The organism is Pseudoduganella sp. GW821-FHT12E03 (assembly GCF_058807115.1).
Genome location: NZ_JBXAQJ010000006.1, coordinates 56,204 through 283,501 on the forward strand (window position 1 = coordinate 56,204; position 227,298 = coordinate 283,501).

The following is a 227,298-nucleotide window of genomic DNA, read 5'->3' on the forward strand; positions in this document are numbered from 1 at the left end:
CAGTCGTGCTGCAGCAAGATCACGGGGTGGTCCGGACTGACGGCGCGCACGATGCGGTGGATCAGCGCCACGGTATCGACCAGCGACGTGGGGCGGCGCGGCTTGCCCGGCTCAAAACCCGGCAAGGTGAAACGCACGCAACGGTACGAACCGCCCAGCGCCGCCACTTGTGCATCCCACAAACGGTACGTATCGGGCCAGCCATGCAGCATGACGATGGTTTCCGTGCCCTCGCCTTCCACATGCACATTCACGCCGCCGACATCGATAACCTGGGCCATTCCGCCTCCCGATTGAATTATTGATAATTATCAAAAAGAACATAATACATGGGGTCGCCAGGATCGTCCATCTGCCACTTTTCCCGTTGTGCATTTCCCGGAAAGCCGCATGGCAAGAGGCCTTGCGTTATAGCCAATATTGCAGACCGGATGTATCATTGGGGATTGAATAACGTGTCAGGTCCATGTCCACCTCCACCGCAGCCCTCGAAGAACGCACCGGTGAAAGCTCGAACGAGATCGCCGGCCATATCGCGGAAGCCATCGCTGCGCGCAAACTGCCGCCGGGCACCAAGCTGCGCGAAGAAGCGCTGTCGCGCCTGTATAACGTCAGCCGCACCAAGATCCGCGCCGCGCTGCTGATCCTGTCCAAGGACAAGCTGATCCGCATCGTGCCGGACAAAGGCGCGTTCGTCAGCCAGCCCAGCGAAAAGGAATCGCGCGATATCTTTGCCGCCCGCCGCATCCTCGAGGCTGCCATGGCGCGCGAATTCACCGCCCACGCGCAACCGCATCACTACATCGCGCTGGAACAACACCTGAAACTGGAACGCCATTCACTGGAAGGCGACCACAAGGTGCGCTCCCAGTTGCTGGGGGACTTCCACGTGCTGCTGGCGGAAGTGGCGGGCAATGACGTGTTACTGGAAATGGTGCGGGAACTGGTGGCGCGCAGCACGCTGATCACGATGTTGTACCAGTCGGACCGCGACGCGGCCTGTTCATCGAATGAACATGAAGAGTTTTTGAACGCGGCCCGGTCGGGCGATGCGGACCTTGCCGCACAGGTGATGGTCGAACATTTGATGCACGTGGAAGCGGCGTTGCGCTTTGATATCGGCGGCGTGCACGAAAAAGACCTGGTGTCGGCGTTGTTGAAATAACGCCGCGTTGTGGCGGGCATGGCGGCTTTGCCTTCGGCAAAACCGCCCTACGCATTGCGCGCCACAGGTCCTGATCAAGCTGCCGGGCCGCCAAGCAGCCCACCGGCTTAAGCGACTTTCCGCGTCCCCGTCGCCAGCGCCAGGTCCGACGCCAGCTGGTTGTGCCGCTCGATCACCAGCGGCAAATCGATGGTCTGCAACAGGCCATCCTTGACCACCACCTTGCCGTTGATGATGCTGTAGTTGACGTTCGACGGCGTGCAGAACACCAGCGCCGCCACCGGGTCGTGCAGCGCGCCGGCAAAGGCGATCTGGTCCAGCTTGAACATGACGATGTCGGCCGACATGCCCGGCTTGATCGCGCCGATGTCATCCCGGTTCAATACTTTCGCGCCGCCCAGGGTGGCCAGTTCCAGCGCCTGGCGCGCCGTCATCGCGTCCGGACCAAAGCCGACACGCTGCAGCAGCATGGCCTGGCGCGCTTCGCCCAGCATGTGCGCGCCATCGTTCGAGGCGCAGCCATCGACACCGAGGCCGACCGGCACCCCGGCATCGACCATCTTACGGATCGGCGCAATACCGGACGCCAGGCGCATGTTCGAGCATGGGCAATGCGCCACGCCGGTGCCGGTTTTCGCAAACATGTAGATGCCGTCGTCATCGAGTTGCACGCAGTGCGCGTGCCACACATCGTGGCCGACCCAGCCGCAATCTTCCGCATATTCGGCCGGGGTCATGTTGAATTTCTCGCGGCTGTACGCGATATCGTTGGCGTTTTCCGCCAGGTGGGTGTGCATCGACACGCCATAGCTGCGCGCCAGCACCGCCGCTTCCTTCATTAAATCCTGCGACACGGAAAATGGCGAGCACGGCGCCACCACCACGCGCTGCATCGCATGGCGCGCGCTGTCGTGATAGGTCTCGATCAGGCGCTGGGTATCTTTCAGGATCGCTTTTTCATCTTCGACCACACGGTCCGGCGGCAAGCCGCCCTTCGACTGGCCCACGCTCATGGCGCCGCGCGCCGCGTGGAAACGCATGCCGATTTTACTGGCCGCTTCGATGCTGTCATCGAGCTTGCAATCGTTCGGGTAAATGTACAGGTGGTCGCTGCTGGTGGTGCAGCCGGACAGGATCAGTTCCGACATGGCCGTCAGGGTCGAGACGTGCACCATCTCACTGTTGAGGTTGGCCCAGATTGGATACAGGTTTTGCAGCCAGTTAAACAGTTCGCCATTTTGCGCGGCGGGGATCACACGCGTCAGGCTTTGATACATGTGGTGGTGGGTGTTGACCAGCCCTGGCGTCACCACGTGGCCGCTGGCGTCGATGACTTCATCGGCGCTTTGCGGCAGGTCGGCGCTCAAGCCAACCTGTTCAATCACGTTACCGCGCACGAAGATCGCGCCATCGCCGATTTCGCGGCGCTGGTCATCCATCGTCACCACGACGCGCGCATTCTTGATCAGGAGAGTTTTAGTCATTTTCAAAAGTACCTAAAGATGAGTGAAACACTGCGGAAACAATGCGCGGGCACTGCGGAAACAATGTCAAAAAACCGCGCCGGCGCTGCATCGTTGCGGATGCAGGCCGGCGCGGATACTACGGTTGGCGGCCTGACTTAGATTACGCCGCCTCCATGTTTTTTACCAGCATGGGCTGGGGGACGTCATCTTCCTCGTCGTCATGGGCTTCCACTGGACGGTCCGGCAGCACCAGGTTCAACACCACCGCCACGATCGCGGCGGTCGAAATGCCGGAACCGAAGATTTCATGCACGAACGCTGGCAGTTTCGACAGCAGTTCAGGACGCACCGACACCGCCAGGCCGCAACCGACCGACACCGCGATCAACAGGCCGGTGCGCTTGTCGTGTTCAACGTGCGACAGCATTTGCACGCCGGCAGCGATGATCATGGCAAACATCATCAGGCCGGCGCCGCCCAGCACAGGCTGAGGGATGGTCACGACGATCGCGCCCAGGATCGGGAACAGGCCGGCAGCGGCCAACAGTACGCCGGTCAGCGCCACCACGTGGCGGCTGGCCACGCCGGTCAGCGAAATCACGCCGACGTTTTGAGCGAAGGTCGACACCGGCGGTGCGCCCAGCACGGAGACGAAGGCGGAGCCGACGCCGTCGCACAGCACGCCGCGCTTGAGCAGCTTGCCCTTCATTTTGGTCTGGGTGGCGGAACCCAGCGCCATGAAGGTGCCGGTGGTTTCCACCATGGTGACCACGTACGCCACCGCCATCGCCAGGATGCCGCTGATCGGGAACGTCATGCCGAAATACAGTGGCTGGGGCAGCGCAAACACCGCTGCTTTATTCACGGTGGAGAAGTCCACCAGGCCCAGGCCCAGGCACACGGCGTAGCCGATGGCCATGCCGATCACGACAGCGGCTGCGGAAATAATGCCTTTGCCGAATTGCACCAGGCCGATCACGGTTGCCAGGACGAACAGGGCGATGCCCAGGTTGATCGGATCACCGTAGTGAGCGCCGGCGCCTTTGCCGCCGGCGGCCCAGTCCACCGCCACCGGTACCAGCGACAGGCCGATCATGGTCACGACCACGGCCGTCACCTGGTGCGGGAACAGTTTGCGGATTTGCGGCATGAAGAAGCTGCCGAGGATCATGACCACCGAACCGGCCAGCGAAGAGCCAAGGATGCCGGGGACCCCGTGTTCCAGGCCGATACTGATGGCCGCGCCAACGAAGGCGAAGCTGGTGCCCATCACGCAAGGCAGGCGGATGCCGACGGCGCCCACGCCCTTGCACTGAATAAAGGTAACGATGCCGGAACCCAGCAACGCGGCATTAACCAGTGCAACGATCTGGTCGGCAGGAAGTTTCAGGACTGCGCCGACCACCAGGGGCACGGCGATGATGCCGCCCAGGGCAGCCAGCATGTGCTGGGCGGCCAGCAAAACGGTCGTGACGAGAGGTGGACGGTCGTCCACTTTGTATAGCAGGTTGTTCATGGTGTCTCCATCTGAAGATTTTATGTCTTGAACTACTTTTTCCGGTGCTATCCGGCATGCCTCTACGGGTCGTCTGGTGGTGGCTAACGGGAAATGTCGAGGTCAAACAGGAGGGATGTGAAGACGTCAAACACAGCCTGGTAACCGGGGTACGGCACACCGGACTGTGAGGGCGCTGCAGGCACTGCGATGGCTGGCATGTTACGCATGATGTCTCCACTGATGGCTTCATTCGCGCTGCTCTATGGCGGCTTTCGTGAATTCATCATGCTCCCGCATAACTTTATTGTCAACGAATTTTGTATACAATCTATGCGTACGATGGATACTGAGTGATGTGATGCAACAAGGCGTGGCCGACACGCAACGATTGCATCATGATATGTATACAATCTGTTGTGGCAGACATGCGTTTTAGTCGCAAATGCCGTGGCGATGGATATAAAAAAAGCCACCCGAAGGTGGCTTGCTCATCATCGCAGCGGACGATTATTTGGCTTTGCCGCGGCGGCGGCGCAAGGCAGCTATCGACAACAGGCCGGCGCCGAACAGGGCCAGGACGCCGGGCTCAGGGACATTGGCCGAAGCACCGACCGGGTCGCGTGCCCACACGCCCAGGAACGACAACTGCTGGTCCCTGCCGTTCTTGTTCTGGAAATCATCGAGGTTCCACGTGCCAGCCAGCGAATACGGCTGGGTCAAGTCGAAACCGTTGAATTTCGTGAAATCGAAATCGTACACCGCCCAGCTGTTGCCAGCCTTGACCACGAATGCCAATTGGTCGAAATTGTTCCGCTGGAACAGGCCCGCCCTGTTCAACTTGCCGATGGTGTCTTGATCGAGGATCAGGGACCAGGTGCCGTAAATACTGGCGCTGTTCTCCAGGCTGGTCGTATCTTGCGTAAAGCTCAGGACGTTATTCAGGTTGAACGCATTGGCGCCCGTGCCGATGGTCGAGGTGCTCAGCGCACCTTCCGATGCGCTCATGGTCCCCAGTTGAATCCAGCCCGGGTCGACATTGCCGGTGCCTGGCGCCGGATTCAAGTCTTGCAACTGATCGCTGGTGATGAAGGTCGACCATGGCAGCACGCCACCTTCGCCATTCAACAGGCCATCATTGAGGTAACCAAAATTGCCGCCATCGGGTTGGATGGATGCTGGATTGCTGCCGCCAACCATTTCAACCGTGCCATAGCACTTGGTTGCGCTGATCGGTTGGGCGAGCGCCTGTGGCGTCTGCCCCGCCGGCGCGGCCTTGGTGATCGTGTAGCTGTCCCCGGAACATTTTGCCGGCGCCGGCGTCGTGGTCGTGGCAGGCGGCGTCGTTGGCGCCGGCGTATCCTTGTCCTTTGGCTTGGCCGAGGCGCCGGTTGCGATAAACGCAGCAACCAGCATGCCGATCAGCGTTGAGTGGTGTTTTTTTCATTTGGCTTCCTTGTTTTGCGGCAATGCATAATGCAACTTGGAACTCTAAAGTTCTATTAGGAAATAGAGCAAACACCATGCCAGTCATCAAATCGCGGATTACAAGACTGTAATCAAACTTGTCCAGAACAGAGCTGTAAAAAAACCCGACTACATACTCCCCTTACGCAATATTCATATCCACTGGGAAAGAAATTAAATTTCCGATAGAAGCCAACCCATATCTACATTTGGTCACCGATTGCACTGTAAAGTTTTTCGACACATTGCTTTCGCCCTCTGAAAAGAACAAAGCCACCCGCTGGGGTGGCTTTGCTTGTTACGCCCGGTGGCGTGATGGATCACTTGATCTGGCGGCGGCGCAGGCGGGCCATCGTCAGCAGGCCCAGGCCAAACAGCGCCAAACTGGCTGGCTCCGGAACCGTGGTGTCATTCGAGACCGGATCCCGGGCCCAGACGCCCAGGAACGACAACGCCTGGTCTTGTCCATTGCTATTTTTGAAATCGTTCAGGTTCCAGGTGCCCGACATCGAATATGGCTGCGTCAAGTCGAAGCCGCCGATGTTATTGAAGTTGAAGTCGTACACTGCCCATTCGTTGCTGGCCTTGACGACAAACGCCAGGTGGTCAAAGTTGTTACGCTGGAACAAGCCATTATCATGCAGGATGTCGATGATGTCGGCGTCGAGCGTCAGCGCCCAGGTCCCGGAAATACTGGTGCCGGTCGTCTGCACGTTTTGGGTAAAGGTCACGATCTGGTTCAGGTTGAAAGCGCCGATACTGGAGTAATTCATCGGCCCGCCTGATGCACTCATCGTGCCCAGCTGAATCCACCCCGGGTCGACATTACCCAAAGTCGCCGGGTTCAAGTCTTGCAGATCGCCGGTATTCAAGAACGTCGACCATGGCAGCACGCCATCCTCGCCATTCAGCAAGCCATCGTTCAGGTAGCCCAGGTTGGTAGTCGGCTGAATCGATGCCGGGTTATCGCCGGACTCCATCTTGACCACGCCATAGCAGGACGTGGAATTGATGGCGCCAGGCAGCGCTGTCGGTGTCGATCCGGCGGGCGCTGCGGCGGTAATCGCATAGCTGTCCAGCGTGCACACTGGTGGCGGAGGTGGTGGAGCCGGTTGATTCTGCGGTGGGGGCGGCGGCGGGTCTTCTTTTGGCTTCGCTACTGCGGAGGTGACGGTCGAGAGTGCCGCAACCACCAACGCACTGATGACCACTGAAATTTGCTTTTTCATTTCCGACTCCCTTTGGGTGGGTGACTCGTTCAATCCAAAACCATATTCCGCCCAAAAAGCAAAGCAAGTTGCAGACCAGAAGTTGCAAGCTTCTGATTTAAAAGGAATTCCAGTGCACAATATTTATGCACTGTAAAACTTTCCGACTAGCAGTTTCCCTTACACGTATGCAGAAAGATTTTCGGATTAGCAATAACCCCGCCGGCCGCCAGCAGGGGTCAGGCAGAAGGCGCCTGATTGAACGAAATCAGGCGGCGCAGCCACTTGTTTCCGGTAATAGCGTTCAGGGCACGATCTTGCTCCGACAGCTTTTTGCGGATGATCGCGTCGTTTTCCTCATAGCGCGCCACCATCAATTGCTGCACCTTGCTCTCCTCGGCCAATTGTTCAATCCGCTTCAATTGTTCCAGGCTCGCGCGTTCCAGTTGATCGATATGGTGGCGCTGATCGACCACCAGCTTGGAAAGCGCAACAATATGCTTTTGGTGCGACAGCGAGTCGCGCAGCAAGTCGTGCAGCGGATCGGTCTGCGGTGACAGGATCAGTTCCAGATGCCAGCCGCCCTGCACGCGCGCCAGGACGTCGGCGGGAATCGCCAGTTCGCAGCGCGGATCCAGTCCATGCGACGCCAGCAAGACCACCGGACCGTCGGACTCGCCGCTGGTGGCATTGGCTTCAAGTAGGTTGGCAAACAGGTCCGGACTGCCATCCCATTGCCACTGCACCGCCTGCTCCCCGTCGCGCAACGCCATGCTCAGCACGACCACCTTGGCCGGGCTGTCCGCGATATCCAGGCGCAGCCCGAGCAGCGGTTGGCCCAGGTCCGGGAACGGGAACTGCACACACTGCCGGGAATTATTCAGCTTTAGCGTGCACGTCATCGACTGGGCTTGCGGGAAGTCACCTTCCGCCAGCTTCCAGAACAACTGGCAGGTGGTAATCATTTCAGAAGCAAGGCTGGGAATGAGCATAGAAGCGCTAACGTAATTTGCAAAGATTTCAATGATGCCACATATCAACTGGGTTCGTAAGGCGGAGCACCCCAGCGGCTATTTGCGCGCGTCGTCGTCCAGCTTGCGCAGGAATGCCAGCTTGTCGGCAATCTTGATTTCCAGCCCGCGCGGCACCGGCCGGTACCAGCCCGGCTCCGGCATGCCATCCGGCAAGTATGTTTCCCCTGCCGCATACGCGTGGGGTTCGTCGTGCGCGTAGCGATAGGCGTGGCCGTAACCGAGTTCTTTCATCAATTTGGTCGGCGCATTGCGCAAGTGCACCGGCACTTCGCGTGATTTCTCGCGCTTCACATGCGCCATCGCTTCATTGAAAGCGTTGTAGCCGGCATTGCTCTTGGCCGCCACCGCCAGGTAAATCACCGCCTGGCCCAGCGCCAGCTCCCCTTCCGGCGAGCCCAGCCGTTCATAGGTTTCCGCCGCGTCGTTGACGATGGTCAGCGCGCGGGGATCGGCCAGGCCGATGTCTTCCCACGCCATGCGCACGATGCGGCGCGCCAGGTAGCGCGGGTCGGCGCCGCCGTCGATCATGCGGCAAAACCAGTACAAGGCGCCGTCCGGGTTCGACCCGCGCACGGATTTATGCAAGGCTGAAATCTGGTCGTAAAAATTGTCGCCGCCCTTGTCAAAGCGGCGCGCATTCAAGGTCATCGCGCTTTCCACGAAGGCGCTGTCGATTTTCTTGATGCCGGCCGACGACGACGCGTTATCGGCCTGCTCCAGCAAGTTCAAAAAGCGGCGCGCATCGCCATCCGCGTACCCCACCAGCGTGTCGGCGGCCGCGTCGTCGAATTGCAAATGCGGCAAGGCTTCCTGTTGCGCCTTGGCCAGCAATTGCCGCATTTCCGTATCATCGAGCGACTTCAGCACATAGACTTGCGCGCGCGACAGCAAAGCGGAATTGACTTCGAAACTGGGGTTTTCCGTGGTCGCGCCGATGAACGTGACCAGGCCCGATTCCACGAACGGCAGCAACGCATCTTGCTGCGACTTGTTGAAGCGGTGGATTTCATCGACAAACAGCAAGGTATGCTTGCCGAGACGGTCCAGGTTGTCCTGCGCCTGTTCCATCGCCGCACGGATATCCTTGACGCCGGCAAACACGGCGGACAAGGCAATGAATTCCGCGTCGAACGCATTCGCCGTCAGGCGCGCCAGAGTGGTCTTGCCGACACCGGGCGGGCCCCAGAAAATCATCGAGTGCGGTTTGCGGGCCTGGAACGCCAGGCGCAGCGGCTTGCCTTCACCCAATAAATGGGTCTGGCCGATCACTTCATCGAGCGACTTCGGCCGCAATGCCTCCGCCAGGGGCGGGCGCGGCTCGGTCTTGAACAAATCTTGCATCACTGCTGCGAAATTTCCACGCCTTTCGGCATCACAAACTTGAAGTGGCTGGCGCCGACGACCGGATTCTTTTCAAATTTACGGAACGTCAGCACCGACACGGAACCAAAGTTATCTTTTAATTCCATCGCTTGCGGCGTGCCATCGCGCAAGCCGATGGTGATTTGCTCGAAGGTCGTATCCTGGGTTTTCGGCACGGCTTTCAGCCATTCCATGCCGTCCTTGGCGCCCGCTTCGGACAGGGTGAAATTCTTTTCCAGGTCATTGCTGCCGAACAGGATCGCGGCTGGCGACGAACCCAGCGCATCACCGAGTTTTTTCACGGTGACCTGGTTCAAATCCTTGTCATAGATATACAGCTTGTCGCCATCGGCCTGCAGCAACTGGTCATACGGCTTCTGGTACAGCCAGATGAATTTGCCGGGGCGGGCAAATTCAAACGTGCCGGACGACGGCGCGGCAGCCTTGCCGCCGCCCGCCTTCATTTGCTGCTGCGAGAATTCCCCCTTGGCCGACTTGGTGCTGGCAACAAAGGTTTTAAACTGGTCCAGGGCCGCCGCGTCGGCTTCCATCACCATGGCGCTGGCGCCAATCAGGGCCGCCAGCAAGGCGGCAATTTTCATTCGTTTCATCTGCATTCCTTCGTTATTCTGCACTGGCGGCAGGGACCAGGATGTCGCGGTTGCCGTTCGACTGCATTGATGCCACCATTATCCGCTTATGCGCCATTACTCCGCACTGGCCGCCGGCACGAGAATATCCCGGTTGCCGTTCGACTGCATCGGTGACACGACACCGCTTTGTTCCATCTGTTCCAGCAGGCGCGCCGCACGGTTGTAACCAATGCGCAAATGGCGCTGTACCAGCGAAATCGATGCGCGGCGGTTTTTCAGCACGACTTGCACCGCCTGGTCATACATCGGATCGGCTTCACCGCCGCCCTCGCCCGCGGCAGCGCCGCCTTCCGCGCCGCCCTCGCTTTCCAGGGTGCCGCCTTCCAGGATGCCTTCAATGTAATTCGGCTCACCTTGCAATTTCAAATGGCCCACCACGCGGTGCACTTCCTCGTCGGAAACAAAGGCGCCGTGCACGCGGATCGGCAACCCGGTGCCAGGCGGCATGTATAGCATGTCACCCATGCCGAGCAGGGTTTCCGCCCCCATCTGGTCGAGAATCGTGCGCGAGTCGATCTTGGACGACACTTGGAATGCAATACGGGTAGGGATATTGGCTTTAATTAAGCCGGTAATCACATCCACAGATGGGCGCTGGGTCGCGAGAATCAAGTGCAAGCCCGCCGCGCGGGCTTTTTGTGCAATACGGGCAATCAACTCTTCGACTTTTTTACCGACCACCATCATCAGGTCGGCCAACTCGTCAATAATGATGACAATGGTGGGCAGTTTATCCAGCGGTTCCGGCGAATCCGGGGTAATACTGAACGGATTCGGAATATGCTCTTCGCGCTTGGCCGCTTCCAGGATCTTCGCGTTGTAACCGGCCAGGTTACGCACACCCAGCTTGGACATCAGTTTATAGCGCCGCTCCATTTCATTGACGGCCCAGTTCAGCGCATGGCCGGCCTGGCGCATGTCGGTCACCACCGGCGCCAGCAAGTGCGGAATGCCTTCATATACCGACATTTCCAGCATCTTCGGATCGATCAGGATCATGCGCACATCGGCCGGGTCGGCCTTGTACAGCAGCGACAGGATGGTGGCGTTAATCCCCACCGACTTGCCGGAACCGGTGGTGCCGGCCACCAGCAAGTGCGGCATCTTGGCCAGGTCGGCCACCACCGGCTTGCCGGCAATATCCTTGCCCAGCGCCACGGTCAGGGCGGACACATTATCGTGGTACACCTTGGAGCCGACGATTTCCGACAGGCGCACGATTTGCCGTTTCGGATTCGGCAATTCCAGCGCCATGTAATTCTTGCCCGGGATGGTTTCCACCACGCGGATCGACGTCAGCGACAGCGAACGGGCCAGGTCGCGCGCCAGGTTGACGATCTGGCTGCCTTTGACTCCGGTGGCCGGCTCGATCTCGTAACGCGTTACCACCGGACCCGGATAGGCCGCCACCACGCGCGCTTCCACGCCAAAGTCCGACAATTTCTTTTCAATCAGGCGGCTGGTGAATTCCAGTGTTTCTATCGCCACGGTTTCCTGCATCTGCGGCGGATCGTCGAGCAGCGCCAGCGGCGGCAAGTCGCCCGGACGGCTTTCGTGGAACAGCGTGCCCTGGCGCTCCTTGACGGCGCGCTCCGACATCGGCACCGAGGTCACGGGCGCTTCGATCTTCACCGGCGCCGGGGCGCCGGCAAATTTCTCGGCCGATGCGGCGGGCGACGCGCCCTGCCCCGCGCCCGGCACGGCGGCAAACGCCGCCACCGTGGCGGCCACGTCGTCCTTGTCGGACGGTTTGCCGCCCTTGGCCGGGGCGGCCGGCGTAAAGGGATTGTCGACCACTTGCGGTTCGATGCGCACCGGTTTTTCCGCGTGTTTTTCCACGTGCTTGGCGCGTTCATGCACCACCACTTCATCGCGCTTGACGGCCGCCATCGAGCCACGGCGACGGTCTTCATGGTCTTCGTAACGGTGCACCATCCACTCGTAGCACACTTCCAGCGCCGCGCCGATCCGCTCGGCCACGTTCAGCCACGAGATGTGGAAGAACAGGCTCAGGCCGACGCCGAACAACAGCAGCAACAGCAGGGTCGCGCCGGTAAAGCCCAGGCCCACGTGCGCCGCATGGCCGATCAACTGGCCCAGCACGCCGCCCGGCGCGCGCGGCAATTGCACCGGCAAGGTGTACATGCGCAGGAATTCCAGTCCCAGGCTGCCCACCAGCAGGAAGGCAAAGCCGACCAGGCGGATGACGGTTTCGTGCTGGTGTTCCGGCTCGTCGTCTTCGCCGGTGAGGAAACGGCGCGTCAGGCGCCGGTAGCCGCCCCACACGCTGCGCAGCAGCCAGACGATCCACCACCAGGCGGAAAAGCCGAAAATGAACAGCATCAGGTCGCTCAGGTAAGCGCCGGCCCGCCCGCCCAGGTTATAGACACGGGGCACCACGTTGGAATGCGACCAGCCCGGGTCCAGCTTGTTGTAGCTGGCCATGATCAGCACGATGTAGATGGTCAGCACGGCAATGGCCATCCAGCGCGCTTCCGACAACAGCCGCACCAGCCGATTGGGCAGCGGCTGGCGTTCTGAACTGTTGCGGGTATTCCGGTTGGAGGTCGCCGGGGAACTGTTTCTTGGCATTGTTACTTTAATAATAATTCTGAGGCTATTTTGCGGCGCTAAGCCTTAACCCCTTATTTTAAGCTATCTCTGTAGCAACTGCCCTCACGATTCATGCCAATTGCCCTCTTGGACTATAATCCGGGTTTGCGCGCGTCTCGAAATAGCACGAAACCGCCTTGCGTGTGCTGTCCGCGCCCCCATTTTGGGTTGATCCAAACTGAAAGAACCACTCATGACCACTACCAAACACGCCCGCGTTTTGATCTTAGGTTCCGGCCCGGCCGGCTACAGCGCCGCAATCTATGCCGCCCGCGCCAATCTGAACCCCATGCTGGTGACCGGCGTGGAACAAGGTGGCCAGCTGATGACCACCACTGACGTGGAAAACTGGCCGGCCGACCCGATGGGCGTGCAAGGTCCGGACTTGATGCAGCGCTTCCTGCAGCACGCCGAGCGCTTCAACACGGAAATCGTGTTTGACCATATCCACACCGCCAAACTGTCGGAAAAGCCAATCCGCCTGATCGGCGACAGCAGTGAATACACCTGCGACACCCTGATCATCGCGACCGGCGCCTCGGCACAGTACCTGGGCCTGCCGTCCGAGCAGGAATTCATGGGCCGCGGCGTGTCCGCCTGCGCCACCTGCGACGGCTTCTTCTACCGTGGCCAGGAAGTCGCCGTGATCGGCGGCGGCAACACCGCCGTGGAAGAAGCGCTGTACCTGTCGAACATCGCCACCAAGGTGACCCTGGTGCACCGCCGCGAGAAGTTCCGCGCCGAAGCGATCCTGATCGACCGCCTGATGGCCAAGGTCGCCGAAGGCAAGATCGAATTGAAACTGAACCACACGCTGCACGAAGTGACCGGTGACCAGGGCGGCGTGACCGGCCTGACCCTGGCCGCCACCGCCGACGGCGCCCTGAGCCAAATTAAAGTGCACGGCCTGTTCGTGGCGATCGGCCACAAGCCCAACACCGGCATTTTCGAAGGCCAGCTGGAAATGCACAACGGCTACATCAAGACCAAGACCGGCACCGAAGGCATGGCCACCGCCACCAGCGCGCCAGGCGTGTTTGCCGCCGGCGACGTGCAAGACCACGTGTACCGCCAGGCCATCACCAGCGCCGGCACGGGCTGCATGGCGGCGCTCGATGCCCAGCGCTACCTGGAATCGCAGGAGTAATCGGCAATGGCGGGTTTAAAGGACTTTGCGGACCTCAAATCCTTGAGCAAGCAGCTCAAGGAGCAAGGTGAAGCACGCGCCGCCGCTGAAGCGGAGCGTAAAAAGCAGGAAAAAGTGGTGGCACACGAAGCCAATATTTTCCGCAACAGCTTGTCCGGCGTGCAGAAAATGCAGCCGACGGACCGCTACGTCCACCAGGCCCGCCCTGCCATCTCCGCCGCCGCTGCCGCCGCAGCGGCCAAGAAACGCCCGTTGACAGCGGAAGAGCAACAGGCCGACGACGCGTCGGTCATGCGCGAATCGCTGTCGGACCTGTTCGGCGTGGAGCATTACCTGGAAGAAGATCCGGAATTGAATTACGTGGCGCCCGGCGTGGGGCCGGACGTCATGAAGAAAATGCGCAAGGGCCACTGGCCAACCCAGGATGAACTGGATTTACACGGCATGAACCGCGACCAGGCGCGCGATGCGCTGGGCGTGTTTTTGACCAAATCCATGCAGCGCAACCACCGCTGCGTGTGCGTGATCCACGGCCGTGGCTTCGGTTCGCGCGGGCAGGAACCGGTGCTGAAATCGATGGTGCACAGCTGGCTGGTGCAAAAAGGCGTGGTGGCGTTTTGCCAGGCGCGGTCGCATGATGGCGGCGAAGGGGCGCTGATTGTGCTGTTGCGTGCGGCACTGATGCCGGAGCGGCGCTGAAGTATAAGCAAGGCGACTTCGGCCAAGGCCGCAACCGCCCTACGGGGTGACATCGCGCCACGACCGGTCGGGCGGGTTTTACGGCGCGTCCAATCAAGGCAAGCCGCTCACACTCCCCTCCTTCGGATAGCGGATGGTGTAACGCACCTTGATCTTCATGGCCTCGCCCGGCGCCAGTGTCTTTTCCCACGCCGCCACACCCTGGCGGCGTTCCCAGTCCTTCACCACCGGTTGCGGCTCGAACACAGTGTCCACCTTGATTTCGTCGGACGTGCTGACCGGCGCCGGTTCCAGCACTTCCACCGCCACGGGAGCCTTGTGGCTGCTGGCGATGGTGTAGACATCGGCCACTTCGCGCTCGCCCTTTTGCGACAGGAAGCCGCTACTGCCGGTCTGCTGTCCCGCACGGTCGACGGTCACGCGCACCAGTTCATCGCGGCCAAACGACCATTGCAGCTTTTCCGCCGCCTGGCTGTTCCAGTGCGTATTACCGACATAAGCGCCGTCGCGGAACAGTTGCACGTCGCCGCCCAGCCACACACCGGACGGACGTTCCGCCTCCGCTATCAGGAAGCCCGCCTTGTTCATTTTCGGCACCACACGGACACGCTGCGCCACCGGCAGCGCCAGGCGTGACAGCGGCAACGCAATTTCACGGCCGTCGGAGACCAGGTTGGCCTTGCCTGGGACGTCGAATTCCGTATCGAAGTTACCCTGCGATTCCAGCACCGGCGGCAGGTAAGGCGCCTCCTCGGCCCGCATCGACGACCCGGTAACCATCACATGTTGTACCGGGGCCGGCGGCGCTGCCGGCGCCGGCGCGGCCAGCGGGGAACGGTAGTTCGCCGGCGGCGCGGGCGGCCGGTACACCAGCAACCGTGGCTGCGGGTCCGGCGCCTGCGGCGACAGGCGCGGCTGCCCGGTCGATAATTTCAAGGCCACGCCGGACCAGTCTTCCCCAGTTTTTTGCGACACCACCGCCATGCGCTCCAGGTCGATGCGCGACGTGGTCGTGTCCAGTGTGGCGCGGTAAGCCGGCTTCCAGCCCGCGCCGTTGACCTGGTACGACACCCGCAGCGTGCCGGGCTGGCGCACCGCCACCGTCACGGTCAGGCTGCGCTGGTCGCGCGCGCCGCTGCGTACGCGCTCGAGTTCCTTTTGCAGCACGGCGATCTTGCGCTCCATGTCGCGCACCTGCACTTGCGTACGCTGGAGTTGGCCGAACGTATCGCGCGCGCCATGGCGCACCGCGTCGATGGCCCCGGCAATGGCCTTGCCGTCCGTCGCCATGGTGCGCTCACCGGCGGCCGGCAATTTTTCCAGGTAGGCGCGCACCACATTGGCGGCCTGCACGTCGACCTCCAGCACATCGCGGCTGTCGCGCAGCGCCTGGATTTTCTGTTCCAGCTCCGCCTCGCGCGCGCCCGGCGCTTCGGTGGCGCTGGTGTCGCGCGTGACGATCTGGCCCAACTGGATACCGTTCGACGCCTGCACCCGCACGGTACGCGCATCGAAATTGGCAGGCAGTCCCCCGATTTCCACTTCCGTCATGCCGGCTTTGACTTGCACCACCCGCTCCACGGTGGCGCTGCCCGGATACACGGTGACGGCGGCAATCGGAGCGTCCGTGGCGGCGACCGCGGCAACGGCGGCCCCCTGGACAAACAGCAATGCAACAGCAGCGGCAATCGGTTTCATATTGATATCAGGAAATTATCAAAATCCCATGTTGCTGAACAATTCCGATATTGTCAAATGGTCCGGCACCCTACCGGACCGCGCCCGCGCATGTTAACCTGTCGGTCTATACAACCTTGCATACCGCCACCCACCCATGAAGATCGTCCCCGCCGTCCACCTGGTCACCATCATTGAAATCGGGGCGATACTGGTCGGGGCGTTTTCCGGATTCGTGGAAGCGCGCCGCAAGCGCATGGATATCGTCGGCGTCATCATCGTTGCGTTCATCACCGCCTTTGGCGGCGGCACCATGCGCGACATCCTGCTCGATAAACGTCCGCTGTTCTGGGTCCAGCATCAGGAATACACGATTTTGCTGTTCGTGGTGGCGCTGCTGGCGGCGCCGTTCTTCAAGCAAATCCGCCACATCGTGTCGGAACGGCTGATCGTCGTGGCCGACGCGGTGGGCCTCGGGCTGTTTGCCGTGGCCAGCGTGGCGCAGGCGCAGGCAGCGGGCATGCCGCTGTTCATCGCCGTCATGATGGGCGTCATCACCGGCATCTTTGGCGGCGTGCTGCGCGATATCGTGTGTAATGAAGTGCCGATGGTGTTCCGCGACGGCAAACCGTATGCGATTTGCGCGTTCTTCGGCTGCTGGGTGTATGTCGGCCTGCAGTATTGGGGGGCCTCGGATGATTTTTCGCTGTGGGTCAGCGCGGCGCTGATTACGCTGATGCGGCTGGTCAGCTGGAAATTCGAAATCAACTTGAAGGGACCGCGCTGAAGGGGTCCTCAATAGGCCGTGGCGCCGCCAAGTGGCGGCGCCCGGGGAATTACACCGCGTCCGGACCGGTCTCGCCAGTACGGATACGGATCACCTGCTCGACGTTTTGCACGAAGATCTTGCCATCGCCGATCTTGCCGGTGCGTGCCGCCTTGATGATGGCGTCCACCACGGTTTCCGCCACGCTGTCATCGACCACCACTTCCACCCGCACTTTCGGCAGGAAATCCACCACGTATTCGGCGCCACGGTACAGTTCCGTGTGGCCTTTCTGGCGGCCGAAGCCTTTGACTTCCGTCACGGTCAGGCCGGTGACGTTGACTTCGGCCAGCGCTTCGCGCACTTCGTCCAGCTTGAATGGTTTAATGACTGCGGTAATTTGTTTCATTGGTTTTCTCCTTAGCGTGAAGTACCTGACACCAAGGTATCAGGCACTTGAATTCATAAACTCACTCGACGTCCGGCACGTTCTTTAAATCGTTCATCCACACCACCGCTTCCGAATCACTCGGGGCCCGCCAGTCGCCGCGCGGCGACAGCGAACCGCCGGAACCCACCTTCGGCCCGTTCGGCACGCAGGTGCGCTTGAACTGGCTGGTCAGGAAGAAGCGGCGCAGGAAGATGGCGAGATTCGCCTTGATATCCTTCATTGCATACTGGTTGCGCACCACATGCGCTTCGTTCGGCCAGTGCCCGGCCGCGCGGTCGCTCCACGCGGCATGGGACAGGAACGCCACTTTTGATGGCGCGAAGCCGAAACGCAACGTGTAGTATAAGTTGAAGTCCTGTAATTCGTATGGGCCGATGACACTTTCCGTTATTTGCGCCGGGGCGCCATCGTCGGCCTTGCCCGGCACCAGTTCCGGACTGATTTCCGTATTCACCACCGCCAGCAGCACGGCCGAATCAACGTCGCCAAACTGGCGGCTTTCCGCCACCCAGCGCACCAGGTGCGAAATCAGGGTTTTCGGCACGCTGGCGTTGACGTTGTAATGCGACATATGGTCGCCCACGCCATAGGTGCACCAGCCCAGCGCCAGCTCGGACAAGTCGCCGGTGCCGATCACGATGCCGCCCACGTGGTTGGCAATGCGGAACAGGTGGTTGGTGCGCTCGCCGGCCTGCACGTTTTCAAACGTGATGTCGTACTGTTCGGTGCCCTCGGCATACGGGTGGCCGATATCTTTCATCATCTGGATGCAGCTTGGGCGGATATCGATTTCCGACGCGGTGCAGCCGACAAACGCCATCAGGGCGCGCGCCTGTTCCAGGGTGCGGCTGCTGGTGGCAAAGCCCGGCATGGTGATGGCGATGATGCTCGAACGCGGCAAGTTCAGGCGGTCCATGGCTTTCGCGCAGACCAGCAGCGCGTGCGTGGAATCAAGGCCGCCGGACACACCGATCACGACCTTCTTGATGCCGGACGACGACAAGCGCTGCACCAGCGCCTGCACTTGGATGTTATAGACCTCGTTGCAGCGCTTGTCGCGCAAGGCGGTATTCGATGGCACATACGGGAAGCGCGCCACGTTGCGCTTCAACGGCAACACCTGGTGGCGCGGCAGTTCCAGCGCAAAGCGCGCGGTGCGGAAAGCCGCCAGCTCCGCGCGATGGCGGCGCATCGACTGGCCAAACGTGGTCTGGCGCATGCGTTCGCGCGACAGGCGCTCGAGGTCGACGTCGCCGTAAATCACGTGCGACTCGTCCTGGAAACGCTCCGCCTCGCGCAGCAATTCCCCGTTTTCATAAATCAGCGCCTGGCCATCCCACGCCAGGTCGGTGGTGGATTCGCCCCGCCCCGCCGACGAATACAGGTAAGCGGCCAGGCAGCGCGCCGATTGCTGGCCCACCAGCTGGTGGCGGTAGTCGGCCTTGCCGATCACCACGTTCGAGGCCGACAAGTTCACCAATACCGTGGCGCCGGCCAGCGCGGCAAACGACGACGGCGGAATCGGCACCCACACGTCTTCGCAAATCTCGACGTGGAATTTCAGCAGCGGGAAGTTTTCCACCTCGAACAGCTGCGCCGCGCCGAACGGCGCCTGCTGGCCCAGCAAGGTGATTTCCTGCGACAGCGCCTCATCGGCGGCGGAGAACTGGCGCGCCTCGTAAAACTCGCCATAGTTCGGCAAATACGTCTTCGGCACCACGCCGTGGATGCGCCCGCCCGACAGCACCACCGCGCAATTGAACAATTGATGGTCCACCCGCAGCGGCGCGCCCACCACCAGCACGGACGCGATCGACTTCGACGCTTCCAGCACCTCTGCCAGCGCCGCCAGGCAACCGTCCAGCAAGGCGCGCTGATGGAACAAGTCGTCGCAGGTATAGGCCGACAAGCCCAGTTCCGTGAACGCGACCAGCGCGGCGCCCTGCCCGGCCGCTTCACGCGCCAGCTTGATGGTTTCCTGCGCGTTGTGGGCAGGATCGGCCACGCGGCAACGCGGCACGGCCACCGCGACGCGGGCAAAATCGTGGGAATACAGGTTGAAGAAAGAATGTGGCATGAAGAAACGCTCTGCGCATAGTGCAAATGGTGACGGCGATTTTAGCATTCAGCCTTAATTGCCGGGCAAAGTTGCTAGAATGGCCCGCATGACGACTTACCGCCCCGCCATCCTGTCCTCCCTCACTGAAGCCGGCGAATCGGCCTGGTCCGCGCTGCTGGCCGCCAACGGGGAAACCAATCCGTTCCTGTCGTATGCTTTCCTGCACGCGCTGCATGCCTCGGGCAGCGCCTGTCTTGAGACCGGCTGGCAGCCGCAATACCTGGCTTTATGGGAGGGCGAGGAGGATGGCGCGCTGGCCGCCGCCATGCCGCTGTATGTGAAATCGCACTCGTATGGCGAATACGTGTTTGACTGGGCCTGGGCGGAGGCTTACCACCGCAACGGCATCGAGTACTACCCGAAGCTGTTGTCGGCGATCCCGTTCACGCCGGTGACCGGCAGCCGCCTGCTGGCGCGCGATGACGAGGCGCGCGCCGCGCTGGTCGCCTTCCTGCAGGCGCAGCAGCAATCGTCTGGCCTGTCATCGACCCACGTCCTGTATCCGCCGCAGCAGCAGGCCTGGTTACTGAAGGACGCGGGCTTCATGCTGCGCAGCGGCGTGCAATTCCACTGGACGAACCAGGGTTACCGGCATTTCGACGATTTCCTCGCCACGCTTGAACACAAGAAGCGCAAGAATATCCGGGCCGAACGGCGCAAGGTGATTGATGCCGGCGTCACGTTGCGGCGCCTGCGCGGCTTCGAGGTCACGGACGCCGACTGGCGCTTCTTCCACCGCTGCTATGAAACCACGTATGCGGAACACCGCTCATCCCCGTACCTGAACCTGGCGTTTTTTCGCGATATCGGCGCGGCCATGCCGGGCAACCTGATGCTGACCATCGCCGAGCGCGACGGCCGCCCGATCGCATCCTCGCTGGTACTGCACACGCACGACACCCTGTATGGCCGCTACTGGGGCGCGATCGAACATGTGCCGTGCCTGCATTTCGAAGCCGCGTATTACCAGCCGCTGGAATTCTGCATCGAGCAAGGCATCCAGACGTTTGAAGGCGGCGCCCAGGGTGAACACAAGATGGCGCGTGGTTTCCTGCCGCAGCAAACCTGGTCGGCGCACTGGCTGGCGCATCCGTCGTTTGCCGATGCGGTGGAGCGGTTCCTGGAGCGCGAGCGGGGCGGCATCGACCATTACATTGACGAGCTCAACGAACGCAATCCGTTCAAGTGAGTGGACAATGAGTTCATTACCATTTCCGACCTGCTGAGCTACTTTCATTAATAATATTAAATAGACAACACCCCGGCGGCAGTGGAACCTTGCACAGGATCAACCACAAGGAGCCTGCTCATGCCCGCCACCACCGCCACACTCCAGGGCGGCAAGCTGATCGCCCTGGATGCCCGTCCCGACCGGATTGATTTGCGCGACCTGCCCTACCGGGCGCCCATGGGGAATTTGCCGCATCGCGTTCCCACCGACACCCAGCTGCACGACCACTTGCCCGACTATACGGAAGCCGGCCTGATCCTCGACCAGGGCCAGGAAGGCGCGTGCACGGGTTATGGATTGGCGGCGACGGTGAATTACCTGCTGTGGCGCCAGTCCGGCATGAAGATGAAAAAGAAGGACCGCGTCAGCCCGCGCATGCTGTACACCCTGGCGCGCTATTACGATGAATGGCCGGATGAAAATTACGAGGGATCGAGCTGCCGGGGTGCCTTGAAAGGCTGGCAAAAACATGGCGTCTGCGCGGAAACCCTGTGGCACGACAAGTCGCTGGGACCCGACAGCGAAGAGTGGGCGCACGATGCCGTCAAGCGGCCGCTGGGCGTGTACTACCGGATTGAAAAGCAATCGGTGGTGGATTTGCAGTCCGCCATTGTCCAGAGCGGCGCCATCTACGTATCGGCCAAGGTGCATGGCGGCTGGGCCGGCAAGAGCCTGAACCGCAATGGCATTCCGCTCGAGAGCCACGACCAGTTGCCGCGTATCGCGTATGACCCCGAACAGCCGGACATTATCGGCGGCCACGCTTTCGCGCTGGTCGGCTACAACGAACATGGCTTCATTGTGCAAAATTCGTGGGGCAAGAACTGGGGCGCGGGCGGCTTTGCCGTGCTGACGTACCAGGACTGGGTGGCCAACGGCAACGACGCCTGGGTGGTGGGACTGGGTGTGCCGCTGGCGCGCGGCAGCGCCTCCACCGTGCACGTGGGCGCGCAGGCCTGTCCGCCGAACCAGGCGCGCCCCATGGGGGTGGTGGCAAGCGCGTTGCAAAGTCCGCGCGCAAGCTTCACCAAGGAAGATGCCTACCTGCATACACTGGTCACCGGCAACAATGGCGTGCTGCTGAACCGCATGCCGCACTTGCCCAACGCGGACCGCAATGCCGATGTGGTGGTGGTGGACAAGCCGGCCGCGTGGCTGCTGCAAAAGCCCGCCCATGCACGCAGGGTGGCGCTGTATTTCCACGGTGGGCTGGGCAGCGAAGCCTCGTCCATATCCCGCATCCAGACCATGGCGCCGTGGTTCCTGGAGAATGGCGTGTATCCGATCTTCGTCACGTGGAAAAGCGGCTGGCTGGAAGTCATCAACGACATGCTGGCCGACAAAGCCCATGACCTGTTTGGCACGCAACCGGTGCGCGGCATCGGCGACTGGTTCGACGATGCGCGCGACAGGGGCATCGAAGTGCTGGCGCGCGAAGTCCTGGTGCGCAGCATGTGGAGCGAGATGAAGCAGAATGTGCAGGCCAGCGCGGATGGTCTGGGCACCGGCATCACGGTATTGGCCGAGAAGCTGGCGATGCTGCGTGCGCAGGTTGGCAGCGACTTGCCGATCCACCTGGTCGGCCATTCCGCCGGGTCGCTGATCGCGGGCCGCCTGCTGACGTCGTTCCGCACCGGCAAGCAAAAACTGTCGGCCGCCAGCTGCACCCTGTTCGCGCCCGCCTGCACGGTGGGCTTCGCGCTGGAACACTATGCGAAAGCCATCGATCACGGCGTGCTGCCACGTGCCGCGTTCGACATCCATACCCTGTCCGATCCGCTGGAACTCGATGACGCCGTGGGCCCGTACCGCAAATCGCTGCTGTACCTGGTCAGCCGCTCGCTGGAAGACTTGCACAAGACGCCGGTCCTGGGCCTGGCCAGCGTATATGACGGCAGCCGCGCCAACACGGAATTCTTCCACCAGCACACGGTCAAGGATGTGAAGGCCTGGCAGAAATTCTTCTGGCACGACACGCCATCGATCCCGCAAGCCATTACCGGCGGTGACGGCTTGCCTGCGGCCTCGCGCCTGCACATCCTGAAGGAACCGGACGTGCGCACCAGCAGCACGGCCGGCGGCAAGTCCGTGAAGTCGACGCATGGGGCGTTTGACAATTCCGCGGCGGTCGTCAGCGCGACCTTGCTGCGCATCCTCGGCGCGGACCGCTTGCCGCAGCCGGACATCGACCTGTCGTCGTTTTAATTCCGCCCGGGACCGTGCCCCCGTAGGGCGGTTTTCGCCGGAGGCGAAAGCCGCCATGCATGCAACCCGGCGCCGTATCATGCCGCGTTGAGACGCGCATGGCGGCTTTGCCTCCGGCAAAACCGCCCTACAATTCCTCCTTCACATGCGGAATCCCGCGCGCATCATAGACGTCATAAATCACCTTCAGCATGCTGCGCAATTCTTCCGAGCGGTCCATCAACCGGATGCTGAACAGGATCGGCGACACGGCATGCTGGTCGTTCAAGGTCCGGTATTGCACGTCCGAGCGTTTCATGCCCTGCAAGCTGTCCGGCACCACCGACACGCCCTGCCCCGCCGCCACCATACCGATGGCAATTTGCAGTTCGCGCACTTCCATGATCTTTTCCGGATGCAGTGCGCGGTCGCTGAACGCGGCCAGCACCTGGTCCGCAAAGCTGGGCCGCGGCGACTTGGGATAAACAATCAGCGTTTCCTCCACCAGTTCTTTCAATTTTAGCGGCCGCTCCAGCAGCGCCAGCGGATGACCGAAGGGCAGCGCCACGATCAGCCGCTCTTCCCGCAACAAGATGCGGCGGATCGATGGATCTTCAGCCTTCACGCGGCCAAAGCCGACATCGATGCTGCCCTCCTTGAGGGCGCGCATCTGCTCCATCGTGGTCATTTCGTGGAACGTGACTTCCACCTGCTGGTTTTCCGCGCGGTAGCGGCGCACGATTTCCGGCAACAGGCCATACAGGGTGGACGCGACGAAGCCGATCGACAGCTTGCGCTCGATCTTGCCCACGCGCTGGGTCATGGTTTTCAGGTCGCCTACCTTGTCCAGCAATACCTTGGCGTGCGCCTGGAAAAATTCGCCCGCCTCGGTCAGCCGCAGCGGCCGCGAACCTTTTTCGAACAGTTCGACGCCCAGTTCCTCTTCCAGTTGCTGGATCTGGCGGCTCAGCGGCGGCTGTGCAATGAACAGGCGCTGCGCGGCGCGGGTGAAGTTGCGCTCTTCAGCCACCGCGAGGAAATAACGCAAATGCCGGATTTCCAATGTCGCACCTCTATTGGTCAGGAGTGGGGAAGCCAGATCGCATGGTAAAGCTTTCCGACTTTTTAAAGCAATACCTTTTAGGTATGGAGTCGCTACCAAATCAGTCTTAGACGCAAGGAATCGCCAGGACTATTCTGCCTACATTCGATTGATTGATGCCGACCATACGGAAAAGATATGATCCACAGTATAGAAACATTCCTCGCGGATGTCCCGACCATCCGCCCCCACAAGCTCTCCGTGACCACCATGAGCACGCAGACCCTGGTGCTGGTCCGGGTGCGCTGCGGCGACGGCGTCGAAGGCTGGGGCGAAGCCACCACCATCGGTGGCCTCAATTACGGCGAAGAGAGCCCGGAGAGCATCAAGGCCAACATCGATGCCCACATTGCCCCGCTGCTGATCGGCCGCGACGCCACCCGCGTGGCCGCCGCCATGGCGCTGCTGCGCAAGGCGGTGCAAGGCAACCGCTTCGCCAAGTGCGCGATTGAAACCGCGCTGCTCGATGCGCAGGCGCGCCGCCTCGGCATTCCCCTCAGCGAATTGCTGGGCGGCCGGGTGCGCGATGCCTTGCCGGTGGCCTGGACCCTGGCCAGCGGCGACACGGCCAAGGACATCGCCGAAGCGCAGCACATGCTGGAACTGCGCCGCCACCGCATCTTCAAACTGAAAATCGGCGCCCGCGCCGTGCGGGACGACGTGGCCCACGTGCTGGCCATCAAAAAAGCACTGGGCGACAAGGCCAGTGTACGCGTCGATGTGAACCAGGCCTGGAGCGAACTGCAAGCGATGGAAGCGATTGCCGCGCTGCAGGATGGCGGCGTGGACTTGATCGAGCAACCGATCGCCGCCCACAACCAGGCCGGCATGGCGCGCCTGACCCGGCACTTTGCCGTGCCGCTGATGGCCGATGAAGCGCTGCAAGGCCCGCTCGACGCGTACAGCTACGCCACCGCCGGCGCCGCCGACGTGTTTGCCGTGAAGATCACGCAGTCCGCCGGCCTGACCCCGGCCGCGCAAGTGGCCACGGTGGCGCAATTGTCGGGGGTCGCCCTGTATGGCGGCACCATGCTCGAAGGCGGCATCGGCACCGCCGCGTCAAGCCACCTGTTCGCCACCTTCCCCGACCTGGCCTTTGGCACGGAATTGTTCGGCCCCCTGCTGCTGACCGAGGAAGTGTTGCAGGAACCCCTGGTCTACCGGGACTTCATGCTGCAAGTGCCGACCGGCCACGGCCTGGGCGTCACCGTCGATATGGAAAAACTCGGCCGCCTGCGCCGTCAATAACGCACAACAAGGAGAAAGCACCATGCTGTTCCAGGTTCGTATGGATGTAAACATCCCGTCCACCCTGCCCGCCGCCGAAGCGGACGCGGTGAAGGCCAAAGAAAAGGCGTATTCCCGGCAATTGCAAGACAGCGGCAAGTGGCGCCACATCTGGCGCATCGCCGGGCAGTACGCCAACGTCAGCGTGTTCGACGTCGACAGCGTGGAAGAACTGCACACCGTGCTGACCGGCCTGCCGCTGTTCCCGTATATGCAAATCCAGATCACCCCGCTGCTGCGCCATCCCTCGTCGATCCGCGACAACGATCAATAACCCACCCACAAACAAGGAGACTGACATGACACACAACGACATCGACCGCCTGGTGAAATCCTGGATCGTAGACAGCGCCACCCGTCCGGCGGACGCGCGCGTGCAGCAAGTGGTGCTGCGCCTGGTGGGCGACCTGTGCAAGGCGATCGAAGACCTCGATATCCAGCCGAGCGAATTCTGGAAGGGACTGGAATACCTGTCCGCCGCCGGCGCCGCCAATGAACTGGGCCTGCTGGCCCCGGGCCTGGGCCTGGAACGCTTCCTCGATATCCGCGCCGATGAAGCCGAAGCGAAGGCCGGCCTGTCCGGCGGCACTCCGCGCACCATCGAAGGCCCGCTGTATGTGGCCGGCGCGCCGGAAAGCCGGGGCTTTGCGCGCCTCGACGACGGCACGGAAAGCGCCGATGCCGACGTGCTGTTCATGCAAGGCACCGTGTACGACGAGCAGGGCAAGCCGCTGCCGAACACCAAGGTCGAAGTGTGGCATGCCAACCTGAATGGCAATTACTCGTTCTTCGACCAGACCCAGTCGCACTTCAACCTGCGCCGCAGCATCATCACGGACGAGCAAGGCCGCTACCAGTTCCAGACCATCGTGCCGAAAGGTTATGGCTGCCCGCCCGACGGCAGCACCCAGCGCCTGCTCGACAAGCTGGGCCGCCACGGCCAGCGCCCGGCCCACATCCACTTCTTCGTCAGCGCCGACGGCCAGCGCAAGCTGACCACGCAGATCAACATCGACGGCGATGAGTACCTGTGGGACGACTTCGCCTTCGCCAGCCGCGATGGCCTGGTGCCGGCCATCGCCAAGGTGACCGACACTGCCGCGATTGCCGCCAAGGGCTTGTCCGCGCCGTATTCCAGCATCGATTTCGACTTCCGCCTGTACAGCGAAACCCGGCGCGCACCGGCCGTCGAAGTGGACCGCATCCGCGCCGCCGCCTGAAGCCCAGACAAGGAGAACCACCGTGATCCCGATCATGCCCGTCAAGTCCGCCATGTCCACGCAAGCGGACGGCCCGAAGTCGCTCGATGCCTACCTCGTCGAAGACAAGGATAAGGGCGATTACCGCCTGCACCGCAGCGCCTTCACCGATGAAGCGCTGTTCGAACTCGAGATGAAACACATCTTTGAAGGCAACTGGATCTACCTGGCCCACGAAAGCCAGGTCCCGAACAACAACGATTACTACACGACGCACATCGGCCGCCAGCCGGTGTTCATCGCGCGCAACCGCAACGGCGAACTTAATGCCTTCATCAATGCCTGCAGCCACCGTGGCGCGCAGCTGTGCCGCCACAAGCGCGGCAACAAGGCGACCTATACCTGCCCGTTCCACGGCTGGACCTTCAACAACAACGGCAAGCTGTTGAAAGTCAAAGACCCGGAAGACGCCGGCTATCCGGATTGCTTCAACAAGGAAGGTTCGCATGACTTGAAGCGCGTGGCGCGCTTTGAGAATTACAAGGGTTTCCTGTTCGGCAGCCTGAATCCGGACGTGGCGCCGCTGGCGGAATTCCTGGGCGAAGCCGGCAAGATCATCGACATGATCGTCAACCAGTCGCCGGACGGCCTGGAAGTGCTGCGCGGTTCATCGACGTATACGTTCGAAGGCAACTGGAAGCTGCAGGCGGAAAATGGCGCGGACGGCTACCACGTGTCGGCCGTGCACTGGAACTACGCGGCCACCACCAACCGCCGCAAGGAACAGGAAGCCATGCGGGAGGATAAGATCCGCGCGATGGATGCCGGCAAATGGGGCAAACAGGGCGGCGGTTTTTACGCTTTCGAACAGGGCCATATCCTGCTGTGGACCAAGTGGGCCAATCCGGAAGACCGCCCCAATTTCCCGCGCCACGGCGACTATGCCGAGAAGTTCGGCAAGCCGGCGGCGGACTGGATGGTGGAGCGTTCGCGCAACCTGTGCCTGTATCCCAATGTGTACCTGATGGACCAGTTCGGGTCGCAGATCCGGCTGCTGCGCCCGATTGCCGTCAACAAGACCGAAGTCACGATCTACTGCATCGCGCCGAAGGGGGAGCCGGACGAGGCGCGCGCGCGCCGCATCCGCCAGTACGAAGACTTCTTCAACGTGTCCGGCATGGCCACGCCGGACGACCTGGAAGAATTCCGCGCCTGCCAGCAGGGTTATGCCGGCAGCGCCATGGAGTGGAACGACATGTGCCGTGGTTCGACGCACTGGATCGAGGGCGCCGACGAGGCGGCGAAGGAACTGGGCCTGAAGCCCGTCATGAGCGGCGTGCGCACCGAGGACGAAGGTTTATATACGGTGCAGCACCGCTACTGGCTCGACGTCATGAAAAAGGCGCTGACCGCCGAAGGGGAACAGGCATGAGCGCGGTTGATTTCAACACGATCACGGCCTTCCTGTACCGGGAAGCGCGCCTGCTCGATGACGAACAGTGGGACGACTGGCTGGCGTGCTACCACGACGACGCGCAATTCTGGATGCCGTCGTGGGATGACGACGACCAGCTGGTGACGGACCCGCAGCGTGAAATTTCGCTGATCTTCTATCCCACCCGCCAGGGTCTGGAAGACCGCGTGTTCCGCATCAAGACGGAACGATCCTCGGCCACCATGCCCGATACCCGCACCAGCCACAACATCGCCAATGTCGAAGTGGAACAGCGGGAAGGCAGTGTGTATACCGTGCGCTTCAACTGGCACACGCTGAGCCACCGCTACAAGCAGGACTACAGTTATTTCGGCATGTCGCGCTACATGATCGACTTTGCCGGCGACAGCCCGAAGATCCTGAACAAGTACGTCGTGCTGAAAAACGACTACATCAACCAGGTCATCGACGTGTACCACATTTGAGGCCGATCATGAGCCAGACACAGACACATTACAGCGTCGCCCTGCAGTTCGAAGACGGCGTCACCCGCTTCATTAACTGCAATCCCAATGAAAAGCTGTCCGACGCGGCTTACCGCCAAAAGGTCAACATCCCGCTCGATTGCCGCGACGGCGCGTGCGGCACTTGCCGTGGCCATTGCGAATCGGGCAGCTATGACATGCCGGCGTCGAGCTACATCGACGATGCGTTGACACCGGAGGAAGCGGCGCAGCGCAAGGTGCTGGCTTGCCAGATGCGTCCCACGTCCGATTGCGTGGTGAACATCCCTGCCACGTCCACCGCCTGCAAGACCGGCGCGTCCAGCCATGGCGGCGCCATCGCGGCGGTGAATAAAGTATCGGAATCGACGATCCGCTTTGCCATCGCGCTGGACAATCCGGCGGCGCTGGACTTCCTGCCGGGCCAATACGTCAACGTGCAAGTGCCTGGTTCGGCGCTGACGCGTTCCTATTCCTTCAGTTCCGCCCCGGGCGCGGCGCAGGCATCGTTCGTGGTGCGCAATGTGCCCGATGGCTTGATGAGCCGCTATCTGTCCGGTGACGCGCAGCCGGGACAGGCGATTTCATTTGCCGGACCATTCGGCAGTTTTTACCTGCGCCCGGTGCAGCGGCCGGTGTTGATGCTGGCCGGCGGCACGGGCATTGCGCCATTCCTGTCGATGCTGGACGTGCTGGCCGACCAAGCATTTACCCAGCCGGTCCGCCTGGTGTTCGCCGTCACCCGCGAATGCGACCTGGTGGCGCTGGACCAGCTGGAGCGCATCGCCGCCGCGCATCCGCGTTTTTCATATGTAACGTGCGTGGCCGATCCGGACAGCGCGCACCCGCGCAAGGGTTACGCCACCGCGCACGTGGAACCGGGCTGGCTGAACGGCGGTGACGCGGATGTGTATTTGTGCGGTCCGGTGCCGATGGTGGACGCGGTGCGCAACTGGTTTTCCAGCATCGGTGTCCAGCCGGCGAATTTTTATTACGAAAAATTCTCGGCCAGCAGCGCCACGGGGAGCCAGCCATGAACCGCGCTGTGCATCGTTTCCATGGGCAAGTCGTGGTGGTCACCGGCGCGGCCCAGGGCATAGGACGCGGCGTGGCGCTGGCGGCGGCCAGCGAAGGCGCGCAGCTGGTGCTGTGCGACCGCTCGCCCCTGGTGCATGAAGTGCTGGCCGAGGTGCAGCAACTGAAAGCGCTGGCCATTGCCGTGCAGGCCGACCTGGAAACGCACCAGGGTGCGGCGGACTTGATGGCGGCGGCGGTCGAAGCGTTTGGGCGCATCGATGTGCTGGTCAATAACGTGGGCGGCACGATCTGGGTGCAGCCGTACCAGGAATACGCGCCGGAGCAGGTCGAAGCGGAAATCCGCCGCTCGCTGTTCCCGACCTTGTGGTGCTGCCACGCGGCGCTGCCCTATATGCTGGCGCGGCGCAGCGGCGCCATCGTCAATATTTCCTCGATCGCCACGCGCGGCATTTACCGTATCCCGTATTCCGCGGCCAAGGGCGGCATCAATGCGCTGACAGCCAGCCTGGCGATGGAAACCGCGCAATCGGGCATCCGCATCAATGCGGTGGCGACCGGCGGCACGGAAGCGCCGCCGCGCAAGGTGCCGCGCAATCCCACGCCGCTGTCGGAACAGGAACAGCAGTGGTACCAGGCCATCATCGACCAGACCAAAGACAGTAGCCTGATGCACCGTTACGGCACCATCGATGAACAGGTGCGCGCGATCCTGTTCCTGGCGTCGCCGGAGGCGAGCTACATCACGGGCACGGTGCTGCCGGTCGGCGGCGGCGACCAGGGTTGATGCGATGGGGCGCCATGATGATGGAGTGACGGACAGCACGGTGCGGGAGGCAGCCAATGCCTCCGCGGCAAACAGCGCTGCCTTGCTGGCCGTACAGCGTGCCGGGGGCGCGGCGCATGCGCCGGACGGAGCATGGCAGAGTGTGACGGGACAAGGAACAGCGGCGCAGGGGTCCCCGGCAGCTGTTGCTGCGGCGCAGGCTACAACGATGCCGGGAGCAACTGCGCGCGGGGCATCCGGCAATGCGGCTGCCGGTGACGCCGTGCCATTCGGCGGGCCAGCCGCTCACGGGCTGCTGGCCACCCTGCGCCGCGACCTGTCCCTGCCTGCCATGCTGGCGGGCTTCCTGGCCGTGGTGATTTCGTATTCCGGGCCGCTGGTGATCTTCCTGCAGGCGGGCCATGCGGCCGGCGTGTCCGATGCCGTGATGTCATCGTGGATCTGGGCCATTTCGTGGGGTGCGGGCCTGTCCGGCATCTGGCTCAGCTGGCGCCTGAAAATGCCGGTCATCACCGCCTGGTCCGCGCCGGGCAGCGCGCTGTTGGTGACCTTATTTCCCGGCATGCCGGTGGCCGAAGCCATCGGCGCATACCTGCTGGCCGGCGCGGCCGTGATGCTGATCGGCTGGTCCGGTGCGTTCGACCGCCTGATGCGGCATATCCCGCCCGGCATCGCGGCGGGCATGATGGCGGGCATTTTGTTCCAGTTCGGCGCCGGCGCGTTCCGCGCCACGCAATCGCAGCCGGTACTGGCGCTGGCCATGCTGGCCGCTTACCTGCTGGGCAAGCGCTTTGCCCCGCGCCACGCGGTGCTGCTGGTATTGCTGGCCGGTGCGCTGGCCGCGCTGCTGTCCGGCCAGGCCGAAGTCGCCAATGTGCGCCTGGTGGCGGCCCAGCCCCAATGGCTGGCGCCCGAATGGAGCTGGCGCGCCGCCATCGGCTTTGCCTTGCCATTGCTGCTGGTCAGCCTGTCCGGCCAGTTCCTGCCGGGGCTGGCGATTTTAAAATTGTCGGGCTACCAACCGGGGGCGCGCGTCGTGATGGGTGCGACGGGGCTGGCGTCGCTGGTGGTGGCGTGCTTCGGCGGCATCACCATCGCCATCGCGTCAATTACGGCGGCGCTGTGTACCGGCAAGGATGCGCATGACGATCCCGCCAAGCGCTATGTGGCGGGACTGGCCAACGGTCTGTTTTATGTCATCGGCGGCATGCTGGCGGGGACCATCGTTGCCCTGTTTGCCGCGCTGCCGCGCGAACTGGTGGCGGTGCTGGCGGGCCTGGCACTCTTGGGCGCCATCGGCGCCAATTTGAGCGGCGCCGTGGCCGATGAAAAACACCGCGAAGCGTCCGTCATCACCTTTATCGCCACCGCGTCCGGCATGGGCTTCCTGGGCCTGGGTGCGGCGTTCTGGGGCATTGTGTTCGGCATGGGCGCCCACTGGGTCCTGACGTTTGCACGCAAGCCTGCTTAATCAAGGAGAAGTTATGCCCGTCGTACACCTGGATGGCGTGGCCATCTACTTTGAAACCCTGGGCGACCGCCGCAAGCCTTGCCTGCTGCTGTCGAATTCACTGGGGACGGATTTGTCGATGTGGGATGCGCAAGCCGCCGCGCTGGCGCCCGATTACTTTGTCGTGCGCTACGACACGCGCGGCCATGGCCGTTCATCGTCCCCGCCGGGGCCCTACACCGTGGCGCAACTAGGCGGCGACGTGGTGGCGCTGCTCGATCACCTGGACATCGAACGCGCCCATGTCTGCGGGCTGTCGATGGGGGGCGTGACGGCGCAATGGCTGGCGATTCATACGCCGCAGCGGGTGTTGAAACTGGTGCTGGCCAATACGGCCGCCAAGGTCGGCACGCGGGATGGGTGGATGGCGCGCGCGGCAGCGGTGCGCCGCCATGGCTTGGCAGATATCGCGGCGTCCTCCGCCACACGCTGGTTCACACCGGCATGGACCGCCGCGCATGCCGCAGAGGCGCAAACCATGGCCGGCACATTGGGGCGCCAGGACAGCGAAGGCTACGCGGCGTGCTGCGAAGCGCTGGCCATGGCCGACCTGCGCGCGGACATCACCGCCATTTCCTCTCCCACGCTGGTCATCGCAGGCCGCCACGATCCCGTCACCACCGTGGCCGATGGCGAAGCGCTGTGCGAAGCAATCGAGGGCGCGCAGCTGGCAATCCTGGAAGCATCGCACATCTCCAACATCGAAGCCCCCAGCTCCTTCACCGCCACCCTACGCAATTTCCTCCCCCTCGTGGGGTCAGGCGTGCATTCGTGCATTCCCCCCTTGGGGTCAGGCGTGCATTGATGCATATCTTTCGGCCGGCCGCGCCGCTATGACAGCATGCCAGCGGCCCTATGGCCATTTTCTGCGAGCAGACCTTGCCAAGGCTATGCCGCGCAAGCGCCACGTTTCCCTTGCTGGGACGGCAGTGGCGGGAAACTGAATGCACGATTGCACGCCTGACCCCACCGGTTTTGTGCACGAACGCACGCCTGACCCCACTGGGGGGGGTAAAAAAAACGCACCCAAAGGTGCGTTTTTGTGGGATACGGCAGCTATTACGCCTGCTCTTCCTTGTTGTAGTTGGCCACGCCATTCAGGATTTCCTGTTTGGCTTCTTCCGGACCGAACCAGCCCTGGACCTTGACCCACTTGCCTGGTTCCAGGTCTTTGTAGTGTTCGAAGAAGTGCTGGATTTGCTGCAGGCGCAGGTCTTGCAGGTCTTCCGGCTTTTGCCAGTGTTTGTAGATCGGCAGCACTTTGTCGACTGGCACGGCCAGCACTTTCGCGTCTTCGCCGGATTCGTCCGTCATTTTCAGTACGCCGATTGCGCGGCAACGCACCACCACGCCCGGGATCAGCGGGAATGGGGTGATGACCAGCACGTCAACCGGGTCGCCGTCGTCGGACAGCGTGTTTGGCACGTAGCCGTAGTTGCATGGGTAGTGCATCGCGGTGCCCATGAAACGGTCGACGAAGATCGCGCCGGATTCCTTGTCCACTTCGTACTTGATCGGATCGGCATTCATCGGGATTTCGATAATGACGTTGAAATCGTTCGGCACGTCTTTACCGGCCGGCACTTTATTCAGGCTCATGTTTTTCCTTGGTGGGATTGCGTATGAAAAGTCTAACCGCGACATTATAGCGAACTGCAAGAGGCCTGTCGCCGTCGCGCAGCCAGCCACAGCCTGTGCCGATGAGCAACACCGTCCCGCCAGCCTTCCGCAGCCGCGAAAAGCACATGCTAAGATGGCCACATTGCCGCCCTTGCATCGGGCGCCGGTCCGTAAGCCAGCTTGGGAAGCCTTTATGACCAGTGCAGCGCAGTCCGTTCCACACATTCGCGACGTAATCACATTATTTTTCGCGGCGGCGCTCTCCCCGGCCTGTGCACAAGACTTGCAAGACACCAGCCTCGCCGACTTGTCGCTGGAAGAGCTCAGTGCGGTGCGCATCACCTCGGCTTCGCGCAAGGAAGAACGGCTGGCCGACACCGCGGCGTCGGTCTATGTCATCAGCAACGATATGCTGCGCCGCGCCGGCGTGCGCACCTTGCCGGAAGCGCTGCGCCTGGCGCCCAACCTGCAAGTGGCGCAAACCACGTCGTTCCAGTATGCGATCACGGCGCGCGGCCACAATGACATCACCACCAACAAGCTGCTGGTGATGATCGATGGCCGCACGGTGTTCACGCCGCTGTATTCCGGCGTGTTCTGGGATGCGCAGGATGTGCTGCTGGCCGACGTCGACCGCATCGAAGTCATCAGCGGTCCGGCCGGCGTGGCCTGGGGCACCAATGCCGTCAACGGCGTCATCAATGTCATCATGAAGAAAGCCGATGCGCTGACCGGCGACCTGGCCCAACTGGGCGGCGGCCAGAGCGGCAACAGCGCCGCCTGGCGGCATGCGGGCCGCCTCGGCGCCGGCGGCGATATCGCTTACGCCGTGTACGGCAAAGCCGACAGCGGCAAACGCACGCGGCGCGCCAGCGGCGCCAGCAGCCCGGACGAATGGGGCCACGGCCAGGCCGGTTTCCGCGCCAACTGGCGCCAGGGTGACGACCGTTACACCGTGCAGGGCGACTATTACCGCAGTTCCGGCGAACAGCCGACGCCTGTGCGCGCACATTTATCCGGCGCCAACCTGATGGCGCACTGGGAGCACGGCATGGCCGATGGCGCCAGCCTGCGCGTGCAAGCCTATGCCGACCGCACCGAGCGTGACTTGCCCGGCGTCCTGGTCGAGCAATTAAATACTTACGACCTCGACGTGCAATACCATTTGCCGCGCCAGTCCGGCCATGAAACCATCGTTGGCGGCGGCTACCGCTACGCGGCGGACCGGGTGGGGTTGAACGGCATGCTGGCGTTCCTGCCCGCGCAACGCAAGCTGCGCTGGGGTAACCTGTTCGTCCAGCATGAATGGCGCTGGCAGGACGGCTGGCGCGTGATCGGCGGGGCACGGGTGGAATCGAACAGGTACACCGGCCTGGAATGGCTGCCCAGCATCAAGCTGGCCTGGTCTCCCCGCAGCGGTGCGTTGTGGTGGGCCACCCTGGCGCGCAACGTACGGGCGCCGTCACGCATCGATACGGAAGTGTATTTCCCCGCGCGCCCGCCCTACCAGTTGACGGGCGGCCCACAGTTCCGCGCTGAAATCGCCAACACGGTGGAAACCGGCTGGCGCATGCAGCACAGTCCCGCATGGTCATGGTCGCTGGTCGGTTTTCATACGCAATACCAGCGCTTGCGCAGCGTGGACCAGCAAGGCGCCACCCTGGTGATCGGCAACCAGGTGCATGGTTTTACCCAGGGGATCGAAGCGCAGGCGACATGGATGCCGTCGCGCGACTGGACCTTGGAAGCCGGCGCGCTGCTGCTGCACCAGGAGTTCAAGGGCAGCTTGCGGCGGCAACAGCGGCAAGGCAGGGATCCGGCACATCAGTTGCGGCTCAGCGCACGCTGGCACGCCCTGGAGCAGCATGACGTGCAACTGACCTTGCGTGAAGTCGGCCGCCTGCCGGCGACGGTGTCAAACAACCCGCTGACGGCAACACCGGTGCCATCCTATGCGGTGGCCGATGTACAGTGGAATTGGCGGCCGGCGCGCCAGGTGGAGGTGACGGTCGCCGCGCGCAACCTGTTTGACCGGCGGCACCGCGAGTTTGGCGGGCTGGCCTCGCCAAACCCGCAAGATACCGTGATGCTGGGGCGGGTGGTGGACGTATTACTCAGTGTGAAATTCTGAATTCGTGGGGCGCGCTGTTCACTTGCGTGCAGGCGCCGATGGACTGCACGCAATGGCGGCTTAGTAAAAGCCGCCCTACGCAGTGACGGCAACTTCCGGTTGACAGGCCTCTGGGCTGCCGAGGTTTACAGCACCGTCGCCAGCGCGCACTGGCGATAGTGATTGGCTGCTTCTTCCGGCTGCTGCAGCGCTTCATGCAGCTGCGCCAGCTTCAGGTGCGATTCGCGCACCATGCGCGGCTCAGAGGCGTCCGACAAAGCCTGTTCCAGGTAGCGCTGCGCCTTTCCCCACAATTTCTGTTTCAGGCACAGCGACCCCAGGGTCAGCGCCAGTTCCGCATCGGTCGGACGCTCCTGCACCCATTTTTCGCAATGCTCGATTTGCGTCAGCAAGGCTTGCGAACCGGCCGGTGCCGCCGCGTCACGGTAGGCGCGGATCACACGCTCGTCCCAGTTCGACGCCAGCGCTTCTTCCGCCACCACGCGCGCCTGGTCATGCAGGCCGCGCTCATTCATGGCGCTGGCCGCGCGGCAGGCAACGAAAGCCTTGGTGCGGTCGTTGGATGGAATGGTGGACCACACCCGCAAGATCGATTCCGCATCGTGCGAACCGTCCGACAGCAAATCCTGGTAAGCCAGTTCACGCAAGCGCGCCGACAATGCCGGGTGCAGCGCCTTGTGCTTGTCCAGCGATTTCACGAGGCGCAGCACTTCGGGCCAGTTCTTGGCTTGCTGCTGCGCTTTCAGCGACCATTGCAGCGCGTGGATGTGGCGGGTGCCGGACGCGTTCAATTCCCGCACGGCTTCCAGCGCCGCTTCCGGCTGATGGTCGTCGACCAGCAATTCCGTGATCGTCATCAGGCGCGCGGTCTTCATCGCGGAATCGGCGGAAATCGTCGCCAGCCAATTGTCGCGGCGCTGGTTCTGGCGCATGCGGTGCGCGGCGCGGGCGCCGATCAGCGCGGCCACACCAGCGTTTTCCGGTAATTCCGAGGCGCGCAGCGCGGCCTTTTCAGCATGGCCGAAACGGCCTTCGAACAGTGCTTTCAGCGCATCGCGCAAGCCCTTGTTGCCGTCGCGTTCACGCTTGCGCTGGCGGTAAGCGGCGACCCGTTCCGGCATTTGCATGGTGCTACGGAAAGCGCCAATGATCAGATACAGGAACCCGAACAGCGCCGCCAGCATCAGCAGGAACAGGTTCAGCGACAGGTCGATACGGTATGGCGGATAAAACAGCACCACATTGCCCGGATTGAAACGGGCTGTCACGGCGATGCCGATGGCCGCGGCCATCAGCGCGAGTAACCAGAGGAATAAGCGCATTTACGGTTTCGCCTTGTAATTGCGGACGGCATTCAGGCTGTCGGCCAATGTCGGCATTTCGATCGCCAGGTTGCTGTTTTGCACCTGGCGCAGCAGCGCCTGGACCGATTGCGTGGTCTTGGCGCGGGTATCGAAATAACGCGTCAGCGCGTCTTGCGCGGCAATCAAGTCGCTGCGGAACGCCGCCTCATTGCGCGACAACAGCGCCATGCGCGCATTGAGCAGGCGCAGTTTCAAGTTTTCGCGCAGGAAGTAGGCCTGGGTCGGCGACAGCATCAGCGCGTCCGGCGTTTCCACGCTGCGCACGCGGATCAGCTGGCGCACGTCGGTCCACATGTCGCTGCTCCACTCATCCCACACGTCGCGCGCCTGCGCCAGCCATGGCGAGCCTTCTTCGGCCGGCGGCGCATCCTTGCCGCCTTTTGCGCCTTTCACGGCCGGTTTGGCGGGCGCTTTGGCTTTCCGGTCCGGCTGTGCCGGCAGGGTCGGCTTTTCATCGGCCAGCATCGGCAGCGTGTCGACTTGCGCCATCACGTTATCGAGGCGCACGGCCAGGCCCACGGTATCGACGCTCGGCAGCGCCTTGAGTTTTTCCGTATCTTTCGCGATCGCGCGGCGGATCGTGATGAATTGCGGCTTGTCCGAGCGGGACAGGCTGCGGTCCGCGTTTTGCAGCGCGATCAGCGCGCCCGGCACGTTGCCGGCCAGTTGCAGCTGCTGGCTGGCGGTGGACAGCACTTGTTCGATTTCCGCCAGCGCCCATTCATCGCGGTTTTTCGATAAATCCTGGTACAGCTGTTCCAGCGCCAGTTGCTGGCTTTGCGCTTCGACCTGCTTGTTTTCCAGCATGCCGACCTTGATCTGCAATTCGCGGGTGCCATCCTGCACGCCGCGCACCACCTTGCCGGTTTCCGTATTGACGATGTCGCCCTGCTGCAAGCGGCGCGCCATTTCTTCGCGCAGCTTGCGCACCTGGTTGTGCGACGACCAGGTTTGCGCCGCCAGCAGCACGCCCAGCGCGACGACGGCAATCACCAGCGGGCGATGCATCTCGTTCTTCGCGGGCGAAGCCGGTGGTGCGGGTGGCGTGGAAGGCGGCGGCGTCACCGGCGCGGCAGCTTGCGGCGCGGAATTGTCCGGGGCCGGCTTGGCAGGTGCGGACTCCGCTGCGGAGTCTGGAATAGTAGGCAAATCGTTCATGGGCGTGATTGTAACGCGGCGAGCAGGCGTTCGTCGCCTGAAGCTGTTAGCGTTATAGAGTGAAATCCCAGCGAAGTTGCTGTTTCGGCAATCCTGGCATGGGGGACGATCAATTCTTGATGTTGCAATTTTGCAACGAGCGCATCGGCATCGGGCAATTGCCGCACCAGCGCCACCAGCCCGCGCAGCGCTTCCGAACTGGTGATCAGCCAGGTGGCGGGCCCCGCCAGCAAGGCTTGCAGGCGCCGCGCCAGCGCGGCGGTCAGCGGCGGCACACCGCGCCGGTAGGCTGCCACCACGGTGACATCGGCGCCGGCCGCGCGGAATGCGTCGCCCATCAGTTCGCGGCCGCTTTCGCCGCGCACGATCAAGACCTTGGCGCCACGCAGCGCCTGTAAATCCATCGCGGCCAATAAATGTTCGGTGTCGCTGTGGGCGCTGTCGGCGGGCATGTGGATGCGCGCGGTGGCGTCGGTGACGCCATGGGCGGCCAACGCCAGCTTGCTGCCCTCCCCGACCACGGCAACGGCCACGCCAGCTGGCCATGCGGGGAGAAAATGAAACGCCGCGTCGATCGCGTTGGGCGACACGAAGGCCACCAGGTCGAAGTCCGCCAGCCGCGCCAGCACGGCTTGCAGGGGCGCCGGGTCCGGCAAAGGGGCGATTTCCAGCAGCGGCAACACTTCCACCGGCAAGCCGAGCGCGCTCACGCGCTCAGCCAGCGGCTGCGCCTGCGCCAGGGGACGGGTGATGACGACGGGACCGGGCATCCGTGCTGCGGCGGGTCCGGGCTCAGGCGCCTGGAGCCTGGTTCGGCGAATTGTCCGCCGCGGCCGCTTCGGCCAGGCACACCGACAGGATATCGACCGCATCTTGCTGGCGCAGCAGTTCCGACACTTGCACGCCCAGGTCTTCCGCCGTGGCGGCCGGTCCGCGCACTTCCGCGCTGGCCTTGCGCTTGCCATCGGGCGTGGCCACCATCGCGCGCAAATGCATGTCGCCATCAACCACCGTGGCGAACGCCGCCAGCGGCACCTGGCAACTGCCGCCAAACACTTTCGACACCTTGCGTTCGGCCGTCACCGCTTGCGCGGTCGGCACGTGGTTCAGCGGCGCCAGGATGGCCATCAAGTCCAGGCCGTCATGACGCTGGGCGATTTCAATCGCCATCGCGCCCTGGCCGGCGGCCGGCAGGCTCGCTTCCGGGTCCAGCAAGGCGCGGATACGCTGCGGCAAGCCCAGGCGTTTCAGGCCCGCCGCCGCCAGGATGATGGCGGCGTAATCGCCTCGGTCCAGTTTGCCCAGGCGGGTATCGAGGTTGCCGCGCAGCGGTTTAATGATGAGGTGCGGATAGCGCGCCGCGATCAGCGACTGGCGGCGCAGGCTGCTGGTGCCGACCACGGCGCCGGCCGGCAAGTCATCCAGCGACGCGTAATCATTGGACACAAACGCATCGCGCGGGTCTTCACGCTCCAGTACCGCGGCCAGCGTAAAGCCTTCCGGCAATTCCATCGGCACATCTTTCAGCGAATGCACGGCCAGGTCGGCCCGCCCTTCGGCCATCGCCACTTCCAGTTCCTTGACAAACAGTCCCTTGCCGCCAACCTTGGACAAGGCGCGGTCCAAAATCTGGTCGCCCCGCGTAGTCATACCGAGGATTTGGATATCACACTGCGGATATAATTCAGATAAGCGAGCGCGCACATGCTCGGCCTGCCACATGGCAAGACGGCTTTCGCGCGAAGCGATGATGAGTTTGGATGGAACCTGTGGAGCCAATTCGGAAGTATTCAAAACCTGATCTTTCGCGATAGGGGTGTTATCACAATCTGCAGACATGCCTGAGACCACAAATTTTAGCATGCGCCATCCATAACAGACCCGGGGCTTATCCAGCTTCGCCCGTTATCCAACATACTTTGCGGCGTATATTATGGTCACACCAGAGAATGCATTGAACGTTTTGGGAAACAACGCGGCGGGCCAGGACAAGGACGCCCCGTTGAAAGAAGACATCCGCCTGCTGGGCCGCCTGCTGGGCGACGTGCTGCGCGAACAGGAAGGCGAGGAAGTATTCTCGGTGGTGGAAACCATCCGGCAAACCGCCGTGCGGTTCCGCCGCGAAGCCGATGCCGGCGCCGCCAAGGAACTGGACGGCATGCTGAAAATCCTCACGCGCGACCAGACGATTTCCGTGGTGCGCGCGTTTTCGTATTTTTCGCACCTGGCCAATATCGCGGAAGACCAGCACCATATCCGCCGCCGCCGCGCGCACTTGCTGGCCGGCTCGAGGCCGCAGCAGGGTTCCGTGTCGTTCGCGCTCGATAAACTGCACAAGGCCGGGGTCGACGAATCGGCCGTGGCGGGCTTCTTCCAGGATGCGCTGATTTCGCCCGTGCTGACAGCGCACCCGACCGAAGTCCAGCGCAAGTCCATCCTCGACGCGGAACATGAAATCGCCCGCCTGCTGGCCGAGCGCGACTTGCCGCTGACGCCGAAAGAGCGCGCCGCCAACATGCACCTGCTGCGCGCCAAGGTCTCGACCCTGTGGCAAACCCGTATGCTGCGCTACACCAAGCTGACGGTGGCCGATGAAATCGAAAACGCGCTGTCGTACTACCGCATCACGTTCCTGCGCGAATTGCCGGCCATGTACGACGATATCGAGACCGACATCGCGCTGCAATACGGCCACGAAGGCACCCCTGCCGCGATCGACGCGCCGTACATGCAGATGGGCAGCTGGATCGGCGGCGACCGCGACGGCAACCCGAACGTCAACGCCGCCACCATGCGCTTTGCACTGGAGCGCCAGGCGTCCACCATCGTCGATTTTTATCTCGATGAATGCCATACCCTGGGGGCGGAACTGTCGATTTCCACCTTGATGGTCCAGTGCACGCCGGCATTGCAGGCGCTGGCCGAGGCCTCGCCCGACCAGACCGACCACCGCGCCGACGAACCGTACCGCCGCGCGCTGATCGGCATTTATGCCCGCCTGGCCGGCACCGCGCGCGCCTTGGGGGCCACCAATATCCTGCGCAAGGAAGTCGGCCACGCGGAACCCTACGCCTGTCCGGCGGAATTCTCCGCCGACTTGCAGGTATTGATTGATTCGCTCAACGCCAACCATGCCGGCGTGATGACCCGGCCGCGCCTGACCACCTTGAAGCGGGCCGCCGATATCTTTGGCTTCCACTTGGCGTCGCTGGACATGCGCCAGTCGTCCGATGTCCACGAACGGGTGCTGGCCGAACTGTTTTCCCGCGCCGGCGTGGTGGCCGATTACGCGGCCATGGACGAAGACGACAAAGTCAAACTGCTGCTGGCGGAACTGGCGCAACCACGCCTGCTGTATTCACCGTACATCGATTATTCGGAACAGACGGTGTCGGAACTGGCGATCCTGTCCGCCGCGCGCGACATCCGCCAGCGCTATGGCGCGCGCGCCATCCGCAACTACATCATTTCGCACACGGAAACCGTGTCGGACTTGCTGGAAGTGCTGGTGCTGCAACAGGAAAGCGGCTTGCTGCGCCGGACCCGCGATGGCGCGGCGCACCTGGACCTGATGGTGATCCCGCTGTTTGAAACCATCCCCGACTTGCAGCGCGCGGCCGGCATCATGGAAAACCTGATGGCGATCCCGCTGGTGCGCCAGCTGATTGCACAGCAAGGCGAACAGCAGGAAGTCATGCTGGGCTATTCTGATTCCAACAAGGATGGCGGTTTCCTGACCTCGAACTGGGAACTGTACAAGGCCGAAGTGGGGCTGGTGGACGTGTTTGCCCAGGCCGGCGTCAAACTGCGGCTGTTCCATGGCCGTGGCGGCACGGTCGGCCGTGGCGGCGGCCCGTCGTATGAAGCGATCCTGGCGCAGCCGAAGGGTACTGTTAACGGCCAGATCCGCCTGACGGAACAGGGCGAAATCATCGCGTCGAAATTCTCCAATGCGGAAATCGGCCGGCGCAACCTGGAGTTGCTGGTGGCCGCCACCCTGGAAGCAAGCCTGCTGCCACCGCCGACCGATGCGGCGCAAACCACGCAGCTGGCGGGCTTCGAAGCCGTGATGGCGGACATTTCCGACCGCGCTTACCGCGCCTATCGCGACCTCGTGTACGAAACCCCGGGCTTCACGGATTACTTCTTTGCCGCCACGCCGATCGCGGAAATCGCGGAATTGAACCTCGGTTCGCGTCCCGCGTCGCGCAAGGCCACGCGCCGGATTGAGGATTTACGGGCGATTCCGTGGGGCTTTTCGTGGGGCCAGTGCCGTTTGCTGTTACCGGGCTGGTATGGCTTTGGCAGCGCGATCGGCGGCTGGGTGCGGGAGAGTGGCAATGAGGGCGACCGGGATGAGCGTTTGAATCAGTTGCGGGACATGTACCAGCACTGGCCATTCTTCGCCACCCTGCTGTCGAACATGGACATGGTGCTGGCCAAGACCGACCTCGCCATCGCTTCGCGCTATGCGCAGCTGGTGCAGGACGACGAACTGCGCACCCGCATCTTCAAGCGCATCACACAGGAACATGCGGACACCTTGGCGTGCCTGCAGGCGATCACCGGCAACACCGACCGCCTGGCCGGCAACCCGCTGCTGGCCCGCTCGATCCAGAACCGCTTCGCTTACCTCGATCCGCTCAACCACTTGCAGGTCGAGCTGATCAAGCGCCACCGTTCCGTGGCGCATGAACCGGGCAAGGTCGATGCGCGGGTGCACCGGGGCATCCATTTGTCGATCAACGGCGTGGCGGCCGGGTTGCGCAACACGGGGTAACCAGCCGCAGCGGTCTACCCCATGTACAAGCCGCCGTTGGCATCGATGGTGGCGCCGGTAATATAGGCGCTGCCATCGGCCACCAGGAAGGCCACCACCCGGGCAATGTCTTCCGGCGTGCCGAGCCGCCCGGCGGGAATGCCGGCGACGATGGTCTGCAGCACATCGGCCGGCACCGCCGCCACCATGGCGGTATCACAATAACCCGGGGCGACGGCGTTGACCGTGATGTTCTTGCGCGCGTTTTCCAGCGCCAGCGCGCGCGTAAAGCCCAGCACGCCCGCTTTCGCGGCAGCATAGTTGCACTGGCCGGCCTGGCCACGCTCGCCATTGACGGAACTGATGTTGACGATGCGGCCAAAGCCCCGTTCGCGCATGCCGTTGATGACCTGGCGCGACATGTTGAACAGGCTGCCCAGGTTGGTCAGCAATACCGTGTTCCATTGGTCAGGCGTCATCTTGTGCAACGCGGCGTCGCGGGTCACCCCGGCATTGTTCACCAGCACGTCCACTGGTCCCAGTTCTTTCTCCACCGCCGCCACACCTTCCACACAGGCTTGCCAGTCCGCCACGTCCCACTGAAACACGGCCACGCCATGTTCTGCCGCAAACGCTTGCGCCGCCTCCGCATCCTTGTGATACACCGCCGCCACGCGATACCCGGCATCGCGCAGGGCCAGGCTGATTGCCCCGCCCAGCCCCCGGGTTCCACCTGTGACCAAAGCTGTCCTTGCCATATGCCCTCCCTGGCGATTCCACCGCCGCAAGATTGTCATGACTACACGCCGTCCCAGCATGCACCCAAGCCCGGGACTGCGCAACGGCGGGTTATTTTGTTCGTTGCTTTCCTGACACAAGTTGTGCCTGGTATTCAACCGTTCCCAGCCGCCCTCCCCCACCCGGTCTGTCCCGCAATAAACGCCATGATCCGCTGGGAAGCGGCGGCAGCCTGCGGCAACAGCGGGATCGCCTGGAACACGTGCGGCATGTGTTCCCAGATTTCCAGCTGCACCGGCACACCGGCCGCATGGGCCCGCTCGGCCACCCGCACGCTGTCGTCGCGCAGCATTTCGATGCCGCCGGCCTGGATCAGCATCGGCGGCAAGCCCGCGAAGTCGGCGAACAGCGGCGACACCGAGGGGTCGAAATAACTTTCCGGCTGCACGTACAGGCTGCGGATCGTCATCATGCCTTCGATGGTAAACATCGGGTCGCAGTGCGCGTTGTAGCGCATGCTGGCGCCGCTCAGGGTCGCATCGACGAACGGCGACAGCAGCACGGCGCAACGCGGCATTGGCTCGCCTGCCGCCTTGATCCGGTGCAGGGTCGCCAGCGCCAGGTTGCCGCCCGCCGAGTCGCCTGCGATGACGATGTCGTCGGCGCGGTACCCCTGCGCCAGCAGCCAGCGGTACGCCGCGTGGCAATCGTCCGGGGCCGCCGGGAACGGGTGTTCCGGCGCCAGGCGGTATTGCACCATCAGCGCCCGCGCGCCCAGCTGGCGGCACCAGTTGCCCACCAGCGCGCCATGCGAATGGGGGAAGCGGAACATGAACGCGCCGCCGTGCAGGTACAGTAGCACGCGCCGCGGCTGGTTGCCGGGGCTTTCCAGCCATTCGGCCGGGACCCCGTTGCAATCGACGCGAGTGCGGTGCACCCCTTCCGGTAGGCGATTCACGCGCGCATCGATTTTCAGCTGGCGCGCACGCAAGAGCGGCACATCCGGGTCCAGTTTGATCATGTTCTTGCCGACCAGGCGCATGACCAGGTGCAGCCAGAAACGCCGCCAGCGCCCACCGTGGTGGGCAATGGCGCGCGTATAGGGCGTGACCGCTTGCAGTTCAGCAGCCGACCGCATCATGCCGCCTCGGTTGCTGGTTCAGCCACCTCGGCTTGCAACGGCGCTTCCGGCGCCTTGCTTGCCTTGGCAGCCTTCGGCCTGGCGCCAGTGGTAACGCCGCGCTTGCGCGGTGGCGCTTTCGCCTTGGCATCCGTAGCAGCCACAGCATCCTCCGCGCGCATGGCCTTGCCTGCGGATTTACGCACAGCCCCGCTGCGGGCTTGGGCGACCACCACTGCGGCGGCCTCGTCCGCCCGCACCGCACGCGGTTTGCGCAGCACCGCCGTTTTCTCCGCCACCGGCGCTGGCGCCGGTGCGGCGGCTGCCGCCTTCAATTCATCAAAGCTGGCGCGCAGGCAATCCGCATAGAATGCGGGATCCGGCATCATGTTGCGGCACGACACCGCGCACAGCCACATGTAACCGTTATAGCTGAAGCACGTATGGTTCAGCCCCACGCCATTGATCGCCACCGACACCGGATAGAAATGCACCAGTTGCGCACCCGAGATGTACCACGGACTATCGGGCCCCCGCACATTCGATACGGTGGTGTTAAATTGCGGCAGCACCGCGTGGCGCATGAAGATATCGGTGACGTAGTTCGGCAGCGACTCAAATACGTTTTGCAGGAAATCGCGGCCCAGCGTATCGAGGCCGTCCTGTACCTGGCGCACGCCGCCATACACGGCTTCCAGGCGCGCCAAGGGGGCGGCAATGTCCGAGCGCACCGGCACGCTGGCGCCGCCGACGTCGTTGCCGCCGGCCGCCTTGCGCCCTTCCGTACGCAGGCTGATCGGCATCAGCGCCTGCATGGTCTCTTCCGGCAATTCATTCTTGCTTTGCAGGTAGCGCCGCATCGCGCCACCGACGATGGTCAGGAAAATATCATTGATGGTGGAACCCGGCACGCGCGCGCGGATCGCCTTCATGTCTTCCAGGGGGAATTGCACCGCTTCCACCACGCGGTTGGCGGAAATCAGGCCATTGAAACGGGTGACCGGCGCCTTGATAAATTCCGGCATCGGCAACGGTTCGCGCAGGGCGCCCACGCGGCTCAGCGCAATGTCACTGACTTTACGGCCCAGGCCCAGGGTAAATTTCGCCAGCTTGGCGGCGCGCGACACCACATGGGGCACGGCGCGGCTGTACATTTCAATCGCATTCGGTTCACGGTCGCGCATGATGACGTTCGACACGTCGCGCGCTTCCTTCATCGGGCTGTTCGAATGCAGCGCACCGAGCACCTTGCCGGCGGTCTGGCCGTCCACGGACGCGTGGTGCAGCTTGATGAACAGCGCGAACGAACCCGGCGGCAATCCGGGGATATTATCCAGTCCTTCGATCACATAGGCTTCCCACAGCGGCCGCGAACGGTCCAGCGGGCGCGAATGCAGGCGCGCCACCTGGATCATCAGCTGGCGCCAGTCCCCCGGCTGCGGCAGCGCGATGTGACGCACGTGGTACTCGATATCGATGTCGCCATTCTCGATCCAGTACGGACGGTCGAGCGACAGCGGTACCGTCACCAGCGTGCGGCGGAACAGTTTATGGACATCCAGGCGGCTGCGGAAGTGCGCCAGGATATCCTTGAATCGGACCTTGCCGCCGGGTGCGGTCGATGGGTCGTAAATTCCCAGCGCGGCGACATGGTTATAGTTGTTTCCCTTCTCCTGGTATAAAAACAGGCTGTCGGTGCCGGACAGTTGTTCCATTTTTTGTTATTTCCTTCTTCGTCATGGTAGTAAAGGCACCCCAAAACGGCATCGTGCAGACGTAAAAAGGCCGCAGCTGTCCACGGCGCCCGATCAGGTGATCGATCAGGCGCCGATGTGGGCAGCCGCGGCCGGCTGTGGTGCTTACGTGTGTATGTCTACCGTCAGTGGTGCGCGCCACCCTCCTCGCGGATCGCCCTGACTTGCGCTTCGGTGACTTTGGCGGATTGACCGCCCCAGCCGCCGCGCAGGAAGTTGACGAGGTCCGTCACTTCCTTGTCACTGAGTTTGCCCGCGAAGCCGGGCATTTCCTGCATCGATTCCTGCTCACCGAAATGCTGGGCTTTGATGCCGTCCAGCGTTACAGCGATCAGGTTATGCGGGTCGGTATTGCGCACGGACGTGTTGCCCTTCATGGCAACCGCCACGTGCGGCTTGCCGCCGCCGTCCAGGCTGTGACAGCCTGCACAGACAGCGATATAAGTGCGCTTGCCGGCGTCGATGTCGGCCCCCGTCAGCGCCACCGGTTTCAGCGCTTGCGGCGGCAGCGGCTTGTCGCCGAACAGGTAGGTCGTCATCGCTTTCAAATCTTCCGGCTTCATGTGCTGGGTGCTCATGTGCACCACTTCGAACATTTCCCCGGTGGCGGAGCCTTGCGGCGCCACACCCGTCGCCAGGAAGGTTTGCATGTCTTGCGGCGCCCAGCCGGCGGCGGACAGGCCGGCCGGCGTGATGTCGGTGGCGCCAATGCGCGCCATGCGGTTGCCCGTCAAGGTGCGCGACAAATCCATCTGGCCCAGCGCGCCGCGCGGCGTATGGCATTCCGCGCAGTGGCCCAGCGTGTTGGTGAGATACTGGCCGCGCTTCCATTCGGCGGAAGAGCCGGTGGACGCGTCGCTCAATTTATCCTGCAAGAACATCATGTTCCAGATGCCCATGCCAAAGCGCATGTTGTACGGGAACTTCAAGTCCGGTTCCTTGTTCGCCACCGCCGCCGGCTTCAATTGCATGAAGTAGGCGTACAGCGCGTCGGAATCTTCACGGCTCAAGCCACGGTACGACGTGTACGGCATGGCCGGATACAGCGTCTTGCCGGGCGCCTTGCCGTCATGCAGGGCTTTATAGAAATCGTCACGGCTCCAGGTGCCGATGCCATGGTCCTTGTCCGGCGTGATATTGGTGCCGTAGAACTTGCCGTACGGGGACGACAGCTCGACGCCGCCCGCATAGGTCGAGCCCGATGGCGCCGTGTGGCACGCCGCGCAATCGCCAGCCTTGGCCAGGTAGCGGCCACGCTCGACCATTTCCTTGTTGTTGGCGGCGGGTGCCGAAGCCCCTTCGCCTTTGCCGCCGCAACCGGACAGCAACAGCATGGCGGCGCCGGCAACCGCGCTCAACGCGGTGGCCAGGTAAGAAGGCTTCATCATTTGGCCTCCTTGACCAGCCCCGGCGTCGACAGCACGACTTCCTTGACCGCTTCGTAATAGCGCACATAGCCGGTGCAGCGGCAGATGTGGTGGTTCAGCGCCTTGGTGATGGTGTCTTCGACCTGGTCTTTCGCGATCGGCGCTTTTTTCAAGCGTTCGATCAAGACCGTGGCCGCCGTCACGAAGCCCGGCGTGCAATAGCCGCACTGGAAGCTGAAATGCTCCATGAACTTTTGCTGGATGCTCGATACGCCGGTGACTTCGCCTTTTTCATTGCGCTGCGCATGGCCTTCGACCGTGCGGATTTTCTTGCCTTCGAAGTAGTGTGCGCCCGTGACGCAGGTGCGCACTTCTTCGCTGGTGCCATCCGGCTTGTCCAGGATGACGGTGCACGCATGGCAGACGCCCTGGCCGCAGCCCAGGCGCGAACCCGTCAAGTCGCAGTATTCGTGCAGGAAGTCCACCATCATCAGCCCTTCCGGGGCGGGGGTCGGGCCGACGGACTTGCCGTTGATATGTAAGGTAATGGGTTTGGTCACGATGCTCATGCCAGCACCTCCTGGATACGTTGCGGGGTAACAGGCAAATCGGTGAACCGATGGCCGATGGCGTGGGCGATGCCGTTGACGATGGCGCCAACGACAGGGATCATCACGACTTCAGCAATGCCCTTCGGGGGATCGGTGTCCGACAGCGCGGGCAGGATATCGGCGGTCTGCTTCCAGACCGCGACATCGGTTCCGCGCGGCAAGTGGTAACGGTTGAAGTTCCACGTGCCATTGCCGGGTCCGTCCTCGTACAACGGGAGGTATTCATGCAGGGCGTGGCCTATGCCCATCGCCAGGCCGCCCTGCAACTGGCTCGAGACCAGTTGTGGCGACAGCATGTTGCCGCACTCCATGATGGAGTGGTGGCTGAGCAGCTCGACCTTGCCGCTGCCTTCGCTGATTGCCAGCTCCACCAGGGTGCCGACAGCACTGTAATACGTGACCATCGCGCCGTTACGCTGCACCGGCGGGATGTAGACTTTCTTGCGGTTCAAGACGTGGTAGCCGCCCTTGGTGTTGGACTGCGCCTTTTTCGAGGCGGCAGCGCCATCACCATAGCGCACCGACAAGGCGTCGATCGGCAGGCGGGTGTTCGCGCCATTGATTTCCCAGTCCGCTTCGGTCCATGCCCAGCGGTTGAACGCGTGCACGGAAGCGCCGGTCACCAGGCCCAGTTCATGCGCCTTTTTCACCACGGTTTCATACGGCAGCGCTTCCAGGCCATTGGCCGTCAGCTTGCCATCGACCCAGCGCGCATCTTCCACGCGGATCGTGACCGACGCCGCCTGGCCGCCCATGTAGCCGGCGCTCCAGATCGCCATGGCCGCCGGCCACAGGCCGTGCATGAAGACCACGCGGGCCGCTTCGCGCGTGGTGTGGGTGTAATAGAAGGCCGAGTTGGTGGCCGACGCCGGCGAGCAATAGGCATTCGACCAGCGCGGATTCGCGCTGAGCTTGTCCTGCTCGGCCTGGCTCATGATGTACGGGTTGCCGCTGGTTTCCACCGGCAAATCAGTCCAGTCGGTGACCGCCGTGAGGATTTCACCGGCCGGATAATGCAGCCACTTGGCCACCGCCACCGCTTGCGAGGTGGACATGCCGGTGCCGATTTCCGTGCCGCTGTGCCACAGGCGGATCTTGCCCTCGGCATCGATCTCGACGCGGGCAAACGAGCTTTCCGCACCGGTGCCGAAGTCTTTCTGGCAGCAGGCAAAGCCGACGCCATAACGCTTGCCCGGGTTGGCCGCTTCAAACGCGGCCTTTTTCTTGGCGCGCTCCAGCCACAGCGGATGCGCCTTGGCCTTCGTTAAAACTTCATCGACCCGCACGGCGCCGGCAGGGATCGCGCCCTGGGTGTTTTTCATGCCGCTCTTCAGCGCATTTTTCAGCCGGAATTCGATCGGGTCCAACTTCAGCTGTTCGGCGAATTCGTCGACCATCATTTCCGTCGCCGCCATGGCCTGCAAGGTGCCATAACCACGAGCCGAGCCGGCATCGACCGCGCGCGACGCGATGGCCACGGCGGCGAAGTCATTCTTCGGCAGGTAGTAAATCGACTGGGCCGCCGTCGCCGCCACCATCGCCACCGATGGCGAGAAGTTGCAGCGGCCGCCGCCGTTCGCTTCCAGGTAACCGGCGAACGATTGCATCAAACCGGTCTTGCGGTCGACCGCGATGCGGTAATCCATCTTGAACGCGTGGCGTTTAATGGAGGTCTGGAATTGCTCGTAGCGGTCGTTCGCCAGGCGCACCGGCTTGCCGTTGCTGTACAGCGCCGTCACCAGGCCATAGAACGGGAAGTTGTAGTGGTCCTTGGAGCCATAGCCCACCGTGTAGCACGGGTGGACGAACAGCTGCTTGACCGGGAATTTGGTGGCCTTCTTGAACATTTCCAGCACGCCCTCGATGACTTCCTGCGGGCCCTGGGTCGCCACCACCATGTGCAGCGCCTGTTTGTCGGCGTCGTACCAGCAGTTGGCGTTGTCCGGCTCCAGCGCGGCGGTATCGACCGATTGCGTGTTGTAGGTGCGCTCCAGCACCAGCCAGTCGGCCGGCGGATTGTCCAGTTCGGACTTGATCTGGTTGGCGAAATACATGCCCTGCTCGCCCAGTTTGCCGTGCTCGATCCCGTCCGGCCAGACCGGCTGCTGCTTGCGCATCGCGCTCGGGAACACCGGCGCGTTCTTCAGGCTGGAGAACTTGTCGTCGTCATCGGAGGTGGCGCCGCCCACGCGCACGAAGCGGAACGTGCCCCACGGGTCACGCTCGAGCAGCGGCACGGCGTCGCCGTACTGGATGACGGATTCCTGGAATTGCAGCCTGTCTTTGGCAAAGCGGTAACGGGCGAAATCGTCGTAAATCAGGATCGCCACCGCGTGGCCCAGGTAATGCGCGCCTTTTCCTTCCGGCAGCAGCATGTCGGTGCCATAGAAGCCCGGGAATTCCACGCCGTCACGCGCCAGGTCGGCGGCTGTGACGAGACGGTCCGGTTTCAGGTCCTCGCCCAGCAGCGACAGGTCCAGCCCCGCATACGCGCGGTCCGTACGCGTGGTGCGCAGGATAAAGGCGTGCGACTGCTGTTGCGGCCAATGCGGCATGTCCTTGGCGCGGATGTCGCGCGCGAATACCTTCGCGCCCGTGACCTTGGCCAGGGCATCGATACGCACTTTCGCCGTGGCGCTCTTGGGATCCCAGGCGACCGGCGTCAGTATCTTTTCTTCAAACAGGGCGGCAAACGCCTTGCCCCCAAGCGGGGCGACGTAGACCGCCACACCCGCAACCATTCCCGCCTTCAGGAAATTGCGGCGTGAAAGTTCGACCTTCATTGTTAAATACTCCCATTTTCGAAAACGGACTCCCTGGTGGTACCGGATGCACGGGATGTACAAAGTGGGGCGATCAACTGGCGGGGCTCTAACCATCGTCCCCCCATCATTTACCGCTGTCAAGAAAGTCCGGGCGGCACTGTCTCATTGCCGCAGCGCTATGAACAGGACCCTCCATACGTGGTCACTACATATTTCTATATGTCACTTGTGGAACGATCTGTGCTATACATATGCATGCCAAAAGAATAAAAGTCCGGGTACAATCAACTCCCCATGACCAATGTCCCGACCCTCCTTTTCGTCACAGTTTGCGCGGCGCTCGCGATCCTGTGGCGCCGTGCCGCCCGAGCGGCATTTAACAATGCCCGTCAACTGGAACTAGCCCGCCGCGAAGCGGCGGTATTGCGCGGCGACCTGGACATATCCCGCGCCAAACTGGCCGACCTCACCCGCAGCGAAGACCACCTGCAACGCGTCGTCTCGCTGCTGCCGGTGGCGCTGTTCCAGAAAGACCCGGATTCGCGCATCATCATGATGAATGAAGCGTGCGAACACATCTTCGGCGTGGATTTCGCCAAACTGTCCGGCACCCGGGGCAGCGCGCATTACCCGGCCGACCAGATGGAAGGCTTTTTGGCGGCCGACCGCGCCGCGTTCGCGTCCGGCGAGCTGCGGGTGGAAGAAGAATGGGTGTGGCATGAGGGCAAGCAGGAAGACCGCCGGGTGCAAACCTACAAGCGTGCCGTCTACGACAGCGATGGCAAACCTGCGGTACTGATCGGCATGTGCATCGACGTCACGGAGCGCATGCGCGCCGACCTGGCGCTGCAGGATTCACTGCGGCAGTTGCGCCAGCTGTCCGATCACAAGGAAAACACGCGCGAAGAAGAACGCCGCCGCCTGGCCCGCTACGCGCACGATGCGCTGGGCCAGAACCTGATGGCGCTGAAACTGGACGCGGACATGCTGCACACGCGCACCGCGCACAACCACCCGCGCCTGCACAGCCAGGCCGGCAGCGCGCTGACCGCGCTGGACGAATCGATCCATGCCGTGCGCACGCTGATCAATGAACTGCATCCCAGCACGCTGGAACTGGGCTTGCCGGCCGCGGTGGACTGGCTGCTCAAGCAAATGGAGCGCCATGGCGCCGTCCACTGCCAGTTGCACCTGTTGCACGATGGCGGGCCGGACATCCTGCCGCCACGCGAGACCTGGGCCGTGTTCCGCATGATCCAGGTGGCGCTGGCCAATATCGACGCCAACGCCCATGCCACGCGGGTGGACGTGACCCTGGACCTGGGCCCCGATGCCGTGCTGGTGGTGGTCGGCGACAATGGCGTCGGCCTGACGCCCAACAGCGGCGAACCGTTCGGCATGCTGGCCTTGCGCGAGCGCGTCAGCGCGTTTGGCGGCGTGATCGTGGCCAGCAACATGCCGGGCAAAGGCACCACGCTGACGATCCGCCTGCCCGGCATGCAAAAACGGGAAGCCGCAGCTTCCCGTTTCAATGAATCCTGTGATGCCTGAACGCCCTCATGCGCCGCCTGGCGGCGCATGAGGGTCAGAACCGTTAGTTCTGCGTCAGGAACGTTTTCAGCTTGTCCGAACGCGATGGCTGGCGCAGTTTGCTCATGGCCTTCGCTTCGATCTGGCGGATCCGTTCGCGGGTCACGTCGAACTGCTTGCCCACTTCTTCCAGCGTGTGGTCGTTCGACATTTCCACGCCATAGCGCATGCGCAGCACCTTCGCTTCGCGCGGCGTCAGCGAATCCAGCACTTCCTTGATCACGTTGCGCATCGATGCGTGCATCGCGGCGTCCAGCGGGGCCAGGGTGGTGTTGTCTTCGATGAAGTCGCCCAACTGGGAATCGCCATCCTCGCCCATCGGCGTCTCCATGGAGATCGGCTCTTTGGCGATCTTCATGATTTCGCGGACTTTGTTTTCCGGCATTTCCATCTTGACGGCCAGGGTCGCCAGGTCCGGCTCGCTGCCGGTTTCCTGCATGATCTGGCGCGAGATGCGGTTCATCTTGTTGATGGTCTCGATCATGTGCACCGGCACGCGGATGGTGCGGGCCATGTCGGCGATGGAACGCGTAATCGCCTGGCGGATCCACCACGTCGCATAGGTCGAGAACTTGTAACCACGGCGGTATTCAAACTTGTCCACCGCCTTCAGCAGACCGATATTGCCTTCCTGGATCAGGTCCAGGAATTGCAGGCCACGGTTGATGTACTTCTTCGCGATGGAAATCACCAGGCGCAAGTTGGCCACGGTCATTTCACGCTTGGCGGTACGGGCGCGCTTTTCACCGGCGGCCATCTGCTTGTTAATCTTGCGCAAGTCGGCCAGCGGCAGCGCCACGCGCGCCTGCAGGTCGATCATCTTCGATTGCAGTTCCTTCACGGCCGGCACGTTACGGCCCAGCACCGCGCTGTACGGGTAACCAGCGTTGACTTCACCATCGACCCAGTCCAGGTCGCACTCGCTGCCCGGGAAGACCTTGATGAAGTGGGCGCGCGGCATGCCGCAACGGTTGACGCACAGTTCCAGCACGGCGCGCTCGATCGAACGCACTTGCTCCATCTGGCCACGCAAGGTGTCGCACAGCTTTTCCGTGACTTTGGCCGTGAAGCGGATGCCCAGCAATTCAGCGGAAATCGTTTCCTGCGCTTTCACATAGGCCGGCGAACCATAGCCGCCCGCCGCCTTGCGCATTTTTTCGAATTGCTGCTCGATCAGCTCAAACTTTTCCAGCGCACCTTTTTTCAGCTGCGCCAGTTGTTCGGCCGAATAACCGGCCGCGCCGCCGGCGGCGCCTTCGCCTTCTTCCTCTTCCTCGACTTCTTCTTCGTCGTCGTCATCGTCCGAGCTTGACGCCGCAGGGGCTGGAGTATTGCTCAACTCGTTCATATCGACGAAACCGTCCACCACGTCGTCGACTTTCATTTCATCGGATTCGATCTTCTTGGCCAGCGCGATGATTTCCGCGATGGTGGTCGGGCAGGCGGAGATCGCCTGGATCATGTCCTTCAGGCCTTCTTCGATGCGCTTGGCGATTTCAATTTCGCCTTCGCGCGTCAGCAGCGCCACGGCGCCCATTTCACGCATATACATGCGGACCGGGTCGGTGGTGCGGCCGAAGTCGGAATCCACGGTCGACAGCGCGGTGGCGGCGGCGGCCTCCACTTCATCGTCGGACGCCGCGGCGACCACGCCATCCGTCAGCAGCAGGCTTTCCTGGTCCGGCGCGCGCTCGTAGACCGCGATACCCATGTCGTTCAGGGTCGCGATGATGCCTTCGATGGCTTCCGGATCAATGATGTTTTCCGGCAGGTGGTCATTGATCTCGGCGTAAGTCAGGTAGCCGCGGTCCTTGCCCAGGTTGATCAGGTTCTTGAACTGCGTGCGGCGTTTTTCCAGTTCTTCCGCCGATGCGCCGGCCGAGCTCAGTGCGTCCAGGCCCTTGGCCTTGCGCTCGCGCGCCTTCGACGCGGCCTTCAGTTCGGCGCGTTCGACGGCGTTCAGCGCCGCCACTTCATCGTTTTCCGGCGTGAATTCGCTTGGCTTGCGGCCACGGCGGCCCGGCACTTTCACGCCCGGCAGCTGGTAGCCGGAAGTGTCGATCGAGGCCAGCACGGCGGCATCGGTGGTCTGGCTGACGGCCGGCGCGGCGCCGGCCGGGATGATGGTCACCGGGGCCGGTTCGGCCTTGGCACGGACTGCACGGGTTTTCGGCGCAGGCTTGACGGCATCGCCGCCCGGCGCAGCCAGCGACACGGCGGTCGCCGCGCCGGACTTGCGGGCCAGTTTCACAACAGGGACTTCGACAGACGTTTCCGCTACCGTCGCCACGCCTTCCGCCATGGCCGGCACCGCGTTCATGGCTTCCGGCGCAACACCCGCAGGCGCCGCGTCAGCAGCGGCCACAGCCGCCAGGCGCGAACGGGTTTTCTTTACGACGGTAACTTTGCCGGCAGCCTCTTGCGCATTGTCGATGACATAAGATAAAGTGGTCTTAGGTACAGCCAGTTGCACCGTCGTGGAACGTGGGGCTTTGGCAGACAACGTGAGGGTTTTCGGCGTTTTCGTCATTCAAATATCTCTCAATGCGAGATCATGCCGACCGGTCCGGTTCCAGACCGTCAGCACGCAACATCTCGTCGGAAATTGAAAAAAGCCCGTTGCATTCACTATGTACGGGCTTGCTTTATCTACTATGCAAGGCGGGAATGGCTTGCTAACTGCTGCAAGTCCTGCCACCGCAGCCAATTTTGTTTGGCAAGTCGATTATTATAACAGTGTTTTCCCGCCAGCGCACGCCGCCGCGAACAGTCATTCGCCTAAGCAAAACAACATGATGGCGGATTTTACAATGCATCGTTGCCGACAGCATGATATGCTGGCGGCCTCTTGCTTAACCTGTGAAGTCGATGAACACTAGCCTTACCCCGGAGCCGGCGGCCACTGAAGCAGCCAACCAACCGGCCGCCCCAGCGCAAACCGCCCGCGCATTGCTGAAGCAACTGCAGCAACAATTCCCACCATTCCGCGATTGCCTGCCGCTGTCGATTGGTATCGACAAGCAGATCCTGGCGCAACTGCCCGGTATCGAAAAAAAGTTGATGCGCGCGGCACTGGGCATCCACACTGGCTCGCAGCGCTACCTGCGCGTGATGGAAAAAGCCACGGTGCGTTATGACCTCGACGGCAAGGCCGGCGCCGAAGTCACGGACGAGCACCGCAAGCACGCCAAGGAAGTATTGAAAGAGCGCCTGAAGAAGGAAGCGGACCGCAAGAAAGCCGAGCGCGAAGCCGCGGCCGAAGCGGAAGCCGCCCAGCAGCGCCAGGAAAAACTGAACCTGCTGGCTGCCAAGTTCTCGAAAAAAGGCTGATGAACGACGCCGCCGACTTGCCGGCCGAATCCGGGACGGAGCTTGATGCTCCACCGGATTTACCGCCCTATATCGGCATTGCACTGGCCGACGTGCGGCTGGTGCGCGCAGCCGCCGAGCTGGAAGAAGCGCAGGCGGCATTGCTGGCGGCGGACGTGATCGGCTTCGACACCGAGTCCAAACCCACCTTCCTCAAAGGGCAAACGTCGGACGGGCCGCACCTGGTGCAGCTGTCGACGGATGCCGTCTGCTACCTGTTCCAGATCGGGATGCAACCCTTGCCGGCCCTGCCCTTGCTGAAGGAAGTGCTGGAGTCCGAGCGCATTTTGAAAGTCGGTTTCGGCCTGTCCGACGACGTGCGGCGGCTGCGCGCCAAGCTCGGCATCGAGCCGCAGCGGGTGGCCGACCTGTCGGTCGCCCTGCGGGGCGGGCAGCGCAATGACCTCGGCGCGAAGAGCGCCGTGGCGCGCTTCTTTGGCCAGAAACTGCAAAAATCCAAAAAGATTTCCACCACCAACTGGGCCGCGCCCCGGCTGTCGGAACGGCAGATCCTGTATGCGGCCGACGACGCGCAAGTCGCGCTGCGCATTTACCGCCACTGGATCGCGGCCGGCAACGCGCTGCCGCCACAGCGGCCGGCCAAACCGAAGCGCAAGCCACGCCCGGTCACCGCCTGACAGGCCACGCCGCCTTTTCAGTCACGTCATGCACTCCGTAGGGCGGTTTCCGCAACGCGGAAGCCGCCATGCCCGCGCCGCCGCCAGCGCCAGCGACAGCGGTCACGCACGCATGGCGGCTTGATGAATCCAAGCCGCCCTACGGATTTCGCGCCGCCAGCCTGCCCAGCACCGCCATCGCTTCTTCCTGCGCCGTATTCCACGGGTGCCCGTAATTCAACCGCAAACAGTTGCGGTACTCGCGCCGCGCGGAAAACATCGGTCCCGGCGCAATGCTGATGCCCTGCTCCAGCGCCGCGCGCTGCAGCGCCAGCGTATCGGCGCCGGCCGGCAACTCCACCCACAGGAAGTAGCCGCCCTCCGGCCGCGTGGCGCGCGTCCCGGCCGGAAAATGCCGCGCCACCGCCATCAGCATGGCGTCGCGCTGCGCCTCCAGCGCGACGCGCAATTGCCGCAGGTGGCGATCATAGCCCCCTTGCGCCAGGTAACCGGCCAGCGCCAGCTGGGACGGCATGGCGCAGGCCAGGCTGGTCGACAGTTTTAGCCGCTCCACCGCCCGCGCATGACGCCCCGGCGCCGCCCAGCCGATGCGGAAACCCGGCGCCAGGCACTTGGAAAACGAACCGCAATGCAGGACCAGCCCGTGTTCGTCATAGCGCTTGGCCAGCGCCGGACGGCGCGCGCCAAAATACAGTTCGCCATACACATCGTCTTCGATCAGCGGCACGGCGTGCCGCGCCAGCAACGCCACCAGTTCCTGCTTCTTTTCCGGCGACATCAGGCTGCCCAGCGGATTCTGGAAACTCGTCATCAGCCAGCACGCGGCGGGCCGATGCCGCTCCAGCGCCGCCGCCAGCGCGGCCAGGTCCATGCCGTCGCGCGGATCGGTCGCCACTTCCACCGCATGCAGACCCAACCGCTCGAGCGCCTGCAGCGCCGCATAAAAAGCCGGCGACTCCACCAGCACCGTGTCGCCGGGCCGCGTCACCGCCTGCAGGCACAGGTTCAGCGCTTCCATCGCGCCATTGGTGATGACGATCTCGTCCGGCGGCACCGGGGCGCCATCGAGCTGGTAGCGCAGCGCGATCTGGCGCCGCAATGCATCGTTGCCGGGCGCCAGGTCCGCCACCGTGCTCCACGGGTCGAGCCGGCGCATGGCGGACGCGGTTTCGCGCGCCAGCCGGCCCAACGGAAACAGCAGCGGACTGGGAAAGGCGGAGCCAAACGGCACGGCGGACCGGTTGCGCGCCGCTTCCAGCACGTCGAACACCAGCGCGCTGACATCGACCACCGCGGGCTCCACCGCCGGCCGGGACGCCTGCGGTTCGGGCGGCTCACCTTCCGGCAGGCGCAAACGCGTGACGTAATAGCCGGAACGGGGCCGGGATTCAATCACGCCGCGCGCTTCGAGCAGGTAATAGGCCTGGAACACGGTGGCGGGGCTGACGCCGCGGCGCGCCTGTTGCTGGCGTACCGACGGCAGGCGGTCGCCGGGACGCAAGGCCTGCTGTGCCACCAGGTCTTCGATTTCCTGCGCCAGCGCTTCGTAGAGCTTCAATCTGATCCCCTGTTTTGTTGCGTTTCTGCGCCTGTCCAAGCGTGCCGCACAGGCGTATTCTTGTCGATCAATAAAGCTATCATTTTAAAGAACAGGCCCCTTATGTGGAAACCGAGGAAACCGGTCCTGGCCGCGTGCCTGGCAGTTTGCACCCTCCTGCCGGCGCATGCCGCCCCCGCCAGACCAACGGCGCTCAAGGAACTCCCCGACAGCATGGCACAGCGCATGGCCGCGTGCACCGCCTGCCATACCGCCGGCGCCAACGTCAAAGCCGATGCCCGGGCGGCGGCGCGCGGCGATGTGTATTTCCCCCGCATTGCCGGCAAGCCGGCCGGCTACCTGTATAACCAGTTACGCAATTTCCGCGAAGGCCGCCGCCAGTACGCCATGATGACCTACATGACGGAACAGTTGTCCGATGCGTATTTAATGGAAATCGCGGAATACTTCGCGTCCCAGCATCCGCCCTACCCGCCGCCCGGCAAAACCAGCGCCAGCGGCGCCATGCTGGAACGGGGCCGCGTGCTGGCCCTGCAGGGCGACCCGCAAAAAAAAGTGCCGGCCTGCGTGGCCTGCCATGGCGACAACCTGGCCGGTGTGGCGCCGGCCATCCCGGGCCTGGTCGGCCTGCCGCGCGACTATATCAATGCGCAGTTCGGCGCATGGCGCGACAAGGGCCGCCGCGCCCACGCGCCCGATTGCATGGCCGATATCGCGGGCCGGCTGTCGATTGACGACATCGCCGCGGTGTCCGGCTGGCTGGCGCAACAGCCGGCCGATGCCTCCATCCTGCCCGCCGCGTCGATTGCGCGGCCACTGCCGATTGCCTGCGGCAGCGCGCCGGATAATCCGCCGCCCGGCCCGGCCGCCCTGCCCGGCGCTAATACCCCCGCCGCCGGCGCCAGCAACGCACCGACCCATGCCGCCAGTTCAGCACCCGCCGCGCAGCGGGCCGCCGCACCGCGCTCCGGAGGCCAGCCATGAAGCGCCGCCTCATCATCGCCCTCGCCGTCTGCGTCATGCTGCTGGCCGGCCTGTGGCTGGCGGCGCCCGGCGACGATCCGCTGCCGCCGCCCGGCAACGCCACCGCCGCGCTGACGCCGCAACAGCGGATTGACCGTGGCGCCTACCTGGCCCGGGCCGGCGATTGCCAGGCGTGCCACACCACGCGTGGCGGCCAACCCTATGCCGGAGGCCGGGCGTTGCCAACCCCGTTCGGCGACGTGGCCGCCCCGAACATCACGTCGGACAAGGAAACCGGCATCGGCGCCTGGACCGCCGATGAGTTCTGGCGCGCGCTGCACAACGGCAAATCGCGCGATGGCCGACTGCTGTACCCGGCCTTCCCGTACACGAACTACACCAATGTGTCGCGCGACGACGCCGATGCGCTGTATGCGTATTTCCAGACCGTGCCGGCCATCCGGCAAGCCAGCCCGCCGCACCAGGTGCGCTTCCCGTACAACCTGCAAGCGAGCCTGTGGGTGTGGCGTTCCCTCTACTTCCGGCCCGCCGCCTACCGCGAAGACACCGGCCAGACTGCGCAATGGAACCGTGGCGCTTACCTGGTGCAGGGACTGGGCCACTGCAATGCCTGCCACAGCACCCGCAACGCGCTGGGCGCGTCGAGCGACCGCATGTCCGGCGGCCTGATTTCCATGCTGGGCTGGTATGCGCCCTCGCTGACCTCCGATGGCGAAGCGGGACTGGGCGACTGGGATACGGGGCACCTGGCGCAATTGCTGAAAACCGGCGTGTCGCCGCGCGCCACGGTGTTCGGACCGATGGCTGAAGTGGTGCGTGAAAGTTTGCAGCATCTGTCGGACGACGATGTGCAGGCCATGGCGGTCTACCTGAAAACCCTGCCGCATACCGGCGGCAAGGCCGTGCCGTATGAGCGCTCAGCGTCGCAGGAGGCCCGGGCATTCCTGGCCCTGGGCGCGGACGTCTACGTCAAACATTGCGTGACATGCCACGGCTTTACCGGCAAGGGATTACCGCCCGCCTATCCGCCACTGAACGGCAACCGCGCCTTGCTGATGGATGAAGCGGCCAATCCGATCCGCCTTGTGCTCAATGGCGGCTTTGCCCCGGCCACGGCCGGCAATCCGCGCCCCTACGGCATGCCGCCGTTTGCCCATACGCTGTCCGATACCGAAGTGGCGGCCGTGGTGTCGTATATCCGCTCGGAATGGGGCAATAACGCGCCGCCGGTCAACGGCAGCGACGTCGACCGCTACCGCCGGGTACCGCTGGATTAGATGCGTCAGGTGCGCGCCGCCAGCCCCACCCGGTCGGTGGTGGCATGGCGCGCATCGTCGAGCGCGATCTTTTTCTCGGCCAGCAGCACTTTCAGCGCCGCGTTCATGGTGTGGCAACCCTCGCGCTGCTGCGCTTCCATCCATGGGCGGATGCCAGCGATATTGCCCGCTTCGACCATGTGCGCCACGTCCGGATGGACGGTCAGGCATTCCGTCGCCAGGTGGTAGCGGTCGCCATCGATGGATGGCAGCAGCGCCTGGCACAACATGCCCCGCAGCGCGTGCGCCAGCGCCTGCTGCTGCGGCTCGGAATTGCCGAGCAAACGTATCATTTTTTGCAAGCCCAGCTCGGTCGAGCGGGCGTGCAACGTCGCCAGCACCAGCGGACCGGATTCGGCCAGCGCCAGCGCTTCCTGCGCGGTTTGCGCATCACGGATTTCACCGATGACGATGACGTCGGGGCGTTCGCGCAGGGCGTCCAGCGCGCCCAGGTAAAAACTCTCGACGTCGCCATCAAAACCGACTTCCCGCTGCGTGATGACGCACATGCGCTGCGGGATCAGGGTTTCCACCGGGTCTTCAATGGTGATGATGTGGCCCGAGCGGTGTTTGTTGATTTCATCGAGCATCGAGGCAATCGTGGTGGACTTGCCCTGGCAGGTGTCGCCGATGATCAGCACCAGGCCGCTGGTGAGTTGCGCGAATTTCTGTTCATGGGGCCGCAAACCCAGGTTGGCCAGCGGCAGCGGTTCCTTCGGGAAGCGGCGGATCACGCAACCGAGCCGTTTTTTCCCCTGGAACGTGAAACAGTTGGCGCGGATGCGGGCCGTATGCAAATCGATCGAGCGGTCGAAGGCGCGGTCCTGGATGCGCTCCTGCCAGTTCGGCTCCACCACTTCAAAGAATTCTTCCAGTTCTTCGCGGGTAATGGGCGAATCCGTCACCGCCACCAGCCCTTTCGGCTGGCGCAGCAGCAAGGGGCTGTTCTGGTGGATCAGGATGTCGCTGAAGGTCAGGCGGGAATTGAGCAAGTGCAGGATTTGCTCGACCAGGGTGCCGAATACCGGGTGGTCTTCGTTTTCCTCATAGGTCAGCGTACGGATCTGCGACGACTGGTGGTATTCCATGACTCAATTTCCCCCGGTAAATTAATAGTTCCACAAGGATTATACGGGGGCCTTCGGGAACTCAAAACCGGTTTTCAAGTCCATGTAGACACGGACGCCACGCCTATTGACAATTGACTTCGGCGGTGGCGCAATCCCGGCCAGTTCCCGCGCAAACACCGGCAAGCCTTCGCCCTTGCGCAGCAATTCATCGGCGCGCTGGAACACATTCGGGCAACCGGTGCCAGCAATCAGCGCCTGGACGATGGGTACTTTCCATGCTTCGGCCGCGCCCGACTGGAATCCGCACAGCAGGTAGCCCTGCGGGCCGCCGTAATACTCGACAAACAGGCCGGGCAAGCCATCTTCTTCGCCGTTCACGAGCTGCATCAGCTGTTCAGGCCCCAGCGCCGCCATGACTTGCGCCCGCTTGGCGATCGCCGCCTGCACCCGGCGCTTGATCATTGCGTGGTCCACCGGCTCATCTTCGCGCAGGGTCCAGACCCGGGCGCAGATTTGCACCGCCTTGGCGTTATAGGCGGCGCGCGCCAGGAAACGGCGCGACGAGGTTTGCACGATGGCGGTCGCGCCTGGCTTGTTTTTTTCTTGTGGACGGCCATCGACACGCTCGACGGACGCGGGATAAATCCACGGATCGCCGGCCAAAATCGACTGTTCCTTGCCCTGCTTGATTGTTATTACCAACATATGACTTCCCTCAATACAATGCCGCATGATACCTCATGCTTCCATCGGCTCCGGATGCATTCTGTTCCGCCCACACCGCAGTCTGTCGCATGCCAGGTGCCTGCACAATGTTGCTGCCCTACCATGAGCCTCATCAAACAACATCAAGTCTTTCGAGGAGAATCAACATGGCAGCATTCAACCACATCGCCCGTACCGTCCTGCTGGCCGCCAGCGCCCTGGCCATCATCGTCCCCGCCACCAGCGTCGGCGCGGGTCCTTTGAGCTGGCTGCGCGGCGGCGAAACCGTACAAGGCAATGGCAAGATCGTCAAGCAAACGCGCGACACCGGCCACTTCACCGGCCTGGCGCTGTCCTTGCCGGGCGACGTGGAAGTCCGTACCGGGAATACCGAAAACATCACGATTGAAACCGATGAAAACGTGCAGGGCGCGATTGAAGCGGTGGTGGAACATGGCGTGCTGCACCTGCGCCCGGTCAAGCGCGATGTGCGGATCGATACGCGCAACCTGAAGGTGACCGTCAACGCGAAAATGCTGGAAAAAATCGCGGTCGGCGGTTCCGGCTCGATCGATGCGGATACCTTGAAAGCGCCGAAACTCACCTTTGACGTGGGCGGTTCCGGCTCCATCAATGTGCGCAACATGGAAAGCGATGCGGTGGCGGTGTCGCTGGGCGGTTCCGGCAGCCTGAAAGCCGCCGGCGCCACCGGGCGCCTGCAAGTATCGATCGGCGGTTCCGGCAAGGTCAACACCGACAAGCTGGCGGCGCGCGATGTCTCCGTCAGCATCGGCGGTTCCGGCCAGGCCACCGTCTGGGCCAAGCAGTCGCTGAACCTGTCGGTGGCCGGTTCCGGCGATATCGGCTACTACGGCGACCCGCAAGTGAGCAAGAGCATCATGGGGTCCGGTTCGGTCAAGCGCCTGGGCGGGTCGCCGAACTAAACCGGTGGCAGGCGCCGCCCTACAGGTCGAACTTCAGTTCGGCCACCACCGTGCGCTGGGTGTACGGATGAAACGCCCAGTACTTGCGGTTATTGAGGTTATCGATCCCCAATGATCCGCTCCACTGCCGGTTGAACCGGTAGCGCACCCGCGCATCGAGCACCAGGTAATCCGACACGCCCATGTAAGTCGCCCCGTTCGGATCATTGTTCAACAGCGATCCATACTGGCGGCCGCTATAGCGCAAGCCCAGGGTCGACGTCCAGTGTTCTCCCGTGTGATACGACGCCAGCAAGGTGGCGCGCCAGTCCGGTACGCGCGGCTGGCGTTTGCCGACGCTGGCCGGCAGCGCGGGGTTACGGGTGATGATGGAGTCGGCATAGGTTGCACTGCCCGTCAGCGACAAGCCGGGCAGCCACACGCCATCTTGCTGGTACGACAATTCCAGTCCGTTGGTGCGGATGCCTGCAATGTTTTGCACGGTATTGACCGTGGGCGCGGCCGGCAGCGGCTGCGAATACAACGCGTCGCGCGTGGTTTCGTGGAAAGCCGTCAGACGCAGGCTGCCCTGCTCCAGCTGGCGTTCCGCCGTCCATTCACTGGTCCATGACCGCTCGGCGCGCAAGGTGGGATCGGTATTGACGATCTCATTGTTGACGATGGAGCCCTGGAACAATTCCGCCGCGGTCGGGTTGCGCACGGCGCGCCCGACCGACGCTTTCAGCGACCACTCATCGCTGGCGCGGTACGACACGGCCAGCTTGGGCGACCAGGACGCTTCGTCGCGGTCCTGGAACCGCTTCAGCACATCCGCGCTGTTGGCGATGCCGCCGCCAAATGCCTGCCACTGTTCGCGGCGCAGGCCGAACGTGGCTTTTACCCTGTCGGAAACGCGCCACGTATCCTGTCCATACCAGCTGGTCAGCCGCGTATCGCCGACAAAGCGCGACACCGGGCTGCCGGCCGCGTCGCCATGGATCCAGTCCGCGCTGCTGGTGACCCGGGTGCGCAGGTACGCACTGTCGCGCTGCGCGCCGAATTCCACCGTGTGCGCCACGCCCTGCGGACGCCAGATGCCGCGCAACGCCAGCGTATGCCAGCCACTCCCCGCCATGTCGGTCAGGTTGCCCTGCCCGTTCGTGGCGGGATCGGGCACCGCCACGGTTGGCGTGCGCACCTGGTCGCGCGCATAGTCATAGCGGCTGGCCGCCACTTCCCAGTCGAACACGCCCTTGCTGTTTTGCTTGAGCGACAGGCCGTGCATCACGTGTTCCAGCGCGCCGCGCGACGGTGCGAAGTCGGAGGCCAGCAAACTGTAGCTGCGGCCATCGACATTGACCACGCCGCCAAACACCGGGTTGCCGGCGTTATTGCGCAGGTAAGAGGTGGACCTGCGTACCGCGTCATTGCGCCACCAGCCCAATGTATAGCTGGCGCGCAGCGCCGGGGCCAGGTCATACGCCAGCTTGACCTTGGCATGGTCTTGCACCGTATGCACCTGGCTGGTGGCGCCCAGGATCAGCCAGTCCGCGTTGACCGGATTTTTGTCGGCAATCGCGCCGGTGACGGGAATGCCGGCCTTGCCGGGCGTGCCATTGGCCACCAGCTTGTTGGCAAACGCGATCGGCTGGCCGTTGCTGTCGAGCCGCGACACATCGATCCACCACGACCACGCGCCGGCGCGGTTGCCGAGCGAGGCGCTGGCCTGGCCGCCATCGTGGCGGCTGTCGGAACCATATTGTTGAAAGCCCTGGGTGTAGCCGGACAGTTTGACGTGCGCTTCCAGCCGGTCCGGCATGCGGGTCTGAAAGTCCACCACGGCGCCCACCGAGTTGCCTGGGTACGCGGCGGAAAACGGCCCATACAACACGTCGACGCGTTCGATTTCTTCCGGCGACACCTGGCCCCAGCGCGGCGTATACGTGGCGCCATTGCCCAGCAGGTTGGACAGCAAGATGCCGTCCGCATACACCAGCGAGCGGGCGCTGTTGCCAGTGCCGGAAGCCCGGCTGGCCAGCACCGCGTGGTCATAGTCGCCGATATAGCGCTTGCGCACGTTCAGGCTCGGCAGATACTTCAGCGCATCTTCACTATCGCTGGCATTGATGCGGTCTTCGACTTGCGCCCCCGTGATGCCTTCCATGGTGGCGGGGATTTGCGCGGGCAAGGAGGTGGGACGGCCCGCAGTGATGTGGACCACGTGATCGGCGCGGGCAGCACTAAGCATGGACGCAGCAGCGCCCATCGCCGCCAGCATCACTGCCAGCGGCTTGCATTTCAAATTGTTCATGTCAAATCAGTGTGCGTGGGCGGGCCCGGTGGCGGGAACGATGGTCAGGACAGGGGCCGGCGCAAGTAATTTGGCGCCGGCATCGCCGGGAAGTTCATCCCAGGCCATGCTGCCTTTGACACATTGTTGAACCACTTTGAAGTACACCTTGCCCGCTTCCACGGGCAATTTCGCCTGCACGATGAATTCATCGAAATGCTCGTCGGCCAGCGGACCGCCGGTCCACGTGACTTCCCGCACGGCGGTGGTGACCGCCTTGCCATGCGATTCCTGCGGCACCGACAGCTTGCCTTTGACGGTACTGATTTTCCAGCCGGCTTTGGGCATCGGCTTGGCGCCGGTGACCGACTCCGGCAGCATCACAGTGATGGATTTGGTGGGGCTGCCATCGCAGCCGTGGCCGACGCGGAATGCCAGCTTGTGATAGGTGTCGGCCTGGCCGGTCGGCTGGTCCAGGGTGACGTGGGCAAAAGCGAACGGGGACAGCGCCATGCCGATGGCAGCGGCGGCGAAGGTTTTTTTGAAGTTGTTCACAATGAGCCTCACTTGGACGGGGAATAGTTCAACGGCTTGACCAGCGCTTTGACTTCAACGGTTTCCAGCTTCTTGTCCTTCTTTTGCACCACCAGGGTCAACGGTATCGTATCGCCTTCCTTCATTTGCTGCTTCAGGCCCATCAGCATCACATGGTAGCCGCCCGACGCCAGCGCCACCGGCTTTCCGGCGGGCAGGTCGATGCCTTCGACCTCGCCCATTTTCATCACGCCATTGTCCATCGACATCTGGTGGAGTTCCACCATGCCGGCCACCGGCGAGCGCACTTCCACCAGGCGCGCATCCTGCGCGGACTGCAACAGCATGAAGGCGCCGGACGCCTTGGCGGCGGGCACCGTGGCGCGCACCCAGGGATCCTTGACGGTGACTTGCGCGTGGGCGCTGCAGGCCAGCAGCGTTGCGACGGAGAGAATGGCGGTTTTATTCAACAACTTCATGTTTCTACCTCTGAATCGGATTACGGTATGCGCGGCATCGCGGCGATGACGCGCGGCAGTAAGGGTGAATCAGATCGGCGCGGGGGGCCCGCGTGGTTGCGCCGTGGCCCATACAGGCAGTGGCTGCGGCGCGCGATAGAACAGGAACGGTACGGATTGCATGCCCGGCAAGGGCAGGCTGGAAAGAGTTGCGGGAGGCAAGCCGAATGAGCCGGCGTGCGTCTGGCAATAGGCGCAATCCTCGCCCATGGCTTTGACCTCGCCAGGCGCTTTGTCGCTGTCGCTGGCGGACGTGATCAGGCCGGACACGGTGACTCGGGAACCGTCCGCGCGGCAAATTTCCCAGGTGGCCGGCACGCCCTTGCTGAAGGCAATGGCGTGCGACACGGATGGCGCAAGCGCATTCAGCAAGATCGCAAAACATGCGATCCAGAGCCATAGCATCCTGGTAGCCGGTGTCCTTTTCATCACGGGCGATTATAACCCGAGACATCCGTGGTTACGCGCTATAGCTGCCATATGAAACCGTAGGGTGGTAAGCCGCAAGGCTTGCCACCATTCCAGCGCGTTGGCACCGGCACGCGCAGTCACGGCGCTGGCATGGCGGCTTCCGCCTTGCGGAAACCACCCCACGTTAGCGGGAGCCGGTGGCCGCAGCTGCTTTGGCCGCCTCCCTTGCCGCGCGCAAGCGGCTGGCCGGCGACGGATGCGCAAAGCCGCCCGAGTTAGGGGCGCTGGACGCCTGCACCAGTTTGCGGAAGTAAGCCGCCAGCACGTGCGGCGGCCACCCTGCCCTGGCCGCCAGCTTCAAGCCCTCGCGGTCCGCTTCCAGTTCCTGCTGTTTACCCAGCGGCGCCAGCTTCGCCATCAGCGCGCTGTCATGGTCGACCGCATATTCCAGTTCCGCGAACGGGCGCGCCTGCCATGCCGGCTCCAGCTTCAGCGCTTCCTGGTATTCGAGCAGGTTATGCCGCAGCACGGCATGGGCGATCTCATGGGCCAGCACCATGGCCAGTTCGCCGTCCGACAATTGCAATGCCGTGGCATGGGCGCTGCTGACCAGCAGCCTGCCGCCGGCGAACGCGTAGGCGTGTTCTTCGGGATCGGTGGTGGTGTGCACTTCCCACGGCCAGGCGGCCGCTTCGGGAAAATCGCGCGCGGCCTGCGCCAACAACGGTTGCGCGATGCGCTGCACACGCGCGTGGAAGGCCGCATCGTTGTCGAGCAATTGCGCGGAGCGCAGGTCCGCGATGCGCTCGTTGTACAGCACGGCCGCGCCGGCCATCACTTGCTGCTGGTCCGGGCCCGGCGAAGGCTGCGCTGCGCGCCCTGCCGCCGGCATGACTGCCAGGGCCGGCAACAATGCCGCCAGCAAAATTGCGCGCAGCGGCGCGCGAACGGCTGCGCCGCCCCTGCCCCAGACATGCCGCACAACAGTGCATCGGGAGCAGCGCGGCGTCGCCATGGCGCTTACGCCTTCAGCGTTTCACGCTCAACCAGCACGGTTTCCGTGCCGTCGGTCAGCCAGATCTGGCTATCCTGGATCGTGCATTGCAGCTGCATCGAGCGCTGGGCCATCTTTTCCAGCGCGGCCGACGCTTCGGCCGGGATATTGATCACGCTGACGTTTTTCGCGCGGTCGATCTTGTTGGCCAGTTGCTTCCACCAGACGTGCGAGGTGGCGGCGTACGAATACACCATCACCTGTTCCGAGCGGCCGGCCGCTTTCAGGATGCGCTTGTCGTCCGGCTGTCCGATTTCAATCCACAGCTGGATCGCGCCGGTCAAATCCTTTTGCCACAGGTCCGGCTCTTCGGTATCGGACAGGCCCTTGGCATTGACCAGCGCTTCATCGGCGTGGATGGCGAAGGCCAGCACGCGGATCATCAGGCGCTCGTCGGTTTCGGACGGGTGGCGCGCCAGGGTCAGTTGATGGGTGTTGTAGTAATTGCGGTCCATGTCGGCAATCGACAGTTCCGCCTTATAGATTGTGGATTTCAGTGCCATTAATGATATGAGGGCGCCCGGCCCGAAGGACCGGCACCCATGTTGTCTAAGATGCGGTTTACTTGAAGACGACGGTTTTGCCGCCGTTTTGCAGGATACGGTGTTCGACGAACCATTTGACGGCACGCGCCAACACCACACATTCCACGTCGCGTCCGATGGCGGACAGGGTCTCTGCATCCATCGAATGGTCGACGCGTTCCACGTCCTGTTCGATGATCGGACCTTCATCAAGGTCGCTGGTCACGAAGTGGGCCGTGGCGCCGATCAGTTTCACGCCACGCTGGTGCGCCTGGGCATACGGCTTGGCGCCCTTGAAGCTCGGCAGGAACGAGTGGTGGATATTGATCGCCTTGCCTTTCAGGCGCGCGCACAGGCGCGGCGACAGGATCTGCATGTAGCGCGCCAGCACCACCAGGTCGATATCGTGCGATTCCACCAGTTCGATGATGCGCGCTTCCTGCGCCAGCTTGGCCTCCTCCGATGCACCGGCCGCCAGCGGCAGGTAGTGGAACGGGATATTGTAGCTGGCCGCCAGCTGGTAAAAGTCCATGTGGTTCGACACGATGGCGGGGATTTCCATCGGCAGCAGGCCGCTCTTGTAGCGGAACAGCAAATCGTTCAGGCAGTGGCCGATCTTCGACACCATCAGCAGCACGCGCGGCTTGGCGCGCGCGTCGCGCAATTCCCAGTCCAGCTTCATGTCGTCGGCCAGCAGCGCGAATGCCGCGCGCAGGCGCTCATCGGTCACGCCGGCGTCTTCCTGCGCGAAGTGCACACGCATGAAGAACAAATGGGATTCGCTGTCGCCAAACTGGGCGGAGTCAATGATGTTGCAGCCGTGCTCGGCCAGGAAGCCCGAGACACGATGCACGATGCCGCGGTGATCCAGGCAAGACAGGGTCAGGATGTATTCAGGGTGCGTCATGAACGAAATAAAAATCGGTTTAGCAACGGATTGAACAAGCATTAACCTGCTATTGTCGCATGTCTTGACGCAACAACAGGTATTTTGAAAAATAGCACGATCGTTCATTTTAAGTTATAGTAGGAAAACACCCCACATTCCAATAACTACGGAGGCAAAATGACCACATCCCTGGAAAACCTGCACAACGTTCAATTCCGCCTGGCATCCCGCCCGGTCGGCCTGCCAACCGAGAGCAACTGGCAGCGCGTGTCGGAGCCGGTGCGCGAACTGGCTGACGGCGAAGTGCTGGTCAAGACCCAGTACCTGTCGCTGGACCCGGCCATGCGCGGCTGGATGAATGACGCGAAGTCGTATATCCGCCCGGTCGCCATCGGCGAAGTCATGCGCGCGGGCGGCATCGGCGAAGTGGTGGCGTCCAAATCGCCGAAATTTGCCGTCGGCGACATCGTCACGGGCGGCCTCGGCGTGCAAACCTACTGGACCGGCGCGGCCGATGACCGCAGCGCGGCACTGGTGAAAATCGATACCCGCCTGGCGCCGGCCACCGTGTGGACCAACACGCTGGGCATGCCGGGCATGACCGCATACTTCGGTTTGCTGGAAGTGGGCCAGCCGAAAGCCGGTGAAACCGTGGTGGTGTCGGGCGCGGCCGGCGCCGTCGGCCAGACGGTTGGCCAGGTCGCCAAACAGCTGGGCTGCCGCGTGGTCGGTATCGCCGGCGGCAAGGATAAATGCGATTTCGTCGTCAACCAGCTGGGCTTTGACGCCTGCATCGATTACAAGGCGGGCGACATCCGTGCCGGGCTGAAGGAACATTGCCCGCAAGGCATCGACGTCTACTTCGATAACGTCGGCGGCGACATTCTGGACACGGTCCTGACCCGCATCAATATGAAAGCCCGTATCGTCATCTGCGGTGCGATTTCTCAATACAACAACACGACGTCGGTCAAAGGTCCCGCCAATTACCTGTCGCTGCTGGTCAACCGTGCCCGCATGGAAGGCATGGTGGTGTTTGATTATGCCGACCGCTACCACATCGCCGTCGCCCAGCTGGCAACCTGGCTCAAAGAAGGCAAGATCAAGAGCCGTGAAGATATCGTGCAAGGCATTGATCAATTCCCGCAAGCATTGACGATGCTGTTTGAAGGCAAGAACTTCGGCAAGCTGGTGCTGCAAGTCGCGTAATCCGCCGCCACCGCGCGGAACTTATCCGCGCGCTGCTCCTCCAATCGACAGGGCCGCCATTCCGGCGGTCCTTGACCACAAGGAGCAGCATCATGGACGACCGCACTCCCCCCAAAACCGCCACCAAAGCCGCCCGCAAATCTGCCGACAGGTCCGCAGACAGGTCTACAGGCAAGCGCGGCTTTGCCGCAATGGATGCCGAGCAGCAGCGCGCCATTGCCAGCCGAGGCGGCCAGGCCGCGCACCAGAAAGGCACGGCCCATGAATTCAATTCCGAAGAAGCGCGCCGCGCCGGCCAAAAAGGCGGCGAAGCGGTCAGCCGCGACCGCGCCCATATGTCGGCCATCGGCCGCAAAGGCGGTGAAAGCCGGCAGTCCGCCACCCGCCTGAACAAGCAACAGGCCGATATGTCCCAGGTCACCCAAATGGCAAACCAGGACAACGAGCCTTGAGCGGCTGCGCCGACATCACTTTTTTAGTTGCGGCATGAGTCACGGCATGCCGCCATCTTGTATCGCTGTGATGCACGCATTGATGCATGGATGTGACATTTTTTAACGACTCTTACTGACAAATATCAACGCCGTCTATAATGGATTGGATTGCCAAACCGACACTTCGGAAAGGATGTGCCATGTCCACAGCGATTCCGTACGACGACCTGCAATCCGCTTTCAACTTTGTCTCCGCCGGCGCGCCCTACGAGCGCAATGCGTACATCGCCAAGGACACGGGCGAAGTCTTCCATGCCGCGCAAATCTACGATGCCTATAAGCGGATCCCGCCCGATGTCGATGACAGCGAGCGCTACTGGTCGGTGCCGCACCGGCAAGACCTCGACCTGGGCGGCCACCTGGAATTGAAATTCGTGGAGGAACACATTCCCGCCCAGTTCGCTATTGCCGAAGAATTCTTTCACCGGCGCGGGGCCCACGCAAAATTCCACGACCTGGTGGAAAAAGAAGGCAAGCAGGCACTGTGGCGCCAGTATGAGCATGACGCCACCGAACTGGCCCTGCGCAAATGGGCCACGGAAGAGGGTTTGGCGCTGGCCTGAATGGCGTGGGGCGCCGTGCCCTTGCGTGCGGGGCCGATGCTTAGCCGGGCACGCCGACAATCACGCTGGACGCCTTGAACAGCGCGGTGACCGCCATTCCTTCTTTCAAGCCCAGTGATTCGCTGCCTTCCAGGCTCAACGACGCGCCCAGCACACCGCCACCCGGCAGCGTGATGCTGACGTCGGCATTGACTTCGCCCACCACCAGCCGTGTGATCACGCCGTCCAGCTGGTTGCGCGCCGACACCCTGGCGGCGTCAAGCGCGGTGGCGATGATGACGGACGATGCCTTGACCAGCGCAAACGCATCGCCCCCCACCCGCAAGCCCAAGCCGTCCGTGCTGTCGCGCGTGATGATGGCCACCAGGCGCTGGCCGCCCACGATATCAAGCGTGACTTCATCATTGACGGACCCGCGCTTGATGGACGAGACGGTGCCGGAAAACTGATTGCGCGCGCTGGTTTTCATTTTCATGGTCTGGATCAGCAGGAAATCATCCGCCAGCGCATGCGACTGGCGGCTCAGGTGTTGAATAAACATGCGGTGTTCGCGCTCGATCAGGCGGAAGTTTTCCACCAGTTGCGCACCGCGCGGGGTCAGCCGGGTACCGCCGCCGCCTTTGCCGCCCGTCAGGCGCTCCACCAGCGGTTCGCCCGCCAGGTTGTTCATGCCTTCAATCGCATCCCATGCGCCCTTGTAGCTCATGTGCACGGCCTTGGCCGCCTGGGTGATCGAGCCATGACTGGCAATCGCGGCCAGCAAGGCCACACGGTCGGAGCCACCCAGTTGCTGGCCACCCACCGTCATCCAGACCTTGCCTTCCAGTGCCAGTTCCTTATTGTCATCCGCCATGGCACACCTCCACATCCTGTTCGCTGGCGATAACGCCATCCATCATCGTCAATACGTGACCACCGAATACATTGGCGTCCTCGGGGTCATGGGTAATCATCAGCATGGGAATCCGCAAGCGGCGCTGCAGCGCGTCCAGTTCGGCGCGCATGCGCACGCGCAGCGCCGGGTCCAATGCCGCGAATGGCTCATCGAGCAACAGCGCCTGCGGCTCTTCAATCAGCGCGCGCGCCAGCGCCACGCGCTGCCGCTGGCCGCCCGACAGCTGGGCCGGATACTGGTGCGCCACCGGGCGCAATTCAAACGCGTCAAGCCAATAGTCGAGCTTTGCATCGGCCGCCCGCGCGGACGGATTGAACCAGCCCTTTTTCAATCCAAAAATAACATTCTGCCGCACGTTCAAATGGGGGAACAGCGCGTAATCCTGGAACAGGTAGCCGACCTGGCGCTGCTGCACCGGGACGTCGATGCGCGCGGCGCGGTCGTACAGGCGCCGCCCGTTCAGGGCGATATGGCCGCTGTCCGGCGCCACCAACCCGGCAATGGCTTTCAATAACATGCTCTTGCCGGCGCCGGATGCGCCATAAATCACAATGCGGTCACAGGCCGACACCAGCCTGGCTTTCAGGCGGAACGTGCGCTCGCCGGCACGCAGGGTTTTCGCAATATCGACGTCTATCAACATGATTTACAAGCTGCGGTTGGGAGTGAGTTTGTTGGCCAGCACCAGCACCACCACGCAGGTGACCGACGTGATGATGACCAGCAGATTCGCGGTATCGTCCTGACCGGCCTGCACGGCTTCGTACACGGCAATCGACAGGGTCTGGGTTTTACCGGGTATCGAGCCGGCCACCATCAGGGTGGCGCCAAACTCCCCCATGGAACGGGCAAACGCCAGCAAGGTGCCGGCCAGCACGCCGCGCCAGGCCAGCGGCAGGGTTACGCGCAGGAACACGCCGACGGGTGAAATGCCCAGCACACGGGCCGCGTCTTCCAGTTGCGGATCGACGGTCTCAAAGGCGGAGCGGGCCGCCTTCAACACCAGGGGAAAGGCCACCACGGCGGCGGCCAGTACGGCGGCTTGCCACGTAAAAATCAGGTTGATGCCGAAATGCTGCTGCAGCCAGTGGCCAACCGGGCCGTTGCGGCCAATGATCACGAGTAAATAATAGCCCAGCACGGTGGGCGGCATCACCATCGGCAAGGTCAGCAGGGCATCGAGCGTATCGCGCCCCCAAAAGCGAAAACGCGCCAGCACATAGCCGAGCGCGACGCCGAACACGATGTCCAGCAAGGTGGCCCATCCGGCCACCTTCAATGACAGCGCCAGCGCGATCCACGCCGGCTGCCAGATTTCATTCATGGATGAACCCTGCCAAGCCGCGCGCGGCGCAAGCCGGCCGTGCAAGGCGCAGCAGGGTTTTCAAGGTTTGCATCAGGGTTTGCCGAAGCCATATTTGGCCAGGGTCGCCTGCCCCGCCGTGGAATGCACATACGCGAGGAATTTCGTGGCGCCCGCCGCGTTGGGCGCGGTGCGGATCGCGGCAATCGGGTACGTCACCGGCGTGGCGCTCGGCACCGGCAACGCCACTTTGACCTTGTCCTTTTGCGCGCCGACATCGGTCACGTAGACAAAGCCCGCATCGACTTCACCGCGCGCCACATAGTCGAGGCTCTGGCGCACCGAGGCGCCAAAGATCAGCTTGGGTTCCACGGCAGCCCACAGCCCCGCTTTGTCCAGCGCTTCCTTCGCATAGCGGCCAATCGGCACACCGGCCGGATTACCCATCGTGATTTTTGCCACGGCCGGCAATTTCAAATCCGCCAGGCTCTTGATGGGCAACGTGCTGTTGACCGGCACAATCAGCACCAGGCTGTTGCTGACGAAATTCTTGCGGCTGCCCTGCGCCAGCAATTGCTGCGCTTCGGCTTTATCCATCGCGTCCTGGTCGGCGGAAGCAAACACGTCGACCGGCGCGCCCTTGGCGATTTGCTGCACCAGCGCATCGGACGCGGCAAAGTTCAGCAACACCTTGTCGCCCGGGTTGGCGGCTTCGAACGCTTGCGACAACTCCTTGAAGGCATTGGTCAGGCTGGCGGCGGCGGACACGGTAATGTCAGCAGCCATTGCCGGCACGGCGGCGCACCAGGCGAACATGCCGGCAATCGCGGCGCGGCACAGTTGATTCAGCATCGGACGTCCCTCATCAAGTGATCGATGTACGCAATATACTGAATTATATAGCGAGCGGTATGCCTCTGTACCACGCAGCATTATTTATTACCGTATATAACGCGATCGAACGCCCGCTACTGCGGCTCGATGACGAGGCCGCCGGCCAGCAAGGGCTTGCGCAAGATCTGGTACACATCGATATCGAAGTCCCCGCGCGGCACCTTGCGCCGCCGGCCCTTGGGCTTGATACCGAGGTAGCACCAGCGGTCCACCAGATGCACCTGGCGCAGCCCTTCCGATTCTTCGACGATGCCGATCGCGCCGTCATAGGGCCAGCGCGCCACCTGCCACGCGGCCAACGCTTCGTGCAGGCGCAGGCGATGGGCTTCATGGCTCTCGGCGCCGGCGCAGGCGCCCCGGCAACGGCCGATCTGGTGCGCAAAGCACGCCCTGCCGCGCGCGTTTTTTTCCAGGCCCAGCAGCGCCGGACACAGGCCGTGCAATTGCACCAGGTCGCGCAGCGCCTCCTGCGCCGCCTGGCGGCTGCCGAACAAGCCGAACAGGTGGTCCGTCGCGGCAAAATCCTGTTCTCGGCCAAACACCAGTTGCAGCGCGGTGTGGTCCGAGGGTAGCAGGTAGCCGCACATTTCCCGCGTGCGGCGCAACTTTTGATTAAAAACCGGCTGCAATTGCTTGATCAATTGCGCTTCGCGCAGCAGCGCACCGATTTCACCGCCGGTGCGCTCGAAATCAATGCGGGTGGTGCGCGCCAGCATGGACATTTCATCCGGCGTGCGCAAATGGCTCAAGACGCGGGTGCGGATGTTGACGCTTTTGCCAACATAGATCACCACCCCCGCGGCGTCGCGGAACATATAAATGCCCGGCTGCGGCGGCAGCGCGTCGAGGCTGGCGCGGTCGATGTGGGACGGATAACTGAACGACAAGGCGGGATCACTGCGGACAAGCAGTCCCACTGAATTGACATGGGTACGCATCGCGCCATCATATGGTACATTTCCGCTCTTGTCCCGCAGAAATCTCTTGGCACCACACATCATGCAGCCCCTGAAATACCTGAGCGCCTATTCCGACCAAACCCAGCAACAAGTCCGCCTGCTGATGGACCAGGGGCGCCTGGGTACAACGTTATTGAAACGCTATCCTGCCGCGCACGACGTCCGCAATGACAAGGCGCTGTACCAGTATGTGCAAGACTTGCGCGATGAATTCCTGCGCAACGCGGCGCCAATCGACAAAGTCATGTACGACAGCAAAATCCACGTGATCAACCACGCGCTGGGCTTGCACACGTCGATTTCCCGCATCCAGGGCGGCAAGCTGAAGGCCAAGCATGAAATCCGCGTCGGCACCCTGTTCCGCGATGCCCCGGCGGAATTCCTGCGCATGATCGCCGTGCACGAACTGGCGCACGTGAAGGAAAAGCAGCACGACAAGGCGTTTTACAAGCTGTGCACGTACATGGAACCGAATTACCACCAGTATGAATTCGATGTGCGGCTGTACCTGACGGCGCTGGAATCGGAAGGGAAGAAATTGTGGGGCGCCTGACCTGCCGGCGCGCCCCGCTGCACTGCGCCTAGCGGCTGATGAAGCGCTTCAGCAACGCCGCCGGCGCGCTTTCCACCATCATCAATTCCGCATGCTGCGGCTTGATAAAGCCCTGCTCGCTGGCATGGCCGATGAACGCCACCAGGCTGTCATAAAAGCCGTCGACGTTCAGCACGCCGACCGGCTTGGCGTGGAAGCCCAGTTGCGACCACGTCAGCATTTCAAACAATTCTTCCAGCGTCCCCATGCCTCCCGGCATGGCAATGAAACCGTCGGCCAATTGCGCCATCATGGCTTTGCGCTCGTGCATGTCCTTGACGACAAACTGGCGCGTCAAGCCCGGATGCCCCTGTTCACGCTCAACCAGCGCGGTCGGGATCACGCCGGTGACTTCGCCCCCCAGGCGCAAGACTTCATCGGCAATCACGCCCATCAGCCCCACCTTGCCGCCGCCATACACCAGCGACAGGTTGGCTTCCACCAGCGCGCGCGCCAGCAGGCGCGCTTCTTCCGCATAGCGGGGAGACGCGCCAGGGTTGGCGCCGCAATAGACACAGATCGATTTCAATTGCTGCAAGTTACTCGTCCTCTAACTCGGATTTGGCCAGTTCCACGTCCAGCCGTTCGTTGGCGTCCGCCGCTTCGTGTGCGGCCGCCTTCTCATACAAACCGACAGCTTCGTCCATTTTCTTCTTGCCGTCCAGCATGACGAGCGCATTCGCATATTCGATATGCGTGATAGCACTTTCCGGATTCAGCTCCGCCGCCTTCTTGAACAGCTTGTAGCCCTCATCCTTTTTCGCGCCATACGTCAAGCCGGCAATCATCGAACCGACCTTGTCGACGATTTCCGCGTGGTAGCTTCCCAGCGCGATATGCGCGTCGGCGTGCTTGGGCGCCAGCTTGATGGCGGTATCCAGGCTGTTTTTGACTTTCGCGCCGATGCCCTGCGACAGCGCCTTGACCACGGAAATGCCCTGGGCATAGCGGCCCAGCGCATACGCGTGCCAGTAAAAACCGGCCGCGTTCTTCGGCTGTTCTTCCTGTTGCTGTTCGCAGCGCTCCGCCACTTCCAGGTACAGGGCCAGTTTTTTCTTGTCGCTCTTTTCCAGGTAATTGGCATAGATGCAGGTGGCGCGGTTCGCCACCGAGTAACCATCCCCCCCTTGCGCCAGGCCCAGTTCGGCGGCTTTTTCAAAGTCGCCCGCGTGGTAAGCGATCCACGCCTGCACCAGTTCCGGATTCGACGGGAACGCTTCCGCATCGTTGGCGTGCAGCCGCGCCCAGGCCTTCTTCAGGCTGGCGGCGGTATAAACATAAGCGTCGTCCGCGTAAGGGAATTTGGTCCATGCCATTGTGCTTCTCCTAGGTGAGTTTTTTTAAGTATTCTTCAGACAACTTTTGGAACAGCAATTGCGTTTCGCCCCGCAGGTACGGACCGATTTGCGACAGCACTTGATAGCAGCCGCGGGCCAGTGCATCGGCCATCGATTGCTGTTCCGTATATTTGCGCGGATTGCGCACGTATTCGTACGACAGCCAGTACGTGGCCACCACCACCATATTGGTCGCCATGGCATCGATTTGCGCATCCGATGCATCGAGCGACTGTTCGCTGCGCAAGTCTTCGCACAATTGCTTGGCGACTTTGATCTTGTGCGCGAGGATCTGTTTGAAATGGAGTTCCAGTTTTCGGTTACGCGACAATAAATCATTCAAGTCGCGGTAAAAGAAACGGTAGCGCCAGATCAATTCAAACATCAGGTGCAAATACAGCCACACGTCTTCAATATTGGAGCGGCGCCCATCCGGCACTTGCAATATCCGTTCAATTTCACCTTCGAACTGCGTGAAAATCGAATTAACAATATCGTCCTTATTACGGAAGTGATAATAAAGATTGCCCGGCGAGATATTCATTTCTTCCGCAATCACAGTGGTCGTGATATTGGGTTCGCCGAATTCGTTAAATAAGCGAAGGGATAATTCAAGAATACGTTCGCGTGTGCGTCGTGGTGCTTTCTGTTGCATGGTGGCCGTTATGTGTTTTTCTTCATGCAAGGATAACACTGAAGCATCGCTTTCCGTAATGCTCACTGCTGCGCTTCCACGCCGTGCACCACCCGCAAGTAACGCTCCAGATCGGCCAGCGCGGCATCGAGTTCCAGCAGGGACTTGCGTGGCGGCGTATCGCTGACCAAACGAAGACTTTTATCCTGCAAGACAGATTCCCGCAAACGCATGCCGTGGCGGGCCAGTTTCGGGGCCAGGTTGTGGCGCTGTTGCCACAAAGCTTGCCGGGTATGCTGATAGGCCTGTTCGCACGTGTACCGCCGGTTGTTGTAGCTGAACATGGCGGTAAAGAACAGTTCGGCATCGGTTTCGCTGGGCTGGAACAACAGGATATCGACGTTCGGATGGCTGACCTGATAGCTGGCCAGGCCGGTTTCCAGGCGCGAATGCAAGATCGAGCGGATGGTTTGCGACAGCACGTCAATCAGGCCGCCATTGACCAGCTTGCCGGCGCCGGCCTTGAAGCGGGCGTTATACGGCACGATGGGATTGACCAGCAACAGCAATTCCACGCCCTCTTCCAGGGCAATCGACGAGTGCATGGTTTTGCGCAATGCGCCATCGACGAAATGGTGGCCATTGATTTCCACTGGCGGGAATAGCCCGGGCACGGCGGCACTGGCTTGCACGGCAGTGGAAATCGGCGTGCTGTCCCAGCCGGTTTCGCCAAAACGCACGGCTTTACCGGTATCGAGGTCGGTGGCGACAATCACGAGTTTGCGGCCCAGCTTGCGGAAATCATTGGTGCGGCCGGCCTGGCTGTAGACGGATTCCAGGTAGCGGCCCAGTGAATCGGCCGATAAAAACCCGGCTGGCAACGCTTCTTTCATGCGCTCGAACGACCCGGCCAGGCTCTTGCGGTTGCGCGCATAGTGCACCAGGCTGCTGGCCAGCAGGCGCGGCACGGTGCGGGCGCGCTTGGCCAGTTCGCGCAGCGCCGGGCGCAGCAACGTTTCCGGGCGGAACAGCAAGGCCCCTTCCGCCGCTTCCACGTCGCTTTCCACGAACAGCCGGCACATCTGGTGCGGCGTGACGCCATTGGCCAGCGCCGACGTAATCACCGCGCCAGCGCTGACACCGACATAAATGTCGGCCTTGTTCAAATCCAGTCCTTCGACGGCTTCCGCAATCGCGGCCAGCGCACCGATTTCATACACCACGGCCAGCGGACCGCCGCCGGCCAGCGCCAGCCCGACTTTCACGGGGGGCTTTGTCTCGTTATCTTTGTGTTCTGCAGCCATGTAAATCCATTAATGCCAATGAAGAAGCGGCCAAAAAAGCGAAAGGCCTGCACGCGGCAGGCCTGAAGCAAATTCCCTCGGACCCGGCCCGCAAGCGGGCCGGGGGAGGAGGACCGAGGGAACTTGTCAACCGGCCTGATTAAGCGGCTTCTTTCTTGGCGGCTTCGCTCACGGAAGCGGCGGTCGGGAAGGCGATCGCGGCAGCTTTAGGCGCGGCAGCGGCTTTCGGCGCGGCGGCTTTCTTGGCAGCAGGCTTGCGGGCTACGGTTTTCTTTGGCGCGGCTTCGGCTTTTTCAGCTTTTGGTGCGGCGGCTTTTTTGGCGGCTGGCTTCTTGGCAGCGGCTGGCTTGGCGGCGGCTTTGGCAGCTGGTTTAGCAGCTGGTTTAGCGGCGGCAACCACGATTTTCTTGCCGGTCAGCTCTTCCACTGCTTTGGTCAGAGCTTGAACGCGCAGGTTCAGTTCTTGCACGTCTTTCTGGGTTGGAACACCGATGGTGCCCAGCGCGCGGGAAACGCGGTCTTCGAACACTTGTTCCAGTTTGTCCCACGAACCGGCGGCTTGCTTACCGACGCCGCTGACAGTGTCGCGTACTTCCGATACTTTATCTTCGGCCAGATCACGGGTACGCTTTTGCAACGCGGTGCCTTCCTTGACCAGCTTGGCGAACACGCGGCCGCCTTCTTCCTGAGCTTTAGCGAATGCGCCCAAGCCAGCTTGCCAGATTTGTTGTGCGGAATTACGCACGGCGCTTGCCAGTTGTTTGTCGTCTGCTGCCAGGGATTTCAGTTTCTTAGCCATAGTAAGCTCCTAAAGAGTCTTTCGTTTAATCGGATCGTTCCTTGCGATGAAAACATTTTAGGGGTCATTTCTAGAGATGGGCTTCTAATGGGGTAGAGTATGCGTTCTAATGATCAGTGCAACAGTGCTTGCCAATTGTTGCCTATCCTGTAATGATTGCCGGGTTGTCGATACTTAAAGAATAAAGGAGAGACTTAATGCAATACTTTGTTACCGGAGCGACGGGTTTTATCGGCAAACGCCTGGTCAGGAAACTGCTGGAAAAGAAAGGCAGCGTCGTCTATTTCCTGATGCGTGAAAGCAGCAGCGACAAGCTGCCGGCGCTCTACGAATACTGGGGCGTCAGCAAAACGCGTGCTATTCCCGTATTCGGCGACTTGCGCAGTCCAAAATTGGGTGTCTCTAAAGACGACATCAAGCTGTTGTCTAAAAATATAGATCATTTTTATCACCTGGCGGCCATTTATGACATGCTGGCGGACGCCGACGAGCAAATTGCCGTCAATGTCGAAGGCACCCGCAATACGGTGGAATTCGCCAATGCGATCCAGGCCGGCATCCTGCACCACGTGAGTTCGATTGCCGCCGCCGGCATGTTCGAAGGCATTTTCCGCGAAGACATGTTTGACGAAGCGGAAAACCTCGACCATCCGTATTTCGCCACCAAGCACGAATCCGAAAAAATCGTCCGCCAGGAAACCAAAGGCGCGTGGCGCGTGTATCGCCCCGGCATGGTGGTGGGCGATTCGAAAACCGGCGAGATGGATAAAATCGACGGTCCGTATTACTTCTTCAAGCTGATCCAGCGTATCCGCCAGTTGCTGCCGCCATGGATGCCGACCGTCGGGATCGAAGGGGGCCGCATCAATATCGTGCCGGTCGATTACGTGGTCAACGCGATGCACCACATTTCGCACCAGCCGGACCTCGATGGCCGCGCGTTCCACCTGACCGACCCGGAACCGCTGCGCGTGGGCGAAGTTCTCAATATCTTCTGCCGCGCGGCGCACGCGCCGACCATGAGCATCCGCATCAACGCGGCGCTGTTCGGCTTCGTGCCGAAATCCATCAAGAAAGGCGTGATGGCCCTGACGCCGGTGCGCCGCGTGCGCGACGCCGTCATGAAAGACCTGGGCTTGCCGCCGGATTTGATGAACTTCATCAATTACCCGACCCGTTTCGACAACCGCGACACGGCCAAGGCGCTGAAAGGCACCGGCATCACCTGCCCTTCGCTCGACAGCTACGCCGCGCCGGTATGGGATTACTGGGAACGCAACCTGGACCCGGACCTGTTCATCGACCACACGCTGCGCGGCCAGGTGGCCGGCAAGGTGGTGCTGGTGACTGGTGGTTCGTCCGGCATCGGCCTGGCTGCCGCCCATAAACTGGCGGAAGCCGGCGCGATCACAATCATTTGCGGGCGCGACGAAGCCAAGCTGGCCGAAGCCAAGAAGGAAGTGGAAGACCGCGGCTTCGAGCTGATCACGTATCCGGCCGACCTGTCCGACATGGCCGACATCGACCGCTTCGCCAAGGTGCTGCTGGAAAACCATGGCGGCGTTGATGTGCTGGTCAACAATGCCGGCCGTTCGATCCGCCGCGCCATCGAAGCGTCGTATGACCGCTTCCACGACTTCGAACGCACCATGCAGCTCAATTACTTCGGCGCACTGCGTTTGACGATGGCGCTGATGCCGTCCATGACGGCCAAGAAACGCGGCCACGTGATCAACATTTCGTCGATCGGCGTGCTGACCAACGCACCACGCTTCTCGGCCTATGTCGCATCGAAAGCCGCACTGGACGCCTGGACCCGCTGCGCCTCGTCCGAGCTGCAGGATTTGGGCATCAAGTTCACCACCATCAACATGCCGCTGGTGCGCACGCCAATGATCGCGCCGACCAAGATCTACCAGAACGTGCCGACCCTGTCGCCGGAAGAAGCAGGCGACCTGATTGCCGAAGCCATCGTGTGGAAACCCGTCCGCATCGCCACCCGCGTCGGCATCTTCGGCCAGGTGCTGCATGCGCTGATGCCACGTGTGGCGCAGATCGTGCTGAACACCACGTTCCGCATGTTCCCGGACTCGGAAGCCGCCAAAGGCGCCGACGGCAAGAAAGCGCCACAAATGTCGTCGGAACAGATCGCCATGCAGCAGTTGCTGCGCGGGGTGCATTTCTAAGCTTCGCAGCTTAAGAGTTGGCCTGCCAACGCCGGCGCCAGGGGGTCCTGGGCCGGCGTTTTTTTATTCTGTGCTGAACTCGGGACAGCTGGAGATCAGCTTTGCGCCACAGCTGGTCATGTCGTTTTCAAACGCGATGGCGCGTCCGTCCATCTGGTGCCGCGCATCGCCGCTGATGATGGTGCAGCCATTGTGGCCCGGTATTGGACAACTGCACAGATCGCCAATGCAGGCTACCGGGCGGCCAAGTACTGTTAGGTGTTCCGCTGCGCAGGTTATGACCTTGCCGCCGTGGGAGGTTGTGTCACCCAGCCTGATTACGTTGCGCATTATCCCTCCCCTGCCGGCCTGGCAAATACGATCGTGGCGCCGGTGCTATCGGCCCGCATATGAATCACGGCGCTGACGCCGCCGGTCTTATGCGAAGCCAGCGCACCGAGCACCAGTTGTAGCGGCAACGTTGCGACGCCAGCATCCCCCAGGCGCCGCCCCATCTCCGTAAAACTGGCGATATCGGACGTATCGATTTCCGGCCCGCCTTGCGCAGCATACTGGTGCAGCATGCCATGCAGCGCCAGCAGTTGCCGTTCATTGTTGCCGGTAGCGGCAATGACACGCGTCGGGCCGGCATTGCGCACCGATTCCGGCAGCGTTTGCAATGCTTCGCGCCATCCATTCATCAGCAGTTCCAGACGGTGGTCGTTACGTGTAATGGCGTGACCTTGCTCGTCCGTGAATGCGATATGCACTGGACGCTGGATCAGCGCCAGCGTCGGCAACCGGTCAAAAAGCGCCAATTGCGTGCGGGTCCATGCCACTGGCAGCCATGGGCCCGGTTTCCAGGCAAACGGAGAGTCGTTATCCCATGCTTTCATATTGGACGGCCCTATGCCGTCGTAGCGCTGTGGATCACGGGCCAACAACGCAGCGGTAGCCAGCCAGTCCGCCGCCACAGGCATGCTGCCTTCACCCGTACAATCCGCCGGCAAACTGGCCTGCAACGCCCTGGTGGTCGTCACGCGCAGGTAATCGTCGTTCGGATCGTCCCACACATGTTCCCGCAACGCGGCAACACGGTCGCGCCTGCCCAGCACCAGTACCACGACGGCATCGGGGATGGCTGGCAAGTGGTAGCCGTCCGCAGCCAAGTCCCCTGCCGCTTTGCCACGCCCGCGTTCGCGCCGGGCCAGGCTGTTATCGGCGAACACCACTACGTAGGGCAGCTCCGGATATTGATCGAATAACGCGAAGGCGTGCTCGAGGACGCGCTCGGGCCCGATGTCCTGGTATTCGGCGATGGCAAACCTATGCTGCGCCATCACTGCCGGCAGTTGGAACACGTTGACGTCGCTAGTCCCGGGCACCACTTGCAGCAGTGGCGCCACCCAATAAATCGGCGTCTCCCGCACCACGCGCACGAAAACTTCGTCAGCCTGCCTGGTGCTGGCTTCCAGCTTTTGGATGGCGGACCAGGGGTAGTGTTTCGGATCCTGGTTACGCACGGTCGTATACGCATCGCCTTGCTGCAATGCTTGCCACAAGGCGTCATGCCGCAAATGATCGAAGACGGCGCCAAGGCCCAGCACTTCGAGCGTGAATTCGCGGTGGTTCTTCTCGTTTTTCGTTTGCTGCTCCTTCTGGCGCTGCTGTTGTTCCGCATGTCTTGCGGCTTCACGCACCTTGTCTTCAGCCTGGCGAGCAAGGCGGGCCATCGTGGCGGCCACCACCAGCAGGAAGAACAGCATGACGCCGATGACACCAGCGCCGCTGGCGGCAGCACTGTCCCCTAGTTGGATATCGCGCAAGAACAAAGCAGCCGCCAGAAAAGTGAGCAGGCATAAACTGTTGACGATGGTCTTCCAGGGGCGGGGATAAGGGTGATGAGCAGCCGGAGTGTCATTGGTCGAAGCCATTTTGCGTTCCTCCAGACTTCATGCACTCGTACGTGGCTTGGGCAAGAGCATCAGCGTGGTGAATGTCAGCAAGAGCGCCAATGCCGAGCTTAGGAATGGCGCCACGTCAGCCAAACTAAAAACAAGAAATTCTTCCGTCTGCATGGCGAGCCAGACCCAGGCTCCGACAAGCGCCATAGTGCCGATGCACAGGGCAATGAATTTACTGTTGCGCCAATTCTGGAGCTTATATAGGTCATAGGCGAGCGAAGCAATGACGAAGATCGCCAGGACCGGGGGGCCATAAGTAAGCAATACGAAAACCACGCCCACTGCGAGCATCAGCAACACCAATATCGCGCCCACTGGCGTATGGGCCGCATGCCCCACATCCGCTAAATCTTCGCTGAACAGCTTGAATAAGAGGACTGCGACGATGATCGGCCCTGCGGCAGAGACTCCCGCAAGTAGGGCCGCCCATTGCCGGTGAGTACCTGAATAATCGGGCACGTGCGAGTCGGCATATCTGGTCCAGCCAAAGCGTGCAATTTTGAACAGCAATTTCAGCAGGTAGGTTTTCACGGCATGAGCTCCTTGTTGATCGTCGATGATGCAGGCGGAGGTTCCTGAAATGCACTTCCACAAAAGGCTGATACAACAGAGTGAAGGTTTACTACTGCCGAGCTGCCTGATAAATGAGCTCACGGCTTGAGGGGCTCGGAAGGACCGGTAACCGGGGGACTACCAAGCCGATGGTAAAGTCCGCCAACTTCCCGCGTTCACTGATGGATTCGTAAAGTTCGAAATATATGATGGCGCCACCACCAAACCGCGCTGTTGTAGTGCCGCAGTTATTGGTAAGAAAATCGCATCGCACATTGCGTGCCGGATCGGCACTGGCGCGTATTTCCCAGAATTGTGTGTTGGCGTCGATGCCGTAACCGTCCAGTTCGAAGTAGCCACGGAATGGATGTTTTGGGCGGGTGTCAGGGTAGGGGGAACCCATACGCCATCCGGACCCGTACGTGCGTATTCCATCCATGGGATCAAATTGAAATGGACGGTAAAATGCATCACCATGCCACGCTTCGCCAGCAGGGTAATGCCCAGTTCATCCCAATCGCATGCAATGTCCCCATGCTCCCCTTCACAGCGATGCTTACCAGGGATCACAGCCTTCCACCGTTCAATGGACTCTCCCATCACCACCGGCGTCCCATCAATACGTATCTGGTCGTTTTTCAGAATGATTTCCGGCTTGGCGCCGCGCGGCACGATCCGTGGCTGGCCGGCATCCATCATTTCCTTGATTTTCTTGCCGGCTTTCTGTTTAAGCCGCCGCCCTATTTCCTGCATGGATACTTCATCAACGGACGGCAACTGCGGACTCTTCTGCGTATCGTTTTCGCCGCAAGAGACCAGCAATCCGGATGTCGCCAAGATCATCAAATATTGTGCGTTCATTTGGTGTTGAGGGAAGCGGGTACGGAGGAATGACTTGTAGTCGGCGGTGGTATCAGGCCAATGGCGAAATCTGCCAATTTCCCTTTTTCACTGGTTGTTTCGTAGAGTTCGAGGAATATTTTCGAGCCACGGCCGAATCGTGCTGTCGTATTGCCGCAGTTATTGGTGAAGAGATCGCATCGCACATTGCGCGCGGGATCGACGCTGGCGCGGATTTCCCAGAATTGGGTATTGGCGTCGATTCCGTACCCGTCCCACTCGAAGTACCCCCGGAATGGATGTTTGGGTCGGGGATCTGCATAGGGAGGGACCCATACACCTTCCGGACCCGTGCGTGCGTATTCCATCCATGGGGTCAAATTGAAATGGACCGTAAACTCGTCCACTTTCGCGTCCTCCGCCAGCAACGTAATGCCTAGTTCATCCCAACGGCACGCAAAGTTTCCACTCTCTCCATTGCAGCGAGATTTCCCAGGGATTACAGCTTTCCACCGTTCAATGGGCTCGCCCATCACAACCTGTTTCCCATCAATATGTATTTGGTCGCCCTTAATAATAATTTCCGGCTTCGCTCCACGTGGCACGATACGTGGCTGGCCGGCATCGATCATTTCCTTGATTTTCTTGCCGGCTTTCTGTTTAAGCCATCGCCCTATTTCCTGCATGAATACATCATCAACGGATGGCAACTGAGGACTCTTCTGCGTATCGTTTTCGCCGCACGAAACCAGCAATCCGGATAGCGCCAAGATCATCAAATAATACTGTGCGTTCATTTTTTTCCCTGAGCAGGTTCATTGGAAAAAACTTCCGGGAATTTCTTGACGTAGTCCGCTACCTGTTTGCTGGTGCTGTGGACCCGTTTGATCATGTCGCGCAATTCATCCTCATGTTCCTTGCGCAACGCTTCCATTTCCGTGGCGGATTCACCTCGTGCAATCTCCGAAGAATGGTTAGTCTTCCAGAACTTCACCTTAGGATTTTGCCAATCGGTATCGTATGGATGAACTATAAAAGTTGCTGCTTTTGCGCAGGGGTCTGCAGTTCTATCTCCTTTCCATCTGGCCATCATCGCCCGGCTCACTTCCGCGATCGCAGCCTGGGCCAAGTCCGCCGCGATGACATGGAAAGGGTGGGTATCATGATCCTTCGACACTTGCGAATGAGATGGATTCGTGGAGCCATTGGTATTCGGATCCCCCAGGGTATAGGTCTGCCCGTCATCAATGCTGTCGCCCACCCAATGCAGCAGACAATTGACAAAGAAATCAGCCACCCGCCACGGCCATGTCGCATAAAATTTGGCGCCCAAGACCCACTTGGCGCCCGGGATGCTTTCAGCCTTATCGCGCATGTCCAACCATAGCTGGAATCCCTCATATGGCTTGGGATCGCTATGTTCTTCCAATAGCACCAGCATTATTTTTTCAGCCATAGTCCGCTCGCCCGGTTTGCGGGCTTTATATTGCAGTTCCGGCTTGAAAAGTGCATTAGCAAATACGCCTGCGATGCTGGCGACCAGATCCTCGAAGCCAAACGTGCCAGTAACGAGCGGATACTTATGCCGACACTGGGCAGGTGACGTCCATGGCAGCACCTTGCCGCATCCAAGCTTGCGCAAGCTCAGTTCCACAAAATTACTATGTGCAAAAAAATCTTCCAGCACATGTAATGCTGCGCCAAAATGCCGATGCCCTTCCGCGTTATTGCCCGCGATGATCGCCTTCTTCAATTCTTCGCACATGTAATCACGCGATGCCACGATATAACGCTTCATCGATGTCACTGGATTGACCGCCACATAGTCTGGTGCTGGTGGCGCTTCAAAATCAGGATCAATTATGCGTGGATCTTTCGGATCGCTGGTGGTATGAGGGTTGTCGATATGGTCAACCGCGCGGCTGACACCCAACTTCTCCCGAGTGACCAAATAAGTTTCTTTCTCCTGAGGATCTTCGATAAATTTCGCCTGCGCGAGGATTGCCACCAACCTTGTCCATGCGTCGCGTGAGATGAACCGTGTTAAATCCTTGGGGTCGGCAGGCTTGCGCATGAATGTCGGATTCAACAATTGGGAATAGTCACGCAACCAGTTGCCAAAATAGATTTGCTTTCGGACCGTTTTATTGAAAAATTGACCGTCCACCTCAATCAGTGCCGATTCAATCTGTTCATGTCCAAATGACTTGTCCGGATGTTCCTTTGCATGCTCGCCGTCAGCTGAAAAAAGCTCCAGATCACTGCGCGTCCTACCGCCGCCCGGAACCCGTTCATCCTGCATTATCTGCACTGCCCGGCTCGCCTCTTCATAATTCACGCGCAACGGGCCACTGTATTCCGTCGATTTCACCTGCGCAAATTCCGCCTCCGTACGGTACTTCAAGTCAAACAACGCCAGCGCATACGCAAACCGCCTCCCCTCCTCCCCTTCCGCATCGCCGTCCAGCATCGGACTGCCGTCCGGATCCTTATCAGCCAAATCCTCGCGCAGCACGATGTCGATGTAATGCCCAAACTCATGCAACAGCACCGCCAACAATTCCCACGCGGCCTCCTTGTCCTTGACGGCATGGCGCACAGCCGCGCGGTGCACACGGACTTCCCGCTTGCGGTTGTCAAATGAACCTGGGTATGGCCCGCCCGACATCACCACGATCTTCGCATTGGCCACGGCCCCCGCCCGCAAGCCCTCGTACAGCTTGACGTACACCGGCGCCGGAATATCAAAGCCAAATACCGGCACCATCATGGCAATGAATTCACCCTGGCTGCACGCCTTGGCAAAGCGCGTCAACTGATCCAGCGCGAACGTACTCGCCAGCGTGCAATCCTCCTCCGGCACGACAGCCGCATCGGCAAACGCCGGCAACGTGGCGGCCATGGTGGCAGGTTTCCCATATTGGTAATCGGCCGCCTTGAAGTGGATGTGACCATTCGAACCAAAGGTAATATCGTCCGCGAGCCGGATAAAAGACCCACCCTTCGATACCAGCAAGATCTCATCCGCCGACGCCGTCAGCTTGCCCTCGCTCGAAGTCAGAGTCAGCGCACCGGCAGCGTTGACCTCCATCTCGCCATGCTGGCTTTGCAACAGCAACTTGCCGTGATGGGCGATGGCGCGCAGGCCGCCATCCTGGGCAAACAGGGAAATACCCCTGCCCGCCTGGACATTGACGGCACTGCCCGCCGCCAATTGCAAATTGCGCCCCGCCACCGTATCGACATTGGCGCCGCCATAGCTGACAATCGCGGCCGGGGTGGCATAGCTGATGCCGGCCGGCGCGCTGACTGCAATTGGCGCACCGCCACCGCCTTTCGAAGCGCCACCAGCATCCCATTGCCCTAAACACGACTGCAACGCTTGCTGTGCTGCGCCATCGAACGCAAGCCCCTGGTGTTGCACCGCATAGCTCCCCAGTCGCTGGAACAAATCGGCGCCATCTTCCATTAACGCCAAATGGGCGCCGCGCTCCAACTGCTTACCCTCTTCCGGCGCACGCCACGCCGACAGCAGTAAGCCTTGTCCACCGCGCAGCGCAATCTGCGCATCGCTGCGCAATTCCGCCCCCTCGCCGCGCCGCTCGCTGGCGCCACTCGTACGCGGCGTGCCCAGCCATCCCAGGTTCAATGCGCTGCCCGCATGGTCACTGGCCAGGCGCGCGCCGATTTCTCCACGGCTGTCATCAAAACGCAACTGGTTGCTCCGGCTGCCGCCAACTTCCGCACTCTGCAAGCCGGACAGATGTCGGTTGCCAGGCAAGCCGCCACCACTGCTCAACGCCGGCGGCAGTCCCTGGCCATTGAATAACTGCCCAACGATCACTGGCTTATCCGGATCGCCCCCCATGAAGGCGACCAGCACTTCGGCGCCCACGCGCGGCAAGGTCAACTGGCCCATACCCGCGCCATCGCTGCCCCACTGCGTCGCCACACGCACCCAGGCGGAATCGGCATCCGCTCCGGATGCCCCGGCGCCATGCGCATGGGTATGGGTATGATCTTGCGCCCGCATGCCAGGGAAGCGCAATTTGACCCGCCCTAAACTATCGCAATGCACGGTCTTGCCGCGGGGCCCCACCACCAGCGCACTTTGCATCGGCGCTTGCGGCACATCGGTACGCGGATCGAAGGCGGGGACGATAGCCACGCCACGCCGCACCGCCGTGAAACGGGTGTGATAGCGGAAACCATCCTTCAGCGCTGGCGCACCCACGGCGTGGCGCCCGAATACCTGCCGTCCCCCAAGCCCGTGCCACTGGCTGCGCGCAAACAAACGTTCCACCCGCTCACTCAATGCCTTGGGCAAGTTATTCCATGTGACAAACTCTTGTGCGACAACGATGAATTCCCGCTCGGCAGGCTCATGCCGTTCCAGTTCCGGATGGCCTTCCACGTCGAACCATTCACCCACGCACAGGTCCCGCGCGCTGGCCTCGCCGTAAAAACATTTGGTGTCGTAGTCGTGGCGCCCCATACGCAAGCGGCCCAGCACTCGGTGGTCTTCATTGTCCGCGCCGACGTGGGGCGGCTCGATCAGGTAATCGTCCAGGCTGGCCGCCAGTTGGCCACCGCGCGCGCCCTGCTCCGCCATGCCCGTGCTGGCCGTGACCATGAATTGGCTGCCGCGCGGATAGCGGTAATCCCAACTGTGGCGCATCACACTGCCCGCCTGCAACGTGCGCACGGCGCTCCACGCGGTGATCGCATCGCGCTCCTCCGTGGCGCCATCACGATGGAAACGCAGCGATACGGCGGCATTGCGTTTCAGGCGTTTGCCATCGCTAAACAGCACCAGCGTATGACGCGGCGTGGCGCCGCCCTCCACATCGCCCTCCGCGCAGTCGCCCTGCTCCGCCCTGAAAAACCAGTTGATGCCGCGCCGCCTGAGCAGCCGCCGTATAAATGCCGCGTCGGACTCGTTGCATTGCATGATGAATTCCCGCTTGGGGAACGCCTGCAGCGACAACGCCGCATCGACTTCCAGCCCGAAGACCGCCGCCATCGGAGAGCAGCGCTGCAGCCATTCAGCGTATAGCAGGCGCACGATGTCCAGTTCATGTTTCTGCCGAAAGATACGGCTGTTGTTCCGATTATCCAACAGCGCCAGCGCATCGCGTATCACCAACTGATAGGTGGCCAGGCCGCCATCGCTTTCCCCCGCCGCCGCTTCCGTCACAATGCCGCACAGGCTGCGCAGATCGCCCCGGTCGGTCACGATCTGCAATTCGGCGGGCAGTGCAATCAATTCCTTGAGCGGAATGCAGGCGTCCGGCGACACGCACAGCACGCGGTAAGTCACACCGTCGCACAGCGCTTCCGTTCCTTCGATGCGTTGCGGCAGCAGCAAACCATCCGGCCAGCCATTGGGATGCGCCAAGCGCAAGCGCAGTGGGCGATTGGCGGTACTCAGCAGCTCACCCAGCATTTCCGCCAGCATCAACGATGCCAGCGGCTGATATGCGTTATCACTTTCCATGCGGTCCTCCCGGAACCTGCGATTCGATATTTCCAGCAAGCCAATACACCATTTCGCGGTCGATCGCCGACGACGTCCCGATCAGGAAGGTATCCCACCCCAGGCGACAGCGGTCGGGATGGTTCGCGCCGAGCAGCGTGATGCGCCGGACGTCCTGCGCGCGCAATATCACGCGCACGCGAAAGCGCACCGGGCCGGTGGAAAACTGTGTCAACAGGGCTTGCAGGGCCAGGCCGCGATCCGCGTCCGGTATAAACCGCTTGAAGTCGGCCATGCCGAGCGGGCCGATGACAATATCGGCGCACAGGTCGCGGCGAGGATACTTCCTGCCCAAAATGATCCCGGCGCCCAGCGTGCAATTGGCCACGCCCGGACGAAACAGCTCATCCGGCGTCAGCCATTCCCACCGGCCAGTAAACTGTTCAACCCGCACGGGCACGTCGAAGTAGGCGGACAAAATTTGTCCGATGACGGGGGCCGGCATGTCGCGCCCGCGCAGCAGGGCCGCGTAATGCGCCAGGAACTGCGGCGCCACGCCTTGCTGCTGGCCTGGCTCTTCGTCGGCAAGCGCGGCACGTTGCGCACGCCCGGCCAGTGCCAATTGCAGCGGCAAATAACCATCCCGCCCCCGCGCATCGGCCAGATGTTCAACCCGGCCCTTGATCCAGGCCAGGTAAAACAGCGCCACGGAACGGTGTGACAGGCAATCAAAAAAAGCCCGCATGCCCGCCCCATCGCCGTCATGCGGTTGTTCGGCAATGCGGTCCGTGTAGTGCAGCGGCAATGCGCCTTGCGCGCCCAGCAAACTGAAGAAGGCGGGCGTCAGGTACGCCCGCTGCATCGTCCCGACCACCTCTCCCGCAAGCGGCATGCCACCCTCCGGGTGCGCCATGCCTTCCACCGCCAGTGCCTCGATATCGCTGGCGGGAAAGGACAGCGACAAGCTATTACGAAAGCGGATATGGCGCGCCAACACGTCGCGGCGCATGATTCCGCGCTGAAGCAGACAGATTTCCAGCAGGCGCACCGCCTGGATAAAATGAAAACCCTGCGGCGCGTCCAACAGGCATTGCATCACGCAAGGGCGGTATCGCCGGATCGGGAAGGGCATCGCAGCAACTCCTTTCCGCTGGCATGGTCCAGCGCCACCAGCCGGGTAAAGCTGTTAAGGGGAGCCAACTGGCCCAGGAAGCAATCGAGCACGCGAACAAAGGCATGCAGGCTGGCGCCGGCGTAGGCCTGCTGATCGAGTGCGATACTGATTTCCACGCCATACACATGGCAGCCGCACTCTGGGTCCGCCAGCCAGTGTCGCGCACGCTTGTGCGACCAGCTCCGAATGCCAGCGATCATGCGCTGCGCCACGGGCGAAGCCCGCATATCGTGCAACAGCAGCATTTCCTGCAAGGCAGGCAAACCGCCATCGAGCAGCGCACGCAAGTTCAGCGACAATTGCGCGATCAGGCGCCAATGCGCCGTGGCGGGATAACGGCACGGCAGCGCAGGCTTGCGCAACAAGCGGATGGGATAGGTATGGTCGACGCTATCGGGGAACAGGTCCCCCTCCGGCCTGCCCCAAGGCAAATCATGCGGCAAGTAGCGGTTGCTGCAGGTGAGCGTGACGGAGACGGTTGCCGCCTCCAGTACCAGCGGATTTTTCTCCAGGTCGACCAGCGCAATCCGATACTCGTGCCCCGGATGGGTACAGGACTTCACCTCATCGCGGCGCAGCAGCCAATAGTGCCCCAGCTTGCCACCCGCAATACCATGCCGCAACGAATAATAGGGGTGGAAGTCTGTCAATGCTTCCTTGCGCTCCGATTGCCGCAGCATTTGCACCGCATCGATGCTGTGTATGTCATAAGCATGCGCGTGGTCGGGGCTGGGCACCAGCGCATAGTCCGGCTCGGCATGATCGCATTCGATCGGAATCGCGGCCTGCGGGAACAAGTTGATCACGGGCGTGCAATTGCTGAGAAAATTCACAGCGCTCACGGGACGCAGCAATTGAACCAGATCGTTGTCGTGGCCGATGCCGCCCAATGCCAGATGCAGCACCGCGCGGCGGCATCCTGGCGGCAATCCATCCGCAATGGCGCCCAGGTCGATGTCGATAAAATTGAATTTATCAGGATGGGCGAAGTATTCCGTCAGCAAGCGCCAGGATGGCTGCATGTTGGCGCGCTGCGGCACCATGGCCTCCCGCGGTTCAAATCCCGCCTCGTGCAGCGGCACGCGCGCCAGTGAACGCCATTGTTCGTCGCCATCGGCTTGCACATACGCGTGCAGGACTCGCAGGAACAAGGTATCGCGCAACGCCGCGCACAGTACCGGATCACCGTCGAGATAGAGCCGTAGCATTCCTTGCTGCCGCTGTGCCAGTTCAGCCAGGCCAAGCGGCGGAGCCAGGCTGGCCAGTTCGAGCCGGATCGACGATGTCACATCCGCCGGCCGCCCCATCGACAATGGCATCTGGATGCTGGGATGAAATGTGGCATCCGTCACCGCCACCGGAACCAGCGCCACTTCGAAGACCGTGCGGAAGCGGCAAACCACACCCTCGCACTCCACCGAGTTCAGGATGGCGCCACGGTGGATAGGTGATTCGCCCCCCGCCTCCGTACCGCCCGCCATATCGAAACGTGCAATGGCGCTGGAAGGAAACGGCTGCAGGCTGTGGGGGGCATTCACCTGTAGCATCGCTTCCGTGAATTCGGCATGGCCATCGTCCAGCCGCATGGCGGTGCGGGCATTGAGCAAAGCGATCGCTTCCACCAACTGGCCGATGGAGGGATCGTCAAGGCTGCCGTTGGTCATACCCAAGTGGCCCGCCAGCGCGGGATACTGCTCCGCAAATTCACGGCTCAAATCATGCAGGGCGGCCAATTCGCGTTCATAGTACGGCAGCAATCGCTTCATGTTGGTTGGTTCCTAGCGAACACAGCAATAGAAAGTTGCGTCTAGGAATTTTAGTTAGCGTGCAGGGGGCGATCCTTGATCGGCGGCATACAATGCCTCCATGGCCCCGAAATTCCTTTGGATCCTGCTGCCCCTGCTGCTGTATGCCATCTACCTGGCAGTGGCCTTGCTGCGCGGCCGCCGGCCTACACGACGCGCCATCAATATCCACACCAGCCTCCTGCTGATCTTTTACGTGCTGGGCACGGCGGGGCTGGGCTTGTTCTGGGTGGCCAACCAGCAATTGCCGGTGTTCGACTGGCATTACCTGTTTGGCTATGCGACCGTGCTGCTGGTGGCGGTGCATTTGTCGTTTAATTTGCCGGTGGTGATCGGCTGGTTGCGGCGGCGGGGGCGGGACGGCGCGCCACACCGCGGCGCGCAGAAAACACTGCGGCCAGCCACTGCTTCAAGGCTGCGGCGGCGGGCATTGCCGGCTGCCGTTGCCATGGTGGCGATGGCGGCGGGCTACCTGGCCGGCATGCGGCATGGGGAGGCGCCGGTGACACCATCGGCGTTGCATGCCGGCGGCGCAATGAACAGTTCCAGCCCCGTGCTGCGCTACCACGAACTTTCTTCCGAATCCCGCAGCGGCGTCTTCCTGCGTGCCCCGGACATTGCCTGGGGTAATGCGCCGCCTCCCTTTAAAACCTATCCGGGTCGCCCCCATATCGCACTGCCAGTGCAACCGCACCTGCGCCCTGCCGCAACGCAGCCGTTTGCCAGCGCCTTGCACGGGCCGGCGCCGGCGCGGATGCTCGACGCCGCCGCGCTGGGGCAGGTGCTGTATCTGGCGGCCGGCGTGACGCAACGGGGTGATTACGCCAAGCGCGCAGCGCCATCGTCCGGCGCCCTGTTCGCCTCGGAACTGTATGTCGCGGTGCGCAGCGTAAGCGGCATTGCGCCCGGCCTGTACCACTACGATCCAGACCAGCACCGCCTGATCGTATTGGGCGCCCTGCCCGCCGCGCTGGGCGCGCCGCAGGCGGAAGACGCCGCCGCCCTGGTGATCGCCAGCGCCATCTTCCGCCGCACCGCATTCAAATACCACCAGCGCGCCTACCGTTACGTGGCGGCGGATTTGGGCCACTTGCTGGAAAACTTGCGCCTTGCCGCGCACCAGACGGGCCAGCGCATCGACTTGCTGCGGCAGTTCGATGAAATGCAGGCGGCGCGCGCACTGGGCATCGATGGCATTGAAGAAGGGGTGATGGCGATGGCGGCGTTGCGCGATGCCGGCCCACCGCCGCACCCGATGCCTGCCGTCGCCAGCATCACGGCAAGCAGTCCACCATTGGTCTTGCAACCCCCATCTGGCGAATTCAGCTCCGCATCGCCGCATGCCGTCCATCCGCTCGCCGCCACCGGTGACATCCACGTCGCCGCATCACTGTCGTACCGCTCGGCAGATCACCACGCAACCATTGCACTGCCCACAGCCACCCTGCCCCCTGCCGGCACCCACGACACCATCATCCGCCGCCGCAGCATCCGCCGTTATACCGACAGCGCCGTGCCACTGGGCGCAGTGTCCGCCATGCTGGCAGCCATGGCGCAGCCGCCGCTGCTGTCGCATGCGCTGCGCATCAATGTCGTGGTCAACCGCGTAGAGGGGTTGATGCCCGGCGTCTACCGCTATGGGCCGGGCCATGCGCTACGCAAAGTGGCCAACGGCGACATGGCCGACAAGGCGCAGCAGGCGGCGCTGGACCAGCAAGTCATTGGCGATGCGGCGGCCGTGCTGGTGCTATCCGCAGACAAGCAGCAAGTGCTGACGCAAGGTGCGCGCGGCTACCGCCATGCATTGATCGAAGCAGGCCTGATCGGCGAACGCTGGCTGTTAGGCGCCGTCGCGCACGGATTGGCAGCCTGCCCGGTGGGCGCGTTCTACGATGATGAAGCGGCCGCGCTGATCGCACGGCAAGATGAATGGGTGCTGCATTTCGCGGCGCTGGGACAGCCTGCGCGGTAATACCACAGGGGCCACCACGGCTGGCCCGGCGCTCAGCGCGGCTCTTTGACGGATGGACGCATATCGGAGGGCAACTGGTGCCCCGGCAGCCACTTGCGGTGAATGCGCAGGAAGGTGCCATCGCGCTTCATGTCGCGCAGCGCGTCGCTCCAGGCTCGCACCAGTTCCGGCCTTGTGTCGATGGAAAAAGCAAAATAGACATCTTCCGTACCCAGCGAACGCACCTGCGCCACATCGCTGCGGCGGTAGCCGGCGCGTTCCAGCGCCATGCCGGCGGTTTCCTCGCCCTCCACCCACAGGTCAAAGCGGCCCTGCATCAACATGCGCGCGCCCAGGTCCGCGCTGTTGGTTTCATCGGTCAGGTTCAAGCCATCGCGCTGCGCCGCATGCGCGAAGATGCTGCCGCGCCGCGCGCCGGTGCGCAGTGCGTTCAATTCCTTACCCGATACGCGCAGAGTGTCCGCTCGCTCAACCCTGGCAAACACGGTCACATTGACCATGAACAGCGGTCCGGCGTACGCCATGGTTTTGGAACGCTCGGGTGTCGGCACGATCGACAGCAACAGCACATGGCGCTCGTTTTTCGCGATGGTCAGCGCCCGGATCCACGGCACGATCTCGATCGGATCATTGCGGCCCAGGCGCCGCTGCACTTCCTGCGCCAGCTCCACCACCAGCCCCGCGGGTTTGCCATCGTCCATGAAGCTGACCGGCCGGCTATCCATGCCAAAGATGCGCAACGGCGCATCAAGCCCCGCCGCCCCCGCCCACTGGCACAGCAGCGCCAGCAGCAGGACGGCGCGGCGGGCCAGCGTCACGTCAATTCACCAGGGCGGTCGGGGCACCGTACAGTTGCGCATGCAGGCGGAAGCCTTCCTTGATGTTTTCCCGCAGCACCGCGCCTTTCCACGGCTTCGTATAGAAGCGGTCGATGGCGCCATGGTTGATGGCGGCCATGATCGGCGTCAGGTCGGCATAGGCCGACAACATGATGCGGAAGGTGTCCGGCGCCAGGTTTTTCACGCGCTCCATGAATTCGGTGCCGCTCATCATCGGCATGCACTGGTCGCACAGGATCACTTGCACCCGGTTACGGGCCAGCAAATCAAAACCTTCGGCCGCGGTTTGCGCGGTCAGGATGCGGTAGCCATCCTGCGCCAGGAAGTCGCTCAACACTTCCAGCATGAAGTGGTCGTCATCGACAATCAGCAAAGTTTGCTGCGCGACCTGCTGTTCATCGACCGGCGCCTGCAGGCATTTACCGTCGCGCAGCATCAATTCAAATTCCTGCTCCGGCAACGGACGGCTGAAATAATAGCCCTGCATTTCATCGCAGCCATGGCGCCGCAGATAGGCCAGCTGCGCATCCTTTTCCACGCCTTCCGCGATCACGTGCAGCTTCAGGCTGTGCGCCATGTTGATGATGGCCAGCACAATCGCGGCGTCGTCCGGGTTGCTGGTCACTTCGCGCACAAAGGCGATATCGATTTTCAGCTTGTCGATCGGGAAGCGTTTTAAGTACGCCAGCGAAGAGTACCCGGTGCCAAAGTCATCGATGGAAATCTGGATCCCCAGCGCTTTCAGGTTTTGCAGCACGGAGATGGTGTCTTCCGCATTCGACATCAGCGACGATTCCGTCAATTCCAGTTCCAGCAATTCCGGCGCAATGTCGTGTTCCTTGATCGCCTTCAGCACTTCTTCCTCCAGCCCGCCGACAAAGAACTGGATACCCGACACGTTGACCGAAATTTTCACGTTGCCAATGCGCGAGCGGCTCCACTGCGCGATCTTGCGGCACGCTTCGTGGATGACCCAGGTGCCGACCTTGACGATCAGCCCGGTCTCTTCCAGCAGCGGCACAAACAGCGCGGGCGATACCATGCCATGGCCCGGGCGGCTCCAGCGGATCAGCGCTTCCGCACCGCTGATGCGGCCGGTGTTGATATCGACCTTGGGCTGGTAATACAGCACGAATTCGCCATTGTCGATGGCGCGGCGCAGCGCGTTTTCCATATCGAGGCGCGCCAGCGATTGCGCGTTCATTTCCGCCGTGAAGAAACGGAACGCGTCGCGCCCGGCTTCCTTGGCGCGGTACATGGCGGTATCGGCGTACTGGATCAGGGTGTCCGCATCCTGGCCATCGTCCGGGAACACGGAAATCCCGATACTGGCCGTGACCGTCACTTCATGCCCTTTCAAATCAAACGGGCGGCGCATCGCATCGCGGATTTTATCGACCACGGCAATCGCGTTTTGCGCCCCTTCCGGCAACATCAGGATGGCGGCGAATTCATCGCCACCGAAACGGCCGATGGTGTCGCGCACGCGCAGGCAATCGACCAGGCGGCTGGAAAACTGGCGCAGCAATTCATCGCCGATGGTATGGCCCAGCGTGTCGTTGATGTTCTTGAAGCGGTCCATGTCGAGGAATAGCACGGCCAGCGCCCATTTATGCTCGGCCGCCTGGTGCAGCGAATGGCTCAGCGAATCATAGAACTGGCTGCGGTTCGGCAAACCCGTCAGCGTGTCGAAGTGCGCCAGCTTCAACAAGCGCTGCTCCGCTTCCTTGCGCTCCGTGATGTCGCGCGCCACCGCCACTAATATCCAGTTCTGGCCCGAACGCAAGGTGCGGCGCTGGACTTCCACCGACAGCGGCGAACCATCCTTGCGCTGCACCAGCATTTCCGCCATGGCGCCACTCTGGTCGCCCGCCAGCAGCTTGTCATATAAATCTTCCAGCCGCGCCAGGTCCGGGTCATGCGAACGTTCCGGCCCCACCTTGAGGAAGTCGTCGCGCAAATACCCGAGCATGCGGCAGGCGGTGGCATTGACGTCGACAAAAGTGTTGGAGGCGCGGTCGACCAGGAAAATCGCATCGGCCGTGGCGTCCATCGCCAGCCGGAAGCGGCGCAAGTCCTCGTCCAGGCGGATGCGCGCATTCATGTCTTGCTGCAGCTGCGCATGGTGGCGCTTGATCTGGTCATACAACTGCAGGTTTTCATAGGCCACCGCCACCTGCGCGGCCACCGTCACCGCCACCCGCTCATCGACTTCGGAAAAACTGTCGACGCCCAGCTTGTCGGCCAGGTACAGCCAGCCGTGCACGTGTTCGCTGGACGACAGCGGCACACCCAGGAACGAGTGGATTGTCGGGTGGGATTCGGGCAAGCCGATCGCGTCCGGGTTGCCCGGCAAGGCATCGATACGGATCGGCTGGCGCTGCTGCAACAGGTTTTCCAGCACCCCGGCGCGCGGCGCCGTGGCGATCAGGCGCGCTTGCTGGCCCACGCCGCACGCGGCAAAAAAACTCAGCGTCTCGGCGCCCGGTTCGAGCACGCCAATGCACGCGTAACGCGACACGCAAATGTTTTGCGCGACGCGGCAACCGATTTCAATCAGCGCCTGCGGATCGCGCTCGGCGCCCAATTCGATGCCCAGTTCAATCAGCGCGGTCAGGCGCAAGCTCACCGCCTGCAAGCTCGACAGGGAATGCGACAGCCGCGCCGTCATCTGGTTCAAATGTTCGCCTTCCGGGTCCGGCGATTCGCCGGCCATCTGCGTAATCAGCTGGCTCGACGATTCCACCTCGCCCAGGTATTCCGCCACCTGGTGGTCCAGGTTCATGAAACGGCCATTCGATGGTGGCTCCGGCGCAAAGGCCGGCACCGTATCGGTCTCGGCCTGCACCACGCCCAGCGCTTCATGCACGGTTTTCAGGATCACGTCCGGATCGGACGGTTTGGGCAACACCCAGCGCACGCCGCAGGCATCGGCCACCGCCATGGCTTCCCGTTCGCGGTAGGTGGCGGTATAGAAAATCACCGGCACATTCGCGGTTTCCGGGTCGCGGTGCATGCGCGTGACAAATTCATAGCCATCCATGTTCGGCATCAGGATGTCGGAAATCACCAGGTCCGGCTTTTCCTGCTTCACCATGCGCAAGCCTTCCACCCCGTTCGCGGCTTCCAGCAAGCGGTGGCCGCCATACCCCAGCAGGGTCATCAGGAACTCGCGGTTCAGCACATGGTCGTCCACGATCAGGATGGTCGAGATGTCGTTTTTAGCCTGGGGCGACATCTCCCCCGGCAAGAAAGACTCGATTTGCGTGACAAAGGTGTCGGGTTCGATGGGTTTGCCGATATAGCCGTCAAAACCGGCCGCCAGCAAGCGCTCGCGGTCGCCCACCATGGCCAGCGCCGTCACCGCCAGGGTCGGGATCGGGCGCAGCGCCGGGTCTTTCTTCAGTTGCGCCACCACGCCATAGCCATCGAGCTTGGGCAAGTGCACATCGCAAATGATCAGGTCCGGCAATTCCTGCCGCGCCATGGCGACACCCTGTTCCCCGTCGTGTGCCATCAGCGCCGTATAGCCGAAGGCATTCAACAGGTACGTCATCAACTCCATGTTGGTCGGGTTGTCTTCAATAATTAGGATACGCGCGGACACGGTACAACTCCCGGTTAATCAGTTAACACACTCAGCGCAACTGCGTCATTGATGCAGCGGCACCACCAGCGTAAACACGCTGCCTTCGCCATAGCGGCTTTCAAACTGTATTTCACCGCCCAGCACCTGGGCCAGCTTCTGGCACAGGTGCAGGCCCAGACCGGCGCCTTCCTGCAGTCGCCGGTCCCCGCTGTCGAGCTGACTGAAGGCCTGGAACAGGCGGGCCTGTTTCTCAGGGCTGATCCCGGCGCCAGTATCGCTGACGCTGATGGTGGCGCAGGCGCGCGAGCGGATCTCGTTGCGCGCCAATATCATTTGCACAGTACCATGTTCGGTGAATTTAATGGCATTGCCGACCAGGTGGCCGAGGATTTGCAGCAGCGCGCGGCGGTCGCTGCACACCGTGATGTCCCGGTCCGGCGCAATATAATCGAGCGCCAGGCCTTTGCCCTGCGCGTGCGGACGGAATTCGGCCACCAGGTCGGACAGCAGCGCATGGCAACCCAGCGGCTGCATTTGCAACTCCACTTTACCCGACACAATCTTGGTCAGGTCAAGTAAATCGTTAATCAGCGCCAGCAACTGGCGCGCGCTGGACTGGATGGTGCGCAGTTGCCGCTCCTGCTCATCGGTCAGCGGGCCCGGCAGGCGCATCAGCAAGGTGCCGGTGAATCCCAGGATGCCGTTCAGCGGCGTGCGCAATTCATGCGACATGCTGGCAAAGAAGCGGTCCTTGGCCTGGTTGGCCTGGGCCAGTTCCAGGTTTTTCTCATGCAGCGCCTGCTCGATATGCTTGCGCTCCGTGATGTCCCGGATGGCGCTCATGATCAGGGTGCCCTCGTCGGTTTCGATCGGGCTGAGGCTGATTTCAACCGGAAATTCCTCGCCGTTTTTGCGCAAGCCAAACAAGGCGCGGCCCGCGCCCATGTGGCGCGGCATCGGTTGCGAAAAATAGCGCTCGCGGTGATGCACGTGCGCCGCGCGGAAGCGCAGCGGCATCAGGTTTTCCAGCGGCTGGCCGCGCAACTGGCCCGCTTCATAGCCGAACATCGCATGCGCGCGGCGGGTCGCCAGCACCACCCGGCCCGCGGCATTGGCCATGACGATGGCGTCCGGCGTGGACTCCAGCACATTGCCGAAATGCGCCTCGACCAGCTTCGCATCACGCAACACTTTTAAGTGCGTAACGTCTTTCTTGTTCCAAAGGATGTATTCAATGTGGCCGGCGGCATTGCGCACGGCCTTGGCGGAACTGTCGATATACACCAGCGCGCCGTTGCGTGCGCGCCGCAGCGACTCGTAATTGGCACTGCCCTGTTCCACCGTCTGGCGCAGCACGGCCTGTTCAGCCTCCAGCATGTCAGGGGGAACGATCAGGCTGGCCAGCGGTCGGCCCAGCGCTTCTTCACCGGTGTAGCCAAAAACCGCCTGCGCGCCGCGGGTCCAGCAAACGACCTCGCCATCCGGCGTGGTCACGATGACGGCGTCCGGCGTTTCTTCGAGGATCAGCTTAGCGAAATCTGTGGTCATCGGTTCGCCCCGGTCGCTGTTACGCATACGGCACATACAATAACCATACAGCAACATGGTGCGCAGAAACTCACCAATTCTCACTGTGGGCGGGGGAATTTCCTCAACGCTATGTATTGCCAAGTTTTAATACAGTCTACCTAAGCATTACCACGCTGTCTATTCTATTGCGCGCAATTGAATTCCGTGGCAATTGAATCGATCTCATCGAGAACAACGCGCAAAATGCGCGCATCCGCGCCCAGCGCCACATGGCCGATGCCGCTGAAGGCGATGTTGCGGGCGCCGGGCAGGAAAGAGGAATCTTGCGGGGCAATAATATTGTCGTGATGCGACCACAGTGACACGAACAGAGCGCGGGTCTCCGCCGTTTCAGCGGCGGCCAACGCCGCCAGCCATGGCGAGCCCAGCTGCATTTCACGGGCGTTGACGCCGGGACCGAAATTCGCCAGCGCGGTGCCGTGATGCGGGGTGCCCAGCGTGATGACGCGCGCCACTTTCGCCGCGCCATGGCGGCGCAGGTAGGCACGGCTGGCCAGGCCGCCCATGCTGTGCGCCACGATGATGGCGCGCGGGCTGCCGGCCGCCTTGCACAGCCGCTCCAGCGCGGCGTGCATCCGGTCGGCGTACTGGTCGATACTGCCGCCGATCGGTTCCAGGTCCAGCGCCATGTGGCTGATGCCGGCGCGCCGCAAGCGCGCCGACAAATGCACCCAATAGCCGCTGTTGCAGCCATAGCCGTGCACCAGCAAGACCGGCACGCCGCTCGCAAGGTGCAAGTTGCGGTTGGGACGCAACATATGCCACGAGGTGGTCAGCATCGAAGCGCGGAATTCCGTATAAAACAGGAGCAGCGCGCCACGCCAGTCGAGCCGGTGCTGTTCCGGCGTGACGCTGGCGGCGCGCGCCGCCATCACAAAGTTGTTCAGGTTGATGGCCAGCCGCACGGCCAGCACGCAAGCCAGCGCCAGCAACGCGGCGCCCCACGGGCCACCCTGCGGCCACCAGTGCAGCACGCCCCAACCGATGGCCAGGGCCGTGGCCAGTTGCAGCAACATGATGGTGGCCAGCAGCAATCGCGCCATGGGGTGCCCTCCTTTACGTGGCCTTCAGCTTCGGCGCGGGTTTGCCCAGGCGTTCCGCCAGCCGGCTGGCCAGCCGCGCCGTGATGCCGTAAATCGACAGTTGCGGATTGGCGCCAATCGAGGTCGGGAACAGCGAGCCGTCATGCACCGACAGGTTGGCCACGCCGTGATAACGGCCATTGCCATCGGTGACGCCCTTGGCGGGATCGGCCGCCATGCCGCAGCCGCCCATCACGTGCGCCGACACCACGCGCATCACATGGTCTTGCATCGGCAACGCGTTAATCGCAGCCTTGGCCTGTTCCCAGCTGGTGTACAACTGCGCCTGCTCATGCACCGGCAACACGCTTTGCGCGCCAGCGGCAAACTGCATTTCCGCCATCGTCAGCAGCGCGCGGAGCACGCCGTCCCAGATCGCCGGGGTGATCGGATAATCGAGCACCGGCAAACCGTAATCATTGAGGCCGACACTGCCGCCGACCGAGTCGGCGTTAAAGCCGTCGCGCAACAGCGCCAGCCCGGTATGCACGTGCGGGAACTGGCGCATCAAGTCCGCATGGACCTGGCCAAAGCCTTGCAGCGTGGTCGACATCAGCACCGGATGCTGGGGCGGCACTTCCAGCTTGTAGCCGACCGGGCCATCGACCGCATCGCGGTGCAGGAAGTGGTCGGAATACACCGATTGCGGCGCCCCCGCCCACCCTTCGACTTTTTGCTCGAACAGCGCGGCCGATCCGACGGTCGGGTGCAGGAACGTGCGGCGCCCCACCAGCCCATGCGGGTCCGGCGCTTTCGAGCGCAGCAGCAAGCCCGGGTTGTTGATGGCGCCGCCGGACAAGACAAAGTGCCTGGCCTTGACGGTAATGATCTTGCCGGTCGGCGCCAGGCCGTCGGCCGCCATCGCGTGCACGGTCAGCTGTTCGACCTTGTTGCCGTTGAAGGCCAGTTGCCAGGCGCGCGCATGGTGCAGCAGGCGCGCGCCATGGTCCAGGGCGGACGGGATGGTGGTCACCAGCATCGATTGCTTGGCATTGGTCGGACACCCCATGCCGCAATAACCGAGGTTCCAGCAACCGTTGACGTTGCGGCGGATGGTATCGGTCGGAATGCCGAGCTTTTCCGCGCCCTTGGCCAGCAGGTTGTTGTTTTCATTGGGCGGCACTTCCCACTTCGCCACGTGCAGGCGCTGTTCCATCATCTCGAACCACGGCGCCAGCGCTTCTTTCGAATAATCGCCCAGGCCGAATGTCGATTGCCAGTAGCCCAGCGTGTCGTCCGGGGTGCGGAAGCTGGAAGTCCAGTTGACCGTGGTGGAACCGCCCACGGTTCTGCCCTGCAGGATGTTGATGGTTTTATCGCGCGTCTTGCGGGCGGCGCCTTCCTGGTACAGGGCCGGATAAGCTTGCGCTTCGCGCATCTTGAAGTCGCTCGACGATTTCAGCGGTCCTTCTTCAATGATCACGACGCTGAAGCCGGCCAGGGTCAGGATTTCCGCCGTGACGCCACCGCCCGCGCCGCTGCCGACAATGGCCACGTCCGCTTCGATGGCCTGGTCTTGCCGCAGGGTGGAGCAATCCGTGACTTTCCAGCCGCGCGCCAGGCCGGCCTTGATCGGGTCGGGAATCGCGGAGCCGCCTGCCTGTGGTTTGATGTCAATATCTGCCATGGGGTTCTCAGCTCAATTCCTTGATCGGGCCTGGATAGCCGATCGCGGCCCAGGCATCCGGTTGCGCATACCAGGCGCCCAGCACCAGGTCGTGTAAAGCGGCATAGGCGCCGCGCAGCATGCCGAAGCGGTGCGTGCGCCATCCTTGCAGGAAGGCCGCCACTTGCTCGGTGCTGGCTTCTTCCCAGGCCGGGATCCCCGCCAGCAGGCGGCGCGCCGGCGCCAGCGCCAGCAAGCCAAACAAATCCTGGATTTCCTTTTGCGTCGACAGCGGCAACGTCGCCACGGCGCCCTGCACGCCTTCGATGGTGCGGGTCACCGTGGCGCTGCGGGCGGCCGCCTCCGAGGGCAACATGGGACCGAGGATCGCGGGAACGATGGCGGCCAGCACGCTGCGGGCGCCGCCATCGAACTGGTACGGCGCCAGCAGGGGCGGGCCTTGTACCTTGCGGTACAGGGCTCCACCCGCCGCCAGCACCAGGGCGCCCAACACCCCGGCCTTCAGGAAGGTTCTGCGATTGGTCATGCTGTCTCCAAAATTCTTGTATTTTTCAGTGTACGACAGGACACTAATGACTTTGGAAGCCAAAAATAGAGCGCTCCCTCCACCAATAGCCTCCTCTTTTTTCGCCGCTTTCTGGTAAAAACCTGCGCCATGAAGAAAAAGAATACGCTCAGCCCCCTGGAAATCCAACTCCGCGACGCCCGCCTGGAACGCCAGGCCGCCGGCACCGATCCCGCCCTGCATTCGGCCCGGCTGGCCCTGAAAACCTTCCAAAGCCAGCGCCTGGCCGCCACCCATGCCGACCTGATGCGGGGCGACACCTATGACGCCGTGTTGTTTTTCCTCGATGAACTGTATGGCACGCACGACCTGAGCCAGCGCGACGTCGACCTGGAACGCATCGCCCCCACCATGCTGCGGGTGTTGCCCGCCGATGCGCTGCAAACCATGACCGACGCCATGAGCCTCGATGCGCTGGCCGAACGGCTCGACACCGCCATGGCCCGGTTGCTGGGTCCGGAATTTACAGAACAACAATATATAGAAGCGTACCGCCACGCGATGACGCGCGCCGACCGCGAGCGCCAGCTGGACCTGGTGCAAAACCTGGGAGATTCGCTCAGCGAACTGGTGCGCATACCGATGTTGTACGGCACCCTGGTGCTGATGCGGGGACCAGCGAAAATGGCAGGACTGGGCAGCCTGCAGCGCTTCCTCGAACGGGGCTTCAATGCGTTCCGCAAAATGAAAAAACCCCGGGAATTCGTCGACACCATTACCCGGCGTGAACGGGAAATCCTCGCGCGCAGCTATGCCCGCGATCCCGATCCGTTCGCCCTGGCGTAATCAGGATTTACACCGGGCCATGATTTGCCGCGCGATCCCGCGCAGGATATTGACTTCCTCGGTTTCCAGCCGGGTGCGGGCAAACAGCCGTTTCAAGCGCGGCATCAGCTTGCGCGGGTTGTGGGCGTCGAGGAAGCCGACTTGCACCAGCGCCTGCTCCAGGTGGTCATACATGCCATCGATTTGCGCCAGCGACGCGGCTTCGCCCTGGAACCCGATCACGCCGCCATTGCCGGGCGCGCGCGCTTCAGGCGCCTGCAGCCCCGCCAGCCCGGCCATGCGGCATTCATAGACCAGCACTTGCGCCGCCTGCGCCAGGTTCAGGGAGGAATAGTCGGGATTGGCGGGAATGTTAATCAGCACATTGGCTTTTTCCACGATCTCGTTGGGCAAGCCAAAGCGTTCATTGCCAAAAATCAGCGCGGCCTGCAATTCCGGCTGGGCCGCCACCTGTTCCGCCACGGCGCGCGGCGTCAGCACCGGCGGCGAATATTCGCGCAGGCGGGCCGACACGGCCGCCGCGAAATGGATGCCGTCCAGCGCTTCGGCCATGGAGCCGACGATGCGGGCCGAGGCCAGGATATCTTGCGCGCCGCTGGCAAACGCCACCGCCTCGTCATGCCGCAGCGCCCCCTCGAAACGGGGATTGACCAGCACCAGGTCGGAAAAACCCATGGTTTTCATGGCCCGCGCCACCGAGCCAATATTGCCAGGACGGCTAGTTTCCACGAGAACAATTCGCAGGCGAGTGAAGATCGATGCTGTGTTTTGAGGCAGGTTCATTTAGAATAGCGCAATTACGCGTTTGCGAAGCGGGCATTGTAACGACTTTGCCCGGGACTTTACACCGATCGCAAGCGCCGCGCTCTTTCTCATTCTTGTTCACACGCCAACCTGCCAGGCTGCATTGGATATCCATGCACCGCGCGGGCCATGCGTATTTTTACGGAAGCTCACATGCACCCAATGATCAATACGGCGGTCAAAGCCGCCCGCCGCGCCGCCGCCGTCATCAACCGCGCCACCTTCGACATCGAGCGCGTTATTGTCACCGAAAAAAATCATAACGATTTCGTTACCGACGTTGACCGCGCCGCCGAAGAAGCGATCATCGAGGTGCTGTCCAAAGCCTACCCTGACCACGGTTTCCTGTGTGAAGAGTCCGGCGCTTCCGCCAATGTGAACGACGACACCGAGAACGTGTGGATCATCGATCCACTGGACGGCACCACCAACTTCATGCACGGTTTCCCGCAATACGCGATTTCCATCGCGCTGCAGACCCGTGGCGTCATCACCCAGGCCGTGATTTACGATCCGGCCCGCAACGACCTGTTCACCGCCACCAAAGGCGCCGGTGCTTACCTGAATGAAAAACGTATCCGTGTGGGCAAGCTGGACCGTATCGCCAACGCGCTGATCGCCACCGGTTACAAAACCGGCAACCCTGCCGCGCTCAATGAATACCTGAAAATGTACGGCCTGATGGCGGAACGCTGCCAGGGCGTGCGCCGCGCCGGTTCGGCCGCGCTGGACCTGGCCTATGTGGCTTGCGGCCGCCTGGACGGCTTCTACGAGAAAAACCTGAACTCGTGGGATATCGCCGCGGGCAGCCTGCTGGTCACCGAAGCGGGCGGCATCGTGGGCGAATTCAATGGCGAGTCCGATTACCTGCACAAAGGCCACATCATTGCCGGCAGCCCGAAGGTGTTTGGCCAAATGGTCGGCCTGCTGGCTGAATTCGCCTGAGAACGTTTCAAAAAGTCCACAGCGTTGTTGCAGCACCTCGCCGTGCAGGTGCACTGTCTGCGGTGCTGCGCCTAGCTGTGGTCATTTTGAACCATTCTCATAAGGAAAAACCAGTCAACCGTACCATTCAGACAATGTTCTGTAATTCTGTTACAAAATAAAAGGGGCCAGCCCCCTTTTATTGTTGCCGTGTCGCAAGAAACTTTCAAAACTGCTGTTATACTCGCCGGGCGGTACGACCCAGCCATACGCCCGGCTGATCCCCCTTTAGCAAACCGATAGCGTAGCGCCCATCCGGCGCTTGCTTGACCTTAACCAAAAGTTAACATGTCCTTTAATACACTTGGTCTGTCTGAATCCATCGTTCGCGCGGTGACTGAAACCGGTTACACCACGCCAACGCCGATCCAGACGCAAGCGATTCCCGCCGTCCTGAACGGTGGTGATCTGCTCGCCGGCGCACAAACCGGCACGGGCAAGACGGCCGGCTTTACGCTGCCCCTTTTGCACCGCCTGTCCACTGACGCGAACGGCGCCAAGCTGATCAATACGACGTCAACCCGCCCGATCCGAGCACTGATCCTGACCCCGACCCGCGAACTGGCGGCCCAGGTCGAGGAAAGCGTGCGCGTCTATGGCAAATACACGAAACTGAACTCGGCCGTGATCTTCGGCGGCGTCAGCATCAACCCGCAAATCAAGCAATTGCGCCATGGCGTCGACATCCTGGTGGCGACGCCGGGCCGCCTGCTCGACCACATGGGGCAAAACACGATCGACCTGTCCCGGGTTGAAATCCTGGTGCTGGACGAAGCCGACCGCATGCTCGACATGGGCTTTATCCGCGATATCCGCAAAGTGCTGGCCGCGCTGCCGCCGAAACGCCAGAACCTGCTGTTCTCTGCCACGTTCTCGGATGAAATCAAGGCCCTGGCCGATGGCTTGCTGAACAACCCGGCCACCATCGAAGTGGCGCGCCGCAATTCGACCGTGGAAATCATTTCGCAGAAAATCCACCCGGTCGACCGCGACAAGAAACACAAGATGCTGTCGCACCTGATCCGCAGCCACCAATGGACCCAGGTCCTGGTGTTTACCCGCACCAAGCATGGCGCCAATAAACTGGTGGAACAGTTGGCGGGTGACGGCATCAACGGCATGGCGATCCACGGCAACAAGAGCCAGTCGGCCCGCACCCGCGCGCTGGCGGAATTCAAGGATGGCACCCTGCAAGTGCTGGTGGCCACCGACATCGCGGCGCGCGGCATCGATATCGACCAGTTGCCGCACGTGGTCAACTATGACTTGCCAAACGTGCCGGAAGATTATGTGCACCGGATCGGCCGTACCGGCCGCGCCGGCGCCACCGGTGAAGCCGTGTCGCTGGTGTGCGTGGATGAGCACGTGATGTTGAAAGACATTGAAAAGCTCATCAAGCAGTCGCTGCCGCGCGAAGTCATCGCCGGCTTCGAACCGGACCCGACCGCGAAACCGCAACCAATCCAGTTGCGCAGCGGCGCCGGCCAGCACCGCAATCCGCGCCAGGGTAACGGTGGCGGCCGCAATGCCGGCGCCGGCGCCAACGGCAACCGTGGCAATGGCGGCAATGGCGGCGCAGGAGCCGGCGCAGGCCGCGCCAGTGCCGGCGGCCAGGGCCGCGCCCCCGCAGCCCCGAACGGCAACCGCGCCGCCGCAGCCCAGCCGCGCACCCCGGGCGCCGCCAACGGCAACCGCAGCGCGGGCAGCCAGGGCCGCAATGGCGCACCAGGCGGCCGCAGCCAGGGCGCCGCCAACGGCCCGCGCAACGCCCCGCGTGGCGGCCAGCAACAACGCACGGGCGGCCGCGACCGCTAAGCTGTCATTGCAAGGGTGGCATGGACCATGCCGCCCTGCATTGCCTGCATCACCTCGGCCGGAACGCCCGGCATCCCCCGCGAATTTGGATTACGATAACGCCCTGTTTAATCCCAACAGGACGAGCCATGCCCAAATTTGCCGCCAACCTGTCGATGCTGTTCACGGAACTGCCGTTCCTGGACCGCTTTGCCGCTGCCCGCGAGGCCGGCTTCGATGCCGTCGAATTCCTGTTCCCCTACGCATTCGATCCCGACCAGATCGCGGACCGCTTGCACCGCCACCAGTTGCAACTGGTGCTGCACAACATGCCATGCGGCGACTGGAATGCCGGCGACCGCGGTACGGCGTGCGATCCGCGCCGCACCGATGAATTCCGCGAAGGCGTGCAACAGGCGATTGAATTCGCCACCGAACTCGATGTGCCGCGCCTGCACTGCATGGCCGGCAAAGTGCCGCACGGCCTCGAGCCCGAACGGGCCCGCGAAACCTTTATCCAGAACCTGCAATATGCCGCCGACCGGTGCGGCCAGCACGGCATCGACGTCATGATCGAGCCGATCAATACCTATGACATACCGGGCTATTTCCTCAATTACAGCCGGCAGGCGCTGGCCATCATGGATGCGTGCGAACGCCCCAACCTGTTCCTGCAATACGACATTTACCACATGCAGCGCATGGAGGGCGAACTGGCCAATACCATCCGCGCCCACCTGCCCCGTATCGGCCACATGCAACTGGCCGATACGCCGGGCCGCCACGAACCCGGCACCGGGGAAATTCATTACCCATTCCTGTTCAAGCTGCTCGATGAACTCGGTTATGCGGGCTGGATCGGCTGCGAATACAACCCGCGCGGCGGGACCGTGGAAGGACTGGGCTGGCGTACGCAGCGCTAACCCGGTGGAAATTTGCGCCGGCGCAATAGCGCACTAATTTACCGGAGGCAAGATCAAGTTTCATTCCTATCCGGGAGGAAACATGATCTTGCTGCCCCCCTCGCGCCGCATGCTCCACACGCTGCGCTGCGCCTTGCTGCTGGCGGCACTGGCCGGCTGTGCCGCCAGTCCCCGCTTGCAGGAAGCCCGCGATGTCGCCACCGACGCCGTCAAACTCGGCGGTTACGCCGACCTCAGCGAACGCTTCCGCGATATCTATGTCCGTGAACGCCCTTACCTGACGGCCGCCGCCGATGCGCGCGAGCGCACCATCGATGCGCAACGGCGCGCCGCCTATGCCGATATCATGGCGATCCACGGCGCCGTCGCGCAATACCTGCGCACCCTGGGCCAACTGGCGGGCGCCGATGCGTTTTCCCTCGATGCGCCGATCAAGGCGCTGGGCGGCAGCATCAAGGCGTGGCCCGACGCCGGCCTCGACGACCGCCACGTCACGGCTTTTACCGGACTGGCGCGCATCATGGCGCGCGCCGCCACGGCGCGGGAACAGGAAAACGCCTTGCGGCAGATGGTGCGCGACGCCGAGCCGCACCTGCAATTACTGCTCGACGCCATGCAGCGCCTGCTGCGCTATTACGACAAGAGCAGCGACAACGAACGCGCCATCGTGCTGGGCATGCTGGACGTGGAAATCCCGTTTGCCGAAACGCCGCGCGACCGCCTGCTGGCGGCGCTGGCCAAGGCCCACCGCCAGGCCCGCGCGCAGGAATACCGCGTGGCCGGCCTGCGCCATACGCTGGCCATCAAACACGTGGCCGCCATCGCGGCGGCCCATACCGCGCTGCTGCAGCGGCTGGAGCAGCCTGATAACGCGGCCGCCACGGACGCGCTGCGGCAAGCGTCCGGCGCGCTGCGCCTCCACACCGAGGCGCTCGCGCAGCCGCCCGCCACACAGCTTGCCACCCAGCTCGAGCAGCCCTGATTCCTGCCACCGGAGATCCCCATGTGCCCCACCAAGCCCCCTGCCGCGCCCGGCACGACATCCGTGTCCGCTCCCGCCCCTTCCCCCGATACCGCCGGTACCGCCGGCGCCCCCGCACCGGCCGGCACAGCCACCACGGCCAGCCCCGGCGGCACAACCACGCCCGCCGCCGCCGAAACGGCAGCGTACGGCGGCGCCCCCTCGCTGCCGCCCGTCCCGACGCCGGTCACGGCCACGGCCACACCCGCCGTACCGGCCAACTCAACCGGCATCGAAGCCGACATCGCCGCCGTTGCGGACAGCCTGTCCGCCTGCGCCGATGCCCTGCATGAACGCATCATGTACGCCATCCGCCAGCGCCAGTCCAGCGCTGTCACCGGCGACGGCAACGGCGACCTCGCCCACGGCATCACGCAAGAAGCCGCGCAAGCGTTGTTCGACCACGAAGTGCTGCTGCGCCAGTCCGCCAACACGCTGTATGTGCAAGCGGCCGTGCTCGCGACAGCCGGGCTCGACAGCGTGCGCCAGGAATTGATGGACGTGACGGCCGGCGCGCGCGACACGTTGCGCCATGTGGCGAAGGTGCAGGCGCTGGTGGGCCTGGCGGCCGACCTCGTCACCCTGGCTGGCGCGCTGGCCGCTGGAAAGCCGGGGCAATGGCCCGCCGCCATCCGCCAGGTACGCGACCGCGTCGCCACATTGCGCCACAACGGCAAAGCGTAGTCCCTATTGTGCGCGCCGTCCTGCCTGCCCCCTCTACTATAGAAACCAGGAGGAGGCTGGCATGGACGGATTGACCCACACGCAGCTGGACATGCTGCACGCGGCGCTGGAACAGCGCCGCCACATGCTGCTGGACCAGGTCGCGCTGGCCACTGCGGGACCTGCCGTGGAAGAAGTGGAAACGTCGCCAGCCGACAGCGCCAGCAACCGCACGATGAACCAGTTACAGCAGGAAACCGCGGGCCACCAGCTCACGCAATTGCATGCCATTAAGCACGCACTGGCCAAGTTTTCAGACGGCAGTTATGGCAGTTGCGAAAACTGCGGCAACGACATCGGCTACTCGCGCCTGCAGGCGCGCCCCGAAGCCACCCTGTGTATCGCGTGCCAGACCCAAAGCGAACGCCGCCAGCGCTGAAGCGCCGCTCTGCCGTCCCCCGCCGTCCTGCCACCGCCACGCTTTCGCCACGGGGCGCCACCCGTGTGTCCATCCCGCGCGAGGCAAGCCTATAATCAAGCCATGTCCCTGCGGGAGGTCAACATGGCTTACCGATCGATCCTGGTGCACGTGGATGAAACGCCGCGCGTGGCGGAACGGATCCGCTACGCCGTCGAACTGGCGCTGCAAGATGACGGCCACTTGCTGGGCGTCGCGCTGACCGGCATTTCACGCGTGCTGTACCAGAATGCCATCCTCGACGAGCAAGACCCCAATCTTGCCCTGCACTTGAATTTCCTGCGTGAACGCGCCAACCGTGCCCTGGAACAATTCGCACCGCTGGTGCAGCGCCTTGGTCTGCAAGCGTTTGAACAGCGCGTGGTCGATGACGATCCGGGCGCGGGCCTGAGCTTGCTGGCACGCCACGCCGATCTGGTGGTGATTGGCCAGGCCGATCCGGAACATGTGGCGACCATGGCCGGGACTGAATTCCCGGCGCAAGTCCTGACCAATTCCGGCCGCCCGGTGCTGGTGGTGCCCTATGCGGGATTGCCGCGTCCGGCCGGCGCTGCCTTTGCGCCGGCGCGGCACATCCTGGTGGCGTGGAATGGCAGCAAGGAAGCGGCGCGCGCCGTACGTGAAGCGCTGCCGCTGTTGAAGCGTGCCGACCACGTCTTCATTGCCGTGTTCGATCCGGATTATCAAAAAGCGCTGCACGGCGAATCGCCTGGCTGCGACCTGTTGAAATTCCTGATGCGGCATGGAATCGATGCGGAAATCCTGGTGCGCCAGACCCAGCGCGGCGGCATGCTGAAACGGCCATCCGGCACCGGAGAAGCCTTGCTGTCGCTGGCCAGCGACCAGGAATGCGATTTACTGGTGCTCGGCGCCTACGGCCATTCGCGCTTCCGCGAAACCCTGCTGGGCGGCGTCACGCGCACGGTATTGGAATCCATGACCTTGCCGGTATTGATGGCGCACTGAGGACATTACTCGTCGGACTGCCACGCCTGGCTGCGGATTTTCGCCACCTGGCGCTGTGCCAGCCAGAGCCACAACTGCAGGGCCGCTTCCTGCGCGGCGCCCGCCATTTTACGGGGGCTGGCCAGGGCGATTTCACAATCGCGGTCCGACCACTCCGCGTAACAGATATCGCCGCCTGCCGCGACTTCGACTTCATACATCAAGCCATCGTCATAGCCGAACCGTAATACTGCCGTGCCGGGCCCGCCATCGGCGGCCTGCACCTTGCCGCTATACACTTCAGCCAGGGCCGCGGCCAGTTGAGACTCCGTTGGCGCGGCGACGTTGCGGCCATCGGGACGGGTCAGCTCCACCCATGCGTGTGTCATCGCTACTCCCCTTATGTTTGAGGATCGCAGTATTAGTATTTTTATTGTAGCAACTAACGCCGCGATTCAAGCATTTGTTGGGGAAATGTGTGCAGCGCTGCAACACGCGGCAGGTGGGCTTAATGGGTAATCAACACCGGCAGCGACAGCGGGTTGAAGTCTTGCCAGTCGCCGTCCACGATGGTGCCTTCGGCTTCCTCGATATGGTGGGCGCCCAGTTGGCGCAGCACGTCAATGGCGCGCTGTTCCTGCCCCAGCAAGTCATCGGTATCACCCAGCGCGACGGCGATCAGCATGCCGCTGGGCCGCTGTTCCACCTGGTTGGCGATACTGCCCTGCTCCGGCTCCCCCGCTTCCTTCATATGGGAAAAACTGTACAGCGAACCCACGTGGCCGCCGACCAGCGCGCCCACCACCGCCCCCAGCGGCCCCGTCACCGGGGCGCTGACCGCGCCGATCACCGCACCGACAGCGCTGCCGGTCGCCACGCCCTTGGCGATGCCGGCGCCGGTTTCCTTGGCGCCCGGGGATTTGTCACGGTCGCCGCCCAGCTCCAGCGCGGCATGCTGGCCTGGCGGATTGACAAAGAACGCTGAAATCTGGTGCGCCGGGAACCCCGCGGCCAGCAACGCGTCGCGCGCGCGGTCGGTGTCTTCCTGCAACTGGAAATGGCCTGCAATGATGGTACTCATGGTGCGCTCCTGTATGGATGGTCATGGCGCACCAGCTTGCCCGCGTCCGGGAGCGCGTTCCGTGCGCTCCCACACGCGGGGGGTGAATTCCCTTACCAACTGGCGACGGCAAAGGACCGGCCCGCTGCGGGCGGCGCCGTCCACACCACGTCCGGACTCCACACCGGCGGCGGCGCGTCGGCCCAGTCGCGTGGGTCGACGCGGTAATATTTTTGCAATTCGTCATACAGCGCCGGATGCCGCTCACGCATTTGCCAAGGCTTGCCAAAGAACGTTTCCGTGGCCACGGCAAAGAATTCCGCCGGGCTGGTGGCGCCGTAATGGTCCAGCACGCTGTCGGTGCGGCCGTAATACGCGTCGTATTGCAGGTTGGCGAAGTCGCGTGACAGCACCGTGGACCAGCTGCGGTAGCTGTCCGGGCTACCCAGGTATGGGGCGCCATTGGTGTGGCCCGATTCGCTGTCGAGCTGATGCGCGAATTCGTGCAACACCACATGATGGCTGTCGCCCCAGTGCTGCGACGCCTGCAGGACATCATCCCACGACAGCACGACGCGGCCGTCTTCCCACGATTCGCCCAGCAAGGTTTGCCGGGTATCCGTGACGACGCCGCCCGCGCCCACTTCGCGCCGCGGTACCAGGAAGGCGCCCGGATACACCAGGACCGTATGCAGCGTCCGGTACACTTTATTCGGACGGTTCAGCACCAACAGGCTGGCCTGGCCGGCAATCGTGTAGCGCATCTCATCCGTGATAGCGAGGCCTTCGCAGCCAACGATTTTTTTCGTGTGCAGGAAGTGCTTGACCAGTTGCTGCAACTGCACCTGCGTGGCGGCATCCATGCGGCGGTATGGTGCGATATTGCGCTCAAACACCGCCAGCGCATCGGCCGGCAACGGCTGCGCCAGCGCGCGCTGCAAGCGCCAGCGCGGTACCAGCAGGGGCAAGGCGCACGCCAGCGCCAGCAGGGGAATCCACCACAATGCTTCCATAGTGCCGTCCGAAATTAAAGGTCAGTCACCAACATGGGGGTCCAACATGACAATTCAATGCAACAATTCTATGCAACGATGCAATGCAAACAGCCGGAACTGCGTCCGGCTGTTTTTACTGTAGCACTGCCGCCGCGTTTTGGGCGTGCTGTTTCGACTGGCTTCAGGTCTGCGCTTTCTGCATCGACGGCGCGGCGCCAAACAAGGCGGCCACCAGCGGATCGCGCGTCACGGGCGCGCGGTTCACGCGGATTGCGTAATGGGTGTCATCGGCCAGGATGTGGAAGTGGCGGCCGGCGCCGGCCATGGCTTGATCGCGCAGGCTGGGGCGTTCCTTGCGGGGCGGCGCGCCTTCACGTTTTGGCTGGGAAATCGCTCCCAGGAATTGCTTGACGCGCTCAACATCCGGCGTCAGTTGATACACAGCCTTGCCCAGGTAAGTCGCGGTGCCTTCGATATAACGCGCCAGTTCGATCACACCCGCCTCGCGCAAGTCGCGGATATATTTGCGGGCGCCGGACGGCGAAAACTTCAGGAACCAGGCGATTTCATCCGCCAGCATTTCGTGCTGTTGCAACTCAGCAATCAGCTTTTGCATATTTTCAATGCGGCGCAGGGTGGCCGAGGTCGAGCGCACGCGCTCGATCGAAGCCAGGGACAAAGGCTTGCGATCAGGGATGGGGCCGGGACGCTCCACCAGTGCCAGTCTCGGCTTATCCATCATCTTTGCCGCTTCCTGCTGGTCAGCAAGACTGGACTCTTGGTTTTCTCTGAATGCATGCATTTGAATACTCCTTATCGATAGCCAGAGGCGCGATCGCGTCGATCGCGGCACGCGCCGGGGAACTCAGCGGGAAACTGGGGCGGCGTGCGTCGTCTACATCTGGGAGTCAGGATGCCGGGATGGCAAAATCCGGTCTGTGCGGCAACGAACATAAGTGAGCAATACTGGAAATACGTAGGCAAATTGTCATGCTTCGGGCCGCCGCGCCGGCGACGGGGCCGTGCGGGTTGGGTGCGTTTGCGAACAGAACGGGCGGGAGCGGCGCTTTATGCTGGCCTCACCTTTCCCCACTTGAAGGACCACATCATGAAATTAACTATGTTGCTGGCCGCCGCTGCGGCCACCCTCGCCCTCACCGCGTGCGAACGCACCACGGTCAATAATCCGCCTGTGGTTGAAACGCCGGCGCCCGCCGCCGTGCCGGTTCCTGTTCCAGTGCCTGTGCCGGGACCTGCGGGCCCGCAAGGGGCGCCTGGTCCCCAGGGCGAACCCGGCAAACCTGGCGACACCACCGTCATCGTTCCGGACCGCGCACCGGAGCCCGCACGATAAGACTTTTTTATGTAGCAGATAGTTACTCTGCTACAATGCTTGCCGCGCTGCACCATTTGGTGTGGCGCGGTTTCGTTTGGGGAGCGCCACCGTGGCGGCATCCCCTGGGGCTGAACTGTAGCAATTCCACCACGTTGTCTTCTCGCATGTGCGCTGGCGCACAGTGGTATTGCACGAATGTCCATAAAGTTCGGTCCAACAGCCAAGGGCTGGAAACATTTGTGATGCTGCAGCATCACCCTACTAACATCGGGAGTAACTTGTGAAAAAAATTAAGAAAATCGCAATCGCCACGGCTTTGCTGACCTCGACCGCCGCTATGGCGCAAGACGCAGCCATCAACCCTTCCTGGTATATCCAGCCTTCGATCAGCGCCCTGAAACCGGATTCGGACTTCGGCGTCGACAAAACCGGCTACGGCGCCGGCCTGAAATTCGGTAAGCCGGTTACCGACAACTGGGACGTGCAAATGGGTTACACCTATGCCCGTTCGAAAGAAGCCGGCCAGCGCTACCAGCAAGAAACCCTGGGCCTCGACGGCCTGTACCTGTTCTCGCGCAAATCGTTCCGTCCATTCGTGCTGATCGGCGCAGGCGCCGAGCGCGACAAGACCAACCTGCGCATCAATGGCAAGACCCAGAAGAGCTCGCCATACGTCAGCGCCGGCCTGGGCTTCCAGGCTGACCTGTCGGACCGCCTGGCACTGCAAGCCGACCTGCGCAATGTGCACGGTTTCCTGCGCGGTTCCGCGTTCCCGGCAGCCGGCGACAAGGCCAACAACCTGTACCTGACCGTGGGCCTGAACTACGCGTTGGGCGCGAAGCCAGTGCCACCGGCGCCCGTGCCTAAAGCCGCACCGGCGCCGGAACCGGCACCGGCGCCAGTGGCTCCGCCGCCACCACCGCCACCAGCGCCAAAGTTTGAAAAAATCAGCATGTCGGCAACCGAACTGTTCGCCTTCGACAGCGCCAAACTGAACCCGAACCAGCCGAAGCTGGACGAACTGGCGGCCCTGCTGGCCAACAACCCATCGGTGGGCAACGTGACCATCACCGGCTACACCGACCGCCTGGGCTCCGACAAGTACAACCAGAAGCTGTCGGAACAGCGCGCCAACTCGGTCAAGCAATACCTGGTGGGCAAAGGCGTGGCCGCGGAACGTCTGAACGCCGTGGGTAAAGGCAAGTCGAACCCGCTCGTGGCATGCGACGGCAAGAAGCAAAAACGTGCAGACTTGATCAAGTGCCTGGAGCCGAACCGCCGCGTTGAAGTCGAGCAAGTAACGATCGAACGCCGCGTGAATTAATCTTCCGCAGCAATCGCGCAAAGGGGCCACACGGCCCCTTTGCTTTTTCTGGAGCCGCCGATGAAACCATTGCGTCACCACGCCCGCACCTTGCGCACGGTTGCCCTGTGCACCATCACGGAATGGTTCGAGCACCGCGACAGCAGCAAGGGCGCCGCCCTCGCCTTCTATACCGCGTTTTCCATTGCCCCCATCCTGGTGCTGGTGATCGCCATTGCCGGCCTGTTTTACGGCCAGCAGGCGGCCCAGGGCGAGTTGTTCGGCCAGTTGGAGGGCTTGATGGGGGCGCGTGGCGCGGAAGCGCTGCAAGTGATCCTGGCTGGCGCGCGCGACCACGAAGACGGCATGCTGGCCACGCTGATTGCCGGGGTGCTGCTCCTGTTTGGCGCCACCACCGTGTTTGCGGAATTAAAAGCCAGCCTCGATGAAATCTGGCAATTGCCGCCATTGAAGCAAGGCTCGCTGTGGGACACCTTGCGCACCCGCCTGCTGTCGTTCGGCATGGTGCTGGTGCTGGGCTTCTTGTTGCTGGTGTCGCTGGTGGTCAGCGCCGTGCTGGCGGTGCTGGAAAAATTCTGGCAAGGCCACTGGGGCGGCACCACCCTGCTGCTCACCGGCATTAACTGGGTCATCAGTTTTACCGTGATTGCCGCCATGTTTGGCGTGATTTACAAAATGCTGCCCCGCATAAAACTGTCATGGCATGACGTCGTGATTGGCGCGCTTGGCACGGCAGCCCTGTTCACGCTCGGCAAATTCGCCATTGGCGCCTATATCGGCAACAGCGGCGTGGCCGACAGCTTCGGCGCGGCGGGCTCGCTGATTGCGTTGCTGCTGTGGGTCTATTACTCGGCGCAGATTTTTTTCCTGGGCGCGGAATTCGCCCGCCAGTATGCGCTGCAGCTCGGCAGCCTGAAACACCATCCGCGCGATGCGCAGGGGGACTTGAAGATCGGCTAACGCCGCGTACGACTTACTCGCCCAGCAATTCGGCAACGATTTCCATGCCCTCGATACGTTCCGCCACCACCTTGACAATCACGATCACCGGCACGCCCAGCAGCAAGCCCCAGATGCCCCACAACCAACCCCAGAACAGCAGGCTGACAAACACGGCGGCGGGATTCATGCGCGCGATCTTGCCCGTCATCCAGGTCGTCACAAAGGTACCGACCAGGGTCGCAATGCCAAGCGATGCGCCCGCCACCAGCAACACCATTTGCAGCGATTCAAATTGCAGGAAGGCCACCAGCCCGGTCGCGCTGGTGATCAGTAACGGACCGAAGTACGGCATGATATGCAGCAAGCCGGCCACGATGGCCCACGCTCCCGCGTTTTCCAGCCCGATGGCTTGCAGGGCCAGCCACGTCAGCAGCGCCAGCAAGGCATTGGTCACCAGCAGCATGAACATGTAACTCTGGATCGAGCTGTTGATGTCTTCCAGGATGTGCACCGTGACTTTCTTCTTGGTCAGCGAAGGGCCGGTCAGCTTGACCAGCTTGCGCTTGAAGGTATCGCCCGCCAGCAACAGGAAAAACACCAGGAAGATCACCATCGTGGCCTGCGACACCAGGCCGGCCAGGCCCATGGAACCCGCCCACACCCAGTCGATGACCTTGATGCCGCCGGTTTCCGATGGGGTTTTGCGTGCGGCAGGCTTGCGCGCGGCGCTGCCGGAAGCGGCCTGTTCGATTTCATTGGCCACGGCCTGGATGCGCTCCAGCGTGCTGGGGCCGGTGCCCAGCTTGGCCCGCAACAAGGTCGATACTTTGTGGGTGACGGTCGGCAATTCTTCCATGATGTTCTGGAATTCACCGTGCAGCCGCGCCGCGCCAAACGCCGATCCGCACAGGATGGCGGCGGTCACCAGGGTGGCGCCCAGCGGACGTGCAATGTGCAGCCGCTCGAGCCAGCACACCACGGGATTGAGCGTATAGGTAATCAGGATGCCCAGCAGCAGTGGCACCAGGAAAGCGCGCGACCATTGCAGCGCATACAGGAAGGCCACGATGGCAATCACACCCAGTGCGAGACCACGGGCATGGACATGGATTGGAAGACGTTCCAGTAAGGCGGGATTGCTGTCGCTATCGGTTTCCGCGGAGAATCCGGGAGCGGACTCTGGCGCAGATTCAGGAGGGGGTGCGGCGGGGATCATGGTGACAAGGCGGGACCGGGCGGTCCCGCGTTGCGGTGCTTACTTCACGCGGATATCGTTCTTGACTTCCTTCACGCCTTTGACGCCGCGGGCGATTTCGCCGGCGCGCGTGATGTCGGCGGGCTGTGCCACGAAGCCGCTCAGTTGCACGGTGCCCTTGAAGGTTTCCACGTTGATTTCCGTGGCTTTCAAGGTCGGTTCATTGAAGATGCTCGCCTTGACCTTGGTGGTCAGCATGGAATCATCGACATATTCACCGGCGCTTTCCTGGGTCGGAGTGGAAGCGCAACCCACGACAGCCAGTGCGGTGGTGGCGGTGAAGACGGCAGCAGCAAATTTTTTGGCAAAGTTCATGATAAGACTCCTTGGTTGGTGCTCGTCTGAGCAATCTGCCGGCACGCAGGCAGTGCCGGAACTGAGGGGCCAGCAGCGGGCCGTTAATCCGCAGTGTCGGGCAGTTGCGCCCCTTCATCTGTACGCTAACGTACACAGTACGCGCCCCGGCAACAGCGTGCGTCACCGCACAGACCCTCATCCGCTTGCTGACTAACCTTGTTCCATCCTCACCCAGGAAACAGGAGAACAACATGAAGACAACGCAGACTCTGGCGGCGTTGATGATCGCAACCTCCGCCTTGATCACCGGCTGTTCGAACACCCCGGTCCAATCGACCAACTACTCGTCCATGGGCAATGCCGCCACCTACGGCACCATCGAATCCATCCAGATGGTGCGCATCGATCCCGCCACCAGCGGCGTGGGCGCCGTGACCGGCGGCCTGGTGGGCGCGCTGGTGGGTAACCAGGTCGGTTCCGGCAGCGGCCGCGCCGCGGCAACGGCGGCCGGCGCGATCGGTGGCGCCGTGGTGGGTAACAGCGTGGAACGCAACCGCAACCAGCCGCATGACGCGTACCAGATCACGGTCCGCATGGACAACGGCGATTACCGCACCATCAACCAGGACAGCGTGTATGACCTGCGCACCGGCAACCGCGTGCGCGTGGTTGATGGCCGCGTCTACCGTTATTAAGCCGCCACCAAGGAGACGTCATGGGCACCATCTTGCTGATCTTGCTGGTACTGATTTTATTGGGAGCACTGCCGGCCTGGCCGTACAGCCGCGGTTGGGGCTATGCCCCGAGCGGCATCGCCGGCATCATTGTGCTGGTGTTACTCGTCATGCTGCTGACCGGGCGGCTATAGGAGAATGACATGAACAAATTCGTTGCAGCGGTTTTGCTGGCCGCCTGCTGCGCCGCACAGGCGCAAACCACGCCGCCGGAAGTGGCGGCCAATCAACGGCAAGAGTTGAAACGGGGCGACCCCGCCCGCTGGTACAAGGCGGACCGCAGCACGGCGGCGCAATTGCGCACCTTGCGCAAGGAAATCCATGCCGCCTATGCCGAAGCCAAAACCGGCTGCAAGCACATGGCGTCCGAGACGCGCGGCGACTGCATGAAGGAAGCGCGCGAGATCTATGCGGCCGACATGGGCAATATCCGTGAACTGCATTACGCTGCCAATCACATGGATACCAGCGTGTACGAAACCACGGGCCGCTAAGCCGCACCACCGCCCATAAAAAAACGCCGCATTTTTGATGCGGCGTTTTTTATGGGGGAAAGCGCTTTACTGACGGTGTTTCCGGCTGATCCAGATGCCGGCGATGGCGGCGGCCACGCCCGCCAGCAAGACTGGCTTTACCAGCCGCCTGCGGACAATGAATGACCCCGCCTTGATCGCAAACGGTAAGATCTTCGGCAAGCTCAACCCGCTGGCCAGGCCGGCGACGCCGGCCAAGCCACCGCCGTGCTGCCCGCTGAACAGGCTGCCAAAGCGGTGGTGCAACGCCCCCACCGCATGATCCACCGCGCTGTGCATCAGCGCATCCGGATGTAATGCATACGCCAGCCGGCCCTTGGCATGGGCCACGCTGACGCGGTACAACTCACCTTCGCGCACCAGCCGTTCTTTCGCCACGGCCAGGGCCGCGCTGTCCAGGTGTTTGCTCATATGTCTCCTTACAGCAGCATTTCGCGGTCAGCTTTCAACTCGGCCATGGTGGCCGGCAGCGCCAGTTTGCCCTGCCGCAGCATGGACCGTGCGCCCATGATGAATCCGATGGTGATCAAGACGAACACCACCGCCAGCAGCAGCAGGATTTTCCACCCCATGGCTTCCCAGCACAGGAAGATGATGGTGGCCGTGGTGAAGGCAATGGCGAACCAGCCGGCCAGCAACGCCAACGCAAACACCACGGTCAGTTCGACCAGGTGGTTGCGCACTTCGGACAGCTCGAGGGATGCCAGTTCGAGCCGCGACAGCATCAGCCGCGCCGAGTTGCGGGCCACCGCCGCCAGCGAACCGATCAGGCCCGGGGGTGGCGGCGCCGGTTGTTCCATATCAGGTGGCGCCACCGGATCAGCGGCGGCCCAGGATCACGCCCACCAGCAGGCCGACGCCAGCTGCCATGGCGATCGAACGCCAAGGATTTTCCTTGACATAGGCGTCGGTCGATTGCGCTACTTGTTTACCGGCGGCAACTGCACTTTGCTGTGCTTCGTGCGCCTTGGCCAGTGCCGTGTCCAACGCGCGCATGCCGCGGCCACGCAATTCCTCGGCTTTTTCGCCCGTCAGCGCCGTGGCGGCCGTGAACAGCGCTTGCGCATCCTTGACCAGGGTTTTGACGTCGTTGTTCACGGTACTGATGTTATTTTCCAGCATGATGGGCTCCTCAGTTGGGGGTTTCGAAAACAGTGCTACGCAGTCCGGCGAATCAGCTATTCAAGCAGATCACGCATGTCGTCGGCGTGTTCTTCCTCCACGGCCATGATCTTGATCAACAACTGGCGCGTGGTCGGATCGGATTCGCCGATCTGCTCGATCATCTGACGGTACGATTCAATGGCGACCCGCTCAGCGATCAGGTTGGCGCGCACCATGGATTGCACCTCCCTGGAGTCATCATACTCGGCATGGCTACGCTCGAGCAATGTTGCTGGATTGAAATCTGGTTCGCCATTCAGTTGAATGATACGCCCTGCCAGCCAATCCGCATGTTCCTGTTCCTGCTGTGCATGTTCGAGGAATTCCGCCTTGATGGCAGCATTCTGCAAGCCAGTCACCGTGTAATAGTGCCGCTTGTAGCGCATGATGCAGACCAGTTCGGTCGCCAGCGCGCCGTTCAGCAACTGGATGACTTCTTCGCGGTTGCCTTTGTAGCCGGCCGTCACCGGGCCATCGGCCAGGTTTTGCGCGGCTTGCCTGATCGCACTCGTATCAAGGCCGGCCAGCGTGGATATCGTCGATGCTGCCATCATTCTCTCCTTTCAAATCAACGTCGTGCATTGATGGCGCGGCCCGCATCGGACAGCACGATTTCAACGCGGCGGTTCAACTGGCGGTCGGCCGAATTGCCATTGCTGGCGACCGGATACGCTTCGCCGTAGCCCCGGGTACTGATGCGGGTGCCTTCAATGCCCATATTCATCAGTGCGCCACGCACGGATTCGGCACGGCGCTGCGACAGCACCAGGTTATGATCTTCGGTCCCGGTGCTGTCGGTGAAGCCTTCCACCATCACATTGCGGTCCGGGTGTTCACGCATCACATCGGCCAGCTTTTGCAGGATCTGCATGCCGCCCGCGGTCAGCTGGGACTGGTCGACATTGAACAGCACATCGCCCATCGTCATCACGATGCCCCGCTCGGTCTGCTTGGCTTTGAGGTCGGCCAGCTGCGCCGCCAGCGCATCGGCCTGGGCTTGCGCATCGCGGGTCGCCGCGGCCTGGCTTTCCGCCGCCATGCGGGCGGCATCGGCGTCCGCCTTGGCCTGCTCGGCGCTGCGTTTGGCGTTGTCCGCTTCGATGGTGCGGGCTTCCAGGCGGACCTGGTCGCGCTGGCGCGCCGCATCGGCTACCGACGCTTCAGCGGACTTCTGCTTGGCGACTTCCTGTGCGGTGGCCACGCGCTGCTTGGCGACATAGGCCAGCTTGTCCACTTCGGCAATGCTTTCCTTGCGCGCCGCCGCTTCATTGGCGCGGTCCAGCGCGGCCGTGGCCTGGCGCAGTTCGACTGCCGCATATTGCGCCACGGCCGGATTACCCTGCGCCGCCATGTAATCGCCGCGCGCCTGGTCCAGCATGGTGGTGGTGGTCGGTGCCGAGCTGCAGGCAGACAAGGCGATGGCCAGCGCCAGCGCGGCCGGTTTGAGGAAGGAACGGTTCATCATCATCTCCTTATTTCACTGTGGTGCTGTTGGCGCGGTCCAGTTCTTCGCGCAGCACGCGGATGTTTTCCTGCAGCGCATCGGCCGCCGCGGTGGCCTTGGCCGAACCGGCCTTGCTTTGCGCCAGCTTGGCGTCGGCCTGGGCTTGCATGGCCAGGTCGCGCGCCCGTGGATAATCCTTGGCGGCCAGTGCCTGGTTGGCTTCCTGCACCTTGGCGCGGGCCGCCAGCATTTCCGCGGGCGCCGCATCGGCGCCACCGGCGGACGACGCGCTTTCCACGGCCGCGCGCGACACCGCCACATCGGCCGTGGCGGGCGCTTTCTGGCTGGCGCAGCCGGCCAGCAGCACCGCGGCCAGGCCGCACAGGGCAGGCACGGTATGCATACGTGAGCTCATTGTTGTTCTCCTTCGGTTGATGGGTAAGGACGTTATAAGCCCGATAAGCAAGCCATTCAGTACGCTGACGCACATAGAATCCGGCCACGGCGGTTGACGGCCACGGCATTGCCCGCCAAAATCCCGCCTCCGCCGCCGTGGCAAGCCTCTGCCATAGGTCGGTGCGGATGCGCACAGAGACCACGCACACGAACGGTTTATGCTGTGTCGGAAACACCACGAAAGGCTTCACCATGACATTGCCACGTCGCAGCAAGATTGCCCTGGCCGTGGGCGGCGTCCTCATCGCCATACCGGTCGCCGCGCTGATCGTGCTGCATTACTACGACTGGAACCGCGCCCGGCCCTGGCTCAACGACAAGACCAGTGAAGCGATCGGCCGCCCGTTTGCCATCCGCGGCAACCTGTCGCTGAGCTGGGAAAAGCAGATCGTGCCGGAGCGCGACCGCAGCTGGCGCGACTGGATGCCATGGCCACACTTGGTGGCGCATGACGTTCACATCGGCAACCCCGCCGCCATGCAAGCGGCCCATGCCGACTTGCCGCCGGACATGGGCAAGGTCAGCGAGTTTTCGTTTTCACTGAACCCGTTCGCCTTGCTGGAGCAGCGCATCTCGATTCCCGTCTTGCGTTTTGAAGCGCCCACGGTATTGCTGCGCAAGACTGCCGACGGCGCCAACAACTGGACCTTCGACAAGAAAGACAAACCGTCGCCGTGGCAACTGGATTTGCAGCGCGTGGTGTTCAACAAGGGCGTCGTGCATTACCTTGATGACGTCGCGAAAGCCGACGCCACCGCCGACATCGACACCATCAACGCCGATCCCGCTTATGGCGTCTCGTGGCGTTTGAAAGGCTCGTGGAAAGGCGCGCCCGTGTCGGGCCACGGCAAGGCCGGCGCCGTGCTGTCTTTGCAGCAGCAAACCACGCCCTACCCGCTGATGGCCGATGTCAACCTGGGCGGCACGCGCATTGCCATCGAAGGCTCGCTGACCAAACCCACGTCGCTGGCCGCGCTGGACATGAAGCTGCGGTTGTCCGCGCCCAGCATGGCGCGGCTGTATGCGCTGACCGGCATCGTGCTGCCGGAAACCCCGCCCTTTTCCACGTCCGGCCACCTGACCGCCACCCTGGGCAAGGATGGCGGGCACTACGTGTACGATCAATTCGCGGGGAAAGTCGGTTCCAGCGATGTCAAAGGCCACCTTGAATACCAGCAGAAAAAACCGCGCGGCTACCTGAGCGGCACGATGTCGTCCAGCTTGCTGCAATTTGCCGACCTGGGACCGCTGGTCGGCGCCGATTCCAATGCCAGCAAGCAGGCGCGCGGCTTGCCGGCCGTGCAGCCGGCCAATAAAGTACTGCCGGTGGAAACCTTCAAGACCGAGCGCTGGACCAGCATCGACGCCGACGTCAGCTTCAAGGCCGACCGCATCGTGCGCGAAAAACAGCTTCCGATCGCCAACCTGTACACCGAATTCCATTTGAAGGATGGCGTGCTGGCGCTGACGCCGCTGAAGTTCGACTGGGCCGGCGGCACCCTGCATTCCACCGTTAAACTCGATGGCAGCAATACCAGGGTCAAGGATGCGATTGCCGCCGAGCTGAAGGCCAGCGCGCGCCACCTGAAGTTGCGCGACCTGTTCCCGACGCTGCCGGATTTAAAAGCCAGCGTGGGGGAAATCAATGGCGATGCGTCGCTGTCGGCCACCGGCAATTCCGTGGCCGCCCTGCTGGCCAAATCCAATGGCGAAGTCAAGGCGCTGATCAACCAGGGCAGTATCAGCAAGCTGTTGCTGGAACAAATGGGCCTGAATCTGGGCAACGTGGTGTTGACCAAGCTGACCGGCGACAAGCAAGTCAAACTGCATTGCATGGCGGCCGACTTCAAGGTCACCGATGGCAAAGCGCAGGCGCGCCAGTTCATCGTCGATACCGACGACGCGACGGTGCACGTGACAGGCAGCGTCGACCTGGCGACGGAAAAACTCGACTTCACCATGAAGCCCGACAGCAAGGGCTTGCGCATCATTACCCTGCGTTCGCCGATTTACCTGACCGGCACGTTCAAGGACCCGGACGTCAGCATCGACAAGAAAGTGCTGGCACTGAAAGCCGGCGGCGCGGTGGCGCTGGCGGTGGTGGCGGCGCCGGCCGCGGCATTGTTGCCGCTGATTAACGCGGGACCGGACCAGGACAGTGCCTGCGCGGCGTTGCTGGCGCAGGCACGCACGAAACCCAAGGCGCCGCCGCCCGGCAAGAAAGCCAAATAATGCCCGCGCGTTAGCTGGCGAACAGAACGCATTCACCTCTGCCGCTACAGTGTTCCTGTCAGTTATAACAACAGGAGCATGCAATGAAATCTTTACTGTCCACTTCCATCCTGGCGGCAGCGCTGGCGCTGGCGGGGTGCGCATCGCGCACCACGGTCGAGCCAACCGATGTCTATGTGGCCGACAACGTCGTCACTGCCAACGTGAAGTCGGCGCTTGCCAGCCAGTCGGGACTGAATCCCTCGGAAATTTACGTGGAAACGTACCAGGGCAAAGTGCAGCTGGGCGGTTTCGTATCGAGCCAGCAAGAAATTGACACGGCGCTGGCCGCCGCGCGCAGCATCACCGGGGTAAAGAGCGTCACGAATGACATGCGATTGAAGTAACCTCGATTGAACCTATCCAGGAGAACACCATGCAATCCATCAAAACCCTCGCGGCCATCGCCGCCTTCCTGTCGCTGGGCGCCTGCTCGAACATGACCCAGCAAGATAAAAACACCGCCATCGGCGCCGCCGTGGGCGGCGTGGCCGGCTCGGTCCTGACCGGCGGCAGCACGGCCGGTACGGTCGGCGGCGCGGCAGTCGGCGGCGTGATCGGTAACCAGGTCAACAAGCCACCACGTTAATCACGCACGCTGCAAAGCAAAGCCCGCCGTTTCCGGCGGGCTTTTTCATTGGCTGGGCAAACCCTGGCAAGGCGCTTACAGGAACACGTTGCCCATGCCGATGCTGCCGCTATCCTTCACCATTTCATAGCAGCGGCACGACACGGCTTCCAGCCCCGCCGAATCCAGGATTTCAATGTTGCCGCGGCTATAGGTGATCAAGCCCTGCTGCTGCAAGGCGCTGGCCGCCTTGGTGACACCGACGCGGCGCACGCCCAGCGCATGCGCCAGGAATTCATGGGTCAGATGGAATTTTCCGGATTGCAAGCGGTCGCGCGTGATCAGCAGCGAGCGCGCCAGCCGTGCTTCCAGCACGTGGAAGCGGCTGCACACGGCGATCTGGATCGCCTGCGCCAGCAAGGTATCGGTGTAGCGGTACAACAATTGCCGCAGCGATTCCATGTGCGCGAATTCCTGGCAAAAGTCGGCCGCGTGGATCCGCGTGGCGCCGCCGGCGCGCTGCACCACGGCGCGCACTTGCGCCAGTTGATGGCCCAGCGCCACCGAAGAACCGATCATGCCTTCGCGCCCGATCGCCCCGACTTCCAGGGTCATGCGTCCCTCCGCCACGGCCAGCAGGGAAATCAGGCTGTCGGTGGGGAAATAAATGTATTCAATGGCCTGGCCCGGCTCATACAGCACGTCGCCCATCTCCATGTGCACACTTTCGCACATGGTTTCCAGGTGCAGCCAATCTTCTTCCGGCAGGCTGCCCAGCAAGCGGTTGCCTGCCACATGGGGCGGCAACGGACTGGCGGGAGGATGGACATGAGTGAGGTTCATGGCTCCAGAGGGTAAAGGGAGCCCCTACCCATGTATGTACGGTGACGCACGGAACCGCGCGGCCCGCTGCGGGACAATGCCGGCATACCGTCAAAGATGAGGATGCAACCATGAATACCAATAACACTCGACACACCCACCCGCTGCTGCTCGCGGCCGCCGTGGCCGTGGTGCTGTTCTGCACCTTCGGCATTGCCGCCATCCTCGGCTGGCTGCCCTCCCGCAGCAGCGATCACACCACCGAGGCCGTGGCGCCGGCTTATGCCGTCGGCGATTCCGGCGCGAGCGCCGCTTATGGCGCAGGGGAAGCTCCTGCCAATAGCGCAGCACTTGGCGCCTACGGCGCCGGCCATGCGCCTGGCGCACCGTCAGGCGTGTCCTCGGGGGTGTCGTCCTATGGCGCCACCGGCGCCGGCGCGGCGCCCTTGTCGGCCACGCCGCCGGCGGGCTATGCCACCGGTCCCGCACCGGCGCGCAACTATACGCCAACCCGTGAAGCCGAACCGGCGTACCGTACCGCCCAAGCTCCTGCCGCACCCGCTGTGTGCGGCAATTGCGGCGTCGTGGAAAGCATCCGCCAGCAAACCCAGCGCGCCCAGGGCAGCGGTGTCGGCGCCGGCGTTGGCGCCGTGGTGGGCGGCTTGCTGGGCCACCAGATCGGCGGCGGCACCGGCCGCCAGCTGGCCACCGTGGCCGGTTCCGTGGGCGGCGCCGTGATTGGCAACCAGGTCGAAGGCAATGCCCGGGCCACGCATTCCTACGTGATTACCGTGCGCATGGATAACGGCAAGACGCGGACCTTCCACCAGAGCGCGCAACCGGGCTGGCGCCCAGGCGATCAGGTCCGGGTGGTCAACGGTGCGCTGCGCGCGGACTAACCCCATCGCATTCGCATCGCCCCGGCCGCGGCCGGGGTTTTTTTAGGCGCTGTCTGCAACAATCGTGGAACTTCTTCAGGCGCCCCCGGTCCAAGGAATCGGATCCCGGGATTGGAGGCGCATCATGGAAATGCAAAGTTTCGGATTGCTGCTGGCGCAATTGCCGCAACTGACGGCGCGCCAGTGTGCGCTGCTGCAGGCGCAACTGGGGCAAGGCGATGCCCGGCAACAGGTTGGGCGCTTGCTGGACGAGGCGGCGCAGCCGCAGTTGTGCTGTCCGCGCTGCCACGCCGACCACTGGTACCGCCATGGCCGCGAAAGCGGCCTGCAGCGTTACCGCTGCCGCGCCTGCGGCAAGACGTTCAACTCCCTGACCGGCACCCCGCTGGCGCGCCTGCACCATAAGGAGCGCTGGCTGGCCTACCTCGACAGCATGCTGGCCTCGCACACCGTGCGTCAGGCGGCGGCGCGCCTTGGCGTGCACCGCAACACCAGCTTCCGCTGGCGCCACCGCTTCCTGGCGCTGCCCCGGACCGACCGCGCGCCGCTGCTGCATGGCATTGCCGAGGCCGATGAAATGTTCTTGCTGGAATCGCAGAAGGGAGCGCGCCACCTGTCCCGGCCGGCGCGCCGCCGGGGCGGCAAGGCGCACTGGCGCGGCATTTCACATGAGCAGGTGTGCATCCTGGTGGCGCGCGACCGCAATGGCCGCACGCTGGACTACGTCACCGGGCGCGGGCCACTGACCAAAGCCTGCCTGCACCAGTGCCTGTTGCCCGCGCTGGACCCCGACATCCTGCTGGTCACGGACGCCAACGCCGCGTATCGCGCCTTTGCCCGCGAGGCCGGCATCAGCCATGCACCGGTCAACCTGCGCGCCGGGGTGCGCACCCGTGGCGCGCTGCATGTGCAAAACGTCAATGCTTATCACAGCCGTTTCCGAAACTGGCTGCACCGCTTTCACGGCGTGGCCACGCGCTACCTGCCGAACTACCTCGGCTGGCGTTGCGTGCTTGATGCGCGTCGTATCGACACGCCCGAAGGCATGCTTAAAGCAGCGATCGGGCACTTTCCACGATTCATGGTGACATAGCCTTTTTTTATGTCTTTTCTCACTAGAAATGTTGCGTTTTTGCACACTCAAGCATCAGTGTGTGATATCGAACAGAACCATGCCGTGCCGGGCCCGGACAATCAAGGCATCAACCTCATCAGTGGAGAACATCATGGGCAAGCTGTTGTGGGCATGGACCATCCTGGCCGGCTTGATGCTGGCGCGGCTGGGGTATAACGAACTGGCGATGCCGGAAACCGCGTCGCCGGAAATCACGGCCACCCTGCTGCTGACGGGTGGCCTGCTGGCCGGACTGGTCGGCGCAACCGGACTGTGCGGCTTGCTGGCGTGGGTGCTGCCGCGCACGGCCGAACAAGGCGGCGACTGACCCGCTGGCCCTCTCCGCACACTGTACGGCAACGTACAGATGCCTGCGGCGGGGGCACAGATAATGAAATCTCCAGAAACCTTCGACTCGAGAGGACATTATCATGCTCTATACCATCGCCGTTGTATTGCTTATCCTGTGGCTGCTGGGGATCGTCACGTCGTACACGATCGGCGGCTTCATCCACGTGCTGCTGGTGGTCGCCATCATCATGGTGTTGCTGCGCCTGATCAGCGGACGCGGCATATAGTGCCCCGTCCCGCACAAGTGTATGCTGGCAACTCCAGACCACAAGGAGTTGCTATGACCACCCGCCTCCCACTCCTGGCCGCAACCGCTGCGGCCGCCACCGTCTTCCTTTCCCACACGGCCCTGGCTGCCGACACCATGCGTCCCGGCCTGTGGGAAATCACCAATACCGTCAAATCCGGCAGCGGCCAGACCATGGCCGCCATGGCCGAAGCGCAAAAGCAAATGGCGGCCATGAATCCGGAACAGCGCAAGATGATCGAAGCCATGATGGCCAAGCAGGGTGTCGGCATGTCCATGGGCGGCGATGGCAGCGTGAAAATCACGTATTGCGTCACGAAAGAAATGGCGGCCCGGCGCGAACTGCCGACCGGCCAGCAAGGCCAGTGCACCAGCACGTCCACCCCGACCGCCACCGGCATGAACGTCAGCTTCACGTGCGCCAATCCGCCGTCGAGCGGCAACGGCGTGGTCACGCTGGTGGGCGACTCCGCCTACGCCACTACGATGAACGTCACCAGCAGCGCGCGCGGCAAGCCGGAAACCATGACGGTCGACGCGTCGGGACGCTGGCTGGCGGCCGATTGTGGCGCCAGGGCGCCGGCCAAACCGTCCACCAACTAGCCTGGGCCGATCAGAACGAATGGCGCAAGCCGATGCTCAGTGCGCGGTTGCCGCTGCCCCGCTCGGAGGCATTGCCAACGGTAAAGCGGGCGCCGTTGCGGTTGTCGATCTTGCCGAACGCCGTATAGACGCTGGTGCGCTTCGACAGCGCATAGACCACCCCGGCGGCGAGCTGGGTCGCATCGCGGTTGGCAAGTGAGCGGTCATCCTTGCGGATGTACGACAGCATGAACGTGGCATTGCCATAAGGGATGGAAATGCCGGCCAGCAAGTCGCGGCTGCGGTCGGTGAAGGCCGGCACCACCATCGTGCCATACGGCGCCACCGGGTCATAAGGGGCGCTGCCGAAGCCCCGGTTAATGCCGTAGCCCGCATACACGGTGGCGTATTTCAGCGTTATGTTGGCCGCAATCAGGGTGTTGCGCGAGGAATAATCGACCATCGGCACCACACCGGTCGCGTCGGACAGGTTGTAGCGGCGCTGGTGGGCAATGCGCAGCGTAAACGGCGCCTGTTCAAAGCCGATCACGGCGCCAAAGGCGCGGTTGAATTTACTGCTGAAGGGGGATTCGCCAAAGCTGTAAATCGCCCCCGCGCTCCAGCCACGGACCTTGGGCGTCACATACTTGACGGTATTATCGAAACGCCGCGCGGCGGAACCGGCAATGTTGCTGGCCGCGCCGGCCATGCCGCCGTGGAAGGGATCGGCCACGCCGCTCAGCGCTTCATATTGCAGGCTGTACTGGCGGCCCAGGGTCAGCACACCCCAGCGGCTGTCCAGGCCGATAAAGGCCTGGCGTCCGAAGAGTTTGTCGGCGTCGCCCGCCCCGGTATCCAGATTGACGCCGGCTTCCACCCGGTACACGGCGACCACGTCGCGGGTCAGTTGCTCGCGCCCGGCAACGCCGACATGGGATTCCGTGGCCACGCCGCTGGCGATCCGCGTTGCAGGACAAGGTGTGACGCAACCGCGTTCCGCCACCACACCGGCATCGAGCGTGCCATACACGGTGGCGGCCGGCTGGTCTTGCGCCATGGCCGGCAGCGGCATCAGCAATACGATGATCCAGCGCGAGGTCTTCATGATGTCCCAGCTTACCTCTGCCGCAGGACCGCATTCTGTGCGCGCACACACACTGGACGGCAAGCGGCGCCGCGCACCAACCATGCGCCTGCAATAGCTGGGTTACAACACAATGGCACCATGGCCCGCGATGAATGCCGGCACTGGAATGGAATGGAGAATGACGATGGACATCAGGCGCTTCCGCTACTGGCTCGCTGTATTTACCGCATGCTGGTCGCTGCTCGCCTGTGCTTCGCTGCCCACGGTGGCGCCGGATACGGTCGCGCCCGCCGCCGCGCCGAAAATTGAAACCGCCACCGGCAACGTGCCGGCGCCGGCCGCCATCTCGCTGTTGAAAAAACGCTGGGCCAGGGGCGCGCTGGACTTGCCGCAGCAAGCCGCGCTGGAAGAAGCCGCGACCGGCGTGCCGCTCATCGCGGGCAACAAGGTGGACTTGCTGTTCGATGGCCCGCAAACCATGAAAGCCATGATGGCGGCCATTGCGCAGGCAAAAAACCACATCAATTTCGAAACGTATATCTTCGACCAGGATGCATTAGGGGAGCAGTTCGCCAACCTGTTGCTGGACAAGCAGCGCCAGGGCATCACCGTCAACATCATTTACGACAGCGTCGGCACGATCGGCGTGCCACAAGCGTTTTTCGAGCGCATGCGCGCCGGCGGCATCCGGCTGGTGGCGTTCAACCCCGTCAACCCCGCCAAAGTGCGCGGCAATGGCTGGCAAGTCAACAACCGCGACCACCGCAAGATCCTGATTGTCGATGGCAAGGTCGCCTTCACCGGCGGTATCAATATCAGCGACACCTACGCCAAGAGTTCGCCATTCCGCTCCAAGCAGCGCGCCACCGATGAATCGCAAGTCGGCTGGCGCGATACCCACGTGCGCATCGAAGGGCCGGCCGTGGCGGCCTTCCAATGGCTGTTCATCCAGACCTGGACCAACCAGGATGCCGACGATTTGCGCGACGCGCAATACTTCCCGGCCCTGGCCGTGGCAGGCGACCGCATCGTGCGGGTGCTGGGCAGCAAGCCGGGCGGCCGGTTCGAGATCTACAAGGCTTATCTGCTGGCCATGCAGGAGGCCAAAAAATCGATCCACATCACGATGGCGTATTTTGTGCCGGACCAGCAGACGCTCGATGCGTTGAAGCTTGCGGCGCAACGCGGTGTCGATGTGCACATCGTGCTGCCCAGCGTGTCGGACAGCGGCATGGTGTTCCATGCGGGCCGGGCGTTTTATGACGACTTGCTGTCGGCCGGCGTGAAAATCCATGAAATGAAACTGTCCGTGCTGCACGCGAAAACCGCCGTCATCGATGGCGTCTGGTCCACGGTCGGCTCCACCAACCTCGATACCCGCAGCTTCCTGCACAACAGCGAAGTCAGCGTCATTGTCATGGGCGCGGGCTTTGGGGAAGAAATGGAACGGGCTTTCCAGGAAGACGTCAAGAATTCCACGGAAATCACGCTCGACGCATGGCGCGCGCGGCCCTGGAGCATGCGTTTCAAGGAATGGTCGGCGCGGCTCTGGGATTACTGGCTTTAATTATGGCGCTGTCCCAAGCGCGCAGTTTTCTTCTTTCCACGCATCGCCGCGCCGGCAAAACGTCTCCTTTGCCGCCGTCACAAAGTCCGCGCCATCCCAGCGGTAGCGCTCCACCTGGACCCGGTCCTTTTCCACGCGCAGCACATTGAAGGAATTTTCTTCGCCCCGGGTGCGGGTCGACGTGGCCGTGCCCGCCTGCACCGCCAGCGCGGCATAGCCGGTGATCGGATAGCGCTCATCGCTGCTGCCCGCGTGGCTGGTATGCACATGGCCGGCCAGCAGCACGTCGACGCCGCACCCGGCAAACGCTTGCATGGCCATCGGCGCGCGGTCCACCAGGTCATCCGGGTCAAAATGGTCCGGCAAGTCAAACGGGTGGTGGGTGACCACGATGCGGACCCGGTCGCCCTGCAACTGGCCAAAGCGCTGCTGCAGCAAAGCCACCTGTTCGTGGTTGATGCGGCCATCCTTGATGGTCAGCGAGCGGGCGGTATTCAAGCCCAGCACGGCAATTTCATCATCGATGTAGACCGGCGCCAGGTCATCGGTCACATGCCGCCGGTACTTGTTCAAGGGCGTCAGAAACCGCGCCACGACATTAAACAGGGGAATGTCATGGTTGCCCGGCACAATGATTTGCGGGCCGGGCAAGGTATCGAGCCATGCCCGGGCTTGCTGGAATTGCTGGCTGCGGGCGCGCTGCGTCAAGTCGCCCGACACCACGACAAGGTTGGGCGAAAGCCGCTCGATGCAGGCGCGCAATGGCGCCAGCAAGACCTCGTCGATCCGTCCGAAATGCAAATCCGATAAATGCACGAGGGTACGCATGATGTTCTCCGTGGTTCAGCGCGGCACGATCACGGTCAGCGCGCCGGGCCGGATGCGGTAAGCCAGCGGCGGCTGCATGAGGGTGACTTCGCCGTCGGTGGCCACCCGCAGGCGCGTCTTGCGGGTATCGATCGTCAGTTCACGCGCGGCGGCGACATCGAAATCGCGCTGTTCCGCCAGCCGTCCCATCAGCGCATGCCAGGCCAGCCGGACCAGGCCCAGCCGCGTGGGCCGCTGCGCCACATACAGGCTCAAATGGCCGCCGTTCAGGCGTTCACGCTCCCCGATATTCAAGCCTTGCATCTGGTAGGCATTGTTGCCGATAAAAACAAACGGTGTGCGGCGCGCATGGGCCACGCCATCGACCTCGAGCCGCACGCTGAGAAAGGGAAAGCGCTTCAGCACAGCCAGCGCGGCCCAGCCAAACGCCAGCCACTTGCCCCGCCCCAGGCGGCGCTGCTGGCGCTCACGGTCGCGCACGATGTCCGGATACAGTCCCAGGCTGGAATTGTTCAAAAAGATGCGGCCATTGACGTCGCCGACATCGACCCGTACCGGCCAGCCCTGCGCCAGGTTGGCGATCGCGCCATCGAGGTCGAGCGGGATCTTCAAGTCTTTTGCAAAATGGTTCAGGGTGCCCAGCGGCAGCACGCCATAGCGGATGTCCGTGTCCACCAGCACCGACGCCACGGCATTGATGGTGCCATCGCCGCCGCCGGCCGCCACCATCGTGACCCCGCGCGCCAGCGCGGCGCGGGCGGCGGCAATCAATTCCACGCCGCTGTGCGCCAGCGTGATATCGGCCAGCAAGCCGTGGGCGGCAAACTTGTCATGCAATTGCTGCTGGAATTGCGCGCAATAGCCGAGCCCTGCGCCGGCATTGATGATGACCGCGACCGGCGTCGTCATAGCGGCCGCCCTTCACGCCGGCGGCGCCAGGTCGACACGCCGGTGATGCAAAAGGCCAGCCAGCCCGCCCCTTCCAGCATCGCGCCCAGGATATCGGTCGGATAATGCGCGCCCAGATACATGCGGCTGGCGGCCACCAGCACGACCATCAGCAGCGCGCCCGCCACGGCCAGCACGCCGGTGCGCCGCCGCACCGCCGTCATCACCAGGTACGACGCCAGCAAGCCATAGAACAGCGTTGCCGATGAGGTATGGCCACTGGGAAAACTATAGGTCGGCAAGCTCACGAGCGGCTCCTCAAACACCGGCCGCGCGCGCTGGTAAACGTGCTTCAGCAAGACGTTCAGCAGCATCCCGCCCGGCACCGCCAGCAACAGCGCCAGCAGCCAGTAGCGCTGCCCCTGGCGCCACAGCAGCCATGCCAGCGCGGCGGTCAGCAGCACCATGCCGGGCACACTGTGCACATGGGTCACCCCCAGCATCAGCGCCGTCAACGGGTACCAGGCGGGATCGCGCGCCAGCCCATGCAGCCACAGCGATACGTGCGCATCGAACGAGGCCAGGCCACGCAACTGCATCACGTCGCCCGCCAGTTCGGCAAACAAGAACGTCGCGGCCGCCAGCAACAGCGCACCGGCCGTCAAATGCAGGCCGAATTCCGTGTCCGGCGTCAGGCGGGCTTCGATGAAGCGCAGGAAGCGGCGGGTGGCATGGGCAGTCAAGGCGGTCAGTTGGGCGCGGCAGCCGCCCCGGAGTTGTATGGTTCCGCCATGTTACCCGCCCCATGTTCGCCACGGAAGCGGGCCGATGCGCCATAGCCGTCGCGCAAGGCACGCGCGATGGTGCCCATCGGCCGGTGGCTGTCGACGCATTGCCATGGGCTGAACGTCACGGCCTGGCCGGCCGCGCGCGCCAGCGCATTGCTCCAGGCGGGCTGCGGACGGGCCACGATGCGGGCCACCGCCACATAGCGGTCGGGGTCTTCCAGCCAGCCAAAGCCGCCGTCTTCCAGGCACACGCGCAACTCCCATTCGGCGCCATGGCGCGCGAAATGTTCAATGAAGGCGTCACGCAAGCCCTGCGGCCCCGCAAGCCGGCGCGGCGCCTGGCCGCGCGAAACCGACACGACGCACAGTTGCGCCACGTGTTCGCCGTAATGGATGCGCGCCTGGCTGAAATACGTTTCGCCCAGCAAGCGCCGGTCGGGCGCGCCGCCCATGACGAAATCCTGCTGTGCCATGCGGCCGCCGTCCGGCACCATGACCTTGACGGCCATGCCGCGCAATTGCGGCGCGGACGACAGCCGCACGACTGCCGGATAACACGCGGCGGTAGTGAAAATGCCCTGCGCCAGCGCGCGCGGCAAGCTATCGAGGACGCGGAACTCGGCATGCAGCAAGCCGTGGCTGGCGCATTCCTCGACGTGATGTTGTGATGTATCGCTCATGTTGGATTCCTTTTCATGCGCGATTTTCCGTCTGATCCGCCGTGCCCGTCGGTTTGGCAGCGCACATAAGAAGTGTGGACAATGCAACAATTTTCACTGATTTTTCATACAGTCCTGTGTTTTCATACAGTACTTGTGATACAGTGATATCCATTGCAGCACACAACCTTTGCAGCACACAACCTCACTCACGAAGGAACAGCGATGACTTACCTGAATAGCAGCTTCGGCTCCCGTTTTGGCCTGGAATATGCCCCGACGTCTTTCCTGGCGCGCTTTGGCCGCCGCGAAGTGCTGGTCACCCGTGACTTCCGCAAACGCTTTTATGCCGTCAACCCGCTGATCGAATGCGACACCGGTGTCCAGCCAGGCCACGTTGAAATCCTGCTGCTGCGCCGCTGGCTGCTGATCTTGTCGAAGGCGTCGATGCATTGATTACAGGTTTTGGTATTGCTCGCGCAGGAAATCGCGCAGCAATAACACGGTCGGCGTCACTTGCGCCCGGTGCATGCACACCAGGTGCAGTGGCGTAGGCTCTCCCAGCCACTCCGGCAGCACAATTTGCAAGCGGCCATGGCGGATATCTTCCGCCAGGTCCATGCGGGATTTGTACACGATGCCCTGCCCGGCCACGGCCCAGCGCCGCACCAGGTCGGCATCGTCGGCACAGCGGTTGCCGTTCACCTGCACCATCACGGGCGCCCCGCCGCCCTCGGGTGGATAAAACGTCCAGCGGTTATGGACGATTTCGTCCAGCACATAGCACAGGCAGTTGTGGCGCGTCAGGTCTGCCAGCGACGCGGGTTTGCCATGCTTGCGCAGGTAATCCGGCGACGCCGCCAGGGCGCGCCGGTTATCCGGTGCAATCGGCATCGCCACCATGCTGGAATCATCCTGGCGGCCATAGCGCAGCGCCAGGTCGACCGGCTGGCGGAACATGTCCGCCTGGCGGTCGCTGGCGCTGAGCTGGTAGTGCACGTCCGGATAGCGGGCCTGGAATTTGTCGAGCCAGTACAGCAAGGTATTGCGCCCCAGGTCGGACGGCATGGCGATCCGCAGCAGGCCGCCCGGGGTTTCCTTGCGCTGCACCAGCTTGTCATGCCCTTCCTTCAATTGCCGCAGCGCTTCGCGCGCATGCAGCAGGTATTGCTCGCCCTCGTCGGTCAGGCGCAGCGAGCGCGTGGTGCGCACGAACAGGCGCAATCCCAGCGTGCCTTCCAGGCGCTTGAGCGCCGCCGACGCCAGCGCCGGCGACATTTCCAGGGTGCGCGCCGCCGCCGACAAACTCCCCTCATCGGCCGTTCGCACAAATACCGTTAAATCATCGAGCCGCAGCAATTTTCAAAAATCCTTTGAAAGTGTTTCATTGAAGGCAGTCTTTTTCTTCGCTTTGAAATAAATGATGATACTCCCATCGCAACCACTTATTCAGGAGTTCCCCATGAAAGCCATCGCCTACCACGCCAGCCTGCCGATCGATCACGCCGACGCCCTGGTCGATATCGAATTGCCGGCGCCACAGGTGTCAGGCCGCGATTTGCTGGTCGAAGTCAAAGCCGTATCGGTCAACCCGGTCGATACGAAAATCCGCCGCAATGTCGCACCGAACGACGGCCAGGCCAAGGTGCTGGGCTGGGATGCGGCCGGCATCGTCAAGGCCGTCGGCCCGGACGTGACGCTGTTCAAGGTGGGCGACGCAGTGTGGTACGCGGGCGACTTGACGCGTCCCGGCACCAACAGCGAATTACACCTGGTCGATGAGCGCATCGTCGGCCGCAAACCCGCAAGCCTGGACTTTGGCAAAGCCGCCGCGTTGCCGCTGACCGCCATCACGGCCTGGGAAATGCTGTTCGACCGCCTGCAAGTGCCGCGGTCGCCGGAACAGCGCAACGAAGCCATCCTGGTGATCGGCGCCGCCGGCGGCGTGGGCTCGATCCTGGTGCAACTGGCGCGCAAACTGACCGGCCTGACCGTGATCGGCACCGCGTCGCGCGCCGATACGGCGGCATGGGTGGAAGAACTGGGCGCGCACCATGTGATCGACCACGGCAAGCCACTGAACGAGGAAATCAAGCGCCTGGGTTTGCCGCCGGTGAAATACGTGGCGGCGTTGACGCACACCGACCAACACTTTGCCGCGATTGCCGACCTGATCGCGCCGCAGGGCAAACTGGCGCTGATCGACGATCCCGAAGTGCTGGACGTGCGCGCGCTGAAACTCAAGAGCGTGTCGCTGCACTGGGAAATGATGTTTACCCGCTCGATGTTCCAGACCGACGACATGGCGCAGCAACATGCGCTGTTGAATGATGTGGCGGCGCTGGTCGACAGCGGCGTGCTGAAAACCACCCTGGGTGAACGCTTTGGCGCCATCAATGCCGCCAACCTGAAGCGCGCGCATGCGCTAATTGAAAGCAACCGCGCCAAGGGCAAGATCGTGCTGGAAGGGTTCTAACCCGGCCCCCGATGCTGTTCGCGCAACAGGGCCAGCGCCCGCGTGTCATGTTCATGCAGCAAGTGCTGCAAGGCGCTGGCCGTGTCATACGAATGATTCAGCAAGGAGACGAAGTCCTCTTGCAGTGACATCAGCCGGCGCGAACTGTACCCTACACCGTGAAATAGGCGCGTGACATCGACACAGATCTCACGCAAATCCGCCAGCGTGCGTTTGGTGGCTTCGATATCGTCGCGCATGCCCATGCCGACGTCGACCAGTTCGGTTTCCGCGCCATCGCGCGTGCACAGGCGCAGCATGGAATCGTGCCATACCTGGATGCGGGCGCCGATCCGGCGGATACGCATGATTTTCGATTCCATCTCCCGGCAATACTGCAGTGAAAAAATCCAGAACGGCAGGCGCGCCAGAACGGCAGGCAACCCTGCGGCGGCAAGGCGCTGCTCCAGCCGCCGCAATTTCAGCAGCCGGTCCCAAATCGTCAGGTTGACGGGATGCGGGCGCATGGGTTTCTCCACAGGTACGACGCTACCAGTATAGCTGCCGCGTGTCGTTCCGGCGCACAGTCCGCTTGCCCGTGGAAGAATTGCCACCACCCGCCCGCCACCCGGCATTTATGCGCGGCCCACAGCCAGGAATAAAGTCCTTTCCGCCGCGCGGCGGCGCGCCAGCCCCGCCACTTTGCGGCCGCCAGCCTTGTCCCACAACAGGAAGCTGTCAGCCGCGCCGGCCAGGTTGCCCGCCAAGATATTGCGGCAAATCGAACTGGCGCCAAATGCGCCGGCGCCGATGTTGTAAGCCAGCGACACGCAAGCGGCGACCCGTTGCGGCGGCGCGCCACGCAGCGCCGGACAGCGCTGCAGCACCGCCAGCAGGAACTGCGCCACGCGCAAACGCAGCGCGGCGTCGGCCTGCTCCTGCGTCCACACCTGTCCTTCCCGCACGCCGGCCGTCTCGCCCCAGCCGATGGTCCAGATGCCGGCCACGTCCCGGTATGCTTGCAGCCGGCAACCTTCGAAGCCGGCAATGGTGGTCACCGATAATTCGAGCGCATCCATCATTTCACCTTGTCGAATACACGGCCCACGAACCAGAAGGCGAGGATGCCGGACAAGATGGCGCGGTCTTCATTGTCATACAGGCGCGACACCGCGTCCCAGCCGGTGAGCCCCGCATCGGCCGCCACCGCATACATGGCGGCCTTCGCCGCGCCATACAGCAACAGCACGTAGTACGTCGCCAGCGGGCGCACCAGGAAGTTCAAGGCGTCAACCCGGCGCAGCCCGAGCGGCCGCATCTGTCCCTGCAACGCGCTCTTTTGCGCATCGAGCAAGGCCAGCACCTGGTCCACGCTGCCCTGGTATTCCACCAGCGCCTGGCGGCTCGCCGCCCGGGTCTGCTCAAGCTGGCATTGCCGGTCCAGCATGGCCAGTTCATGCGCATGGTCGGTTTTCTTGTTCAAGTAGCCAAACAGTTCGGGCAGCAGCCGCAGCAGGCCGCCACCGAGCATCGATAACAATGACAACATCACGATGATTCTCCTTTATCTTCCGCCATGGCGCTGTCGCGCCACAGCACATACCAGGCCAGCGCCGCCAGCAGCAGCGCCTCGCCATAGGTGGGCGCGGGAATGCGCCCGAACAGGGGGCCGAGCAGAATGTCCACCGCCCCCGTCGTCAACAGCAGCCAGGCGGCGCGCGTGGCGGGCGCCGTATGCCGTCCCATGCGGTTGATGGCGACAAACAGGCCACGGCACAGGATCAGCAACGCCGCCGCGAAATAAACAGCCAGCAACATCACGCACCTCCCACCAGCGAACGCAAACGTTTCAATCCGGCGGGAATCAGCGCCTGGGATGCGATGCCCAGCGCCGCGCCGCCGGCCAGGCGCAGGAAGTCGCCCAGCGATTGCAGCCACGGGAAATAATGCAGCGCCGCCGCCGCGATCACCGGCGCAAAAAAACCGGCCAGCAGCGCGGAGCCCGCCACGGTGCCGGCGATCTTCAACGCCGGCATCGGCGGCAGGTAGGACAGCGACACCAGGCCGCCGAAAAAGCCGGCCAGCAACGCGTCGTATTGCACGCCGAAGACGGAACCACTGAGCGTGATGGTGCCTGCGGCGATGGCGATCGATGCGGTGGAACTTGCGGGTTCTGCCATACATTCTCCTTTCATAAGAGTGTCAACGGGAAGGTGGCGCGGCCGCCAGCGCCGGGCCGGACTTGTTGCCGCGCACAGGGCCGGTCTTGCCCTGGTTGCCGGCATTGACGGTCACCTGCATTTGCCATGACTTGCCGGCAAAGGTGTGTTCGACCGCGCCGACCAGGTAATCGCCATTCAAGCCATCCTTGAAGTCTTTCAAGACCAGGCGCCGTTCCGCGCCGATGGCGGGATTGCCCGGCATCTCCAGCTGGCCGCTGGCAGTGTCCCGGTTCAGCGCCGCCAGGCCCGCATCGGCCGCCGCCTGCGCCGCCGCCCCATCCGTATGGGGATGACGCCCGGCCAGTTCGGCGCCGCCCTGCGCGATGGCCCCGCCGTTGGCGGCGCGCACTTCGGTTTGGCGTCCGGTGGCCTGGTCGTGGCTGCGGGCCGTCACCGCCGCCACCAGCGCGCGGTCGGCAAACGTAAAGCTGTAGCGCGACAGCATGCCGGGGGTAATTTCCACCGCCGGCAACGATTCGCCACTGGCGGACTCGCCTGCGCCGCGCGGCAACACCAGCAACTTGTTGTTCTTGACGGTGGCGGTCGCGCCATAGGCCTGGGCCAGGCGCGTCATGAAGTGCAAATCGCTTTCGCGCAACTGGTCGGCCCGGGCCACCCGCGCCGCCACGCGGCACACGGGCAGCCAGCCGTGGCGCCGGGCAATGCGGTCGGTAATGACGTCGAGCGTGGTGTTTTCAAACGCCTGGCTGCGCTGGCTTTTCGCATCCTTGCGCAAGTCCGCGCTTTTGCCGCGCAGGGTCATCGTCATGGGTGAACTTTCCATGACGACTTCGTCGATCCGGTACAGGCCGAGGAAATGCAAATCCCCGCCCATGCGTCCCAGCGACACCCTCAACATCGCACCTTTGGGCGGCAGCGCCACCCTGCCGTCGCGGTCATCGATTTTCAGTTCACAGGTATCGGCGGCCAGCCCGGGTTTGTCGGTCAGCCGCAGGAACATCAGCCGGTCGTTCAGCAGGGGCGTGATGTCGACGCCATCGGCCTCGATATGGAATCGTGCTTGCATGGCGCCACCTCACGTCCACAGCTGGATGGTGTCGGCCCGCCGTGGCGGCAGGTCCGGCATGGTGATCAGCACGCCCGCCGCCAACGGTTGCCGCAATGCCGCCAGGCCCGGGTTGGCGCCATAGACGGCTTCGACCACGCCCGGCAAGTGGCCGTAATGCGCGTGGCACAGCGTGTCGAGCACGTCGCCGTCACAGCTTCTGATAATCGTCGCCATAGCGTTTGAACTCCAGTGTGTAGGTTTGTTTGCGCGCGTGGCCGCCCGCGATCAGGTAGCTGCGCTCTTCGGTCAGGCTGGTCATGTACCAGCGGCCCAGCACGTCGCCGGAACCCATGGTCAGCGCCAGCGGCTTCAGGGCCAGGCCCAGCCTGCGCAACTGCTCCAGCTCATCGGAACCGGCCGTCCCCTTGCCGGCGGTAATGCGGCGCGCCAGATAGACCGCGCCGCCCAAGGTCAGCGTTTCCGAACCCTGGCCAACCGCCTGCGCCGCATCCGGCCGTCCCAGCCGGGGCACGCTGTCGATGCCGAACGCGGTTTGCCGCCGCAACGTGTCGAACGCCGTGGCGGACAAGGCAAAGTGAAAACCATCGCCCTGCCCTTGCGGCGGCATCAACGTCAGTAAATGCGGGGCGGCCGATGTCGCCTGCGCCATGCGCGGGGCGGCCGGTTTCAGTTCCGCCGACGACTTGACTTCCGGCGTGGCGGCCGGCTTGCCCGGCTGTTCCGCCACGATGAAAATGCCCAGCTTCTTGCCCAGTCCCGCCGCCGATGCCTGCAGCCGGCCGCCCGCTTCCTTGATGGCGGTGATGCCGCTGGCGGCAAAGCGGTCGGCGGCGGCGGCCAGCACCCCCGTCCCCCGCCTGACCGCAGCCGCTTCCGCCACAGGCAACATGCGGTTCAATGCCGCCGATGCGGACGCGGCCAGCTTGCCGGCCCGGTCGATATGGCTTGCCGCCGCCTCGATCCATTGCGCCGCCTTGTGCGCCTGTCCGTTGACGTGCTGTTCCAGCCCGTCCACCCGTTGTTTCAGCATTGCCTCGGCCTTGCGCACCCGCTCGGCAGCCCTGGCCGCCTCGCCGGTGGCTTGCCGGATCAAGCTGTCTATGCTCATGTTGCGATTCCTCCCGCAGTCAGATGCGAGTCAAACAGCGAGGAACGCTGTTGCTGGCCCTGGAATTGATCGAATAATTGCCGCAAGTACGGCATCAGTTCTTCGGCGATGCGGCGCGGTTCGCGCACGTCGCCCTGGACGGTGACGGTGATCGCAGGATTGAAGTTGATCTGCGGCGCCGCGCCAACGCCGGCCGCCGCGCGCTTGCCGCCGCCCGGCAACGCAGGCTGGGGAGGCGCCAGAAACTTATCCATCGGATCCGGCGCATTGCGTGACCGGGCGCCCACGGCAGCCGGTGCAGTGCCGTCTGATGCGGCCTGGGTGATGGCGCCGGCCGGGGCCGCCGATAACGGCGCCCCCCCTGGCGCCGTCAACCCCGCTCCCCGATGCAGCGGCCAGGCAACCGCCACGCCCATCGCCAGCAATGGCGTGGGCTGTAACACCGATTGTGTCCAGATCCTGTCATGCTGCCCGAGTCCGGCTGCGCCAAAGGGTGGCGCCACCGGCATGGCAAATGGCGCGGGCGCCAGACCGGTTGCCACCGTGCCCGGCTTCGTCTCACCGTGCTTCTCGCCATTCTTCTCGCCGCTCTTCTCACCGGTTTTTTCGCCGGTTTTGCGCAGGAAGACATCAAATGCGGCCCGCCCCAGCGATGCGCCAAGCATGGCGCCGCCGGGACCGCCTGCCAATCCACCCAGCGCCGCGCCCACCCCCATGGCGACCATTGCGCCATGGGCATTGTCCTTCCCGGTCTGATTGCCGCTGCGGTACGCCTGCACCAACTCCAGCCCGGTGACGCCTGCCGCCAGCAGACCGAACCGGCGCGTGATAAATCTTCCGGCCTGGCTATTGAGCGCGCCGTGGACCATGCTCCGGCCGTTCTTCACTCCCTGCCAGGCGCGCGCCAGCCATCCGCCCCGCCCCGGTCCCGGCGGCCTGCCGCCGCCCGGCCGCCCATTGCGATCCGGCAGATCTGGCAATCCCGCACCGCTGCCGCCCATGGCGGCGGGCCAATTGAGCACACGGACATCTTGCACACCGGCGCTGTTGCCGCCCGCCGCTGGCACGCCGCCCCGCCCCAGCATTCCCTTACCAAGCGAGAACATCCCGCTGGCGGCCTTCCACGTGCCGAACGCCGCCGCTGCCGCCGCCAGCGTGCCCGCCACCACCGCCGCGCTCCGGGTCAGCGCGGGCCAGGCCTGGGCCAGTTCGCCCGCGCCGGTGGCCACGCCGGTCAAGGCTTCGGCGGTCCAGTCCGTGACAGGACGCAATACGTCGCCAATCTGGCGCCCGGAGTTTTCCGCAGCCCGCCCGGTCTCCGCCCATGTCGACTCCGACCTGGCGCGCACCGCCTTGTGATCGCGTTCGAGCAAACCGGTGTCCACCGGCGCGGCCTTCTGTTCTTCGATCAGGACCGTGGCGGCCAGCGCTTTGCGCGCCGCCTCCTTGTGCGCCTCGCTGCCATTGCCACGCTTGCCGAGCAGCGCGGTATGCACCAGTTGGGCGGCCTTTTTCGGATCGGCCTCCTTTTCCATCGCCTTTTCAAGCATGGCCTGCGCGTACAGCAGGGTCTCGTCCTTTTCCACGCCCAGGTTGGCCAGGTCGCGCATCAGTTGCGGCAAGATCACGGCAAGCTGTTCGCGCTCGACGCCGTTCATGTAGCCAAATTTGGCGACCCGGGCCAGCGATACGTCCAGGTTGGCCGCGGTCGCGCCACCATGCTCCTTGAGCGAAGCAGCCAGTGTCGCCGCGCTCTCCACGCCAACCTTCTGGCCGACCGAGAACTGCGCAATCTTCGGCGCCATTGCCAGCGCCTCGCCATAGCTCGTGTCTTTCCCGACCAGTTGCCCGACCGCCTTGCCGAGCGCATTGCGTCCAATACCCTGCTCGCGCGCCGTTACGGCAATGCCGGCCGCAATGGCCTGCGTGTTTTTCTCCCTGATTTCCTGCCGGTTGCCGCCCTCCCACGCCTGCGGCTGGGTCGTCATGGCAATCAGGGCGATATCGTCCACAATGGATTGGTAATCGGCGGCCTGCTTTGCCGTTGTGGCCAGCGCACGGCCGATGCCGCCCGCCTTGCCGCGCAACGCATCCCCTACTTCCATTCCCGTCAAAAACTGCTCGTCGCCGCCAGTCGCGTCATCCGTCATCGCGTCCTCCTCCGTTCCCATCCAGCCACCACACCATGTCTTCCAGCGTCATGCGGTCAATCTCCGATGGCTGGAACGTGTATTCACTCGCCAGCCGCCGCGCCAGCCGCCGCACCTGCTCCGGCTGCAGGCTCAGCATCGGAAACCAGCCGAAAGTACGCCTCCTGGATGCGGTTGTAGTCGGTCAGCTTGAGCTGTTCCAGGTCGGCGGGCGCCACCTGCATCAGGCTGGCGAACAGCGCCAGCTCGCGCTCTTCCACGTCGCTCGGGTGCAGGCGCTGCGCGGCGCGCATGTCGCGCACGGTCGGCGCGCGCAGCACCACCTGGTTGGATTTGACGCCGTTGAACGATTCAGGGCGCGACAAGGTGACCGTCACCGCGTCCGTACCGGGACGCAGCCATTGCGGAACCATTTTTTCCATATCAGTCTTTCAAAAAAAAACCCGGCTCGGGGCCGGGCATGGGTTAATCACTCAGGCAGGATCGGGGAACTGTCAGGCGCCCAGTGCGGCGCGCACTTCGGCCAGCTGGTCTTTGCCGTTGATCACGCGGATGCCCGCGGCCGGTTCGATTTCAAACACGGTGGCGCCATCGACTTCCAACTTGTAATAGCTGCAGTTGACGGTGTATTTGGTTTCGCTTTTTTCACCGGTTTTCCAGTCGCCCATATCGACGTCATACAGCGTGCCGTTAAAGGTGGCGACGGCCGCCACCACCGCGCCCTTCTGGTCGCGGAAGGCGCCGCGGAACGTGCCCTTGAAGGCGGACGCATCGGACAGGCCGAAGTGCTTCAGCACGTCCTTGGCCACGCCGGACATCGAGAACGCGGCATCCATCGCTTCCATGCCCATGTCCATCTTGATGGGCGCGTCCATGCCGCCGGCGCGGTAATCCTCGGTCTTGACTTTGAGCTTCGGCAGGGTCAGTTGGGTGGCGACACCGGCGTAGCTGGTGCCGTCGACGAACAGGTTGAAGTTGTACAGGGTTTGCGGAATCATATGGTTTCTCCTAATGCTTGAATGGTCAGAATGGTTCGGTGATCAGTTGGCGGTGTCCAGCACTTCGGCGACCCACTGGTTGGTCACTTCGACGCGGAAGTTCGGGTTTTCAGCCGGCGGCACATCGGTGAAGCGGATATTCCAGTACACCTTGCCCTGCTCCAGCTGGCTGGCCGAGTTCAGGTCCGGGTCGGCATACACTTCGAAATTGATGACGCAGCCGGCATTGCGCAGGTCGCGCATGAAGGCGTTCAGGCCTTCCGTCACATCTTTCACATAGGTGCGCGTAATGCCCCGGTCCACCGCCCATTTGTGCGCATACAGGATCGCGTCCATCACCATGTCGGTGGTGCGCACGCGGGTCACGAAGGCCCACTTCGGATCGGCCGACAAGGTGCGGTTGCCCCACAGGCGGAAGCCGCCGTCTCGGATGACGGTGGCGACCTTGGCCTGGTTCAGCAGGTTGGCGCGGCAGGTTGCATCGCCGTCCAGGAACTCGACCGGGCGCTTGGTGCCGGTGATGCCGGTCATTTCCTTGTTCGATGGCGACACCCAGAAACCATATTCCGCATCGGTCCAGGCGAACAGGCCGGCCGTGGCGGCCGATGCCGGCGCATCGATTTCCGCATTGGCCGTGGCGTCCCACAGGCGCAAGCCGGGATCGACCATGTACAGGCGCTTGCTGCCGAAGAGCTGGGCATGGGCGACGGCGGCATCGTCGGTGGTGTTGGGACCGTCGATGATGGCAATGGCGCGCAGCTTGCCCGCCAGACCATCCATGTCGGTCGCCACCGCCTGGGTGGCCGAATGGCCCGGCGCCGCCAGCAGGCGCGGATGCAGGCCCAGCACGGACTTGGCGTCGAGCAGCGCCTGCAGGCCGGTGCGAGCGCCCTGCGCGGTCACGCCGCCAATGATGGCGGTGGCCTGCGCCGCCGCATCGGCCACCTTGGCCACACCGACAGCGGCCACCACGGCGCTGGTGCGGGCATAGATGGCGCGCAGCGATTTATAGATCGCGCTGTCGGCGCCGAACGCGGCGGCCGCTTCGCGCAGCGAAGTGATCTTCACCGGCGTATTCGGCGCGGCCAGGCCAGCGCCCGGCGTGTAGGTATCGACCAGGCCGATCACCGAGCTCGATGGGGTGGCAATGGCGCGCGGGCCGGTGTCGACCAGGGTGACGGTGACGCCGTGGAAGAAAGAGGTTGCTGGCATGTGTTGCTCCTTTTAGAAATAAAAAAACCCGCTCGGGGCGGGGAATAGTTAATTATTAGTACTTCCTCAATTACAATATTTCGTTATTACTGCTTTCAATATTCGACAATGCAAATTCCATTTCCGCCAGCTTGAGATTGGGTGGCATTACCTCCGACGCCGACCGTAATTGACAATGAATCACCTGGTTGAACAGAAAAAACACCATGTGCATAACCGCCACCGCCTCCCCCACTCCCGCCGTTCCCACCACCTCCGCCTCCACCAATGCCGCCTTTGCCGCCAGTACCGGTATTTATTCCGCCACCGCCCCCGCCGCCCACCCCACCATTGCCCACGCTAGAAGTGCCATAACCAGCGCCACCACCAGCTCCGGGGCCACCGTTATACCCATTTGCGCCATTTCCGGTACCCCCGGCACCACCACCACCTGTAAAGATATCGAATGGAAAGCGCATAATGGCGTTAATTGGATTGGCAGTACCCACACTCGTTGTGACGTTTCCAACCACATCAGGGCCACCTAAATTACTGGGTATGCCAAATGCGGAAGCGCCTCCCACGGAAGGCATAGTGCCTCCATTGTTGCCCGCCAATCCGCCTCCGCCGCCACCATAGGAGCCGCCAGCACCACCCTTGCCTAATTGGGAACCCGCAGCGCCACCGCCACCGGAGTGGTTATTGGATGTGCTTCCATAGCCTCCTGCGCCGCCGCTTGCCTGAATATCGCCACCGACGCCATTACCGCCAACACCACCAAGGCCAGCCCAGGTACCGCCACCACCACCTGTCGCGGAAATCAATGCCCCCGCGCTGCTGGCTCCGCCAGCTGAACCGTTCCCATTAACAGCGCCGCCGCCGCCCGCTCCGACCACCCTGATACGGACGCTGAAAACTCCTGCCGGGACAATAAAGCTCCCGTTAGCATTAAACTGCTGCCACGCACCAGTTCCAAATTCGCTTAAATAACCGGGCGCAGCAACCCGTGCAGAGAATTTCTCACTCAAAAAGCGCCCCATTATGCAATCTCCTCAAATCCATGAACTCGTACCGACACATTCGCCGCGTCCGCCCAAACAACAATTTTCTCGCCTGCAGAACAGACGATGCCGGTGCGCTCCAATACATCGTGGGCAGTCAACAACGCATCATATTCAATACATTCCGCATTACCGGGTACAGAGCTGGCCGCAACGGCAATGCGCACACGAGCAATCGACTCGCTCCTGTTGCAAACATTAATACTGGCTGTGCTAACCATTCCGGCCGGCACCGTGTATAAAACCGACCATGTTGCGGCAGTTAATACCGCATTTCCAAACTTACCTGATGCCATAGCATCTCCGTCAAAAGATATTAAAAACCCGAGAAGAACTGACGTTTAGCTCGACTGTTGGTGAGGAGCCCTGTCAGCGCGTTGCTGATCGCCGCCGCCTGGGCAGTCGACACCGGCTTATTCATATCCGATGTATTGTCGACATTCCCTAACCCCACATCCCCCTTGACCGCCGTCCAGCCGGAACTGGACAGCGACGTCGGCTTACCGGTCACGGCAGTCCATCCGGGTGCAATGGCAACCGACGACGCCTGGGTCAACCGCCCCTGCGCATCCACGGTAAACGCCGCCACTGCCGTCCCGGAACCGTATGACTGTGCGGTGACGGTGGTATTGGCCAGCGCCACTGTCGGATTGCCATTGACGCCATCGCCATTGGTCACGACGATGCCCGTCCCCTGGGCCACCGCCCGTGTCACACGGCTACCCGGTCCGCTACGTGCAATCAAGCCGGTGGTATTCAAACCTGCTTCCGCCAGCAATTCGACCGACTTCGGCTGCGCATCGCTAATGGCGTAGCCTAGCAGCGTGGTCGGTTTATCCGGAATCGATGCCCAGCCCGGCGTCACCGGCGTGCTGCTCAACGATGTCACGCGGCCGGTTTCATCGATACGGACCGTCGGAATCATGGTTCCACTTCCGGTCACGCCGCTGGCCGCGCCGATATTGGCCAGGCTGATCACAGGGTCACCGTTAACGCCGTTGCCGTTTGTAACGGTGACGCCGTTACCCGGCATCAGCGTGCGTAAGACGCGAGCCCCCGTGCCATTGCGGGCAATCATGCCGGTGCCGGTCAAGTTCGACTCAGCCGTCAACTCGGCCGATTTCGGCTGCGCGTCCGTGATCCCGTAGTCATTGAGCAGCGTCGGCTTGCCCGTGATCGCAGTCCAGGACGGCGGCGTTACCGCAGCGCTGGACAACGCCGTCACGCGCCCGGTCGCATCAATCGTCACGACCGGCACCGTCGTGCCATTGCCGACCGGCCCAACAGCCGTAACGATGTTCTGCAAACCGATGGTATTGCCCGACTTTTGCAGCCCCGTGCCAGCCGTCACCTGCCCCAATCCATTGAACTGCACGAACGTCAGCGCCGTCGAACCCAGCGTAACCGCACCGTTGGTTGCCAGCACCCAGCCGGAGTTGTCGTTGACGGCGCCTTCTTCGACAAACACGTACATGCCGGACGTCACCTTGGTGCTGTGATCGGCATCGCCGGCACGGCTCCACGTGGTGCCGGTGTTGGCAATGTAAATGCCGTTCTGCGATGCGCTGGTCTGGTCTTTTACCAGTACCCGGTCGCCAGTGACCACCGTCACGCCGTCCACGGTTTTGACGCCGGTCAATGCGCCCAGGTCGCCCGTGGTGGCAAGCCGTACGGATGCCTTCATGTCCAGCCCCGACACCATGTTGTCGACTTCCGTCTTGGTGTAGACGTCGCTAAGGCCGAAGGTGTCGCGGGTGGTCGGCTTGTTTTGCAGCGTGCTCCAGTTACCCACTGGCGCCACTTCCACCACCGACTTCACACGGCCCTGCGCATCGACTTCGAAAGTGGGAATCAACGTCCCGGCCCCCCAGGAGCGCGCCGCCACGCCGGTATTGGGCAGCGACAGCGTATTGCCGGTTTTCTGCAAACCGGCACCCGCCGTCACCTGGCCCAGGCCATTGAACTGGGTAAATGCCAACGACGTCGTATTCAGTGAGATGGGCGCATTGGTCGCCAGCACCCAGCCCGAATTGTCATTGACAGCGCCTTCTTCAACGAACACATACATGCCCGGTGTCACCTTGGCGCTCTGGTCCGCATCTCCGGCGCGGCTCCAGTTGCCGGTGGTGTTGGCAAGATAGATGCCGTTCTGCGCTGCGGAGGACTGATCCTTGACCAGCACGCGGTCGCCATTTGCCACCGTCACACCATCCACGGTTTTGACACCGTTCAGCGTCCCCAGGTCCGCCGTGGTGGCCAGCCGCACGGACGCCTTCATGTCCAGCCCCGACACCATGCTGTCCACTTCCGCCTTGGTATAGGCGTTGGTGATGTTGTGCTCGGCCAAGGTGGTCGGGATGGACTTCAAATTGGCGAACGTGTGCTGGTGGCTGTCGTCGAGCACAGTGACCGGCAACGTCACATTGGCGCTGCCGTCGAAATCGATAAAGCCGGTGGCGTCGCCGGACAGCGCAATGGTGCGCGATGCCTGCAGGCGCGTCGCGGTATCGACGTTGCCGGACAACTGGCCGCTGGTGGAAATGGTCACCGTGTTGCCCGCATCATCAAACGCCAGCGCCACGTTGGCGCCGGCCTTGATGTTGAGGCGTTCATTGGTGGCCACCGTCATCTTCTGCACGGTGCCGTCACCAATGGCCAGCGTGTGCGTATGGTTGGCCGGCGCCGCGTCGCGGTTGGTGATGCTGCTCCAGTCCGGCGTGATGGTCATCGGCGTCACATTGGTCAGTTGCCCCTGCGCGTTCACCGTGAAGCTCGCCGCCTGCGTGGCCGAGCCATAGGTGCCGGTGACAACGGTGGTATTGGCCAGGGCGATCGTATTGCCATTCTTTTGCAGTCCGGTACCGGCAGTCACCTGGCCCAGGCCATTGAATTGCACGAAGCTCAGCGCCGTCGAGCCGACCGTAATGGCGCCATTGGTGGCCAGCACCCAGCCGGAGTTGTCGTTGACGGCGCCTTCTTCAACGAACACATACATGCCCGGCGTCACCTTGGCGCCGTTGTTGGCATCGCCGGCACGGCTCCAGGCGGCGCCGGTGTCGGCAATGTAAATGCCGTTCTGCGATGCGGTCGCCTGGTCTTTTACCAGTACCCGGTTGCCAGTGGCCACCGTCACGCCGTCCACGGTTTTGCTGCCGGTCAGCACGCCCAGGTCAGCCGTGGTGGCCAGCCGCACGGAGGCTTTCATATCCAGCCCCGTCACCATGCTGTCCACTTCCGCCTTGGTATAGGCATCGGTGATCTTGTGCTCAGCCAATGTGGCCGGAATCCCGGTCAGGTTGGAAAACGCATGCGCATGGCTGTCATTGGCCACCGTCACGGGAATGGTGACATTGGCGCTGCCGTCGAACACCACCGAGCCGCTGGCCGCGCCCGACAGCGACACGGTGCGCGCGGATTTCAGCGTGTCGGCGGTGGCGGCGTTGCCCGTCACGCTGGCCGGCAGCGCGGCATTCGCATCGAGCTTGAGCACCTTGCCGGCCTGCGCGGTGGCGACCGTGTTGGCAATCACGCCATCGACCAGCTGTTTCGCAGCCGTCGCAACCGCGCTCGCCTGGAACATGTCGCCATCGATGGCCGTGAGCGCATCCCGCACACGGGCCACGTCAAAGCCCAGGGCATTATCCGCGTGCGGCAGCGGATAAGCCTGGTGGGAAGTTTTTTGATCGATCATGTGTCAGTCCATGGTTACAGTACAGTCACGCGCAGGTTGCGGACACGCGGGCGCGCCGTCGGGGAGCCGGTCAGCGCCAGCTTGATGCGCAGGCGCGCTTCCATCACGTCGTTGCTGGCAAACGAAAATTCATACAGCTTGTCGTCCAGCGGTTTCGGGGTGCCCGTCAACGGCATTTCCACCCAGTTGTCGCCGGCGTCCAGGCCCTTGTAATACGCCTTGACGGTGGAGCCGGAAGGAATCACGGCGTCGAACACCACGCGCACGTCCGCGCCCAGCGCATCGGCTTCGATCGCGCGGGTCACGTAATCGGCCGACGTGGCCAGGCTGCCCGCCGCGACAAAGGTGCCGGGATGCAGCACGGCCGAATGGGTGGCGGTGGCCGACACCGCCGCGCGCACTTTCACGGCGCCCGTCACCGGCGCCGGCAGCGATACCACCTGGCCATTGCCGACACGGACCACGCGGCCGTCGGGAAACTCCAGCTGGTAGTCGCCGGTGGCGCCTTGCATCGGCGCTTCGATCAAGCCTTGCAGGCGGAATTCCGTCACGTTCACCACGGAAATCGCGCCCAGGTCCACCAGGCGGCTGTTTTCCGTGTAGCGCTGGCCGACAATGCGGAACGCCAAGTCGCGGTCCTGGTGCGGCGTCCAGGTCGAGGCGTTCGACGACGACAGCAGCACGCCCACCTGGTACGGCTGGCTGGTCACCCATTTCGCGCTGGCCGCGTCATACTTGCCCAGCTCCGCAATGCCCACCGCGGGCGCCGCTTCCTCGCTCAGCACCACGGCGGCGTATTCGACATTGGCCGACAGGTTGACCGGCGACGGGAATTCGAAACGGTTCCATGCGCCGGCCGTGATACCAGCCGCCACCAGCACCGCTTCCGCCAGCACGGTTTGGGTCGGCACTCCGAACGCGGTTTCGCGCAACTGCACGCGCACCGGCTTGGCGCCCTTGGCGGTGATGAACAAGTCCACGCCCTTGATTTGCTCCGGCTGGAGCAGCGAGAACGTTTGCGCCACCGGGTCGTAGCGGTTGATGGTGACCGTGGTCAGCCAGCGCACCACCTGGTCGGTGACAGTGCCGTCACCGACGAAGATCGCGCTGCCCCGGTTGCCCTGCGAACCGCTGGCGACGAATTCCTTGCGGCCGGCCGGCACGTTGGCGGGAATGGTGAATTTGCCGGAAATCCGGCCCTGGTTATTTGCGACAAGCGCCATCATTGCTCCTGATATGTAATAAATTCAACCCGGAATTCAAACCGGAATTCAAACCGAAACCGGCGTCACGGCAATGCCGTCAAACGTCAGTGCATTGAGCACTTCGCCCGGCGCCAGGCCATCGATCTGGAACGCCACGTCGATCTGGCGCAGGAATTCCGCCGCCTTCGCGCTGCTCGACACCACCTGTCGTTCCGTCTCGCTGGTGGTGCGGGTCAGCGCGCCGCCGCCCACCGTCATGACTTCCGTCGCGGCGCTGGTCCAGGTGGTGTTGGTGACGGTAAAACGGTCCGCCGGCGGGTCCAGTTTCACGGTGGCCGGAATCGGCTCATACGCCTGGTAAGGGTTGATCTGCATCGCGCCCGTCATGGCGCCCTGCTGCAGCACGGTGGCCGGCGTGCCGTTCAACACCAGCGGCGCGGTGATGTCGGCGGCGGGACGCAGGAACGCGGCGCTGACCGGCAGCACCAGTTCACCGCGCACAATGGCCGCGGTTTGCGCAATGCCGGCATCTCGCTGGTTATCGTTGAGGAAGGGATCGACGAACATGCCCTTCTTGGCCGCCGCATTGCGCGCATTGGCGTCCGACGCCAGGCGCTGCTGGGCGATCATGTCCGTGATGCTGTTCAGGCGCTCATTGATTTCCTCCAGGTCTTTCATCGGCACCACGCGCAAGCCATCGTTTTGCAGCGCGCGCTCCGCGCTCCAGGTCTGGCGCACCATGGCCAGCGGCAGGAACTGGTTCGGCACTGGCGGTGGCACCGGATCGAAATCGGTCGAGGTGCCCCGCACCCATTCAAACGTGCCTTCCTGCGTCAGGCACAGGCGGTCGATGCGCGGCAGTTTGACGTTGTACGATGTTTGCACCAGGGTGCCGACCACGGCGCCGGTCACGGTGTAGCCGGTCTCATCGACCGAGCTCGGCGTCACCGAAGTGATGTGGCGGAACTTTGCGGTATAGGTCGAGCCGATCGAAGGTTCCGCGCCATCCAGGCTCCAGTCGATCTTCTGGCCCGTCAATTTGAAGTCCACGCCCTGCACGTAGGTGGTGCCGCCCTGCTTCACCTCGACGATTTCCACGATCGATGGCACCTGCAGCGGGTCTTGCGAACCCAGGAAGGAACCGTGCACGATTTCCGCGGTCTTTTCCGCCGTGATGCGCACTTGCGTGATGTTTTGCACCGGCGTGCGGTCGAACGTGATGCGCTGCGCCCCGATGGTGGTCGACATCCACGGTTCCGAGTCGATGAACCGGATGTCCGGCGCCGCGCTGTAAGGCAGGCGGCGCGCAGCGGGAAGTTCGATCGGGAAACCGTTGACGCGTGCCGTGCCGGCATCGGCGCTGTATTGCTGCACGCCGTTCACGTCCGGCAGCATGGTGATGCGCATGCCGTTGACAACGTAGTCGCCGCCGGTGGAGTCGCGGTCATAGCGGGCAATCGCCTGCGACAGCGAATCGAGCTGCGGCGGCGTGGACTTCGAGCGCAGCACGCCCATGTCGGCGGTGTAGACCGGATAAAACTCGCCGACCTGGCCATCGGCCTGGCCGGCCGCCTGCCAGCCCCAGCTCGTCGCCACTTCCAGGCGGCCCGCGCCCGGTTCCTGGTAATTGCGCACTTCGGAAGCCGGATCGCGCAGCGCCGGGTCCTGCAATTCCGTCACCACGCGTTCTTGCAGGTAAATGCCGATGGAGACGGTTTTATCGACCGGGATCGTGACCTGGCTGGACGCCACGCCGCGCACGGCGCCGCGCAGGTAGACCGCACCGGCGCCGCATTTGACGGTGCCGCTGGCCTGGTTCACGTTGACCTGGGCGTCGCGGATGATGTCGCCATCCTTGAACAGCGCATCGGCCACGCCCTTCAGGCGCTGCAGCGAGGCGCTCTGGATTTCATTGAGCTCCGCCGATTGCAGCACGTAGCCGGCGCGGAACAGGTGTTTTTCATAATTGCGCGCCGGATCGTGGCGGTCGTAGTGGTGCAGCAGATTTTCAGCCATGGTGGTCCCTTAGAAGGTGATGACAAATTCAAACGTCTGGCGCACGGCCGCGTTGCGGGTAAACTTCGGCAAGCGTTCCAGCGCCAGCAACTGGCCGCGCTGCGCCAGCTCGGCCAAGGTGAAGTACTTCTGGCCCGCCGGCAGGCCGGTTTTGACCACGGTGCCGACGAACACGCCCACTTCGCGGATGTCCGATGCGGCGGCATCGGCGAAATCGAAGTTGAAGCGCAGGTACAGGTTGTTGGTGGGTTCGTTGCTGATCGAAAAACGGCCGGTCGGCACGATCACTTCACCATTCGGGTCCGGCACGCAAAACAGCGATTGCGTCAGTTCGCGGCGGCCGATTTCGCTTTGCAGCGCGGTGGCCAGCACCGGTTCCGGTTCCGGCGTCGCGTCCCATGACGGCAAGCCCGCGCCCCATGCCAGGTGCAGCGGCATGGCCTTGATCGATGCGGCGACCGCCGCGCGGCCGGAAGAAGTCAATATCGCCATAAAAAATCTCCTTGTAATGAATTAAAAAAGTGTCAGCGCTGGCGCACGCCGCCGCCCCATGGCGTGGCGTCCTGCCAGTCGGTGACGGCGTCCTGGTTCCAGGCGCCGCCCCCGGTGTAAGCCCACATCGCGGGCGCGGGATGGAAGACCGGGTCGAAGCGCGAATGCTTGCCGCGCACGAATTCCACGCCCACCTTCGGCTGCAAGGCCGGCTGCTTCGTTTCAATCGCACCGATTGAACGCAGTTCCGTGATGCCGAACGAGGCGACCGCGCCGCCGACATCGGAAAACGACATCGACGCGGCAAACAGCGTGCGGATTTCATCCACGGGACGGCGTTCGATGCGGCCGTCATAGGCCGACAGGCGGGTCTTGCCGGACAGCGTCATGAAGTCCGGCGGCTGGTGCCAGTAATCGCGCTGGAACACGGCATTGATGGCGCCGACCGCATCGCTGTCGGACAATGCGATGTTGGCGCGCCGCACATTGCGCCGCAGTGAAAGCGAATCCGGGTTGGCCAGCGCACGGCTGTTGCTGAGGGTGATCAGCTGGCCCGCCTGGATCCGGTGGTTCAGCGCCGGCGGCACGTCATACGGCGATATGGACAGGCGCGGCTGCTGCTCCACATACAGCCGGTCCATCCGGATATCCGAACGGCCCAGCGCCAGCTTGCGTCCCTTGCCGGCATCGATGCCGCAGCCACGCACGTCGCCAAACGACAATTTGACACCGTCCGACCAGACGCCGGAATCATCGGACAGCATGCCCGCGTCCATCGCCGCCGCGCCGGACAATGCCATGCGCCGCAAGTCATAGCCGTGGTACAGGCGGTACAGCCGGACGTGGGCCGGCGCCGACGCTTCCACCAGTTGGCGCACGTCGGCCAGGCGCGACGGCGCCTGCACGGTCCCCGGATCCAGCTGCAGGCGCGCGTCGCCATCCTCGACCACGGCATCGAGGCCGATCCACGACAGCGCGCGCGTCACCGCCGCCGCGCTGCCACGCTGCCGCAGCCACGGCAAGCCTTGCGCCAGCAACGCTTGCGGATCGCTGAAGTAGCGCGCGAACGGCGCCAGCCGCCATTCCGCCGCCAGCCACGGCGCCAATGCCGGCGGCGGCTGGTGGCGCGCACCGGCCGGCAAATCCGCCAGCGCATCGCAGGCGGCGCGCGAGGCCGCGTTGGCCAGCGCGGATTCGAGCGGTGTGCGGTTCAGCGGCAACAGCGCGGCGTTATGGGGCGTGTTCCGGGACGCGTTGTGCGCCGGCGCTACCATGCGATGCCTCCGTCATGGATGACGATGGCGCCAGGCGCCAGGTACTGGTGCGGTAACAGCGGCGTCGCCGGGGCCTGTGCATCACCACGGCCGCTGGTCAACGCCACGCTGGCCACGCCGTCCACATACAGGCGGCTGGACAGCCACGAATCCGGCAATTCGCGGCCCAGCTTCGCGTTGGCCGCGATCAGTTCCGGCAGCACCGTGCGCAGCAGCGCCACCAGGTCGGGCGGCGCGCCGCCGTCGCGCTGCACGGTGGCGGTCACATCGAGCGGCACCGCTTCGGCCAGCACGATGTCGAGCGGGACGCCGAGCGGCCTGGCGTCGTCCGCCATGAAAGCCTGCTGCACGGCAGCCAGCGCCGCGTCGCCATCGGCGGCATGGCCAGGCCACACCGCCAGGGTCACGCGGCCGGGCGGCGCCGGCAGCACCGCCGCATCGCGCACCAGCGGTGTGGCCGACAGCGCGGTGTGGCGGTATTGCTCGGCGGTGCCGTTGCCGGCCAGCGCGGCCGCCCGTAATTGCACGCGCAGCCGCAGCCGCTCGTCGCTTTCCACGGCGGCGCCCTGCCCTTGTGCGCCATCCGGCCCGGGCATGCGCTGCACGCCGTAAAACGCCGCCAGGTGATCGAGGTCCGTGCTGCCCGCAAAAGCCAGCAGGCTGGCGCGGGCCGCGTCGTTGATGCGGGCGCGCACCTGCAATTCACGGTAAGCGGCCAGCTCCAGCAGCTTGACCACCGGGTCCGATTCCAGCGCCGCGTTCCAGCCATCGCCCATGGCGGCGCGGAAGGCGGACAGCATGTCCTGGTATATCTGCTCGAAATCGAGCGCCTCCACCACATCGGGTGGCGGCAATTGAGTGAGATCGATAATGCTCACGTGTTCACCTCCATGATCATGGCCGTGCCCTGGAATTCGCCGCGCAGCCTGAGCGTGACCTTGCCGTCAATGACCGATTCCACGGTCACCGCCCGCAGCGCCAGGCGCGGTTCCCAGCGCCCCAGCGCACGCGCCACTTCAGCCTGCACCGCCGATTTCCAGCCCGGCGTCAGCGGCATATCCACCATGCGCGGCAACTCCGACCCATAGTCGGGCCGTTCGCGCCGGCTGCCTTGCGGCGTGGTGAGGATGTCGCGCACGCTTTGCAGCAAGTGCGCCACGCCGGCCAGCGGCTGGCCCGTGTGCCTGTCCATGCCGACGTACCCCATGGTCAGCCCGCCGCGCGGACCACCGGCACGCGCTCGAATTCGGCGTGCTGGTCCAGGTGCGCAATCAATTCCGGACTGGCGGCCGTGATATGGCCTTGCAGCACGCGGTGCACGGCGCCATTGGGCAAGACCAGCGTGCGGGATCGAAAGGCGGTGTCGCGGAAGACGACGGGGATTCGGTTTTTGGTCATGGTGCTTCCTTCAGGTAAAAATTCAGGTCAAAAAAAAGCCCGCACAGGGCGGGCATGTTCCAAAGAAATTTGGGGCCAGGCCCCGTAATGTCGATTAGTGCTTGTGGTGATTGCTGTTGCCGCCGGCATCCATGACGGTACCGGCGGCGTCGATATTGCCCTGCACGTTGGCGTTGCCGCTGACGTCCAGTTTGCCGCCGATGGCGACGTTGCCGGTGAACGCGACATCGCCCGCCTCCACTTTCAGCGACGCGCATTTCAAGGTGACCGCGCCTGCCGCTTCAATGTGCGCAGTCTGCATGCCCGCCGCGCGCAACGCGCCTGACTCCCAGTCGTACTCGAGCACGCAGCCGTCCGGCATGCGCCACGCCACTGCCTTGCGCCGCTCGTCGCCGGCGCGGCCATGCTGCGTCGTATAAAAGCCGGGCAAGACAAAGCCGCAGCCCGGGTCGCCCGACGGCGACAGCAGCAGCGCCTGCTCCCCCACGGACGGCGGGCGCCAGTGGCGCACCGCGCCCGCCCCCAGGCTCAGCCAGGGCAGCAAGGCCGAAACCCACGGCCCAACCCGCACGCGGCAGCGGGCCGCGCCATGATCAACCTGCTCGATAACGCCGGGCTGCAGCAGCAGCGCCAGGCGGCGGTCCAGTTCCGATAACGCATAATCCATGTCACGCTCCCGCCTGCCAGTAATCCGCCGTGTGGCCCGGCCCCGTATCCGGATCGAGGCCCAGCATCAGCGCCAGGCCCGTGCTGTCGGGATATGGCCAGGCGGGATCGCCCAATTCAATCTCATGCGTCCACTCCAGCAACCACGCCAGGCGGCCGGCGGGCTGGATGGCGTCCGCCGCGGCGCCCTGCAATCGGGCCGCGCCGACCGGCAAGCCCCAGTGTTCATTGGACAGCGCCAGCGCGATGCGGGCCGCCAGCCCCCGCACCTGCAACGCCGCGCCGGGCGCCGCCGCATCGGCCACGATGCGGGCCTGGAAATGCGCAAGCAAGCCGGTTTCGCCACTGCCGGGATCGCGTCCCGGCGCCAGCCGCACCAGGTCGATCAAAATGGCCGGCAACGCCAACGCGCCTTCATCGGCCGGATAGCAAAAGACCGATGGCACATCCGCCAGCCTGGCGGCCAGGCCCGTGCGTATCGCGTCGTGCAACTGATCGAGGTTCTGTAATTTGTCTGCCATGTCGGCGAATTCCCCAATAAAAAAACCCCGCGAGGCAAGGCGCCGGGCGGGGGTGTCCACAGGTGGGGCAGAAAGCAAAAAGCCCGCATTAGCGGGCTTTGGTTGCAATGACTGCGATGATGACTGAATCATATCTGCGCTGTAACACGCTCGTCAAGCACTTTTTTCAGTTTTTTCTGATATTTCTGACTTTTCTGTTTATTTAAGTGAAATCACCCACCACACCCTGTTCGCGGAAGTACGGTTCGAGGCGCTCCAGTGCCAGGTCTTCCAGTTCACGCAGGCGGCTGCGCAGCTTTTCATAGGCCCGCTTGTAAGTCATATGGCTGGCGCCGAAGTTGGCCGCCAGGTCGCGGAAACTGATTTCCATCTTTTGGTGGTTGGCATACAGCTTGCCGATCATGCAATCAATCGCGAATGGATTGACCGTCGGGAACGATGGCGCCAGCCAGTCCGACAAGCCCTTGATGGCGTCAATGCGTTCGGCGGAAAACGCAAAGCGGCGGTTGCCATCCTCATCTTCCATGTCCATGTGGCCGAAACGCGCCTGCAGCGCCCACATTTCCATGCGCGGCAGCCTGGTCTTGACCGCATGCACGATCAACGCGCACTGCGCCCGCACTTCCAGCGGGCTGAGTCCCGCGAAATTCACGCGGCGCGACGGCGCACCGCGCAACTGTTCCAGCCATGCACGCTGTTCGCTGCCCGTATTCGGCGCGCTTTCCAGCATCCGTATCAACATCTTGCGCAGCGGCGCATCCTGCGGCGCCGCCTGCCCGGTAATCATGTATGCAACATGCACGGCCTGCCCGGCACTGGTAAAAATCGCATCCTGGTTCGCCTGTTCAATCGCCATGGTCATCGTGTTGCCCTCCTTGAAATTAATTGCCATAAAGAACAATATATACGAGAATGAATAGACAAACAATACTTGAATGAATAAAAATTTGCATCAAACTATCCAACTGTGTATAGTGCAAGCATGGATATCTCTAGCCGGCTGACTGAAGCCATGAAAGCAGCGGGGTTCGAATCGCAGAGCGCGCTGGCGCGCGCTTCCGGCGTGCCGCAACCAACGATCAACCGCATCCTGAACGGGGTGGGCAAGAAAGGCCCGGAAGCGCATACGCTTGCGGCGCTGGCGGCCGCCTGTAATGTCACGTTCGAATGGCTGCACGAGGGCACAGGCCAGCGCGAGCGCAACGGCGCGCCCTCGACCCAGGCGCAGCGCTATTCGCACGTGGTGATCGCACCGGAAGATGATGACCGGTTTTATCGCATTGACAAGGTCAAGCTGCGCCTGTCGGCCGGCATCAGTGGTTTCGGCGTCGAACCGGAAACCCATGACGGCAGCACCATCAGCATTCCGCGCGACTGGGCCGACCGCAATGGCTACAACCCGGAGCGCCTGATCGGTGTCAAGGTCCGGGGCGAAAGCATGGAACCGTCGCTGCATGAAGACGACCTGGTCATCATCAATACCGCCGACACCAGGCTGGTGGACGGCATGGTGTATGCGTTCAACTATGAAGGCGAACCGGTGGTCAAACGGCTGGCGCGCGACGCCGGACAGTGGTGGCTGACTTCCGACAATCCCGACCAGCGCAAATACCACCGCAAAGTGTGCCGTGGCGCCGATTGCATTGTGATTGGCCGTGTCGTGCGCAAAGAAAGCGACCGGATTTGACCATTTGTCTCCCAATCCTTCCGTACAGAAAGTTGATTCATTTCAACTAACAACCGCACGCGCATACAACACGTTCCTCGTAATCCACCGCAATAAAGCATAGAATCAACTTAAAAGTTGTGCCCAAAATAAAGATATTTCCGTACGGGGGATCACGTGAACATTAACGCTGTGCTGGACAGATTATTGCTCTGGCAAAAATTTATTATTCTGAGCGTTATCGCTTTGGTACTGGCAGGCATTCCTGCCACGCTGTATTTGCGCGAGGCCGGCAAGACCCTCGACGCGGCGCTGGGCGAGGAAGCCGGTCTGGCCCCGACCGCCACCATCCTGCAAGTGATTCAGTTGACCCAGCAGCATCGCGGCCTGTCCGCGCTGGTGCTGGGCGGCGTCGACGCTGTCAAGGACAAACGCGACGCCAAGCAAAAGGAAGCCGACCAGGCATACGAAAAATTCGATGCCCTTGTGAAAAGTTTCAACAATAAAGCCATCGACGAAGCGTGGGCCACGCCCAAGCGCGAATGGGAAGATTTACGCAACCGCGTCAGCAACCGCAGCATCACCGTGCCGGAAAGCTATGCGGCCCACACGGCGCTGGTACCAAAACTGCTGGTGGTCAATGATCTCACCGCTGACTTGTTCGGCCTGAGCCTGGACCCGGACGTGGACAGCTACCAGTTGATCCAGTCCATGTATTATCAGCTGCCCTACCTGACGGAAGAAACGGGCAAGATGCGCGCCAAGGGCGCGGGTTTACTGGCCAAGCATGAAGCCTCGCTGGAAGACCGGCAAGTGCTGGCCGCCATCATCGGCCGCGTCAATGATCGCCTGACCCAAACCAATGCCGGCTTGAACAAGGCGTTCCGCGCCAATCCGGCCCTGCGCGAGAAGCTCGAAGCGCAATGGCAGCAAGCCTATGACATGACCAATAAGGTCATGCAACTGGCCAGCACCCAGATCGTCCGCGCCGAAACGCTGGACTTCCCCGGCACCGAATATGTGGCGCAAACCACGGCCACCATCGATGCCCAGTTTGCCGTCAACCAGGCTGCCAGCAAACAACTAGACGCCATGTTAACCGCGAAGATCGCCGACTTGCGCCAAACCCGCTGGACCATGATCGGCACCATGCTGGGCCTGATCGCACTGGCCGGCCTGCTGGCGCGCATGATCGCGCGCTCGGTCAGCGTACCGCTGCAACAGGCGGTGGAGATTTCCGAGCGCATCGCCCAAGGCGACCTGACGTCGCACATCGAGACCCGCGGCAACAGTGAAACCGCGCAATTGATGCGCTCGCTGGCGGCCATGAACGACAGCCTGGTTGACATCGTCAGCAGCGTGCGCGGCAGTATTGATACGATCGGCCACGCCTCGAACGACATTGCCAGCGGCAATGCGGACTTGTCGTCGCGCACCGAAGCGCAAGCCTCCAACCTGGAGGAAACCGCCGCGTCGATGGAACAGATTACCGCGACCGTCCGCAACAGTGCGGAGAATGCGCGCGAAGCCGACCAACTGGTCGGCAGCGCCACGGCAGTGGCGGCGCGCGGTGGCCAGGTGGTGGCGCAGGTGGTCAACACCATGGGCGCCATCAATGACAGTTCGCGCCGCATTGTCGACATCATCAGTGTGATCGACGGCATTGCCTTCCAGACCAATATCCTGGCGCTGAATGCCGCCGTGGAAGCGGCCCGCGCCGGAGAACAGGGCCGCGGCTTTGCCGTGGTGGCGTCCGAAGTGCGTTCGCTGGCGCAGCGCTCGGCCAGCGCCGCCAAGGAAATCAAGGAATTGATCAGCGATAGCGTGCAAAAAGTTGAAGCGGGCAATGCGCTGGCCAGTGACGCGGGCAAAGCCATGCATGAAGTGGTGACCAGTGTCGAACGTATCACCGGCATCATGGCGGGCATCATGCTGGCGGCGCAGGAGCAAAGTTCCGGCATCCAGCAAGTGAACCAGGCCATCACGCAAATCGATGAAATGACACAGCAAAACGCCGCGTTGGTGGAACAGGCGGCGGCCGCCTCGGAAAGCCTGAAACAGCAAGCCTCGTCATTACAGGACGCGGTCGCCATCTTTACGTTGCATGAACGCGACGCTGGTTATTCTTACGAAAGCCCGTCACAATTAACCACTCGAAAGCTTTCTCTTGTTTCAATGAGCGGAATTGCATAATCCACCGGAGATTTTGTTCGATTTAAAACAAAATCTCCGCATTGTTTGATTTAAGACAAATCAAAGCGGTTTATAAACATTTCGTCTTAATTTCCAAGCTAATTTGAATTTGTCCCTCTTGTTTTGCAAGTGCATAGTGACCTCGCTGCCACTATTCACTTACCACTATTACAAGAGGGAATCATGCCTGCCTTACCTCGCCTCACCTTGCTGGCACTTGCCTGCGCCGCCACCGCCGCCGCGTTTGCCTCCGAAGCAGACCACCGCGAATTCGAAGCCACCCTGCACGCGCCCTACCGCACGCAAGCGCCCGCCAATGCGGCCGACCGCGACGCGCGCAGCTTTACCCTGGCGTTCAGCTATCCGCACGTGCAACAGGCGCAAGCCGTGCACTGGCAACTCGAATTGATCACACCCAACGGCGACGTGCTGCAACGGTGGTACGGCGTCGAAGCCCTGCATAAAGGCACGGTGCAAGTGAAAGTGGACTGGGATGGCCGCAGCGGCCGCGCCAGCCTGGCCGACGGCATTTACCAGGTGCGCCTGCGCGCGGTCTCGCTCGACGCGGCCGGCAGCCCGGCCGGCGTGGCGGACGTGGCCGTGCCGCAGGCGCTGGCCCGTCTTGACGCGGAAGTGCATGAACAGGAATGGGAACTGGCGCTCGGCCAGGCCCAGGCGCCCGTGATGCCGGCCTTTAACGCCATGCCGGCCGGCGCCAACAGCGCGGCCAAAGCCGCCAAGCAAGCCAAGGAAGCCCGGGAGTCCGGCAAGGAAGCGTCCGGCGCGGAAGGCGCCCAGCAGCGCATGCGCCAGGGCGCCGTCGCGGCCACCGCGTCCCTGCCTTACACGGTTTATTACGGCAACATGCACAGCCAGACCAACCACAGCGATGGCGGCGGCGCACTGGGTTCCTGCACCGGCGCCCAGGCGCCGCAAAGCGCCGCGTTCGGCCCGGCCGATGCGTATGCCTACGCCAAGGGCCGTGGCCTGGACTTCCTGATGACGTCCGAGCACAACCACATGTATGACGGCTCCGACAGCACCAACACCTCGGCCAACCCGGCCACCGCCAAGGCGCTGTACCAGTCCGGCCTGTCGGCGGCGGCCAACTACAACGCGGCCAATCCCAGCTTCCTCGGCATTTATGGCATGGAGTGGGGTGTCATCAACAATGGCGGCCACCTGAACATCCTGAACGCCGATGAACTGGTTGGCTGGGAACTCAACAGCAGCGGCCAGGTGCTGGCCGACACGCTGATCGCGAAAAACGATTACGCCTCGCTGTACACCTTGATGCGCCAGCGCGGCTGGCTGGGCCAGTTCAACCACCCGGAAACCAGCGGCCAGTTCCTCGTCAACGGCACCGCGCTCGGCTACAGCGCCGACGGCGACCAGGCCATGGCGCTGTGCGAAGTGTTGAATACCTCGGCGTTTTCCACCAACACCACGGAAACCGAAACCGGCCGCAGCACCTATGAAAGCGCTTGCAAGAAAGCGCTGGAAATGGGCTTCCACGTGGCGTTTTCCACCAACCAGGATAACCACTGCGCGAACTGGGGCGCGTCGTACACCAACCGCACCGGCGTGCTGATCCCGACCGGCACGGCGCTGACGCAAGCCAGCTTCATGGATGCGATCCGCGCCCGCCGCGTGTTCGCCACCATGGATAAATCCTCGCAGCTGGTGCTGACCGCCAATGGCCACGTGATGGGTGAGCGCTTCACGAATAATGGCGCCCTGACCCTGACCGCGAACTTCGCCAGCAGCAGCGGCAAGACCGCGTCCACCGTGCAAATCTTTGAAGGCGTGCCGGGCCGCAATGGCACCGTGACGCAACTGGCTTCCACCGCCAGCGCCACCATCACGCCGGCCAATGGCGAGCATTTCTACTACGCGAAAATCACGCAAAACGATGGCAACATCCTGTGGTCGGCGCCGGTCTGGGTGACCCAGGCCAGTGGCGGCCCGTCCGACACGGTGGCGCCGCAGGTTTCCGCGTCGTCGTCCGGCACGAGCGGCACGATCACCTTGGGCGCCAACGCCAGCGACAACGTCGGCGTGACCAATGTGGAATTCTACGTGGACGGCGCGCTGAAAGGCAGCGACAGCACCGCGCCCTATTCGCTGCCCTTGAATTCCACCACCCTGGCCAACGGCAGCCACACGCTGACCGCCAAAGCCTATGATGCCGCCGGCAACAGCATGACCTCGGCCGGCGTGGCATTCAGCGTCAACAACGTGACGGCGCAGCAATTGATCACCAATGGCGGCTTTGAATCCGGCAGCGCGTCGTGGAGCGCCACCAGCGGCGTGATCACCAACGACGCCAGCCAGGCGGCGCGCACCGGCAGCTATAAAGCCTGGCTGAACGGCTACGGCTCGGCCCACACCGATACGCTGTACCAGCAAGTGGCGATTCCATCCGGCGCCAGCAGCGCCAGCCTGTCGTTCTGGCTGAAAGTAGCGTCCGATGAAACCACCACCACGCAAGCGTACGACACCCTGAAAGTGCAAGTGCGCAATACCAGCGGCACGGTGCTGGCAACCCTGGCCACCTATTCAAACCTGAACAAGGGCAGCAGCTACGTGCAGCGCACCTTCAACCTTGATGCGTACAAGGGCCAGACGGTGCGGATTTACTTTGAAGGGATTGAGGGTTCAACGGTGCAGACGTCGTTCGTGATTGATGATGTGACGGTGAACGTGCAGTAAGAGCACGAAGCGGGGGCCCGCCTGCGGCTCCCGCTACAATTCGTTCTTCAACCCTTCCTTGCGCACGAACGACACTTCCAGGCCGAACACGGCGCCAATCTGGTTCAGCGTATTGATGGTCGGGTTGGCTATACCCCGTTCGATTTCCTTGATCACTTTGATGCTGACGCCCCGGTGCTCGGCAAACTCGGCCTGCGTCAGCCCGGACAGCGCGCGCATGCGCCGGACGGCATCGCGCAAGGTGACTTCCCCGCGTTGAATCGCGTCATACAGGGCCACCCGCTGAGCGCGCAGCGCTTCCCGGTCTGGCGGGTTGCGGCGTTTATCCATGGTCCGCTCGCAGTCCCGTGTAAATCTCCAGGTGACATTCCAATTTAGCACCTATAGGTATCTAATTTAAATGAATCTTCATACATATAGACACCTGAAGGTATCTAAAAACAAAATAGCGGTCAACCGCCATCCCAACAATTGCCCGAAGTCATTCCCTATTAATAAGTGCCTGATGGCAATGAAATTTGTGACATAATCACGTCTATATACTCAGCATCACCCCGCAGCAGGAATTTCATGTCTCACAGTTACGACCCCGCCGAATTGCTGGAATTGCTGGACTGGCAAGTCCAGACCAGCCTACGTCACATTGTTGGCACCATCATCATTGGCATTCTCGCAGGATGCCTGGTGGTATTTGGCGAACACAGCCTGGAACGCGCGCGCCCATTGTTTTCCGTGATCGACCAGAATTACGGCATGTGGCAAAACGGTTTTGGCTTCGTGACGATCCTGATTGCTTTCGTGTGGGTGGCCGCCATGCTGCAAAAACTCAGCCTGTACCAGGATTGCGTGCGCAAGCGGCAAGTCCAGCAGCGCGTGGTCGACCAGCACCGCGCCAGAGCAGAGGCGGCGCAGGAACGCCGCCGCCAGCGGGAACAGGAACAGGCGGAGCGTGAGGCGAAAGCCAATGTGCCGGTGCTGGCCGGTGGCGCGCTGCGCAAGCGCGGCGAAGGCCGCTTCGACTACTGATTCAACGCTTGCTTATTTCTTGCTGGCCGCGCCAAAAATAAAACTCAGCGCGGCGGTAATCAAGCCAATCAACCCTTTGCGGGTTTCCGCCAGTTCCGCATTCCCCGGGAAAAACAAGGTCACGAACACGCCAATCAGCGATACGCCCACCACGGCGCCCGCGATATTGGTCGAGGCCGCGCTGTTGGAACCAAAGAAACGGCCCAATACGCCCAGGTTCTGGCGGTTTTGCTCCAGCTGGAAAGTGGCGCTCGAGCGCCGATAGAAATCCGCTTCTTCCTGGGCCGTGACGTTGGCCGACGACGGCTGCATCGGCTCGGCGCTGGCATCGATGGTCGCGGACGCAATCGAAGGCGCCGCGCCCGGCGCTTCGGCCGGTGCTTGCTGGGTCGGGATCGTCAAGACTGGTGGGTCCTTTGCTGGGCGGTGTCGGCAGCCTGTTTGAAATGGCGCGCGATGGTCTCGAACGGTATCCCGGCATTGCGCACGCCGGCCGCGGCTTTCCAGGTCAGGTCCCACGGGCTGCCCAGCGCGTGCGTCATTTCCGACAGGCGGATGCCGGTGAACTGGCCGTATTGTTTCCAGACATTGTCGAGGAACTGGCGCAATTCCGTGTCCGCCGGCGCCGGCACTTCCCGGCCCTCTTCGCTGGCCTTGCTGTCGATTTCCGCGCTGCCGTAGCGCTTGAATTCATGGTACAGCGACGGGATCACGGGACCATACGGCCACGCTTCCACCGCTTCATCGATCAGCGGCTGCCCGGTATAGCCGGCGTACCAGCCGTTCGCGTAGTACACCAGCTTTTGCAGCTTCATGGGCGTCATGGCCTGCCCGCTGGCCTGGGCCAGATCGAGGAAGTAATTCGCAATGGCTTTGGGACTGTGCAACATGGCGTGTTTTCCGGTGTGGGTTGACTGACAGTTTAACACTGGGTGCCCATACAGCCAAATACAAGCGCGCGTGTACGGCGCGCGGCGTGCTAGACTGGCATAACCACTCTTTGCATGGGAGGATCTGATGGCTGCAGCACACGACACTTATACCCGCCGGCAAGGCCTGCGGAAAACCTACGACGTGGATTTCACCAGCATGCGTTACACCATCTCGCTGGAGGGCAAACAGCTCAAGCAAGTCGAGCTGCCGCTGGAGATGCTGGCTGCCTGCGGAGGCGAAGCCAGCTGGAAGATGGCGGTGGCGGATATTGAGAATTTGCGGGGGATGACGGAGCATTGAGGCTGGCGTGGTTGGCCGGTGATGAGGGCAGCTTGGCTGCCCTTTTTTCATGCCGAAATCTCGCCAATACTTACAAGCTCATCCCCACCCACAGCGACACCCAAGGCTTTGAAGCAGTTGGGTCAGCGGCTTTATCGGTCTTACTTAAAAAATCTTTACCGTACACCATCCCGGCGCTGAACTGGCTATCCTTAATGGTGGTAATTGTTACGCCAACCGCGCTGGAAAATGCAGCTTTGGTTTCTGTCGCTTTACTGACCGGATCTGTGATTGGCACCATACCGAGTCCAGCTGAAACTATCGGCATAATTTCAAATCCCAGGAATTGGAGCATGCTATGGCGGACGCCCATATACGGTGCCGCGGACACTGAGCTTACAAGCTTCTTATCGCTGCCAAGCCGGAATTTAAAGGGCACCAAAAGTGCGCCATATGCAATTCCTGTCGTTTTGGACTGTATCGCAGCGTATGAATCATTGGGAATCTTGTAGACAGATCCTTCATGTGTGCGTAGTACATTGCCTCCACATGTATCTTGGCTAAGCGGTTCCATAACGTCAAAGAATTTAACGATTGTATCCGCACCAACAATGCTCACAACCGTGAACCTGGAGCCTTTTCCAGCACAGCGCACTGATTGGTCGACACCTGGTGCTGTTGACGTCGGTACAAAGCCATAGACATCGGTTGTCAGCCTTAATAAATCGCCAGCCTGCTTTCCTGTACTTGATACATAATCAGCGGCGTGCGATGCATTTGCTGCAACAAGAAAACTAGCCGCCAGTGCTGCATTTTTAAAAATTGTAATTAAAGATGTTTCTTTCACCATTTCCATTCCCTAGTTTTTCTACCAGAATCCGTCTGGTGCGGATATTTGCGCAGAAAATTTTATGGTGAAATTTTCAATAAATCAATTTATTTTTTGTTAATAATTGTTTTTTGAATTTATAAATATAAATATGCTAGTTACACATCAAATGAGTGCATTGGGGAAAATTGAGAATTTCACTGGCGACTTGGCTGTTTGCGGGTCGCTTCGCTCCCGCTCGCCACAGACTACTGCAGATCAGTCAGAGGATTCGAAGAGGTACGCGCTAATACGCGCGAGACCTTCGAATCTCACTCGCAAGGCGCGCAGGCGCCTTGCGAGTTTCTGCCAAGAAATAAAAAAAGCCGCTTCAGGCGGCTTGTTTTATTTCTTGGCGGAAACGGTGAGATTCGAACTCACGAACGGTATCACCCGTCGACAGTTTTCAAGACTGTTGCCTTCAACCACTCGGCCACGTTTCCATATGTCGTTAAGACCGCAGCATTATACAGGGACTTGCACCGGCGTCCAGTTCTCCCGCAGTGCTTTCTCAAATTCCGCCGCCGGCAGCGGTTTCGAGAACAGGTAGCCCTGCACCTCATCGCACCCCGACGTCTTCAAAAACGCGAGCTGCTCGACGGTTTCCACCCCTTCGGCAATCACCTTGTGCTTCAACTGCTGGGCGATGGAGATAATGGTGCTGGCGATCGCGCAGTCATTGGTGTCGGACGGGATGCCCATGGTGAACGAGCGGTCGATCTTCAGGGTGTCGATCGGGAAGCGCTTCAGGTAGGACAGGCTGGAATAACCGGTGCCGAAATCGTCCAGCGACAGGGTCACGCCCAGCGCTGTGATGCGGTCCATGATGCCGATCACGCGGTCGATGTTGTGCATCAGGGTGCTTTCCGTGATTTCCAGCTCCAGCCATGACGGCTCCAGGCCATAGCGCTTCAGGGTTTCCATCACGCGCCCCGGCAAAGCCGAGGTGAATTCACGGGCCGAGACGTTCACGGCCAGCCGCACCGGCGGCAAGCCGGCTTCCTTCCACGCCTGTGCCTGCGCGCAAGCGGTTTCCAGGACCCATTCGCCTACCTGCACCACCAGGCCCGTGGCTTCGGCCAGCGGAATGAATTCCGCCGGCGGCACCAGGCCGCGCTCCGGATGGCGCCAGCGCACCAGCGCTTCGGCGCCGATGATCTGGCTGCTGGCGATGGAGAACTTCGGCTGGTAATGCAATTCCAGCTGGCCGTTGCCCAGCGCCTGGCGCAGGCCCGATTCGATGCGCATGCGTTCCTGCATGCCCTGGTTCATGTCGCGGCTGTAGAACGCCACGTGTTCGCCCTCGGCATCACCCTCCTGCTGCTTGGCGCGGTACATCGCGATGTCGGCCAGGCGCAGCAGGGTTTCCGCGTCGCTGCCGTCTTGCGGATAGACGCTGATGCCGATGCTGGCGCCCACGCGCAAATCGTGGCCGTCGATGTAGAACGGCTCGACCAGGGTGGCGATCAGCTTTTGCGCCACGGTGGACGCTTCGTAATGCTGGTGGATGTCGAACAGGCCGACCGCGAATTCGTCGCCGCCCAGGCGCGCCACCAGGTCCTGGTCGCGCAGCGCCAGGCGGAAGCGCTGCGCCACTTCGCGCAGCAGTTCATCGCCGATGCGGCGGCCCAGGGTGTCGTTGATGACCTTGAATCGGTTCAAGTCGATGAACAGCACACAGCCCTGTGCGCGGTTGCGCTGCGCCACCGTCAGCGCCTGGTCGACCAGCTTGGTCAGCAGGGTGCGGTTCGGCAGGTTGGTCAGCGCGTCGTAATACGCCAGGTGGTGGATGCGTTCTTCCGCCGTCTTGCGTTCCGTGATGTCGGTGAGATAGGCAATCAGGCCTGATGGGCGGTCGTCGCGGTCGTGCAGGGTGGATAGCGACAAGCTGGCCCAAAAGACCTCACCGGACTTCTTTTTGCGGCGCACCTCCATCAGGCGGCCGCCGTGTTCCAGGAAGGCGTCATTGAAACCGGCGTCTTCATCGTCATACAGGAACAGGATGTTGCGCCCCACCGCTTCCACCGAACTGTAGCCGAACAGGCGTTCGGCGCCCTTGTTCCAGCTGGTGATAAAGCCGCTCAAATCCATGGTCAGCACCGATTCGTGGATCTGGTCCAGGATTTGCGACTGGTGCTGCAACTGCGCTTCCACCTGCACATAGGCATGGGTGCTGCGCTGCGCCAGCGAATGCACTTGCAGCACGCTGGCGGCCAGGCCGGCCAGGCTGGCCAGGTGCTGGCGCTCGAGATCGGAAAACTGGGCGCGGCCGCCCACTTCAAACATGCCGAAATACTGGTCTTCGAACTGGATTTCCTGCACCAGACTGCCGTCGAACGGCGGCGGCGCGTCCGCGCCGGGCGGCACAAAGCGGCCATCGGCGGCATTGGTCACGCTGCGGGCGATCCGGCCCAGTTCTTCATCCAGGGCGGCGCCGCGCAAGCGCAGCACCGCGTCGCATAATGCGGCGCTGCTGCCCAGGAAGTCGGAAACCGGATGCGCCGCCATATTTATAAGTTCCTGCTGACCTGGATGGCCCAGTGGTAAGCCTGTAGCAGGCTGCGCCACCAGGTTTCATGGTCCAGTTCAAGATCGCGCAAGGCGCTGCTGTCCGGACGGTCTTGTTCTACCACCTTCAGCAATTCGCCAAACGGCCCGGCGCGGTCCAGCAGCGCCATCACCACATCGAGATCGAGACTGAGCGCGCTGACGATTTCCGTCATCGGCATGCCCAGCAACACGTCCAGCAGCGAAAACACGCCGGTGACAAACGCCATGTCCTGCTGGTCGCGGTCGCCGCCGCGCAATTTCACCAGCGCTTCCATTTGCGCCGCCCGCACGGCCGCCAGCGGCAACAGCGGATTGGCGCCGCCATCATCTTGCTGGCGCGCGTACAGCAGCAGTTGCAGCCAGCGCTGCAACTGGCGGCGGCCCAGCACATTGATGGCCTGGCCGAAACTGTGGATCGGGGAACTCAGGGCAAAGGCGGCGGAATTGACCACTTTCAGCAAGTGATACGACAGCGCCGGGTCTTGCTTCATCAGGATTTCCAGCTCGCGCGAATCGGCGTCGCGCGCCAACAAGGCCAGCAGCGCCAGCAGGCGCTTGCGCGACGTGCCGTCGGCCGGCGCCGCGCCCAGGTCAGGATGGCGCGCATGGTCGCCGCAAAACAGGGTCAGGCCGGCCGCCTTGGCCGCGTCGTGGCGCACCTGCGTATCGACCTTCAGCGCCAGGTGCGGGCCGGACATCGTCAGCATCGCCAGTTCACTCGGCAGTTTTTCGCTGCAATCGAAGGCCATGCTGCGGATCCCGGCCTGGCCGGCATGGATGCCGCCCTCGCCTTCCACCAGCAGGCGGTAGCCCTGCTCCGCCAGTTGCTTGCATTTCTTTTGGCGCCCCGCATCCGTGCACGCGGACAGCGGCACCCGGAACATCACGGAGGACGACGGCAGCGAGCGCAGTTGCGCGGGATCGGTCACGGCCAGGTCAGGCGCCGCGACGATGCAATCGAGCGGCGCCAGCGCCGCCAACATATCGGGATAGCCGAACACCGTCTGCAACGCGTGCAGGGCATCGTCGGGTGTGGCCGCAATATCGAAAGCCAACGCCACCCATTCATGCTGGGCGTTCGTCACGGCTTTCAGGCCCACCAACGGAAACGGGCTCGGTTCAGGCAAAGACATCGGTATCTCGGGGTTGGTAGTGCCGGTAATGGTAAGTCAGATATTGACTATAGGCAATCAATTGCGTACCAGAAACAACACCACGTCATACAATTTAACAATCTATCCTCCGGGAATCCCGGAATGCCTGAATATATCAGAAATTGCCGAACAGACAGCCCAAGCACCAATTGTGTGCAATCGCCTAACGCTGATTATGTGCCGCCACTTGCAAATTGCACGGCATAACGAATGAGTTCCGCCTGCCCTTCGATGCCCAGCTTGCGCTTGATGTTGAGACGGTGGGTTTCCACCGTGCGTACCGACAAATCCAGGTCGCGCGCGATTTGCTTGTTGGAGTGGCCATTGGCGATGTGGCGCAGCACCTGGTGTTCGCGCGTGGTCAGCTGGTTGTCGATGTTTTGCGGCTTGGCCAGTTGGCGCGCCAGCGCCGCGCTGTAATAAATCCCACCCGACATGACGGTTTCGATCGCCACCACGATGTCCTTGCCCGGCGCATCTTTCAGCACATAGCCGCGCGCGCCGGCCGCAATCGCTTGCGACACATATTCCAGCTTGTCGTGCATCGACAGGATCAGGACCGCGATTTGCGGGAATTGCTGGCGGAATTGCGCGGTGGCCTCGATGCCGTTCCCGCCCCGCATATTTATGTCCATCAGCACCAGGTCAATGTCGACCTGCCGCGCCTGTTCCAGCGCTTCCTGTGCGCCGCCCGCTTCCGCCACCACCTGGAATTGCGGCATGGCCTCCAGGCGCGCCCGCAAGCCGTCGCGCACCAGCGGGTGGTCATCCACCAGCAGGATCTTGATCGTCATCTTTCCTTACCTTTCATTTTCGACCCGTGCCAGCACCACCGTGCCGGCCGGCGACGAACTGATATTAAACATCCCGCCAATCGCATCCATCCGCTCCATCATGTTGCGCAAGCCGATGCCCCGTTTCGGATGCACCGCGATGCCGGCCGCGTCAAACCCATGCCCATCATCGCTGATGCGCAGGGTCACGCCGCGCTGTTCGCCGGCCAGGCTGATTTCAATATGGCTGGCGCTTGCGTGGCGCTCGATATTGGTCAGCGCTTCCTGCGCGATGCGGAACAGCACGGTATTGGCCACGTCCGGCAAATCTTCCGTGCACCCTTCCGCCGTGAACAGCACCGGGATGCCGCTGCCCTGGCGCACTTCTTCCGCCAGGTGTTCCAGCGCGGCCGCCAGCCCCAGGTCGTCGAGGATGGCGGGACGCAGGTTGTGCGAAATGCGGCGCACTTCCCCCATCACGTTATTCAATTGTTCGGCCGTGTGTTCAAACACGGCCAGCGCCGATTCGCGCTGTTCCGGCCGGGTTGCCGTCCCGTTGCCCAAGCGGATAATCCCCGCTTCGATCTGCAGCTTGATCGACACCAGCCATTGCGAAATGCCGTCGTGCAGGTCGCGCGACAGGCGCGCCCGTTCTTCTTCCTGCGATTCCACCACCCGCTGCGCCAGCACCTTCAGCTTGGCGTCCGCCACCCGCGACTCGCTGATGTTGAGCGCCAGCCCGGACGTGCCCACCACCACGGCCGCCGCCGTGGCAATGATGGCGATCCACAGCATGGTGTTCTGGATATTGCCCTGCTGCTGGATGTCGATCAGCGCCAGGGCGCGGTCGACATCATCAAGGTAAATGCCGGTGCCCATCATCCAGCCCCAGTTTTCCAGCTGGATGACATAACCGAGCTTGCGCTCCGGCTTGTGGCTCGATGGCTTGACCCAGTAATAGCGTTCGAAGCCGCCGCCGTTCCTGGCGCGCGCCAGCAAGCGCTGGATGGTCGGCACGCCTTCCTGGTCGCGCAATTCATACAGGTTCTGGCCCACCAGTTCCGGCTGGCGCGGATGCATCAGCGAACGGCCTTGCAGGTCATACACGAAGAAATAGCCATCGTCGCCAAAGCTCAGGCTTTCCAGGATGCGCTTGGCTTCGTCCAGGGTGGCGGGGTCGCTGCGGCCGGAATCAACCAGGCGGGCAATCGAATGCCGGGCCAGCGTGACGTAGTGCTTGAGCTCCGCTTCCTTGCTGGCCAGGTAGGCGCGCTGGATGGTGTCGCGCTGCTGCTGCGCCAGGATGGCGGCCTGGTGCTGCACGGCCCAGGCGATCGCGCACAGGGCCAGGATCAGCGGCGCGATGGCGAGGAAGATGACTTTCTGGCGTAGCTTCATGGCCGAATTCTACCCCCGGCGGCCGCTTCACCGCTCCGTATTACTACTTACCGGACTGCGTAGTGCTGCGCTTGTGGCAGTTATACCCCTCCTGAATACTTGTCATCAGCAATAAAAACAACATCGACAACACCACTTGGAGGAAAAACATGAATCCACTAATGAGCCGGGCCGGCTGGGCAGCGCTGTCGCTGCTGGGCGCCGCGTCCATGGGCGTGATTGCACTGAAGCGGGGAGAAAGCATCAACGCGGTATGGATCGTGGTGGCGGCAGTCTGCGTCTACCTGATCGCTTACCGCTTCTACAGCAAGTTCATCGCCGAAAAAGTCATCGGGCTGGACGAGCGCCGCATGACACCGGCGTACAAATTCAATGATGGACTGGACCACGTCCCGACCAACAAGAACGTGCTGTTCGGCCACCACTTTGCCGCCATTGCCGGCGCCGGCCCGCTGGTCGGTCCGGTTCTGGCCGCGCAAATGGGTTACCTGCCCGGCATGCTGTGGATCCTGGCCGGCGTGGTCTTCGCCGGCGCGGTGCAGGACTTCATCATCCTGTTCATTTCCATGCGCCGCGACGGCCGCTCGCTGGGCGACCTGATCAAATCCGAACTCGGTCCCATCCCCGGCAATATCGCCCTGCTCGGCACCTTCATGATCATGGTGATCATCCTGGCCGTGCTGGCGCTGATCGTCGTGAAAGCACTGGCGCATTCGCCATGGGGCAGCTTCACCGTGATGGCCACGATTCCCATCGCGCTGTTCATGGGCGTGTATACCCGCTATATCCGCGTGGGCCGCATCGGCGAAGTGTCGGTCATTGGCTTCGTGCTGCTGATGCTGGCCATTATCGGCGGCCAGTATGTGCAGGAAAATCCGGCGCTGGCGCCGATGTTCACCTTCACCGGCACCGAGCTGGTGTGGATGCTGGTCGGCTATGGCTTCGTTGCTTCGGTGCTGCCGGTATGGCTGCTGCTGGCGCCGCGCGATTACCTGTCGACGTTCCTGAAAATCGGCACCATTGTCGGCCTGGCGCTGGGCATCCTGATCGTGGCCCCTACCCTGCAAATGCCGGCCGTGACCAAGTTCATTGACGGCACCGGCCCGGTCTGGGCGGGCAACCTGTTCCCGTTCCTGTTCATTACCATTGCCTGCGGCGCCGTCTCCGGCTTCCACGCGCTGATTTCGTCCGGCACCACGCCGAAGATGATTGAAAACGAAACCCACGCCCGCTTCATCGGCTATGGCGCGATGCTGATGGAATCGTTCGTCGCCATCATGGCGCTGGTGGCGGCATCGACCATCGATCCCGGCATCTACTTCGCCATGAACAGCCCGGCCGCGCTGCTGGGCACCACGCCGGAAGCGGCGGCCCAGGTGATTGCCGGCTGGGGCTTCCACATCACGCCGGAAATGCTGGTGCAGACCGCCAAGGACGTCGGCGAAACCTCGATCATTTCCCGCGCCGGCGGCGCACCAACGCTGGCGGTCGGCATGGCGCACATCCTGTCGAACGTCATCGGCGGCAAGGCCATGATGGCGTTCTGGTACCACTTCGCGATCCTGTTCGAAGCGCTGTTCATCCTGACCGCCGTCGATGCGGGCACCCGCGCCGGCCGCTACATGCTGCAAGACTTGCTGGGCGCGTTCCATCCATCGCTCAAGGATTCCAACAACACCGTGGCCGGCCTGGTGGCCACCGCGTTGTGCGTGGCGGCCTGGGGCTACTTCCTGTACCAGGGTGTGGTCGATCCGCTGGGCGGCATCAACACCCTGTGGCCGCTGTTCGGCATCGCCAACCAGATGCTGGCCGGTATCGCGCTGATCCTCGCCACCTGCGTACTGTTCAAGATGAAGCGCGCGAAGTTTGCGTGGGTCACCATGGTGCCAACCGCCTGGCTGCTGCTGTGCACCCTGACGGCCGGCTACCAGAAGATCTTCGACGCCAATCCGAAAGTCGGCTTCCTGGCGCACGCCGCCAAGTACAGCACGGCCATCGCCGAAGACAAGGTGCTGGCGCCGGCCAAGTCGATGGCGCAGATGCACCAGATCGTGTTCAACGATTACCTCGATGCGTCGCTGGCGGGCTTCTTCATGCTGGTGGTGCTGTCGGTGCTGTACTTCGGCATCCGCACCGCGCGGGCGGCCCTGGCCAATACCAGTCCGAGCGCCAATGAAAGCCCGATGGTGGCGATGCCTGCGGTGCAGTGATGTTTTCCGAACTGGTCCAGGCCGGCGTGCAAGCCGGCCGCTACCTCGGGCAAAGCATGCGGCTGATGGTGGGCTTGCCCGAGTATGACGCCTACGTGGCGCATCACGAAAAGACCCATCCGGACTTGCCGATGATGAGTTACGAAGAGTTTTTCCGCGAACGCCAGGAAGCCCGCTACGGCGGGGCCGGCAAACGTGGCGGCTGTTGTTAATCCTTAGAAATGTCCCCTTTATGCCCTGGTATCCCTGCCGGGGCATTTTTTTAAAGCAAACTCTGCCTTTCCCTGGGGTCAGACCCCAAATGTGACAAAAGTGGACATTCCCGAGCGAAAAATGTCCACTTTTGTCATAAATGGGGTCTGACCCCGGAGTAGGACATAAAGGCGGACACAACCGTAACGTTAGATAAAAATCAACGTGTCAAAGTTCCCGACAGATATATTTTCCTAACGGAATTGTGGGCCGGGACCTATGCTCAGCTTTGAACGCTCCGGCTTGAGCCGGAAACTCACCATGATCAGCGCCTGGTCGACCGGCAGCGCCTTGCTGCTGGCGTTTGCCGTGTTCGCGGCCACGCACGTGTCGAGCCAGTTGCAGCAAGAGCGCCGCCAGTTGCACACGCTGGCCGGCACCGTTGCGGCCAACAGTTCCATTGCGCTGCTGTATGTCGATCCGTCGCAAGCCAACCAGGTGCTGGCGCTGGCCAACTTCGATGGCCGCGACGACATCCGGCAAGTGGTTTTGTTCGACCGCGACGGCAAGCTGCTGGCGCGCAGCACCATGCATGATGACGGCCCCGCCGCGCCGCCCGACCTGGAATTGCGGCGCCTGCAGGATATCGGCAAGGCCGGTGAACATGAATTTTCCGGTCCGGTATGGGCGCCGGGATTGCGCCTGTACCGGGGCGTGCACTTCCAGCAAGACCAGGTCGGCGCGGTGATGCTGGAAGCGGGATTGCCGCACATGTGGTGGGGCGTGCTGCTCAACCTGGCGGGCGGCGTGCTGGCCACCGTGCTGTCTTTTGCGTGCGCGCTGTGGCTGGCGCGCCGCTTCCGCGACGGCATCGCCGAGCCCATCGCCAGCCTGATCGCCGCCGCCCGCCAGGCCGCCGATGGCCAGCCCGGCGCACGGCTGCAGCACAACCGCACCGATGAACTGGGCGCGCTGCTGGACAGCTTCAACGACATGCTGGTGCAAATGGCCAGCCGCGATGCGCGCCTGGCGCAATCGCGCGACCAGCTGGAGCGGCAAGTATCGGTGCGCACCGAGCAGCTGGAGAAAGCCAAGAATGCGGCGGAAGCCGCGAGCCAGGCCAAAAGCGCGTTCCTCGCCACCATGAGCCATGAAATCCGCACGCCGATGAACGGCGTGCTGGGCATGACGGAATTGCTGCTGTCCACGCCGCTGACCGACGTGCAGCGCCATTACACGGAAATGGTCAAGCGCTCTGGCGAACACTTGCTGGTCATCATCAACGACATCCTGGATCTGTCCAAGATCGAAGCGGGGAAACTGACGGTGGAATACATCCATTTCAATTTCCGCGAACTGCTCGATGACATCGACCAGGTGTTTACGCCGCAGGCGCACGCGAAAGGCATCGCGCTGGAATTCGCCATCGCCAACGATATCCCGGTCGCCATTTGCGGCGATCCGAACCGGCTGCGGCAAGTGCTGTTCAACTTGCTGGGCAATGCCATCAAATTCACCGAAACCGGCAAGATCACCGTGAAAGTGGCGGCCACCAGCGAAGATACGCAAAGCGTGGACTTGCGCTTTGAGGTGCACGACACCGGCATTGGCGTCTCGCGCGAAGCACGCGGCCGTATCTTTACCTCGTTTTCGCAGGCCGACGGCTCCACCACGCGCAAGCATGGCGGCACCGGGCTGGGCCTGGCGATCTCGAAACAGCTGGTGGAACTGATGGGCGGCGCGATCGGCATCGAGCACGCGCTGACACAAGGGTCGATCTTCTGGTTTGCGCTGCGCTTCGATAAACGCCGTGTCGATGACACCGGCGGCAGTGAAACGGCATTGGGCAAGCGCGCGCTGGTGGCCGACCCGCTGCCGGAAAACCGCCTGTTGCTGGAACGCCAGCTGGCGCGCTGGCAAATCCAGGTCGACTGCGCGGAATCAGCCGATGCGGCGCTGCGCATGCTGGCGGACAGCGCGGCGCGCGGCCATCCCTATGACGTGGCGCTGCTCGACATGGACTTGCGCCCGGGCAGCGGCTTGATGCTGGCGGCGGAAATCAACGCCGATCCCGCGATGGCCGGCGTGCGCCTGCTGTTACTGGCCAGCGAACGCAATGCGGCCGACACGGTGCAGCGGCGCGAAGCGGGCGTGGCGTTCCAGCTGATCAAGCCGCCGCGCGCCTGCGATTTGTATGAGTGCATCGTTACGCCGCTGCGCGCCGGCGCCGCTGCGCGCGCCGTCCACGCCGCGCCGTCCACTGGTGCGGCCATCACTATCACGCCGGGCACCAGTTCGGCAACAACGCCCGCCACGGCGGCGGCAATTGCGGCCACGATTGCCGGCGTGACGCCGGACGCAACGCTCACCGCCGCCACGGCCTGCGCCGGTTCCGCAGCCGCCGCAACACCAGGAGGCGCGGCGCGGCAGGGCAAACGCCGCAAGGTGCTGCTGGCCGAAGACAATCCCGTCAACGTGCAAGTGGCGTCGGCCATGCTGCAAAGCCTGGGGCTGGACGTGCGCTGCGCCGGCAATGGCGCCGAAGCGCTCGATGCCGTGCGCACCGGCCGGTACGACGCGGTGCTGATGGATTGCCAGATGCCGGTCATGGACGGCATGGCCGCCACGCTGGAAATCCGCCGCCACGAACAGTTGCAAGGCGGCGCGCGCCTGCCAGTGGTGGCCATCACGGCCAATGCGCTGCCGGGCGATCGCGAAACCTGCCTGGCGGCGGGCATGGACGACTACATCAGCAAGCCATTTACCCGGCAGGGCCTGGGCGAGACGCTGGCGCGCTGGATACGGTTGCCGCGCATGACGGCGCAACGGACGGCGCAGGATCCGGCCGGACCACCGGCTGTCCAGAGGCCGCCATCGGGCAACGTACCGGCCGCATCGGCCGCACCTGCGGCATTTGCCGCATCGACCACATCGTCCATATCGTCCACATCTGCCGCACCTGGCGCGCCCGCCATGCCAACTGCGCCAGACTCCCCCGGTTCGCTGCCCGGCCACCACGCCCCGGAAGGTTCCGGCCAGGCCAGTGGCGCCGGCAGCCCGCTGAATCCGCGCGCGCTCGACAACATCCGCGCGCTCGGCACCGGCAATGGCAAATCGCCCTCCCTGCTGCGCCGCGTGGTGCAAGCGTATCTCGATGACACGCCCCGGCAGCTGGCCGGCCTGCGCGCGGCGCTGCGGGACAACCAGCCCGACACCCTGCGCCGCATCGCGCACAGTCTGAAATCCGGCACCGGCAACATCGGCGCGGACGCGCTGGCCACGATGTGCAAAGACCTGGAACACCTGGGCCAGGCCCATACCACCGAAGGCGCACCGGCCCTGCTGGCCGGCATGGAACGGGAGTTTGAAACAGTGCGGCGCGCCCTCTGCACTGTCCTGGAAAAGGAGCCCTGATATGGCTGCGCTACACCGCCCCTCCCGTGGTACCGTGCTGGTGGCAGACGATGACCCCGTCATGCGCCTGCTGATGCTGGAAATGCTGGCCCAAGTGGGACTCGACGCCGTCGAAGCGGAAGACGGCGCCGCGGCGCTGGCGCGCTTCCGGCAAATCCGTCCCGACCTGGTCCTGCTTGATGTCGACATGCCCGGCATGGATGGCTATGACGTGTGCCGCGCCATCCGCGCGCAGGATTATGGCAGCGCCGTCCCCATCATCATGGTGACCGGCAGCGACGACGTGGAAGCCGTCACCCAGGCCTATGAAGAGGGGGCGACCGACTTCGTGTCGAAACCGATCAACTGGCCCATCCTCGGACACCGCGTGCTGTACGTGCTGCGCGCCAGCGATGCCATTGCGCGGCTGCGCGTGGCCGACGCCCATAACCGCGCCGTGCTGGCCGCGATTCCCGACACGTTTTTCCGCCTGAACCGCGACGGCTATTACCTCGATTACGAACGGGGCCAGGATAACAGCGTCCAGACGCGTGGCGACGCCTGCGTCGGCCGCCACATCAGCGACGTGCTGCCGCCGCTGATTGCCGCGCAAGTGCTGGAACAGGTGCATGCCGTGCTGTCCACGCAGACGGTACGGGCGCTCGATTATGAGCTGCAGCACAGTGGCGACGGCAACGATGGCGCCGGCGTGCGGCATTTCGAAGCGCGCCTGGTCGCCACCGGCGCGGGCGACGTGCTGGGCCTGGTGCGCGACATCAGTGAACGCAAACGCACGGAAGAACAAATCCGCCGCCTCGCCTATTGCGACAGCCTGACCGGCATCCCCAACCGCCAGGCCTTCCTGGAAACACTGGAGCGCGAGCTGACCCGCTCGCGCCAGCTCGGCAACAATTTCGCCGTGCTGTTCATGGACCTCGATGCCTTCAAGCGCATCAACGACACCTTGGGCCACGACGTCGGCGACCTGCTGCTGAAAGCCGTCTCGGAGCGGCTGCATGACACCATCCGTCCCGGCGACACCGTCACGCGCGCGCAGCAAGGCGATTTCCCGCCCGGGAACCTGGCGCGCCTGGGTGGCGATGAATTCACGATCCTGATCCCCGACCTCGAAAAAGTCGACAGCGCGCTGGCCGTGGCGCAGCGTGTCAAGGATGCCATGCGGCGCCCGTTCCAGCTCGACGGGCATGAGATTTTTGTCACGGCCAGCATTGGCATTTCACTGTATCCGCAAGATGGCGAGGACAGCAGCTCGCTGCTGAAATTCGCGGACACCGCGATGTACCACGCGAAAAACCTGGGCAAGAACAATGCGCAGCTGTACAGCTCATCGCTGACGATGCAGATCATGAGCCACGTGAAACTGGAAACCGGCTTGCGCAAGGCGCTGCAAAACGATGAACTGTATTTGCTGTACCAGCCGCAAGTCGATGTCGCCAGCTCGCAGGTGGTGGGAGTGGAAGCGCTGGTGCGCTGGCGCCACCCGGAACACGGCATCATGCCACCCAATGATTTCATTCCGCTGGCCGAGGAAACCGGCTTGATCGTGCCGATCGGCGCCTGGGTATTGCGCACCGCGTGTGTCCAGGCGCGCCTGTGGCAAGACGTCTGCCGCCGGCCCATCCGGCTCGCCGTCAACCTGTCGGCGCGCCAGTTCAAGGATGAAAACCTGGCGCAGACCGTGCTGGCCGCGCTGCAGGAATCCGGGCTGGAGGCAGGTTTACTGGAACTGGAGCTGACTGAAAGCACGCTGATGGATGATGCGCGCGCCACCCTGGTCATGCTGGAACAGTTGCGCGGCATCGGCGTGCTGCTGTCCATCGATGATTTCGGCACCGGCTATTCGTCGATGAATTACCTCAAGCGCTTTGACGTGCACACGCTGAAGATCGACAAGACCTTCATTTCCGGACTGCCGCAGGATTCGGAAGATGCCGCCATCACGCGCGCCATCATCGCGCTGGGACATGGCTTGCGCATGGTGGTGCTGGCCGAGGGGGTGGAAACCGAAGAACAGTTTTCACTGCTGGAGCAATTTGGTTGCGACCTGGCCCAGGGTTTCCACCTGGGCAAACCGTCCACCACGGAAGCGATTACGCAAATGCTGAAGATACAGCGGGCGCCGATTGCGCGGCAGGCTTGATGATTCAATCGCCGCGGGCCAGCATGGCGGCTTTGCCTTCGGCAAAACCGCCCTACCTGTCGCCCCCTGCCTGCAAGGCCACAACACCAAAACGCCCCACATCGGCAAAACCCGTAGGGCGGTAAGCCGCAGGGTTGCCGCCATGCCCGCAACCCTGCAGCTTACAGCACCCGCTCCGCCCTCAACACGGCAATCTCCGTCTCGCCATACCCCAGTGACCGCAGCACCTCGTCATTGTGCTCGCCCAACCCCGGCCCCATCCAGTGCGTGTGACCGGGCGTTTCCGACAGCTTGGGTGAAATCGCCGGCAGTTTGACCGGCGTGCCATCGGCAAACTGGTGTTGCTCGAACATGTTGCGGGCCAGGAATTGCGGGTCCGTCATCATGTCGCGGACCGAATAAATCTTCCCGACCGGGACATCGGCCGCCTGCAGGATCGCCAGCGCCTCATCGATGGTTTTGGTATCGCACCAGGCCTGGATTGCGCCATCAATGTCGCTGGTCCTCGCCACGCGGCCATCGTTGCGCTCCATTTGCGCATCGTTGGCCATGTCGTCGCGACCGATGGCCAGCATCAGGCGCTTGAAGATCGCATCGCCGTTTCCGGCGATGACGACGTTGTCGCCATCCCTGGTGGTGTAGGTATTCGATGGCACGATGCCCGGCAGCGCGCCGCCGGTGCGTTCACGCACCACGCCCGCATGGTCGAACTCCGGCACCAGCGACTCCATCAGGTTGAACACGGATTCGTACAGCGCCACATCGACCATCTGGCCCTGACCCTGTTCGCGCCCGCCGGTGGCGTCGCGGTGGCGCAGCGCCATCATGGCGCCGATCACGCCGTGCAAGGCCGCCACGGAATCGCCGATCGACACCCCCACCCGCACCGGCGGACGGTCCGCGTGGCCGGACACGTAGCGCAAGCCACCCATCGATTCGCCAATCGCGCCAAAACCCGGCTGGTCTTTCATCGGGCCGCTCTGGCCGAAACCGGATAGGCGCACCATGATGGTGGACGGTTTTTCCGCCTTGAGCTGTTCATAGCCGAGCTCCCATTTTTCCAGCACGCCGGGACGGTAGTTTTCAATGATGATGTCCGCCTGCAGCGCCAGCTCCCTGGCGATGGCGCGGCCACGGGCATCCTTCATGTTCAGGGTGATGCTTTTCTTGTTGCGCGCCTGCACCGACCACCACAGCGACGTGCCGTCTTTCAGCACGCGCCATTTGCGGATCGGATCGCCGTCGCCGGGCGCTTCCACCTTGATGACTTCGGCGCCGAATTCGGCCAGCATGCGGGCGCAAAACGGGCCCGCGATCAAGGTGCCGAGTTCCAGGACTTTGATGCCCTTCAGAGGGCCATGGGTAGGTTTGGGTTGGTTGGTTTGTTCGTTCATGTGCTGCGGCGGTCGAGCATGGCGCGCGCGATGGTGCCCGCGTCCACATATTCGAGCTCGCCGCCGACCGGCACGCCACGCGCCAGACGGCTCACCTTCAGTCCGCGCGCCTTCAGCATCTCGCTGATGTAATGCGCGGTGGCTTCGCCTTCGTTGGTAAAATTCGTGGCCAGCACCACTTCTTCGACCACGCCATCATGGGCGCGGCCGACCAGCTTTTCCAGGTGGATGTCTTTCGGACCGATGCCGTCAAGCGGCGACAGGCGGCCCATCAGGACAAAATACAGGCCCTTGTAGGTCAGGGTCTGCTCGATCATCATCTGGTCGGCCGGGGTTTCCACCACACACAGCATGCGCCGGTCGCGCTCTTCATCGCGGCAAGTGCCGCATACCTCGTCTTCCGTGAAGGTATTGCACAGCGCGCAATGGTGCACCGCTTCCACCGCCTGGTACAGGGCGCGCGACAACATGGCCGCGCCTTCGCGGTCATGCTGCAGCAAGTGGAATGCCATGCGCTGTGCGGATTTGGGTCCGACACCGGGCAGGCGGCGCAAGGCCTCCGTCAGGAATTCCAGCGATTTGGCCATCAGTGCTGCTTGAACTGGCTGAGGATCTCGGCCGTCATGGTCGGCACGAATTCAGTGATGGTGTAACTGGCGACACCCGCTTCATTGAACGGATCGAGTTCGATCACGGCTTCAATATCGGCTTTGCTGTCGGCCGTGGCGATGATGACGCCCCCGGTTCGGGGCACCATGCGGCCGGACATCAGGAACATGCCATTGTCATATTGCTCGCGCAGGTATTCCCGATGCGCCGCCAGGAGCGCATCGATCTCCTCCGCAGGCTTCAGGTATGTGAGCGAGATGATAAACATGGCTTTTATTGACTTAGAAAGGCATCTTGAAGCCGGCTGGCAAATTCATGCCGGCGGTCAGGCCGCTCATTTTTTCAGCGGACGTCGCTTCGGCCTTGCGCACGGCGTCGTTGAACGCGGCGGCAACCAGGTCTTCCAGCATGTCCTTGTCGTCGGCCAGCAGCGACGGGTCGATCGACACGCGCTTGACGTCGTTTTTGCAGGTCATGACGACCTTCACCAGGCCTGCGCCGGACTGGCCTTCCACTTCGATGGAACCCAGCGCGTCCTGGGCTTTTTTCATGTTGTCCTGCATTGCCTGCGCTTGTTTCATCAGGCCAGCCAGTTGGTTTTTCATCATGGTGAGATTCTCCTAAATGTCAGTATAGCGATTCTTCGCGAAATGGTGCCTGATACCAGCGGTGTCAGGCGCCACACTTATGTCAGTGCGCGGGCGGCGCCGGTGGCGGCACAATCGAACCTGGCACCACAAAGGCGCCAAATTCCCGGATCATGCTCTTGATAAACGGGTCATTGGCCACGGTGTCCTCGGCGGCGCGCTGCAGCGTTTCGCGATACGCCTGCGCTTCCACGCTGGTCGTGTACCAGACCGGACCCAGTTCGGTTTCCACCCGGATCGGGCGGTTAAAACGTTCCGTCAGCGCCGCCGCCAGTTTTTCCACATTGGGGGGCGTGCGCCAGGTTTCAATCGGCACCCGGACAAAAAATTGCGCCGAGGCCGTGCCCTCCGGCACGCATTTGATCAATTCCGCCTGCGTCGCCAACTGCTGCGCCACGCCGCGCAGCGGCAGGCGGGCCGCCAGCGCCGGCCAGTTGCCATCCCAATCGAGCTCGGGAACCGGCGTCACCACGTATGCATACGGTGGCTTGACCGGCGCGCGCACCGGCGCCTGTTGCACGGGTGCGGGGGCGTCAGCCTGCGGCGAGGCAACAGCGGTATCGTCGGAGAATTCGGTTACCCACGGCGGCAAGTCATCATCCGGCGCCTGCTGGCGGGCCTGCACGCGCGGCGGCGCTTCCAGTACCGCCGTGTCGCCACCGATCGCGGGACGGCCATCGTCCCATGGCGGCGTGGCGGCCTGCGCCGGCGCCGCATCTTCCCATGGCGCCGGCTGCGCGGCTTGCGCCACTGGACGGCCCTGGCCCATCGCCTGGCCTGCCGCTGAATTCAGCCCGGATGGAGCGGGCGCCATTCCCTGGCCCGAAGCCGTATGCATGGCTTGCCCGGACGGGCCGTGGCCCATTGCCTGGCCTGCCGCCGAACTCATGACTGGCCCGGATGATGCCTGGCCCATGGCCGAAGGCTGCATGGCGGCGCCGGCCGGCGCTGCCGGCTGCCCTTGCGGGACAGGCGGAGCAGGACGGGCCGGCGGCGTCTTGATACCGGAGGCGGCGCGCGCGGCCTGCAGCGCGGCCTGAATCGCGGCCTTCGCCGGACTCATCGGGGCTGCGGCCGCCTGCGGCTGGGCCGCGGCGGCGCCTTGCGGCGGCTGGTATTGGGCAGGCGCTGCGCCCTGCTGGCCTGGATTCTGCCCGGGATGTTGCGCCTGAGCGGCGCCCGGGGTCCCCGGTTGAGCCGGATACTGGCCCGACGCTGCGCCGTGCGCAGGCTGCGCAATCGCGGCAGCCGGTGCGGCCGCCTGCAATGCTTGCGCCGCCATCGCACCAGCCGGCATGCCCGGCGTTACGGATGCATGGCTGGCGGTGGCCATGGCCGCGGCACGGGCCGGGGCCGGCGCCGCGCCGGACAGCCCTGCCGCCGCAGCCGCGGCGCGCGCCGCACCGGGGCCACGCGCTACCGCAGCGCCGGTTGGTGCTGCCGGGATCCCTTCGGCGCCACCGACGCCGGGACGAAAGGCCAGCATGCGCAGCAACGTCATCGAGAAGCCCGCATATTCATCGGGCGCCAGGCCCAGTTCATTGCGGCCATGGACGGCAATCTGGTAATACAACTGCACTTCTTCCGCATCGAATTCGCCCGCCAGGCGTACGATGTCCGCATATTCCGGCAAATCGGCGGGAACGGCGGCCGGGACCGTCTGCGCCAGCGCGATCCGGTGCAACAAGGTGCCCAGGTCTTGCAGCGCGCCGTTATACGACAGGCTGCGCGACGCCATTTCATCGGCCACGGCCAGCAAATCGGCGCCATCCTGTTTCGCCAGCGCATCGAGCAGGCGCACCAGGTACGACTGGTCCAACGCGCCCAGCATGCCCTGCACCGAATCCAGCGTGACTTCGCCGGCGGCATAGGCAATCGCCTGGTCGGTCAGCGACAGCGCATCGCGCATCGAGCCGTGCGCGCCCTGCGCCAGCAGGCGCAGCGCCGGCTGTTCAAAGTGGACTTCTTCCTGGCCGAGGATATTGGCCAGGTGGCCGACGATGTGCCCGGGCGGCATCTGCTTCAAATTGAATTGCAGGCAGCGCGACAGCACGGTCACGGGAATTTTTTGCGGATCGGTGGTCGCCAGGATGAATTTCACGTGCTCCGGCGGCTCTTCCAGCGTTTTCAGCATGGAATTGAACGCGTGGTTGGTCAGCATGTGCACCTCGTCGATCATATAGACCTTGAAGCGCGCATTCGACGGCGCGTACACCGCCTGCTCCAGCAACTGCGCCATTTCATCGACGCCGCGGTTGGACGCCGCGTCCATCTCTATATAGTCAACGAAGCGGCCGCCATCGATGGCCTGGCATGCTTCGCACTTGCCGCACGGCGTGGCGGTGATGCCGCCGGCGCCATCGGGACCGGTACAGTTGAGCGACTTGGCCAAAATCCGGGACAGCGTGGTCTTGCCAACGCCGCGCGTGCCGGTAAACAGGTAGGCGTGATGCAGCCTGCCCGTGTTCAGCGCGTGCGTGAGCGCGCGCACGACGTGCTCCTGGCCGACGAGCGTTTCAAAGTTCCGGGGACGGTATTTGCGAGCGAGGACTTGATAAGACATGCGGGCAATTTTACCACGCACGGCTGCCGGGACTTCGGCAATGTTGCTGCAAGAGTATGGATGTAAAAAAAGCTGCACTGGGCAGCTTTTTTTGAATTCAGAGGCGAGCCTGATCTGCGGCACTTGCGGTGAACGGCTGTGGCTGCTTCGTTCCCGACCTGACCAGGTTGACCATGCCACAATGCGCAGGGGCCCGCCGGGTGCAATTATACCCGCTCTGGCGCAATCGTGGGAGAGCGAACTTGATTGCGCCGCAGAGCCCCTGCCTTAGATCCCCAACTCTTGCCAGATCGTATCCACCCGGGCCTTCACTTCCGGCGTCATGGCGATGGTCGTGCCCCACTCCCGGTTGGTCTCGCCCGGCCATTTATTGGTGGCGTCGATCCCCATCTTGCTGCCAAGTCCACTCACGGGCGAGGCAAAGTCCAGGTAATCGATCGGCGTGTGATCGACCAGCGTGGTGTCGCGGGTCGGGTCCACGCGCGTGGTGATGGCCCAGATCACTTCCTTCCAGTCGCGGATGTCGACATCTTCATCGACCACCACGATAAACTTGGTATACATGAACTGGCGCAGGAAGCTCCACACGCCAAACATCACGCGCTTGGCGTGACCGGCATATTGCTTGCGGATTTGCACCACCGCCATGCGATAGCTGCACCCTTCCGGCGGCAGGTAGAAGTCGGTAATTTCCGTAAACTGTTTTTGCAGCAGCGGCACGAACACTTCATTCAGCGCCAGCCCCAGCACGGCCGGTTCATCCGGCGGTTTGCCGGTATAGGTCGAGTGGTAAATCGGGTCGCGCCGCATGGTAATGCGGTCGATGGTAAACACCGGGAACCAGTCCTGCTCATTGTAATAACCGGTGTGGTCGCCATACGGGCCTTCCAGCGCATGTTCATAGCCGGACGGGTGGTTTTCATCCGGATAGATATGCCCTTCCAGCACGATTTCCGCCGATGCCGGCACGCGCAATTCACTGCCGATGGCTTTCACGAGTTCCGTGCGGCTGCCGCGCAGCAGTCCGGCAAACTGGTATTCCGACAAGGTATCGGGCACCGGCGTCACGGCGCCCAAGATGGTGGCGGGATCGGCACCCAGCGCCACCGCCACCGGATACGGTTGTCCCTTGCTTTGCACCGCGTGTTCGCGGAAATCCAGCGCACCGCCCCGGTGCGCCAGCCAGCGCATGATGACTTTATTACGCCCCAGTACTTGCTGGCGGTAGATGCCTAAATTCTGGCGCTTCTTATTGGGTCCCTTGGTGATCACCAGGCCCCACGTAATCAGGGGCGCGATATCGCCCGGCCAGCAATGCTGGATCGGCAAGCGCGCCAAATCCACATCATTACCTTCCCAGACGATTTCCTGGCAAGGCGCGCCGCGCATCTCTTTCGGCGACATATCCCAGACCGCCTTCACCAGCGAGCCCATGCCCATTAAATCCTTGAATCCCTTGGGCGGTTCCGGTTCTTTCAGGCGCGCCAGCACATGGCCGATCTTGCGCAATTCGCTGACATCTTCCGCTCCCATGCCCAGCGCTACGCGGCGCGGCGTACCGAACAGGTTACCCAGCACCGGCATGGTGTGACCGGTGGGATTTTGGAACAGCAAAGCGGGTCCGCCGGCCCGCAAAGTGCGGTCGCAGACTTCAGTCATCTCCAAATTCGGGGAAATCGGGGTTAAAACAGGCTTAAGTTCGCCCATTCGTTGCAGTTGAGAAATAAAATCACGCAGATCGGTGTACTTCATACTTTTTTACGATTTTTTCGCTTTCGCAAGCTGTATTGAGGTTTTTCAGACAAGTGTTTGATTTTATTAGTTTTTGCTGCACTGCATGGCAAAATTCTATATCAAAAAGTTATAAAGAATGCGTTTGTTAGTATTGACGTGATATAAAACGGCTTCTACAATTCGCCTTACTTGAACAGGGGACATGGCAAGATCGCCAACATAGTTGTCACCCATTCATTCACCGGAGTCGGGGCTCCACAAACATTTTAAGGAGTGTTTTCACAAGGCGTCTGCCTTAACCCCCGGGAAAAGTTGTATTGCGGACTGTTCCGCTTACCTGCACAGGCATCAGGTAGCAACAGCTCAGGCAAGCAATGATGGCGTTCCACGGCTGCTCACGGCAGCGTTGAACGATGATATTTCTGATGCACGGCATTGGCACATCAATAAAAACAGCTGCATTCAAAATGCGGCGGGGATGCGCTCGTTACGGACATTTCAGGGGAGTTCTATGACTAATCGCACTACCGGGGTGGCACTTGCCGCCCGCCAGTTGGCCTCGGTGGCCAATGGCATGGCGAAGGCGCGCGTTACCGTACGCAGCGTGCTGACCACCTTTCACCACACCATGACGATTTGCGGCGTGACCGCACTGGTCATACTTGCAGTACTGTACGTCCGCCCGGACCTGGCTCATGCCCTGAGCAAGACCCTGGCGCCTCAACAGGCAGAGGCATTGGCTACCGTAACGGCCCCGCCCCTGACCGCGCTGATGGAAGCGCCCGCCGCCCAACCGGCAGCGGAAACACAAATGACGGCAGAAGAAAAGAAGTTGATGGGTTCGAAAAAGCAGCAAGAGTGGGTCACCACCTGGCTGTCCAAGCGTTACCGTGTCGCCACCGACGCCACCAACATGCTGGTGTCGACGGCGTACCTGACGGCGCGTGAAATCAAACTGGATCCGCTGCTGATCCTGGCCGTGATGGCGATCGAATCCGGCCTGAATCCGTTCGCGGAAAGCCCGATGGGCGCGCAAGGCTTGATGCAAGTGATGTCGAAGGTGCACCACGACAAATTCCAGGACATGGGCGGCGTGCAAGCCGCACTGAACCCGGTGGCCAACATCCGTGTCGGCTCGCTGATCCTGAAGGATTACGTGACCCGTGGCGGTTCCGTCGAAGCCGGTCTGAAATCGTATGTCGGCGCCGCCGCGTTCGAATCGGATGATGGTTATGGTTTCAAGGTCCTGGCCGAGTACAAGAAGCTGCAACAGGTTTCCACCGGCAAGAAAGTGCCGACCACCAATCCGGTCATGGTCGCCACCCCTGCCCCGGCCGTGAAAACCGCCGAACCGGCGGTGGCCGCTGCGAAAATGCCTGATTCGCAACTGGCTGGCCTGTAAGCCCGATCTGCCTGGATCAAAAAACCGCCTCCGGGCGGTTTTTTTCATGGGCCGGTAGATTGCGCTGGAATGTGGGGCGGTCTTGCCGAAGGCAAAGCCGCCATGCGTGCGCCACCGCGCCGTTTTTGCGCCGCAGATAGTGGCGATTCAGGCAGCGTGGACATCCAGCGCGGCCCGCACCCCGCCACCCTCGACATTGGCAATCCGCACGGCGATGCCGGCCCGCGCCCCCAGCCGGTGCGCGATCGACAAACCCAGTCCGTGACCGGGACTGCCATCGCGCCGCGCGCCCGCCTGGCCCAGCTTGCCGGCCACCTGCGCGTCGAGTCCCGGCCCTTCATCCCGCACCACCAGCCAGCCCGCTTCTATATATATGTGCAAAGCGCCGCCGCCCGCGTGGCACGCCGCATTGGCGACCAGGTTATCGAGCAGGATTTCCAGCGATGGCGCATGGCAGTGACCCTGCGCGCCAGGCGGCACGTCGACCTGCACGTCGAATGCGGCGCTGTCGAGCAAATGCGCATGGCGGATCACCGCTCGTTCCACCAACGGCAGCAACGGCACCGCTTGCGCCGCCCAGTCGTCCTGCTCTTCGCGAGCCAGCGCCAGCAAGGTACGAACGGACTGGCCCATCTGCGCGCAGGCGGCGCGGATGCGCTGTACCTGTTCCATGGCCATCGCCGGCAGCGGCTGCTGCGCCAGCAGGTAGCCGGCCCCTTCGGCCACCGCCAGCGGCGTACGCAATTCATGGCTGGCGTCGCGCGTAAAATGCTGTTCCCGCTCGATAAACGCGGCGGTACGCGCCCACGATTGTTCCAGCGCCGTGGCCAGCGCCCCGGTTTCATCGGCCGGAAACGCTTGCGCAAAGCCCTGCGGCAATTGCCCCGGTTCGGCTGCCTGCGCCAGTTGCGACAGACGCTGCAACGGCGCCGTCACCCTGCGCGCCAGCCACCAGCCGGCGCCGGCCGTGACGACCATGATCAGGACCGCGCCGCCGCCCAGCACCGACAGGATGAAGGGCAAGCGTGGGCGCACCACCAGTTCACTACTGACTTCCGCCACCAGCCAGGCGTCACGTCCGGCCAGGCTCAGACGCCGCACATGGTAATGCCGCCCCTGCTCGCCATAAAATTCACCGCCCCGCCGCGCTTGCGGCTGGCGCGCCAAATCCGGCGGGAACGCCGCCACCTCACTATATATAGAGATCGCTTCATTAAACGGTGCGGCCCACTGGCCCGCCGCCTGCACGCTGCGCTGCTGGTGCGCCACTTCCCGCTCCAGCATGCGGTCGAAAAAGCGGTCTTCCACCGTGTACACGAACAGCAGGCAAAACAGGCTGAAACACAGGGCCGCCAGCAGCGCCACCAGCACAAAGGCGGTGACCAGCTTGCGGCGCAATTGCGGACGGTGGACGGTCATGAGTCCTCGCCGGTGGCGGTGGGAGCGGCGGCAGGGGTGGTGGCGGCGTCGAGCCGGAAGCCGACACCGTGCACCGTCAGCAGCATCGGCTGCCCAAACGGTTTATCGAGTTCCAGCCGCAACTGGTACAAATGGGTGCGCAGCGCGTCGGAATCGGGCGGGTCGTCGCCCCACAGGGTGCGCGTCAGTTCGGAGCGGCTGACCACGCGGGGATGGGCTTCGGCCAGCGCCAATAAGATCTGGTAGCCGGCCGGCTGCAAGTTCAGTGCGCGCCCGGCACGCACCGCTTGCCGGGTACGGCGGTCCAGCACCAACGATCCCACCGCCAGCACATTGTGCTGGTGGCGGCACGCCAGCGCGCGGCAGCGGGCCAGCAATTCTTCCATGGCAAAGGGTTTGACCAGGTAATCGTCGGCGCCGCAGGCAAACCCTTCCAGCTTGTCGGCCAGGGTATCGCGCGCCGTCAGCATCAGCACCGGCACCCGGCGGCTTTGCCGTTCGCGCAGGCGGCGGCACAGTTCCAGGCCATCGATGCCGGGCAAAGCCAAGTCCAGCACCAGCAAATCATAGTCATGCGCCAGCGCCAGGCGCAGCCCCTGTTCGCCATCGGCGGCGAAATCCACGCTGTCGCCCTGCCCTTCCAGCGCATCGGCCAGGTTGCGCGCCAGCGGCGCATGGTCTTCCACCACCAGGATGTGCATCGTACCCCTGTCTTGAATTAATATCGGGCCAGCCACTGCAGCTTGAGCGCATCGGCCAGGCGCCAGTCCATGGCCGCCACCAGCGCATGCAGCAGCAACAGCGAACGGTCGTGGTGCGGCACGCGCTGCTGCACCGCGCGCGCGGCATCCCAGCCATCGGCGTGAAATGCCGCCAGGATGTGCACGCTGTATTCTTCCGCAGTGAGATGACGCGGCGCCGGCGTATAGCCGAGCGCCTTCACCATGGCTTCCGCCACCGACCATGTCGACCACGGATTCTGCCCGGTCACGAGGCGGCCGTCCACCACCGTCGTATCAACAAACAGCGGGCCGGCGGAAAATCGAGCGCCCAGTTCCCGCGCCCGGTCTTCCAGCAGCCAGGGAAAACGCTGGCGCGCATCCTTCATCAACAACAATTCCTCGGCATTGGAAAAGCCCGTCATGCGCCGCCCCGCCACCAGCGGCGTCCCATCGGCCAGCCGCGCGCCCAGCAGCGCCGCCGGGCCATGGCACACGGCGCCCACCACGCCATGCCCGGCAATGGCGCCGGCGATGCGCGCCACGTCCGGATTACCGGGAAAATCAAACATGGCGCCCTTGCCGCCGGCGAAATAAACAGCGCCGTAGCGGGCCGGGTCGACCTGCGCCAGCGCCAGGCTGGACTTCACCTTGCGCTGCGCGGCGGGGTCGTTGAGGAAAGCGTAATCGGCGTCGCCCATGTCGTCCGGGTCGATACGGGCCGGTGGTTCGCCGCCCCGGGGCGACGCGATGTCGACCTCGAACCCGTTGGCGCTGAATACGTAATAGGCGCGCGACAGTTCGGTCAATTCATAGCCGGCTTTCTTTACGCCGCCGGGAAAATGCGAAGCGCTGCTGACAACGATGAGGATGCGGCCGCGCTGCGGGGCCGTTGCCTGTTGCAGGTAAGACAAGCTGGCAGGGGTCGCGCTGCGGTTGGCCGGCGCCACCGCGTCAAGCCGGTAGCCTTGCGCGTAGAGGAACAGCGCCCCGGCCAGCAGGGCCGCCAATGCGGCAAGCCAACCGGCCGCGCGCAGGAATGCAGGTAACCTTTTGCGTAACATTTGAGCCTCCATAAGCATATGAAGGCGCCATGCTGGTCCCGCCGGTGTGAAATGGATGTGAAGTTATTTCCAGAAGCCGTGATGCGGCACGGCCGCCTCGTCTTCCAGCAGCGGCCCCACCACGCCGATCGGCCGCTGGCCGCGCGCAAACACTTCGCGGCAAGGCAGCGAAAAGGTCGGGTTTTCCGGGTGCGCGCCCGTCAACCCCAGCAAGGTATGTTCCGACAGCGCATAGACCACGCGCCCCACGTTGGTCCAGTACACGGCGCCGGCGCACATGCAGCACGGTTCCGCACTGGTAAACAGCGTGGCCTTCGCCATTTGTTCCGGGCTGAGGACCTTGGCCGCCGCCGCCACCGCCAGCAATTCCGCGTGCTGGGTCGGATCGCCGGGCGGCATCGAGTTATTGCCGGCCCGCGCCACCACAGTGCCATGTTCATCGGCCACCAGCGCGGCAAACGGGTGGCGGCCCCGGTCGCGCGATTCGGCGGACAAGGTGATGGTTTCGCGCAGCAGCGCGAGGTCGGTCGGGTTCAGGGATGCCGTGCTCATGTTATATGTCTCCGCTAATGGTCGCTATGCGGCCATCTTAGTCCCCCTTCCGGCCGCCACTATCACGCAAAGCCACCGGTCCCTATAAGCAAAAAGCCACCCCGGCAAGCGCCAGGGTGGCTTGTCACACCGGGGTCTGACCCCGATTATGACAAAAGTGGACATTTCCGAGGAGGGATGTCCACTTTTGTCACATTGGGGGTCTGACCCCGGTGGTGGACATTAACGCTTCTTGTCGGCGTCCACTTCGTCCGGACGCAATTTGCCGGCCAGCTTGTCCAGCACGCCGTTGACGTATTTGTGGCCATCGATACCGCCGAACGACTTGGTCAGTTCAACGGCTTCGTTGATGACGACGCGGTACGGGATTTCCGGGTGGTTCTTGAATTCGTACGCGCCGATCAGCAAGACCGCGTGCTCGATGGGCGACAGTTCGGAAATGCCACGGTCGACCAGCGACGCAAACGTTTCACGCAACTCGACCGAGTCGGCGATGGTGCCGCGCAGCAGGTTGGCGAAGAATTCCGCGTCCGCCTTTTCAAAGCCGTGCGCATTGCGGATGTTGTTGACGACCTTGGTCGACTCTTCATTGTTCAGCAGCCACTGGTACAGGCCTTGCAGCGCGAACTCGCGCGCGCGGTGGCGCGGCGTGCGGCTCTTGCTTGGATTGGCGTGGAGGGATTTATCGGTCATGTTGTTACCTGTCTTAAAAATGGAAAAAGACCGCCAGCCGGTTGTTAACCATGGCCGCGGTCTTCTTGGGCCAAAAGCTTACTCGTCGTAGCCGGCGTCTTGCTGCAATTCTTCCAGTGCGATGGACAGATTGGCCATCTCCACCGCCACGCGGGCAGCATCCGCGCCCTTGACCGCCATGCGCACTTCCGCCTGCTCGTCATTTTCCGTGGTCAGGATGGCGTTGGCGATCGGAATGCCGAAGTCCAGGCTGATACGGGTCACGCCCGCGCCGGATTCATTCGACACCAGTTCGAAGTGGTACGTTTCGCCGCGGATGATGGCGCCCAGCGCGATCAATGCGTCGAATTGCTGGGATTCAGCCAGCTTTTGCAGGATCAGCGGTACTTCCAGCGCGCCCGGCACGGTCACGTGCAGCACGTCTTCGTCCGCCACGCCCAGGTGTTTCAGTTCCGCCAGGCATGCGGACAGCAAGCCGTGGCACACGTCTTCATTGAAACGGGCCTGGACGATACCGACGCGCAGACCTTCGCCGGACAAATTGGTTTCGTAGCTTCCTACAGTCATGGCAGCCCCTTATAGAAATAGTATGTTATTTGATCAGACGGTTAATTGGCCGGCTTGGCCACGTAGCCCGTCACTTCCAGGTCGAAACCAGTCGTCATGGATGGCATCTTACGCGGGCTGGCCAGCAATTTCATCTTGCGCACGCCAACGTCGCGCAGGATTTGCGCGCCGATACCGTAGCTGCGCAAGTCCATGCTGGCAGCGCGGCCTTGCGGACGCTGCGCCGGCTGGTCCAGCGCGGCGAACTGCGAGAAGAACTGCTCGGCGGTTTCTTCGCAATTGAGCAACACCACCACGCCTTGCGGCGATTCCTTGATGGCTTTCAGCGACGATGGCACCGTCCACGAGTGGGTGGTGGCTTCCGATTCCAGCAAATCCAGGATCGATACCGGCTGGTGCACGCGCACCAGCGATTCCTGCGCTTCCTCCATTGCGCCATGCACCAGCGCCAGGTGGGCGGAACCGGTTGGCGTGTCGCGGAAGGCGATCATGCGGAAGTCGCCCGCCGCCGTCTTCAGGGTGCGTTCCGCCACGCGCTCGACGATGCACTCGTTGCGGCTGCGATAGTGGATCAGGTCGGCAATGGTACCGATTTTCAAATCATGTTCTTTTGCAAACTCCAGCAAGTCCGGCAGGCGCGCCATGGTGCCGTCGTCCTTGACGATTTCGCAAATCACCGACGCCGGGGTCAAGCCCGCCATGGCGGTCAGGTCGCAGCCGGCTTCGGTATGGCCGGCGCGCATCAGCACGCCGCCTTTGACGGCGCGCAGCGGGAAAATGTGGCCCGGCTGGACGATATCGGATGGTTTTGCATTTTTTGCCACGGCCACTTCAATGGTCTTGGCGCGGTCGGCGGCGGAAATGCCGGTGGTAACGCCTTCCGCGGCCTCGATCGATTGCGTGAAGTTGGTGCCGAACGAGGTGCCATTGCGGGCCGTCATCATCGACAAGTCCAGCTGCCTGCAGCGCTCTTCCGTCAGGGTCAGGCACACCAGTCCGCGCGCGTACTTGATCATGAAATTGATGGCTTCCGGCGTCACGAAGTCCGCTGCAAGCACCAGGTCGCCCTCATTTTCACGGTCTTCCTCGTCCACGAGAATGACCATGCGGCCTGCGCGCAATTCGGCAACAATTTCTTCGGTGCTGGAGATAGACATTGCTTATCCTTGATTTCGAGTTTCCTTAACCCTCTATTTTAAAGGATTTGGCGCATCTCAACCTGAATTCCCCCTCGGAATGGCGGTTTCCCTCGTGACGCCCCCAGTAGTGCGCCTTGTAAACAGGCAGCAGGGTAGCATCAATTATCGCCAAGACATGCAGATGGAGACACCAAGCATGCACGCCGAGATACCGGAGTCACAGCCTGATCCGCCCCAGTACGGCGCCGTCCGCACCGTACTGGTGGTCGACGACCGTCCCACCAACCGCGAATTCCTGATGACCTTGCTGGGCTTTACGCCGCACCGCCTGCTGCAGGCCAGCGATGGCGCACAGGCGCTGGCGCTGACGCGCTGTGAGCGGCCCGACCTGATCATCACGGATTTGCTGATGCCGACCATGGACGGCTATGCGTTTACGCAGGAATTGCGCAACGATCCCGCACTGAACCGCATTCCCGTGATCTTTTTCAGCGCCACCTATTCATGCCATGAAATGCATGCCATGGCCGATGCCTGCGGTGTGCGCACCGTGCTGTCGAAACCGGCCGATCCGCAAGCGATCCTCGACGCCGTCGGTTTCGAACTGGGGCTGGAACCGGAAGGCGCCGCGCCCGTCGGCTGCGGCAGCGAATGGCCGGCCGCGCTGCCCCCGCTCATACCGGCGGCGCCGGCAGACGATGCCGCCGTCCGGCACGGCGCGCCGGACGATGATGCCGCGCTCCCGGCCAGCGGCGGCGCGGACGCCATGGATGCCATGATCCCCGCCCCGGACAACGGCGCCAGCGCGCCACCGGCCATCACCGACGAACTGGTGGCGCTGGGGCTGCGCCTGGGCAGTGAACGCGATGGCGCCGCCTTGGCCGCCGCGTTCACGGAAACCGCCGCCCACATCTTGCCGACCGAATGCATCGCGCTGTGCCTGCTGGACGCCCAGGAACAGGTGGTGCAGCACCTGGTGACGCACGGTGTCGATCCCGCCGTGCTCAGCGGCCACGCGCTGGACCGCGCCGCCCTGCCCGGCTGCCTGCTCGACGCCACCCGGCTGGTGCGCCGCGCGGCGCCCAGCGGCGCGCTGGACGATTTGCCGCCCGGCCATCCACCGGTCCGCAACCTGCTCGGCATGGCGCTGCGCGACCGCTACAACCTGTATGGCTGGCTGTATTTCGCCGGGCGCCGCAACCAGCCGGAATTCACCGAACAGGACATGCAGACCGCGTCCACCCTGGCGGCGCAACTGACGGTGGCATATTACAGCCTGAACCTGTACCAGGTGGTGCAGCGCCACGCGGCGCAGCTGCAACTGGAAGCAAGCGCCCGGCGCGACGCCGACGTGGCGTTGCGCGCCAGCGAAAACCGCTACCGCGCCATGAGCGAATCCGCGCCGGACGCCATCGTCACCCTGGACCATGATTTGCACGTGCTGCACTTCAACCGCGCGGCCGTCGCCATGTTCGGCTATACAGAAATGGAAATGCTGGGCCAGAGCGTGATGCAGCTGATGCCGGAGCGCTACCGCAACAAGGCGCGCATCCGCTATGAACAGTTCCGCCGCACCAACGAACCGTATTACAGCGGCCGCGTGGTGGAAGTGCACGGGCGGCGCAAGAGCGGCGATGAATTCATTGCCGAACAGTCGCTGTCGATCGTGCACGTCGACGGCAAGCAGATTTTCACCGCCATCCTGCGCGACACCACACAGCGGCGCCAGATGGAAAGCCGGCTGCGGCTGTCCGCCATGGTATTCGACAGCACGCAGGAAAGCATCACCACCACCGATGCCGACTGCAATATCATCGGCGTCAATCCCGCGTTCGAACAAATCACCGGCTACAAGGAACGCGAAGTACTGGGGCGCAACCCCAGCCTGCTGCGCTCCGGGCGCCATGACAGCGCGTTTTACCGCGCCATGTGGGCCAGCCTGGAAAACACCGGCCAGTGGCGCGGTGAAATCTGGAACCGCCGCAAGAACGGCCAGGTTTACCCGGAACGCATGGGCATTTGCGCGGTGCGCGACCCGCACGGCAATATCAGCGCCTATGTCTCGGTCTCGTCCGACATCAGCGCGCTGAAGGAAGCGCACCACCAGCTGGACTTCCTGGCCAACCACGATCCCCTCACCCTGCTGCCGAACCGCAACCTGCTGAACGACCGGCTGCAACTGGCCATGGCGGCGGCCGAACATGACAGCGCGCTGGTCGCCATCCTGCTGTTCAATATCGACCGCCTGCAGCGCATCAATGACAGCATGGGCCACGATGCCGGCGACGCGCTGCTGCAGGAAATGGCGCGCCGCCTGAACCGGATCGTGACGCCGGGCGACACCCTGGCCCACCTGGGGGCGGACGAATTCGCACTGATGCTCACCAAATGCAAGCAGGTCGACGACGTCATCGTGGCGGCGCGCCAGCTGATGGAAGAAATCGCCCGCCCGGTGCACCTGCAGGGCCAGGACGTCTACGTGACAGCCAGCGTCGGCATCAGCATTTATCCGCGCGACGGCGCCAGCGCCAGCGCGCTGCTGATCGGCGCGGACGTGGCGCTGTCGCACGTGAAGGAGGCGGGCCGCAATGGCTTCCGCTTCTTCACCGGCGAAATGAATGCGCACGCGCAGCGCTTCATGTCGCTGGAAACCCATTTGCGGCATGCCATCGAACGCAACGAACTGACCCTGCTGTACCAGCCGCAAGTCTCGCTGTCCGATGGCCGCATCAGCGGCATGGAAGCCCTGCTGCGCTGGCACAGCCCGGAACTGGGCATGGTGCCGCCGTCCGATTTCATTCCGCTGGCGGAAGACACCGGCCAGATCATCGCGATCGGCGCCTGGGTACTGCAACAGGCTTGCACACAAAACAAGGCATGGCAGCAGGCCGGCCTGGTGCCGCTGCCGGTCGCCGTCAATGTGTCGGCGCGCCAGCTCTCGGCCGGCAACCTGCCCGCCACCGTGCGCACCGCGCTGGCCGCCAGCGGGCTGGCGCCGGAGTGCCTGGAAATCGAACTGACGGAAAGCATCATGATGCAAGATGCCGAAGCCGTGCAGGCGCAACTGGCTGAACTGGCGCACATGGGCGTCTCGGTGTCGCTGGACGATTTCGGCACCGGCTATTCGTCGCTGGGCTACCTGTCGCGCTTCACGCTCGACAAACTGAAAATCGACCAGACCTTTGTCCGCAATATCACGTGCGAGCCGCGCAGCGCCGCCATTGCGCAAGCCACCATCGCGCTGGCGCACGGGCTGGACCTGGTCGTGGTGGCCGAAGGCGTGGAAACCACCGGCCAGCTGAATTACCTGCGCAGCATCGGCTGCGACAAGATCCAGGGTTATCTGTTCAGCAAACCGCTGACGGCCCAGGACTTCGCCGCGCTGCTGCGCGAAGGCCGCACCCTGATGCAGGAAAACCTGGCGCTGGTGCCGGCCCGCACCCTGCTGCTGGTGGACGACGAGCCGGGCGCCGCCTATGCGCTGGCGCGGCTGTTCCGGCGCGAAGGCTACCGCATCCTGGTCGCCCACAGCGGACGCGAAGCGCTGGAGATGCTGGCCACGCAAGAGACCCAGGTAATCGTCACCGACCAGCGCATGCCGGACATGCAGGGCGCGGAATTCCTGGCCCGCGCCCGCGACCTGTATCCGCACACGGTGCGCATCCTGCTGTCGAACTATGTGGACTCGAAAGCCATGACGGACGCCGTCAACCGCGGCGCCATCTACAAATGCCTGTCCAAGCCGTGGGACGACGCGGAATTGAAAGCCGCCGTGCATGCGGCCTTCCGGCTGGCCGAACAGGGCGAGCGGCGCACCGGCTAGCCATCCCTGGCGATAACGCAGCTATACCAATTTGGCATACAAAATGCGCGTAATGGCATAGTTCCGGCACCCCGCTGCGCCGGTGAATCCGGCATAGTGTGGGCTTCCCTCCGTGACTTGACGTAACCTGCCGCCGTGACTGCACAAACCTACACTCCCCGCCTGCTGTGGCAACTGGGCGCCGAACTGGGCGAAGGCCCGCTTTGGCTGCCGGAACAACAGCGCCTGTACTTCGTCAACCTGATCCCCGGCGTGCTGCACGCGCTGGACGCCGATGGCGCCACGCACAGCTGGCAGTTGCCAACGTCGATCTGCTGGATCGTGCCGCGCCTCGATGGCAACGGTTTCATGGCTGGCCTGAAAGACGGCATCGTACGCCTGTGGCTCAAGCCGGAATTGCACGTCGAATACCTGCACCAGCCGGTGCAAGACCGTCCCGGCGTGCGCTTGAACGACGCCAAGGCCGATCCGCACGGCCGCCTGTGGGCCGGCACCTTGAACGGCGACGATAAAAGCCGGCCGGACGGCCAGTTGTTCCGCCTCGATCCGGACGGCACGCTGCAGGTGGCGCTGGACGATTACCGCATCTGCAATGGTCCCACCTTCAGCCCGGACGGCAAGACCATGTACCACAACGACAGCTTCATCGACCGCACCTTTGCCTACGATGTCCACGAGGACGGCAGCCTGGGCCCGGCGCGCCTGTGGAAGACCTATGGCGGCGAACAGGGTTCGCCGGACGGCATGACCGTCGATTCGGAAGGCTGTGTCTGGGTCGCCCAGTGGGGCGGCGGGCGCGTCTGCCGCTACAGCCCGGAAGGCGAATTGCTGGCCACCGTGCGCCTGCCGGTGTCGCAGCCCGCTTCGTGCGTGCTGGGCGGACCGGATTACAAGACCCTGTTCATCACCACCGCCTGGGAAGGCCTGGACGCCGGACAGCGCGCCCGGGAGCCGCTGGCAGGCGCCCTGTTCGCGGTGGAAGTCGAGGTGGCCGGCGTGCCCCCTGCCCGCTACGGCCGCCCGTAACCACCACCCGTTACCTCAAAATCCGTAGGGCGGTTTTGCCGAGGGCAAAGCCGCCATGCCCGCATTCCCCCAAAGTCAAACCGCAACAGCGCCGCCCTGCGCGCCACATGCACTTCCCGCATTAGCATAAACGTCACCGCCGCATAACGATACACAGTCGTCCGGCATATGCTTGCGCGATCATATTCGTTCCCCCGCCAGCCCGCCCTCCCTACACTCGGCATCACCAGCTACTCATTACCTGTCATGACAGGTCAGCAGATGCCGAATGAACTCTTGAAATCCGACTGGCTTGCGCCCGCCGCCGCGTCCCCGGTGCCACTGCATGCCCAGCTGCGCGAACGCCTGCGTGAACGCATCCTCGACGGCAGCTATGCGGTGCACGCCCAGCTGCCGCCGGAGAGCACCCTGGGCACGCTGTTCGGCGTGTCCCGCATCACCGTGCGCCAGGCGCTGGGCGACCTGCACAAGGAAGGCCTGATCTTCAAGGTGCCCGGCAAAGGCACCTTCGTCGCCAAGCCCAAGGCGTTCCAGCAGCTCTCCCAGCTGGAAGGCTTTGCGCAAGCCATGGCGCGCCTGGGCCACAGCATCCGCAACGTGGTGACCAGTCACACCAGCGTGGCGGCGGACGCCACGGTGGCACAGCAACTCGACCTGGCCAGCGGCACGCTGGTGTCGGAAATCCGCCGTATCCGCTGCCTGAACGGCGATCCGCTATCGGTGGAAGTGACCTACCTGCCGCTGCACATCGGCGAACGGCTGCGCGGCGCCGACCTGGCACAGCGCGACATTTTCCTGATCCTGGAAAACGACTACGGCATCGCGCTGGGCCATGCCGACCTGCGCATCGACGCGGTGCCGGCCGACGCCGGACTGGCTGGCTCGCTGCAGGTGGCCGAAGGCAGCGCGATCCTGCGCATTGAACGGCTGACCCACAGCACCGGCGCCGACGGCAAGGCCGTTCCGCTGGACTTCGAATACCTGTACTTCCGCGGCGACGCCTTCCAGTACCGGCTCCGCCTTCACAAGCAATGACAAGCACAAAGAGACACCACCATGCAAACTATCACTGAAACAGTCGACGTCCTGGTCATCGGCGGCGGCACCGCCGGCCCGATGGCCGCCGTCAAAGCCAAGGAAGCCAACCCGCAGCTTCGCGTCCTGCTGCTGGAAAAAGCCAACGTGCGCCGCAGCGGCGCCATTTCCATGGGCATGGATGGCCTGAACAATGCAGTGGTGCCCGGTTTCGCCACCCCCGAACAATATGTGAAGGAAATCACCACGGCCAATGACGGCATCGTCAACCAGGCCACCGTGATGGCCTACGCGCAGGGCAGCTTCCCGATGATCGAAGAACTCGACAGCTGGGGCGTGAAATTTGAAAAGGATGAAAACGGCGACTACGCGATGCGCAAGGTGCACCACATGGGCACCTATGTGCTGCCGATGCCGGAAGGCCACGACATCAAGAAAGTGCTGTACCGCCGCCTGAAACGGGCCCGCGTGGAAATCACCAACCGCCTGGTCGCAACCCGCTTGCTGACCGCCGCCGATGGGTCGATCGCCGGCGCCATGGCGTTTGATTGCCGCACCGGCGACTTCCACGTGATTCGCGCGAAAACCGTGGTGCTGGCCACCGGCGCGGCCGGCCGCCTCGGCCTGCCATCGTCCGGTTACCTGTTCGGCACCTATGAAAACCCGACCAATGCGGGCGACGGCTACAGCATGGCGTACCACGCGGGCGCCGAATTGTCGGGCATCGAGTGCTTCCAGATCAACCCCTTGATCAAGGATTACAACGGCCCCGCCTGTGCCTATGTCACCGGTCCGTTCGGCGGCTATACCACCAACGCCAAAGGCGAACGCTTCATCGAGTGCGACTACTGGAGCGGCCAGATGATGCAAGAGTTTTATAACGAACTGCAAGGCGGCAACGGCCCGGTGTTCCTGAAACTCGACCACCTGGCGGAGGAAACCATCAGCACCATTGAAACCATCCTGCACACCAATGAACGGCCCAGCCGGGGGCGCTTCCACGAAGGGCGCGGCACCGACTACCGCACCCAGATGGTGGAAATGCACATCTCGGAGATCGGCTTGTGCAGCGGCCACTCAGCCTCCGGCGTGTGGGTCGATGAACACGCGGCCACCACGGTGCCGGGCCTGTACGCGGCGGGCGACCTGGCCTGTGTGCCCCATAACTACATGCTGGGCGCCTTCGTGTACGGCAAGCTGGCCGGGGAAAGCGCGGCGCAGCGCTGCGCCAGCATTGGCTTGCCGGAGATCGACCAGGCACAGATCGACACCGAGCGCGAGCGGGTCTGGGCGCCGTTGCAGCGCCAGGATGGTTTGCCGCCGCAGCAGGTTGAATACAAGCTGCGCCGCATGGTCAACGATTACCTGCAGCCGCCAAAGGTCACGCGCAAGATGGAGCTGGGCCTGGCGCGCTTCGAAGCCATCCAGGCCGACCTGGACCGCATGGTGGCCACCAATCCGCATGAACTGATGCGGGCCATGGAAGTGCACGCGATCCGCGATTGCGCGGAAATGGCGGCGCGCGCATCGCTGTACCGCACCGAAAGCCGCTGGGGCCTGTACCACAACCGCGCCGACTACCCGGGACGCAATGACGATGAATGGTTCGTCCATGTGCAGCTGAAAAAGACCGATGGCCAGATGGCCTGCTTCAAACGCCCGATCGCCCCGTACATCGTGCCGCTCGACGATGAAGAAAAAACCGCTTACCAGCGCCTGCGCGTCCAGCGCAGCGCACCGGCGCAGCCAGCTGGCGCCGGCAAGGAAGACACTCCGGCCGCATTGGCTGCCTGAACGCTTGAAAGGAACCATATGACCACCGCTTATATCCCGGCCAGCGTGCCGGTCCGCGTCAACGATGACCTGTGCATTGCCCACAAGGGTTGCACGGTCTGCGTCGACGTCTGCCCACTCGACGTGCTGGCCATCGATATGGTCAAAGGCAAGGCCTACATGAAGTACGACGAATGCTGGTACTGCATGCCGTGCGAGAAAGATTGCCCGACCGGCGCTGTCACGGTCGATATCCCCTACCTGTTGCGTTGATCAATCAATATAAAAGGAACCGCCATGCTGAAAAAACTGTTGCCCCTGCTGCTGTCCACCCTCGTTGTATCGGTATCCGGCGCGGCCCATGCGGAAACCATTCGCATCGCCATCGGCACCCAGGACACGACCATCAATTGCGCCACCGGCGGCTTGATCATCCGTGAATTGAAATTGCTGGAAAAATACCTGCCGAAAGATGGCAAATACAAGGACGCGCAATACGACATCCAGTGGAAAAACTTCACGTCCGGCGCGCCGCTGACCAATGAAATGGTGGCGGGCAAGCTCGATATCGGTTCCATGGCCGATTTCCCCGGCTCCTTCAATGGCGCCGCCTTCCAGAAAGCCGGCCGCCAGAGCCAGTTCATCACGGTGCTGTCGGGCAGTACGCAAGGCAGCGGCAATGGCATCGTCGTGCCGAAAGCGTCGAACATCCAGTCGCTGGCTGAGCTCAAGGGCAAAACCATTTCCGTCCCCTTCGCTTCGACCGCGCACGGCATGTTGCTGCGCGCCGTGAAAGCCCAGGGATGGACACCGGACCGCGACATCACCATCGTGACGCAGGCGCCGGAAGTCGCCGGCTCCGCGCTGCAAGCCAACAAGATCGATGCCCACGCCGATTTCGTGCCGTTCGCCGAACTGTTCCCGCACCGTGGTTATGCGCGCAAGATCTATGACGGTTCGCAAGCCAATGCCCCGACCCTGCATGGCAGCCTGGTTGATACCGACTTCGCGAAAAAATATCCGGAAATCGTGGTCGCCTTCCTGCGCGCCGCGATCGAAGCGGACCGCCTGGTGGCGAACGAGCCGGAAAAATACAGTGAGCTGATCGCCAAAGTCACGGGGATCGAAGCGGAAATCAATTACCTGTTCCACGGCCCGCTGGGCTTGCAGACGCGCGATTTCACGTGGAAGCCCGAGTACCGCCAGGCGGTGCAGACGTCGATTGAAACCCTGCGCCTGATGAAGCGCACGGAAACCGACCTCGATCCAAAAACCTTCATCAACGACCAGTACCTGCGCACGGCGTTCCAGCAAGCCGGCATCAACTATGAAGCGCAACTGAAGCATTACGGCCGCCATCCGCTGGTGGCCAAGGATGCGCTGACCGGCAAGGCGATTACCGATTTCAAACAGGTGGCGCAAGTGTGGGTCGACGGTGAACCGCTGGTGCGCAACTACGCCACGGCCACCACGGCATTTGCCGAGCTGGGCAAGCTGGAAAAGTCCGGCAAGAAGGTGCGCGTGGTGTATACGCATGACCGCAACACGGGCTTGAAACTGCTGGCCGAAGATGCATGGTTCGTGACGGGCAAGAGCGACGTCAGCAGCTTCCTGCAAAAGGATGCGGCGCAAGCATGGGCGAAAAAGAACGGCGGCAAGGTGCTGGACTTTAACGCGGTCAAGACCGGCGCATAAAACAGCAACCACAGAGGAACCTCGGAGGAACTCATGAGCAATTCAGCCGCATCGACCGCGCTGCCTGGCGCCCGCGCGGGCCACGCGGCCGGCGCCGACGAAGCACGCGCAACGCACCGGCACACCGGACAGCCGCACTCCGCCGCCATGTCCGCCTCGGCCAGCGCGCGGCATGGCGGCGCCGGTGCGGCGCCCGCCGCCCTGGCCGGGCAGCGGGCAGTGGCACTGCTGCTGCGCGCCGCGTCCCTGGCGTTCTGCCTGCTGGCGTGGCACTGGGCGTCGACCCGCAAGCTGGACCTGGGATTGATCACCTTTGGCAATGTCCCGGCGCCGCTGGAAGTGCTGCAAGCGGCATGGGACTTGCTGCAATCGCCGCTGCTGGCGAAACACGTGGGCGCCAGCGTGGCCCGCGTGTTTGGCGGTTTCATCGCCGCCGCCGTGGCGGGCGTGGTGCTGGGCCTGGCCATCGGCCGTTCGCGCCGCGTGGCCGACATCCTGATGCCGCCGCTGGAAATGCTGCGTCCCATCCCGGCCGTGGCATGGATCCCGCTGGCGATATTGATGTTCCCGTCGTCGGAAATGTCGATGGTGTTCATCACATTCACCGGCGCCCTGTTCCCGATCCTGCTCAATACCGTGCATGGCGTCGAACAGATCGATGCGCGCCTGCTGGCCTCGGCCCGCAGCCTGGGCGCCAGGCGGCTGGCGCTGTTTGCCGAAGTGGTGCTGCCGGGCGCCGCGCCCGGCATCGTCACCGGATTGGCGATCGGCATGGGCACCGCGTGGTTTTGCCTGGTGACGGCGGAAATGATTTCCGGCCAGTTCGGCATCGGCTATTACACCTGGGCCTCGTACACGGTGCAGAACTATGCGGACATCGTGGTCGGCATGCTGTTCATCGGCGTGTTCGGCATGGGCAGCAGCGCCCTGATCCGCAAACTGGGCGCACTGGCGACTCCCTGGAAGGAAGACAAATGACAGCCAATATCACCACCTTGCGCGGCGGCGTGAACATCGACCGCCTGCATATCACCCTGGGCCAGGGCGCCCGCGCGTTCGAAGCGGTGCAGGATGTCTCGATCGATATCGCGCCGGGCGAATTCATCTGCCTGCTGGGGCCTTCCGGCTGCGGCAAATCCACCTTGCTGGGCGCACTGGCCGGCCACATTCCCGCCAGCGGCGGGAGCATGACCGTCGACGGCGACGCCGTCAGCGGGCCGCATCCGGACCGTGGCCTGGTGTTCCAGCAACACACTTTATTTCCATGGAAATCCGTGCTGGCGAACGTGGCGTTCGGCCTGAAAATGCAAGGTGTGGCGCGCAAGGAACGCGAAGCCCGGGCGCGCGAGCTGATTGCACTGGTGGGACTGGAAGGCTTTGAAAAGCATTATCCGTCGCAACTGTCGGGCGGCATGCGCCAGCGGGTCGAAATCGCCCGCGTGCTGATCACCCATCCGCGCGTGATGCTGATGGATGAACCGTTCGGCGCGCTCGATGCGCAAACCCGGCTCATGATGCAGCACCTGCTGCTCGATGTCTGGGCACGCATCCGCACCACCATCGTGTTCATCACGCACGACATCGATGAAGCGCTGTTCCTGGCCGACCGCATCTTCGTCATGAGCCCGCGCCCGGGGCGCATCGTCGAAGAATTGCAGCTGGACCGCGAACCGGTTTTCGACCGGCCGCGCAGCGCCGATCTCGTCACGTCGCCGGAATTCACCCGCCTGAAACGGCATTGCCTGGACTTGCTGCATCCGGAAGCCCACCCGCAACCGCTGGCACGACTGAGCCCATTGGGGCCGCCGATCGAACAATTACAAAGGAAGACCGCATGACCACCCTGTTACACGACGACCCTGAACTGCTGGCGCGCCTGCAATCGGCCGACAGCGGCATCCGCCGCCTGGCGCTGCTGGAACTGGCCGACTTCGCCGACGACGGGCATACGCCGCTGTTCATCGCTGCCCTGAGCGATGCGGACGCCGACGTGCGGCTGGAAGCTGCGCGTGCGCTGGAAGCGCTGGAAAGCCCGCAGGCGGCCCACGCGCTGGCGCTGGCGCTGGATGACAGCAACTCCTCGGTGCGCGACGCCGCCGCCCAGGCGCTGTCGGAGTTGAAGCAGCCAACGTCGGCCCTGCCGCTGCTGGCGCTGTTGCTGCCCCAAGCCGGCGCCGACGCGCCCCAGTGGACACCCGGCGCCCGCGCCGCCCTGCTGCGCGCCCTGCGTGAACTGCGCGCTCCCGGCAGCCTGGAACCGGGACTGCTGGCGCTGGGCGACGCCGACGCCACGGTGCGGCGTGAAGCGGTGGCCGTGCTGGGATGGCTGAAACATCCGTCGGCGCTGGCGCCGCTGGGCGTCATCGCGGGCAACGATCCGGCGCAGGAAGTGCGGCGCGCGGCGGTTGGCGCGCTGGGGTTTGCCAACGATACCAATGTGGCGGTGGACGCGGTGCGCTCCGCGCTGCTGGCCGGCCTGGTCGACGTGTCGTGGCAGGTACGGGAAGAAGCCGCCGGTGTGCTGGGCAAGCTGGCCACAACGGGCGCCGGCGACGCCCTGCTGCCGTTGTTGAACGACCCTTACTGGCAGGTGCGCCTGCGCGCCGCGCGCAGCCTGGGACGCTTGCGGCACGCCCCGGCCGTGGCGCCGCTGGCCGAGGCACTGAAAAACCCGGTGGCCAACTTGCGCAAGGAAGCCGCGCTGGCGCTGGGGGAAATCCGGCTGCCGCAAGCGCTGCCGGCGCTGGCCACGGTGGCGGACGATCCGGATCCGGAGGTGCGGAAATCGGCCCGCCTGGCGATCCGCCAGATCCAGTTGCAAGCGGACGCGCAGGAGGTGGCATGAACATCACCAGCCTGCGCAACGACAAAACCGGCCACGCGCTGGAGCTGGGCCTGGACGATGGTGCCACGGTATTGATCAGCCATGCGGCGCTGCGCGCCGGATGCCGCTGCTCCGGCTGCACGGCCGCACGGCGTGCCGGCAATGCGCCGGCGCCCGCCGCCGGCATCGCGCTGGAACAAATTACGCCGGTCGGCGCCTATGGCGTGCAACTGACGTTCAGCGATGGCCATGACCGTGGCATTTACCCGTGGCAGCAGTTGCTGGAGTTGGTGGAAATGCAAGCAGGGCAAGTGGCATAAGGGGAAACATCAGGAAGGAGGGCAGCCGCCGCGGTGGAGGGATGGCGGCAAAAATGGTATAAAGGCGGCATGTCGAGCAAATCCCCTCCTCCCGTTCCTCCTGAATCCACCGGCGCCGAGCAGGAAGCCGCGCCCCGGCGGCGCGGGCGTCCCGCCAAGAGCGAACAGGATAGCCTGCGGGGAGAATTGATCCGCAAATCCGCCCACCTGTTCCGCACCCAAGGCTACGACAACACCACCGTGCGCGATATCGCGGCGGCGGCCGGGATTCATTCCGGCAGCTGGTTTTATCACTTCAAGTCCAAGCAGGAAATCCTGGCCGCCGTGATGGAACACGGCATGCATGAGTCGCTGGCGCGCATTGAAGAAATCGCGCCGCACACCTTGCCGCCACGCGCCGCCTTCCAGCGGCTGGTGGAAGTACACCTGCATACGGTGCTGGCGCCGAACCATGATTTCATTCCCGTGCTGCTGTATGAATGGCGTTCACTGGACCAGCCGTCGCGCGAGCGCATCATCAAGCTGAAAGACCGCTATGAAGCCGTATGGGATGAAGTCATCGCCCGGCTGCACGCGTCCGGCGAGTGGGCCATGCCAACCCGCCTCGACCGCTTGCTGATGTTCGGGGCGCTGAGCTGGACCGCCCAATGGTACAAACCCGGCCGCACCTCGCTGGAAGACCTGGCGGCGCAAGCCGTGCAATTCATCCTGCGCACCCCGGCCCGATCCTGAACACAGGCATCCCACTGGCTTTCCGCTGAGCTACAATGTCAGTGTGGCGCAATTGCGCCGCCCTGGAGGAACGCCATGCGAATTGCCATGCCGGGCCGCTTGTGCCGCACACTGGCGGCCATCCTGCTCCCGTTGACCTGGTCCGCGCCCTGCGCGGCACAGGCCACACCTGCGCTGCCGCCCGGCTTTCCCGCCACGGTCCACCTGGCGCGCGGCATCGACGATCCCATCATCGATTATTCCTCCATCATCGTGCGCGAAGCCTATGCGCGGCTGGGCATCACCGCCACCGATGAAACGCCGTCCGGCGAACGCTCCCTGCTGGCGCTCAACGCCGGCCAGTACTTCGGCGATATCGTCCACATCCAGGGATTCGAACGCCTGTATCCCAACCTGGTGCGGGTACCGGTCCCCGTCATCACGTATTACGCGATGGTGGTGACCGACGGGCGGCTCTTGCCGGTCAAGACCTGGGCCGACCTGGAGCACTACCGCGTCTGCATCAAGCGGGGTGTCAAATCCATTGAGATGAAGACGCAGAAGGTGCCGCGCCGTATCGTCGCTACCGAATATGCGCCACTGTTCCGCATGTTGCGCGTGGGCCGCTGCGAAGTGGCGGTGGTGCCGCAAAGCGCGTGGCTGCAGCCGGAGCGCTATGAAATGAAAGGCTTGCGCACACTGGAGCCGCCATTGCAAAGCTGGCCGCTGTATCACCACGTGCACGATTCCAACAGCGCCATTGTGCCGCTGCTGCAGCGCGTGCTGCAAGACATGGCCAGCAGCGGCTACCTGGAGCAACGGCAGGCGGAGTATCAGCGGCAGCTGGAAAAGGCCCAGCGCGAGGCGGGTATTACTGGGCGCTGACAGCTGCCGCAGCGGTAACCGTCGCCAGCAACTGGCCGGGGATGGCTTGCTCCCCCACGGTGACATGCACCGCTTCGAGCACGCCGTCATAGGGCGCCAGCAGGCTGTGTTCCATCTTCATGGCTTCGATCACCGCCACCACCTGCCCCGCCTTGACGGCGCTGCCCGGCGCCGCCGGCAGCGCCGCGACGCGCCCGTTCATGGGCGCGGCAATCCGGCCCTGCGAAACACCGGCGGCGCGCCTGCCGGCGGCAGCCGAGGGCGCCACGGCGGCGACGTGGTCGGCATCGCCCAGCATGACGTACACACGCCCCTGCGCGGCAACCCATGCCAGCGCTAATGGCAAGCCGTCCACCTCGACGCGCCATGCGCCAGGATGGCGCGGCTCCAGGCGCAACCGGCGGCCGCTCGCATCCCATTGTTCCACGCCGGCCTGGCGCAGAGGCACGTCGCACGGTTCCCCATCGAGCACCATGCGCCAGATGCGGCTGCCCATGGCGCTATTGGACCAGCCCTGCAATTCCCGCGGCCAGCGCGCCACGTTGGGCCGGGCCGCTGGCTGTGCCTGCTGCTTCGCAAGCAGCATGGCGGCCACGCAGGCGACCGGCGCGGGCATGCCGCTGCCGGCGCGGGCACCGGCGCCATCCGGCGCGGCGGTACGATCCGGCGCCAGCAAACTGTCCGCCCGGCGCACAATAAAGTCCGTGGTGGCCAGGCCACCGGCAAATTCACTGTCCGCCACACAGCGCGCCAGGAAAGCCCGGTTGCTGGGCACACCCAGCAACACGGTTTCACCGAGCGCCTGCCGCAAGCGGCGCAGCGCATCGGCACGGCTGGCGCCATGGCTGACGATCTTGGCCAGCATGGAGTCGTAATACGGCGGCACCACCACGCCATCGGCCAACGCATGGTCGCAGCGGATATCACCTGGCGGCTGCCAGCGCAGCACCGTGCCGCTTTGCGGCAGGAAGCCGCGCCGCGCATCTTCGGCGCACAGGCGCACTTCGATCGCATGCCCGCCCGCCGCCCGCCGCGCATCAAGTTCGTCTTGCCGCAACGGCAGCGCTTCACCGGCAGCGACGCGCAATTGCCATTCCACCAGGTCGAGGCCCAGCACGGCCTCCGTCACCGCATGCTCCACTTGCAGGCGCGTATTCATTTCCATGAAGTGAAAGCCGCCCTGCGCATCGAGCAGGAATTCCAGCGTGCCCGCGCCCCGGTAGCCAATGGCGTGCGCCGCCGCCACCGCCACCTCGCCCATGTGCGCGCGCAGCGCCGCATCCACCGCAGGCGACGGGGTTTCTTCAATCAGTTTTTGATGGCGGCGCTGTACCGAGCAATCGCGCTCCCCCATATGCACCACGTTACCGTGATGATCGGCGAAGACCTGTATTTCAATGTGGCGCGGGGAAACGATGGCTTTTTCCAGGATCAAACCGGCATCGCCAAAGGCGTGCAGCGCTTCGGAACGGGCCGCCGCCAGCGCCGCCGGCAAATCCGCCGCCGCATCCACCATGCGCATGCCGCGCCCGCCGCCACCGGCCGATGCCTTCACCATCACGGGAAAGCCAATCCGGCCGGCTTCCCCGGCCAGCCGGCCATCGGACTGGTCATCGCCATCGTAGCCGGGGATGCAAGGCACGCCCGCCGCGCGCATCAGTTGCTTGGCGCCCGCCTTGCAGCCCATCGCCGTGATCGCCACCGGCGGCGGGCCGATGAACACCAGTCCCGCGTCAAGACAGGCTTGCGCAAAATCGGCCCGCTCGGCCAGGAAGCCATAGCCGGGATGGACCGCCTGCGCACCGGTACGGCGCGCGGCGTCCAGCAGCGCCGCGATATTCAGGTAAGAGTCCGCCGGTTGCGGGCCGCCAATGCGCACCGCCCTATCGGCCGCCAGGCAATGCGGCGCGCCCGCGTCGGCATCCGAATAGACCGCCACCGTGCGATAGCCGAGACTGCGCGCCGTGCGCATGATGCGCAGTGCGATTTCGCCCCGGTTGGCGACCAGGATCGTATCGAAGACAGTCATGCTTTGCGGCCCGGCAGGATGTCCATGTATTTGCAGATAATGCCCAGCATGACTTCATCGGCGCCGCCGCCGATCGACGTCAGGCGTCCGTCGCGGTAAAAACGCGAGACCGGATTATCGAGCGTAAAACCCATGCCGCCCCAGAACTGCATGCAGGTGTCCGGCACCTGGCGCGCCAGCCGGCCCGCTTTCAGCTTGGCCATCGACGCCAGCTCCGTCACGTCCTGCCCGGACACATACAGGCCACACGCGCGGTACAGCAAGGCGCGCAGCGCTTCCACTTCGGTCTTGAGTTCGGCCAGCTTGAAATGCACCCATTGCTGGTCCAGCACCGAAGAGCCGAACAGCTTGCGTTCGCGCGCGTACTCGATGGTTTGATCGATGCAATTCTGCGTGGCCTGCACCATGCTGGCCGCGCACCACATGCGCTCTTCCTGGAATTGCAGCATCTGGTAAGTAAAACCTTTTCCCTCGTCGCCGATGCGGTAGTGCTGCGGCACGCGCACCTCGTCGAAATGAATCAGCCCCGTATCCGACGAATTCATGCCGATCTTGCGGATCTTCTTGCCAACGGAAATACCGGGCGTGTTCATCGGCACGATGATCAGCGACTTGTTGCGGTGCGAAGGATCGTCGGACGTGTTGGCCAGCACGCACATCCAGTCCGCCTGCAGGCTGTTGGTGATCCACATCTTGCTGCCATTGATGATGTAATCGCCGCCTTCCTTGCGCGCCGTGGTTTTAATGGCCGCCACGTCGGAGCCGGCCGACGGTTCGGACACGCCGACACAGGCCACCATGTCGCCGCTGATGGCGGGCGCCAGGAATTGCTCGCGCAGCGCGTCCGAACCAAAGCGCGCCAGCGCCGGCGTGGCCATGTCGGTTTGCACGCCGATCGCCATCGGCACGCCGCCACAGTGGATATGGCCCAGGGTTTCCGCCATCACCACCGAATACGAGTAATCCAGGCCCATGCCGCCAAACGCGGGCGGCTTGCACAAGCCGAGCAAACCGAGGTCCCCCATTTTCCTGAACAATTCCCTGGCCGGGAAAATTTCCGCCGCTTCCCATTCATCGACATGGGGATTGATTTCCTCATCGATGAAGCGCTTCAGGTTACGCTGCAGTTCCTGGTGTTCGTGCGTTAATTGCATGATGGTCTCCGTTGTCTTTAAGGCCGCGCCACACCGAACTGCACGGGGTTGACTGCCCTGCCGCGCGCTTCGCGGCACGTCGCCAGCACCATGGCCAGCACATTGCGGGTATCGCGTGGATCGATGACGCCATCATCGAGCAGCCGGCCAGACGTATACAAGGCGCCGGTCTGCTGTTCAAACGTGGCGATCACCTGTTCGCGCATGGCGGCAATCGCCTGTGTATCGACGTCCAATCCTTTGCGGCGCATGCCCGCCTCCATCACGATGGCCATGGTGCCGGCGGCCTGCTCCGCGCCCATGACCGCCGTGCGCGCATTGGGCCAGCTGAAGCAAAAGTCGGGAAAAAAGCCGCGCCCCGACATGCCGTAATTGCCCGCGCCAAACGACGCGCCGCAATGCACGGTCACACGGGGCACATTGGCATTGGCCATGGCCTGGATCATTTTCGAACCGTGCTTGATCATGCCGGCCTGCTCATACGCCTTGCCCACCATGAAGCCGGTGGTGTTTTGCAGGTACACCAGCGGCGTGCCGGACTGGCAGCACAGTTGGATGAACTGGGTGGCCTTGTTGGCGCCGGCCGGGTCCAGCGGCCCGTTGTTAGTGAGGATGCCGATGCGCATGCCGCAAATGGCCGCGTGGCCCGCCACGGTGGCCGGGCCGAAATCGGGTTTGAATTCCAGGAAGGCCGAACCATCGACGATGCGCCCGATCACTTCACGCATATCGAGCGGCTTGCGCTGGTCCAGCGGGGCCAGTCCCGGCAATTGTTCGGCATCGAGCAGCGGAGCCGGGTATGCCGAATGCGCCGTGCACAGCGGCGCCAGGTCGCGGTTCCAGTCCAATGCCGCCACCACCTGGCGCGCCAGCGACAAGCCATGGGCATCGTCATCGGCCACATACTCGGCCAGGCCGGACACGGCCGCATGCATTTCCGCACCGCCCAATTCTTCTTCGCTGGCGATTTCACCGGTGGCCGCTTTCAGCAGCGGCGGACCGGCCAGGAAGGCTTTGGCCTGCCCCCGCACCATGATTACATAGTCGGACAGGCCCGGCATGTAAGCGCCGCCCGCCGTGCTGGCGCCATGCACCACGCTCATCACGGGCAAGCCGGCGGCGGACAGACGCGCCAGCCAGTAAAAACCGCTGCCGCCATGAATAAAGGTTTCAACCTTGTAGGACAGCAGGTTGGCGCCGGCGCATTCGACCAAATGGATGAAGGGCAGCTTTTGCTGCAAGGCGATCTGCTGCGCGCGCTGGAATTTTTCAATGCCCATCGGTTGCACCGCGCCCGCATCGATACCCGAGTCGTCCACCACCACCATGGCGCGCACGCCTTCGACAAAACCGATGCCGGCGATCAGGCCGCCGCCGGGCACGGAACGTTGCAGGTCGGGATGGTCGAGCCCATAGCCGGCCAGGGTCGACAATTCCAGGAACGGTGCGCCGGCATCGAGCAAATGCACCAGCCGCTCACGTGGCAGCAACTGGCCGCGCCGCTCGAACAGCGGACGGGCGGCATTGGATTTATCGCGGGTACGCTGTTCCAGCACGCGCACCTGCTCGAGCTGCGCCAGCAGCGCGGCGCGGTTGGCGTCATGACAGTCCGCCATCATGCGTCTCCATCCCCCAGCACGCGCGGCGTGGCCGCCAGGTGGAAGCCATTGAACGGCGCCAAAGGCCGCGTCGGCTTGACCATTGGCATGCCGGGGCGCACATTCGGCCGCCCGCCATCGACGCGCAAGGTGGTGCCGGTGATGAAAGCAGCCGCCGGCGACAGCAGGAACACGATGGCGGCGGAAATTTCCGCTTCAGTGCCGAAGCGCTGCAGCGGCAGCGTGCCGGGGAAGGCGCGGATGGTGTCGCGCATGGCGGGTGGATACTGGTCCATGCCGGACGATGCGATATAGCCCGGCGCCACCGCGTTCACGCGCACACCGTATTGCGCCCATTCGAATGCCGCGGTTTCCGTGAAACTCACCATGCCCGCGCGCGCGGCGCCGGAATGCCCCATGCCCGGCATGCTGCCCCACATGTCGGCCACGATATTGACGATCGCGCCCCCGCTGTTGGCCATGCTCTGGTTCAGGCATTCGCGCGCCATCAGGAAACCGCCCGTCAGGTTGGTTTGCACCACGGCTTCCCAGCCCTTTTGCGAAATATCCTTGAGCGGCGATGGGAACTGGCCGCCCGCATTATTGACCAGGCCCGCGATGGCGCCATGTTCCGCCACCAATTGCGCCACCAGCGCCTGCACCGCCGCTTCATCGCGGATATTGCACGCATAGGTGTCAGCGCGGCCGCCCACCGCCGCGATTTCCGCCTGCACCGCGATCAGCTTGTCTTCGTTGCGGCCCACCAGCGCCACCGCCGCGCCGAGTGCCGCCAGTTCATGCGCGGCGCAGCGGCCGATGCCGCTGCCGCCCCCGGTCACCACCACCAGTTGGCCGTCGAACAGGCCGGGCTTGAATACGGAACGATACATATTGTTTACTCCATCGAATAATCCGGGGGAAGCCGCACCGGCATGGACAGCAGGATTTGCGCCATGCCTTTGCCGAGCGGGTCGTTGCGCAGCGACGCCATGCCGCCGCCATCGAGCGCCTGTTCGCAAACGAAATTGAATGCGTGAATGCCCGGCAATTCATAGCGGGTCACGGGGCCTTTGACCAGCGGCGCCAGCCAGCTGGCCACGGCCTCGGTGGTCAGCAAGGTGCGCAGCAGCGGCACGTCTTGCGGGCGGCGGGCGATCACGCCGATGTTGGAAATATCCCCCTTGTCGCCGCTGCGGGCGTAGGCCAGGGCGATCAGGGGCACGGTACCGGCCGGCGCCATGGCCATGGCCATAGCCATCGCCGGCCCCGCCGCGCCGCCTGCAGGGTGGTGTGCCAGGACGTCACCACCGTCGCGCCCATCGCCGCTGTGCTGCACGCTGGCGCCGGCGGGCGCGGCGCGTACCGCATCCGGCGCCGGCGGCGTGCCTCCGGCATCGACCTCGGCTGCGCCCCCTTGGCCATCCAACAGCACCACCCGCGCCGCCACCCGCGCCTTGTCGACATAGACCGCCATTTGCCGCACCAGCGGCGCCACCGCAGGCCGTCCGGCGGCGCCCGTGGTGCCGGGCGCCCACGAGGTGGCGGCCGGCGCAATTTCACGGGCAAACAATTCCAGTGCGCGGCGGTCGCGATGCGCCACGGCCAGCCACATCACGGCTTCAAAACCCGTCCCGGTGGGCTGCGGCCCATACGGTTTGGCGCCGCCGAGAATGTCGGTATACGCCGCCGTGTAGTCGGCCATGCCCAGCCGGGAAAACATGGCGCGCGTGCGCTGCAAGACCGCATCGGCCGTGCGTTGCGCCTTGGCGGCGGCGTCGAAGCCGATCACCGTCAACTGGCCGGCGCAGCGCCAGCCATCGATGTACGTCACGCACACCTTGTACGAGGCGGGCGGCGGCAACCCGCGTGCGCCCCGCACTTCAACCGCATGCTCGCCCACCTGCGCCAGGGTCACGCCAGTGAAGTCGCACGTCACATCCGGCAACAGGTAACGGGCCGGATCGCCTGTCTCGTACAGCAATTGTTCAGCCACGGTGGCCGGTGTCACCAGGCCACCGGTACCGGGTGGCTTGGTAATGGTGAACACGCCGTCGCGGCGGCATGCAATGATGGGATAACCGCTGTTGGCCCAATCCGGCACCGCTTCCCAGTCCGTATGCAAGCCGCCCACGCCCTGGCAGCCGCATTCAATCAGGTGCCCGGCCAGGCTGCCCGCCGCCAGCAAGTCGTAATCGTCCATCGACCAGCCAAAGGCATGCAGCAGCGGCCCCAACGTCACGGCGCTGTCCACGCAGCGCCCCGTGATCACCACCTGCGCGCCCGCATCCAGCGCCGCCTTGATGGGCAAGGCGCCCAGGTAGGCATTGGCGCTGGCCGGCTGCGCCGTGAGCGCCGATAACGCCGGCGCGTGTTCCCGCAACTGCGGCATCAACGGCAACACATCATCGCCATCGACCACGGCGACTTTGACCGCGACGCCCAGTTCCTGCGCCAGCGCCAGCAAGGCCTGCGCGCAGCCGTGGGGATTGACGCCACCGGCATTGGCGACGATGCGGATACCCTGCACCAAGGCCGGCTTCAATACCGCGCGCATGGCCACCGTGACGAAGTCGGTCGCATAGCCGGCGCCGGGATCCTTGCCGTGCGCCTTGGCCAGCAATCCCATCGTCAGCTCGGCCAGGTAATCGAACACGAGAAAGTCAAGCGCGCCCGACTGAACCAGCTGCACGGGGCCGGTCATGCTGTCGCCCCAGAAGCCGGACGCCCCGCCGATCCGCACTGCATCGCGCATCACGTTGTTTTCCATGCCAACCCTATTCCATGACCCTATCCGTTCAAAATATTAAAGCAAACGATTTATTAAATCAAACAGTGATTGCATGTAGTCAAAAATGCCACAGTGGACGGTAATGGCGCCATGTAGAATGGCGTGCAAGAATGATTCCACGGGATGCGCAATGCGAATGGCAATGCTGACGCGGCGAACTGCTTTGCTGGCGATGCTGGCGGCGCAGGCTTGCCTGGCGCAGCCGCCGTGGCCCGCCTCGGTCCAGCTGGGGTGCGTGGAAAACGAGCCCATGATGGACACCTCGCTGGCCATCTTGCGCGAAGCGTACCGCCGCATCGGCATCGAGGCGGTGGGCGTGCGGATGCCGCCCGAGCGGGCCGCGGCGGCCATAAACGCGGGCGAATTTTTTGGCGACGTGACCCACGTGGCCGGCATCGAAGCCGTGTACCCCAACCTGGTGCGTGTACCGGTTGCACTGATTTCGTTCGAGGCGCTGGCCTTTACCTATGGCCGCGATCTGCCGCTGCGCGCATGGCCCGACCTGCAGCCTTACCGCATCTGCATTCGGCGTGGCCTCAAATCACTTGAGAAGGCGACCGCCGGTTTTCCGCAAGTGAACGCGGTCAGCCAGTCCGCCAATATCTTCAGCATGGTGAAGCTCGGCCGCTGCGATGTCGCCGTGCTGCCGGACAGCGCATGGCTGGAGTTAGAAAGGCTCAATATCCGGGGCATGCGCACGCAAGATACGCCGCTGCAGTCATGGCCGCTGTATCACTATGTCCACAAGGCGAATGCGGCCGTGATCCCGGCGCTGACACAGGCACTGCAGGAGATGCAGAAAAGCGGCTACCTGGCGGACAAGCAGGCGGAGTTTAACAAGCGCGTGCAGCAAGCGCGGCGCAGTCTGTCCAGCGAATAAGGCGAGGCGCCGCCCGCATGCCAGCTTAGTCGCCGGCGTCATGGCCGCCATCATCCCCGCCACCGGGCTCGGCATGTTTGATCTTGATACCGCGCCGCGCCAGGCTTTCGCGCAGCAGGAATTCAATTTCCGCATTCACGCTGCGCAAGTCGCGCGCGGCCAGCCGCTGCAACTCGTCCCACAATGCCGGGTCGATCCGCAGCGGGAAGGCTTTTTTTCCCGGGCTGGCCATCGCAGAACGCCTTTAGTTATACAGGGTGCCGGCGTTGATGATCGGCTGCGCTTCCTTGTCGGAGCACAGCACCACCAGCAGGTTGCTGACCATGGCGGCCTTGCGCTCGGCATCGAGTTCGACGATGTCGCGCTCGGCCAGCCCTTTGAGCGCCGCTTCTACCATGCTGACGGCGCCATGGACGATCTTGGCGCGGGCGCTGATGATGGCTTCGGCCTGCTGGCGGCGCAGCATCACTTGCGCGATTTCCGGCGAATACGCCAAGTGCGTGAGTTTCGCATCCAGCACTTCCACCCCGGCCGCGTCGAAACGGGCCTGCAATTCCGTGCGCAGCGCATGGGCCACTTCATCCATGCCGGCGCGCAGCGTGGTTTCACCGGCCGCCAGGTCTTCGCCTTCGTCATACGCATATTGCGACGCCAGGTGGCGCAGCGCCGCTTCGCCCTGCACCGCCACATAGCGTTCGAAATCGTCCACCTCGAACAGCGCCTGCGCGGTATCGCGCACGCGCCACACCACGGCCGCGCCGATTTCCACCGGGTTGCCGCGCTTGTCGTTGACTTTCAGGGTCGGCGCATTGAAGTTGCGGGCCCGGACCGACAGCTTGCGCTTGCGGTACAGCGGGCAAGCCCAGCGCAAGCCTTCGCTGCGGTCGGTACCGACGTATTTACCGAACAGCATGAGGATCGCGCTTTCATTCGGCTGCAGCATGTACAGCCCGGCCACCGTGAAAATGCCGCCGCCCGACATCAGCAAAAACAGCAAAATGCCGACCGGACCGCCCTTGAGTGCAACGAAGCTGCCCAGCACCAGCAGCACCCCGGCCAGGGTCGCCAGGTAACCATTGTAGGAACTAAAACTGCTTTCACGCCTCGGGTTTGCGGTAGCCATGCTGGGGTCCTCGGTTAACATCAAAGTGATATCACTTTAGGATCACCCCAGCATGTTGTCAAGCGCTTAATTTCTCCCCATTAAAAGCCCTCCATGCGCGCCGAATCCGGCGTGAAGTTGGCGGACGTCAGGCCGCCCGCATTGATGTCCGGCGGCCGGGTATTGGTCATCTTGTCCGTCATGTAGGCGCCGGACTCCAGGTCGTGGTAAATCGACGTGGTGTTGATATAGATGCCCGCGTCGTGCGCATGGAAGTAATTGACCATGCCGACCCGCCACAGCTTGCCCCGGCCGTCATAGTTGTCGGCCATGACGCCGTTCCACGTGTCTTCGTCGAGATACATGACGCGCCGGCTGTACTGGTGGCGGTAGCCGCTTTTCAGTTTGGCTTCCAGCACCCACACGCGCCGCAATTCATAGCGCATGTACTCCGCGTTGACGTGGTGCGGCGTCAGCAAATCCGCATACCGGACGCCGGCCTGCTGGATACGGAAGGCATTCCACGGCACCAGCATTTCCCGCTTGCCCACGATGGCCCAGTCATAGCGCTCCGGCGAGCCATTGAACAGGCGGTCATCATCGATGGTGCGGAATCCGCCCGGCCCCTGCGGCATATCGAAACCATAGGCAGGCAACTGGCGCACGCGCCGTGTGCCGGGACTGTACACATAGCCCAGGCGCGGCTGCTTCTGGTTGTTGTAATACTCTTCGCCGACGACGATTTCTCCTTTCTGCCGTTCCGGCAACAGGGTTTTGGTCTTGAAGTACGCATACAGCCCATCGGTGCGGCTTTTCACGTTGGCTTTAAAGCCCGGCAGGAATACCTGGAAATCCACCTTGCCCCATGCGATTTCACCGTTCGGATAAACCACCGCCTGGTCTTGCTGCGCGCGATAGGTGTGGACGGAGCCGGCCAATTGGTGGTTCCACAACAATTCCAGCCCACTCTTCGGGATCGGAAAGGGCGGCGCGCCATTTGCCGCATGCAATCCGGCGCCGCCATCGGCCAGTTCCGCCTGCGCCGCGTTTTCCCTGGCGGCCTTGCACAGCGCGGCCGGATAGCCGAAATCGCGGTGCGTCGGATAGACTGGGATCCGGAAGGTGGCCGGGTACTTTTGCAGCAAGGCCTTCTGCCCTTCCGACAGCTTGTCGGCATGGGCTTGCATGTTTTTCGCCGTCACCACGTACAGCGGTTTTTCCGCCGCATAGGGGTCGCCGTATTTGTCGCCGGCTTTGGCGCCCTCCGCGGGGCCGGCCCCGCTCCACTTTCCACTGAATTCCGGAATCGCCCCGTCCTTGCTGCCGGCCCGTTCGGCGCCCATGCACGTCAACTCATTGCCCAGCGCCGCGATTTCCTGCGCGGTCGGCCGATGCGCGGTCTGCGCCAGCGCACCGAGCGCCACGCAACCGACACCGGCCACTGCCCATTTTGTAGTACGCATCATGTCTCCTCCTGGCGTTATTCGAAGTACTGCCGCGCATACTCCCGGTATTGGTAAATCGGCCCGTCGCCGCCGCACAGCCTTGGCTGCGGCAGGTATTTTTTGAAGTTCAGCACCTTGAAGTCCTGGCTCACTTCATAGGCAAAGCGCTCCAGCCACGGCTTGCCGATCATGTCATTGGCGGCCTGGCTGCCCAGGTCTTTGACATACAGGCGCGCCTTCTGGATAAAGCGTTCATGGTCGACCGGCGTGGCCGAGATCACGAAGTTGGTGGCCCAGCCCTGCCCCGCAAACAGCTGGTTGATGGCGGTGACACCGGTGAAGTTCACTTCAAAAGTATCGATCGGGAATTGCTCCGCCTCCGGATCGATCGCGTAATGCACCGACAAGCCATGGCTTTTCTGCTCCATGTTTTTCATGATGGGCATTTTGGAAGCGCCATGCAATTGCACGATGTGGGCGGTGTCGAACAGGTTTTCAAACAAGTCACGGTAGGGCGCCGTGCTTTCCCAGGTCCGGGTTTCAAACAGCACCCATCGGTCTTTTTGCAGCGCGGTGCTGGCGTAGGGTTCGAAGTCCGGCGCGGCGCCTTGCGGGTGGTGCCACATCAACACCATGCCATCGACTTCGCGGGTCCGGTGCAGGGTCAGGCCCAGGCTGCGCGATGGCGGCACCGCCGCGTACGGGATAGCGGTGCAGTGGCCTTCCGCACCATCGAAGGTCCACTTGTGGAAGGGACAGGTGATGGCGCCGTCCTTGATGCAGCCGTCGTGCGACGCCAGGTGGGCGCCCAAATGCGGGCAATACGCGTCGGCCACTTGCGCCTGGCCGCCGGCGGTGCGGTAGACGATCAATTGCTGGTCGAGGAAGGTGACGGGAAGCAGCACGTCGGCGCTGATTTCATGGGCGTCGGCCACGCAATACCAGCCGCGCGGGAATGGGTCTTGCGCGTGCGGTGAGCGGAATTTCATTGGGATGGGGGCGAGGTCGGGCATTGAGGTTCCTTTCGTGCAGGTTTGTCGCACGCGGTTGTGGCGTGCGGGCTTGGCGGCTTCCGCTGCGCGGAAACCACCCTACGGGATGGTGCTGGTGGCATTGATTGACGTTGTGGCCCGGCAGCGCATCCATCCGTAGGGCGGTTCGTCTTGCGAGCCGCCATGTGTGCGTCGCCGGCACCGCGTGCAATGCCGGTTCAGGCGCGGGCTTGCGCGGCTGTCGGTCCCAGCAACTGGCCGGGATACGCTTGCGTGAACTGGCCATCTTCAAACGTCGGCACCCCGTTCACCAGGGTCAGGCGCACCGGCGCCGCGTCGCGGGTCCAGCGCCAGCCATGGCCGCCCTGGCCATCGGGGACGTCGTACACTTTCTTCATCTCACGGTGCGCGATTTCATCGAGGTGGAACACGGTGACGTCGGCGCGCTTGCCGACCTTGAGTTCGCCCCGGTCCGCCAGCGCAAAGTGTTTGGCCAGCTTGCCGGTCTGGACGTGCACCGCCTGCTCCAGGGTCAGCGCGCCGGTGGCTTTGACGAAGTGCGTAAACAGCCGCATGTTTTCCCCGCCGCCGCACAGCATCTGGCCATGCGCACCCGCATCGCTGACATTGCCCACCGTGTACGGATCCTTCAGCAGGCGCACCACGGTGTCTTCATCGATATCAAACGGCGCCAGGTGCACCGTCGATTGCAAGCCGTTTTCCAGCAGCCAGTCCGCCATCGCGTCCGACGCGTGCACGCCGCGCTGCCGGGCAAACTCCGCCACCGACAGTTTGATGGGGCCCGCGCCATTCTCGGAATTGAGCAGATGCAAATCCTGCGGCCGCGCCATCGGCGAATGGCGCCACGCGTCCACATCCCACGACTGGCGGGCGCGCACGCGCCAGGCCGGGTCGGCCAGCAAGGCGCGCTTCGCGCTTTCGGTTTCCGCCAGCACCACTTCATGCCAGACGTAGTCATTGGACTGGGCAAAGATCAGCGAGCGGTTCACGCTCAGGGTGTAGGTGGGCGAGACGTGGGCAAAGCCGGTCCAGAAGTCGCGCCCTTCGCGCTTGAAGCGTTCGTGCATCTCCAGCATCGGCGCCTGGATATCCTTCTGGAACATCAATGTCGGCACCCCGGCCCACTGCACCCGCACCGGCAAGCCTTCGCACAGGCGGGCAATCCGCTCGGTCGCTTGCGGTCCGGTCTTGCGCATGAAGGTATCGACAATCACTTGCAGCGACGTGCCGGGGTAGCGCGCCAATACCGCGATCAATGCGCTCAGCTCCGCATCATCGGCCAGCAGCGATGGCACAGGACGGTCGTCGCCATCATGGTCGTGCAGGTTGGACGACAGGCCCAGTGCGCCTGCCCTCAGCGCATCTTCCAGCATGGCGGCCATGCGGGCGGTTTCTTCCCGGGTCGCCGCACGGTTCCAGGCATCCATGCCGAGCACCGCCAGGCGCAAGGCGATGTGGCCGACATAGGCGGCGATATTGGTCGAGACCTGCACATTCGATGCCAGCGATTGCCTGTATTCCG

At 63.0% G+C, this 227,298-nt stretch carries 212 protein-coding genes, 1 tRNA gene and 1 other RNA gene (2 of these 214 only partly in view); 77 read left to right on the forward strand and 137 right to left on the reverse strand.

Annotated elements, in window-relative coordinates:
- On the reverse strand, positions 1-281 hold the 5' end (the start) of the coding sequence (locus AC1RRC_RS16335; RefSeq protein WP_493056568.1) for an alpha/beta fold hydrolase. 580 nt of this gene lie to the left of the window's left edge; only the first 281 of its 861 coding nucleotides appear in the window; it begins with the start codon at positions 279-281; the stop codon falls past the left edge of the window.
- 185 nt (positions 282-466) lie between these two features.
- On the opposite strand from AC1RRC_RS16335, the gene AC1RRC_RS16340 reads away from it, so the two are divergent.
- Complete coding sequence (locus AC1RRC_RS16340; RefSeq protein WP_493056569.1) at positions 467-1,165, forward strand: GntR family transcriptional regulator; 699 nt, start codon at positions 467-469, stop codon at positions 1,163-1,165.
- A 107-nt stretch (positions 1,166-1,272) separates the two neighbouring features.
- On the opposite strand, the gene AC1RRC_RS16345 is transcribed toward AC1RRC_RS16340, so the two are convergent.
- From AC1RRC_RS16345 to AC1RRC_RS16380, 8 genes are all read right to left on the reverse strand, one after another.
- The gene (locus AC1RRC_RS16345) at positions 1,273-2,649 is read right to left on the reverse strand and encodes an 8-oxoguanine deaminase (RefSeq protein ID WP_493056570.1); all 1,377 of its coding nucleotides are present in this window, start codon (positions 2,647-2,649) and stop codon (positions 1,273-1,275) included.
- A 142-nt stretch (positions 2,650-2,791) separates the two neighbouring features.
- Positions 2,792-4,147 (reverse strand): uracil-xanthine permease family protein, encoded by a 1,356-nt coding sequence (locus AC1RRC_RS16350; protein WP_493056571.1) that lies wholly within the window; start codon positions 4,145-4,147, stop codon positions 2,792-2,794.
- Between the two features lie 489 nt (positions 4,148-4,636).
- Complete coding sequence (locus AC1RRC_RS16355; RefSeq protein WP_493056572.1) at positions 4,637-5,542, reverse strand: PEP-CTERM sorting domain-containing protein; 906 nt, start codon at positions 5,540-5,542, stop codon at positions 4,637-4,639.
- Between the two features lie 371 nt (positions 5,543-5,913).
- The gene (locus AC1RRC_RS16360; protein ID WP_493056573.1) at positions 5,914-6,822 is read right to left on the reverse strand and encodes a PEP-CTERM sorting domain-containing protein; all 909 of its coding nucleotides are present in this window, start codon (positions 6,820-6,822) and stop codon (positions 5,914-5,916) included.
- 218 nt (positions 6,823-7,040) lie between these two features.
- Positions 7,041-7,766 (reverse strand): hypothetical protein, encoded by a 726-nt coding sequence (locus AC1RRC_RS16365; protein WP_493056574.1) that lies wholly within the window; start codon positions 7,764-7,766, stop codon positions 7,041-7,043.
- Positions 7,767-7,871: 105 nt separating this feature from the next.
- A complete protein-coding gene (locus AC1RRC_RS16370) occupies positions 7,872-9,176 on the reverse strand; it encodes a replication-associated recombination protein A (protein WP_493056575.1) in 1,305 nt (434 codons plus the stop codon).
- On the reverse strand, positions 9,176-9,808 hold the full coding sequence (lolA, locus tag AC1RRC_RS16375; RefSeq protein WP_493056576.1) for an outer membrane lipoprotein chaperone LolA: 633 nt from the start codon (positions 9,806-9,808) through the stop codon (positions 9,176-9,178). Before lolA ends, AC1RRC_RS16370 begins: the two co-directional genes overlap by 1 nt.
- A 96-nt stretch (positions 9,809-9,904) precedes the next feature.
- A complete protein-coding gene (locus tag AC1RRC_RS16380) occupies positions 9,905-12,442 on the reverse strand; it encodes a DNA translocase FtsK (protein ID WP_493056577.1) in 2,538 nt (845 codons plus the stop codon).
- Between the two features lie 214 nt (positions 12,443-12,656).
- Here AC1RRC_RS16380 and trxB point away from each other — a divergent pair, with 214 nt between their 5' ends.
- Together trxB and AC1RRC_RS16390 are read left to right on the forward strand one after the other, a co-directional pair.
- Positions 12,657-13,610, forward strand: coding sequence for a thioredoxin-disulfide reductase (gene trxB, locus AC1RRC_RS16385; protein WP_493056578.1), 954 nt, complete (start codon positions 12,657-12,659; stop codon positions 13,608-13,610).
- A gap of 6 nt (positions 13,611-13,616) precedes the next feature.
- Positions 13,617-14,309 carry a Smr/MutS family protein gene (locus AC1RRC_RS16390; RefSeq protein WP_493056579.1) on the forward strand — a complete coding sequence of 231 codons (693 nt, stop codon included), beginning with the start codon at positions 13,617-13,619 and terminating at the stop codon, positions 14,307-14,309.
- Between the two features lie 93 nt (positions 14,310-14,402).
- Here the strand turns inward: AC1RRC_RS16390 and AC1RRC_RS16395 are convergent, their stop codons facing one another.
- Positions 14,403-16,007: a mucoidy inhibitor MuiA family protein gene (locus AC1RRC_RS16395; RefSeq protein ID WP_493056580.1), complete on the reverse strand. Its 1,605-nt coding sequence runs from the start codon at positions 16,005-16,007 to the stop codon at positions 14,403-14,405.
- A gap of 136 nt (positions 16,008-16,143) precedes the next feature.
- On the opposite strand from AC1RRC_RS16395, the gene AC1RRC_RS16400 reads away from it, so the two are divergent.
- Positions 16,144-16,773, forward strand: a complete 630-nt coding sequence (locus tag AC1RRC_RS16400; protein ID WP_493056581.1) for a trimeric intracellular cation channel family protein — start codon at positions 16,144-16,146, stop codon at positions 16,771-16,773.
- Between the two features lie 49 nt (positions 16,774-16,822).
- On the opposite strand, the gene AC1RRC_RS16405 is transcribed toward AC1RRC_RS16400, so the two are convergent.
- Together AC1RRC_RS16405 and AC1RRC_RS16410 are read right to left on the reverse strand one after the other, a co-directional pair.
- Entirely contained in the window at positions 16,823-17,161 is a 339-nt protein-coding gene (locus tag AC1RRC_RS16405; protein WP_493056582.1) for a P-II family nitrogen regulator, read from the reverse strand.
- A 61-nt stretch (positions 17,162-17,222) separates the two neighbouring features.
- Positions 17,223-19,280, reverse strand: coding sequence for an NAD(+) synthase (locus tag AC1RRC_RS16410; protein WP_493056583.1), 2,058 nt, complete (start codon positions 19,278-19,280; stop codon positions 17,223-17,225).
- Between the two features lie 88 nt (positions 19,281-19,368).
- Between AC1RRC_RS16410 and AC1RRC_RS16415 the strand changes: the two genes are divergently transcribed.
- The gene (locus AC1RRC_RS16415) at positions 19,369-20,511 is read left to right on the forward strand and encodes a GNAT family N-acetyltransferase (protein ID WP_493056584.1); all 1,143 of its coding nucleotides are present in this window, start codon (positions 19,369-19,371) and stop codon (positions 20,509-20,511) included.
- Between the two features lie 120 nt (positions 20,512-20,631).
- Positions 20,632-22,758, forward strand: a complete 2,127-nt coding sequence (locus tag AC1RRC_RS16420) for a C1 family peptidase (RefSeq protein ID WP_493056585.1) — start codon at positions 20,632-20,634, stop codon at positions 22,756-22,758.
- A 127-nt stretch (positions 22,759-22,885) separates the two neighbouring features.
- Here AC1RRC_RS16420 and AC1RRC_RS16425 read toward each other — a convergent pair whose 3' ends face one another.
- The gene (locus tag AC1RRC_RS16425; protein WP_493056586.1) at positions 22,886-23,800 is read right to left on the reverse strand and encodes a LysR family transcriptional regulator; all 915 of its coding nucleotides are present in this window, start codon (positions 23,798-23,800) and stop codon (positions 22,886-22,888) included.
- 177 nt (positions 23,801-23,977) lie between these two features.
- Here AC1RRC_RS16425 and AC1RRC_RS16430 point away from each other — a divergent pair, with 177 nt between their 5' ends.
- The 9 genes from AC1RRC_RS16430 (at position 23,978) to pcaD (ending at position 32,400) form a co-directional block, all read left to right on the forward strand.
- Positions 23,978-25,087 (forward strand): muconate/chloromuconate family cycloisomerase, encoded by a 1,110-nt coding sequence (locus AC1RRC_RS16430; protein WP_493056587.1) that lies wholly within the window; start codon positions 23,978-23,980, stop codon positions 25,085-25,087.
- 22 nt (positions 25,088-25,109) lie between these two features.
- Positions 25,110-25,400 carry a muconolactone Delta-isomerase gene (catC, locus tag AC1RRC_RS16435; RefSeq protein ID WP_493056588.1) on the forward strand — a complete coding sequence of 97 codons (291 nt, stop codon included), beginning with the start codon at positions 25,110-25,112 and terminating at the stop codon, positions 25,398-25,400.
- A gap of 25 nt (positions 25,401-25,425) precedes the next feature.
- Entirely contained in the window at positions 25,426-26,346 is a 921-nt protein-coding gene (gene catA, locus AC1RRC_RS16440) for a catechol 1,2-dioxygenase (RefSeq protein WP_493056589.1), read from the forward strand.
- A 52-nt stretch (positions 26,347-26,398) separates the two neighbouring features.
- Positions 26,399-27,757 carry a benzoate 1,2-dioxygenase large subunit gene (gene benA / locus AC1RRC_RS16445; RefSeq protein WP_493056925.1) on the forward strand — a complete coding sequence of 453 codons (1,359 nt, stop codon included), beginning with the start codon at positions 26,399-26,401 and terminating at the stop codon, positions 27,755-27,757.
- Positions 27,754-28,245 carry a benzoate 1,2-dioxygenase small subunit gene (gene benB, locus AC1RRC_RS16450; protein ID WP_493056590.1) on the forward strand — a complete coding sequence of 164 codons (492 nt, stop codon included), beginning with the start codon at positions 27,754-27,756 and terminating at the stop codon, positions 28,243-28,245. The genes benA and benB overlap by 4 nt, the downstream gene beginning before the upstream one ends.
- Before the next feature lie 8 nt (positions 28,246-28,253).
- Positions 28,254-29,300 carry a benzoate 1,2-dioxygenase electron transfer component BenC gene (gene benC / locus AC1RRC_RS16455; RefSeq protein ID WP_493056591.1) on the forward strand — a complete coding sequence of 349 codons (1,047 nt, stop codon included), beginning with the start codon at positions 28,254-28,256 and terminating at the stop codon, positions 29,298-29,300.
- Positions 29,297-30,085 (forward strand): 1,6-dihydroxycyclohexa-2,4-diene-1-carboxylate dehydrogenase, encoded by a 789-nt coding sequence (locus AC1RRC_RS16460; RefSeq protein ID WP_493056592.1) that lies wholly within the window; start codon positions 29,297-29,299, stop codon positions 30,083-30,085. The genes benC and AC1RRC_RS16460 overlap by 4 nt, the downstream gene beginning before the upstream one ends.
- Before the next feature lie 208 nt (positions 30,086-30,293).
- Positions 30,294-31,556: a benzoate/H(+) symporter BenE family transporter gene (locus tag AC1RRC_RS16465; protein ID WP_493056593.1), complete on the forward strand. Its 1,263-nt coding sequence runs from the start codon at positions 30,294-30,296 to the stop codon at positions 31,554-31,556.
- Between the two features lie 13 nt (positions 31,557-31,569).
- The gene (gene pcaD, locus AC1RRC_RS16470; protein ID WP_493056594.1) at positions 31,570-32,400 is read left to right on the forward strand and encodes a 3-oxoadipate enol-lactonase; all 831 of its coding nucleotides are present in this window, start codon (positions 31,570-31,572) and stop codon (positions 32,398-32,400) included.
- A 254-nt stretch (positions 32,401-32,654) separates the two neighbouring features.
- On the opposite strand, the gene ppa is transcribed toward pcaD, so the two are convergent.
- Complete coding sequence (ppa, locus tag AC1RRC_RS16475; protein ID WP_493056595.1) at positions 32,655-33,194, reverse strand: inorganic diphosphatase; 540 nt, start codon at positions 33,192-33,194, stop codon at positions 32,655-32,657.
- Between the two features lie 304 nt (positions 33,195-33,498).
- On the opposite strand from ppa, the gene AC1RRC_RS16480 reads away from it, so the two are divergent.
- Positions 33,499-35,346 (forward strand): TOL_0244 family TonB-dependent receptor, encoded by a 1,848-nt coding sequence (locus tag AC1RRC_RS16480; RefSeq protein ID WP_493056596.1) that lies wholly within the window; start codon positions 33,499-33,501, stop codon positions 35,344-35,346.
- A 125-nt stretch (positions 35,347-35,471) separates the two neighbouring features.
- On the opposite strand, the gene AC1RRC_RS16485 is transcribed toward AC1RRC_RS16480, so the two are convergent.
- Genes AC1RRC_RS16485 through hemC form a run of 4 tightly spaced genes read right to left on the reverse strand, consistent with a single transcriptional unit; the run spans position 35,472 to position 39,707 of the window.
- Positions 35,472-36,668 (reverse strand): heme biosynthesis protein HemY, encoded by a 1,197-nt coding sequence (locus tag AC1RRC_RS16485; RefSeq protein ID WP_493056597.1) that lies wholly within the window; start codon positions 36,666-36,668, stop codon positions 35,472-35,474.
- Positions 36,669-37,868, reverse strand: a complete 1,200-nt coding sequence (locus AC1RRC_RS16490; protein ID WP_493056598.1) for a uroporphyrinogen-III C-methyltransferase — start codon at positions 37,866-37,868, stop codon at positions 36,669-36,671.
- Entirely contained in the window at positions 37,865-38,638 is a 774-nt protein-coding gene (locus AC1RRC_RS16495) for a uroporphyrinogen-III synthase (RefSeq protein WP_493056599.1), read from the reverse strand. Before AC1RRC_RS16495 ends, AC1RRC_RS16490 begins: the two co-directional genes overlap by 4 nt.
- Positions 38,639-38,660: 22 nt before the next feature.
- Positions 38,661-39,707, reverse strand: coding sequence for a hydroxymethylbilane synthase (gene hemC, locus AC1RRC_RS16500; protein ID WP_493056600.1), 1,047 nt, complete (start codon positions 39,705-39,707; stop codon positions 38,661-38,663).
- Between the two features lie 94 nt (positions 39,708-39,801).
- On the opposite strand from hemC, the gene ppc reads away from it, so the two are divergent.
- Positions 39,802-42,648 (forward strand): phosphoenolpyruvate carboxylase, encoded by a 2,847-nt coding sequence (gene ppc, locus AC1RRC_RS16505; protein WP_493056601.1) that lies wholly within the window; start codon positions 39,802-39,804, stop codon positions 42,646-42,648.
- 14 nt (positions 42,649-42,662) lie between these two features.
- Here ppc and phbB read toward each other — a convergent pair whose 3' ends face one another.
- From phbB to AC1RRC_RS16535, 6 genes are all read right to left on the reverse strand, one after another.
- Entirely contained in the window at positions 42,663-43,385 is a 723-nt protein-coding gene (gene phbB / locus AC1RRC_RS16510; RefSeq protein ID WP_493056602.1) for an acetoacetyl-CoA reductase, read from the reverse strand.
- A gap of 134 nt (positions 43,386-43,519) precedes the next feature.
- A complete protein-coding gene (locus tag AC1RRC_RS16515; RefSeq protein WP_493056603.1) occupies positions 43,520-44,506 on the reverse strand; it encodes an alpha/beta hydrolase in 987 nt (328 codons plus the stop codon).
- Positions 44,503-46,200 carry a wax ester/triacylglycerol synthase family O-acyltransferase gene (locus tag AC1RRC_RS16520; protein WP_493056604.1) on the reverse strand — a complete coding sequence of 566 codons (1,698 nt, stop codon included), beginning with the start codon at positions 46,198-46,200 and terminating at the stop codon, positions 44,503-44,505. Before AC1RRC_RS16520 ends, AC1RRC_RS16515 begins: the two co-directional genes overlap by 4 nt.
- A gap of 164 nt (positions 46,201-46,364) precedes the next feature.
- Entirely contained in the window at positions 46,365-47,627 is a 1,263-nt protein-coding gene (locus AC1RRC_RS16525; protein WP_493056605.1) for a c-type cytochrome, read from the reverse strand.
- Positions 47,624-48,175 (reverse strand): (2Fe-2S)-binding protein, encoded by a 552-nt coding sequence (locus AC1RRC_RS16530; RefSeq protein ID WP_493056606.1) that lies wholly within the window; start codon positions 48,173-48,175, stop codon positions 47,624-47,626. The genes AC1RRC_RS16525 and AC1RRC_RS16530 overlap by 4 nt, the downstream gene beginning before the upstream one ends.
- Positions 48,172-51,000, reverse strand: coding sequence for a xanthine dehydrogenase family protein molybdopterin-binding subunit (locus AC1RRC_RS16535; protein WP_493056607.1), 2,829 nt, complete (start codon positions 50,998-51,000; stop codon positions 48,172-48,174). The genes AC1RRC_RS16530 and AC1RRC_RS16535 overlap by 4 nt, the downstream gene beginning before the upstream one ends.
- Before the next feature lie 276 nt (positions 51,001-51,276).
- Between AC1RRC_RS16535 and AC1RRC_RS16540 the strand changes: the two genes are divergently transcribed.
- Positions 51,277-52,533, forward strand: a complete 1,257-nt coding sequence (locus AC1RRC_RS16540) for a PAS domain-containing sensor histidine kinase (RefSeq protein WP_493056608.1) — start codon at positions 51,277-51,279, stop codon at positions 52,531-52,533.
- A 43-nt stretch (positions 52,534-52,576) separates the two neighbouring features.
- Here the strand turns inward: AC1RRC_RS16540 and rpoD are convergent, their stop codons facing one another.
- The gene (rpoD, locus tag AC1RRC_RS16545) at positions 52,577-55,102 is read right to left on the reverse strand and encodes an RNA polymerase sigma factor RpoD (protein ID WP_493056609.1); all 2,526 of its coding nucleotides are present in this window, start codon (positions 55,100-55,102) and stop codon (positions 52,577-52,579) included.
- A gap of 338 nt (positions 55,103-55,440) precedes the next feature.
- Between rpoD and AC1RRC_RS16550 the strand changes: the two genes are divergently transcribed.
- Both AC1RRC_RS16550 and AC1RRC_RS16555 read left to right on the forward strand, forming a co-directional pair.
- Positions 55,441-55,902 carry a ProQ/FINO family protein gene (locus tag AC1RRC_RS16550; protein WP_493056610.1) on the forward strand — a complete coding sequence of 154 codons (462 nt, stop codon included), beginning with the start codon at positions 55,441-55,443 and terminating at the stop codon, positions 55,900-55,902.
- Positions 55,902-56,579: a 3'-5' exonuclease gene (locus AC1RRC_RS16555; RefSeq protein WP_493056611.1), complete on the forward strand. Its 678-nt coding sequence runs from the start codon at positions 55,902-55,904 to the stop codon at positions 56,577-56,579. The genes AC1RRC_RS16550 and AC1RRC_RS16555 overlap by 1 nt, the downstream gene beginning before the upstream one ends.
- 139 nt (positions 56,580-56,718) lie before the next feature.
- On the opposite strand, the gene AC1RRC_RS16560 is transcribed toward AC1RRC_RS16555, so the two are convergent.
- Complete coding sequence (locus AC1RRC_RS16560; RefSeq protein ID WP_493056612.1) at positions 56,719-58,137, reverse strand: aminotransferase-like domain-containing protein; 1,419 nt, start codon at positions 58,135-58,137, stop codon at positions 56,719-56,721.
- Positions 58,138-58,350: 213 nt separating this feature from the next.
- Here AC1RRC_RS16560 and AC1RRC_RS16565 point away from each other — a divergent pair, with 213 nt between their 5' ends.
- Positions 58,351-59,121 carry a c-type cytochrome gene (locus AC1RRC_RS16565; RefSeq protein WP_493056613.1) on the forward strand — a complete coding sequence of 257 codons (771 nt, stop codon included), beginning with the start codon at positions 58,351-58,353 and terminating at the stop codon, positions 59,119-59,121.
- Positions 59,118-60,398: a c-type cytochrome gene (locus AC1RRC_RS16570; RefSeq protein ID WP_493056614.1), complete on the forward strand. Its 1,281-nt coding sequence runs from the start codon at positions 59,118-59,120 to the stop codon at positions 60,396-60,398. Before AC1RRC_RS16565 ends, AC1RRC_RS16570 begins: the two co-directional genes overlap by 4 nt.
- 5 nt (positions 60,399-60,403) lie before the next feature.
- Here the strand turns inward: AC1RRC_RS16570 and AC1RRC_RS16575 are convergent, their stop codons facing one another.
- Entirely contained in the window at positions 60,404-61,525 is a 1,122-nt protein-coding gene (locus AC1RRC_RS16575) for a type IV pilus twitching motility protein PilT (RefSeq protein ID WP_493056615.1), read from the reverse strand.
- Between the two features lie 39 nt (positions 61,526-61,564).
- Positions 61,565-62,212: a class I SAM-dependent rRNA methyltransferase gene (locus AC1RRC_RS16580; RefSeq protein ID WP_493056616.1), complete on the reverse strand. Its 648-nt coding sequence runs from the start codon at positions 62,210-62,212 to the stop codon at positions 61,565-61,567.
- A gap of 167 nt (positions 62,213-62,379) precedes the next feature.
- Between AC1RRC_RS16580 and AC1RRC_RS16585 the strand changes: the two genes are divergently transcribed.
- The gene (locus AC1RRC_RS16585; protein ID WP_493056617.1) at positions 62,380-63,156 is read left to right on the forward strand and encodes a head GIN domain-containing protein; all 777 of its coding nucleotides are present in this window, start codon (positions 62,380-62,382) and stop codon (positions 63,154-63,156) included.
- Positions 63,157-63,175: 19 nt separating this feature from the next.
- Here AC1RRC_RS16585 and AC1RRC_RS16590 read toward each other — a convergent pair whose 3' ends face one another.
- The 7 genes from AC1RRC_RS16590 to purU form a co-directional block, all read right to left on the reverse strand.
- Complete coding sequence (locus tag AC1RRC_RS16590) at positions 63,176-65,446, reverse strand: TonB-dependent receptor (RefSeq protein ID WP_493056618.1); 2,271 nt, start codon at positions 65,444-65,446, stop codon at positions 63,176-63,178.
- Between the two features lie 6 nt (positions 65,447-65,452).
- On the reverse strand, positions 65,453-65,980 hold the full coding sequence (locus tag AC1RRC_RS16595; RefSeq protein WP_493056619.1) for a YcnI family copper-binding membrane protein: 528 nt from the start codon (positions 65,978-65,980) through the stop codon (positions 65,453-65,455).
- Between the two features lie 8 nt (positions 65,981-65,988).
- On the reverse strand, positions 65,989-66,438 hold the full coding sequence (locus tag AC1RRC_RS16600) for a copper chaperone PCu(A)C (protein WP_493056620.1): 450 nt from the start codon (positions 66,436-66,438) through the stop codon (positions 65,989-65,991).
- Between the two features lie 69 nt (positions 66,439-66,507).
- Positions 66,508-66,906: a DUF2946 domain-containing protein gene (locus AC1RRC_RS16605; RefSeq protein WP_493056621.1), complete on the reverse strand. Its 399-nt coding sequence runs from the start codon at positions 66,904-66,906 to the stop codon at positions 66,508-66,510.
- A 166-nt stretch (positions 66,907-67,072) separates the two neighbouring features.
- Positions 67,073-67,798, reverse strand: coding sequence for a M48 family metalloprotease (locus tag AC1RRC_RS16610; protein WP_493056622.1), 726 nt, complete (start codon positions 67,796-67,798; stop codon positions 67,073-67,075).
- Between the two features lie 110 nt (positions 67,799-67,908).
- Positions 67,909-68,445: a YaeQ family protein gene (locus AC1RRC_RS16615; protein ID WP_493056623.1), complete on the reverse strand. Its 537-nt coding sequence runs from the start codon at positions 68,443-68,445 to the stop codon at positions 67,909-67,911.
- A gap of 58 nt (positions 68,446-68,503) precedes the next feature.
- Positions 68,504-69,373 (reverse strand): formyltetrahydrofolate deformylase, encoded by an 870-nt coding sequence (gene purU, locus AC1RRC_RS16620; RefSeq protein WP_493056624.1) that lies wholly within the window; start codon positions 69,371-69,373, stop codon positions 68,504-68,506.
- A gap of 159 nt (positions 69,374-69,532) precedes the next feature.
- Between purU and AC1RRC_RS16625 the strand changes: the two genes are divergently transcribed.
- From AC1RRC_RS16625 to AC1RRC_RS16635, 3 genes are all read left to right on the forward strand, one after another.
- Positions 69,533-70,564, forward strand: a complete 1,032-nt coding sequence (locus AC1RRC_RS16625; RefSeq protein ID WP_493056625.1) for an NADP-dependent oxidoreductase — start codon at positions 69,533-69,535, stop codon at positions 70,562-70,564.
- A gap of 92 nt (positions 70,565-70,656) precedes the next feature.
- The gene (locus tag AC1RRC_RS16630) at positions 70,657-71,016 is read left to right on the forward strand and encodes a KGG domain-containing protein (RefSeq protein ID WP_493056626.1); all 360 of its coding nucleotides are present in this window, start codon (positions 70,657-70,659) and stop codon (positions 71,014-71,016) included.
- 182 nt (positions 71,017-71,198) lie between these two features.
- Positions 71,199-71,621: a hypothetical protein gene (locus tag AC1RRC_RS16635; RefSeq protein WP_493056627.1), complete on the forward strand. Its 423-nt coding sequence runs from the start codon at positions 71,199-71,201 to the stop codon at positions 71,619-71,621.
- A 40-nt stretch (positions 71,622-71,661) separates the two neighbouring features.
- On the opposite strand, the gene AC1RRC_RS16640 is transcribed toward AC1RRC_RS16635, so the two are convergent.
- The 5 genes from AC1RRC_RS16640 to AC1RRC_RS16660 form a co-directional block, all read right to left on the reverse strand.
- On the reverse strand, positions 71,662-72,474 hold the full coding sequence (locus tag AC1RRC_RS16640; protein ID WP_493056628.1) for a TOBE domain-containing protein: 813 nt from the start codon (positions 72,472-72,474) through the stop codon (positions 71,662-71,664).
- Positions 72,464-73,159, reverse strand: coding sequence for an ABC transporter ATP-binding protein (locus AC1RRC_RS16645; RefSeq protein ID WP_493056629.1), 696 nt, complete (start codon positions 73,157-73,159; stop codon positions 72,464-72,466). Before AC1RRC_RS16645 ends, AC1RRC_RS16640 begins: the two co-directional genes overlap by 11 nt.
- 3 nt (positions 73,160-73,162) lie before the next feature.
- Positions 73,163-73,840 (reverse strand): molybdate ABC transporter permease subunit, encoded by a 678-nt coding sequence (modB, locus tag AC1RRC_RS16650; protein ID WP_493056630.1) that lies wholly within the window; start codon positions 73,838-73,840, stop codon positions 73,163-73,165.
- 72 nt (positions 73,841-73,912) lie between these two features.
- The gene (gene modA, locus AC1RRC_RS16655) at positions 73,913-74,671 is read right to left on the reverse strand and encodes a molybdate ABC transporter substrate-binding protein (RefSeq protein WP_493056631.1); all 759 of its coding nucleotides are present in this window, start codon (positions 74,669-74,671) and stop codon (positions 73,913-73,915) included.
- Between the two features lie 116 nt (positions 74,672-74,787).
- Positions 74,788-75,651 (reverse strand): endonuclease, encoded by an 864-nt coding sequence (locus AC1RRC_RS16660; RefSeq protein WP_493056632.1) that lies wholly within the window; start codon positions 75,649-75,651, stop codon positions 74,788-74,790.
- 61 nt (positions 75,652-75,712) lie between these two features.
- Between AC1RRC_RS16660 and AC1RRC_RS16665 the strand changes: the two genes are divergently transcribed.
- Complete coding sequence (locus tag AC1RRC_RS16665; RefSeq protein ID WP_493056633.1) at positions 75,713-76,225, forward strand: YgjP-like metallopeptidase domain-containing protein; 513 nt, start codon at positions 75,713-75,715, stop codon at positions 76,223-76,225.
- A 28-nt stretch (positions 76,226-76,253) separates the two neighbouring features.
- Here AC1RRC_RS16665 and AC1RRC_RS16670 read toward each other — a convergent pair whose 3' ends face one another.
- From AC1RRC_RS16670 to AC1RRC_RS16690, 5 genes are all read right to left on the reverse strand, one after another.
- Complete coding sequence (locus AC1RRC_RS16670; protein ID WP_493056926.1) at positions 76,254-76,793, reverse strand: LOG family protein; 540 nt, start codon at positions 76,791-76,793, stop codon at positions 76,254-76,256.
- 10 nt (positions 76,794-76,803) lie between these two features.
- Complete coding sequence (locus AC1RRC_RS16675; protein WP_493056634.1) at positions 76,804-77,580, reverse strand: hypothetical protein; 777 nt, start codon at positions 77,578-77,580, stop codon at positions 76,804-76,806.
- Positions 77,581-77,590: 10 nt separating this feature from the next.
- Complete coding sequence (locus tag AC1RRC_RS16680; RefSeq protein ID WP_493056636.1) at positions 77,591-78,256, reverse strand: TetR/AcrR family transcriptional regulator; 666 nt, start codon at positions 78,254-78,256, stop codon at positions 77,591-77,593.
- Positions 78,257-78,318: 62 nt separating this feature from the next.
- Complete coding sequence (locus AC1RRC_RS16685) at positions 78,319-79,539, reverse strand: patatin-like phospholipase family protein (protein WP_493056637.1); 1,221 nt, start codon at positions 79,537-79,539, stop codon at positions 78,319-78,321.
- Between the two features lie 139 nt (positions 79,540-79,678).
- Positions 79,679-80,338 (reverse strand): phasin family protein, encoded by a 660-nt coding sequence (locus AC1RRC_RS16690; protein ID WP_493056638.1) that lies wholly within the window; start codon positions 80,336-80,338, stop codon positions 79,679-79,681.
- Between the two features lie 197 nt (positions 80,339-80,535).
- On the opposite strand from AC1RRC_RS16690, the gene AC1RRC_RS16695 reads away from it, so the two are divergent.
- Positions 80,536-82,524, forward strand: coding sequence for an SDR family oxidoreductase (locus AC1RRC_RS16695; protein ID WP_493056639.1), 1,989 nt, complete (start codon positions 80,536-80,538; stop codon positions 82,522-82,524).
- A gap of 63 nt (positions 82,525-82,587) precedes the next feature.
- Here AC1RRC_RS16695 and AC1RRC_RS16700 read toward each other — a convergent pair whose 3' ends face one another.
- The 8 genes from AC1RRC_RS16700 to tssF all read right to left on the reverse strand — a co-directional run bounded on the left by AC1RRC_RS16700 (position 82,588) and on the right by tssF (position 94,275).
- A complete protein-coding gene (locus tag AC1RRC_RS16700; RefSeq protein ID WP_493056640.1) occupies positions 82,588-82,854 on the reverse strand; it encodes a PAAR domain-containing protein in 267 nt (88 codons plus the stop codon).
- A complete protein-coding gene (locus AC1RRC_RS16705) occupies positions 82,854-84,437 on the reverse strand; it encodes a type VI lipase adapter Tla3 domain-containing protein (RefSeq protein ID WP_493056641.1) in 1,584 nt (527 codons plus the stop codon). Before AC1RRC_RS16705 ends, AC1RRC_RS16700 begins: the two co-directional genes overlap by 1 nt.
- Positions 84,438-84,455: 18 nt before the next feature.
- Complete coding sequence (locus AC1RRC_RS16710) at positions 84,456-84,998, reverse strand: hypothetical protein (RefSeq protein WP_493056642.1); 543 nt, start codon at positions 84,996-84,998, stop codon at positions 84,456-84,458.
- A 159-nt stretch (positions 84,999-85,157) separates the two neighbouring features.
- Positions 85,158-85,880: a DUF7738 domain-containing protein gene (locus AC1RRC_RS16715; RefSeq protein WP_493056643.1), complete on the reverse strand. Its 723-nt coding sequence runs from the start codon at positions 85,878-85,880 to the stop codon at positions 85,158-85,160.
- Positions 85,877-86,656, reverse strand: coding sequence for a DUF7738 domain-containing protein (locus AC1RRC_RS16720; protein WP_493056644.1), 780 nt, complete (start codon positions 86,654-86,656; stop codon positions 85,877-85,879). The genes AC1RRC_RS16715 and AC1RRC_RS16720 overlap by 4 nt, the downstream gene beginning before the upstream one ends.
- Positions 86,653-91,356, reverse strand: a complete 4,704-nt coding sequence (gene tssI / locus AC1RRC_RS16725; protein WP_493056645.1) for a type VI secretion system tip protein TssI/VgrG — start codon at positions 91,354-91,356, stop codon at positions 86,653-86,655. The genes AC1RRC_RS16720 and tssI overlap by 4 nt, the downstream gene beginning before the upstream one ends.
- Positions 91,346-92,467, reverse strand: coding sequence for a type VI secretion system baseplate subunit TssG (gene tssG / locus AC1RRC_RS16730; RefSeq protein ID WP_493056646.1), 1,122 nt, complete (start codon positions 92,465-92,467; stop codon positions 91,346-91,348). Before tssG ends, tssI begins: the two co-directional genes overlap by 11 nt.
- On the reverse strand, positions 92,431-94,275 hold the full coding sequence (tssF, locus tag AC1RRC_RS16735; protein WP_493056647.1) for a type VI secretion system baseplate subunit TssF: 1,845 nt from the start codon (positions 94,273-94,275) through the stop codon (positions 92,431-92,433). The genes tssG and tssF overlap by 37 nt, the downstream gene beginning before the upstream one ends.
- Positions 94,276-94,375: 100 nt before the next feature.
- Here tssF and AC1RRC_RS16740 point away from each other — a divergent pair, with 100 nt between their 5' ends.
- On the forward strand, positions 94,376-96,286 hold the full coding sequence (locus AC1RRC_RS16740; protein WP_493056648.1) for a SagB family peptide dehydrogenase: 1,911 nt from the start codon (positions 94,376-94,378) through the stop codon (positions 96,284-96,286).
- Between the two features lie 32 nt (positions 96,287-96,318).
- On the opposite strand, the gene AC1RRC_RS16745 is transcribed toward AC1RRC_RS16740, so the two are convergent.
- The 6 genes from AC1RRC_RS16745 to AC1RRC_RS16770 form a co-directional block, all read right to left on the reverse strand.
- Positions 96,319-97,104 carry a substrate-binding periplasmic protein gene (locus AC1RRC_RS16745; protein WP_493056649.1) on the reverse strand — a complete coding sequence of 262 codons (786 nt, stop codon included), beginning with the start codon at positions 97,102-97,104 and terminating at the stop codon, positions 96,319-96,321.
- Between the two features lies 1 nt (position 97,105).
- Complete coding sequence (locus AC1RRC_RS16750) at positions 97,106-100,732, reverse strand: EAL domain-containing protein (protein ID WP_493056650.1); 3,627 nt, start codon at positions 100,730-100,732, stop codon at positions 97,106-97,108.
- Between the two features lie 45 nt (positions 100,733-100,777).
- Entirely contained in the window at positions 100,778-102,262 is a 1,485-nt protein-coding gene (locus AC1RRC_RS16755; protein ID WP_493056651.1) for a sensor histidine kinase, read from the reverse strand.
- 164 nt (positions 102,263-102,426) lie between these two features.
- Entirely contained in the window at positions 102,427-103,347 is a 921-nt protein-coding gene (locus AC1RRC_RS16760) for an esterase/lipase family protein (RefSeq protein ID WP_493056652.1), read from the reverse strand.
- A gap of 13 nt (positions 103,348-103,360) precedes the next feature.
- The gene (locus AC1RRC_RS16765; RefSeq protein WP_493056653.1) at positions 103,361-105,013 is read right to left on the reverse strand and encodes a GMC family oxidoreductase N-terminal domain-containing protein; all 1,653 of its coding nucleotides are present in this window, start codon (positions 105,011-105,013) and stop codon (positions 103,361-103,363) included.
- A 7-nt stretch (positions 105,014-105,020) separates the two neighbouring features.
- Positions 105,021-105,539 (reverse strand): hypothetical protein, encoded by a 519-nt coding sequence (locus AC1RRC_RS16770; RefSeq protein WP_493056654.1) that lies wholly within the window; start codon positions 105,537-105,539, stop codon positions 105,021-105,023.
- A gap of 129 nt (positions 105,540-105,668) precedes the next feature.
- On the opposite strand from AC1RRC_RS16770, the gene AC1RRC_RS16775 reads away from it, so the two are divergent.
- Complete coding sequence (locus AC1RRC_RS16775) at positions 105,669-106,364, forward strand: DUF8198 family protein (protein WP_493056655.1); 696 nt, start codon at positions 105,669-105,671, stop codon at positions 106,362-106,364.
- Here the strand turns inward: AC1RRC_RS16775 and AC1RRC_RS16780 are convergent, their stop codons facing one another.
- Complete coding sequence (locus AC1RRC_RS16780) at positions 106,365-107,147, reverse strand: RNA methyltransferase (RefSeq protein ID WP_493056656.1); 783 nt, start codon at positions 107,145-107,147, stop codon at positions 106,365-106,367.
- A gap of 183 nt (positions 107,148-107,330) precedes the next feature.
- Here AC1RRC_RS16780 and AC1RRC_RS16785 point away from each other — a divergent pair, with 183 nt between their 5' ends.
- The 7 genes from AC1RRC_RS16785 (at position 107,331) to AC1RRC_RS16815 (ending at position 113,997) form a co-directional block, all read left to right on the forward strand.
- Complete coding sequence (locus AC1RRC_RS16785; protein ID WP_493056927.1) at positions 107,331-108,113, forward strand: inositol monophosphatase family protein; 783 nt, start codon at positions 107,331-107,333, stop codon at positions 108,111-108,113.
- A gap of 327 nt (positions 108,114-108,440) precedes the next feature.
- Positions 108,441-109,967, forward strand: a complete 1,527-nt coding sequence (locus AC1RRC_RS16790) for a DEAD/DEAH box helicase (protein WP_493056657.1) — start codon at positions 108,441-108,443, stop codon at positions 109,965-109,967.
- A gap of 128 nt (positions 109,968-110,095) precedes the next feature.
- Positions 110,096-110,869 carry a 2-oxo-tetronate isomerase gene (gene otnI, locus AC1RRC_RS16795; protein ID WP_493056658.1) on the forward strand — a complete coding sequence of 258 codons (774 nt, stop codon included), beginning with the start codon at positions 110,096-110,098 and terminating at the stop codon, positions 110,867-110,869.
- An 82-nt stretch (positions 110,870-110,951) separates the two neighbouring features.
- Positions 110,952-111,851 carry a hypothetical protein gene (locus tag AC1RRC_RS16800; RefSeq protein ID WP_493056659.1) on the forward strand — a complete coding sequence of 300 codons (900 nt, stop codon included), beginning with the start codon at positions 110,952-110,954 and terminating at the stop codon, positions 111,849-111,851.
- A 21-nt stretch (positions 111,852-111,872) separates the two neighbouring features.
- Entirely contained in the window at positions 111,873-112,574 is a 702-nt protein-coding gene (locus tag AC1RRC_RS16805) for a hypothetical protein (protein ID WP_493056660.1), read from the forward strand.
- A gap of 61 nt (positions 112,575-112,635) precedes the next feature.
- The gene (locus AC1RRC_RS16810) at positions 112,636-112,992 is read left to right on the forward strand and encodes a TraR/DksA family transcriptional regulator (RefSeq protein WP_493056661.1); all 357 of its coding nucleotides are present in this window, start codon (positions 112,636-112,638) and stop codon (positions 112,990-112,992) included.
- 123 nt (positions 112,993-113,115) lie between these two features.
- Positions 113,116-113,997, forward strand: a complete 882-nt coding sequence (locus AC1RRC_RS16815; protein ID WP_493056662.1) for a universal stress protein — start codon at positions 113,116-113,118, stop codon at positions 113,995-113,997.
- Between the two features lie 5 nt (positions 113,998-114,002).
- Here the strand turns inward: AC1RRC_RS16815 and AC1RRC_RS16820 are convergent, their stop codons facing one another.
- The 4 genes from AC1RRC_RS16820 to AC1RRC_RS16835 form a co-directional block, all read right to left on the reverse strand.
- Entirely contained in the window at positions 114,003-114,365 is a 363-nt protein-coding gene (locus AC1RRC_RS16820; RefSeq protein WP_493056663.1) for a hypothetical protein, read from the reverse strand.
- Between the two features lie 119 nt (positions 114,366-114,484).
- Complete coding sequence (locus AC1RRC_RS16825; RefSeq protein ID WP_493056664.1) at positions 114,485-115,057, reverse strand: hypothetical protein; 573 nt, start codon at positions 115,055-115,057, stop codon at positions 114,485-114,487.
- A 92-nt stretch (positions 115,058-115,149) separates the two neighbouring features.
- Complete coding sequence (locus AC1RRC_RS16830; protein ID WP_493056665.1) at positions 115,150-116,049, reverse strand: M90 family metallopeptidase; 900 nt, start codon at positions 116,047-116,049, stop codon at positions 115,150-115,152.
- Between the two features lie 163 nt (positions 116,050-116,212).
- On the reverse strand, positions 116,213-116,773 hold the full coding sequence (locus AC1RRC_RS16835) for a winged helix-turn-helix domain-containing protein (protein WP_493056928.1): 561 nt from the start codon (positions 116,771-116,773) through the stop codon (positions 116,213-116,215).
- A 366-nt stretch (positions 116,774-117,139) separates the two neighbouring features.
- On the opposite strand from AC1RRC_RS16835, the gene AC1RRC_RS16840 reads away from it, so the two are divergent.
- The 3 genes from AC1RRC_RS16840 to AC1RRC_RS16850 all read left to right on the forward strand — a co-directional run bounded on the left by AC1RRC_RS16840 (position 117,140) and on the right by AC1RRC_RS16850 (position 119,651).
- A complete protein-coding gene (locus tag AC1RRC_RS16840) occupies positions 117,140-117,385 on the forward strand; it encodes a hypothetical protein (RefSeq protein WP_493056666.1) in 246 nt (81 codons plus the stop codon).
- A 262-nt stretch (positions 117,386-117,647) separates the two neighbouring features.
- Positions 117,648-118,691, forward strand: a complete 1,044-nt coding sequence (locus AC1RRC_RS16845; protein WP_493056667.1) for an OmpA family protein — start codon at positions 117,648-117,650, stop codon at positions 118,689-118,691.
- 60 nt (positions 118,692-118,751) lie between these two features.
- The gene (locus tag AC1RRC_RS16850) at positions 118,752-119,651 is read left to right on the forward strand and encodes a YihY/virulence factor BrkB family protein (protein ID WP_493056668.1); all 900 of its coding nucleotides are present in this window, start codon (positions 118,752-118,754) and stop codon (positions 119,649-119,651) included.
- Between the two features lie 13 nt (positions 119,652-119,664).
- Here the strand turns inward: AC1RRC_RS16850 and AC1RRC_RS16855 are convergent, their stop codons facing one another.
- Both AC1RRC_RS16855 and AC1RRC_RS16860 read right to left on the reverse strand, forming a co-directional pair.
- Positions 119,665-120,711 carry an AI-2E family transporter gene (locus AC1RRC_RS16855; protein ID WP_493056669.1) on the reverse strand — a complete coding sequence of 349 codons (1,047 nt, stop codon included), beginning with the start codon at positions 120,709-120,711 and terminating at the stop codon, positions 119,665-119,667.
- Positions 120,712-120,888: 177 nt separating this feature from the next.
- On the reverse strand, positions 120,889-121,203 hold the full coding sequence (locus AC1RRC_RS16860) for a BON domain-containing protein (RefSeq protein WP_493056670.1): 315 nt from the start codon (positions 121,201-121,203) through the stop codon (positions 120,889-120,891).
- A 233-nt stretch (positions 121,204-121,436) separates the two neighbouring features.
- Between AC1RRC_RS16860 and AC1RRC_RS16865 the strand changes: the two genes are divergently transcribed.
- From AC1RRC_RS16865 to AC1RRC_RS16875, 3 genes are read left to right on the forward strand one after another with little or no spacing between them, the layout of a single operon-like run.
- Positions 121,437-121,880, forward strand: a complete 444-nt coding sequence (locus AC1RRC_RS16865) for an outer membrane lipoprotein (RefSeq protein ID WP_493056671.1) — start codon at positions 121,437-121,439, stop codon at positions 121,878-121,880.
- 20 nt (positions 121,881-121,900) lie between these two features.
- Positions 121,901-122,053, forward strand: a complete 153-nt coding sequence (locus AC1RRC_RS16870; RefSeq protein ID WP_493056672.1) for a DUF3309 family protein — start codon at positions 121,901-121,903, stop codon at positions 122,051-122,053.
- Between the two features lie 9 nt (positions 122,054-122,062).
- The gene (locus AC1RRC_RS16875) at positions 122,063-122,413 is read left to right on the forward strand and encodes a hypothetical protein (protein WP_493056673.1); all 351 of its coding nucleotides are present in this window, start codon (positions 122,063-122,065) and stop codon (positions 122,411-122,413) included.
- Positions 122,414-122,479: 66 nt separating this feature from the next.
- Here AC1RRC_RS16875 and AC1RRC_RS16880 read toward each other — a convergent pair whose 3' ends face one another.
- The 6 genes from AC1RRC_RS16880 to AC1RRC_RS16905 are packed head-to-tail and all read right to left on the reverse strand — an operon-like array spanning position 122,480 to position 125,475.
- Entirely contained in the window at positions 122,480-122,863 is a 384-nt protein-coding gene (locus AC1RRC_RS16880) for a hypothetical protein (RefSeq protein ID WP_493056674.1), read from the reverse strand.
- 8 nt (positions 122,864-122,871) lie between these two features.
- On the reverse strand, positions 122,872-123,252 hold the full coding sequence (locus tag AC1RRC_RS16885) for a phage holin family protein (protein ID WP_493056676.1): 381 nt from the start codon (positions 123,250-123,252) through the stop codon (positions 122,872-122,874).
- A 19-nt stretch (positions 123,253-123,271) separates the two neighbouring features.
- A complete protein-coding gene (locus tag AC1RRC_RS16890; protein ID WP_493056677.1) occupies positions 123,272-123,574 on the reverse strand; it encodes an ElaB/YgaM/YqjD family protein in 303 nt (100 codons plus the stop codon).
- Positions 123,575-123,630: 56 nt separating this feature from the next.
- Complete coding sequence (locus AC1RRC_RS16895; protein ID WP_493056929.1) at positions 123,631-124,167, reverse strand: ferritin-like domain-containing protein; 537 nt, start codon at positions 124,165-124,167, stop codon at positions 123,631-123,633.
- A 17-nt stretch (positions 124,168-124,184) separates the two neighbouring features.
- Complete coding sequence (locus AC1RRC_RS16900; protein ID WP_493056678.1) at positions 124,185-125,078, reverse strand: OmpA family protein; 894 nt, start codon at positions 125,076-125,078, stop codon at positions 124,185-124,187.
- A gap of 10 nt (positions 125,079-125,088) precedes the next feature.
- Positions 125,089-125,475, reverse strand: coding sequence for a DUF4398 domain-containing protein (locus tag AC1RRC_RS16905; protein WP_493056679.1), 387 nt, complete (start codon positions 125,473-125,475; stop codon positions 125,089-125,091).
- Positions 125,476-125,708: 233 nt separating this feature from the next.
- Here AC1RRC_RS16905 and AC1RRC_RS16910 point away from each other — a divergent pair, with 233 nt between their 5' ends.
- The 3 genes from AC1RRC_RS16910 to AC1RRC_RS16920 all read left to right on the forward strand — a co-directional run bounded on the left by AC1RRC_RS16910 (position 125,709) and on the right by AC1RRC_RS16920 (position 128,376).
- Positions 125,709-127,748 carry an AsmA family protein gene (locus AC1RRC_RS16910; RefSeq protein ID WP_493056680.1) on the forward strand — a complete coding sequence of 680 codons (2,040 nt, stop codon included), beginning with the start codon at positions 125,709-125,711 and terminating at the stop codon, positions 127,746-127,748.
- Between the two features lie 83 nt (positions 127,749-127,831).
- On the forward strand, positions 127,832-128,134 hold the full coding sequence (locus tag AC1RRC_RS16915; protein ID WP_493056681.1) for a BON domain-containing protein: 303 nt from the start codon (positions 127,832-127,834) through the stop codon (positions 128,132-128,134).
- 29 nt (positions 128,135-128,163) lie between these two features.
- On the forward strand, positions 128,164-128,376 hold the full coding sequence (locus tag AC1RRC_RS16920) for a YMGG-like glycine zipper-containing protein (protein WP_493056682.1): 213 nt from the start codon (positions 128,164-128,166) through the stop codon (positions 128,374-128,376).
- A 75-nt stretch (positions 128,377-128,451) separates the two neighbouring features.
- Here AC1RRC_RS16920 and AC1RRC_RS16925 read toward each other — a convergent pair whose 3' ends face one another.
- Entirely contained in the window at positions 128,452-129,198 is a 747-nt protein-coding gene (locus tag AC1RRC_RS16925) for a Crp/Fnr family transcriptional regulator (protein ID WP_493056683.1), read from the reverse strand.
- Between the two features lie 110 nt (positions 129,199-129,308).
- Here AC1RRC_RS16925 and AC1RRC_RS16930 point away from each other — a divergent pair, with 110 nt between their 5' ends.
- The 5 genes from AC1RRC_RS16930 to AC1RRC_RS16950 all read left to right on the forward strand — a co-directional run bounded on the left by AC1RRC_RS16930 (position 129,309) and on the right by AC1RRC_RS16950 (position 132,391).
- Complete coding sequence (locus tag AC1RRC_RS16930; RefSeq protein ID WP_493056684.1) at positions 129,309-130,076, forward strand: outer membrane lipoprotein; 768 nt, start codon at positions 129,309-129,311, stop codon at positions 130,074-130,076.
- A gap of 124 nt (positions 130,077-130,200) precedes the next feature.
- Entirely contained in the window at positions 130,201-131,169 is a 969-nt protein-coding gene (locus AC1RRC_RS16935; protein WP_493056685.1) for an IS1595 family transposase, read from the forward strand.
- Positions 131,170-131,302: 133 nt separating this feature from the next.
- Positions 131,303-131,518: a hypothetical protein gene (locus tag AC1RRC_RS16940; RefSeq protein WP_493056686.1), complete on the forward strand. Its 216-nt coding sequence runs from the start codon at positions 131,303-131,305 to the stop codon at positions 131,516-131,518.
- Between the two features lie 103 nt (positions 131,519-131,621).
- Positions 131,622-131,768 carry a lmo0937 family membrane protein gene (locus AC1RRC_RS16945; RefSeq protein ID WP_491629084.1) on the forward strand — a complete coding sequence of 49 codons (147 nt, stop codon included), beginning with the start codon at positions 131,622-131,624 and terminating at the stop codon, positions 131,766-131,768.
- Between the two features lie 53 nt (positions 131,769-131,821).
- On the forward strand, positions 131,822-132,391 hold the full coding sequence (locus tag AC1RRC_RS16950) for a DUF3617 domain-containing protein (protein ID WP_493056688.1): 570 nt from the start codon (positions 131,822-131,824) through the stop codon (positions 132,389-132,391).
- A gap of 10 nt (positions 132,392-132,401) precedes the next feature.
- Here the strand turns inward: AC1RRC_RS16950 and AC1RRC_RS16955 are convergent, their stop codons facing one another.
- Positions 132,402-133,475 (reverse strand): porin, encoded by a 1,074-nt coding sequence (locus AC1RRC_RS16955; RefSeq protein WP_493056689.1) that lies wholly within the window; start codon positions 133,473-133,475, stop codon positions 132,402-132,404.
- A gap of 166 nt (positions 133,476-133,641) precedes the next feature.
- Here AC1RRC_RS16955 and cls point away from each other — a divergent pair, with 166 nt between their 5' ends.
- A complete protein-coding gene (gene cls / locus AC1RRC_RS16960; protein WP_493056690.1) occupies positions 133,642-135,024 on the forward strand; it encodes a cardiolipin synthase in 1,383 nt (460 codons plus the stop codon).
- On the opposite strand, the gene AC1RRC_RS16965 is transcribed toward cls, so the two are convergent.
- The 4 genes from AC1RRC_RS16965 to AC1RRC_RS16980 are packed head-to-tail and all read right to left on the reverse strand — an operon-like array spanning position 135,025 to position 138,208.
- Positions 135,025-135,852 (reverse strand): metallophosphoesterase family protein, encoded by an 828-nt coding sequence (locus tag AC1RRC_RS16965; protein ID WP_493056691.1) that lies wholly within the window; start codon positions 135,850-135,852, stop codon positions 135,025-135,027.
- 15 nt (positions 135,853-135,867) lie between these two features.
- Positions 135,868-136,761, reverse strand: coding sequence for a diacylglycerol/lipid kinase family protein (locus tag AC1RRC_RS16970; protein WP_493056692.1), 894 nt, complete (start codon positions 136,759-136,761; stop codon positions 135,868-135,870).
- The gene (locus tag AC1RRC_RS16975) at positions 136,758-137,483 is read right to left on the reverse strand and encodes a phosphatase PAP2 family protein (RefSeq protein WP_493056693.1); all 726 of its coding nucleotides are present in this window, start codon (positions 137,481-137,483) and stop codon (positions 136,758-136,760) included. Before AC1RRC_RS16975 ends, AC1RRC_RS16970 begins: the two co-directional genes overlap by 4 nt.
- A 5-nt stretch (positions 137,484-137,488) precedes the next feature.
- Complete coding sequence (locus AC1RRC_RS16980; RefSeq protein WP_493056694.1) at positions 137,489-138,208, reverse strand: catalase family protein; 720 nt, start codon at positions 138,206-138,208, stop codon at positions 137,489-137,491.
- Positions 138,209-138,412: 204 nt separating this feature from the next.
- Between AC1RRC_RS16980 and AC1RRC_RS16985 the strand changes: the two genes are divergently transcribed.
- Positions 138,413-138,643, forward strand: coding sequence for a hypothetical protein (locus AC1RRC_RS16985; protein WP_493056696.1), 231 nt, complete (start codon positions 138,413-138,415; stop codon positions 138,641-138,643).
- Here AC1RRC_RS16985 and AC1RRC_RS16990 read toward each other — a convergent pair whose 3' ends face one another.
- Positions 138,644-139,546, reverse strand: a complete 903-nt coding sequence (locus tag AC1RRC_RS16990; RefSeq protein ID WP_493056697.1) for a LysR family transcriptional regulator — start codon at positions 139,544-139,546, stop codon at positions 138,644-138,646.
- A gap of 103 nt (positions 139,547-139,649) precedes the next feature.
- On the opposite strand from AC1RRC_RS16990, the gene AC1RRC_RS16995 reads away from it, so the two are divergent.
- A complete protein-coding gene (locus tag AC1RRC_RS16995; protein ID WP_493056698.1) occupies positions 139,650-140,663 on the forward strand; it encodes a zinc-binding alcohol dehydrogenase family protein in 1,014 nt (337 codons plus the stop codon).
- Here AC1RRC_RS16995 and AC1RRC_RS17000 read toward each other — a convergent pair.
- The 25 genes from AC1RRC_RS17000 to AC1RRC_RS17120 all read right to left on the reverse strand — a co-directional run bounded on the left by AC1RRC_RS17000 (position 140,660) and on the right by AC1RRC_RS17120 (position 162,527).
- A complete protein-coding gene (locus AC1RRC_RS17000) occupies positions 140,660-141,169 on the reverse strand; it encodes a hypothetical protein (protein WP_493056699.1) in 510 nt (169 codons plus the stop codon). The two genes, AC1RRC_RS16995 and AC1RRC_RS17000, sit on opposite strands and share 4 nt — an antisense overlap.
- Before the next feature lie 108 nt (positions 141,170-141,277).
- The gene (locus AC1RRC_RS17005) at positions 141,278-141,724 is read right to left on the reverse strand and encodes a lysozyme (protein WP_493056700.1); all 447 of its coding nucleotides are present in this window, start codon (positions 141,722-141,724) and stop codon (positions 141,278-141,280) included.
- Positions 141,721-142,191 carry a hypothetical protein gene (locus tag AC1RRC_RS17010; RefSeq protein ID WP_493056701.1) on the reverse strand — a complete coding sequence of 157 codons (471 nt, stop codon included), beginning with the start codon at positions 142,189-142,191 and terminating at the stop codon, positions 141,721-141,723. The genes AC1RRC_RS17005 and AC1RRC_RS17010 overlap by 4 nt, the downstream gene beginning before the upstream one ends.
- Entirely contained in the window at positions 142,191-142,460 is a 270-nt protein-coding gene (locus tag AC1RRC_RS17015; protein ID WP_493056702.1) for a hypothetical protein, read from the reverse strand. The genes AC1RRC_RS17010 and AC1RRC_RS17015 overlap by 1 nt, the downstream gene beginning before the upstream one ends.
- The gene (locus AC1RRC_RS17020) at positions 142,460-142,822 is read right to left on the reverse strand and encodes a hypothetical protein (protein ID WP_154373643.1); all 363 of its coding nucleotides are present in this window, start codon (positions 142,820-142,822) and stop codon (positions 142,460-142,462) included. Before AC1RRC_RS17020 ends, AC1RRC_RS17015 begins: the two co-directional genes overlap by 1 nt.
- Positions 142,823-142,844: 22 nt before the next feature.
- A complete protein-coding gene (locus AC1RRC_RS17025; protein ID WP_493056703.1) occupies positions 142,845-143,891 on the reverse strand; it encodes a phage late control D family protein in 1,047 nt (348 codons plus the stop codon).
- Between the two features lie 9 nt (positions 143,892-143,900).
- Positions 143,901-144,107, reverse strand: coding sequence for a tail protein X (locus AC1RRC_RS17030; protein ID WP_493056704.1), 207 nt, complete (start codon positions 144,105-144,107; stop codon positions 143,901-143,903).
- Positions 144,082-145,002 carry a phage tail protein gene (locus AC1RRC_RS17035; RefSeq protein ID WP_493056705.1) on the reverse strand — a complete coding sequence of 307 codons (921 nt, stop codon included), beginning with the start codon at positions 145,000-145,002 and terminating at the stop codon, positions 144,082-144,084. The genes AC1RRC_RS17030 and AC1RRC_RS17035 overlap by 26 nt, the downstream gene beginning before the upstream one ends.
- Positions 144,999-147,152, reverse strand: a complete 2,154-nt coding sequence (locus AC1RRC_RS17040; protein WP_493056706.1) for a hypothetical protein — start codon at positions 147,150-147,152, stop codon at positions 144,999-145,001. The genes AC1RRC_RS17035 and AC1RRC_RS17040 overlap by 4 nt, the downstream gene beginning before the upstream one ends.
- An 83-nt stretch (positions 147,153-147,235) precedes the next feature.
- Positions 147,236-147,574, reverse strand: a complete 339-nt coding sequence (locus AC1RRC_RS17045) for a phage tail assembly protein (protein WP_493056707.1) — start codon at positions 147,572-147,574, stop codon at positions 147,236-147,238.
- Positions 147,575-147,646: 72 nt separating this feature from the next.
- A complete protein-coding gene (locus tag AC1RRC_RS17050) occupies positions 147,647-148,150 on the reverse strand; it encodes a phage major tail tube protein (RefSeq protein WP_493056708.1) in 504 nt (167 codons plus the stop codon).
- 42 nt (positions 148,151-148,192) lie between these two features.
- A complete protein-coding gene (locus AC1RRC_RS17055; protein ID WP_493056709.1) occupies positions 148,193-149,362 on the reverse strand; it encodes a phage tail sheath subtilisin-like domain-containing protein in 1,170 nt (389 codons plus the stop codon).
- 95 nt (positions 149,363-149,457) lie between these two features.
- The gene (locus tag AC1RRC_RS17060) at positions 149,458-150,381 is read right to left on the reverse strand and encodes a hypothetical protein (protein ID WP_493056710.1); all 924 of its coding nucleotides are present in this window, start codon (positions 150,379-150,381) and stop codon (positions 149,458-149,460) included.
- On the reverse strand, positions 150,381-150,698 hold the full coding sequence (locus AC1RRC_RS17065; protein ID WP_493056711.1) for a hypothetical protein: 318 nt from the start codon (positions 150,696-150,698) through the stop codon (positions 150,381-150,383). The genes AC1RRC_RS17060 and AC1RRC_RS17065 overlap by 1 nt, the downstream gene beginning before the upstream one ends.
- A gap of 20 nt (positions 150,699-150,718) precedes the next feature.
- Positions 150,719-154,093 (reverse strand): beta strand repeat-containing protein, encoded by a 3,375-nt coding sequence (locus tag AC1RRC_RS17070; protein ID WP_493056712.1) that lies wholly within the window; start codon positions 154,091-154,093, stop codon positions 150,719-150,721.
- A 14-nt stretch (positions 154,094-154,107) separates the two neighbouring features.
- Positions 154,108-155,316, reverse strand: a complete 1,209-nt coding sequence (locus AC1RRC_RS17075; RefSeq protein ID WP_493056713.1) for a hypothetical protein — start codon at positions 155,314-155,316, stop codon at positions 154,108-154,110.
- Between the two features lie 48 nt (positions 155,317-155,364).
- Entirely contained in the window at positions 155,365-157,314 is a 1,950-nt protein-coding gene (locus AC1RRC_RS17080) for a DUF4815 domain-containing protein (RefSeq protein WP_493056714.1), read from the reverse strand.
- Positions 157,315-157,323: 9 nt separating this feature from the next.
- Entirely contained in the window at positions 157,324-157,806 is a 483-nt protein-coding gene (locus tag AC1RRC_RS17085) for a BW3TFN family phage tail fiber component (protein WP_493056715.1), read from the reverse strand.
- A gap of 32 nt (positions 157,807-157,838) precedes the next feature.
- Positions 157,839-159,080: a phage tail protein gene (locus AC1RRC_RS17090; protein WP_493056716.1), complete on the reverse strand. Its 1,242-nt coding sequence runs from the start codon at positions 159,078-159,080 to the stop codon at positions 157,839-157,841.
- Entirely contained in the window at positions 159,074-159,958 is an 885-nt protein-coding gene (locus AC1RRC_RS17095) for a baseplate assembly protein (protein ID WP_493056717.1), read from the reverse strand. The genes AC1RRC_RS17090 and AC1RRC_RS17095 overlap by 7 nt, the downstream gene beginning before the upstream one ends.
- Positions 159,955-160,272 carry a GPW/gp25 family protein gene (locus AC1RRC_RS17100; RefSeq protein WP_493056718.1) on the reverse strand — a complete coding sequence of 106 codons (318 nt, stop codon included), beginning with the start codon at positions 160,270-160,272 and terminating at the stop codon, positions 159,955-159,957. The genes AC1RRC_RS17095 and AC1RRC_RS17100 overlap by 4 nt, the downstream gene beginning before the upstream one ends.
- Positions 160,273-160,289: 17 nt before the next feature.
- On the reverse strand, positions 160,290-160,478 hold the full coding sequence (locus AC1RRC_RS17105; RefSeq protein WP_493056719.1) for a hypothetical protein: 189 nt from the start codon (positions 160,476-160,478) through the stop codon (positions 160,290-160,292).
- Between the two features lie 94 nt (positions 160,479-160,572).
- Positions 160,573-161,145, reverse strand: a complete 573-nt coding sequence (locus AC1RRC_RS17110; RefSeq protein WP_493056720.1) for a phage baseplate assembly protein V — start codon at positions 161,143-161,145, stop codon at positions 160,573-160,575.
- Position 161,146: 1 nt separating this feature from the next.
- Complete coding sequence (locus tag AC1RRC_RS17115) at positions 161,147-161,665, reverse strand: hypothetical protein (protein ID WP_493056721.1); 519 nt, start codon at positions 161,663-161,665, stop codon at positions 161,147-161,149.
- A 202-nt stretch (positions 161,666-161,867) separates the two neighbouring features.
- Positions 161,868-162,527, reverse strand: coding sequence for a hypothetical protein (locus tag AC1RRC_RS17120; protein WP_493056722.1), 660 nt, complete (start codon positions 162,525-162,527; stop codon positions 161,868-161,870).
- A gap of 120 nt (positions 162,528-162,647) precedes the next feature.
- On the opposite strand from AC1RRC_RS17120, the gene AC1RRC_RS17125 reads away from it, so the two are divergent.
- The 3 genes from AC1RRC_RS17125 to AC1RRC_RS17135 all read left to right on the forward strand — a co-directional run bounded on the left by AC1RRC_RS17125 (position 162,648) and on the right by AC1RRC_RS17135 (position 168,236).
- Entirely contained in the window at positions 162,648-163,352 is a 705-nt protein-coding gene (locus AC1RRC_RS17125) for an XRE family transcriptional regulator (RefSeq protein WP_493056723.1), read from the forward strand.
- 186 nt (positions 163,353-163,538) lie between these two features.
- Positions 163,539-165,524, forward strand: a complete 1,986-nt coding sequence (locus AC1RRC_RS17130; protein ID WP_493056724.1) for a methyl-accepting chemotaxis protein — start codon at positions 163,539-163,541, stop codon at positions 165,522-165,524.
- Positions 165,525-165,707: 183 nt separating this feature from the next.
- Positions 165,708-168,236, forward strand: coding sequence for a CehA/McbA family metallohydrolase (locus AC1RRC_RS17135; protein ID WP_493056725.1), 2,529 nt, complete (start codon positions 165,708-165,710; stop codon positions 168,234-168,236).
- 33 nt (positions 168,237-168,269) lie between these two features.
- On the opposite strand, the gene AC1RRC_RS17140 is transcribed toward AC1RRC_RS17135, so the two are convergent.
- Positions 168,270-168,566, reverse strand: a complete 297-nt coding sequence (locus tag AC1RRC_RS17140; RefSeq protein WP_493056726.1) for a helix-turn-helix domain-containing protein — start codon at positions 168,564-168,566, stop codon at positions 168,270-168,272.
- A 240-nt stretch (positions 168,567-168,806) separates the two neighbouring features.
- Here AC1RRC_RS17140 and AC1RRC_RS17145 point away from each other — a divergent pair, with 240 nt between their 5' ends.
- A complete protein-coding gene (locus AC1RRC_RS17145) occupies positions 168,807-169,262 on the forward strand; it encodes a hypothetical protein (RefSeq protein WP_493056727.1) in 456 nt (151 codons plus the stop codon).
- A gap of 12 nt (positions 169,263-169,274) precedes the next feature.
- Here AC1RRC_RS17145 and AC1RRC_RS17150 read toward each other — a convergent pair whose 3' ends face one another.
- Positions 169,275-169,664 (reverse strand): hypothetical protein, encoded by a 390-nt coding sequence (locus tag AC1RRC_RS17150; RefSeq protein WP_493056728.1) that lies wholly within the window; start codon positions 169,662-169,664, stop codon positions 169,275-169,277.
- Complete coding sequence (locus AC1RRC_RS17155) at positions 169,661-170,152, reverse strand: Panacea domain-containing protein (protein ID WP_493056729.1); 492 nt, start codon at positions 170,150-170,152, stop codon at positions 169,661-169,663. The genes AC1RRC_RS17150 and AC1RRC_RS17155 overlap by 4 nt, the downstream gene beginning before the upstream one ends.
- A gap of 127 nt (positions 170,153-170,279) precedes the next feature.
- On the opposite strand from AC1RRC_RS17155, the gene AC1RRC_RS17160 reads away from it, so the two are divergent.
- Positions 170,280-170,495 carry a hypothetical protein gene (locus AC1RRC_RS17160; protein ID WP_493056730.1) on the forward strand — a complete coding sequence of 72 codons (216 nt, stop codon included), beginning with the start codon at positions 170,280-170,282 and terminating at the stop codon, positions 170,493-170,495.
- A 70-nt stretch (positions 170,496-170,565) separates the two neighbouring features.
- On the opposite strand, the gene AC1RRC_RS17165 is transcribed toward AC1RRC_RS17160, so the two are convergent.
- The 6 genes from AC1RRC_RS17165 to AC1RRC_RS17190 form a co-directional block, all read right to left on the reverse strand.
- The gene (locus tag AC1RRC_RS17165; RefSeq protein WP_493056731.1) at positions 170,566-171,330 is read right to left on the reverse strand and encodes a hypothetical protein; all 765 of its coding nucleotides are present in this window, start codon (positions 171,328-171,330) and stop codon (positions 170,566-170,568) included.
- Between the two features lie 365 nt (positions 171,331-171,695).
- Positions 171,696-171,785, reverse strand: a tRNA-Ser gene (locus tag AC1RRC_RS17170).
- A 22-nt stretch (positions 171,786-171,807) separates the two neighbouring features.
- Entirely contained in the window at positions 171,808-173,850 is a 2,043-nt protein-coding gene (locus AC1RRC_RS17175) for a putative bifunctional diguanylate cyclase/phosphodiesterase (RefSeq protein WP_493056732.1), read from the reverse strand.
- Positions 173,851-173,852: 2 nt separating this feature from the next.
- Entirely contained in the window at positions 173,853-175,025 is a 1,173-nt protein-coding gene (locus tag AC1RRC_RS17180; protein WP_493056733.1) for an HDOD domain-containing protein, read from the reverse strand.
- Between the two features lie 194 nt (positions 175,026-175,219).
- Entirely contained in the window at positions 175,220-175,840 is a 621-nt protein-coding gene (locus AC1RRC_RS17185; RefSeq protein ID WP_493056734.1) for a response regulator, read from the reverse strand.
- A gap of 6 nt (positions 175,841-175,846) precedes the next feature.
- Positions 175,847-177,217 carry a cache domain-containing protein gene (locus AC1RRC_RS17190; protein WP_493056735.1) on the reverse strand — a complete coding sequence of 457 codons (1,371 nt, stop codon included), beginning with the start codon at positions 177,215-177,217 and terminating at the stop codon, positions 175,847-175,849.
- 149 nt (positions 177,218-177,366) lie between these two features.
- Here AC1RRC_RS17190 and AC1RRC_RS17195 point away from each other — a divergent pair, with 149 nt between their 5' ends.
- The 4 genes from AC1RRC_RS17195 (at position 177,367) to AC1RRC_RS17210 (ending at position 185,173) form a co-directional block, all read left to right on the forward strand.
- Positions 177,367-179,427, forward strand: coding sequence for a carbon starvation CstA family protein (locus AC1RRC_RS17195; RefSeq protein WP_493056736.1), 2,061 nt, complete (start codon positions 177,367-177,369; stop codon positions 179,425-179,427).
- The gene (locus AC1RRC_RS17200; RefSeq protein WP_493056737.1) at positions 179,427-179,639 is read left to right on the forward strand and encodes a YbdD/YjiX family protein; all 213 of its coding nucleotides are present in this window, start codon (positions 179,427-179,429) and stop codon (positions 179,637-179,639) included. Before AC1RRC_RS17195 ends, AC1RRC_RS17200 begins: the two co-directional genes overlap by 1 nt.
- Before the next feature lie 301 nt (positions 179,640-179,940).
- Entirely contained in the window at positions 179,941-183,033 is a 3,093-nt protein-coding gene (locus AC1RRC_RS17205) for a hybrid sensor histidine kinase/response regulator (RefSeq protein ID WP_493056738.1), read from the forward strand.
- A 1-nt stretch (position 183,034) separates the two neighbouring features.
- Complete coding sequence (locus AC1RRC_RS17210; RefSeq protein ID WP_493056739.1) at positions 183,035-185,173, forward strand: putative bifunctional diguanylate cyclase/phosphodiesterase; 2,139 nt, start codon at positions 183,035-183,037, stop codon at positions 185,171-185,173.
- Positions 185,174-185,334: 161 nt separating this feature from the next.
- On the opposite strand, the gene AC1RRC_RS17215 is transcribed toward AC1RRC_RS17210, so the two are convergent.
- The 7 genes from AC1RRC_RS17215 to ubiD form a co-directional block, all read right to left on the reverse strand.
- Positions 185,335-186,567 (reverse strand): CaiB/BaiF CoA transferase family protein, encoded by a 1,233-nt coding sequence (locus AC1RRC_RS17215; protein ID WP_493056740.1) that lies wholly within the window; start codon positions 186,565-186,567, stop codon positions 185,335-185,337.
- A complete protein-coding gene (gene recR / locus AC1RRC_RS17220) occupies positions 186,564-187,154 on the reverse strand; it encodes a recombination mediator RecR (protein ID WP_493056741.1) in 591 nt (196 codons plus the stop codon). The genes AC1RRC_RS17215 and recR overlap by 4 nt, the downstream gene beginning before the upstream one ends.
- Positions 187,154-187,444 carry a YciI family protein gene (locus AC1RRC_RS17225; RefSeq protein WP_493056742.1) on the reverse strand — a complete coding sequence of 97 codons (291 nt, stop codon included), beginning with the start codon at positions 187,442-187,444 and terminating at the stop codon, positions 187,154-187,156. The genes recR and AC1RRC_RS17225 overlap by 1 nt, the downstream gene beginning before the upstream one ends.
- Positions 187,445-187,457: 13 nt before the next feature.
- A complete protein-coding gene (locus tag AC1RRC_RS17230) occupies positions 187,458-187,784 on the reverse strand; it encodes a YbaB/EbfC family nucleoid-associated protein (RefSeq protein ID WP_493056743.1) in 327 nt (108 codons plus the stop codon).
- A gap of 82 nt (positions 187,785-187,866) precedes the next feature.
- Positions 187,867-190,386 carry a DNA polymerase III subunit gamma/tau gene (dnaX, locus tag AC1RRC_RS17235; RefSeq protein ID WP_493056744.1) on the reverse strand — a complete coding sequence of 840 codons (2,520 nt, stop codon included), beginning with the start codon at positions 190,384-190,386 and terminating at the stop codon, positions 187,867-187,869.
- Between the two features lie 99 nt (positions 190,387-190,485).
- Positions 190,486-190,584: signal recognition particle sRNA small type (gene ffs / locus AC1RRC_RS17240), an RNA gene on the reverse strand.
- A 69-nt stretch (positions 190,585-190,653) separates the two neighbouring features.
- Positions 190,654-192,138, reverse strand: coding sequence for a 4-hydroxy-3-polyprenylbenzoate decarboxylase (gene ubiD / locus AC1RRC_RS17245; RefSeq protein ID WP_493056745.1), 1,485 nt, complete (start codon positions 192,136-192,138; stop codon positions 190,654-190,656).
- A gap of 493 nt (positions 192,139-192,631) precedes the next feature.
- Between ubiD and AC1RRC_RS17250 the strand changes: the two genes are divergently transcribed.
- On the forward strand, positions 192,632-193,522 hold the full coding sequence (locus AC1RRC_RS17250) for a transglycosylase SLT domain-containing protein (protein WP_493056746.1): 891 nt from the start codon (positions 192,632-192,634) through the stop codon (positions 193,520-193,522).
- 147 nt (positions 193,523-193,669) lie between these two features.
- Here the strand turns inward: AC1RRC_RS17250 and AC1RRC_RS17255 are convergent, their stop codons facing one another.
- The 7 genes from AC1RRC_RS17255 to ribBA form a co-directional block, all read right to left on the reverse strand.
- Positions 193,670-194,941: a sensor histidine kinase gene (locus tag AC1RRC_RS17255; protein WP_493056747.1), complete on the reverse strand. Its 1,272-nt coding sequence runs from the start codon at positions 194,939-194,941 to the stop codon at positions 193,670-193,672.
- Positions 194,938-195,642 (reverse strand): response regulator transcription factor, encoded by a 705-nt coding sequence (locus AC1RRC_RS17260; RefSeq protein WP_493056748.1) that lies wholly within the window; start codon positions 195,640-195,642, stop codon positions 194,938-194,940. Before AC1RRC_RS17260 ends, AC1RRC_RS17255 begins: the two co-directional genes overlap by 4 nt.
- A gap of 17 nt (positions 195,643-195,659) precedes the next feature.
- The gene (locus AC1RRC_RS17265) at positions 195,660-196,724 is read right to left on the reverse strand and encodes a type 1 glutamine amidotransferase domain-containing protein (protein WP_493056749.1); all 1,065 of its coding nucleotides are present in this window, start codon (positions 196,722-196,724) and stop codon (positions 195,660-195,662) included.
- Positions 196,725-196,787: 63 nt separating this feature from the next.
- Positions 196,788-197,276, reverse strand: coding sequence for a nucleoside deaminase (locus AC1RRC_RS17270; RefSeq protein WP_493056750.1), 489 nt, complete (start codon positions 197,274-197,276; stop codon positions 196,788-196,790).
- Between the two features lie 222 nt (positions 197,277-197,498).
- Positions 197,499-197,969 (reverse strand): transcription antitermination factor NusB, encoded by a 471-nt coding sequence (gene nusB / locus AC1RRC_RS17275; protein ID WP_493056751.1) that lies wholly within the window; start codon positions 197,967-197,969, stop codon positions 197,499-197,501.
- 78 nt (positions 197,970-198,047) lie between these two features.
- Complete coding sequence (gene ribH, locus AC1RRC_RS17280; protein WP_154373735.1) at positions 198,048-198,536, reverse strand: 6,7-dimethyl-8-ribityllumazine synthase; 489 nt, start codon at positions 198,534-198,536, stop codon at positions 198,048-198,050.
- Between the two features lie 41 nt (positions 198,537-198,577).
- The gene (ribBA, locus tag AC1RRC_RS17285) at positions 198,578-199,693 is read right to left on the reverse strand and encodes a bifunctional 3,4-dihydroxy-2-butanone-4-phosphate synthase/GTP cyclohydrolase II (protein ID WP_493056753.1); all 1,116 of its coding nucleotides are present in this window, start codon (positions 199,691-199,693) and stop codon (positions 198,578-198,580) included.
- Between the two features lie 178 nt (positions 199,694-199,871).
- Between ribBA and AC1RRC_RS17290 the strand changes: the two genes are divergently transcribed.
- The 12 genes from AC1RRC_RS17290 (at position 199,872) to AC1RRC_RS17345 (ending at position 213,767) form a co-directional block, all read left to right on the forward strand.
- Positions 199,872-203,498 (forward strand): EAL domain-containing protein, encoded by a 3,627-nt coding sequence (locus tag AC1RRC_RS17290; RefSeq protein ID WP_493056754.1) that lies wholly within the window; start codon positions 199,872-199,874, stop codon positions 203,496-203,498.
- Positions 203,499-203,633: 135 nt separating this feature from the next.
- Positions 203,634-204,524: an SMP-30/gluconolactonase/LRE family protein gene (locus tag AC1RRC_RS17295; protein WP_493056755.1), complete on the forward strand. Its 891-nt coding sequence runs from the start codon at positions 203,634-203,636 to the stop codon at positions 204,522-204,524.
- A gap of 261 nt (positions 204,525-204,785) precedes the next feature.
- Positions 204,786-205,559 (forward strand): GntR family transcriptional regulator, encoded by a 774-nt coding sequence (locus AC1RRC_RS17300; RefSeq protein ID WP_493056756.1) that lies wholly within the window; start codon positions 204,786-204,788, stop codon positions 205,557-205,559.
- Positions 205,560-205,580: 21 nt separating this feature from the next.
- Positions 205,581-207,353: a fumarate reductase/succinate dehydrogenase flavoprotein subunit gene (locus tag AC1RRC_RS17305; protein ID WP_493056757.1), complete on the forward strand. Its 1,773-nt coding sequence runs from the start codon at positions 205,581-205,583 to the stop codon at positions 207,351-207,353.
- An 18-nt stretch (positions 207,354-207,371) separates the two neighbouring features.
- Positions 207,372-207,605 carry a 4Fe-4S dicluster domain-containing protein gene (locus AC1RRC_RS17310; RefSeq protein ID WP_154373745.1) on the forward strand — a complete coding sequence of 78 codons (234 nt, stop codon included), beginning with the start codon at positions 207,372-207,374 and terminating at the stop codon, positions 207,603-207,605.
- A gap of 24 nt (positions 207,606-207,629) precedes the next feature.
- Positions 207,630-209,027, forward strand: a complete 1,398-nt coding sequence (locus tag AC1RRC_RS17315) for an ABC transporter substrate-binding protein (protein WP_493056758.1) — start codon at positions 207,630-207,632, stop codon at positions 209,025-209,027.
- A gap of 147 nt (positions 209,028-209,174) precedes the next feature.
- On the forward strand, positions 209,175-210,005 hold the full coding sequence (locus tag AC1RRC_RS17320; RefSeq protein ID WP_493056930.1) for an ABC transporter permease: 831 nt from the start codon (positions 209,175-209,177) through the stop codon (positions 210,003-210,005).
- Positions 210,002-210,865 (forward strand): ABC transporter ATP-binding protein, encoded by an 864-nt coding sequence (locus tag AC1RRC_RS17325; RefSeq protein WP_493056759.1) that lies wholly within the window; start codon positions 210,002-210,004, stop codon positions 210,863-210,865. The genes AC1RRC_RS17320 and AC1RRC_RS17325 overlap by 4 nt, the downstream gene beginning before the upstream one ends.
- Positions 210,862-211,872 (forward strand): HEAT repeat domain-containing protein, encoded by a 1,011-nt coding sequence (locus tag AC1RRC_RS17330; protein WP_493056760.1) that lies wholly within the window; start codon positions 210,862-210,864, stop codon positions 211,870-211,872. The genes AC1RRC_RS17325 and AC1RRC_RS17330 overlap by 4 nt, the downstream gene beginning before the upstream one ends.
- Positions 211,869-212,171: a DUF971 domain-containing protein gene (locus tag AC1RRC_RS17335; protein ID WP_493056761.1), complete on the forward strand. Its 303-nt coding sequence runs from the start codon at positions 211,869-211,871 to the stop codon at positions 212,169-212,171. Before AC1RRC_RS17330 ends, AC1RRC_RS17335 begins: the two co-directional genes overlap by 4 nt.
- Positions 212,172-212,240: 69 nt before the next feature.
- Positions 212,241-212,903: a TetR/AcrR family transcriptional regulator gene (locus tag AC1RRC_RS17340; protein WP_493056762.1), complete on the forward strand. Its 663-nt coding sequence runs from the start codon at positions 212,241-212,243 to the stop codon at positions 212,901-212,903.
- A 75-nt stretch (positions 212,904-212,978) separates the two neighbouring features.
- The gene (locus AC1RRC_RS17345; protein ID WP_493056763.1) at positions 212,979-213,767 is read left to right on the forward strand and encodes a substrate-binding periplasmic protein; all 789 of its coding nucleotides are present in this window, start codon (positions 212,979-212,981) and stop codon (positions 213,765-213,767) included.
- Here the strand turns inward: AC1RRC_RS17345 and AC1RRC_RS17350 are convergent.
- Genes AC1RRC_RS17350 through AC1RRC_RS17370 form a run of 5 tightly spaced genes read right to left on the reverse strand, consistent with a single transcriptional unit; the run spans position 213,754 to position 221,315 of the window.
- Positions 213,754-215,796, reverse strand: coding sequence for an acetyl/propionyl/methylcrotonyl-CoA carboxylase subunit alpha (locus AC1RRC_RS17350; RefSeq protein ID WP_493056764.1), 2,043 nt, complete (start codon positions 215,794-215,796; stop codon positions 213,754-213,756). The two genes, AC1RRC_RS17345 and AC1RRC_RS17350, sit on opposite strands and share 14 nt — an antisense overlap.
- A complete protein-coding gene (locus AC1RRC_RS17355; protein WP_493056765.1) occupies positions 215,793-216,950 on the reverse strand; it encodes an acyl-CoA dehydrogenase family protein in 1,158 nt (385 codons plus the stop codon). The genes AC1RRC_RS17350 and AC1RRC_RS17355 overlap by 4 nt, the downstream gene beginning before the upstream one ends.
- A gap of 17 nt (positions 216,951-216,967) precedes the next feature.
- A complete protein-coding gene (locus tag AC1RRC_RS17360; RefSeq protein ID WP_493056766.1) occupies positions 216,968-218,569 on the reverse strand; it encodes an acyl-CoA carboxylase subunit beta in 1,602 nt (533 codons plus the stop codon).
- On the reverse strand, positions 218,566-219,438 hold the full coding sequence (locus AC1RRC_RS17365) for an SDR family oxidoreductase (protein WP_493056767.1): 873 nt from the start codon (positions 219,436-219,438) through the stop codon (positions 218,566-218,568). Before AC1RRC_RS17365 ends, AC1RRC_RS17360 begins: the two co-directional genes overlap by 4 nt.
- A 5-nt stretch (positions 219,439-219,443) precedes the next feature.
- Entirely contained in the window at positions 219,444-221,315 is a 1,872-nt protein-coding gene (locus AC1RRC_RS17370; protein ID WP_493056768.1) for an acyclic terpene utilization AtuA family protein, read from the reverse strand.
- Between the two features lie 151 nt (positions 221,316-221,466).
- Between AC1RRC_RS17370 and AC1RRC_RS17375 the strand changes: the two genes are divergently transcribed.
- Positions 221,467-222,216, forward strand: a complete 750-nt coding sequence (locus AC1RRC_RS17375) for a substrate-binding periplasmic protein (RefSeq protein ID WP_493056769.1) — start codon at positions 221,467-221,469, stop codon at positions 222,214-222,216.
- Between the two features lie 25 nt (positions 222,217-222,241).
- Here the strand turns inward: AC1RRC_RS17375 and AC1RRC_RS17380 are convergent, their stop codons facing one another.
- The 5 genes from AC1RRC_RS17380 to AC1RRC_RS17400 form a co-directional block, all read right to left on the reverse strand.
- Complete coding sequence (locus tag AC1RRC_RS17380) at positions 222,242-222,448, reverse strand: type II toxin-antitoxin system antitoxin (RefSeq protein WP_493056770.1); 207 nt, start codon at positions 222,446-222,448, stop codon at positions 222,242-222,244.
- A 12-nt stretch (positions 222,449-222,460) separates the two neighbouring features.
- Complete coding sequence (locus tag AC1RRC_RS17385) at positions 222,461-223,339, reverse strand: SPFH domain-containing protein (RefSeq protein ID WP_493056771.1); 879 nt, start codon at positions 223,337-223,339, stop codon at positions 222,461-222,463.
- An 80-nt stretch (positions 223,340-223,419) separates the two neighbouring features.
- A complete protein-coding gene (locus AC1RRC_RS17390) occupies positions 223,420-224,784 on the reverse strand; it encodes a DUF1329 domain-containing protein (protein WP_493056772.1) in 1,365 nt (454 codons plus the stop codon).
- 14 nt (positions 224,785-224,798) lie between these two features.
- The gene (locus AC1RRC_RS17395; RefSeq protein WP_493056773.1) at positions 224,799-225,776 is read right to left on the reverse strand and encodes a Rieske 2Fe-2S domain-containing protein; all 978 of its coding nucleotides are present in this window, start codon (positions 225,774-225,776) and stop codon (positions 224,799-224,801) included.
- 197 nt (positions 225,777-225,973) lie between these two features.
- Positions 225,974-227,298 carry the 3' portion of an N-acyl-D-amino-acid deacylase family protein gene (locus AC1RRC_RS17400; protein WP_493056774.1) on the reverse strand. Its footprint extends 400 nt past the window's final position, so only the last 1,325 of its 1,725 coding nucleotides appear in the window; the start codon falls outside the window, past its right edge — the gene reads right to left on this strand; its stop codon occupies positions 225,974-225,976.

Excerpts from the sequence above, each read along its gene's own strand:
- AC1RRC_RS16340 (WP_493056569.1), top strand. The coding sequence starts at position 467 with ATGTCCACCTCCACCGCAGCCCTCGAAGAACGCACCGGTGAAAGCTCG.
- AC1RRC_RS16345 (WP_493056570.1), bottom strand. The coding sequence starts at position 2,649 with ATGACTAAAACTCTCCTGATCAAGAATGCGCGCGTCGTGGTGACGATG.
- AC1RRC_RS16350 (WP_493056571.1), bottom strand. The coding sequence starts at position 4,147 with ATGAACAACCTGCTATACAAAGTGGACGACCGTCCACCTCTCGTCACG.
- AC1RRC_RS16355 (WP_493056572.1), bottom strand. The coding sequence starts at position 5,542 with ATGCTGGTTGCTGCGTTTATCGCAACCGGCGCCTCGGCCAAGCCAAAG.
- AC1RRC_RS16360 (WP_493056573.1), bottom strand. The coding sequence starts at position 6,822 with ATGAAAAAGCAAATTTCAGTGGTCATCAGTGCGTTGGTGGTTGCGGCA.
- AC1RRC_RS16365 (WP_493056574.1), bottom strand. The coding sequence starts at position 7,766 with ATGATTACCACCTGCCAGTTGTTCTGGAAGCTGGCGGAAGGTGACTTC.
- AC1RRC_RS16370 (WP_493056575.1), bottom strand. The coding sequence starts at position 9,176 with ATGCAAGATTTGTTCAAGACCGAGCCGCGCCCGCCCCTGGCGGAGGCA.
- lolA (WP_493056576.1), bottom strand. The coding sequence starts at position 9,808 with ATGAAACGAATGAAAATTGCCGCCTTGCTGGCGGCCCTGATTGGCGCC.
- AC1RRC_RS16380 (WP_493056577.1), bottom strand. The coding sequence starts at position 12,442 with ATGCCAAGAAACAGTTCCCCGGCGACCTCCAACCGGAATACCCGCAAC.
- trxB (WP_493056578.1), top strand. The coding sequence starts at position 12,657 with ATGACCACTACCAAACACGCCCGCGTTTTGATCTTAGGTTCCGGCCCG.
- AC1RRC_RS16390 (WP_493056579.1), top strand. The coding sequence starts at position 13,617 with ATGGCGGGTTTAAAGGACTTTGCGGACCTCAAATCCTTGAGCAAGCAG.
- AC1RRC_RS16395 (WP_493056580.1), bottom strand. The coding sequence starts at position 16,007 with ATGAAACCGATTGCCGCTGCTGTTGCATTGCTGTTTGTCCAGGGGGCC.
- AC1RRC_RS16400 (WP_493056581.1), top strand. The coding sequence starts at position 16,144 with ATGAAGATCGTCCCCGCCGTCCACCTGGTCACCATCATTGAAATCGGG.
- AC1RRC_RS16405 (WP_493056582.1), bottom strand. The coding sequence starts at position 17,161 with ATGAAACAAATTACCGCAGTCATTAAACCATTCAAGCTGGACGAAGTG.
- AC1RRC_RS16410 (WP_493056583.1), bottom strand. The coding sequence starts at position 19,280 with ATGCCACATTCTTTCTTCAACCTGTATTCCCACGATTTTGCCCGCGTC.
- AC1RRC_RS16415 (WP_493056584.1), top strand. The coding sequence starts at position 19,369 with ATGACGACTTACCGCCCCGCCATCCTGTCCTCCCTCACTGAAGCCGGC.
- AC1RRC_RS16420 (WP_493056585.1), top strand. The coding sequence starts at position 20,632 with ATGCCCGCCACCACCGCCACACTCCAGGGCGGCAAGCTGATCGCCCTG.
- AC1RRC_RS16430 (WP_493056587.1), top strand. The coding sequence starts at position 23,978 with ATGATCCACAGTATAGAAACATTCCTCGCGGATGTCCCGACCATCCGC.
- catC (WP_493056588.1), top strand. The coding sequence starts at position 25,110 with ATGCTGTTCCAGGTTCGTATGGATGTAAACATCCCGTCCACCCTGCCC.
- catA (WP_493056589.1), top strand. The coding sequence starts at position 25,426 with ATGACACACAACGACATCGACCGCCTGGTGAAATCCTGGATCGTAGAC.
- benA (WP_493056925.1), top strand. The coding sequence starts at position 26,399 with ATGTCCACGCAAGCGGACGGCCCGAAGTCGCTCGATGCCTACCTCGTC.
- benB (WP_493056590.1), top strand. The coding sequence starts at position 27,754 with ATGAGCGCGGTTGATTTCAACACGATCACGGCCTTCCTGTACCGGGAA.
- benC (WP_493056591.1), top strand. The coding sequence starts at position 28,254 with ATGAGCCAGACACAGACACATTACAGCGTCGCCCTGCAGTTCGAAGAC.
- AC1RRC_RS16460 (WP_493056592.1), top strand. The coding sequence starts at position 29,297 with ATGAACCGCGCTGTGCATCGTTTCCATGGGCAAGTCGTGGTGGTCACC.
- AC1RRC_RS16465 (WP_493056593.1), top strand. The coding sequence starts at position 30,294 with ATGCCGGGAGCAACTGCGCGCGGGGCATCCGGCAATGCGGCTGCCGGT.
- pcaD (WP_493056594.1), top strand. The coding sequence starts at position 31,570 with ATGCCCGTCGTACACCTGGATGGCGTGGCCATCTACTTTGAAACCCTG.
- ppa (WP_493056595.1), bottom strand. The coding sequence starts at position 33,194 with ATGAGCCTGAATAAAGTGCCGGCCGGTAAAGACGTGCCGAACGATTTC.
- AC1RRC_RS16485 (WP_493056597.1), bottom strand. The coding sequence starts at position 36,668 with ATGCGCTTATTCCTCTGGTTACTCGCGCTGATGGCCGCGGCCATCGGC.
- AC1RRC_RS16490 (WP_493056598.1), bottom strand. The coding sequence starts at position 37,868 with ATGAACGATTTGCCTACTATTCCAGACTCCGCAGCGGAGTCCGCACCT.
- AC1RRC_RS16495 (WP_493056599.1), bottom strand. The coding sequence starts at position 38,638 with ATGCCCGGTCCCGTCGTCATCACCCGTCCCCTGGCGCAGGCGCAGCCG.
- hemC (WP_493056600.1), bottom strand. The coding sequence starts at position 39,707 with ATGTCTGCAGATTGTGATAACACCCCTATCGCGAAAGATCAGGTTTTG.
- ppc (WP_493056601.1), top strand. The coding sequence starts at position 39,802 with ATGGTCACACCAGAGAATGCATTGAACGTTTTGGGAAACAACGCGGCG.
- phbB (WP_493056602.1), bottom strand. The coding sequence starts at position 43,385 with ATGGCAAGGACAGCTTTGGTCACAGGTGGAACCCGGGGGCTGGGCGGG.
- AC1RRC_RS16515 (WP_493056603.1), bottom strand. The coding sequence starts at position 44,506 with ATGATGCGGTCGGCTGCTGAACTGCAAGCGGTCACGCCCTATACGCGC.
- AC1RRC_RS16520 (WP_493056604.1), bottom strand. The coding sequence starts at position 46,200 with ATGGAACAACTGTCCGGCACCGACAGCCTGTTTTTATACCAGGAGAAG.
- AC1RRC_RS16525 (WP_493056605.1), bottom strand. The coding sequence starts at position 47,627 with ATGATGAAGCCTTCTTACCTGGCCACCGCGTTGAGCGCGGTTGCCGGC.
- AC1RRC_RS16530 (WP_493056606.1), bottom strand. The coding sequence starts at position 48,175 with ATGAGCATCGTGACCAAACCCATTACCTTACATATCAACGGCAAGTCC.
- AC1RRC_RS16535 (WP_493056607.1), bottom strand. The coding sequence starts at position 51,000 with ATGAAGGTCGAACTTTCACGCCGCAATTTCCTGAAGGCGGGAATGGTT.
- AC1RRC_RS16540 (WP_493056608.1), top strand. The coding sequence starts at position 51,277 with ATGACCAATGTCCCGACCCTCCTTTTCGTCACAGTTTGCGCGGCGCTC.
- rpoD (WP_493056609.1), bottom strand. The coding sequence starts at position 55,102 with ATGACGAAAACGCCGAAAACCCTCACGTTGTCTGCCAAAGCCCCACGT.
- AC1RRC_RS16550 (WP_493056610.1), top strand. The coding sequence starts at position 55,441 with ATGAACACTAGCCTTACCCCGGAGCCGGCGGCCACTGAAGCAGCCAAC.
- AC1RRC_RS16555 (WP_493056611.1), top strand. The coding sequence starts at position 55,902 with ATGAACGACGCCGCCGACTTGCCGGCCGAATCCGGGACGGAGCTTGAT.
- AC1RRC_RS16565 (WP_493056613.1), top strand. The coding sequence starts at position 58,351 with ATGGCACAGCGCATGGCCGCGTGCACCGCCTGCCATACCGCCGGCGCC.
- AC1RRC_RS16570 (WP_493056614.1), top strand. The coding sequence starts at position 59,118 with ATGAAGCGCCGCCTCATCATCGCCCTCGCCGTCTGCGTCATGCTGCTG.
- AC1RRC_RS16575 (WP_493056615.1), bottom strand. The coding sequence starts at position 61,525 with ATGGAATACCACCAGTCGTCGCAGATCCGTACGCTGACCTATGAGGAA.
- AC1RRC_RS16580 (WP_493056616.1), bottom strand. The coding sequence starts at position 62,212 with ATGTTGGTAATAACAATCAAGCAGGGCAAGGAACAGTCGATTTTGGCC.
- AC1RRC_RS16585 (WP_493056617.1), top strand. The coding sequence starts at position 62,380 with ATGGCAGCATTCAACCACATCGCCCGTACCGTCCTGCTGGCCGCCAGC.
- AC1RRC_RS16590 (WP_493056618.1), bottom strand. The coding sequence starts at position 65,446 with ATGAACAATTTGAAATGCAAGCCGCTGGCAGTGATGCTGGCGGCGATG.
- AC1RRC_RS16600 (WP_493056620.1), bottom strand. The coding sequence starts at position 66,438 with ATGAAGTTGTTGAATAAAACCGCCATTCTCTCCGTCGCAACGCTGCTG.
- AC1RRC_RS16605 (WP_493056621.1), bottom strand. The coding sequence starts at position 66,906 with ATGAAAAGGACACCGGCTACCAGGATGCTATGGCTCTGGATCGCATGT.
- AC1RRC_RS16615 (WP_493056623.1), bottom strand. The coding sequence starts at position 68,445 with ATGGCACTGAAATCCACAATCTATAAGGCGGAACTGTCGATTGCCGAC.
- purU (WP_493056624.1), bottom strand. The coding sequence starts at position 69,373 with ATGACGCACCCTGAATACATCCTGACCCTGTCTTGCCTGGATCACCGC.
- AC1RRC_RS16625 (WP_493056625.1), top strand. The coding sequence starts at position 69,533 with ATGACCACATCCCTGGAAAACCTGCACAACGTTCAATTCCGCCTGGCA.
- AC1RRC_RS16630 (WP_493056626.1), top strand. The coding sequence starts at position 70,657 with ATGGACGACCGCACTCCCCCCAAAACCGCCACCAAAGCCGCCCGCAAA.
- AC1RRC_RS16635 (WP_493056627.1), top strand. The coding sequence starts at position 71,199 with ATGTCCACAGCGATTCCGTACGACGACCTGCAATCCGCTTTCAACTTT.
- AC1RRC_RS16640 (WP_493056628.1), bottom strand. The coding sequence starts at position 72,474 with ATGGCGGATGACAATAAGGAACTGGCACTGGAAGGCAAGGTCTGGATG.
- AC1RRC_RS16645 (WP_493056629.1), bottom strand. The coding sequence starts at position 73,159 with ATGTTGATAGACGTCGATATTGCGAAAACCCTGCGTGCCGGCGAGCGC.
- modB (WP_493056630.1), bottom strand. The coding sequence starts at position 73,840 with ATGAATGAAATCTGGCAGCCGGCGTGGATCGCGCTGGCGCTGTCATTG.
- modA (WP_493056631.1), bottom strand. The coding sequence starts at position 74,671 with ATGCTGAATCAACTGTGCCGCGCCGCGATTGCCGGCATGTTCGCCTGG.
- AC1RRC_RS16660 (WP_493056632.1), bottom strand. The coding sequence starts at position 75,651 with ATGCGTACCCATGTCAATTCAGTGGGACTGCTTGTCCGCAGTGATCCC.
- AC1RRC_RS16665 (WP_493056633.1), top strand. The coding sequence starts at position 75,713 with ATGCAGCCCCTGAAATACCTGAGCGCCTATTCCGACCAAACCCAGCAA.
- AC1RRC_RS16675 (WP_493056634.1), bottom strand. The coding sequence starts at position 77,580 with ATGGCATGGACCAAATTCCCTTACGCGGACGACGCTTATGTTTATACC.
- AC1RRC_RS16680 (WP_493056636.1), bottom strand. The coding sequence starts at position 78,256 with ATGCAACAGAAAGCACCACGACGCACACGCGAACGTATTCTTGAATTA.
- AC1RRC_RS16685 (WP_493056637.1), bottom strand. The coding sequence starts at position 79,539 with ATGGCTGCAGAACACAAAGATAACGAGACAAAGCCCCCCGTGAAAGTC.
- AC1RRC_RS16690 (WP_493056638.1), bottom strand. The coding sequence starts at position 80,338 with ATGGCTAAGAAACTGAAATCCCTGGCAGCAGACGACAAACAACTGGCA.
- AC1RRC_RS16695 (WP_493056639.1), top strand. The coding sequence starts at position 80,536 with ATGCAATACTTTGTTACCGGAGCGACGGGTTTTATCGGCAAACGCCTG.
- AC1RRC_RS16700 (WP_493056640.1), bottom strand. The coding sequence starts at position 82,854 with ATGCGCAACGTAATCAGGCTGGGTGACACAACCTCCCACGGCGGCAAG.
- AC1RRC_RS16705 (WP_493056641.1), bottom strand. The coding sequence starts at position 84,437 with ATGGCTTCGACCAATGACACTCCGGCTGCTCATCACCCTTATCCCCGC.
- AC1RRC_RS16715 (WP_493056643.1), bottom strand. The coding sequence starts at position 85,880 with ATGAACGCACAATATTTGATGATCTTGGCGACATCCGGATTGCTGGTC.
- AC1RRC_RS16720 (WP_493056644.1), bottom strand. The coding sequence starts at position 86,656 with ATGAACGCACAGTATTATTTGATGATCTTGGCGCTATCCGGATTGCTG.
- tssI (WP_493056645.1), bottom strand. The coding sequence starts at position 91,356 with ATGGAAAGTGATAACGCATATCAGCCGCTGGCATCGTTGATGCTGGCG.
- tssG (WP_493056646.1), bottom strand. The coding sequence starts at position 92,467 with ATGCCCTTCCCGATCCGGCGATACCGCCCTTGCGTGATGCAATGCCTG.
- tssF (WP_493056647.1), bottom strand. The coding sequence starts at position 94,275 with ATGAAGCGATTGCTGCCGTACTATGAACGCGAATTGGCCGCCCTGCAT.
- AC1RRC_RS16740 (WP_493056648.1), top strand. The coding sequence starts at position 94,376 with ATGGCCCCGAAATTCCTTTGGATCCTGCTGCCCCTGCTGCTGTATGCC.
- AC1RRC_RS16755 (WP_493056651.1), bottom strand. The coding sequence starts at position 102,262 with ATGACCACAGATTTCGCTAAGCTGATCCTCGAAGAAACGCCGGACGCC.
- AC1RRC_RS16760 (WP_493056652.1), bottom strand. The coding sequence starts at position 103,347 with ATGGCGCGATTGCTGCTGGCCACCATCATGTTGCTGCAACTGGCCACG.
- AC1RRC_RS16765 (WP_493056653.1), bottom strand. The coding sequence starts at position 105,013 with ATGGCAGATATTGACATCAAACCACAGGCAGGCGGCTCCGCGATTCCC.
- AC1RRC_RS16770 (WP_493056654.1), bottom strand. The coding sequence starts at position 105,539 with ATGACCAATCGCAGAACCTTCCTGAAGGCCGGGGTGTTGGGCGCCCTG.
- AC1RRC_RS16775 (WP_493056655.1), top strand. The coding sequence starts at position 105,669 with ATGAAGAAAAAGAATACGCTCAGCCCCCTGGAAATCCAACTCCGCGAC.
- AC1RRC_RS16780 (WP_493056656.1), bottom strand. The coding sequence starts at position 107,147 with ATGAACCTGCCTCAAAACACAGCATCGATCTTCACTCGCCTGCGAATT.
- AC1RRC_RS16785 (WP_493056927.1), top strand. The coding sequence starts at position 107,331 with ATGATCAATACGGCGGTCAAAGCCGCCCGCCGCGCCGCCGCCGTCATC.
- AC1RRC_RS16790 (WP_493056657.1), top strand. The coding sequence starts at position 108,441 with ATGTCCTTTAATACACTTGGTCTGTCTGAATCCATCGTTCGCGCGGTG.
- otnI (WP_493056658.1), top strand. The coding sequence starts at position 110,096 with ATGCCCAAATTTGCCGCCAACCTGTCGATGCTGTTCACGGAACTGCCG.
- AC1RRC_RS16800 (WP_493056659.1), top strand. The coding sequence starts at position 110,952 with ATGATCTTGCTGCCCCCCTCGCGCCGCATGCTCCACACGCTGCGCTGC.
- AC1RRC_RS16805 (WP_493056660.1), top strand. The coding sequence starts at position 111,873 with ATGTGCCCCACCAAGCCCCCTGCCGCGCCCGGCACGACATCCGTGTCC.
- AC1RRC_RS16810 (WP_493056661.1), top strand. The coding sequence starts at position 112,636 with ATGGACGGATTGACCCACACGCAGCTGGACATGCTGCACGCGGCGCTG.
- AC1RRC_RS16815 (WP_493056662.1), top strand. The coding sequence starts at position 113,116 with ATGGCTTACCGATCGATCCTGGTGCACGTGGATGAAACGCCGCGCGTG.
- AC1RRC_RS16820 (WP_493056663.1), bottom strand. The coding sequence starts at position 114,365 with ATGACACACGCATGGGTGGAGCTGACCCGTCCCGATGGCCGCAACGTC.
- AC1RRC_RS16825 (WP_493056664.1), bottom strand. The coding sequence starts at position 115,057 with ATGAGTACCATCATTGCAGGCCATTTCCAGTTGCAGGAAGACACCGAC.
- AC1RRC_RS16830 (WP_493056665.1), bottom strand. The coding sequence starts at position 116,049 with ATGGAAGCATTGTGGTGGATTCCCCTGCTGGCGCTGGCGTGCGCCTTG.
- AC1RRC_RS16835 (WP_493056928.1), bottom strand. The coding sequence starts at position 116,773 with ATGATGGATAAGCCGAGACTGGCACTGGTGGAGCGTCCCGGCCCCATC.
- AC1RRC_RS16840 (WP_493056666.1), top strand. The coding sequence starts at position 117,140 with ATGAAATTAACTATGTTGCTGGCCGCCGCTGCGGCCACCCTCGCCCTC.
- AC1RRC_RS16850 (WP_493056668.1), top strand. The coding sequence starts at position 118,752 with ATGAAACCATTGCGTCACCACGCCCGCACCTTGCGCACGGTTGCCCTG.
- AC1RRC_RS16860 (WP_493056670.1), bottom strand. The coding sequence starts at position 121,203 with ATGAACTTTGCCAAAAAATTTGCTGCTGCCGTCTTCACCGCCACCACC.
- AC1RRC_RS16865 (WP_493056671.1), top strand. The coding sequence starts at position 121,437 with ATGAAGACAACGCAGACTCTGGCGGCGTTGATGATCGCAACCTCCGCC.
- AC1RRC_RS16870 (WP_493056672.1), top strand. The coding sequence starts at position 121,901 with ATGGGCACCATCTTGCTGATCTTGCTGGTACTGATTTTATTGGGAGCA.
- AC1RRC_RS16875 (WP_493056673.1), top strand. The coding sequence starts at position 122,063 with ATGAACAAATTCGTTGCAGCGGTTTTGCTGGCCGCCTGCTGCGCCGCA.
- AC1RRC_RS16880 (WP_493056674.1), bottom strand. The coding sequence starts at position 122,863 with ATGAGCAAACACCTGGACAGCGCGGCCCTGGCCGTGGCGAAAGAACGG.
- AC1RRC_RS16885 (WP_493056676.1), bottom strand. The coding sequence starts at position 123,252 with ATGGAACAACCGGCGCCGCCACCCCCGGGCCTGATCGGTTCGCTGGCG.
- AC1RRC_RS16890 (WP_493056677.1), bottom strand. The coding sequence starts at position 123,574 with ATGCTGGAAAATAACATCAGTACCGTGAACAACGACGTCAAAACCCTG.
- AC1RRC_RS16895 (WP_493056929.1), bottom strand. The coding sequence starts at position 124,167 with ATGGCAGCATCGACGATATCCACGCTGGCCGGCCTTGATACGAGTGCG.
- AC1RRC_RS16900 (WP_493056678.1), bottom strand. The coding sequence starts at position 125,078 with ATGAACCGTTCCTTCCTCAAACCGGCCGCGCTGGCGCTGGCCATCGCC.
- AC1RRC_RS16905 (WP_493056679.1), bottom strand. The coding sequence starts at position 125,475 with ATGAGCTCACGTATGCATACCGTGCCTGCCCTGTGCGGCCTGGCCGCG.
- AC1RRC_RS16910 (WP_493056680.1), top strand. The coding sequence starts at position 125,709 with ATGACATTGCCACGTCGCAGCAAGATTGCCCTGGCCGTGGGCGGCGTC.
- AC1RRC_RS16915 (WP_493056681.1), top strand. The coding sequence starts at position 127,832 with ATGAAATCTTTACTGTCCACTTCCATCCTGGCGGCAGCGCTGGCGCTG.
- AC1RRC_RS16920 (WP_493056682.1), top strand. The coding sequence starts at position 128,164 with ATGCAATCCATCAAAACCCTCGCGGCCATCGCCGCCTTCCTGTCGCTG.
- AC1RRC_RS16925 (WP_493056683.1), bottom strand. The coding sequence starts at position 129,198 with ATGAACCTCACTCATGTCCATCCTCCCGCCAGTCCGTTGCCGCCCCAT.
- AC1RRC_RS16930 (WP_493056684.1), top strand. The coding sequence starts at position 129,309 with ATGAATACCAATAACACTCGACACACCCACCCGCTGCTGCTCGCGGCC.
- AC1RRC_RS16935 (WP_493056685.1), top strand. The coding sequence starts at position 130,201 with ATGGAAATGCAAAGTTTCGGATTGCTGCTGGCGCAATTGCCGCAACTG.
- AC1RRC_RS16940 (WP_493056686.1), top strand. The coding sequence starts at position 131,303 with ATGGGCAAGCTGTTGTGGGCATGGACCATCCTGGCCGGCTTGATGCTG.
- AC1RRC_RS16945 (WP_491629084.1), top strand. The coding sequence starts at position 131,622 with ATGCTCTATACCATCGCCGTTGTATTGCTTATCCTGTGGCTGCTGGGG.
- AC1RRC_RS16950 (WP_493056688.1), top strand. The coding sequence starts at position 131,822 with ATGACCACCCGCCTCCCACTCCTGGCCGCAACCGCTGCGGCCGCCACC.
- AC1RRC_RS16955 (WP_493056689.1), bottom strand. The coding sequence starts at position 133,475 with ATGAAGACCTCGCGCTGGATCATCGTATTGCTGATGCCGCTGCCGGCC.
- cls (WP_493056690.1), top strand. The coding sequence starts at position 133,642 with ATGGACATCAGGCGCTTCCGCTACTGGCTCGCTGTATTTACCGCATGC.
- AC1RRC_RS16965 (WP_493056691.1), bottom strand. The coding sequence starts at position 135,852 with ATGCGTACCCTCGTGCATTTATCGGATTTGCATTTCGGACGGATCGAC.
- AC1RRC_RS16970 (WP_493056692.1), bottom strand. The coding sequence starts at position 136,761 with ATGACGACGCCGGTCGCGGTCATCATCAATGCCGGCGCAGGGCTCGGC.
- AC1RRC_RS16980 (WP_493056694.1), bottom strand. The coding sequence starts at position 138,208 with ATGAGCGATACATCACAACATCACGTCGAGGAATGCGCCAGCCACGGC.
- AC1RRC_RS16985 (WP_493056696.1), top strand. The coding sequence starts at position 138,413 with ATGACTTACCTGAATAGCAGCTTCGGCTCCCGTTTTGGCCTGGAATAT.
- AC1RRC_RS16995 (WP_493056698.1), top strand. The coding sequence starts at position 139,650 with ATGAAAGCCATCGCCTACCACGCCAGCCTGCCGATCGATCACGCCGAC.
- AC1RRC_RS17000 (WP_493056699.1), bottom strand. The coding sequence starts at position 141,169 with ATGCGCCCGCATCCCGTCAACCTGACGATTTGGGACCGGCTGCTGAAA.
- AC1RRC_RS17005 (WP_493056700.1), bottom strand. The coding sequence starts at position 141,724 with ATGATGGATGCGCTCGAATTATCGGTGACCACCATTGCCGGCTTCGAA.
- AC1RRC_RS17010 (WP_493056701.1), bottom strand. The coding sequence starts at position 142,191 with ATGTTGTCATTGTTATCGATGCTCGGTGGCGGCCTGCTGCGGCTGCTG.
- AC1RRC_RS17015 (WP_493056702.1), bottom strand. The coding sequence starts at position 142,460 with ATGTTGCTGGCTGTTTATTTCGCGGCGGCGTTGCTGATCCTGTGCCGT.
- AC1RRC_RS17020 (WP_154373643.1), bottom strand. The coding sequence starts at position 142,822 with ATGGCAGAACCCGCAAGTTCCACCGCATCGATCGCCATCGCCGCAGGC.
- AC1RRC_RS17025 (WP_493056703.1), bottom strand. The coding sequence starts at position 143,891 with ATGCAAGCACGATTCCATATCGAGGCCGATGGCGTCGACATCACGCCC.
- AC1RRC_RS17030 (WP_493056704.1), bottom strand. The coding sequence starts at position 144,107 with ATGGCGACGATTATCAGAAGCTGTGACGGCGACGTGCTCGACACGCTG.
- AC1RRC_RS17035 (WP_493056705.1), bottom strand. The coding sequence starts at position 145,002 with ATGAGCATAGACAGCTTGATCCGGCAAGCCACCGGCGAGGCGGCCAGG.
- AC1RRC_RS17040 (WP_493056706.1), bottom strand. The coding sequence starts at position 147,152 with ATGACGGATGACGCGACTGGCGGCGACGAGCAGTTTTTGACGGGAATG.
- AC1RRC_RS17045 (WP_493056707.1), bottom strand. The coding sequence starts at position 147,574 with ATGGAAAAAATGGTTCCGCAATGGCTGCGTCCCGGTACGGACGCGGTG.
- AC1RRC_RS17050 (WP_493056708.1), bottom strand. The coding sequence starts at position 148,150 with ATGATTCCGCAAACCCTGTACAACTTCAACCTGTTCGTCGACGGCACC.
- AC1RRC_RS17055 (WP_493056709.1), bottom strand. The coding sequence starts at position 149,362 with ATGCCAGCAACCTCTTTCTTCCACGGCGTCACCGTCACCCTGGTCGAC.
- AC1RRC_RS17060 (WP_493056710.1), bottom strand. The coding sequence starts at position 150,381 with ATGGGGCGCTTTTTGAGTGAGAAATTCTCTGCACGGGTTGCTGCGCCC.
- AC1RRC_RS17065 (WP_493056711.1), bottom strand. The coding sequence starts at position 150,698 with ATGGCATCAGGTAAGTTTGGAAATGCGGTATTAACTGCCGCAACATGG.
- AC1RRC_RS17070 (WP_493056712.1), bottom strand. The coding sequence starts at position 154,093 with ATGATCGATCAAAAAACTTCCCACCAGGCTTATCCGCTGCCGCACGCG.
- AC1RRC_RS17075 (WP_493056713.1), bottom strand. The coding sequence starts at position 155,316 with ATGGCGCTTGTCGCAAATAACCAGGGCCGGATTTCCGGCAAATTCACC.
- AC1RRC_RS17080 (WP_493056714.1), bottom strand. The coding sequence starts at position 157,314 with ATGGCTGAAAATCTGCTGCACCACTACGACCGCCACGATCCGGCGCGC.
- AC1RRC_RS17085 (WP_493056715.1), bottom strand. The coding sequence starts at position 157,806 with ATGGCGATATTGACTTCTTCCGGCCGCGCGGCGGTCGCCGCATCGATC.
- AC1RRC_RS17090 (WP_493056716.1), bottom strand. The coding sequence starts at position 159,080 with ATGGTAGCGCCGGCGCACAACGCGTCCCGGAACACGCCCCATAACGCC.
- AC1RRC_RS17100 (WP_493056718.1), bottom strand. The coding sequence starts at position 160,272 with ATGGACAGGCACACGGGCCAGCCGCTGGCCGGCGTGGCGCACTTGCTG.
- AC1RRC_RS17105 (WP_493056719.1), bottom strand. The coding sequence starts at position 160,478 with ATGACCAAAAACCGAATCCCCGTCGTCTTCCGCGACACCGCCTTTCGA.
- AC1RRC_RS17110 (WP_493056720.1), bottom strand. The coding sequence starts at position 161,145 with ATGGATTATGCGTTATCGGAACTGGACCGCCGCCTGGCGCTGCTGCTG.
- AC1RRC_RS17115 (WP_493056721.1), bottom strand. The coding sequence starts at position 161,665 with ATGGCAGACAAATTACAGAACCTCGATCAGTTGCACGACGCGATACGC.
- AC1RRC_RS17120 (WP_493056722.1), bottom strand. The coding sequence starts at position 162,527 with ATGACCATGGCGATTGAACAGGCGAACCAGGATGCGATTTTTACCAGT.
- AC1RRC_RS17125 (WP_493056723.1), top strand. The coding sequence starts at position 162,648 with ATGGATATCTCTAGCCGGCTGACTGAAGCCATGAAAGCAGCGGGGTTC.
- AC1RRC_RS17135 (WP_493056725.1), top strand. The coding sequence starts at position 165,708 with ATGCCTGCCTTACCTCGCCTCACCTTGCTGGCACTTGCCTGCGCCGCC.
- AC1RRC_RS17140 (WP_493056726.1), bottom strand. The coding sequence starts at position 168,566 with ATGGATAAACGCCGCAACCCGCCAGACCGGGAAGCGCTGCGCGCTCAG.
- AC1RRC_RS17145 (WP_493056727.1), top strand. The coding sequence starts at position 168,807 with ATGTCTCACAGTTACGACCCCGCCGAATTGCTGGAATTGCTGGACTGG.
- AC1RRC_RS17155 (WP_493056729.1), bottom strand. The coding sequence starts at position 170,152 with ATGTTGCACAGTCCCAAAGCCATTGCGAATTACTTCCTCGATCTGGCC.
- AC1RRC_RS17160 (WP_493056730.1), top strand. The coding sequence starts at position 170,280 with ATGGCTGCAGCACACGACACTTATACCCGCCGGCAAGGCCTGCGGAAA.
- AC1RRC_RS17165 (WP_493056731.1), bottom strand. The coding sequence starts at position 171,330 with ATGGAAATGGTGAAAGAAACATCTTTAATTACAATTTTTAAAAATGCA.
- AC1RRC_RS17175 (WP_493056732.1), bottom strand. The coding sequence starts at position 173,850 with ATGGCGGCGCATCCGGTTTCCGACTTCCTGGGCAGCAGCGCCGCATTA.
- AC1RRC_RS17180 (WP_493056733.1), bottom strand. The coding sequence starts at position 175,025 with ATGTCTTTGCCTGAACCGAGCCCGTTTCCGTTGGTGGGCCTGAAAGCC.
- AC1RRC_RS17185 (WP_493056734.1), bottom strand. The coding sequence starts at position 175,840 with ATGACGATCAAGATCCTGCTGGTGGATGACCACCCGCTGGTGCGCGAC.
- AC1RRC_RS17190 (WP_493056735.1), bottom strand. The coding sequence starts at position 177,217 with ATGAAGCTACGCCAGAAAGTCATCTTCCTCGCCATCGCGCCGCTGATC.
- AC1RRC_RS17195 (WP_493056736.1), top strand. The coding sequence starts at position 177,367 with ATGAATCCACTAATGAGCCGGGCCGGCTGGGCAGCGCTGTCGCTGCTG.
- AC1RRC_RS17200 (WP_493056737.1), top strand. The coding sequence starts at position 179,427 with ATGTTTTCCGAACTGGTCCAGGCCGGCGTGCAAGCCGGCCGCTACCTC.
- AC1RRC_RS17205 (WP_493056738.1), top strand. The coding sequence starts at position 179,941 with ATGATCAGCGCCTGGTCGACCGGCAGCGCCTTGCTGCTGGCGTTTGCC.
- AC1RRC_RS17210 (WP_493056739.1), top strand. The coding sequence starts at position 183,035 with ATGGCTGCGCTACACCGCCCCTCCCGTGGTACCGTGCTGGTGGCAGAC.
- AC1RRC_RS17215 (WP_493056740.1), bottom strand. The coding sequence starts at position 186,567 with ATGAACGAACAAACCAACCAACCCAAACCTACCCATGGCCCTCTGAAG.
- recR (WP_493056741.1), bottom strand. The coding sequence starts at position 187,154 with ATGGCCAAATCGCTGGAATTCCTGACGGAGGCCTTGCGCCGCCTGCCC.
- AC1RRC_RS17225 (WP_493056742.1), bottom strand. The coding sequence starts at position 187,444 with ATGTTTATCATCTCGCTCACATACCTGAAGCCTGCGGAGGAGATCGAT.
- AC1RRC_RS17230 (WP_493056743.1), bottom strand. The coding sequence starts at position 187,784 with ATGATGAAAAACCAACTGGCTGGCCTGATGAAACAAGCGCAGGCAATG.
- dnaX (WP_493056744.1), bottom strand. The coding sequence starts at position 190,386 with ATGTCTTATCAAGTCCTCGCTCGCAAATACCGTCCCCGGAACTTTGAA.
- ubiD (WP_493056745.1), bottom strand. The coding sequence starts at position 192,138 with ATGAAGTACACCGATCTGCGTGATTTTATTTCTCAACTGCAACGAATG.
- AC1RRC_RS17250 (WP_493056746.1), top strand. The coding sequence starts at position 192,632 with ATGACTAATCGCACTACCGGGGTGGCACTTGCCGCCCGCCAGTTGGCC.
- AC1RRC_RS17255 (WP_493056747.1), bottom strand. The coding sequence starts at position 194,941 with ATGACCGTCCACCGTCCGCAATTGCGCCGCAAGCTGGTCACCGCCTTT.
- AC1RRC_RS17260 (WP_493056748.1), bottom strand. The coding sequence starts at position 195,642 with ATGCACATCCTGGTGGTGGAAGACCATGCGCCGCTGGCGCGCAACCTG.
- AC1RRC_RS17265 (WP_493056749.1), bottom strand. The coding sequence starts at position 196,724 with ATGTTACGCAAAAGGTTACCTGCATTCCTGCGCGCGGCCGGTTGGCTT.
- AC1RRC_RS17270 (WP_493056750.1), bottom strand. The coding sequence starts at position 197,276 with ATGAGCACGGCATCCCTGAACCCGACCGACCTCGCGCTGCTGCGCGAA.
- nusB (WP_493056751.1), bottom strand. The coding sequence starts at position 197,969 with ATGACCGATAAATCCCTCCACGCCAATCCAAGCAAGAGCCGCACGCCG.
- ribH (WP_154373735.1), bottom strand. The coding sequence starts at position 198,536 with ATGACTGTAGGAAGCTACGAAACCAATTTGTCCGGCGAAGGTCTGCGC.
- ribBA (WP_493056753.1), bottom strand. The coding sequence starts at position 199,693 with ATGTCTATCTCCAGCACCGAAGAAATTGTTGCCGAATTGCGCGCAGGC.
- AC1RRC_RS17290 (WP_493056754.1), top strand. The coding sequence starts at position 199,872 with ATGCACGCCGAGATACCGGAGTCACAGCCTGATCCGCCCCAGTACGGC.
- AC1RRC_RS17300 (WP_493056756.1), top strand. The coding sequence starts at position 204,786 with ATGCCGAATGAACTCTTGAAATCCGACTGGCTTGCGCCCGCCGCCGCG.
- AC1RRC_RS17305 (WP_493056757.1), top strand. The coding sequence starts at position 205,581 with ATGCAAACTATCACTGAAACAGTCGACGTCCTGGTCATCGGCGGCGGC.
- AC1RRC_RS17310 (WP_154373745.1), top strand. The coding sequence starts at position 207,372 with ATGACCACCGCTTATATCCCGGCCAGCGTGCCGGTCCGCGTCAACGAT.
- AC1RRC_RS17315 (WP_493056758.1), top strand. The coding sequence starts at position 207,630 with ATGCTGAAAAAACTGTTGCCCCTGCTGCTGTCCACCCTCGTTGTATCG.
- AC1RRC_RS17320 (WP_493056930.1), top strand. The coding sequence starts at position 209,175 with ATGTCCGCCTCGGCCAGCGCGCGGCATGGCGGCGCCGGTGCGGCGCCC.
- AC1RRC_RS17325 (WP_493056759.1), top strand. The coding sequence starts at position 210,002 with ATGACAGCCAATATCACCACCTTGCGCGGCGGCGTGAACATCGACCGC.
- AC1RRC_RS17330 (WP_493056760.1), top strand. The coding sequence starts at position 210,862 with ATGACCACCCTGTTACACGACGACCCTGAACTGCTGGCGCGCCTGCAA.
- AC1RRC_RS17335 (WP_493056761.1), top strand. The coding sequence starts at position 211,869 with ATGAACATCACCAGCCTGCGCAACGACAAAACCGGCCACGCGCTGGAG.
- AC1RRC_RS17340 (WP_493056762.1), top strand. The coding sequence starts at position 212,241 with ATGTCGAGCAAATCCCCTCCTCCCGTTCCTCCTGAATCCACCGGCGCC.
- AC1RRC_RS17345 (WP_493056763.1), top strand. The coding sequence starts at position 212,979 with ATGCGAATTGCCATGCCGGGCCGCTTGTGCCGCACACTGGCGGCCATC.
- AC1RRC_RS17350 (WP_493056764.1), bottom strand. The coding sequence starts at position 215,796 with ATGACTGTCTTCGATACGATCCTGGTCGCCAACCGGGGCGAAATCGCA.
- AC1RRC_RS17355 (WP_493056765.1), bottom strand. The coding sequence starts at position 216,950 with ATGCAATTAACGCACGAACACCAGGAACTGCAGCGTAACCTGAAGCGC.
- AC1RRC_RS17360 (WP_493056766.1), bottom strand. The coding sequence starts at position 218,569 with ATGATGGCGGACTGTCATGACGCCAACCGCGCCGCGCTGCTGGCGCAG.
- AC1RRC_RS17365 (WP_493056767.1), bottom strand. The coding sequence starts at position 219,438 with ATGTATCGTTCCGTATTCAAGCCCGGCCTGTTCGACGGCCAACTGGTG.
- AC1RRC_RS17370 (WP_493056768.1), bottom strand. The coding sequence starts at position 221,315 with ATGGAAAACAACGTGATGCGCGATGCAGTGCGGATCGGCGGGGCGTCC.
- AC1RRC_RS17375 (WP_493056769.1), top strand. The coding sequence starts at position 221,467 with ATGCGAATGGCAATGCTGACGCGGCGAACTGCTTTGCTGGCGATGCTG.
- AC1RRC_RS17380 (WP_493056770.1), bottom strand. The coding sequence starts at position 222,448 with ATGGCCAGCCCGGGAAAAAAAGCCTTCCCGCTGCGGATCGACCCGGCA.
- AC1RRC_RS17385 (WP_493056771.1), bottom strand. The coding sequence starts at position 223,339 with ATGGCTACCGCAAACCCGAGGCGTGAAAGCAGTTTTAGTTCCTACAAT.
- AC1RRC_RS17390 (WP_493056772.1), bottom strand. The coding sequence starts at position 224,784 with ATGATGCGTACTACAAAATGGGCAGTGGCCGGTGTCGGTTGCGTGGCG.
- AC1RRC_RS17395 (WP_493056773.1), bottom strand. The coding sequence starts at position 225,776 with ATGCCCGACCTCGCCCCCATCCCAATGAAATTCCGCTCACCGCACGCG.